The organism is Bacteroides nordii (assembly GCF_019930665.1).
Classification (GTDB): domain Bacteria; phylum Bacteroidota; class Bacteroidia; order Bacteroidales; family Bacteroidaceae; genus Bacteroides; species Bacteroides nordii.
In genome coordinates this window covers 3,921,659-4,152,344 of record NZ_CP082886.1, presented here as the reverse complement: position 1 = coordinate 4,152,344, position 230,686 = coordinate 3,921,659, and the positions used below count along the sequence as shown (strand labels likewise).

The following is a 230,686-nucleotide window of genomic DNA, read 5'->3' as shown; positions in this document are numbered from 1 at the left end:
GAGAGTTTACTTTTGCCTATTGCCATAATGAAAATTTTTATGGTTGTATTTTGTTATCTGTCATATCCCCGTTTCTTGCGTGGACTGCATAAGCGGTTAGCCATCATAGCACAACGATGCGCCCACGAAAGTTCATCCTCGTCTTTGTCTCGTCCCCAACCAGAGGTTGCACCACCTCCGCCACCTCCAGACTGGGCAGCTATAGTTGTTGCAGCATCAATGTATTCAGCAAAGAGAAGAATTGCTGTCTTTTGCACGTCCTCAATCTTGGCAAAAACATTGTCTGCATCAAGGGCGATATTCTTGTCTATGACATCAAGACATGGTTGCGGAATATCCACAGGGTAATGATGGAACTCGTCTGTGGAGAAGTTGAAATGTCGCATCTTGGAAGTGTTGTCCATAGTGTGCATTGGCTTTGCCATTGACACAACATTTTTCGGTTGTCCATTTTCTGCACCCCTTAGCGAACCAACAATTGGCCTTTTCCATTCCTGCGGATGCAATTTTGCCCAAGTCTTTTCTATCTTTGACGGCATGAGACAACGCCCTTTGCCGAGTTCAGAAGACTTGTAAATGGAGTTTCCTCGCCTAATGGAATACCCACGCACTTGTCCTTTACTGTCGGATTGTAGTTTGACATCATATCCTATTTGCGTGAGGCATTTTGTGTATAGTCCCCAATCAAAGCGTGGCATCCTGGCTAAAACTGACAGGCAGTCCTGCGCTATCATGTCCTTGTTTCGTTGGCTCACCTCTTGTGCATCTTTCCAACCTCGTTGTTGTCCAGTCTTGGATGCTGCCATCATTGCTCTCTCATAGATGTAATGGGCATCGTTCACGTTGCCCTTTATGTCTATGCGGTTTGCATCAATGTGAAGGTGCATAATGCCACTCTTGCTGTCACGATGAAGTGCAACTACATATTGGCTGTCTTTGAGATTGGTTGCCTTTGCACTTTTGCGCTTCGACTTGGCGGAAAGGTCAACAGCATCGAACTCACGGATAAAGTCATCCGCCAACCTCTGCCAGTCCTCTATCGTCCACCCTTGTGTTTCATCCGAGGTTGGGGAAACTTCAATACGTATCATGTTACGTTTGAGCGGATGATAACGGTTCAACCTGTCCTCAAACTTCTTCTGCAAGGCAAGCATTCTTGCCCACATTGCCGTTGGGGAAATATCATCGGGCAAGAGATTGGTCTTTACAATCTCCGCCTTGTCCTTATCTACTGAGTAACGTATGGCATTTGTGCCATGACTTATTACCTTTGCTTTTGCTATCATAGATGTCGTATGTTCTATTGTGTTAAGTATTTCTCTATCTCAATCATGCGGTTCAAGATTACCTCTACACTTGTTCTCCATCGTTTCATGAAGATTTCGCTGCGGAGAATATTCTCACGTTCCGTAAGCGGACGACCTTTGAGGAAGCCGAACAATTTCTGTATATCGCCCCTGGCATCCGATAGGCTGTTCAAAGCCTCCATTTCTTTGTCAGTCAAGCGTTGTTTGGGATATTTGCCCTCCAACCGCTTGCGTGCGTATGCGCTTGTTGTCAGTCCGCAAAGAGCAGCATATTCCGCTATCTCCTTATGAAGCTGTGGCGTAAGCCTTACTATTAGGCGGCTCGTATATTTCGGTGCCTCCTTTTCTATATTCTTCTTATTCATACCAAGTATTGCTTCTATAAAAGTGTGCAACCCAATGCGAGCTTGCGAGCGTTCAAGAAGTCCATTGGCATACGGACAAACGAAGTGCGTTTGTATGACATTGGTATTTCTTGCATAGCACTGCTATCAGAGTTTACGCACATGCACGCTACGCACTGTGGCTGCACATGTTCACAGACTTATTGTATAACGGTTCTCAAATTACCCAAGTAACAGCAATTGTGGGGCATCCTCTGCTTCCATCTGTTCCTTGAAGAATTGCCTTCTGGCTTCTGCCTCCAGTTCCATGTCTGAAACGCTTGGCGGTGGAACATCTTCCTCCTTGCCATTATCGCCATTTCCAGAAGTTAGGGAAGAAAAGGAACTGTTGGCAAGTTGTGTAGGAGAAGTACCGCCATTTTTGATGGGTGGATCTTCCTTGTTAGGGAATGCGGTTGTGGAAGCAGAAGAAATTGACTTGTCATAGTTGCTTCTTTGGTTGATGGGAACATAGTGAGGATTGACACACTTCTTGCCATCAACAATCCATGCTGAAATGCAGAGCAAAGTGTGAACACTTCCCCGTCTTGTCTGTATAGAAGAAAGGATGCCCAATTTGTTCATGTGGTCAAGCATCTTGGAGACGGTCTTTCGGTCACACTTCCATAGTTTGGATAGAGCCACCTCAGATATGTTCACTTCCCACAATTCTGTTGTGGATTCCCCAACCTCATTTGAGGTTTCAATCTGTCGTGTCACAATCTGAATGAGTTGATAAAGGCATGAAAGGCGATTGATGCCAGCCGTGCCACCCATCAGATAGTTTACTTGTTCGTTACTCAGGATAATGCTGTTGAAAATATTACTGTTCATCGTTGTATGATATTAGTTGTGTAAATGTTTTGTTACTGTCATGCGGAAAATCTCTGCGGTGAAAAGAGAAACTATCGCCTCATGCCGAAGCCTCTTTCTGGCATATAATACTCCTTGTCGTATGCGATATGGTCAAGCACACATTGCAGTCGGTCAAGTTGAGGGCTATCAAGCACTTGTATGGCATTGATGGTGATTTTCTGTGATGCTATTCTTCGATGCTCACAGTTTCTTTCCGACATGGTTCCGTCACCGTCTGCAAATACTGAATGCAGGTAAGCGTTGACGGATTCCGTCTGTTCCTTGCTTGGGTAAGCGGCAGGAAAGCGGTCGGAAATGTAGTCTACCATATTGCTGACCGCATTAGCCAACAGAGGGTCACGTTTTTGCAGACTGTTTACAAGTTCATCTTTCGTCATGATGCTATGGTCTATTGTTCATTTCATTCAGACGGTTTGCAGCCTCCAGTCTTATCTCCTCCTCCGACATTGCTCTTGCTCCTCGCACCCAGTCAAGCAAGGCTTTCTTCTCAAAGAAGATGAGCTTGCCAGCAGGCTTGAAGTACGGCAACTGGTTAAGATGCGTCATCTTGTAGAGCGTACTCTTGGCAATGCCGAGAAAGGCGGATGCCTCTTCAAGGTTCAACACTTCCTTTGTCATATAGCAAAGGTTTTCCAACTTGTTCACTCTCGACTAAAGCTCCACTATCTTGCGCTCATGGTCGAGGTTCATCTTTAATGCGTTCTTTTCTGTCATAATTCTGATATTTTGTTTATTTCGTTATCGATTTCGGCTGCAAAGGTATATAGTTGCCAATGATATTCAAGCAGCCGTTATGGTTTATTAAAAGTGCTGATTTTCAATTCTTTGGTTCTATTTTACCATGCTGTAACGTGGTAGATTGGTCGGACACTCATCTGAAATTCAGCATCTTTAAATATTTATCGTTCAAACACTCCCAAAGTCAGGAATTGGACAATAGGGGTGGCAAATCTTTGGTTCTATTGCCAGTTCTCGTTTTTGAAAATGTCCAACAGAGTGCAAAACAAAATTTAACACCCGATTTTCTCAAGTCATGCTGTTTGAGGTCAAAATCGCTTGCAATAACCACATTTAGGGTACAATGGTAGGAAAATGAGTTGTGAATGAGAGAAATAGGGATTTCCCCTCGTTTTTCAAGGGACAAATTTGTACCTTTGCAAATGAAACAGAGGTATTCAACAAGGGATATTTCGGGCAAAGTGTTCTTGACTTTATTTTTCCGTGTTTTTGTCCCGTTTTTGTCCCTCGCTGATTTTGTATCACGAGACAAGAATTTGCAAGTTGCTGATTTACAATGGTTAAAGCTGTATCTTGGAGGGTTGATAACGACAACCACCAGTAACCACCAAATAGGCAGGCTTTCCGTTCTTATATACGATGTCTTTGGAGAGGAACAGACCGCTTACCATTTCCATGATGTTGATAAGAGTTGTTTTGTCAGCAAGATAGAGAGGGGAAAGAGATTGCTTATTAGTACGTTGCTGTAGTTGTTCCGGGTATTTGATGCGCCATTCAATAAGGCGTATTTCAGTGTTTAAAAGTCCTATCGCTTCATCTATAAGATGTAAATAGGGCATTTTTTTCTTGCTCAAACCGTGCACGATACGATTTAAGACGATGCAAGCCAAAAGAAAAATAGCGGAGTAATACGCTATAATCCTGTTCATTGATACTAAAATTGATTACCCATGTAGCCAATTCCTCAATCGCTTCTACTAATTCGGATGCAGAAACTTTGTGCTGTGAGTATTCCGATAATAATTGGAAAAATCTCTGTTGTAATAATTGATTCATATATTAATAAATAAAAGAATAATCAACTGTAACTTATCCATTCAATATACTATCTTTTTTATTATTTTTTTGTACAGCAATAATGCCTTGTTTGATAAGTACATCCGCTTCGTTAAACTGGAATATGTTATAATTGTTTGTATATGACCGTATCACTATATCCGGAATTATTTTACCAATCTTTTTCATTATCTTACTCCCCCGGTGGAAAGCACTAATGCTATTTTCTGTTTTTCTGTTTTTTCTATATTGGATTGTCACTAATTAAAAAACTCAATATTTCCTCAGGAGTTTTGAAAGAATAGATAGTATCAATCTGTTCAACATGAGGGTTTCCCCACATCACTAAACCAAAATCCACTCCGGCATTTTTTGCACACTCCCAATCATACAGAGTATCTCCGATATAAATTATGTCTTGCGGACTGACTCCGGTTTTTATCAGATAAGATAACATAGGTGCAGCGGAAGGCTTCGGCAATATGCTATCTTCTACCGTTATCACTGTGTCAAAATATGAATCAAGTCCAAATGGAATAAAGTCACTAAGATATTCACTTCTACTTTTCGAGGTGATAATACCAAGTTCAACTCCCTTACCGCTAAGTTCTATGAGTAACTCTTTTATACCATCAAATAGCTTCATAGTATGCGACAACTCTTTTGTATAGCTATTCCATAGTTTACCTGCCATTGCTACGTCTTTGAAGCCTAATCGCTTTAATGCCACTTCGCTTGGAATCCCTAACGCAAAATATAAATCAGAAATTTCATATTTTTTATTTAGAAACTCCCAAATAACTTTTTGCAATGCCATGAGGTCTGCGTATGCAGAATCTAACATTGTTCCATCAATATCGAAAATTATATGTTTGTACTTCATAATCCGATTTCAAGTGCTAAAATATTTATCCTTATTTAAATCTTTCAAAACCTCTGCATCCCAAAATTGGTGAAAAAAAGCAGGATTAGCTTTGCGTTTTTGCTCTTTCGTTACGATGTAGCTTCTTTTTTCAAAAAATGGACAAGCGGTTAAACTTATCTATGTTTTTTGAGATTATTTACTCAATCCAGAAAGTTCCATTGAACGTACCTTCGCTAAATACTAAGGAAAAGGAACCTTCATACCGACCTTGCTCCTTGTCACAGGAGAGAATCCGGAACGTTCCTTTCTTTACGATTTCACCGTTTATCAAAGCGTATGACACTTTGTTGTCTTGACAATAATTGAGGTATTCCCAACGCATCATGGAGGGATCGATATATTCAATCTCTATTTTTTCGATTGTCTGTTCCTCGTGCAGATAGACTTCCGGCGTATCGACATAAAGGTTTATCCTTACCATATAGATAGCCATGCTTTTCCTGTCGATGCCTAAATCACTCATGAAGAAGGCGCCATCTTCGTCGTGAAGAAAGTAAGGCGTCGCTTGAGGGCTATCCGGACTAAATGGAGAGTGGAAAGGAGTTTGGTTGATGAGTTGCAGACCGTTTAATTCTGCCGTACATTTTGATTTGAAATAGTCTATACCGTCATGCGTTTCCTTCTCGCAAGCTGTCAAGAAGCAAATGGCAAATAGAAAAATCATGAAAACTGTAAACATGGTGAATAGTTTCTTCATTTTGCTGTTATTTTAAGTAATTGAACATTGATTTCTTAAAATGGCAAAATACGGCAGAATAAAGAAAAAAGGTCTTGACAATTGTCAAGACCCCTTTATAATGAATGTTAAAAAGTTGGCTATTTCTCCAATTTGCGGCGTATGCGGCTAACTGTTTCAGGAGTAACCCCTAAGAAAGAAGCTATGCTTTTCAAGGGTACAGTATCTTTAAGGTCAGGACAACGTTTCATTAGTCTTTGATATCGTATTTCAGGTGTACAATACGAATCGAGCAATCGTTCATACACCATTTCATATAGATTTTCAGCTACATATCTTCCTAATCGTTGAGTTTCCATATTCGTTTCCCAACATTCTATAATATCATGGCGTGATATTTCATAGACAGAACAGTCTGTTAACGCTTGAATGCTTACTGCTGACAGACAACTTCTCATAAAAGAAGAATAGTCACATACAAATTCATCGGTAAAAGCATATCCTACAATGTGTTCTTCTCCTTCTTCGTCAATATGCGTATATTGAAATGTGCCATGTTTCACCCAACCGGCAAAACGTTTCACCTCATTTTGTCGGATAAAGAAATCTTTCTTATGGTAAGTACGCAATATCCCTTTTCTCGCAAATAAATCTTTTACAAGGGAATAGTCCAAATTGTTGAGATAAGAATTAAATTCTTTCATTATTGTAAGCTATTTCTCCAGTTTGCGGCGTATGCGACTAACTGTTTCCGGTGTGACTTGTAAGAAAGAATCCACTTCTTTCAACGTAATGTACTCTTGAATGTCGGGGCATCTGTTCAATAAATCAAGATACAGTTCTTCCGTAGTTTTACAGTACATATCCAACAATCTATGATACATCAACAAGTATGATTGTTCGACAAGCGTACATTTTAGTTGCATGATTTTTACATTTGCAGCAAAGAACTCCTCTACTTTTGAATAGGGCATATAACAAATCTTTGTATCGCAAACGGCTTCAATTGTTACTAATGACGGTTGATCAGGTGCTATAAGTGTGCATAAACTTCCTGTAAATTCTCCAGAGAAAGTATATCCTACTATATGTATATTCCCTTTTTCGTCCACACGAGTATATCTCAATAAGCCGTGTTCGATATAAGCCCCCCGATGATTCACTTTGCCTTGAATAGTGAATTGTTCACCCTTTTTGAGTTCGATATAAGTGCCATGTTCCAAAATGAACTGCTTTAGCTGTTCTAATTTCGAATGGTTGGCATATTGTGAGTTAAAATCTTCCATACTATAAACTAATTGCAATTAAAATATAGAATAACTTCGTGAGTTGTTCTCTCAAAAAGCAAAAATAGATTTCTGACTTTATCAAAACATCTTCTCTTTTTTTAATCCACTTTATTGTGAGTTTAGTTTGTGCTTTTGTATATATATCCAAAACGAACTAAACTTATTTCTATTGACTGAAAGTATATGCTGGCGAAAGAAGAAATAACCTTTTCTTTTCGCCAATTTTAAAGTTTGTAACTCTCATAGTTTGAGGAAGAAATGAACTCTTTTATTTCTTCTTCTGTTGGAAGTTCTATCCTATACTTCTGTACAAAGATATTTGGGTCTAATCCGGCAGTGGCATACTTTACTAATGTATCTCCCTTTTCAGTGCAAAGCAGAATACCGATAGGTGGATTATCATCCGGCTGCATCACTTCCGCTTTGAAATAGTTCAGATACATATTTAGTTGCGAAGCATACTCATGGTGGAACTTGTCTATCTTCAATTCTACAATAACATGACATTTCAAAATACGATGATAGAACACAAGGTCGGCAAAGAAATAATCTTCATCAATCAAGATGCGTTTTTGCCGGGCTTCAAAGCAGAAGCCATGTCCCATTTCCAATAGGAAGCGTTGCAAGTTGTCAAGAATGGATTGTTCCAAATCGTTTTCCGTCACTAATGCACGTTCATTCAACCCTAAGAACTCCAAAGTAACAGGGGTATTGATAACATCTTTAGGTTGTAATAAGGTTGCTTGTTGCTGGACTAAAGCGGAGAGGGCTTCTTTGTTTTTGGATAGTCCGCTACGTTCGTAATATAAAGATGCGATTTGTCGCTCTAACTCCTTTACAGACCAGCAGCCACGCATGGTTTCCATTTCATAGAAAGCACGTTTTACCGGGTTCTCAATTCCCGATATGGTATTTAAATGGGTGGAAGATAATCTGTTGAATAATCTATCAGCCGGAATCATCCACGTTTCGGTTTGTGGGTATTCTGTTGATAGTTTCCAAACGCCATTTTCAGATTCGGCGGTCACCAACCGCCGAATTGGTTCAGTGAATTCGGCGGTCAATGACTGCCGAATTTGAATTTGTGATGCAATGTATTGTGTAACAGGTTCTTTTAGTTGTGGATAAACGAGGTACAGCCGCCTAAATTCACGGAATCTACGTTCATTCAGACCTTTTGTTTTCAGTCGTTGTTCCAGTTTTTTCAACAATTGTTCACCGTAGGCGGCACGGTCTTCTCCGTTCTGCTCAAACTCCACGATATAGCACCCCATAAGCCAGTTACGGGAAGTAAGGGCAAGGTTTACAGCGTGTGCGGCTTGTGCCTGCAACGTGTTCTGTATCGTGCTGATATGTTTTACTAATGCTTCAAAGTTCATAGTTACAAAGATAAGTCTTTTATGGTTAAAACTTTAGTTCGGGCAAGCTGTTTATTGCTTCCTCTTTCAATTTATCCACCGCACGGGTGTATTTCTCCGTATGCTTCAATCCGCTATGCCCTAAAAGGCTGGCTACGGTTTTGATATTTGCCCCATTGTTCAGAATGTTCACGGCAAACGAATGTCGGGCACAATGCCAGCTTATATGTTTGTCTATTCCGGCTCTCTTTACCCAACGTTTTACTGATTTACAGCAGCTTTCGTAAGTAGGTAAATCGAATATCAAGCAGTTTTTATCTGCCGGGGCTTCACCAATGATAGACAATAGACCATCATTCAGGGGAATAACTACACCACTACTGGCAGAATGTCCCTTTGTCTTACTTTGCTCAAATTTCAATAACCGATTAGCGTAATCCACATTCTTATAGGTAAGGTCTTTTACATCACAGAAACGCAGACCGCAGTATAAGCAGAAGATAAAAGCACGTCTGACATTCGGGTTCTCGTTGTCATAATGGCAAGCCGCCAACTTTTGTATTTCTTCGGGAGAAAGAACATCTTTCCGAAGCATTTGGCTATCCACTTTGCAGGTAACACTTTTGCATGGGTCTTTCAACATTACATCGTGGTCAATCGCATATCGAATAACTTTCTTGAAACGCTGGTAAATGCTTTTAGCCCCTTCACCCACACTTCGGGATTGCAGGTAGGCTACAAACTGCTCCATCATTTCTTTGGTGATAAGTTCCGGTTTGATACTAAACTCATTCATGGGGTATTGCTCTTTTAAGAAGTCCTTAAAACGGCTAAGTGCAATTTGTACCATGCGAATATCTTTCTTGGTATAACTGTTGATATAGGCTTGGAAATAGTCTAAGAAATTGACCGTTCTATCTTTTTTTAACCGATAGCCCAACATACTTTCTTTAAACTCCTGTTCACGCTCCGCACGTATCTTTGTAGCAAGCTCCAACGTTTCTTTGTTCTGCTGACGTTCTGCAGGGGTACGGGGCTTATCTATCAGATACAGACTAAGGTTTTCTTTTCGCCTGTTGTGCTTTACTGCAAACTTGGGCTTACCTTGCATCTTTCCACTATCATAGTACACTTGATTGCCGTTTTTATCTAATACGGGCTTTTCCTCTCTACCTAAATAATACTCTAAGTAAAGGCTAATTCTACCATCCGAGAGCTTATTTTGTTCTAACTTGGGGTTTTCTTTCGTTTTATTTTCTAACTTTGCCATTGTTTAGAGGTTTTATCCCGATTTAGGTACCATAACCGGATGATTACGCTAAATAGTTGATTTTCTTTTGTTTTCCGATATTGCAAAGGTACAAAAGAAAATGATATTTCAAAGTGTACTAAAAGTGTACTGAATAACGGAAAATGGGCAAAATATGGCAAAAATAGAGAAAATAGGAAATATACAAGTGATTGATAATAAAGAAGATATGTTCTTTTATTTTCCTATGATTTCTATGGCTTGTACCGGGTCTGGGTACTGAAGCGGAGAAAGTTGAAAAACTCTCTCCGCTTTTTCTTTTCTATCCCTCGTAATATTTAGTGCTTTTAGAAGTGGAAATAAAACATAAGATACAATTTGGTGGTAATACAGATGAATTAGCGGGAAAGGTATTGTCAGGAGAAAAAATTGCTATTTCTTCTTTATATGCTTATTGCCGTATGAATTTGAAGGAAATAAGCAAAGTGGGGGACTATGCTATATTAGACTCATCTGGGGATGAAGTATGTGTTGTGAGGATACTATTTACGGTTTAATCCTGTTTAGATGTCTTTCTCTAACGTGAAACAATCTATATCCGGTGCCCAGCAGTAGGGGCTGCACATACGTATTACATTATTCCCGACTTTTAATTCTACAGGTAATGTGATGATTGCCATACCTTTTGAGTCATCGGTTTGTAGATCTTTTAGTATCGTTTTTTTGCCATTTACTTCGACTTCCAGTTTGCGGTCTGCACCCGGGACATAAGAAATATGTAATTTATACCGTCCCCCTTTTTCACTGTATACTTCGTTCCATTCGGCATAATTTTCTGCCTGTCCGCCCAGATAACGTACAATCATGCCTCCTGATGCATCTTTGAGTGGGGCATAGAGAATATTCCTGGGATGCATAGCCAAATCGTTATAGCATGGCAGATATGCCCATTCTGCTTCATAATGGGTAGGCTCCAGGCGTTGTTCGGCTTCCAGGCGAAGTATTTTTACGCTATGAGGGGGGAGTTCGTATACCAACTTATTGGTAACGGTGCCGACTGATTGGCGTTTTATTAAATCACGTACTTTTATTTTTCCTCCCAATTCGAGTTGTGTTGTTGGTATCGAAAAAGAGCAAATTGTGTCAGAAGGATTATAGAATGCCACTGCACGTACCTTGCCTCGTTTTTGTTCCATATCTTTCGTCAGTACATACCCTCCATTCTTATGTTGTACTACATAGGCTTGCAAGCCTAACGGATCTTGATTGAGTGCAATGAGTTCTCTGTTTTTCAATAATTCCAGAGAAGATTTTGGGATTGTTGTTAGGTCACAACCGATAAGTAACGGTGAACTCATGATACACCACATACCGAAGTGTACTTCCTCTTCTTCCGGTTTCAGCCCACGACCAATTTCCAGCATATCCATATCGTTATAATGTCCGCCTCCGGCATATGCAGATAAATACAGGTTTTTGCCGATAATATATTTGATGGATTCCCATTTGGGAGTGATATCTGCACTGATACGCCATGAGCGGGCAAGGTCTTTGGCCCATGTCCCGGGAAATGCCCAGCGACAGATGTTTAATGAAATATTCCGGTTACAAACCGCATCAATAGCCTGACGAATTTCGGTATAACGCTTCTGTTCTTCCAATGCCAATGACTGTCCTGCACCACAGTAGTCTATCTTGATAAAGTCGAAGCCCCATTCGTTGAAGAACAGGTCGGCATCCTGCTTTTCGTGTCCATACAATCCTACCCCAACACCATTGGGGTCTTTGTCCCAAATAGAACCACAGGTATTACTTCCGGCATCGGAATAAATGCCCGCTTTTAAACCTTTGGAATGAATATAGTCGGCTACACACTTTAAGCCATTGGGGAAACGTTCGGGATGAGTTTGTAACTTTCCGTTTTCATCACGCCAGCCAAAGAAACCATCATCTACATTTACATACAGATAGCCGGCTTCTTTCAAACCTTGGCTGACCATTGCATCGGCCTGTTTCTTGATCAACGCTTCGTTGATATGAATACGATAGGTGTTCCATGAACTCCAACCCATAACAGGTGGATCCAATTGGTTGATCTGGGCCATAGCCTCCATCGTTATGGTACTTAACAAGAAGAGTGATAAACTGCTGATGTGTAGGAATTTCATAGATACATTCATTTATTATTGCCAATGCTTACATTATCTGCAAAGTTACTATTTTTTTGTTTGGTCATTGTTGAACAGCTATTTTCTTTTTAATGTCATTTTTTAAGTTTCCTTTTTTTGCACCTTTACTTCTTTCTTTTCCGGATCAGTGATAACTCTGTTCGTCCGCTTCATATGTTGCATCCGCGCTCGTAGATTCATTAAACATGAGGTGAGAATGAGTGGAATGTGGAGGTAATGTATTGTGACAAATTGCAGTGAAATAACTGGTTTTGTAACAGGCTGATATATAGCGTGTTATTAACCATTGTTTTTCTCCGTAGAGAAACAGGTCGTTTCTCTACGGAGATCGCCTCGTTCCTCGTAGAAGAACGGGTCGCTTCTCTACGAGGAACGAGACGATCTGTAATTTTATATTTTTAAATCATGACAAATTGTCTTTTTCCCGGATCTTTTTATTTCATCGTTAGTAGTGCCTCTTCCCAATTGAGTGTAGCATGTTCTACTACCAGGTTCCATTCGTTCTGTCGCTCATTCCATGCATAACTCTGATAGTTTTCGGCCATTCCCATTGCATTTTCACGATATACAGCTTTTTCTTTAATATTTGAATAGGCGTTTGTTTTGGCATTCCAGGAGGCATATTCAACGGCTGTCTCGTCAGTACCGTACGTTATGGTCAGGCAGCGGTCTTTATCGTACTTTTGCGCTTGCTTATTCCATTTCAGCACTTCTTTTTGTATGAGGCGATTCTGCTCGTCATACGTATAGTTATACTTTAGATGAGGCTGCAGATACTTCTGGTTTTGTACTTCGTATACGGTTTGCGATTCTACTTTACCATTATTAATTTCACTGTTGTAGGCGAAATTTGATACAGAAGCTACTGATGTAGCCATTGCCATTACTGCTGAAAGAATAACTGTTGCGTTCATACTATTTATTTTTTTAAGTTTTTGTTCCTTTTGATGTTGCAAAGGTAGGGTACTCAAACTCATTAGTATGTTATCGCATTGTTATCGTTACGTTATCTTTTTGTTAATGGCGGGCAAGTGTGGGACGAAAAGGGATATAAAGTACATAGTTACATGCCACCGGACTACCTTCAGACATAGCCGGAACCGCTTTAGGCATACTCTTAACAATTCTCAACGCTTCGTTTGCGAACTCAGAATGGGAGTATTTCAATATGTGTGCATTAATAACCTCTCCCTCTCTGTTGATTGTGAATTGGCATAAGGCGTATCCTTTTGCTGCTTTAGCTAACAGGGTTGGAGGGTATATCAGATGTTTCGCTGTATAACTCTCGGGTGTATAATCAGGAAATTCAGGAACAGACTCCAACTCTCTGCCCGATTCTATGCTTTGCCACAGACCGGCAGGAAAGATTCCGGCGTATTTAGGTTGCTTATATTCATCGGGAAAGGCTTTACTTCTCTCCTGCAAATCTTTTAATAAGATCCTGGCATCGTTTATAATAAGACTTTCCGGAATGGCTTTCCCTGTCGACAGTGCATAGACTGATTCATAGATCTGTACCAGGCGCCCCATTAATGTGGCTCTGTCCGGCGACCATTTTTTTCCGGTCAGAACTTCTCCCTTACCATTGGTAGTACTAAAATAATAAGTCGTTCCATCCAGTCCTGTTGTTGAGCCGTCCATGTCCTGAATTTGAAGAGTAGCCATCTGCAGGAGTTCGCCTAATGCCTGATAGAGTGTTTTGCTTATTTCTGTAGATTTTGTATTTACTTTTATTGTACTTTTTTCAGCCTGCCAACTATTTTGAGACAATGTATTTGAAATCAGATAATATTTACCGTTTTTTGTTTCTGCTGATACTGTATATTCCGGCGAAAAGGAGGGGATCACTGCATAACAGGCGTAGGGCTTTTTGCTCAGTCCTGTACTCAGCAGTGAGAGTACATTGCTATAATATCCGCTTAATTCACTCTTATACTTAGAGTAGTCTTTGATCGGTTCCAGATAGTCGATTTGTCCCGTCATACGGAGTGAGAGTGACAGGAGCAAGAGTGTCGTGATTGTTTTTTTCATATCTGCTATTCGTTGAGGCGTTTTCAGGTAAGTCGTTGTTCTGCTATGTACTTCCAAAGCGGTGCAGCATGTAATGATTGAATTATTTCGTTGTCCAGTAACAGTTGTTTCACCTCTTCCAGTGTGAACAGATGTACTGTCAGATCTTCGGTATCTTCGAGATGCTGCGATGAAATGAGTTCCACGTCTGTGGCTAAAAAGCAATATGTGGTATTGGTATGTGTACTGGGATTCGGAGAAATTACCATATATTCCTGCCAGTTTCCATTGCCGTATCCTGTCTCTTCCAGCAGTTCACGTTGTGCCGAAATGAGTGGAGAGTCATCTTCTTTCTCACATACTCCTGCGCAGAGTTCATAACATGTTCGCGCAATTCCGGGTCTGTATTGTCGTACAAAAACAAAGCGTCCGTCGCGGGTGATCGCAATCATATTTACCCAATCCGGATATTCCAGAATATAATACTCCGGAATACGGTTACCTGTGGGTAGCAAGAACTCATCCTGGCGTACGGTAAGCCAGGGACGACGGAAGATATATTCACTGCTGAGGGTTTTCCAGGCTTTGTTTTTTGTCTCCATAAAATCAAAAGTTTATATTCTCTGAGGCAAAGATACTGTTTTTAGCTTAATTTTAAGAAAATAACGCACTTATTTCTTAAATAATCATTTGACAATGAACACCCTATCGGTAAAAATGCTATATTCACAACAAATAAAAAAGCGCGTTAAGTAATCTGAGCAAGAGATAGTATATACTATATATATTTTCTATTATTAATTACTTAAATTCATTTTTTATGGAAGTAAAGAAATCCAAAAGAGCAGCGATTGAGAGCCAACGCGGCACTTGGTTGCTTGTGGGTTTTGTTGTAGTGCTTGCTTTCATGTTCGTTACGTTCGAATGGACACAACATGACATCAAAGTTGCTACCGGCTCGCTCGCCGATGAACCCGTTTTCGTTGAGACACTTCTCCCTATTACGTATCCTGAAGAGAAGCTGGAACCGCCTCCACCACCCGCTATGAAAGTGGCAGAATTGCTCGAAATAGTTGATGATACCGATTTGGAAGCAGATGCAGTGATTATAGGCTCTGAGGATCTAAGGGACCCGGTTGTGATAAAATACAAACCGGTTGTGGTAGAACCAGAAAACGAGCCAGTCGAGAATGAAATTTTTGTTCTTGTTGAAAAGATGCCGGCGTTTCCGGGTGGAGACGGAGCATTGTTCCAATACCTGAACAAAAACATTAAGTATCCTGTGGTCCCTCAGGAACAAGGGATTCAGGGAAAAGTAATTATCCAGTTTGTTGTTGACAGAGATGGAACAATTACCGACCCTGTAGTAGTACGTAGTGTAGACCCTTATCTGGATAAGGAAGCGCTTCGTGTTATTAAAGCTATGCCGAAATGGACTCCCGGAATGCAGAGAAACCAAGCGGTCAGAGTGAAATACACAGTGCCTGTGACGTTCAGATTACAGTAAGGTCTTTTAAATGATTTAATAAATGAGTCGGCCCGGTTGCAAACGAGTCGGCTCATTTTTTTTGCTTAGAGTCTATTGGGGTTCAGGCTGGATGATAAACGAAAAAACGGCTCAGTCTGAAACCTTGGGGGATTGCGTTAAAATTCTTATTTTTGCATCATGAAAACATCCTCTTCCCAAACGATTGATCCTGTTGCTTCTTTAAGCTTGTTCTTGCCTTCAGGAATCCTTGATTACTTTACCCTAGTCAATCATGTTTCTCAGGATACTTGCTTTATTCTTTATTTAGAGGAGAAAGCCACTATTCCTTCTGAGTACTCAGATCTACATCTTCACTCAAAAGGTTTCCTCCCTGAGATTGAAGTTCAGGACTTCCCTATCCGTGGTAAAGCCGTTTATTTACGTATCAAGCGTCGTCGCTGGGAAGATCCATCCACAGGGCAGACATATAGTCGTGACTGGAGTTTGGTAGCCACCGGTACTCGCATAACCGCTGAGTTCGGTGCTTTTTTAAAAGAATTACTTAGATAATCACGCCGTTAGCTGCCAAAGTGTAGCAGAGCATTACTGTATGGATGGCAAACAGCTTCAAAGCCAATATAAAGATCACCTGAGTGACTTCCAGAATTGGGATCAGAGAGCACATGCCCAAGAGTATATCCTTTATCCAAAGAATATGGGTTATCGCCTATGTATTGACGAAACGGCTTTGAGCAAGGGAGATCTTTATACCATCTTAATAAATAGAGATAAGCGAGGTAGGAAAGGTTCTATTATAGCTGTAATTCAGGGCACTAAAGCCGATGATATCATTGCGGTACTTACAAAGATGCCACAGGAGCTGCGTAATCAAGTCAAAGAAATTACACTGGATATGGCAGGGAGCATGCAAAAGATTGCGAAAACGTGCTTTCCACGTGCCATGCAGGTGATTGATAGGTTTCATGTACAAAAACTTGTATACGAAGCGGTACAAGAGTTGCGTATTACATATAGATGGCAAGTGATAAAAGAGGAGAATAAAGCCATGAAAGCGGCAAAAGAGAAGGGGGAAGTACATAAAGCAGAAGAACTCGAAAACGGAGATACACTCAGGCAATTATTAGCCAGAAGCAGATATTTATTATTTAAATCACCTGATAAATGGACCAAGAGCCAGAAAATCAGGGCAGAATTACTTTTCAAGCAGTTTGAAGATATTAAGACTACTCATTGGAGTTGGGAAAGATCTTTTCCACAAACTATGACAAGGATGTAGCAAGAGCAAAGCTGGCACTATGGTATAATAAGATTGAAGAATATGGATACGATACATTCACAACAGTGGCAAACTCTATTGAGAACCATTATGAAAGGATTTTGAACTTCTTTGTGAACAGGAGTACAAATGCAGCAGCGGAAGCATTTAATGCTAAAATCAAAGCATTTAGGGCATCATTTAGAGGAGTAGTGGATATGAGCTTCTTCCTTTTTAGGCTAGCAAAGGTATATGCATGAGGGGACTTGACAAAACTTAATCCCCCAAGAATTACAACTGAGCCGAAAAAACTATATCTTTGCATGAAAATTCCAATATAGCAAACGATGAATCTTATACTGACTTTGAAACGTCCTTTTATCTGGCTTTCCCGCATTCGCCATCGTTGCGGATACGGAGTACATTCCCCCTTTGCTTTTGAGCTGATTACTTGCCTCATTTACGAGAAAACACCTTACTATGCTTATAAAGAACTGGAAGCGGAAGAGGAGAAACAGAAACGGAATCACGGTAAGGGTTGGAAAAGTGAATCCCGGAAAGTGAAGCGGCTGCTGTTCCGCTTGGTCAACAGAGTACAGCCCGATACTATTGTAGACGCAGGCGTACCTTCCTCCTCCTCGCTCTATCTGCAATCCGGAAAAGCAACGGTCGATTATACATTTGCTTCGGAGCTTTCCGAGTTATTTCTGGAGGCAGGTGTGCCGGTTGATCTCCTCTATATTCATAAGGCGAAGGATCCATCTTTTGTAGAAGAGGTATTTCGCATCTGTGCGGCCCGTTCTACGCAGCAAAGTGTTTTTGTTATCGGTGGCATACATTATTCCGGAGCGATGAAACAGCTTTGGAAACGCTTGAAAACCGATGATAAAGTAGGCATTACATTTGATCTTTATGACGTGGGAATTCTTTTCTTTGATAAAACAAAGATAAAACAGCACTATATAGTCAACTTCTGATTATCTTTGTGTGTTAACCATAGAAAAGAATCACTCATAAAATAAAGATTATGAAAAAGAGCCTTGTATATACAAAGACCGGTGATCTGGGTACTACCGGATTGATTGGTGGCACACGTGTCCCGAAGACTCATATCCGTCTGGAAGCTTATGGCACAATAGACGAATTGAATTCAAATATTGGATTGTTGATAACGTACTTGAATGATGAACGTGACAGGACGTTTCTGCAGAAAGTTCAAAATAAATTGTTTGCTGTCGGTTCTCATTTGGCTACCGATCAGGAAAAAGTTCAACTAAATAGAGTTAGTATCATCATTCCTGACGATGTGGAGCAGATTGAACATGAGATAGATGCTGCAGACGAAATTCTTCCCCCTCTACACTCCTTTGTGTTGCCAGGAGGTGCTACTGGTGCTGCTGTTGCTCATATTTGCCGTACGGTTTGCCGTCGTGCAGAGCGTCGGATACTTGCTTTATCCGAAACCTGTACAATTTCTTCTGATTTGTTGGCTTATGTAAACAGATTATCAGATTATTTCTTCGTTTTATCACGAAAAATCAATTTTAACGAAGGAAAAGAAGAAATATTTTGGAATAATAGTTGCAAGTGAAATATTTTGTTATACTTTTGCCGAAAAATGAGAATCTAAGATTAATATTCACAATTTAAATACTTATAGCTTATGTATTGGACATTGGAATTAGCATCAAAACTGGAAGATGCTCCTTGGCCGGCAACTAAGGATGAACTAATTGATTATGCCATGCGTTCGGGAGCTCCTCTTGAAGTGATAGAAAATCTGCAAGAAATGGAAGATGAGGGCGAAATCTATGAGAGTATAGAAGATATTTGGCCGGATTATCCAAGTAAGGAAGATTTCTTTTTTAATGAAGAGGAATATTGATTGAAAGCAGACTGATACAAATAAGAAATGCCCGATAGTGATAAGCTATCGGGCATTTTTCTTATTAATTATAATATATCAAAATACCGGCATCTGCCAGATAAATCCTACGGATACACGGTTGGTACTGTAATCTTCTTGTCCCAATACTTTGGCACGGGAAGTGAAATTATAGGTTCGTCCCACATAGGTGAGGAAGAAGTGCAGATTGGTTTTCATCGGATAATACTCTATACCGGTGAGGTAGCCCCAGGAAGTGCGATAATTACCTCTGGCTATTCCTTCCGTACTTTTGGTGACAGAGGCTGTTTCGTACATACCTTTTACAAACGCATTCCATTTGGGGCAGAATCGATAGTTCAGCTTGGTTACAACAGAAAGGTATCCGGCATCAAAAGCATTATGACCGTCCGGACGTCCTACTATACCGGTGATTGTTCCATTCCGGTCTATATCTTCGTGAGAATACATAAAGTCGAGGAACATATTGAACTTATCCAGGTTCAGTTCATTACCCAATGCATAATAATACATATTCTTACTTTTAGCTTCACTCAGGACGGAGGCCGACCAGCGGGTCTTGAATACATCATTGAAATTACCATTCCAGTTCAATGTGTACACCAGTGGTAATTTACCGGAGCGTAGATCAGGCCGTTGCCCCTCTTCATTTTCTGTGATACCATAGGTACTGTCGAATGAACCGTTGCGGCTGTTCAATATCTGCAGATTGAGTTGTTGGGTCGAAGTAAGATTATAACCGATGTTCAATCCGGTCATGAAGTTACTCATGTTTTCAATCATGTCACTGTACTCGTAGATGTCTATCGGATTCAAGTCGAATTCAATACCCCCATAAGCAGCACATTGCTTACCGGCAAAGAGATTAAACTGATCATTCAGCTTGATACCTATTCCAGCGTAGTCTATTGAGGTAGGTATATTGTCAATCATACCACCTCCTTCGTTGGAGCGGTTCAGTCGCTGGCGATAGCGATACGAAAGCCAGTCATTGATATTTCCCTTCATCTCGATACGGAGCTGGCGCATTTTGAAAGCACCTTCTTCAAATCCGTCCCGGAAGTTCGCGTCGAAGCTTCCCTGCATATTGAGATAGAGGTTGAACTTATCCGATTTCTTTTTGACATCCGTCAGTTCTTCGAATAGTGTTTTATCAACCATAAATTTCTTACTCTTCTCTGTCTTTTGGGCATATATCCCCTGGATACTACCCATGATGAGCAGTATAAACATTATTTTTTTCATAATCGGATCGGTGAGTTAGCGGTTAGTGATTAGTGATAAGTGATTGGTGCCATGCGGCGTAAAAGCGTAGCCGCTTATCACTAATCATTAATCACTCATTTTTTAGTATTCATTAAAGTATTTCTGAATCTGTTTCCAGTCGTTCGTTTTTGTCAATGCAAGCATTAACAACACACGTGCTTTCTGCGGATTCAGCTCCTGAGAAGCAACAAATTGATATTGGGCATCATCTACCTCTGCGTCCAGAGTAGTCGGGCCGGTAGGTACTCTGGAAGAGCGGACTACCAGAATTCCCTTTTTGCGGGCTTCTGTCAGTATCGGGAAGATATTCTTGTGGATATTTCCGTTGCCTACGCCGGCATGAATAATACCTTTGTATCCGTTGCTCAGTAAAGGAGCCACCATATCAGCTTCGATATTTGAATAGCTATAAACGATGCCTACTTTGGGGAGTGATTCCAGGTAAGTCACATCAAAAACGGACTGCATTGTATGTTTTTTCAGAGGTGACTGATTGTAGAATACCTTTCCATTGAAGATGTATCCCAACGCACCAGAGTTAGGAGCCTGAAAAGTCTGTACATCAATGGTGTTCATCTTTTGTACACTTTCTGCTCCGAGGATAAGGCCGTTCATTGCAACCAATACTCCCTTGCCACTTGATTCTTTGGCACCGGCAGTAACTACGGCATTGTATATATTCAACGGACCATCGGCACTCAATGCAGTGGAAGGACGCATGGCGCCTACCAGTACAACGGGTTTAAAGCTTTTCACCGTCAGGTTAAGGAAATAGGCCGTTTCCTCCATAGTGTCCGTTCCGTGGGTGATGACGATACCGTCTATATCCGGACGTCTCAGCAATTCGTTTATCTTTTTTGCAAGTGTTAACCACACCGCATCGTTCATATCCTGCGAACCGATTTTTACAATCTGTTCACCGGTTACATTAGCTATGTCGTTCAATCCGGGTACTGCATCCAGCAGCGTGCTGATCGCTACTTGCCCGGCAGTGTAGTTAGTTGAAGTGGCCGATGTACCTGTTCCGGCAATGGTTCCGCCCGTAGCAAGAATATGGATATTAGGTTTTCCCGCAGCAAAAGCCAGGGTGACGGAGAATAGTAACGAGACTACTATCAAACTCAGTTTTTTTAATTCTTTCATGACTAAATGGTTGTTTAGGTTAATAATATTTTCGGTTTAATAAAATTGTATGAATAAGAGTCCCAGTACGATTGCTACCACCGTAGATACAATGCCGGGCATCATAAAGGAATGATTCAACACATATTTACCTATTTTTGTTGTGCCCGTACGGTCAAAATTGATAGCTGCTACTACGGTAGGGTAATTCGGAATGAAGAAATATCCATTCACTGCCGGGAACATGGCTATCAGCATATAGGGTGAGATACCCAGTGCAATACCCAGTGGCATCAGTGCACGTACAGTGGCAGCCTGGCTGTAAAGCAGGATAGACATGACGAATAGTGCGATACCAAATAACCAGGGCATTTCGCGTACAACTCCTTCGATGGATTGGGTTAGTTCGCCCATATTCCCCTGGAGGAATGTATCACCCATCCATGCTATTCCGAAGATAGCGATTACTGCTTGCATTCCTGCCGGGAAAACAGAACCTTGTGTAGCTTTGAGGCCGTCAGTCTTAGTAAACAATAGAATAAGGGCGGCGGCTGATAGCATGACAATCTCTATGATGGAAGACATGCCTAATGTGACGATTTCTCCGTCGATAAGGAATGAAGGGCGCATTCCCTCAAATGAGCCGAAGAATACAATAAACACGGTAGCTAATATGAAAATGAGTACCGAAACCAGCGCATGGCGTTTGTTCTGCACATCTTTGATCTTCACTTTGTGCTCTTTTATCATTCCTTCTGCAACGCGCTTTTGATATTCCGGATCGTCTATCAGTTCTTTACCTACCCGCATGGAGAAAAAAGCGCCTACCAGTACACCTATGATTGTAGCCGGGATTGTTATTTTCAGAATATCAAACAGAGTGATATCAAATCCGGCCAATAGTCCCAACAGAGCAACTGTAGCAGCAGAAATAGGACTTGCCGTAATAGCCTGTTGCGATGCAATAACAGCTATACCGAGCGGCCTTTCCGGGCGTATCTTGGTTTCAGTGGCAACCTCTGCAATAACCGGCAGGACCGAATAGGCTACGTGTCCTGTTCCTGCAACGAAAGTGAACAGATACGTCACAATCGGGCTGAGGATCGTGACATGTGAAGGGTTTTTGCGTAGCAGCTTTTCGGCTAATTTTACCATGTAGTCGAGCCCTCCGGCCGCTTGCATACAGGAGGCTGCCGAAATAACAGCGGCAATCATCAACATCACATCAATAGGAGGCGCAGTCGGTTGCAGACCGAATACGAAGGTAAGTATCGCTAATCCGACACCTCCCATTACTCCCAATCCGATGCCGCCTAAGCGAGCTCCGATAATAATAGCTGTTAGTACAAATGCCAATTGTAAAATCATATCTTTCTTTTTTTAAGGTCGGGTAAAGATAACAGAAATCTGCTAATATGATAAAACAACAAAAAATAAGTTGAATGGTTTTCGCATATTTATTAAAACAATAAGAGCCGGGTTTGGTTATTATAACAGAAACTCATAAAACGTCATTGTTAAAAAAGAGATATTATGGAACAGAATTTATCAAAAGAAACCCGTACTGAAAGTGATTTGATAGGAAGTCGTGAAGTACCGGAGAGTGCTTTGTATGGTGTACAGACATTAAGAGGCATTGAGAATTTTCAGATCAGCAAATTTCATCTCAATGAATATCCTTTGTTCATAAATGCGCTTGCTATAACTAAAATGGGAGCAGCGGTTGCCAACTATGAACTTCATCTACTGACCAAAGAACAAACAGATGTTATTCTGAAAGCCTGTAAAGAAATTCTTGAAGGTAAGCATCACGAGCAGTTTCCGGTAGATATGATTCAGGGAGGTGCCGGTACTACTACCAATATGAATGCCAATGAGGTGATTGCCAACCGTGCTCTTGAGTTGATGGGACATAAGCGGGGAGAGTATCAGTATTGCTCGCCCAATGATCATGTCAACCGTTCGCAATCTACCAATGATGCTTATCCTACAGCTATCCATATTGGTCTGTATTATACTCATCTCAAACTAATGAAACATTTTAATGAACTTATTGAAGCTTTCCAGAAGAAAGCCGGAGAGTTTGCACATATCATTAAAATGGGACGTACTCAGCTGGAAGATGCCGTACCGATGACTTTAGGGCAGACTTTCAATGGTTTTGCAAGTATTCTTCGGGATGAAATTAAAAATCTGGATTTTGCAGCTCAGGACTTTCTGACGGTAAATATGGGAGCTACTGCTATCGGAACCGGCATAACGGCTGAGCCCGGGTATGCGGAAAAATGCATTGAAGCCCTGCGGAAAATAACCGGATTGAATATAAAACTGGCCGATGATCTGGTAGGGGCTACTTCGGATACTTCCTCTATGGTAGGGTATTCGTCAGCAATGCGGCGTGTGGCCGTCAAAATGAATAAGATTTGTAATGACCTGCGTTTATTGGCTTCCGGTCCGCGTTGCGGATTGGGTGAGATTAACCTTCCCGCCATGCAACCCGGTTCGTCTATTATGCCGGGTAAGGTAAATCCGGTGATTCCTGAAGTAATGAATCAGGTAGCTTATAAAGTGATAGGTAATGATCTTTGTGTAGCCATGAGTGGTGAAGCTGCACAAATGGAGCTGAATGCTATGGAGCCTGTCATGGCACAGTGTTGCTTTGAATCAGCCGATCTGTTGATGAATGGATTTGATACTTTGCGTACTTTGTGCATTGATGGTATCACGGCCAACGAAGAAACCTGCCGTCGTCATGTGCACGACAGTATCGGTGTGGTTACTGCACTCAATCCGGTGATTGGTTACAAGAACTCTACGAAGATTGCCAAAGAGGCTCTTGAAACCGGAAAGGGTGTCTATGAACTGGTGTTGGAGCATGATATTCTCTCTAAGAAAGATCTCGATACTATTTTGAAACCGGAGAATATGATTAAACCGGTGAAGCTGGATATAAAGCCGAATAAATAAGGCTTTATGGATGAGGTTGAATAGCAGATAAAGACAATACGTTATTCCATGTGTATTCCATAGGCTTCTTTGCAAGCATATCATAGCTTTCCGGGATGCGGGATAACTGAGTTTAGCAAACACAACATGGGGATGTTCTTATAAAGAACATCCCCATGTTATTGTATAAAACATCCGGGTGTTCTTGATGTGAACATCCGGATGTTTTTATAATAGAGTAGTACTGTTTGCTGATGTAAGAAGTTGATATGTCACATGCTATATATATGTATGTTTAGGTGTAAAGAACGTATGGTTTATGTTGGGATCTTCTTTATCTTTTTTTAAGGTAAAGAGATTTTTTTGTTTTTGGTCTAATACTTTTTGGTGCGGCGTTGTCTTCTATATATAAAGCAACTTAAAACGAAGACATGAAGTATAAAAATGACGACATAGATAAGTGGAACGACGCGATAGATAAAACGATCGAACGTATTGATCAGTTGGTAGATAGTACTCAGCCTGGTCCCGACGAAGATTCTATTTTGTATCGTAGTTTAGAGAAAGTGTTGGTACGTATTGAACGTCAACGTGTTATAAGACGTCGATGGAAACTAAATATTGCTGCTGCCGTAGTTCTCCTGATAGGAGTATTTTCCGTATTTCACTTCACCGGTGATATCTCTGAAGAGTATCGCGAAATAACAGTTGCGTATGGTGAAAAGTACATAGTGGCTTTACCTGATGGTTCACGTGTCTGGCTGAATGCTGGTAGCAAGCTTTCGTATCCAAAGCAATTTAAAGGCAAAACACGGCAGGTGAATATAGAAGGTGAAGGTTTCTTTGATGTAACTAAAAAACCGGAACACCCCTTTATTGTAACAACCAATCATCTGCAAGTAGAGGTTTTGGGAACAACTTTCAATGTACACGACTATGCGGATGAGAACGTGGCATCGGTGTCACTCGAAACCGGAAAAGTAAAACTAAAACTTACCGGAAACTCTAAATATGAAGCCGACCTTGTAGTAGGAAAAACAGCCGTATATGATGTCACAAGCCAAAACTGTAATATAGTGAATAGCAAAGAAAAGGGCTATAGTGCAGATTGGAAAGAAGGTAATCTGAGCTTTTTTAATACTTCTATTAGTAATGTTGTAAAAACACTCGAACGCAAATATAATATATCGATCAGTCTGGTTGATGACTCATTATTGAAGTATAGTTATACATTTCGTAGTAAACAGGAAGAGTTTGGCAATATTTTTAAGCGGATGGAAATGATAACCCCTATCCGTATAAAGCAAATTTCAGACGGACACTATTGTATATACCCAAGATAAATCTAATAAGCAACATGTTAATTTTAATATTATGAGAAATCTATTTCAAAAGATTGTTATTGCGTCAGGCTTGCTTTTTTACAGTTTCTACGTTCAGGCACAGGTTCCCAAAGTATCGTTCGATTTTACCGGAATCACTTTGCAGCACGCTATGGAGCAGATATGCAAGTACGTTGATATGCAAGTGTCCTATAGTCAGGAAACAGTGAATATGCAAACTCTTGTAAGCTTGTCGGTTAAGAATGCCGATCTATCGGTAGCATTGGAGAAGATGTTAAGCTCTACTAATATAGATTTTAAAGTAGAGGGACAGGAAATACTACTTTTCCCGAAACAGAAAGAAAAGAAATCTTCGGATAGCCCGGACGAGAAGAAGATAAAAATAAAGGGAGTGGTTATAGATCCGGGTGGCGAACCGATTATTGGTGCCAATATACAGGTAAAAGGTGCCCGGATAGCTACTGTAACAAATCTTGACGGACTATTTTCAATGGAGGTTCCTTTGAATGCCTCTTTACAGATTTCATACATTGGTTATCAGCCCAAAGAGGTGAAGGCGGGTAGCAATATGAATATTGTATTGCAAGAGAAAAATGAGCAGTTGAATGAAGTTGTTGTGGTGGGTTACGGAACCCAGAAAAAGGTAAATCTGACGGGAGCTGTTAGCGTTGTTAATAGTAAAGATGTGAATAATCGTTCGGTTGCATCGGCCGCCATGGCTTTGCAAGGTACCGACCCCGGATTGAACCTAACCCTTAACAGCGGATCTCCCGATGCAGGCTATAATATTAACATACGTGGTATATCGTCGCTTACAAGCGGTGCTACTCCTCTTATTCTGATTGATGGTGTTGAAGGGAGTCTGAATCGGTTAAATGCCAATGATATTGAATCCGTATCAATTCTGAAAGATGCGTCGGCAGCAGCCATTTATGGTGCAAAAGCTTCGGCAGGTGTAGTTTTGGTAACCACCAAAAGTGGTAGCGAGGATGTGGCGAAGATTAACTACTCTTATCGTTTCGGGGTTTCACAAAATACGACCTCCACCGATTATATTACTACCGGTTATTGGTCGGCAAAGATTAATGACTTGTTTATGTATCCCTACAAGGGATATGGTTATACCAATTATACCGATGAAGATTATGACGAACTCTATGCACGCGTAAATGATAAAACAGAGAATCCTGAACGTCCATGGGTAGTACAACAACCCGACGGCAGCTATAAATATTATGCTAATTTCGATTGGTACGATTATATGTATCGTAAGAATCGTCCGCAACAAGAACATAATTTGTCTATCAGTGGAGGGAATAATAAAGTAAATTATTACATAAGCGGTCGCTATTTTCATCAGGACGGTATTATGAATGTGCATAATGATAAATATGACAGCTATTCCATCCGTTCAAAGATAAATGTACAAGCCACCTCATGGTTGAGGTATTCTAATAATACCAGTTATTATACGTCTAAACGTTTCTTCCCCGGCATGTCATCCATGGCGAACACACTACGTTTGTCTTATGTCCATGCATTGGCTTGTGTTCCGGCTACCAATCCCGACGGCACTGCTGTGTACATCAATCCCAATTCAAATGCTACGGCTACCGTTATGGATGGTGTGAGTGCTTTGTTGCTGCACAATAAGCACCGGAATACAAATTATGATCGGGAGGTGATTACCAGTAACAGGTTTGATTTTCAGATTTGTAAGGGATTGAATCTGATAGCCGAACATGCTTATTCGTTCAGATACCGTGAATATCGTAATCGTTCAACCAATGTGCCTTATTCTGAAAAGGCAGGTGAAGTACAGTGGCTCACCACAGAAAAGAATCAGGATTATTATCAGGAACAGCATTATCGTGTACAGAATCATAATGTAAATGTTTTTACTACTTATGATGCCAGCTTTAATCACAGCCATAATTTAAAATTCATGGTCGGAAGTCAATATGAAAGTTATGGCAATAACAATATGAAAGCGCGTCAGCTTGATCTGAAGAGTGATGAACTGGATGCTTTCAATCTGGCTACAGGTGAGATTACTGTTTTAGAGGGCAGCATCAAAGAGTCTGCTACATTAGGATTCTTCGGGCGCCTCAACTACGATTATCAAGGTCGATATCTGGTAGAACTTTCGGGGCGTACCGATGGTTCATCGCGTTTCGCACGGGGGCATCGCTGGGTATTTGTACCATCGGGTTCTCTGGGCTGGCGCATCAGCGAAGAAGAATTCTGGAAACCTTTGAAAAATGTATGGGATAATTGCAAAGTACGTTTGTCGGTAGGTAGCTTGGGTAATCAGAATGTCGACGATTATTACACTTATATAGAAAGTATTGATACCAGTGGAACAATCAATTATACTTTTGATGGAGAATCAAAAGCCAATATAGCAGTAGAAGATGCTCCGAAAGCTTCTGACCTTACCTGGGAGACTGCTACTACCTATGACTTGGGGATCGATCTGGGTTTCTTCGGCAACCGGCTTAACATAACTGCCGATGTATACATGCGTGATACGAAAAATATGTTGTGCGATGGGATGCAGTTACCATCGGTTTATGGTGCTCAGGTCCCTCGTCAGAATATTGCCGATATGCGTACCCGGGGTTGGGAACTAAGTGTAGCTTGGCAAGACCGGTTGGCTGTAGCGGGTAAACTTCTGAATTATTCCATATCGGCCGGAGTGAGTGACTACACCACTAAAGTGACACGTTATAATAATCCCTCCAAACTTCTTAGTAAATACTATGTGGGACAGACTTTAGGTGAGTTATGGGGCTTTTCTGTAGGCGGGTTTTTCGTTAGCGATGAAGAAGCTGCCAATTACCCGGTTGATCAGAGTTATCTGAATCAACAGATTATAACTTCAGTAGGTGAGCGCGGATTGCGTGCGGGTGATGTGAAATACCTTGATCTTGATGGTGATAATGAAATAAGTATTGGCTCTAACACGGTTGATAATCCCGGCGACCAGAGAATCATAGGTAATACACTGCCGCGTTATGCTTACAATTTTAAATTGGGAGCCTCCTGGAATGGGGTTGACTTTTCTGCATTCTTTCAGGGAATAGGACATCAGGACTGGTATCCGGCAGGAAATGCGATTTCATTTTGGGGACCGTATAGTCGTCCTTATTGTAGCTTTATTCCTACTCAGTTTATGGATGAAGTATGGACTGAAACCAATACTGGTGCCTATTTTCCGCGCGCCCGTGGCTATGAAGCATTGCAGACCAATTATTCATTGGGTTCGCCTAATGACCGTTATTTGCAGAATATAGCTTACTTCCGGCTCAAGAATCTGACAATCGGTTATACCATACCTGTTTTACCACGCTTCATAAAGGATTTACGTGTTTATTTCTCGGGTGAGAACTTGTTTTATTTTTCGCCTTTGAAGAAACATTCTAAGTATGTAGATCCCGAACAGGCCACTTCTTCTGATACACGGTATGAAAATACGGGTGTAGCTTACAATTTTAGTAAGACTTTCTCTTTTGGAGTATCTATTACATTATAAAAAAACAGCCATGAAAATAAAAAATACATATATTGCACTGTTAGTCGCTCTCTTATTTATTTCTACTGCTTGCGACGATTGTTTGGACCGTTATCCCAAAGACTCTACTAACTCCAAAGTATTCTTTGCCACTGGTAGTGATCTAAAATTGTATACCGATCAGTTTTATATGATATTGCCAGACGCTTCGGACCTGTATGGAGAATTATCGGATGAAGTGATCACTACAAATCTGCCTCCTGAAGTAATGGGTACCCGTAATATAACCAGTGGTAATGAATATTGGACATGGGATATGTTACGGCATATTAATTATTTTTTACAGCATAGTTCTCAATGCGATGATGTGGAAGAGCGTAATCATTATGAAGGCATTGCTTATTTTTTCAGAGCTTTCTTTTATTTTGATAAGGTGAAGCGATTTGGAGACGTTCCTTGGTATGATCAACCTATAGGAAGTAGCGAGGACGAACTTTTAAATAAATCTCGTGATAGCCGTGAGTTGGTTGTCGGCAATATTATTGGAGATTTGGACAATGCTATCAGATTGTTGCCCGGAGAATCCACTACCTATACGGTTAATAAATGGACGGCTTTAGCCTTAAAATCACGTGTATGCTTGTTTGAAGGAACCTACCGTAAATATCATGGCATTGGTAGTGGAGAAGAATTGTTACAGAAATGTGCCGAGGCTTCGCTTGAACTGATGAATAAAAGAGGCTATACGCTTTATAAAGCAGGTGAGGAACCCTATCGTACTCTTTTTGCAAGCAATCATTCTGATACGAAAGAGGTCATTCTTTCTCGCCGGTACAATGCGTCGTTAGGTTTATTCCACAATGCTACGAGTTATACGGTATCTTTTACACAGGGGAGCCCGGGATTTACCAAACGGTTTGTCAACCAGTATCTTACTATTGACGGTTCACGTTTCACTGATATATCCTGTTACGATACGCTTAGTTTGCACGATGAAATGACAGATCGTGATCCTCGTATGAGTCAGACGATATTTAAGCCGGGTGTTTATGTGAGAAAGGGAGAAACCAGTCTGTCGAAGTTTTCGATGAAGACATCCGTTACGGGGTATCAGATTATCAAATATGCAATGGAGAGCAAGTACGATGTATACAACAGTTCGGAATGCGACATGCCCTTATTCCGTTTAGGGGAGGTATATCTTAATTATGCGGAGGCTAAAGCCGAACTGGGAACCATTACGCAGAACGATATTGATATTTCTGTCAATAGGTTGCGTGACCGTGTAGGTATGCCTCATCTCAATTTGGGAGATGCCAATGCTCATCCCGATACCTATATGAAGGCGCTCTATCCCAACGTTATTCCGGGTGATCAACTGGGTGTTATATTAGAAATCCGGCGTGAACGGGATATTGAACTTGTGCTGGAGGGTTTCCGATATTCTGATTTGATGCGCTGGAAGGAAGGGGCAGCCCTGATGCAACCTTTTCATGGGCAGAGTTTCAATGGTGAAGGCCTTTATGACCTTGACGGAGATGGGAAGACCGATCTTGTGGTCTGGAAAACAACCCGTCCTTTGGTCTTCGGTGCTGAGTATCTGCAGATAGGAAAAGACATTACGCTGTCTCAGGAAACTCATGGGTGTTTGCTGATACACGGCTCTGTAGATAACCCTTCGGGTGGACGCACGTTCCGTGAAGATAGGGATTATCTATATCCTATACCGGTCAATGACCGTATTCTTACCAACGGTACACTCAAACAAAATCCCGGGTGGGATGATAAATTAGATTTATAACCATATATTAACTTTTTAATAATAGTGATATGAATACACAAAAAATGAAAATGCTACTTGTAGCATGTAGTACTTTATTTGTTTCGCAAGTCTTCGCTGAAGATTGGTTTGTACGCCCCGATATCGTGACAACGGCTGGAGATGGGCATAGTTGGGAAGGCGCCTTATGTGTCTCCGATTTTCAGATGTTATTGGCTAATGAACTTGCCACTTCGGGAGATATCTTTCATTTGGCTGGTGGTAGTTATATTCCAAACTCGAATGCGGAGAATTTTCGCATCACACAGGGAGTAAAACTGATAGGTGGATATGCTGGTAATCTTAAAGGCACTGATACTACACTGCCTGTCTATCCTTCGGCTACACCAACAATTTTCTCCGGTGATCGTAATAACGACGGAATGCCCAATGCCGGAGATATCCAAAACCTTCTGGTTATAAACAGTACCGATACTGTTACTGTGCAGGGAATTGAATTCAGGTGTGCTTATTATCAGGGTGGAGACTATGGAGCCGGTTCCGTTTATACCAATTTGTCGAATGTTGTACTGAAGAATTGTACTTTCAGAGATAATACGTCTACTTTTCACGGTGGTGCGGGATTTACTACAGTAGGTTCCTTTACACATTTGATTGATTGTGCTTTTACGAATAATAAGGCAAAATCAAGAGGAGGTGCTATTTTGGTGGATAATGCAAGTGCGGAGAATGGTGGTCGTAAAAGCCTTTGTGTACTCGAACGCTGTCAGCTTACAGATAATGTGCTGGAATATAACAGCACCGATGGAAAATACGGGGCAGCTATTCAGATAAGGCATGGCAATATGTGGATAATCAATTCTACGATAGCCAATAATAAAGCTTATTGCAATGGTGCAGGCATATCTGTAAGTGATGGTGATACGGTTCGTATTGTATCTTCCACTTTGGCTAATAATGTATGTACCCGTGTACAAATAGACCTGGGTAAACCAAACAGTTATGGTTCGTCCATTCGTATGGAGAAAGAGGCTGTGTTGTATATTGCTAATAGTATTTCACTGGAGGGACCTGAAGATGTAGGAGATAAACGAAATCCTACGTGCTACACAGAGAATTATACCAAAGGCATTGAAAACTATTTTATATCCGGAGGATATAATTATGTAGGTACATTCTATGATTTAACCAAAAAGTATCAGGACCCTGTCTGGAATACGGTATGGAAAACGACCGATCAGCCCGGTACCCCTGTTGATGTACATGTATATGCTGATATGTTCGGTACAAACGAACTGGCTGATAATGGTGGAGGTACCTATACTATTATGCCGGTTAGCAATACTGCTGGAGCTTCATTAACCGATTTGCAAAGCATTTTTGCCCAATGGAAATGTCCTGTTGATGTGGCTTTTAATCGTGACCAACGTGGTTATGTAAGAAAAGTAAATTCTTCTATCGGTGCCATTGACGTGAGTGGTACAGTCGGATTGAATATTACTGCGAAAGAAATAAAGAGACTTGTAGAATTGAGTCCGGGGCGTTATTTCATTGAAGGGGCGACCAATATCCGGGTATTCGGTATTAATGGTTCTTTACTTCTTGATACGAAGGGGGAAACGGTTGATTTGTCTGATTTGGCAAAAGGAGTATATTTGCTAAAAACAGATGGGGTTACTTATAAAGTGTTGAGATGAAACGAATCCATTTATTAGTGTTATTTGCGTTGGTCATGCCCTTTATGGGCATGGCTGCGCATACCTATCGGTTGGGTACTTACAATTTGCGTATACAGACTTCCAAAGATACGGGAGAAAAGGATTGGGACAATCGTAAGGGTTATATTGCAAGAACTGTTATTGACAATAAATACGATGTTATCGGTTTTCAGGAAATTGCAGGCAGTCGGCAGAAACAGGATTTAGAGGCACTTTTACCCAACTATGAGTTAGTTGCCTGGGGGCGTAACTCTGCTTCTGACAGTGAGGGGGAAGGAGTAGGAGTTGCTTTTTTGAAAGACCGTTATACGCTTCTTGAACAGGGACACTTCTTTTTGACGGAGACTCCCGGGGAGCCGGGGATTGCATGGGATGCTGCCTATAAACGTGTATCGGTTTATGTGAAACTCAAAGATAAAAGGACAGGTGATGTTTTTTGTTTCTGTTCTACGCATTTTGATAATGAGGGTAAGACGGCACGTATGAAAGGAGCCGGACTGAATGTCAGCAAGATATTGGAGGTTGCCGGAGATACTCCCGCTTTTATTGTGGGTGATTTGAATGCCGAACCGCATGAAACGGCTGTTCACGAGGTGTTTGCTGGGCAATTTGAAGATAGCCGTATTGTCTCAAAAAAGAAGCCGGAAGGTTATGAAGGCACCTACTGTAATTGGTTACATCAGCCTACCACCCAGCGGATAGATTATGTGTACTGCCGTAAAGCAGAGGTCCTGTCTTATAAAACGATCGTGAAGGACTACGGTCGGGCACTAATGCCTTCTGATCATATTCCGGTGCAGATTAAGGTACGTTTGTCTAAATAACTTTCAAAATACCATATATGAAAAAATGTATTTACATATTGAGTCTGTTGTTGTTGCTACTTGCTCCGTTGCATGCAGATATTCACCGGATGGGATCTTATAATATCCGGGTACTTTCCGACAAGGATACCGGTGATAAGGCATGGACGAATAGGAAAGAGTATGTTGCCCGTATCATTACCGGTAAGGAGTACGATGTTATAGGCATTCAGGAAATGAAAAAAGTCCAGTACAATGACCTGAAATCACTTCTGCCAGATTACGGTCTGGAATATTGGGGGCGTGATTCTCATCTTTTAAGTGATGTGGGCGAAGGTGTGGGAGTTGCCTGGCGTACCAGCCGGTATACATTGCTGGATAAAGGACGTTTCTTTCTTTCAGAGGATCCTGAGAAACCTGTAATATCATGGGATGCCGCTTACCGGCGTGTTTCGGTATGGGTAAAATTGCAGGATAAACAGACAGATGAAATATTCTACTATTGCTCTACGCATCTCGACAATGCAGGCACCATTGCCAGGCGTGAGGGGGCTCGTGTCAATGTAGAAACAATGCTCGGGATAGCCGGGAACTATCCTTGTTTTATTTGTGGTGATTTCAACTCATCTCCGGGAGAGACAATGGTGCATACTACCTTTGGTGCTTTCTTTAGAGACAGTCGTCTTTTATCGGCTACTGAACCGACAGGACAGGAAGGTACCTATAGTAATTGGGCTCTCTCTTTCGGTTCTCAGCGTATTGATTATATTTACTGCCGTAAAGCCGATGTGGGATCGTATGCAACGATAAACGAAGATTTTGGACGGGGAATGACTCCTTCGGATCACTTCCCGGTACAAATTACGGTTAGCCTTAAGGAGGTTAACAGAACTCCCCGTATTTATGTTTCTACTCAGGGGAATGATGATAACGATGGCTCTCTTAATAAGCCACTACGTACTTTGCAAAAGGCTACAACCATTGCGCAGCAATGTGATACCATATGTGTGACCGAAGGTCAGTTTTATATTGGTAATACCCGTGATGAATGTTTAGTATTGCCCCAGACGCTCAGTTTTATAGGTGGATATAACGATAACTTTACCCGGATTATAGGAAAGACTGTTGTATCCGGAGATTATAATCAAAATGGTTCTTGTGAAGACAACTCTCGGCATTTTATAGTGGCGGATGCGCCGGCTTTTCTGCATCTTGAAAATTTTACGATATGTGATTTCTATTCCGATGAGAGCTTGTCGGTTAATGGTGGTGCTATACAGGCATTGGGTTTAGGGGTGAAAGCTGTCAATACGGATTTTATAGAAAACTATGTTAGTGGCTGTGGTGCCTGTATTTATTCAACGGGGAAAGTGCTGTTGGATGGTTGCAGGTTTACTTCAAACCGGGCTGTAACCGGAGGTGCCATACGTATTGATTCTTCATTGTGGCCGTATGATATCAGGCATTCATTGTTTAGTGATAATACGGCAACATCGGGTGCTGCTATACATGTGGGTGGTACGTCAAATGGTTATATGTATGCGAACTCATTTGTTACGAATACAGCTTCCCAACAAGGAACTTTCTGTTTTGATGATGCTGGTACCGCTGCTACAATAACTTTGGTAAATAATACGTTTGCCAATAATTCCTGTCGTGTGGCAAGCGGTATTATGAATTCTATCATGGGAGGCGGCATTTACATATATGCAGCTTCCGGTGCAACCGTTTCGCTTGTAAACAATACGATTACCGGTAATTATAATGAGTGTTTAAAGCCGGATGGTGGTTTGGGAGCGAATTTCTATGGTGCGGCTGTTTATATCCGGAAAGGTAATGTGAATCTGTATAACAATGTTATTGCTGGTAATTTTTCTACGGCAACAACAGGTGGAGATATCTATTTCTCGGCCGACGCAACGCTACTTACGTCTCAATACAATGTATATACGTCACCCGAAAGTAATAATATAAAATCTGGAGCTACAGATATTCTGGCTTACACCCCATCCGATGGTCTGAATGCTATTAACCTCCTGTTTGAAGGAGATGTCAGCGAAGGGGTGTTTACTGCTCAGCTGGAGCAGATGCCGTATAGTGCATATGTCCGCATTAAAAATCCTGAGTTTGCCGGAAACTCTATTAATATTTTATCAACCGGACAGTTGAGTGAAGAATTGCTTCATATTGATCTGGATAATGATGGTGCTCTTCAAAGCTTTTTATTGTATGACCAGATAGGAACTGCACGTTCCGTTTTGGGAAGTAGTACCATTGGAGCGATCGAATGTGGTGTAAATGTGGGCATTTCTACTACAAAAGAGAATGGTTATTTGTTGAGTTATGTTGATGGTTGGCTGGTCGCGGATTCGGATAAGGTACCTGTGGGAGCATCTTGCCATGTTTATGACAGGACAGGAAGAGTGGTTCTGATAAAGAATTTTAATGAAAAGGGTGTACATATTGGTACCGCTTTGCCAACCGGATTCTATATAGTATTAGTACGTACTGCTACCCATCAGGAAGTATTGCGATTTATAAAAGAATGATGTGTGATTTAATAATAAATTTAGGTTTATAAGATGTCTTATTATTTAAAACTGAGTCTACGGAAGCGATTTCTTCTGTATTTTGTTCTGGCATTGAATGGAATGCTGGTAATGGGACAGGACGATGGTGCTGCACATTATCGTTCTGTCGTGAGACCGACAAAGAATCTCATTGTGATGCTTACTGATGGTACTTCGGTTGATATATTATCGGCTGCCCGCTGGTATCAGATTTACAATCAGCTTGGTGGCAGCAATCTATATATTGACCCCTGGCTATGTGGTTTAGTAAAGACGTATTCGTCGAATGCTCCTATTGTTGATTCAGCTCCGGCAATGAGTGCCTATATGACAGGGATGCCTCAACAATCGGGGAATATATCTGTTTATCCGCCGGCAGATGGTGCAAATGATTTGTTGGAGGTTGATTCTACAATGGCATACCAACCTTTGGCAACCGTTCTGGAGGCTGCAAAAATATTAAAAAGTAGGTCTGCCGGTTTGGTAGTCACTGTGGAATTTCCACATGCTACTCCGGCTGCTTGTTCTGCCCATGGACCTCGTCGTAGTAATTATACCGAGCTCGGCTCACAAATGATTTATCAGAATCTGGATGTTATGTTCGGAGGAGGAAATTCATTGATAACTGATGACATGAAAATACATCTTCAGAGTACCAATACGACTTATTTGTGTAATGATCTGCAAGGATTCCGCAGGCATAAAGAGGGCAAAGTATGGGCGCTTTGGGAAGACATGGACTTACCATATGTGCTTGATACAGATACGACACGAATACCGTCTTTACAGGAAATGACAGAAAAAGCGATTGAACTGTTGTCTCAGAATCCCAACGGATTCTTTTTAATGGTGGAGGGGAGTAAAGTAGATTGGGCTGCCCATGCCCATGATCCGGCAGCGTGTATCACCGAATATCTTGATTTCGACCGGGCCATTCATTCTGCAATTACCTTTGCTAAACAAGATGGGAATACTACAGTCGTTATATTATCCGATCATGGCAATAGTGGTTTCTCTATCGGAAGATATGATTTGAATGATTGTACGAGAGCAAGCATTGATACCTTGTTTCATTCTTTATCCGAGGTTCGTGCCAGTGTCCGCCATTTGGGTGATTTGCTTAAGAAAGCTCAATCTCAGGATTACAAAGGTATTGTTAAGAGATATACAAATATCGATATCACCGATGATGAAGTAGCCATGCTTGTGTCGGTTCAGAAACAAATACCTCAGGACTATATGAAAGCCAGTGACGAACAGACTCTTGTCGGAGCATTGAGCAATATACTCAACCGGCATAACTACATTGGTTTTACTTCCGGAATGCATACCGGGGAAGATGTTATATTGGCTTGCTACCATCCCAAGGGGGATGTACCTATGGGACTTAATACCAATATAGAGATTAACCGTTATCTGACCGATGTTTCCGGCTTTGATAAAAGTTTGCCTGCGCTGTCCCGCGAGTTATTCAGTAAACATACGGATGTCTTTGCAGATTGTAAATGGAGTATTGATAAAACAGATCCCCATTTTCCTGTTTTAACAGTGAAAAAAGGGAAGAATACTTTGTCTGTTCAGGCGAATAAGTCTGTGGGTACTTTCAATGGGAAACCCTTCCATGTGGGTTCCGTTGTGGTATATGTGGAGAGCACTAATATGTTTTATTTGCCTTGCAAACTATCTTCTAATCTTTAATAGATCAGGAAACAAAGACATTGGAATTTTATAAAAGATAGTGACATTGAAGGATTTACCGGGAGGATATTGTCTTTCCGGTGACTCTTTCTTATTATAATACAGACTCATAAATGTTGCCCGATGATTACTATTTAGTAAAACAAATGCAAGAACATGACAGTCAGCTTGCGTTTACACACCTGTACAAAAAGTATGGGCGGGCTGTTTATGTGCTGTGTTATCATTATCTGCATTCTGCAGAGTTGGCGGAGGATGCTTTACAGGATATCTTTTTTAGGATCTGGGACAAAAGGCGTACTAAAGATAAAAACACACCTTTCAGAAACTTTCTTTTTACTATTGCAAAAAATCACTTGCTGAATATATTGAAGTCGCAGCATTATCATGAAAATGTAGAGGATTATGTCAATCATGTAATTGATGATTCCAGCGATAAAGAAATAAAAATACTTAAAGAAAAACGATTGGATGATGTTCAACAAGCCATTCGGGAACTTTCACCCCAGAAACGCAGAGTGGTAGAGATGAAATTATACCATAATAGTACTAATCAGGAGGTGGCAGACAAACTGGCTATTTCCGTTAATACGGTAAAGTCTCTTTATACTTCAGCACTTCATGATTTACGCAGGATTTTAGCTCTCTTGTTGTTTCTTATTTAACAAAATCCGGTTGTTTTGTTGCCCATTCATTGGTTTGATATGCGAATTTCGTGTTTTCTGAAAATCTGATTAACAGAAAAATAGTTGATTTACTCCTTCCGCACAATTTTTTTTCGGTTTTATAGTTCTTTATACTGATGAACCGGTTTCTTTTTATATGTATCCTCACTACCCTGGCTTTGTTCTCTTCTTTGAAAGTCAAGGCGCAGTTTGATGTGCACTTCACTCAATACTGGGATTTGAAGGGCTTTTATAACCCTGCGTGGGCAGGACAGACTGATAAACTCAATATTTCCGGTACATATTCTATGCAAATGATGAACTTCACCCATGCTCCGCGTAGTATGTATTTTGGGGCTGACATGCCTTTTTCGCTGTTCAATAAAAAGCATGGAGTAGGAGCGGGTTTTTTCAATGAGGGTATCGGACTCTTTAGAAATCAACGTGTCTGGTTGCAGTATTCTTATAAGCACCAGATACGGAAAGGAAGGTTGGGCATTGGTTTACAGGTGGGCTTTATCAATGTCTCTTTTGATCCTGCAAATATTTATCTCGGAGAAGACCAACAGGATGATCCGGCTTTTCCTACCCAGCAACAAAGTGGTATGGGGCTTGATTTGGGGATAGGTGGATTTTATTCGCATCCGAAATTTTATGTCGGTTTTTCTGGGCAACATTTAACCTCACCAACCGTAGAATTCGGGACACAAGAGAGCGGTACGACCAATGAATTTAAGGTTGATCCAATGCTTTATTTCACGGGAGGATACAATATTCAGACTCGTAATCCGTTAGTTTCCATACAACCATCGCTCTTATTACAGAGTAATTTAACTTCGGTAAGACTCGATATGACAGGTCGTGTATTGTACACTTTTAACGAAAGAGTATTTGTTGGTGGACTCACCTATTCGCCGGGAGTTTCTGTTACAATCAGTCTGGGAGCTACGATTCGTGGAATAACAGTAGGATATGCTTACGAGGCTTATACATCGAAGATTGGGATCGGAAACGGGAGCCATGATCTGGTAGTAAGTTATGCGATGGATATCAATTTATTTAAGAAAAGTAAGAATAAACATAAGAGTATACGAATCTTATAATTGTGAAGAAAAGAATGAGAAGTAAAAACTGTATAGCAGTGACGTTGCTGGTCGCTTTGCTTTCTTCGTGTATGGGACGCATGGTAGGAGGAGGCTCCGGCGCACCTGGCGGAGAGGTGACAGGTGTCAGTACTACGGCATGGAACGAACCCGCCCCTTATGGCATGGTGCTGATAAAACGAGGTTCTCTGAAGATGGGCCCCGAAGAACAGGATTCGCTTTGGGGGGCTCCCGTACCGACAAAAGAAATATCGGTGGAGTCTTTCTGGATGGATGAGACGGAGGTTTCCGTGGCCAAATACAAACAGTTTGTATATTGGGTGCGCGATTCTATTATTCGTGAACGTCTTGCTGATCCGGCATACGGAGGCAATGAACTTTATAAAATAGAGGAAGACCGGGAAGGTAATCCTATCAAACCTTATCTTAACTGGTCGAAACCTATTCCATGGAGAAAAGCCACAGAAAATGAACAGATGGCTATCCAGAGCGTTTATAGGAAACATCCGGTGGATGGGACGATGATGCTGGATGCTTCACAAATGAACTATTACTATGAAGTTTATGACTATGTGGAGGCTGCTAAGCGCCGTAACCGTTTGAATCCTACGGAACGCAATAAGAATACAGATATTCCTGCCAATCCGGATGAGGTGATTATGATTTCTAAAGATACGGCTTACATTGATGATGACGGTCGTATTGTGAATCGTACGATTACGCGTCCGCTCTCCAGCGAATGGGATTTTCTGAACAGTTACATCATTAATATCTATCCCGATACAACGTGCTGGGTAAATGACTTCCCGAATGCGAACCATGAGTCATATATGCGTCTGTATTTCAATCATCCAAGTTATAATGACAATCCGATTGTGGGTATCAGCTGGGAACAGGCAAATGCTTTCTGCGTGTGGCGTACCAATTATTTGCTTGCCGGACTCAAAGGACAAGCCCGGTTCATACAACGTTATCGCCTCCCGACAGAAGCCGAATGGGAGTTTGCAGCGCGCGGACGTGATGGTAATAAATACCCGTGGTCTGACGAAGAGACGAAAGATGAGAAGGGATGCTACAAAGCTAACTACAAACCTGGTAAGGGAGACTATACGAAAGACGGTAACCTGATTACCACCCGGGTAGGGGCATATTCACCCAATGTGAACGGACTTTATGATATGGCAGGTAATGTCTCTGAATGGACATCGACAGTATATACAGAGTCGGGCGTGATGTCAATGAGCGACGTCAATCCGGATTTGCGGTACAATGCTGCTATAGAAGATCCCTACAGGATGAAGAAGAAAGTAGTTCGTGGTGGTTCATGGAAAGATGTCAATGCATTTATCCGTTCGGATGCCCGAACTTCAGAATATCAAAACGAACAGCGTTCCTATATCGGTTTCCGATGCGTGCGTACACAGGTTGGTTATAATAAGAAAGGAAGATAATTATGGCAAATAGAGATAATAAGAGAAGTCTGCGGCAGAAAATACAGGATTTTATGTCTACTCCCAAGGGACAGACAATCATGAACTACGCTTATAACTGGGGAGCATCGGTAGTAATCATGGGCACGCTCTTTAAATTAACTCACTTGCCGGGGGCCAACTTTATGTTGTTTGCCGGGATGGGTACTGAGGTATTGATATTCTTCCTTTCTGCTTTCGATCTTTCGGGCGTAAAGCGGAAAGAGGAGACAGGAGATTCAATGGTAGTGGGTGCTATACCCGCTGGGACTGTGGTTGCAGGTGATGCTATGTCTCAGCAGGGAGCAACGCCGGTGAATACAGGTGCTATGCTCGGAGGGAATGTAGCTACAGCCGGCGGAAGTCCTTCGATAGTAGTGGTACAAGGTGGTGGGCCTGTACAGGCAGGTGCTCCGGTGCCATCCGTGCAGTCTGTTGCTGATCCGGTGAATAATGCACCTGTTACTCCGGAGATGGAAGAAGCTACTGCTGCTTATCTGGAGCAGTTGAAGGCGATGACTGAAATGCTTTCCCGTTGTACGGAACAGGCACAGACTATTTCTCAGGATACGGAACAAATGAATCTGTTGAGCAAAAACCTTGCAGGTATCAATGCTATTTACGAAATGCAGTTGCGTAGTGTAAGTACACAAATAGGAACCATTGACCAGGTACATGAACAAACTCGCAGAATGGCCCGTCAGATTGAAGAACTCAACGAAGTGTATGCCCGTATGTTGCAGGCTATGACTTCAAAATAAAAAAGAACAATTATGAGCTTTGGATCACAGACACCGCGCCAGAAGATGATAAACCTTATGTATATCGTTCTTATGGCATTGCTGGCACTCAACGTCTCCTCGGATGTGTTGCGTGGCTTTACCCTTGTGGATGAAAGCCTGACGCGTACTACATCCAATTCCTCCGAACAGAACCGTTCGCTGTACAATGCATTGGCGGAGTCTATGGAGAAAAATCCTGAAAAGGTGGGACCGTGGTATGATAAAGCAATGCATGTAAAGCGGATGTCCGACTCACTCTATGTTTTCGTGGGAGACCTGAAAGCGAAGATTAATGAATCAAGCCAGGAAGACCTGGAAGCAGCTTCTTATGTGATGTTTTCCCCCCGTACGGGCAAAGGAAAAGAATTGGCTTCGTGGATCAGTAAATATAAAATCGAAATTCTGGCACAGATAGAAGATCCGGTACAGAAGAAAATCATCAGCGATAACCTTACGCTGAACATTCCCCGTCTTTTTGAAGGTACTCCAGTAGCTGCTGCAGTTACTCTGCTTACAAAACTGCAGAGCGATATACGTTATGCCGAAGGTGAAGTATTACATACATTGACAAAAGACATTGATGTACATGATGTGCGTGTGAATCAGATTAATGCTTACGTCATTCCCAGTTCGCAGAATGTGGTGCGTGGTGGTAAATTGAGTGCACAGATTATTCTGGCGGCAGTAGACTCTACCCAACGTCCTACTATCTACATTGGTGATAAGCAATTGCCCGAAGACGCTCATGGATTTTATGAGACGGTTTGTAATACTACCGGTGAGTTTACTCTTCAGGGGTATATGGAATTAAACCGGGGGAATGGCGATATATTGCGTCGTGATTTCTCTCAGAAATATCATGTGGTAGAGCCTTCTGCTACTGTTTCTGCTACTTTGATGAATGTGTTGTATGCCGGATATGACAACCCGATCAGTATTTCCGTACCGGGGGTTCCCAGCGGACAGGTACAGGCAAGTATTGCAAATGGCAATGGAACACTGCAACGGGTAGGCGGTGGCTATGTGGCACGTCCTACAGCTATCGGAAAAGAAGCTGTGATACGTGTTACGGCAACAGTAGATGGACGTACACAGGTTATGGGCGATTATTCGTACCGGGTGCGCCAATTGCCCGATCCTTCTCCGTTTATAGAGTATAAGGATGCCAATGGTAATATGAAACGTTATCGTGGCGGAAGTGGTTTGCCAAAAGCTGTACTGATGAATACGGACGGTATTATTGCTGCCATTGATGATGGACTGCTGAATATTAATTTCCAGGTATTAGGCTTCGAAACTACTTTCTTTGATAATATGGGTAATGCTGTACCGGAAGTTTCATCCGGTGCCAGTTTCTCGTCCCGGCAGAAAGAGATGTTCCGTCGCTTGTCACGTGGAAAACGCTTTTATATCTCACGGGTACGTGCTAAAGGGCCGGATGGTGTAGAACGTTCATTGCCAACGACACTGGAAGTGATAGTGAATTAATAACGAATTACAAATTACGAGTTACGAATGATGAAACGTAAAATTATTATAGCTGTTGGAGTTACCATGTTGTTAGGGATACTTCCCACATGGGCACAACCGAGGGCCCGCGCTGCTCAGGAAGAGAATAAGAGTGCCAACGAACTCTCTATCCGTGCTCAGACCAGATATCCTGGTTCCAAATCACTTCCGCAAGATGTGGTATGGACACGTGAGATTTATCGTACATTGGATATGACGAAAGAAGAGAACGGAGCACTTTATTATCCGGTAGAACCAATGGGAGACAGAATGAATCTTTTCTCGTTGATTTTTAAATTGTTGGGGCAAAAGAAGATTCCGGTGTATGAGTATACGTTGGATGGCACAGAGCGATTGACGGCTGATAATGAGATCAAGTTCAAGGATGTGCTTGACCGTTTCAGTATCTATTACGAACAGAGAAAGCTGAAAGATCGTCGTGATAGCGTATTGGTTATAGAAAACAGTGATATACCTTCTGGTGATATATTGAGTTATTTTGTGAAGGAAGTGTGGTATTTTGACCAACGTTCTTCTACTTACGGTTCGGTGATAACGGCTCTTTGTCCGGTATATCATCGCTCAGAAGATTTTAGTTCGGAACGGGTAAAATTACCTATGTTTTGGGTGAACTATAAAGATATTGCTCCTTATTTGAATGGAGCTATGGTGATGGCCAGCAACTTTAATAATGTGGCCAACCGTAGTATGGATGATTTCTTTGTTACCCGTCAATATAACGGGGAGATCTATAAAACTACCAATTTACAGAATCGTCCTTTGGCCGAATATTGTAAGACCGATAGTGCAATGATGAAGGAGCAGAAGAGGATAGAAACAGAACTGGTTAGCTTTGAGAAACATTTGTATGGATCGGATACACTTTCTACAGTTGTCAAACCAGCTATCAAAGAAAAAGTTTCTGCGAAGAAAACTGCAAAAGCGGCTGCCGAAGAGACAGCGGTGGAACAGGAAGCTGCTGTTCAACCTGAGGAAACTGTAAAAACGAATTCAAAAAAGAAAGGGCGTGAAAAAACAACGAGTACTTCCAGTGCTCGTCAAGGCTCTAAACGTGAGGCGGCTGCTCCTAAAGCTTCAGTTCGTAGACAAAGACGGTGAACAAAATAGTCCTAATTTGTGTTTTTTAATTTTAAATACATATCTTTGTCCCGAATTTTAAACACAATTTGATTATGAAAAGAATTATAAGTGCATTATTGGTAGCTGTATGTATAGGTATGGCTATGCCTGCTCAGGCACAACTTAAGTGGGGTGTTAAAGGTGGTGTGAATGTTGCGAAAGTGACTTTTGATGATAAACTTCTGAAATCAGATAATATGGCAGGTTTCTTTATCGGCCCGATGGCTGAATTTACAATTCCTGTTGTAGGACTGGGAATCGATGGTTCGCTGTTGTTCTCTCAGAAAGGTATTAAGGCTGATAACGACGCTGTAAAGCAATATGGATTGGATATTCCTGTGAATCTGAAGTATAATATAGGTTTGGGAAGTTTGCTGGGAATTTATCTCGCTGCAGGTCCTGATTTTTATTTTGATTTCAAAGGCAATGAAAATGGTTATGACAAGAGACGTGCAATGGTAGGTGTCAATGTAGGTGCCGGCTTGAAGTTAATTAAGCATTTGCAGATAGGTTTTAACTATAACATTCCTTTAGGAAAATCAGGTGATATAACATGGAAAGATGGTTTTGATAGTGTCTTTAAAGCAGATAGTTATAAAACCAAGACTTGGCAGATTTCTGCTGCTTATCTTTTCTAAAATAGCTATTATTATATAACGCGGATTAACGCAAATTTACGCAGATAGTATGTTTAATCTGTGTAAATTTGCGTTAATCCGCGTTTTTGTTTAAAGTAGTCAATTGAGCCCTTTAACTCACTTTTCATACGTTTCTCTGCTTTGTATCTCTGCTCCAAAGCGGAGATAAACTGCATCTTGGCATAAAAAAGGAACGGGTTCATTTTATTCTGCTCCCGGTTTGCATTATCTTTGTCCTCGTAATGAAAAAATATGTTGATGTCATATTGCCACTGCCGCTTCCCCGGAGCTTTACGTATTCTCTCCCCGATGAGGGTGCGGAAAATATTCAGCCGGGGTGTCGGGTTGTGGTTCCTTTCGGACGGAAGAAGTTTTATACAGCTATTGTTTGTAATGTACATTTTTATGCCCCTGTTGAGTATGAAGTAAAAGAAATATCTGCTATACTTGATACTGATCCTGTTTTACTGCCGGTGCAGTTTAAATTCTGGGAGTGGTTGGCGGATTACTATCTCTGTACGCAGGGAGATGTTTACAAAGCTGCTCTGCCCTCAGGGCTTAAACTCGAGAGCGAGACAATTGTAGAGTATAATCCGGATTTTGAGGCGGAAGGACGTTTGTCTGAGAAAGAGCAACTCATTCTTGATTTATTGTCTAAAGAACCGGAGCAATGCGTCACCAAGCTGGAGAAGGAGAGTGGTATTAAAAACATTCTTACTGTTATTAAATCTTTGCTTGATAAAGAGGCTCTTTTTGTGAAGGAGGAACTTCGACGAACTTATAAACCCAAAATCGAGGTTCGTGTTCGTCTGGCAGGTGTTCCCGATGAAAGACGTCTGCATATTCTGTTTGACATTCTCTCCCGGGCGCCCAAGCAGTTGGCCTTGTTGATGAAATATGTAGAGCTTTCGGGAGTCTTAGGTAATGCTCCTGTGAGAGAGGTGTCTAAGAAAGAATTGCTGGAACGTTCCGGTGTTTCTCCCGCTGTGCTGAATGGATTGGTGGAGAAGAAGATCTTTGAGGTCTACCCTTATGAAATCGGGCGTTTGAATGTTCAGGTCAACGATGTGGTATCTCTCAATCCGTTGAATGAACACCAACAGCGTGCATATGATGAGATAACAGAGCGGTTTCGGGATAAGAATGTCTGTTTGCTGCATGGTGTTACTTCCAGTGGAAAGACAGAAGTATATATTCATTTGATTAATGAAATGATCCGACAGGGGAAACAGGTACTGTATCTGTTGCCGGAAATAGCACTTACTACTCAGATTACCGAACGCTTGAAACGGGTATTTGGAGCTCGTTTGGGGATTTACCATTCAAAGTTTCCGGATGCGGAACGTGTGGAAATCTGGCAAAAGCAATTGGGTACTGAAGGATATGATATAATATTGGGAGTACGTTCTTCGGTTTTTCTTCCATTTCGCAACCTCGGGTTGGTGATAGTGGATGAAGAACATGAGAATACCTATAAACAGCAAGACCCTGCACCTCGTTACCATGCCCGTAATACGGCAATTGTCTTGTCCTCTTTGTATGGTGCGAAAGTTTTATTGGGTACTGCTACTCCTTCTGTGGAAACCTGGTATAATGCTACTACTGGCAAATACGGTTTGGTTGAGTTGAAAGAGCGATATAAAGAAATCAGGTTACCGGAGATTATTCCCGTTGATATAAAGGAATTGCATCGTAAGAAGCGGATGGTAGGGCAATTCTCTCCGTTGCTTCTTCAATACATACGTGAGGCACTGGAGCAAAAAGAGCAGGTTATTCTGTTTCAGAACCGTCGTGGGTTTGCTCCGATGATTGAATGCCGCACTTGTGGCTGGGTACCTAAGTGTAAGAATTGTGATGTCAGTCTGACTTATCATAAAGGTATCAATCAGCTGACTTGCCATTATTGTGGGTATACTTATCAGTTGCCCCGTTCCTGTCCTGCCTGTGATGGAACAGAGCTGGTCAATAGAGGATTTGGTACGGAGAAGATAGAAGATGATATAAAAATAGCTTTTCCCCAGGCAGCTGTGGCGCGTATGGATTTGGATACCACTCGTACCCGTTCTGCTTATGAAAAGATTATTGCCGACTTTGAACAGGGAAAAACGGATATTCTTATCGGTACACAGATGGTGTCTAAGGGATTGGATTTTGATCATGTCAGTGTGGTGGGAATTCTGAATGCCGATACTATGTTGAATTATCCGGATTTTCGTTCCTATGAACGGGCTTTTCAGTTGATGGCGCAAGTGTCCGGACGTGCCGGAAGAAGAAATAAGCAAGGCCGTGTTGTATTGCAGACCAAAAGTATAGATCATCCTATTATCTCACAGGTGATGGCAAATGATTATGAACAAATGGTAGACGGGCAGCTTGCCGAAAGACAGATGTTCCATTATCCTCCTTATTACCGGTTGGTCTATGTATACCTGAAAAACCGGAATGAAGCAATGCTGGAACAAACTGCTGATGTAATGGCAGGGAAATTACGTTCGGTATTCGGGGCACGGGTGTTAGGCCCGGATAAACCTCCGGTGGGGCGTATTCAGACTTTTTTTATAAAGAAGATCGTTGTGAAGATAGAGTATAATGCTCCTATGAGCCGTGCGCGGGAGTTACTCCTGCAAGTACAGCGGGAAATGATTGAAGATGAGCGTTTCAAATCACTAATCGTGTACTACGATGTCGATCCTATGTAGATTTATATATTTATTTATCCTTAGAATAGAAACTATGAAGCGAATTACGGTATTTTTATTTTCTTGTATGTTGGGCACGGGAATCTCCTTTGCTCAGCAAGGAACAACCCAGTGTGGAGTGCCGACCGGGCAAGCTCCTTACCCGGTGAATTCTTATATAGAGTTGCCGGACCCGGTGCAGCCCTCGGCGCAGGAATGGGTTGCGGTTAAATCTCCGCACACTTCCTGGGGAACCACAGATGTACATTATGCAAAACATGCTGTGCCGGGGTTAAAACAGCAAAACACCCTTCGGTTGCGTGCCTGGCGTGGTGAAAGAGTAAATGCGCAGGCTGTTGTATGGACAGGTAGAGAGGTAAAAGAGTTGAATTGCAGTCTCACTGATTTGAAGAATAACAAAGGTGACCTGATTCCTGCTGATGCCTGCAACCTTGGCTTTGTCCGTTATGTAATGACGGATGAACTGAATAAGGATAAGAAAGGTGGTTGCGGATATCGCCCCGATCATTCTTTATTTGATTCTTTATTGGTGGCAGATCCAATAGATCATACCATACAGGATATGCAACTTCTGCCAATGTCTACACAACCTGTTTGGGTAAAATGTCAGATACCGCAATCGGTAGCTCCCGGAGTTTATAAAGGAGATTTACTGATTAAAGATGGTGAACAATTGTTGGGTAAGCTTCGGTTAGAAATTCAGGTGTCCAACCGGGTATTGCCTGTTCCTTCCCAATGGGCTTACCATCTCGATCTTTGGCAAAATCCGTTTGCTGTGGCCCGTTATTATCAGGTACCGCTTTGGAGTCAGGAACATCTGGATGCCATGCGGCCGTTGATGAAGATGTTGGCAGATGCCGGCCAGAAGATTATTACTGCCAGTATAATGCACAAACCCTGGAACGGACAGACAGAAGATTTCTTTGAAACAATGGTGACTTGGATGAAAAAAGCGGATGGTACCTGGAGTTTTGATTATACAGTGTTCGACCGTTGGGTAGAGTTTATGATGAGTACGGGTATCAACCGGCAGATAAATTGTTATTCAATGGTACCCTGGGAACTCTCATTTCAATATTTTGACCAGGCTTCCAATACGCTGCAAGCGGTGAAGACAGCTCCCGGAGAAAAAGAGTACGAAGAGATGTGGGTGGCTATGTTATCTTCCTTTTCGAAACATTTACGGGAAAAAGGATGGTTTGATATTTGTACGATTGCTATGGATGAACGTCCGATGGAAGTGATGCAAAAGACATTGGCAGTGATTCGCAAAGCCGATCCGGAGTTCAAAGTATCTTTGGCAGGTAATTATCATGCAGAGATTGAACCGGCTCTTTATGATTACTGTATCAGTATCGGACAGGAGTTTCCGGTAGATGTGCGTATGCGCCGCGCTTCGGAGAATAAACCGACCACTTATTATACCTCTTGTGCTGAGGCTTATCCCAATACATTTACCTTTTCTGATCCGGCCGAGGCTGCTTGGATGAGTTTCTATTCAGCACAGAAACATTTGAATGGTTATCTGCGTTGGGCATACAATAGTTGGCCGCTCGAACCCTTGCTCGACTCTCGTTTCCGTACCTGGGCAGGAGGGGATACGTATCTGGTATATCCCGGTGCGCGTAGTTCTATCCGGTTCGAAAAGCTGGTTGAAGGGATTCAGGCACATGAAAAGATAACTTTACTGCGTAAAGAATTTTTAGAGAAAGGTAATAAAGCAGGCTGGAAAAAGATAGAGAAAATGTTGTCTGCTTTCCGTCTGACTGATTTCCCGGAGACACCTGCTGCTGTAACTGTAAATAGGGCGAATGAGATTTTGAACTCATTGTAGTGTGGGAGTATGGTGTACCATAAAAATAGACGCAGTTTCTTGTTCCCTTGTCTCTTAATCAATTAAACTTGCTGAATTTATGAAGAAAATATTGTTTGTTTGCCTCGGTAATATATGCCGCTCCTCTACAGCCGAAGGGGTGATGTTGCATCTTCTGAAAGAAGCTGGTCTGGAAAAGGAGTTTGTGATAGACTCTGCCGGCATTTTATCTTATCATCAGGGAGAGTTGCCGGATAGCCGGATGCGTGCTCATGCTGCCCGTCGTGGTTATAATCTGGTTCACCGTTCCCGTCCGGTACGTACTGAAGATTTTTATGATTTCGATCTTATTATCGGAATGGACGACCGGAACATTGATGATTTGAAAGAGCGTGCCCCGGGTCCGGAAGAGCAGAAGAAAATTCATCGCATGACGGAATATTGTACCCGTATTCCTGCCGATCACGTTCCCGATCCGTATTATGGAGGTGCTGAAGGTTTTGAGTATGTGATTGATGTGCTTGAAGATGCCTGTAGCGGGTTACTGAATACTCTACGGTAGAATATACTTAGTGTATCTTTTGTATTTGTAATGCTTATCGATTAAAAGAAGAGCCATCTCCAACCTGTCCGACAGATTGAAGATGGCTCTCTTTATGATTAGAAGCTACAAACTCCTTTTATTTCTCTTCAGCCCACTCTTTGGCTCCCTGTTCTTTCAGTTTTTCTGTGAAAGCTTTGGCCTTTTCCATAGTGGCGGCTTCGTCTTCAGGGCTGGCATAAGCGTGCTTGTAACCTTGTACTTTATTCCATTCGCCACGGGTAAAGTCAGGGAAAGCCACTGCAGCACAATTGTTGTCCATAGACAATTCTCCCAGTTCTGCCAGGCAACACCATTCTGCCATATCATATACGTCCATATCCAGTGGCAAGCCATTTTGCAGACAGTATACCAGACGGCTGTCCATGATGAAGTCCATACCGCCATGTCCACCTACTTCTTTAGCCATTTCGCCATATTTCTTCAGAATAGGATGCTGGTATTTCTCTACTAAAGCACCCATCTCATCTTTGGGCAGGAAGCTATGAGAACTAAGATCGTCCACTTTGGGTTCTACTCCCGAAGCACTCATTTGCTTGGCATCCAGTGCATAACCCTGTACCGGGTATTTATTAGCAAAGCCTTTGGTTCCCGTAAGCTGATATAAACGGTTGTAAGGTTGCGGAGTCATTACATTGTGCTGTATTTCGATCACTTTTCCATTCTCTGTACGGATGAGTGTTGTAGTGTGGTCACCATTGCGGAAGTTGTTGCAGGTCTCACCGGTTCTTTCTTCTACCAGTGCTTTGCCTACTGCCGATTTGGTATCCATGGCAACCAGTGTTTTCATACGGTCTCCACGGTGTATATCCAGTGCCTGGGCTACAGGGCCAAGGCCATGAGTAGCGTATACATCACCCCGGTGTTTCATATTATAATCCAGACGCCAACCTAACTTATCAGCTTCTCCGTTCTTCCAATAATGATCCCAGAATGGCTCCAGATTATGAATATAAGCACCCTGGGCGCGGAGAACTTCTCCGAATACTCCTTGTTGAGCCATATTCAATGTATTCATTTCAAACCAGTCATAACAGCAGTTTTCCAGAATCATGCAGTGCTTGCGTGTCTTTTCTGACATGTCAATCAATGCCCAGCACTCTTCCAGATTCATAGCCGAAGGAACTTCAATGGCTACATTTTTACCGTTTTCCATAGCACAGATAGCAACAGGGAAGTGGTGTAACCAGTCGGTAGCAATATAAACCAGGTCTATATCGTCACGTTTACACAACTCTTCGTATCCTTTTTCACCCGAGTAAACAGCCGCTTTAGGCATAGAAGCTTTTTTCAGATATTGCTGACATTTTTCAGCACGTTCCTGTTCGTAATCACAAAGGGCTACAATCTGTGTACCCGGAATGTGGGTGAAACGCTCTACTGCACCAGGGCCACGCATGCCCAATCCTACAAAACCAACGCGAACGACATCCATTTTCGGAGTAGTCAGCCCGATTACACTGGTCTGTCCTGCGGGGCGTTCCGGAGTCTCCACTACAATTGTTCCTTTATCCCAGCTCCAGTGGGTTCCTTTGTCCGATACTTGTACGGATGGTGACTGGGCAGAGCATGCGGCAAAAGCTACACAGACACCCAATAATAAAAACTTTAATCCTTTCATGATATATAATTTATAGTTTAAAAATGTGTCAAAACAAGTTTGATACTTTGTGTATTACCAGCCGGCATGTACACTTTTGTTGACATAGGAGTCTGCTTCCCGTTTTTTCTCACCGGTATAGTTCCATTTAATCTCGTCTTTGTATTCTTTGCCTTTATACCGGACGATAGCTGTTAATGTATTTTTACCATTATTCAAGGTCACTTCGTCAAAGACGTAATGTACGTCTGTATATCCTTTTCGTATGCCATTCAACTCTTGACCGTTAAGATATACTTTCGGAGTACCTATATTGGAATATATAGTAACGGAAGTTACTTTTTTCTCTCGTTCGGTGTTTCTGCGTTGTGTAAGATACAGCACCGGATCTTTACTCCAATTAGCTTTGTACCAAAAGTAAGAATCTTTTTTTATTTTCCGGTCAAAAGTAACCAGTCCTTTTAAATTACGTGCAGGTACTCCGCCGCGTCCCCACATCGGGACAGCGAAATCAAACGTATTCCAAAGGTAAGAAGCAATGATAGATGGATGTTCGGCTATCACGCTCCATTGATATTCGTGTGTTTTTGTCTGGAAGGTTTCCGGATAGAAGGGTTTGGTCCAGTTCAGGGCATCTCCTAAATATTCGGTTTGGTGCTCGATATTGGCATCTGCTCCGTATTCCGTAAGCATTAGCTTTTGCCAGGGATACTCTTTTTCCATATTTTCTATCCAGGGCTTAATGTCCTGAACCTTCTTTTCGTACCAACCGAAATAACGGTTCATCCCCTGTATGTCGGCGTTTTGGTTTACAGGATGTTCTGCATGCCCATATCCGTTTACTGAGACTGTATACCTGTCGGGATCTTCCGTTTTAGCCAAATCATGTAAGGCTTGTGTTAATGAAGCCGTATATTCATGTGGTTGGTATACTTCATTATGGAGTCCCCATACGTAAATGGAAGGATGATTGAAACTCTGCCTGATCAGTTCGCGCAATTGCGTCTGTGCGTTTTCTGCTTCATAGCCGGTTACACGATTAACGAAAGGTATTTCGGCCCAGATAATCAATCCAAGACTATCACAACGGGAATAGAGATAATCGGATTGTTGGTAGTGGGCAAAACGAACAGTTGTAGCTCCTACATCCATGATAGTAGCCAGGTCAAAATCGTGTTGCTCATTTTTAAGAGCACTTCCCAGGCCCCACCAGTCCTGATGTCTTGTCACTCCATACATCGGATATTTCTCTCCGTTCAGATAGAAACCTTTGCCGGCTATAATCTCGTATTTGCGTACTCCCAATGGCTGGGTCACTTCATCAATCACTTTACCATCGGCCAACAGACGGGAAACAACTTTGTATAAATAAGGGTCTTTGCGTCCTTGCCATAAATGAGGTTTCTTGAGTTTAAAAGTAGTGCAATAACTTTGAGTTCCTTGCGGAGTAAGCTCAATGGCTTGATCGTCAGAAGCTACTTTCTTTCCCTCCTGTGTGTAAATTGTATTTTGAAGTACCAAAGATTCCGGTTTCAGACAACCATTGTCCAGTTTCACTTTTACGGTAATATCTGCCGATTGATGCGATACATTTTTTTGTGTGATATAGACACCGGGCGAAGCACAATCCATAACTGTTATGTTACTTTGTTCCGTAACGATCAGCCACACGGGGCGATACATGCCTCCATATACTCCAAAAAGACTGTGATTGACCGGGATAACATCCGGGCGGGCCGTATTATCAGTTTTTACAAGAATCTCGTTATCTTCACCATATTTTAGAGCTGTTCCTATCTCTGTGGCGAAAGCGGAATACGCACCTTTGTGTGTACCTACCAGTTTTCCGTTTACATAAACTTCGGTACAGGTTCCTACTCCTTCAAATCGTAAGAATACTCGTTTGCCCTGCAAACTCTTGTCCGCATAATAGTTCTTTTTATAGTATCCTGTTCCTTCGTAAAAGGAGTTCACTTTTACCTGCATGTCTTTAGCATTCCAGGTGTGGGGAATTTCCACTTCCTCCCATTTGGAATTCCATTGGGAGACAACCTTTGCCGGTTCACTTGAAAAAGGGCCTTTTTTGAATAGCCAGCCTTGATTGAAACTTATTGTCTCACGGGCGTGCAAGAGAGACGTGTAGCTGCATAAGCAAGCGATGAGCAATAAATAGATATAAATATGTTTCTTCACTGTATAGTATGATTATTAGTTTGCCATCTTGTAAATTTGATTGCCGGCCAACAAAAATGCACCGACTCCGTACACTTCGGTCATATCGCGGGTTACTTTGCGCGGATCTGCTCCGATGGGTTGTACATAACCTAATTTGCCGTCCGGTGCTACGGCATCCAGCATAGCCTGCCAACCTTTTGTGATAACAGGCGCGAAGGTGTTTTTATCCAGCAATCCCTCGTTCACTCCATATGCCAGGGCATAGACAATAAAGCCGGTGGCACTGGTTTCGGGCGAAGGGTAAGAAGCCGGGTCGAGCAGGCTGGCATGCCAGTACCCATCCGGACTCTGTAACTCTGCTACACGTGTGCACAAAGTAACAAATAATTTTGCATAAAAGTCACGATTCTTGTCTTTTTTAGGGAGTGCCTGGAGTATTTCGGCAAGACCTCCGAGTACCCAACCGTTACCACGTCCCCAGAAAACCTTCTTTCCGTTAGCTTCTTTTTTTCCGAAGTAGCGGCGGTCACGGTAAAATAAGTTTTCCTCTTTATCGAAAAGGTAGTCGTAAGTAGCCTTGTATTCTTTATTCATGAACTTTATGTATTTTTTCTCTCCCGTGAGGGCATAGAGTTTGGCATATACGGGAGGTGCCATGAAAAGGGCATCGCACCATGCCCAGCGGTCCAGTGTCTCTAACTTTCCGTAATCCAGTTCCAGGGTTGTTTTGGCAGGATATTCTACCACCCAGTTGGCGCGGGCCATTACCGGCATGATCATTTTCTCCTGTTTGTACTTCTTGTATAAGTCGATAAAGGGTTGCCCCACCGCAATGAAATCGGCGTGGTACATCCATTTTCCTACCTGGAAATGATTCTTCCGCCCTATTTTCAATAACCACTTGTAGTAGGTATCGTTACCGTCTTCCTGTTCAGCTATTTCTGCCCAGTCTATCATGCCCATGTAGAGGGCTGCGTGCGTCCAGTCCAAGTCGTCGTGCTCAGCTCCGTTGTTGGGATTGGCTATCTGCCAATCGGCTACTCTTTTCATCACTTCTTTGGTGGCTGCCTTTGTGAAAGGTACCTGTGCCGATGCTACAGTTCCGATCAGATAGGCAACAAGGACCATAAAACCTTTTTTCATGAAATTGATTTAATTAATGATTCTACTTTAACTGTGGGACTATCATTTAGTATTACTACCCACTTTCTTTTTAGACACTAAAAATGGCGTTTACCCTATGTTGGTATCTTTAATTTTCATTGATTCATTACTGATCGGACATGAACTGAACTCACCACAGAGTAGCACAGAGTTTCACAAAGTATTATTTATCTGATGAAACGCGGATTAACACATAAACACAGATTAAAAGATTGTAGTTCTTTATCTTAGATTTGTTTCCCTTTGCGAAAATCTGCGTTTCAAAAAAGATTTAAACTCTGTGGAACTCCGTGTTACTCTGTGGTGAAATACACTCAAAACCGTACAGTGACGAAGATTATGATCCTATCTTTTCGATGGAGGAAGTATCCGTAGACGGCATTGTTACCGTTATCCGGTGTTGTACTTTGTCTTTCTCAGAAAGGAACGTTTCTTTCCCCGGTGTGCAGTCTTGTTTTAGATGTACATGTAAAGCAGCATGAGATGCACATGTCGTACTGTCCCACATGCACATGTCGTACTGCTTTACATGTACATCTAAAACAATGTTACACACCGAGGCTTCCTACGTTACTCTACGAGATAGAGCTTTATCAATACCGGAGAAAGAGATAGATAGCAATGACAAACGTTATTAAGTTCAAAACTGGATCTATTTACGATTAGACGATGTACGATTGGAATTACTCTGTCTCTAGCATCGCTGAAAAACAGGCTTTTAAAAGGGTAATTCCAATCGTACATCGTACATCGTCTAATCGTAAATAGATTCGATTCATTATTGATCAGTATAAGTATTTGATGACTTTCCTTTTATCACCATTCCGTAGAACTATCACATACAGTCCGTTGGGTAGATTATTCTTTTGTATGATTGCTTGGCAAGTACGATCTCCCAATAACTCGTTAGCTACTTTGACTCCCTGTTCATTGTAGATGGTAACTCTTGTTTCCGGGTAGGAAAGGAGATCTTCGTCCGTTTCTTCTTCCTCTATCCCCGTGCCGCCTCCTTTTGTCAGCTTATACATTTCGGTAGCTGCCAGTAAAAAAGCTCCTACGCCGAAAGTAGCTGTCATATCTTTGGTTACATTCTTCGGGTCCTGCCCGATAGGTTGTACCCAGCCTAATTTTCCATTTTCGTGTATCGCTTCACACAATACATTCCATGCTTTTATTGCAGGTTCATACGCTTCCTGTTGTGTCAGCAGCCCGTTGTTCAGTCCGTAAATCAGGGCATACGTAATGAGAGCCGTACAACTTGTTTCGGGTGCCGGATAGCTGTCCGGGTCCAGTAAGCTGGCATGCCATGCTCCTTTTCCATCCTGCAACTTGATGAGGCTTTGTGCCAATGAACGGAAGATACTTTCGTAATAATTTCTGTATTCGGAATTCGCAGGCAGTGATTTCAGAATATTGGCGATTCCGGCTATTGCCCAGCCGTTACCTCTGCCCCAAAATACCTTTTTGCCGTTGGCTTCCGTCTTGTTGAAATAGCTGTCGTCTCTATAAAACAGCTTTTCGGTTTTATCGAATAAGTAGTCGTAGGTTTTTCTGAACTCTTTGTCCATGAATTCAAAATAGCGGGTATCATTCTTTAAAACACTCATCCGGGCATACAAGGGCGGTGCCATAAACAGGGCATCACACCACGTCCATGCCTCCTTGTTCCGGTAGCTCATAGAAGTATTACGGGTATCGGACATCACCCGTTCCATACGCTCCAGGGTTCCGGCAATCATCTTATCTTGTTTGTGTTTGCCATACATGGTAGCGAAGAACTGACCGATGCAGAACTCATCTGCATGATAAGGATAAATGCCATTCATTTTCCAGTTGCTTTGGGTGCCGATACCGGACAACCACTCCCAATAGGCCCCGCTCTCTTCTTCTCTCAGTGTCGCCCACTCGGACAGGCCGATGTATAATACTGAATGTGCCCAGGAGGCTATGCCATTGTCGTGCAGGTTTCCTGAAGCCGAATAGCGGAAGTTATCTATCTGCCAGCTTGCCACCCGTTTCACCTGGCTTTCAACGTCTGTGTAGCTGGGAGGAGTATGGTTACCGTTGGCGACTGTTACATTACATCCTAAGGAGAATAGGAGGAGCAGTCCTGATACATATATGTTTTTCTTCATAAATAGAGGGTGTTAGCGTATAAAAAAATCCGCAACACCTCCTTTGGGGGAAGGAGGCTGTTGCGGATATCTGAAAAGAAAGAATTAATGTACTATAAACTTAGCTGTGGCTCTCTGACCGGCAGCTTTATCTATCACATGCAGGATATAAATGCCTTGTGACAGATTGTTTGTATCAATCGTTGTGGTATTACCCTGTGCCCGAACGTTACCTGTTGTATCATACAACTTGAATTCGATACCCTGAGTATTACCTGCGATGATCTGTACCTGTTCTCCTTGTTTCACCGGATTCGGATAAACTGATACGGCAAAGTCGCTGTTGCCGGCTTTTACTTCTGTAATGCCAGTCGGGTCACCGCTTTCCGGGATATCCATCAGTGTTTTCTTACCGATGTTAAAGTCAGAAACCTGGATGGTGCTGCTGTTAATTTTGTCGTAATCTGTAATCGTTACTTTGATATAACGGAAAGATACTTTATTAGGCAACAATATCTTATTTTCGGCTACAGAAGTATCCAGGGTTATATTCTCCAGGACGGGAGTGAATTCATCCGCTTCATTGTTCTTGCCATAGAAAGATATGCGATTGGCTCTCAGACCTGTTGTAGTATTGCTATAATCACGGTGGCGATAAACGAAATATTCCATTTCCTGCGGAGTCTGCATATCAATCGTGAACGAAGGAATATAATCTGCCGGTGCTACGATACCAGAGAAAGTCTTTCCCGGTTTCACAAACAAGAAGGATGTTACGGTACTGTCGTCAATCATATTCTTAGGATCGTCTCCTCCTACAGTTGCATCTGCCGGGCCTGCCAAAGAAGTAGTAATGGTCCATGCAGAACGGTCTGCCAAAACATCTCTACCGGTTGAGGCAGGTGTGTTTTCATTCACCACGAACTTCATAGAACGGCCTTGATAAGGAGCTTCACTCTGATAAGTAACAAGACGTCTGCCTTTCACTGCCGGAGTTTCGATGCCTAAGTTGATCGGGCTGCTACCATTTGTCGGATCGGAGATATATACTACTGTTTCTGCTTTATCGGCATCCTTCACCAATACTACGCAGCCCGCGTCAGCTTCCACTGTCAAGCCATGTTTGCTGAAACCTGCTGATTTGTAGAATACTAATCCGTACATTTTCAATTCTTTGTGATAAACAGCCTGTACAGAGTCAGTGTTGATGATGATCTCGACGTTATCGCTCTTATAAGCCTTTGCATCATCCTTGCTGATGCCCGGAACGATGATATAAGCATATGATCCGTCAGTTGGTTGAGTGCCATGGTTGAAAGATAAAGTAAAGACATTGTTCTTCACTGTTTCATCGGCATAGTTGGTGTTGATGTCATACCAGTTACCGGTTCTTTCACCTGCGTTCAGTTGCAATTTGCCCTTCTGCGGGAAATAGTAACCTACGTTTCCGTGGAATGCCCAGTCCAGATTATCCTCGTAATTGTAATCTCCTGCCTGCAAGGTAGATTCGCTACCATTGGAAGAAACCACTACATCGCCATCCAGCAAACACTGGTTGACAGTTGTGTTCACCTGGAATTCAGAAGCAGACTTGATGCTGTTGCCCAGACAAACAATCTCTTTGTCGAAGAAGAACCATGCCTTATTAGCCGACGAGTTTATATTAAATTCATTGTCTATGTACTTGTAAGCAGATACACTGCACAGGCTGTCTGTAACACCACCTGCAAATGCCGATTGTCCCATCTTGATATAAGTGCTGGCTTGCGGTATTTCTGTGAATTCCGGACAAGTTACACCAGGTACTTTCGCATAATTCCATACCGGGAAGATGTTATAGTATTCGTTTCCTTTTACCATGATTGCGGTAGAACCATCCGACATGAAGTACTGCTTGATACCTTCGCCGTTGTCCTTCAAATATTCATTGCGTGCCGTACGGGTAGAAACCAAGCGCAAGTCTACTGTATACTCCGGACGCTGGTGGAGTGTGTAGTCACCACGGAAGAAATGTGTGCTTCGGGGTTCCAAGCCATAAGACGGTTGCTGAGTTCCGTTGATACGTGCGATGGTTTTCTCATATTTATCGGTATTGGCAGGATCTAATGCGATCATGCGTTCGATGATGCCTGTTCCCTTCTTGGTTGCACCGGGGCGGGTAGAAGAACGGCCGATTACGTTATATGACATATATCCACCACGAATGGTACCTATATACGTATTTACCAGACTGCTCAGGATGTCCAGCTGTTGTCCGGTTACTGTAAAACGAGTGCCGGCTGCATAGCTGCAAGCCTTGGTGATACCATCCAGGAATACATCACCGTATGCGCCGATATGTAATTGGTGTCCGTGTTGAGTAAATGAGTTATCATACTGGATACCTTCTGCACCAGTAGTATATTCAATGGTAGAGTAGATCTGATCCATTGCTTCACGCATCAGGTCGTCATCTTCTGTCAGGCAAGCGCGATACATCCAGTGCAAAGCTACGTCCACACGGTTTGCTCCTGTCTGAGAACTGGGGCTTCCGCCTTTATTTTTCAAGCGGGCGATAGATTTATTGAACAGGTCTTCAGAGATTTTCTCTTTGCCTAAGTTCTGCATAACAATCAGGTACTGTCCCATACGTTGCGGTTCACCGATTTGATTCTGATACCAGTTGTTGGAACTTGGCTGTTTGCTATGCCAGTAGGTAAGCATTAAGTCCATCTTAGCTTTCAGCTCATCATTGCCATAATACTTGCTTTCGGTTTGGGTATAAGCCAATCCCATAGCGAGCAGTCTGTCAAGATGTTGCATTGGCGGCCAGTCTGTGCGAGCATCAGATGCATAGTCTATATCAGGGAATGAACCGTCGTCTTGCAATTGTGTCAGATAAGAAGCTACGTTTTTATCGAGTTGGTCAATAGTGGAGATTTTACTTGCAACAACATCCGTAATAATACGATTGATGAAAGTCTTATAGACGGATTCTCCCAATACTGTAACCTTGCAAGTGGTACTTACAGAAGCATTGTTCTTCAATTTGGCTGTGATTGTTGCTTCACCGGTAGCTTTACAAAGCACTTTACCATCTGCGGTAATTTCTACCACTCCCGTATTGCTTGATTCGAGCGTATACTCTTTGTCTGTAGCGAATAGAGGAGCAAATCTTACGTCAAGGTTCGTCGTTTCGTTGGCTACGAATTCATAAGAGTCCTGTCCAAAGAAGATGCCGGTAGTTGCTACTCCTTCTCCGGCACAGGAGATGGAAGTTTTATAGTTAGTAGGATTGTCATACATACCCTGCATCCAGAATACATCAGCAGGAGCATCTTTAATGGCTATCGGGCGGATATTCAGTTCGCCTGCAGGAGTTCCCGAAGTAATGACCTCCTTCTCTGCCCAGGTAGCACCATTATCTGTGGTTTCGTAACGGTAGATTTCGAAAGTACCTTCGGCTGCCTTCTTTGACAGGTAAACGGTATTCAAATCATTTGCTCCGAAACAGATACCTCCGGCTTGGTAGGATTTGGCTTTAAAAATATTTCCTTCAACCGCTTTGTATTCGCTCATAGGCACTCCGTCTCCGGTGGTAATTGCTGTACTTTCCCATGCAGTTCCATTCCAGCGGGCATAATAGTAGGTGTGTCCTGTTGTAGTACCATCTTCTGCGGCTGTGAAAGCATCGTACAATACTACCGGATTACCGCTGGCATCGAGTGCAATATCATACGCCCATACCTTGTTGGTATCCTCTCCTTTGGCAATAACATCCAGTTCACTACTTTTAGACTCGGTGACATTCATACCGGAAATCGCTGTACCATCCGCCTTTTTGAATTCTAATTTGTCTCCTGTGGCATTTTTATTAATCTTCAGATAATGTACCGTGCTGTTTTTATAAGTCAGGCCAGTACCTAAGTGTGTAACCACCATGTGTATAGTGCCATCTGCAGCTTGGCAAGTACGCATTTGTGGAACTTCGTCGCGTTTTGCGTATGCATTTCCGATATCAGAGCCGATAAATCCTGCTCTTGTTTTAACTGCAGGTAAATTTCCGGTTTTATCGGCTACATTTGTAAAGAGAGAGTAACCTATATTGTTTTTTGAACGCCAGAATACGACCAGATCATTTCCCATCATGTGAGGAGTAGTGGAGCTGATTCCATATCCAGTCTGTTTTTGAGAACTGGACCACTCTGTAATGTCTTCCGCATTGGTGGAATACCAACTATAGAAGCCATTTTCTTTCTTATTGTCTGAACTGAAAAGTAGTAACTGTCCATTTCCTCTCACTGTAATAGCAGGAGACGAGAAATCATCCGAATAACCGGTAGATACAACCTTTTCTTTGGTTTCTCCTGTTGTGTGATCGTAAGACGCAACAATTAATGCTTTACTGGAACTAATCCAGGTAAAATAAGTTTTTCCGTTGTAATAAACGGCACTGGGTTGAGAGTTAAAAGACCATGCACCATCTTCTGTTAATGGCACGGTGACTTTCTCTGCTTGTACGGTAGTAGGCCCACCCATAAGCAGCAAAGCCCCTAATGAAAGAGTAGTAAGTAAGTGTTTCATAATAAGTTAAATTTATAAGAGAATTTAAAGTGTCGTTAACAAACTTGTGTAAAAAGAATATCCTCTGCGACCTGATGCCGGTCGACAAAAGAGACGCGAGGATATTCTGGTTAAATATTCATAGAGAGATAGATTTTTATAGTTTATTCATCAAACGAGATATCCAGCGGTTCTATATTGTTTTCTGAACCGGTATATCCAGGAGTTTGATTGATATGTCCTTGCACATTTGTCGAAATGGCATTTAATGCAATTGGCCACAATACATGATGCGGAGCCATTGTGTAATAGTTTCCTGCAGAAGTCTTCACGCCCTTATTATAGAATTCGGTAACGTCCATGATGTGATCATAAAAGAAATTCTTTTCGGTAAAGTGCTCCATATCGTATGTACGTCCTTTGTCGTCAACTTTTCCTGTCTTGGCATAGATGAAAGCGATACGGGTTAACTCCGTTTTACGAGGTTCCTCGTAGTAGAGTTCACGAGCTCTCTCGTCCAATATAGTACGGATGGTCATGTCATTAGCTGTAAACTCAGATGCCTGTGCTCTGCGACGTACTTCGTTTACATCGTCAGCAGCTTTCTGGAGATTGTCCATTCCACCTTTCCAAACATAAGCTTCTGCTCTTAACAGATAGGTTTCTGCCAAACGGAAGACGTACCAGTCGGCCCATCCACCACGCCACCAGCTATCTTTCTGGTCAGCGATATTGGTTTTATAGTGTGGCCATCCCACCCAGTCACGGATGGTATCGTTCACCAATATATTGCCTTGGTCGTCTCTGAATTGCAGGGGTTTTCCATACCATGGAGATTTGCTTTTCTCTAACTCCGGATTGTTGTAAACCAAGTCGGTCATTTCGATCCAGTTACCTTTGGCATGACGTAAATCAGTATTATCGGGTGTCCAGATCATATGAGTATGATACCAAGTGGAACGAGCAGTACATACACCGCGTCCGTACTCTTCGAGGTAAGGATTCTTTGTTGCATTATTATCAGTGAATCCGTTTTTACCGTCCGGGGTTTTTATTTCTCCATCTTTAGAGTACCAAGGCAATACTTGGCGTTTAATTTCCAATCCGGCAGCAGAACGAACATCTTCTCCGGCATCATAACGGTCGAGTACCATATAAAGTACCTCTTTATTTTCCGGTAATGATTTGTTAGCTGACTGATGTAAATCCCAAACTACATTTTTGGTAGGATCTGCTTTGTCTACTCCGAAACGTTGGGTCATCAGGCTATGCACACCGTCATTAATCACCTTATTGGCTGATTCGATAGCATCATCGAATTCACCCAAAGCCAAGTTAATTTTAGTCAACAGGTGGTAAGCAGCAGCCTGAGTTACCATGCCGATATATACTTGATTGGACAGGGCAGGAGCAGTACGTTCCAGATCTTTCTTCAGATAGCGCAAAATAGCTTCACGCTTAGTAGTGTAGAAATCGTAACGGGGAGCAGTAACTTCCTCTGTAATGAACGGGATGTCGCCAAACTGGTTTACTAAGCGATAGTAACGGAAAGCGCGGTGGAAGCAGGCCAGACCTTCAATTTCCAAGCGTTGCTGTTCGTTATCGAATTTTGCAGTTTTTGAACGGGTCAGCAGAGTATTTGCATCTTTAATACCTTTGTAAAGGTATGTCCAGAAGTTATTAATCTGACTGGCATTTCCTGTCAATGAAGCGCTCGGAGTGATCTGGCGAATCAAATCTTGCGGAGAGTTGGCAGCATCTGTACGTCCGTTGACACTCATATCCGAGAAAAAGTATTCGGAAAGGATACAAGGGTCTGCCGAACCGGAAGTGGGGTAGAAGTCAAAATAGCGTACGTCGCGATTCAACATATCGGTTCCTGTCTTCAAACCGTTATAATTGATAAACGAGTTTTCCGGTGTATAGAATGACAGCGGTTTGGGATCCAACCAGTCTGAACAGCTACTGGCTAACATCGAAAATCCAATGATGCAGGCTATACCTGCTTTATTATTGATTAGTCTCATATTTCTTCGGGTATTATAAAGTCAAGTTAATTCCAAAATAAATGATTCTTGGGGTGTTTTTATCACTGTTTTCCGGGTCGTAACCAGGCCAGTTGGAGATATATCCCGCATTTTTCATGGTTGCATTGATGTTGAGTGCCTGAATCTTCAAGGGTTCGATCAACCTTTTTGGGAAAGAGTATCCCAATGAGATATTGTCGAAACGCAGGAAAGAAGCATTTTTATAAATGGCATAAGTAACGCCACTCGGCTTCTTGCTTGCCAGACGAGGATATTCGTTGTTACGGTTCTCCGGTGTCCAGTATTCGCGTTTGATTTGGTTCGTTACGTTTAGCAGCGCATTGTCATTCGTGAAACGTCCTAATGTCTGCTTATGTCCTAAATAAGAGTACATGCTGAAAGAGAAAGTCAGGTTCTTGAACAAGGTAAATTCATTACGCATGTTCCAACGGAAACGTGGAGTTTTTGTGCCTTGGAACACTTTGTCTTCATTGGTATATGATCCGTTACCGTCTACATCGAGCAAATGAACATCACCCGGTTGCTGACCGTATTTGGCTGCTTCTTCGCGATCTTCTTCCTGCCAGATACCAACTACTTTGTAATCCCAAATCTCGTCAATATCATGACCGATGAAACGCTTATTCTTGATATCATCGGCTTCTTTTTGTCCGATCACATTTCCAGCTTCATCTTTGATGTCTTCCATGATGCCATACAGATGCGTGATCTTGTTTTTGTTGTAAGCAAAGCTGAATGAAGTGCGCCATGTCAGATTCTTCATTTTGATATTGGTAGAGTTTAATGATAATTCAACACCGTGGTTCTGCACTTCACCAATATTTGACATTACTGTAGAGTATCCGATAAGATTGGGCAGTTCACGGCTTACCAACAGATCTTTTGTGATCTTCTTGTATACATCTAAACTACCGTTCAGGCGACCTTTCAGTAAAGTGAAGTCCAAACCGGCATTCCAAGAAACAGTAGATTCCCATTTCAGATTGGGATTTGCCATTGTCATAGCATAGAATGTGTTGATTGTAATAAGTTTACCTGTTGCCGGATCAACATACAAATATTTACGGGGAGACAGTTGCATGAAAGCGGCATAAGTATCGACGGCACGATTACCGTTTTTACCCCAGGAAAGGCGAAGCTTACCATATTCAAACCATTCCGGCATGTTTAACCATTTTTCTTCGGAGAATACCCAACCCAAAGCAACAGCCGGGAAAGTGGCACGCGGATTTGCCAAACCGAAAGCAGAGTAACCGTCACGACGTACAGTGGCTGTGATTAGATAGCGTTGATCGTATACATAGTGTAAACGTCCCATATAGGCATCGCCGGTGCGATAAATATCGTTACTTTCTATCTTTGGAGTGGTACCGAAACCAATACCGCCATAACCCAAGTCATCAGTTGGTTGGAAGTCTTCATTGGTCATCTCGTCTTGCCAGCGTTGGAATTTTTCCCAGTTGGCAAGGAAAGTGAAATCGAAGGAGTGCTTGCCAAAAACTTTGTTCCATTTCAGCATATTATCCCACTGCCAGTAAAAATCTTTAGTCTGTTTACGTTCTGCACGTCCGTTTTGTGAACCTGCACTCGGATGGTCTGCCGACTTCTGATAGAGGTAGTTAGTCCATTCAAAACGTGGAGAGTAAGTCGTTTGTATAGAGAATCCAAGCGGTAAGTTAATCTTCATATAGATAGAAGCATTCAGGTTCTCAATATCATTGCGTTTGGCTGTGTAAGCTGGTGTTACCAATGGGTTGATTTGGTTATTATTGCCCGTAGGATAATATTTGAGTGTTGTTCCATCTTCTTCGTAAATACTTCCATAAGGAGAAAGAGAAGAATAATAGCCAGTGTCGTTTCCAGTATAGCCTTCATCACGTGAAGTAAACTGTGCGTTTACACCATAGGTGAGGAAAGACTGTACTTTGTTCTCAAGGTTAATACGGGCACGAATGGCACTATAGCCTGCACCGTGAACGTTACTTTCATTTTTCAGGTAATTGACGGAAGAGTAATAAGACATTTCATCTTTTTTGCCAGCTACACTTACTGTATAGTCCTGACGAAGAGCTACATCTTGATAAATTACATCTCTCCAGTCTACAGTTCTGCCTGCCAGATAGTTGGCAACTTCCGTACTGGTCAGCTCAAGACGGGTCAGATATTCTTTAGTGGGATCTCCTTTGGAGTTTCCCATCCATGCTGCCAATTCAGTATTGGTCATATATGCCGGATTGTTGAAGTATCCTTGTGCAGCTTTTGTAGGATCTTTGCTCAATTCCACATCTCGACGGAAGTTGATGAAATCTTCTCCTTCATATACGTCAGGCAATGAATTTACCATTGAGAGTCCCCATGTACCACTGAAGTTGATAACCGGTTTCTTAGAGCCCGTTCCTTTTTTGGTAGTGATCAAAACAACGCCATTGGCTGCTTTTGCACCATATACGGCTGTTGAGCTGGCATCTTTCAAAATATCTATTTGTTCGATGTCATTCGGGTTGATATCCGTCATCTGTCCGGAATAGATAACGCCATCCAGTACGATTAATGGTTCCAAAGAACTCTTGTCATTATCTGTTGCACGTAAGTTATTCTTACCGCGGATCATCATGCTTGAATTTCCTTTTGTATCAGTCTCAATACCTACTGACAAACCGGCTACTCCTGTACGAAGCATATCCTGAATAGTTCTGGGCTGTTCTTTTTCCAAATCACTTCCTTTCAGTGAGGCTACTGCACCGGTCAAGTCTTTCTTCTTCATGGTACCGTAACCTACTACTACCACTTCTTCCAATGTTTTGGAGTCTTCTGCCATTTTTACGATTGTACTGCGACCGGCTTTCACTACTTGTGTAGCATATCCGATATAGGAAATCTTCAAGTTTGCACCGGCAGGAGCCATCAAAGTATAGTTACCGTCTAAGTCGGTAATTACTCCGTTAGTGGTTCCTTCTTCTACGACATTGGCTCCAATGATTGGTTCACCAGTCTCATCTACTACTTTTCCTTGAATATTGATTGGGTGTCCTACCTGTTTTACCTCTTTTTTAGGGAACAAAGCGATTTGAGTACTTGTTACCTCGAAATTCAAGTTTGTCTTGGAAAACATTTTCTTCAAGGCTTCAGAAATAAGTTCTTTTTTCGCATTTAAACTGACCGTCTGCTTGATGTCAGTCTGTTTTGCATCATAGAAGAAGGTATATCCGCTTGCTTTCTCTATGCGAGCCATAGCTTCAGACAGTGGTATGTTCGAGAAACTGATAGTAATCTGCTTCTCCTTAGTCTGTGCGGATAAATTAACACAGACGAACAGCAACAAAAGAAATACTAAATGTTTTAGATTCATATTTTTTTAAATTATAAGTTAACGATGAAGTGCAATAAGAACCTTGGCTTAAAAGATTTAAGCCTACTCATTCCCTTAATCATTGATTGAATATTCAAGGGTGGGCAATGGGTTGACACCACCCTTGAAGTTCATTGGAGGGGGATTTTCCTCCCGAGGTTATTCTTCAGGCGAATGGTCTTCGGGAGTATAGTCCATAAATTTCTTATTACCAATATTGAAATCTGAGATTTGGATTGTATTACCGCTATTACTCCATCCATCGTAGGTTAATTTGAAGTAACGGTAACTTACATTTTCAGGTAGATCGACAGTTACACTACTAATTGTAGCTGCGGTGGCTATTGGAGCTTCTTTTATAACTTCCGTATAGTTTTCTCCGTCATTACTTCCATAAACGGATACTTTTGTTACACGGAGGTTAGCGCTTGTATTTTGATAAGTACGGTGACGCAATACAAAGAAGTCGAAATTTTGCGGGGTCTGCATGTCGATTACAAAGAATACGGATTCATCTTTACCGATTGTAAGCTTTCCTGGTTTAACCAGAGCCAGACAACTCTTTTCGTCGTCATCGATCAAACATTCGGGAGCGCCATTTATTACTCCGTCAGAGAAATAGTCATGAGAGGTAGTTACGGTCCAGTTGGTGCGATCCAATAAGCTCGAGTGATCAATATCACGTACATAAACCTCACAAGTTGCGCTTACATTGCTTCCATCCACGGCTTTTACAGTGATTGTAACATCTCCTAAAGCTTTGGTATACACTTCGCCATACTCATTTACTTCTGCAATCATGGCGTCGGAAGATGAATAAACTACATCAGGAGTAGTTGCATTGTCCGGGTTTACAGTCACTACACCACCTAAATTGAAAGTAGATTCTACGCCCATATAGTACTTCTGATACTTTTCGGGAATGGTGATGGAGGTAACCGGATAAATGCGTTTTTCCACTTTCACGAGGCAAGTAGTCCACATATCTGTGTTGTTAACAGACCATACGGTTAGCACGGATTCACCTATTCCGGTAGCAGTAATCACCCCATTTTCATCGACGGTGAATACTTTGTCGTTTCCGGTAGTGTACCGGTATGTATATTCATCAGCATCTATCGCACCTTCGGGCAATGTAGTGACTTTCGTATTCCAAGTGTCGCCTTCTATCAAAGAAATTACTTCATCCGGTACATCCGTTACCATCATGCGGTTCACTTTTATACTTGTGTTGTCATCTTTGTCATCGCAGGCTGCCATGCCGGACAGGAGTAAAACTCCTGTCAGCACCAATGCCAATTTATTAGTTATATATCTCAATGTTTTCATTATTATAAAAAATTAGATTCAGATTTTATTTTTTATACGATTCAAAGTTCTCATCAGTAATCAGGTACAAATTCTCCGGTGCTTTATTGTAACCCTTTGCCCGGATTTCCGCTTTCAAGTCGTCGATTTGTTTTTGGGTTACTGTGAAATTCTTGTTACCGTAATCATTGAATGTCTTATCCACCGGACGGAGGAACCCCCATTTTTCAAAGAAATCCAGAAAGTCTATTTTGGCTCCGTTACATACCTGACGAACAAAGTCTAATTGCAAGATACCTTGTGTATCAACTGAAGTATCCAGATCCGGAGTTGTGCGATAATGTTCATACAAATCGCGATAGAAGTCTTCTTGTCCCAACACATCCATAATGTAAAGCTTCAATTGCCAGAAAGGTACCAGTTTTACATAATATTCATCAGAAGCATTGTCCAGGCAATGGGGTTGTTCAGCTTCAATAATACGTTGAATGGCTTCTTCGTAAACAGTCATACCCGGCTTATCCTGATCCATTAATCTGGAGCCTTTTCCGAATGCACCTCTGACGTAGTTAGCACAAATATTATTGGTAACTTCGGTAGTACCTGTCCATTTCAGTCCCGGGCGAGTCTGATTGCTATGGCCGATCTCATGACCTAATACCCAAACACGGCTTTTCAATTCCGTAGTGGTACAGAATACCCCTTTGTAGCTTGGTAAGTAGGCTGTATGGTTGGCAGCTGAATACGGATTCTTACTGTTGTATTCCACATGTAGGTACATGCGGTTACCAAATAATTTATTGTATTTGAACAGTCCCATGAAATCCCATTCCAGACGAACGACTTCATCCATCAGATCCATTACTTCCAGGATCGGTGTATTGGCTTCTTTATAATCGTTCACTGTCCAGGTGATGTGTACATATTTGCCCAATACATCGATGTCCTGATATTTGGCATTGCGCAGTACTTCTTCAAATTCGGCTTGTGTACCGGTCTGTGCATCGAAGTAGCCATTTACTTTAGCGAACGGGAAATGTATTTTCACCGTTTTAGCTGCAGCAGCTTGCTTGTCAGCCTCAGTCTCCAATGTCAATGGAATTTTTTCATTAGTTAGATTCTGAATGTAAACCAAACCGTCGGATAATATTTTTATAGTGTTTTCTCCTTCTTTCAGTGCATAAGATTTGCTACTGTTGTAACCTAATCTCAAATCCTGTACAATCATGGAAAGGTTTTGACCTTTCGTATCGCCTACAAGTACTGTCAGTTCTTCACCTTGCTCTACATAGATGCCAGTGGGATTATCGCGTAAGCTATAAGTAGAGGTTTTGTTCACCTCTGCCATTACATTCGGATTCTGGTACGGACGATATTCTGCCACTCTGTATTCCGGATTATAGGAACCATTCAGTAGGGCTGTTGCCAGTTTTTTATATGTTTCGCCCGGCATTTTCCGAATATCAGTTTCGGTGACTCCTTCACGCAGTTCTGAACAAGTATTATCGGTAAATACTTTGGTGTAGTCGTATTTGTTAGCACTTATACGGAAAAATTCCATTTCAGCACAACTAATACGGTTGTTGTGAGCGGCGTTGATAACGAAGCGTACTTGTTTTACATTCTTTACCGGTTCATTTAAGTTCAGAATGGTGGCCGTAACATAATTGGTTTCCAGAGTATATTCTTTTACTTTCACGAATTCTGGTTTCTCTTCGGTAGATACCCAGACCTCAAAATCATTGAAAGCACCGTATTTTGTTCCATTGTCAGTACGTGGATGGTAAATGATGTAATCCAGTGATGTGCAGTCTTTCAATGTATATGTAATCAGGAAAGGCCAGTCGGTGAATGCTCCGAACTTGGAATTGAAATAACTGATGTAATCACCATCGTATGAATTGATGATGCCACGCTGCTCAGATTCTACTTCTTCAGTGGTAGCTTCAGCGTTTGTTACTTCTATCTTCACGTCAGCTGACCCGCTGGAAGCGGCTTGAGTTACAGGTATTTCTCTTCTTAGATCTCCATAGGTGAGTGTTATCACTGTAGCGCGTGGCTCTTCATAATAATTAGGTTCAAAGGTTACTTTTAGTAAATTATCTTCCAGCATCGGATAGCACCAGTCTTTTCCTTCTCCGATAACAGAAAACTGTACATTGGCAAGATCAACATCTTCGGTTACTACCAGATAGACTTCCTGATTTCCGCCACTTGCGGGAATATTCAATTCGAGAGGTAATACTCTTATCCAGCCTTCACGTCCGGGATCGGTATCGTCATCCTTGCAAGATGTGAATAAAAGCACAAATAAGATCAAAGCAATGTTCCATATGTTCAATGAACAGAGCTTACATTTTTTTTCATAAATGCTAATCATTGTTTATTTAATAGATTAAAAAAGGTAACTAATAGATTGCCATTCAAATCCTTACTCGAGATTAAACTTTACCTGGCAATCGGTTAATTTATTAATGAATTGTTATTTTTTACCAATAGTCACTACGTTTTCCTCATCGAACGAATATGCTATCGGATGTATACGTGACATAATTCGCAAAATTTCTTCCAGAGGTTCATGGCGCAGTGTAAACGTATATCTGAACTGATCTTTCAGCTCCGGTGAAAGATTTATTTTCACATTATACCATTTGGATAAGAATCGGCAAATTTCTCCCAAGTTTTTGTTTCGGAATAACATCTGGTCATTCGCCCAGGAAACTGCCAGGTTCACATCTCCTTTTTCTACTTTAATATCATGGTTACGTTTATTGTAAGTTGCAACTTCACCGGGACGCAACATATGATGTTCGTTCGCAGTTTCTAAAGAAACGGAACCTTTTTGCAGGCTGACATAGATGTTGTCCGATTCCGGAAAAGCTTCTACATTAAATTTAGTCCCGTGTACTACTACTTTTACGCCATCCATTTGTACTACAAAAGGATTATTTTTATCGTAAGTTACATCAAAATAAGCTTCTCCGGTCAGGTTCACCACTCTTTCTTTTACCTGAAAATTGGTATTATATCCTACGGTTGTTTTTGAATGAACCCATACGGAGGTTCCGTCAGGCAGTACTATTTTAGATTTTCCACCCCAGTTTGTGTAAGTCTGCTGTGCGAGTTCGGGACGCCCTATTTTCATGCCAAAATAAAAAGAAGCCGATGCAAATAGGGTTGCCAGAATACAAGCTGCGGCTACATATTTACGTATAAAGACCATTGCTTTATTGCTCTGCTTATTACCAACAACTTTTTTCTCCTCTTTTTTAGCCAATTCTTTTTCGTTCATACGACGTATTAGCTCGTTCCAGCATGAATCCGTATTCACAGTATATTCAACAGCTTTAGCGCGTACTTGCTTCCAAACTTCCTGAAGTTCTTCAAAAAGTTCTTTGTTTTCTGCAACGGACAGCCATTTTTCAAACAGTTGTTCGTCGCCGGCAGTAAGTTCGCCTTTTAATTTAGAGATGATTAAATCCCAAGGGATATTTTTTTTCATATAACGTTTTTAGCTGTTTACAATACTATGACACGAGAATTCGAGTGTACCCTTATTTATACTATACACTTTTTTAAATTATTTTTTTGTATGTTTGTGAAATGAACTCAATATGAACTAAATAATGAATGATATCTTTTTATTAAGACTGCTCAAATCTGGGGATAAGCAAGCGTTTAAGCTATTATTTGATAGCTATTTTGAAGCGTTGTGTCGATTCATGTATATCTATCTGGGGAATAAACAGGATGCGGAAGAGATAGCAATTGATATTTTTATGTATCTTTGGGAAAATAGAGAAAAGATAGAGATTAAGCTGACTTTTAAAGGATATTTGTTTCAGACTGCTCGTAATCGATGTTTAAACGCATTGCGAGACCGTAAAAATACGCTGGCGATAGATGAAATAAGCGGAACTGAGATTCCTCAGGCGGATATGGGAAGTTCATTAGAGATGGAAGAGTTAAGTCGGTTGATAGAAGAGGCTGTTTTATCTTTACCTGGCAGATGTCATGAGATCTTTGTGAAGAGCCGTGAAGAGAAGTTGACTAATCAGGAAATAGCCGATGAAATGAATATATCCGTGAAGACAGTAGAAGCTCAGATAACCAAGGCTCTTAAGCGTATCCGCGAGTTTTTGGGAGAACAATATTATTACTTGTTTTAGTGCCGCTGGCATTCGAAGCAAAGTACTATTAGACCAAAAAAACGGTTGCACTTTATTCAAATGCAACCGTCTTTCAAAAGGGACAGTTTCTATTTTAAAAATCAACCTTTATAACATTCATATTCTTGTCTACTAATATTCCATCCTGAGCTTTCAGATTGAACTTTACAGCTCGTCTGGCTTTGAACTTTAAAATGATTAACTCTTCATTTCCTTCCAGGTAAGGCTTCTCTCCCAAGTTGACAAAAGTGGGATAAAGTGCTTTTGTCCCGTTGGTGTGTAACCGGTCGTAAGTAAGGTTTTTCATTTTTTTCATATTGGGAGTTTCTACTGCAACAAATTCCCAATCTTTTGTATCGTAAGGCAATGCAAAACTAAGAGCATTTACAGACTGTAAATCGATTCCTTTCACGATGACCTCCATAACTTCACCTGCATGATAGGTTTGTTTGGTAGTCCGGATACTCAGATTGCCTGCAACCGGAGGAGTAGCCTGTCTGCTTACTCCGTCTTCCAACTCAATGGCTACTGCGGAGATATCGTATGTATCGATTAATCCATTGTTGTTCAGGTCTCCTTTACTGACATAGTCGAAGTCGGCATCTCCTTTACGCAGGCCGGTATAGTTCATATAGGATGTCAGATCATTTTCATCCAGTTTTCCATCCAGGTTTATATCACCTGGGATGTAGCTTTCGGAACCGGGAACTTTGAATACATACAATTCGCGTCCGGAACCGAAATTACCTACGGCTTCGCTGACTGCAATTTTTATATATCGGACTACAGGCTGGTCTTTGAAAATGAATGTTTTTACGTCATTGCCTTGCCACTCAAATGTTCCGGCCTCCTGCCAGTCGACTTTATCCCTGCTGTAATATACAATACCTTTCTGTAGGGTTCCGTTACCTCCATTCTGACGGGGCAGGTATTCAAATTTATCTAATACGTTGATGCTTCTTAAGTCCATAATGAGTTCGAATGGGACGGCACTACTCTGCCATTTGGTGTGCCAGAGGTCAGATTCATCAAAATTGAACATTCTGTCAATTCCTTGTCTTCTTTGGTTCTCACAAGTCGTTTCGGCCTGGATACCTGTAATGGCAAATTCCAGTGGGTTGGATTTTGTGGTAGCTGTAATTGTACTCCAGTCTGATTTTCCATCTTTGTTTACAGCGCGTAGCTTGAATTCGTACGTTGTTTCGGGAGTCAGATCCTCAAACAACAGTTCCGTATCCCGGATGGTGGTGTAGTTCATGCCATTATATTCTATCTCATAATAATCGGCATTTTCTACTCTATCCCATGAAGGAGTAAGTGAATAAGGTCCTGTATGCGCTTCTGTTATTTGTATTTGGGGAGTTGTGAGTGTACCTGTGGATTGCAGATGGCGATTCGCTGGTTGGTATACAAATCCCTTAACTTCTACTTCTATGGGATTTACCGTAATATCGGTAGAGGCTAGTTTGATGTGTAAAACCGGATTTTTGGTAAGGATCATATTGGCAAAATCTGTTCCGGGAGTTGCAAACGAGTTCATATTTGGTGCAGCCTCGTAGTAATATACATTCTCTCCTTTATCGAAACTATCTGAGGAGTTTACCTCGACTAACTTCACCTTTTTATTCCCTTGTTTAGCTGTTATTTTTTGAGGTTTCGCAGTTACGTTTATTCTCAATATGGTTACTTTCTCTTTTTCCATTTCCGGAAAACTGCCACTAGTAGGGGCAATGGTAACTCTTACTCTGTCCTTGTCTACAGTCGAAGTTATCAGTGTTGCAGTTGCTGCTCCGTTGCGGTAAGCTTCGGTAGTACCGTCGTCGTCGTATTCGGTGAACGTGCTGTTTCCGTAGGGATACAAATCGTATATGCGTACGTGTTTATCTATTTGGTTCACATTGTTGTGAGGTTTTGTCATTGGCAGAATTGCTCCTTGTTTGATGAAAACCGGAAGCTTCCAGAGCGGAGTATCGAAATTGTTAATAATGCAATCTCCTGCATATTGTTCACCTGTGAAATAGTCGATCCAGTTTCCTTCCGGAAGATAAATACCATTTCGTACGTCGTTACCTTCTTTATCTGCCTTCGTATTTTGGTAGATGGGGGCTACCAGTACGGACGGGCCATACATAAACTGATAACGGGTAGCTGTTCCCAAAGTATATTTGTTGGGATATTCGAGAAACATAGCCCGAATCATTGGCTTTCCATTTATTGCTTCTTTGGCGATACTATAGGCATAGGGCATGAATTCGGATTTCATTTTCAGATACCAGCGGTTGATAGAAGCTGCCGGCTCGCCCAGGATATGCGGATATTTGGGATTGGCTCCCCATCCGTCCATATTCAATTGCATCGGAGTGAAAGTTTTCCATTGGAAATCGCGTACATTGACCGGTACATTTTTTCCTCCGAATATGCCATCCATATCCGAACAAATGTTCGGTTGTCCCGAAAGACCGGAACCTATATAAGTCGGGATGTGGAAACGGATATATTCCCATTCACCGCCGGTCTGGTCGCCTGACCATATACCGGCATAGCGCTGGGTACCTGCCCAGCCATCCAGTGAAATAATGAAAGGACGGGCATTGTTACCATAATAAGGCATGATGGCACCTACATCTGCTACGCCATTTAGTCCGAATGAATAACCTGCACCTACCCATGCGACATCGGTTTTCAGTACGCGTACACCGGCATCGCGCACCTCTTTTACAATATCACGTTGCAGGAGGGCTTCGATACCTGCTTTGGGGTGTAAATCAGATTGTGTCCACAGGCCAATTTCAACTCCATGTTTGCGTGCATAATCACCGAACTCTTTTAAATTCTGTATGTTTCCATCCAGTGTTCCGGTTTGCCCGTATCCTGCACCATAGCCATCATTAGGAAGAACCCATCCCAGTGGCATGTCATATGCATTATAGCGGTCGATGACGGCACGGGCTGAGAACTGATAATTGTTTTTTTCACCATTCAGTGATTCTTTAATCCCTCCATTGTCTTTTTGGCTTTCTTTATATTTTTTGCCATCCTCAAAAAGAATACCCTTTTCGTCTTCTTTCCAATAGTCGCGATTGTAGGCATTCAGATGACCTTCATAAAATCCGAATTTGGGTAACAGGACCGGGTTGCCGGTCAGCTGGTAAAAATCGTTCAATAAAGCTACCGGAGTACTATTTATCATGAAAAATAAATCCAGATAGTCCGTATCATGAGATAGTTGTACGATACCTTTTTGTGTAGCCCCAAAATCGTATTTACCTTTTTTGAATGTATGCCACATTATTCCGTATCCGTTTGTCGACCAGTAGTAGGGGGTTGGTGAAGCCACTCCGCCATCTGTCCAATTATTCGTGTTTTCGATGGCAATAATCTTTCCTTTATGTGAAAATCGTCCGTTTTGTACTCCACCACCATAAAAATATTCTTCAGGACTTTCTTTCAATGAAAGTTTGGTATGCTTACCGGAAAACTCTACCGGTGCCGTGGTTTCTGTTATTACTTTGTTCTCTATAAGGTTTATTATCTTAAATAATCCCGTCTGCTTGTCTATGGATATCCGGACGCGATTAGTGGCAATGTCAATGGTTCCGTTTTTATCGCTCAATGTTATTTGTCCTGCTTGTCTTCGGGGAGTGTTAACTAAGATCTGTGCTTCCGGGCTTGCCTGAGGATCGCGGATGATACCTCCGGAGTTATCCTGAAACATACGGAAAATGTTAGCTCCATAAAAATCGATATTCAGGAGCGTAGTGTCAGAGCGCAAAACCTCTACGGTAGTGAGGTTAATCATTCGTGCACTCGTAATGGCTGGCTGATGGTGGGATACTACTTGGGATAAGTTTGTTTTTTTACATAGAGCATGCATTGTAATGGGTGCATGGCTTAATGAAATTGTTAGAGCCAGAAAGACTACTCTACTCTGTCTCATACCTCGAAACGTTTTTTTCATGATCGTTTTGTGTATTGAATTAAATTTCTGTATTTTACATTTTTCTACTAAAATACAAGATAAAAAACATAGAAAATTAGATGCTACAAAAATAATGCTCTATTTTATTTTTGAAAATTATTCTGCACATGTTTTTTCTTTGTATACAATTATTGTCTTATTTTAGCAGTCTGGCTGGCTTGTCATTCATTGTTTATCTTAAATATAAATTTCTTATCACTTTATGATGGGTGTTTTGTAATTTGTTGATAACCAGTGCTTTTGGAGGTGTACATTTTAGTTATGCAAGAATGTACAACCTTGCACTGTAAGAATGTACATTCTTGTTATATAAAAGTGTACACTCTTATCATGCAGGGAGCTACATTATGACTATGCCTGTATTCACTTTACACATTTTGGTTAATATCTACTGTTTTCCTTCACAGTTTCTTGATTGTTTTACTGTTTCACTTTACACCTTCAGGAATACCTTATTGATTATCTTACCTGCTCGTCTTTCCGATCATAAATCAATACATCCCATAAACAGTGTATTTTTCCAGCTTCTAAATTAGCTATTTATTGACTATCCTGCAAATCATATTATGAAAAACACCGCGGCGGTTCGCCTTAGCGGCTGGAGGCGCGAAGCCTCCAAAGAGCGTTAAGCGGCTACACTTGCTCTCATAGCTTTGGGCGTTTTCATGTTATTGCTCATATGTGGTCGCACATTATTGTAGAAGTCAATGATTTCCGTTATCTTACTTCTAGCTTCAACAATGTCTTTTGGACGTTTCTGACGGTATAGCCACTCCTGTTTAATAATACCATTAACCCGCTCGGCTATCGCATTGTCAGTAGGGTTACTATCTTCCGTCATGCTGATAGAGATTTGCATTTCTTTCAATCTCTCAACATATCTGTTACAACAATACTGTGATCCTCTGTCAGAATGATGAATCAATTTACTGAAATCGGTATCAGGAAACATAGCAATAGCTTGATTAAGTGCTTCTAAAGTGTTATCTGCAACGAGACTACCGGATAGGATCCAACCCACTATTTCATGAGTAAAGGCATCTGTAAGCAAGTGGAGATAGCAAACACCGGCATCTGTTTCAATATAAGTAATATCTGCCACCCATAAACGATTTAAAGTCTTTGGCTTATAGTCTTTTATCAGGTTTTTATACTTCCGATAGTTATGGTTGGAGTTGGTAGTATGACGCCTTTTCAAAGGAGAAAGCATGAGACCTTTGCGACGGAGCAGGTTATAAAAACTGTCCCGCCCCATCAACTTCCCCTCATATACTTCCTTTAGGATCAGAAATAACTTATAGGCACCAATACCGGGTGCTGATGACCTGATTTCGCGTACAAGTTGGGCGACTTTGACCTCCGTGAGAATACGGTCTGAAAGTACTTGCGTACTTACTGAATAATACCCTTCTCTACTCTTACCAAACAGTGAGCACAGGCTTCCGATGGAAATCTTTGGATGCCTGTGCCGAAGGGTATTTACTGCTTGGCGCCAGCTTTTTTTAATAAATCGATGCCGTATTCTTCACGACCGATTTTTAAGACTTCAGACAGAGCCTCATTGCGAAGTTCGGAGTATTCCAAAGCTTTACGAAGACGAAGTAACTCCGCCTGCAACTCTTCTTCCTTAGATAAGGAAGAGGTTACTTGGGACTTTTTTTCTTTCGCTTTGCGCATCGTTTCTATTTGAGATAATAAATCCTGGGACAAAGATAAGTCTTTTGCAGACAATATCAAGGCTTTTTCCCATCTGTAAATACTCCCATGAACCAAACCATCTCGCTGCTCGATGAAATATTTGGTCAAACCAGAACGATAATAATCACTTAATACTTTAAGTTTAAAATCTAAACTATACCTACAACGAGGAGATACTTTACTTGCCATATGAATTTTTATAATGTTAAAACGGTGTAAAGTAAAACTGTATTAAGTCATTAAATCTCAAGTTCATAATGTTGGTAGATGTTAATTACAATATTCAGTGAAAATTTACGAGGCTTTTGTGATTCTATGTAAACTCTTATGGATATTCATACCGTTTGTCGTAGAGGAAAGAGACGTTTCTCTACGACAAATAGGGTGAAACCCGTAGAGAAACGAAGCGTTCCTCTATGAGGAAAAAAGTTTATTCAATGTGTTGATATACAGTGTTTTATGGAGAGGCTTAATTGTAGTGTTTTTTGGGGGGTAAGAGTTGCTTTTAGATTTCTCAGCTTATTCACTGTTTTTTATGTTTACAAACTGTAATGTGCTATTTATTTGGATATTCATTGTGAGAACTAATGTTTGCTATAGTTATCCTGATAGTAACGTTTATCTGTCTCTATGTAGCAGGTAGTATCAATACCAGCCTGAAGCAAGTGTTCTGTAATTTCTTTCAGTTTTCTACGCGGAACCCTTCCTATATAATACAGATAATAGTTATAGTCCTGGTCCAATACCTCCATATTGTAGGTAAAGGTCCGTTCACGGGCATAGTCAAAGTTTACTTTCCGCAGGCTACTATAAGGAAAAGTCACGGTTCGCCCGATGCTATGTACCGTAAGGCTATCATTATCAAGAGTCAGATATCCAAAGCGGGTGAGCAATGCATACAACAGAAAAGTACTGAGGATAAGGGAGAGTATTCCCGGAATAATTCCCCATAATATGCCTGACACAATCATCTTGCATCCTAATATTGCAAATACGATAAATAAAGGAGCAAAATAAAGGAGGTACAATGACGAACGGCGGTATTTCTTTTCCGGGATGGTTATCCCTGCTTCTCTTTTTCCTGGTTTATAGTTCTCGAAAGGTATTTCCCGGGATAACAAATAGTGGATAACGGCTGTTGGATGGCGATATAAAGGAAGGTAGATCGCTTTTGTTGTACCTTTATTCAAATGTAAAGTGAGTACTCCGGCGCCATATTTGTCTTTTGATATCAGGTTACTTTTACGTGGCATCTGATAATATCGTTTCATAAAACTAAAACTCCCGATATCGTGAAACCCTATACCGTTACGTTGCAACAGCTTTTCGGCCTGTTTTTGTTCCTTTGATGTCATTTTCATTTTTTTAATTCCGGATAACTGATACGTGTGTGGTAAATTGTTTTCAATTTTTCTTTGAATACAGCTTTTACAGTTGCGATATCCTTGAAAGTGATGGGGCATTCTTTGAAATATCCCTCCTCAATCTGAGAATCGATTATCTTTTCTACCAGGTTGCTGATACTTTCTTCCGTGTATTCGGGCAAACTGCGTGAAGCTGCCTCTACGGCGTCCGCCATCATCAGTATAGCAGTTTCTTTAGAGAAAGGGTTTGGACCCGGATAGGTGAACTTTTCATCATCAGGTTCTTCATCGGGATGTTCGTTTTTCCAGGATATGTAGAAGAACTTTGTTTTACCTCGTCCGTGATGAGTGCTGATGAAATCTTTTATAACTTTCGGAAGATTATGTTTTTCTGCCAGCTTTAGTCCGTCTGTTACATGATTGATGACGACTTGTGCACTTTGTTCGTAATTCAGATTTTTGTGTGGGTTAATTCCTCCGGATTGATTCTCTGTGAAGAATGCCGGATTTTCCATTTTGCCGATGTCGTGATACAAGGCTCCGGTTCGTACTAACTGGCTTTTTGCTCCAATGCGGATGGCGGCCTCTGCGGCAAGATTGGCTACTTGCATAGAGTGCTGGAATGTACCGGGGACTGTTTCAGACATTTGGCGAAGCAGATCATTATTGATATTTGATAATTCCACCAGAGTTACATTGGAAGTGAATCCGAATGTCTTTTCCAGAAGGAACAATAATGGATAAGCAAATAATAGTAAAATGCCATTAATAATAAAATAGGTATACATTCTTACGTTTAACTTCGCGAGGTCATTTTCTGTTATCAGTTCAAATGCAAAGTAAACGGCTGCGTAAGTGAGTATTACTAAGACAGCAGTTCGAAACAGTTGAGACCTTTGTGAAAGTTCCCGCAAACTGAAGATAGCCACCAGACCTGCCGCCAGTTGTGTTAATATAAATTCATGAGGAAACCGCAACGCTATCGAACAAATCAATATTGTAATGACATGCGTCAGAAAAGCGGTTCGGGAATCGAGAAATACCCGTATGATAATGGGAAGCATGGCATATGGCAGGATATACACATTAAATATACTGTGCGTCACCATTAGTGCAGTGATTACGCTGTAGAATACAATTAATATAAATAGTAGGGATAAACTGCCTTTTCGTTGATAGTAGTCTTTCCGGAAGAGCTCCAGATAAAGCATAAAGCAAAGAGTGAGAATACTGACAAAGAGTATTTGACCTGCCAGTATAAGTTGTTTCTGTCCCAATGATTCACTTCGTTTAATCGACTCTTTTCGGAGAGATTCTAAGATACTGTATGTTTTCGGACTGACTATTTCACCACGGTCAATGATTTTTTGTCCGCTCACTACCACTCCACTGGTCCATGAATAGTTGTCCAGGATGTCTTCTTTTACCGTTTGTGTGCGTTTTTGGTCATAAGTCAGGTTAGGGGATATGTATTCGTTGAGAGCACATTGACGCAAAATGTCCCTGTTGTAATGAGCTGTATCTGCAGAAAGCAGATGTTCGTATGCTTCTTTTAAAGTATAGATATTGGCGGTAAGTTGTGATTCGGCCATTTTATCATCTATCTTCATAATGGCTGTCGTACTGTCTTTATCCAGTTTTTGAGCATCTTCTGTCGAAACAATGCCGGCAGCATAAATATCTTTCAACGTTCGTTCGATGTAACGGATATAATCATAGGAAGGCAGAATTCCTTTAAGATGATTCTGATAATTCTCCTTTAACTTGATGAGTGCATCTTTTTCTACATCCTTATTTGATTGATAATAAGGCTGAAAGGAAGCAAGCAGACTATCCTGCTCCCGTTTTACTACTGCATCATCTTTATAAATAGGAAAGCCGAATGTAGCTATCAGTTGCCCGTATCTCCAAGGTTTGTTAGTGTCAAACTGATAGTTGAATTTGTTATCGCGGGGTAGGAAGTATACAATAACTGCTACCGTAGCTACAAATATCAGTGCTTTGTATAACAAATCTCTGTAAGAGAAGCTGTTTTTTTTCTTGAGATGATTCATATCCTCTGAATTTTTTGCGAAAAGTACAAAAAAAAACAATCGTGTGGAAAAAAAAGTTTAATTTTGCCACGATTTACCTATACTAACGCAAATTATGGCAGAAAGAAAAGTAAGAGTTCGCTTTGCTCCGAGTCCTACGGGAGCATTGCACATCGGTGGTGTGCGTACAGCTTTGTATAATTATCTCTTTGCTCGTCAGCATGGAGGGGATATGATTTTCCGCATTGAAGATACTGATTCAAACCGTTTTGTACCCGGTGCGGAAGAATATATCCTTGAGTCTTTCAAATGGCTTGGAATTCATTTTGATGAAGGAGTCAGTTTTGGAGGAGAGCATGGACCATACCGTCAATCTGAACGCCGCGAAATATACAAGAAGTATGTAAAAATATTGCTGGACAATGGCAAGGCCTATATTGCTTTTGATACTCCCGAAGAGTTGGATGCTAAGCGTGCTGAAATAGCAAATTTTCAGTATGATGCTTCTACACGGGGTATGATGCGTAATTCACTGACTCTTTCAAAAGATGAAGTCGATGCGTTGATTGCTGAAGGCAAACAATATGTGGTTCGTTTTAAAATAGAACCCAATGAGGATGTACATGTCAATGATCTCATTCGGGGGGAAGTGATTATTAATTCATCTATTCTGGATGATAAAGTACTTTATAAATCGGCCGATGAACTTCCCACTTATCATCTGGCAAACATTGTGGACGACCATTTGATGGAAGTTTCTCATGTGATCCGTGGTGAAGAATGGTTGCCTTCTGCACCTTTGCACGTATTGCTATACCTTGCTTTTGGATGGGAAGATACAATGCCTGCATTTGCTCACCTGCCTTTGTTGCTTAAACCTGAAGGTAATGGTAAATTGAGTAAACGCGATGGTGACCGTCTTGGTTTTCCGGTATTTCCACTCGAATGGCACGACCCAAAGACGGGTGAGGCGTCATCAGGTTATCGTGAAGCCGGTTATCTGCCTGAGGCAGTGATTAATTTCCTTGCTTTGTTGGGATGGAATCCGGGTAATGATCAGGAAGTGATGTCTATGGATGAACTAATCCGGCTTTTTGATTTGCATCGTTGCAGTAAGTCGGGTGCTAAATTTGACTATAAAAAAGGCATCTGGTTCAACCATCAGTATATTCAACAGAAATCCAATGAGGAAATAGCCGGACTCTTTATTCCTATCCTGAAAGAGCATGGTGTGGAAGCTCCTTTTGAAAAGGTGGTGACTGTGGTAGGTATGATGAAAGACCGTGTAAGTTTTGTTCGTGAGTTATGGGATGTTTGCAGCTTTTTCTTTGTTGCACCTGCGGAATATGACGAAAAGACGGTGAAAAAACGCTGGAAGGAAGATTCTGCTAAGTGCATGACCGAGTTGGCAGAAGTGCTGGCTGGCATTGATGATTTCAGCATTGAAGGACAAGAGAAAATTGTGATGGACTGGATTGCGGAAAAGGAGTATCATACCGGCAATATTATGAATGCATTCCGTCTGACATTGGTTGGAGAAGGCAAAGGCCCGCATATGTTCGATATTTCCTGGGTATTGGGTAAGGAAGAAACAGTGGCTCGTATGAAGCGTGCCGTAGAGGTTCTGAAGTAATACAATACATACACGATATGCTCTACGATCTGGCAATAGTCATTTACGACATTGTAGTCCATCTGGCCGCTCCATTTAGTCGGAAACCCCGAAAAATGATGAAAGGCCATTGGGTGGTGTATGAACTTCTCCGTCAGCAGGTGGAGAAGGATGCCCGTTATATATGGTTTCATGCTGCATCTTTAGGTGAGTTTGAACAGGGACGGCCTCTTATTGAAAAAATCAGGGAAAAATATCCGGATTATAAGATACTTCTTACCTTTTTTTCTCCTTCGGGATATGAAGTACGTAAGAACTATCGCGGAGCGGATATTGTTTGCTATTTACCATTCGATAAACCTCGTAATGTGAAGAAGTTCCTGGATATTGTGAATCCTTGTATGGCATTTTTCATAAAATATGAATTCTGGAAGAACTATCTGGATGAAATGCATAAACGCCGTATTCCGATATATAGTGTTTCTTCTATTTTTCGTAGGGATCAGATATTTTTTAAATGGTATGGTGGAACGTATCGTGATGTACTGAAAGATTTCGATCATCTGTTTGTGCAGAATGAAACCTCGAAACGGTATTTGTCAAAGATCGGTATTACACGTGTGACAGTAGTAGGTGATACTCGCTTTGACCGTGTGTTGCAAATACGTGAAGAGGCAAAAGATTTGCCATTGGTCAAGATGTTTAAGGGGCAGTCGTTGACTTTTGTCGCCGGAAGTTCCTGGGGACCTGATGAAGATCTGTTTCTGGAATATTTCAATACTCATCCGGAAATGAAACTTATTATTGCTCCGCATGTTATTGATGAAAATCATTTGGTAGAAATTATCAGTAAATTGAAACGGCCATATGTGCGCTATACCCGTGCTGACGAAAAAAATGTGTTGAAAGCGGACTGCCTGTTAATAGACTGCTATGGATTGTTATCGTCTATTTATCGTTATGGAGAGATTGCTTATATCGGAGGTGGTTTTGGAGTAGGTATCCATAATACACTGGAAGCTGCTGTTTATGGTATTCCCGTCATATTTGGTCCTAGGTATCAGAAGTTTATGGAGGCTATGCAATTATTGGAAGCAAAAGGCGCCTATTCTATCAAGGATTATGAAGAGTTGAAAACTTTGTTGGATAAGATGTTTTCTGATGAGGTTTTTCTGCGCGAGACCGGAGCCAATGCCGGATATTACGTTACAAGTAATGCCGGGGCAACCGACCGGATACTACATATGATTAACTTTTAGTAGGAGCTTGCTTAAATTTTGCTCAAAACGAACTGAGTAAAAACTTTTGTGAGGAAAGTTTAAAACAGGTTTTAAGTTGGTATATAAAAAAAAAGTGAGAGATAACTTTTTACGGGTTATCTCTCACTTTTTTATTCTTTTTCCTTATACCAGGAAGAGTACATCAGGTAGTTGTGAGCTATTTTTTGATTTAGCTCTTTTGCTTGCTCCGGATCTACCTTTTTTATAAACTTGGCAGGTACACCTCCCCATATACTCCCGGGTTCAATAATGGTATTGCTTAATACTAATGAACCTGCTGCTACGATGGCACCTTCACCAATTACAGTGTGATCGAGTAGGGTAGAGCCCATTCCTATTAAGGCATAGTCTTTTACGGTGGCTCCGTGAATTGTTACATTGTGGCCTACTGAAACATGATCACCAATTTCGATGGTTGATTTTTCATATAAGGTGTGTAGTACACTTCCATCCTGTATGTTCACTCCGTTACCTATACGGATAGAATTTACATCACCGCGCAACACGGTACTGAACCATATACTACAGTCACGTCCCATTTTTACGTCGCCGATGATCACAGCATTATCAGCGAGAAAGCAGTTCTCGCCTATTTCAGGGATAAATCCTCTAACTGATTTTATTAAAGCCATATTTCTCTATAATTATTAAATTGCTGCTGTTGCTTCCTGTAACCATTTCTTTTCTTCCTCGTTTAAATCCGGTGATAGTTTTTCGTACACTTTTTGATGATATGTATTCAGCCATGACACCTCTTCGGTGGTTAGCATCTCTTTGATGATTCCCTTTTTGCAAATAGGGCAGAGGGTGATTGTTTCAAATTCCAGATAATCGCCAAACATTCCTTCGCCTGCCTTGCGTACCAGTGTCAGATTCTCTGTGCGGATACCATGGCTTCCGGCTTTGTATACTCCCGGTTCGTTGGATGTCACCATGCCGGGCTGGAGAATAACAGGGTTTTCATTCATACGAATACTTTGTGGTCCTTCGTGTACACTGAGGAAGTGACCTACACCATGGCCGGTACCGTGCAGAAAGTTCATTTTATGTTGCCATATCGGCATTCGTGCCAAGACGTCCAGTTGGGCTCCGCGGGTTCCTGTAGGAAACTTAGCCATGGCGAGTGCTATGTGCCCTTTGAGTATCAATGTATAATCAATCTTCTCTTCCTCGGTCAACTCGCCTAAGGCAATGGTACGGGTAATATCTGTTGTGCCATCTAGATACTGTGCACCCGAATCCAAAAGTAAAAAGCCTTTCGGAAGTAAGGTTGCATCTGTCTCTAAGGTAGCTGAGTAATGTACGATTGCTCCGTGTTCTTTGTACCCGGCAATGGTGTCAAAACTTTCACCCATGTAAAGCGCTTGGGCAGCACGGTATTCATGTAGCTTTTTATCTATAGTGAGTTCTGTTTCCAATCCTGAAGGTACTACCTCCTCCAACCATTTAAGGAAACGTACCAATGCCACTCCATCTCGTTGCATTGCAGCATGAATTCCGGCAATCTCCTGTTCGTTGCGGACTGCTTTTAGTAATGTTATGGGCGATTCTCCATAAATGATATTGCAAGCTGGATTTATTGCCGAATAGATGGCATAATTCGTTTTGGACGGATTAAGTAACAAGCTTTTTATGTTCAATTTTCTCAGATAATTCTCAACTTCATCATAAGGTTGTATGTTTATCTGTTGCGCTTTCAGGTAATTTCCTACCTCTTCGGTTATTTTTTCTGATGAGATGAAATAAGTTATATTGTTTTGTGTAATCAGTAAATAGCTGATGACTACCGGATTGCAATGTACATCACTTCCTCTGAGGTTTAGAGTCCAGGCTATTTCGTCCAGGCTTGAAAGGAATAAACCATCTGTTCCCTGCATTTTTAATTTTGTACGGATTGCCTCAATTTTTTCCTGACAACTTTTTCCTGCATATTTGAGTTCGTATATGAAAGCAGGTGTATTGGGCATGCCTGGGCGTTCTTTCCATATTTCTACTGATAGATCACCACAGATTTCCAAATGAATGTTTTCGGCTTCGAGCTTTCTTCTCATTTGTTCTACCTGCTCCACTGAAAACATTTTTCCATCGATACCTATCGTCTCTCCAGGTTTGATATTTTGGCATAAAAAATCTGTAATTGTGGGCGTTTCCGGCAACATCTCTTTATATAAAGTAATGTCTGTACCTTCCAATTGTTGGGCAGCCTGCAAAAAATATCGGGAGTCTGTCCATAATCCGGCTTTATCATCCAGTATAACTACTGTTCCGGCTGAACCGGTGAAACCTGAAATCCATTCACGTATTTTCCAGTGCGGAGCTACATATTCACTGAGATGCGGATCGGTACTTGGGATAATGAAGGCACTAATTGATTTGCTTTTGAGGATCAATCGCAGTGCTTGTATGCGTTCGTTAATCGTTTGCTTCATATTAATATAGGTATTATAAGTTTCCCCCAAAGGTACTATTTTTCTTCGGAAATAGCTTGTAAGGTGATGCATATGCACCGATTTTGAGAAATAATTGCCGAAAGTTTTGTGAATAAAGAAAGTATGTGTAATTTTGCGGCGCAATTTGACTGCGGAAATTTTAAACCATAACATATTAATAGTAATAAAATGATTGTAGTACCTGTAAAAGAAGGCGAAAACATTGAAAAAGCGCTGAAGAAGTTTAAGAGAAAATTTGAAAAAACCGGTATCGTTAAAGAATTAAGAAGCAGACAGCAGTTTGATAAACCTTCTGTGACTAAAAGACTTAAGAAAGAACGTGCCGTTTATGTTCAGCAACTTCAGCAAGTAGAAGATTAATAATTCGTAATTTCCTTTGAATTATTGATTTCTTTTCATATATTCGTTGCAAAATTATAGATGTAACGATGTTATGTTGACAGACTCTTTTCTTGATTATCTCCGGTATGAGCGGAATTATTCTGAAAAAACCGTTTTAGCTTACGGTGAAGATATTTCTCAACTAAAGGAGTTCGCTCAGGATGAGATTGGAGAGTTTAATCCAATAGAAGTAAAACCTGAACTTATTCGTGAATGGATTGTTTCGTTGATGGATAAGGGGTATACTTCGACTTCTGTAAATCGTAAACTAAGTTCGCTCCGGTCGTTCTATAAATTCCTTTTAAAACGAGGTGAGGTAGTGGTGGATCCGTTACGAAAAATAACAGGTCCAAAAAACAAAAAGCCCCTTCCTTCTTTTTTGAAAGAGAACGAAATGGATAAATTATTGGATGAGACGGATTTTGGTGAGGGATTTAAAGGATGTCGGGATCATTTGATTATTGAAATGTTTTATGCTACTGGCATGAGGCTTTCGGAATTGATTGGTCTTGATGATGTGGATGTGGATTTTTCAGCTTCTCTGTTGAAAGTGACGGGAAAGAGGAATAAACAGCGCCTGATTCCTTTTGGTGAAGAGCTGAAGGAAGAAATGCGTAAATATGTCGATGTACGAAACGGGCAGATTCAAAAAGTGTCTGATGCTTTTTTTGTAAAAGAGAATGGCGAACGGCTTTATAAAAATCTGGTCTATAATTTAGTGAAACGGAACCTATCAAAGGTGGTGACGCTTAAAAAGAGAAGTCCTCATGTGTTAAGGCATACATTTGCTACAACAATGCTGAATAATGAAGCGGAGTTGGGAGCTGTTAAAGAACTTCTTGGGCATAGTAGTTTGGCTACTACTGAAATTTATACGCACACTACTTTTGAGGAACTTAAAAAAGTGTATAAACAAGCTCATCCACGAGCTTAAAAAAGGAGGTAAGTATGGAAATTAGAATTCAATCGATTCACTTTGATGCAACAGAACAATTGCAGGCTTTCATTCAGAAGAAAGTGTCTAAGTTGGAGAAATATTACGAAGATATAAAGAAAGTAGAGGTGTCATTAAAGGTAGTAAAACCAGAAACGGCAGAAAATAAGGAGGCCGGAGTGAAAGTGCTTGTTCCGAATGGGGAGTTTTATGCGAGTAAAATTTGCGATACATTTGAAGAGGCTATTGACGTGAGCGTGGAAGCTCTCGGAAAACAACTGGTTAAATACAAGGAAAAACAACGTAGTAAATAAAAAGTTCGCAAAAGTTTTGCGGGAAAGAAATAAATAACTAAATTTGCAGCCGTTTCGCTCGCGTTAGAACGTGACGGTTGCATTTTTTGAGTAGTTGCCTCTTTAGCTCAGTTGGCCAGAGCACGTGATTTGTAATCTCGGGGTCGTTGGTTCGAATCCGACAAGAGGCTCGAAGAAGTTGAGAGTTGAGAGTTCAAAGTTGAATGTTTTAAATAACTTTTATTGATGAACGACGAAATTGGAAACTTTGTTTAAATTGAAAAAAATGTTGATGTTGGATTTAATAAATTATATCGTAGTTTTTAACTCTCAACTTTCAACTAATTAAGGGCAAATACCAGAGTGGCCAAATGGGGCAGACTGTAAATCTGCTGTCTTTCGACTTCGGTGGTTCGAATCCATCTTTGCCCACAAACAAGAAGACAGAGTGTTAACTTTGGCAGACGCGGAAGTAGCTCAGTTGATAGAGCATTAGCCTTCCAAGCTGAGGGTCGCGGGTTTGAGCCCCGTCTTCCGCTCTCTTTTTTCTTGCTGTTATAGCTCAGTGGTAGAGCACTTCCTTGGTAAGGAAGAGGTCCCGGGTTCAAATCCCGGTAACAGCTCATAAAAGGATGTAAATGCTGATTATTAATCAAATAAATAACAAGTAAAGCTATGGCTAAAGAGAAATTTGAACGTACCAAACCGCACGTAAACATTGGTACAATCGGTCACGTAGACCACGGTAAGACAACGTTGACAGCTGCTATCACTACTGTGTTGGCTAAGAAAGGTCTTTCTGAATTGCGTTCTTTCGATTCTATCGATAACGCACCTGAAGAAAAAGAAAGAGGTATTACTATCAATACTTCTCACGTTGAATATCAAACAGCTAACCGTCACTATGCACACGTAGACTGTCCGGGTCACGCTGACTACGTAAAGAACATGGTAACTGGTGCTGCTCAGATGGATGGTGCTATTATCGTTTGTGCTGCAACTGATGGTCCGATGCCTCAGACTCGCGAACACATCCTGTTGGCTCGTCAGGTAAACGTACCTCGTTTGGTTGTGTTCTTGAACAAGTGCGATATGGTAGACGACGAAGAAATGTTGGAACTTGTTGAAATGGAAATGAGAGAGCTTCTTTCATTCTACGATTTCGATGGTGACAATACTCCTATCATCCGTGGTTCTGCTCTTGGCGCATTGAACGGTGTTGAAAAATGGGAAGATAAAGTTATGGAACTGATGGATGCAGTTGATAACTGGATTCCATTGCCTCCGCGTGATGTTGATAAACCTTTCTTGATGCCTGTAGAAGACGTGTTCTCTATTACAGGTCGTGGTACTGTAGCAACTGGTCGTATCGAAACTGGTGTTATCCATGTAGGTGACGAAGTTGAAATCCTTGGTTTGGGTGAAGATAAGAAATCTGTTGTAACTGGTGTTGAAATGTTCCGCAAATTGCTGGATCAGGGTGAAGCTGGTGATAACGTAGGTTTATTGCTCCGTGGCGTTGATAAGAATGAAATCAAACGTGGTATGGTTCTTTGTAAACCAGGTCAGATCAAACCTCACTCAAGATTTAAAGCAGAGGTTTATATCCTGAAGAAAGAAGAAGGTGGACGTCACACTCCATTCCACAACAAATATCGTCCTCAGTTCTATCTGCGTACTATGGACTGTACAGGTGAGATCACTCTTCCGGAAGGAACTGAAATGGTAATGCCGGGTGATAACGTAACTATCACTGTAGAATTGATCTATCCGGTAGCATTGAATCCGGGTCTTCGTTTCGCTATCCGCGAAGGTGGACGTACGGTAGGTGCTGGTCAGATTACTGAAATTCTTGACTAATATTAAATAAACATGATCAGTTCCCGGTGTAAATCGGGAACTGATCATGTACAAACGGGAGTAGCTCAGTTGGTAGAGCACCGGTCTCCAAAACCGGGTGTCGGGAGTTCGAGCCTCTCCTCCCGTGCTAATTTTTATAAGATGAAAAAAGTAGTAGCTTATATTAAAGAATCTTACGACGAACTTGTACATAAAGTATCGTGGCCTACGTATTCTGAATTGTCCAGTAATGCAGTTGCTGTTTTATATGCTTCCCTGATAATTGCACTGCTGGTGTTCTTGATGGATCTTTGTTTCCAGAATTTCATGGAGAAAATAATTTATCCACATTAAACAAAAGGAATGGTGATGTCTGAGATTGAAAAGAAATGGTATGTTTTGCGTGCCATTAGTGGAAAAGAAGCTAAGGTTAAAGAGTATCTTGAAGCTGATATCAAAAACAGCGACTTAGGCGAATATGTATCTCAGGTATTGATTCCTACCGAAAAAGTATATCAGGTTCGCAATGGTAAAAAAATTGTGAAAGAGAGAAGTTATCTCCCTGGTTACGTTTTGGTGGAGGCTGCTTTGGTAGGTGAGGTATCTCACCACTTGAGAAATACTCCTAATGTGATAGGTTTTTTGGGTGGCTCTGAAAAGCCGGTACCCCTTAGACAATCGGAAGTGAATCGTATACTTGGTACAGTGGATGAACTGCAGGAGACGGGAGAAGAGTTAAATATCCCATATGTTGTAGGTGAAACTGTAAAGGTTACTTTTGGTCCTTTCAGCGGATTCAGTGGCATCATTGAAGAGGTGAATAGTGAAAAAAAGAAACTGAAGGTCATGGTAAAGATATTCGGGCGCAAAACGCCGCTTGAATTAGGCTTTATGCAAGTGGAAAAAGAATAGTGCAGGTGTTACGCTGTAGTATTCTTCATTAATGTTTATATATAAATCAATTAAAAAATGGCTAAAGAAGTTGCTGGACTAATCAAATTACAGATTAAAGGAGGCGCTGCAAATCCATCACCTCCCGTTGGACCTGCACTGGGTTCTAAGGGAATTAATATCATGGAGTTTTGCAAGCAATTCAATGCCAGAACCCAGGACAAAGCAGGTAAAATTCTGCCTGTTATTATTACTTACTACGCAGATAAGTCTTTCGATTTTGTAATCAAGACTCCTCCCGTTGCTATTCAATTGCTTGAAGTAGCTAAGGTAAAGAGTGGTTCTGCTGAGCCTAACCGTAAGAAAGTTGCCGAATTAACTTGGGAACAGGTTCGTACGATTGCTCAGGACAAAATGGTTGACTTGAACTGTTTTACTGTGGAAGCTGCCATGAAGATGGTTGCAGGTACAGCTAGAAGTATGGGTATCGCTGTAAAAGGGGAGTTCCCGGTTAATAATTAATAAACTTCAATTGTAATGGGTAAACTGACAAAAAATCAAAAGTTAGCTGCAGGAAAAATTGAAGCAGGGAAAGCATACTCACTGAAAGAGGCTGCATCTTTGGTAAAGGAAATTACTTTTACTAAGTTTGATGCTTCATTAGATATTGATGTACGTTTAGGTGTTGATCCACGTAAAGCTAACCAGATGGTGAGAGGTGTTGTTTCACTTCCTCATGGTACTGGTAAAGAAGTTCGTGTGTTGGTACTATGTACACCGGATGCTGAAGCTGCTGCAAAAGAAGCGGGTGCTGACTATGTTGGTCTGGATGAATATATCGAAAAGATCAAAGGTGGATGGACTGATATTGATGTGATCATCACTATGCCATCTATCATGGGTAAAATTGGTGCACTCGGTCGTGTGCTTGGTCCTCGCGGATTGATGCCTAACCCGAAGAGTGGTACTGTAACTATGGATGTTGCTAAAGCTGTAAAAGAAGTAAAACAAGGTAAGATTGACTTTAAAGTTGATAAGAGTGGTATTGTTCATACTTCAATTGGTAAAGTTTCATTTGATGCAGAAAAGATTCGCGATAACGCAAAAGAATTTATTGCTACATTGAATAAATTGAAACCAACTGCAGCCAAGGGTACATATATTAAGAGTATTTATCTTTCTAGCACGATGAGTGCGGGTATCAAAATCGACCCGAAGACGGTAGAGGAAATCTAATAAAACGGAGGAATAATGAGAAAGGAAGATAAAAATACGATTATTGCGCATATCGCTGATACAGTAAAGGAATATGGTCACTTCTACTTGGTAGATGTAACAGCTATGAACGCTGCTGCTACAAGTAGCTTGAGAAGAGCTTGTTTCAAGGCTGACATCAAATTGATGGTGGTTAAGAATACATTGCTTCACAAAGCACTTGAATCTTTGGAAGAAGACTTTTCTCCTCTTTACAATTCTTTGACTGGCACTACTGCTGTAATGTTTAGTAACGTTGCTAATGTACCGGCTAAATTGATCAAAGACAAAGCTAAGGATGGAGTTCCTGGACTGAAAGCCGCTTATGCAGAAGAAAGCTTCTATGTTGGTGCTGACCAGTTGGATGCTCTCGTAGCTATCAAGAGTAAAAATGAAGTTATTGCTGACGTTATTGCCCTGTTGCAATCTCCGGCCAAGAATGTTATTTCTGCTCTTCAATCAGGTGGTAACACCCTTCACGGAGTTCTCAAAACTCTTGGTGAACGTACCGAAGCGTAAGTTTCAAAAAAGGGTCACTGACTGTGAAGGAAGTAAAGACCTGAATAATTTTTATAATCAACAAAGTAATTAAACAATTAAAATCATACAAAAAATGGCAGATTTGAAAGCTTTTGCAGAACAATTAGTTAACTTGACAGTAAAAGAAGTTAATGAACTTGCAACTATCCTTAAAGAAGAATACGGTATTGAACCTGCTGCTGCAGCTGTTGCTGTTGCTGCTGGTCCTGCAGCTGGTGCTGCTGCTGTAGAAGAAAAAACTTCTTTCGACGTAGTATTGAAAAGCGCTGGTGCAGCTAAACTTCAGGTTGTAAAGGCCGTTAAGGAAGCTTGTGGTCTTGGTTTGAAAGAAGCTAAGGACATGGTAGACGGTGCTCCTAGCGTAGTAAAAGAAGGTTTAGCTAAAGACGAAGCAGAATCATTGAAGAAAACATTGGAAGAAGCTGGAGCTGAAGTTGAACTTAAATAACATTAGCCTGGAAATCAGGTAATTCGGTTAAGAATCCTTCGCAAGAGGATTCTTAACCTTTTTGTGTATATATTTAAAATTAAGTTCTTCAAATTCATTGACAGATGTCTTCAAATACTGTAAATCAAAGAGTTAATTTTGCTTCGACTAAGAATCCGCTTGAATATCCGGATTTCCTGGAAGTACAATTGAAGTCATTCCAAGACTTTCTACAACTAGACACCCCGCCCGAAAAGCGTAAGAATGAGGGATTGTATAAAGTATTTGCTGAAAACTTCCCTATTGCCGATACAAGAAATAATTTTGTTCTTGAGTTTTTGGACTATTATATTGATCCGCCGCGCTATACCATTGATGATTGTATAGAGCGTGGGCTTACTTATAGTGTCCCTTTGAAAGCGAAACTCAAGCTTTACTGTACTGATCCTGACCATGAGGATTTTGATACAGTGATTCAGGATGTGTTTCTCGGTCCGATTCCCTACATGACTGACAAGGCGACTTTTGTCATCAATGGTGCCGAACGTGTAGTTGTGTCTCAGCTTCATCGTTCTCCGGGTGTATTCTTCGGTCAGAGTGTTCATGCTAACGGTACGAAATTATACTCGGCACGTATTATTCCATTCAAGGGTTCATGGATTGAGTTTGCTACCGACATCAATAATGTGATGTACGCATACATCGACCGAAAGAAAAAATTGCCTGTAACAACGCTGTTGAGAGCGATTGGCTTTGAAAATGATAAAGATATTCTTGAGATTTTTAACCTGGCAGAAGATGTAAAGGTAAATAAGACAAATCTTAAGAGAATCGTGGGTCGTAAGCTCGCTGCCCGTGTTTTGAAAACCTGGATTGAAGATTTTGTTGATGAAGATACTGGTGAAGTAGTTTCTATCGAGCGTAATGAGGTTATTATCGACCGTGAAACTGTCATTGAGGAAGAACATATCAATGAAATTATTGAATCGGGCGTTCAGAATATCCTGATCCATAAGGATGAACCGAATCAGTCTGATTACTCCATTATATATAATACGCTGCAGAAGGACCCGAGTAACTCGGAAAAAGAAGCGGTACTCTATATTTATCGTCAGTTGCGTAATGCAGACCCTGCCGATGATGCAAGTGCACGTGAGGTAATAAATAACCTGTTCTTCTCGGAAAAGAGATATGACCTTGGTGATGTAGGTCGTTATAGAATCAACAAAAAGTTGAATCTAACGACTGATATGGATGTACGTGTTCTTACCAAGGAAGATATCATTGAAATCATTAAATATCTGATTGAGTTGATTAACTCAAAAGCAGATGTGGATGATATTGACCACTTGAGCAATCGTCGTGTACGTACAGTAGGCGAGCAGCTGTCTAATCAGTTTGCTGTTGGTCTGGCTCGTATGTCACGTACTATTCGTGAACGTATGAACGTTCGTGATAACGAAGTGTTTACTCCGATTGATTTGATCAATGCGAAGACAATTTCTTCTGTTATTAATTCATTCTTCGGAACCAATGCTTTGTCACAGTTTATGGATCAGACAAACCCGCTGGCTGAGATTACTCACAAGCGTCGTATGTCTGCACTGGGTCCGGGTGGTCTTTCTCGTGAACGTGCCGGATTTGAGGTTCGTGACGTTCATTACACACACTATGGTCGTCTTTGTCCGATTGAAACCCCGGAAGGACCGAATATCGGTTTGATTTCGTCGTTGTGTGTATTTGCAAAAATTAATGATCTCGGATTCATCGAAACCCCATATCGTAAGGTAGAGAATGCTAAGGTAGATCTTTCTGATAATGGTTTGATTTATCTGACTGCAGAAGAAGAAGAAGGTAAGGTCATTGCGCAGGGTAATGCTCCGTTGAATGATGATGGAACATTTATTCGTAACAAAGTAAAATCTCGTCAGGATGCTGATTTCCCGGTTGTGGAACCTGCTGAAGTAGAGTTGATGGATGTTTCTCCTCAGCAGATTGCTTCTATCGCAGCTTCTTTGATTCCGTTTCTGGAACACGACGATGCTAACCGTGCATTGATGGGATCAAACATGATGCGTCAGGCAGTTCCTTTGTTGAGAAGTGAAGCTCCTATTGTAGGTACTGGTATCGAACGTCAGCTGGTTAGAGACTCACGTACGCAGATAACTGCGGAAGGTGATGGTGTAATTGATTATGTTGATGCTACTACCATTCGTATTTTGTATGATCGTACTGAAGACGAGGAATTTGTAAGCTTTGAATCAGCTCTGAAGGAATATAGAATTCCTAAATTCCGTAAGACCAACCAAAATATGACAATTGACCTTCGTCCGATCTGTAATAGAGGTGATCGGGTAACAAAAGGTCAAATCTTGACAGAAGGTTATTCTACTGAAAATGGTGAATTGGCATTGGGTAAGAATTTGCTCGTTGCATATATGCCATGGAAGGGATATAACTATGAAGATGCTATTGTATTGAACGAACGTGTTGTTCGTGAGGACTTGCTCACTTCTGTACATGTTGAAGAATACTCGTTAGAGGTTCGCGAAACAAAACGCGGAATGGAAGAATTGACTTCTGATATTCCTAATGTAAGTGAAGAAGCCACTAAAGACCTTGATGAAAACGGTATTGTGCGTATTGGCGCGCGTATTCAGCCGGGAGATATCATGATTGGTAAAATCACTCCGAAGGGTGAGTCTGATCCTTCGCCGGAGGAGAAATTGCTTCGTGCTATCTTTGGTGATAAAGCCGGTGATGTGAAAGATGCTTCTTTGAAAGCTTCTCCTTCATTGAAGGGGGTGGTTATTGACAAGAAACTCTTCTCACGTGTAATCAAGAACCGTAGTTCTAAGTTGGCGGATAAAGCTTTGCTTCCGAAGATAGATGATGAGTTTGAAGGAAAAGCTTCAGATTTGAAACGTATTCTTGTGAAGAAACTAATGACGTTGACTGAAGGTAAAGTTTCACAAGGGGTAAAGGATTATTTGGGAGCTGAAGTTATTGCAAAGGGTTCCAAATTTAATGTATCTGATTTTGATTCGCTCGACTTTACATCTATCCAGTTAAGTAATTGGACGAATGATGAACATATCAATGGTATGATTCGTGATTTGGTGATGAACTATATCAAGAAGTATAAAGAGCTTGATGCAGAATTGAAGCGTAAGAAGTTTGCTATCACTATTGGTGATGAACTTCCTGCAGGTATCATTCAGATGGCGAAAGTATATATTGCTAAAAAACGTAAGATCGGTGTTGGTGATAAGATGGCAGGTCGTCACGGTAACAAAGGTATTGTTTCCCGTGTTGTTCGTCAGGAAGATATGCCGTTCCTTGAAGATGGAACTCCGGTTGATATTGTTTTGAACCCATTGGGTGTGCCTTCACGTATGAACATCGGACAGATTTTTGAAGCTGTTCTTGGTCGTGCTGGAAAGACGCTCGGCGTTAAGTTTGCCACTCCTATTTTCGATGGTGCTACCATGGAAGATCTGGATCAGTGGACAGACAAGGCAGGGTTGCCACGTTATTGTAAGACTTATCTTTGCGATGGTGGTACGGGTGAGAAATTTGACCAGGCAGCAACTGTGGGGGTAACCTATATGTTGAAATTGGGACACATGGTTGAAGATAAAATGCATGCTCGTTCTATCGGTCCGTACTCACTTATTACTCAGCAGCCACTTGGTGGTAAAGCTCAGTTTGGTGGTCAGCGTTTCGGAGAAATGGAGGTTTGGGCACTCGAAGGTTTCGGTGCTGCACACATTCTTCAGGAAATATTAACAATTAAATCAGATGATGTTGTGGGACGTTCTAAAGCTTACGAAGCAATCGTTAAGGGTGAACCTATGCCACAACCTGGTATCCCGGAATCTCTAAATGTGTTGTTGCACGAATTGAGAGGTTTGGGACTAAGTATTAATCTGGAATAATTATTTTAGTTGAAAGTTGATAATTGAAAGTTGAAAGTTTTATTACTCTCTGCTTTCAATTATCAAACTTCAACTTTCGACTTTTAACTTTCAATTTTCAACTAATATAAGAGTATGGCTTTTAGAAAAGAAAATAAGACGAAGAGCAATTTCTCGAAAATCTCTATCGGTTTGGCTTCTCCGGAAGAAATCTTAGAGAATTCGAGTGGTGAAGTATTAAAGCCTGAAACCATTAATTATCGTACTTACAAGCCTGAACGTGACGGTTTGTTTTGTGAGCGTATCTTTGGTCCTATTAAGGATTATGAGTGCCATTGCGGTAAGTATAAACGTATCCGTTATAAAGGTATCGTCTGCGACCGTTGTGGTGTAGAAGTTACTGAAAAGAAAGTACGTCGTGAACGTATGGGACATATTCAGCTGGTAGTGCCGGTGGCACACATCTGGTATTTCCGTTCACTTCCTAATAAGATCGGTTACTTGTTGGGTTTGCCTACCAAGAAGCTGGATTCTATTATTTATTACGAGCGTTACGTTGTGATTCAGCCAGGTGTTAAAGCTGAAGACGGTGTAGCTGAATTTGATTTGCTTTCAGAAGAAGAATATCTGGATATTCTGGATACACTTCCGAAAGATAATCAGTATCTGGAAGATACAGATCCGAATAAGTTTATTGCTAAGATGGGTGCAGAGGCTATTTATGATCTTCTGGCACGTCTTGACCTGGATGCATTATCATACGAGTTGCGTCATCGCGCCGGAAATGATGCTTCACAGCAGCGTAAAAATGAGGCTCTGAAACGTTTGCAGGTAGTGGAGTCCTTCCGTGCATCTCGTGGACGTAATAAGCCGGAATGGATGATCGTGCGTATTGTACCGGTTATTCCTCCTGAACTTCGCCCATTAGTACCGTTGGATGGTGGTCGTTTTGCTACATCGGATTTGAACGACCTTTATCGTCGCGTAATTATCCGTAACAATCGTTTGAAACGTTTGATTGAAATCAAGGCTCCGGAAGTAATTTTACGTAATGAAAAACGTATGCTTCAGGAATCTGTTGATTCATTGTTTGATAACTCACGTAAATCAAGTGCTGTTAAGACGGATGCTAATCGTCCATTGAAATCATTATCTGATAGTTTGAAAGGTAAACAGGGACGTTTTCGTCAAAACTTACTTGGTAAACGTGTTGACTATTCAGCTCGTTCGGTTATCGTTGTAGGTCCTGAGTTGAAAATGGGTGAGTGTGGTATTCCTAAATTGATGGCTGCCGAACTTTATAAACCGTTTATCATTCGTAAGTTGATCGAACGCGGCATTGTGAAGACTGTGAAATCAGCGAAGAAGATTGTAGACCGTAAGGAACCTGTGATCTGGGATATTCTTGAGCATGTAATGAAAGGACACCCTGTGCTGTTGAACCGTGCACCGACTCTTCACCGTTTGGGTATTCAGGCTTTTCAGCCGAAGATGATCGAAGGTAAAGCTATTCAGTTGCATCCACTTGCTTGTACGGCGTTCAATGCAGATTTTGATGGTGACCAGATGGCTGTGCACTTGCCTTTGAGTAATGAAGCTATTCTTGAAGCACAAATGTTGATGCTTCAGTCGCATAATATTTTGAATCCGGCTAATGGTGCTCCTATTACGGTACCTGCACAGGATATGGTACTTGGTTTGTATTACATAACTAAGTTGCGTACGGGAGCTAAAGGGGAAGGTTTGACTTTCTATGGTCCGGAAGAAGCATTGATTGCTTACAATGAAGGTAAGGTTGATATTCATGCCCCGGTGAAAGTAATCGTAAAGGATGTTGACGAAAACGGTAATATTATAGATGTGATGCGTGAGACTTCGGTTGGGCGTGTTATTGTTAACGAGATTGTTCCACCTGAAGCTGGTTATATTAATACCATTATCTCTAAAAAATCACTCCGTGACATCATTAGTGATGTAATTAAGGTATGCGGTGTGGCGAAAGCTGCTGATTTCCTTGATGGAATTAAAAATCTTGGTTACCAGATGGCCTTTAAGGGTGGTTTGTCATTTAACTTAGGTGATATTATTATCCCGAAAGAGAAAGAGGTATTGGTTCAAAAAGGATATGACGAAGTAGAGCAGGTGATCAACAACTATAATATGGGTTTCATCACCAATAATGAACGTTATAATCAGGTGATCGATATCTGGACACATGTTAACTCAGAACTGTCAAACATTTTGATGAAGACTATTTCTTCAGATGACCAAGGTTTTAATTCTGTATATATGATGCTTGACTCTGGTGCGCGTGGTTCTAAAGAACAGATTCGTCAGCTGTCAGGTATGCGTGGTTTGATGGCTAAACCGCAGAAGGCTGGTGCAGAGGGCGGACAGATTATTGAAAACCCAATCTTATCGAACTTTAAAGAAGGACTTTCGGTGTTGGAGTATTTTATTTCTACCCATGGTGCTCGTAAAGGTTTGGCTGATACTGCGTTAAAGACTGCCGATGCAGGATATCTGACTCGTCGTCTGGTGGACGTTTCACATGATGTGATTATTAATGAAGAGGACTGTGGTACACTTCGTGGACTGGTTTGTACAGACTTGAAGAATAACGATGAAGTTATTGCAACTCTATATGAACGTATTCTTGGCCGTGTATCCGTACATGATATTATCCATCCTACAACAGGTGAATTGCTTGTTTCAGGTGGGGAAGAAATAACAGAAGACATTGCTAAGAAGATTCAGGAATCTCCGATTGAGAGTGTTGAAATCCGTTCGGTATTGACTTGTGAATCTAAAAAAGGTGTATGTGCTAAGTGTTACGGACGTAATCTTGCAACCAGCCGTATGGTTCAAAAAGGCGAGGCTGTTGGTGTAATCGCTGCCCAGTCAATTGGTGAACCGGGTACACAGCTGACTTTGCGTACCTTCCATGCCGGTGGTACTGCTGCTAATATTGCAGCCAATGCAAGTATTGTAGCTAAGAATGCAGCTCGTCTGGAGTTTGAAGAACTCCGTACTGTAGACGTTGTTGATGAAACCGGTGAAGCTGCGAAAGTAGTAGTAGGTCGTTTGGCTGAAGTGCGTTTCGTGGATGTTAATACGAATATAGTTTTGTCTACTCACAATGTACCTTATGGCTCTACATTGTATGTGGCTGATGGAGAAGTGGTTGAGAAAGGTAAGCTTATTGCTAAGTGGGATCCGTTCAACGCTGTTATTATCACTGAGGCTACTGGTAAGATTGAATTTGAGAGTGTTGTTGAGAATGTCACTTATAAGGTTGAATCGGATGAAGCAACCGGACTTCGTGAAATTATCATTATAGAGTCTAAAGACAAGACGAAGGTACCTTCTGTTCATATTCTTACTGAAGACGGTGATTTGATACGTACTTACAACTTGCCTGTGGGTGGACACGTTATCATTGAGAATGGCCAGAAGGTGAAAGCCGGTGAGGTTATTGTGAAGATACCGCGTGCGGTAGGTAAGGCTGGTGATATCACTGGTGGTCTTCCTCGTGTTACTGAACTGTTCGAAGCACGTAATCCGTCGAATCCGGCTGTTGTATCGGAAATTGATGGTGAGGTTACTATGGGTAAAATTAAACGTGGTAATCGTGAAATTGTGGTTACATCCAAAACCGGTGAGGTTAAAAAATATCTGGTTAACTTATCTAAGCAGATTCTGGTGCAGGAGAATGACTATGTTCGTGCTGGTACTCCGTTGTCAGATGGTGCTACTACTCCAGCTGATATTTTGGCTATTAAAGGTCCGACAGCAGTACAGGAATATATTGTGAATGAAGTTCAGGATGTATACCGTTTGCAAGGTGTGAAAATTAACGATAAACACTTTGAAATTATTGTTCGTCAGATGATGCGTAAAGTTGAAATTGACGAACCGGGAGATACTCGTTTCCTTGAACAGCAGGTTGTTGACAAACTTGAGTTTATGGAAGAGAATGATCGTATCTGGGGCAAAAAGGTTGTTGTAGATGCTGGTGATTCTCAGACAATGCAGCCAGGACAGATTGTAACTGCACGTAAGCTGCGTGATGAAAATAGTATGCTGAAACGCCGTGACTTGAAGCCAGTTGAAGTACGTGATGCTATTGCTGCTACTTCTACTCAGATTCTTCAGGGTATTACACGTGCCGCTTTGCAAACTTCCAGCTTTATGTCAGCCGCATCTTTCCAGGAAACAACGAAAGTATTGAATGAAGCTGCTATAAATGGCAAGATTGATAAGCTTGAAGGTATGAAGGAAAATGTGATTTGTGGTCATTTAATTCCTGCCGGTACAGGTCAGCGTGAGTTTGATAAGGTTATTGTTGGTTCAAAGGAAGAGTATGATCGTATCTTAGCTAATAAGAAAACGGTACTTGATTATAATGAAGTAGAATAATACAATTCAATTGACTATAGTAAAGAGGAGTGATTGCCATAAAGGTAATTGCTCCTTTTTTGTATTTTGGTTTTGAATGTTTCAGTAAGATTTGTTTTGAGTAGTTCTATCTTTCTGGGTAGTGGCTGTGATTTAATCTGGATTTTTTCAAAACTTTCTTTAATTTGTTGCAGGTAAATTTATAATCTGGAAATAACAGGATAAAATCTTTGCTTCCTATTCGGATTATTGTAAATTTGTAAAGAGAAATAGAATCTTTTAATAGGAAAACATCCGTCTTCCGGTTATGAAATGCCTCCTTCTTTCTTATGACAAAGAGACTGAATAATTTTTGCTGGTAGACTTAGAATATATATTTAATTTTATAACATTGTTGAAACATGGAAGAACAGAATCCTAACAATCAATTACAGATTGAGTTAAAAGAAGATGTTGCACAGGGAACCTATGCTAACTTGGCTATTATTACTCATTCCAGTTCGGAATTTATACTTGATTTTATACGAGTTATGCCGGGAGTACCTAAGGCTGGTGTTCAGTCGCGGATTATTTTAGCACCTGAACATGCCAAGCGCTTGCTTCGTGCTTTGGAAGAAAATATTGCAAAATATGAACGTGTGTTTGGACCTGTACGATTGGCTGATGAACAATCTTTACCTCCAATGGCTGTAAAAGGTGAAGCCTGAGAGTAATATAAAGGGTTAAAAATGAAAAAAAAGAGGTAGTGCATTGATTATTCAAATATTATTCGTATTTTTGCAGCCCAAAATGTATAGTTACGAAATTAATATAACAATAATATAAATTAAAAACAATTTGAAATGCCTACAATTCAGCAATTAGTAAGAAAAGGACGCGAAGTGCTGGTGGAGAAAAGTAAATCTCCGGCCCTCGATTCATGTCCTCAAAGACGTGGCGTTTGCGTGAGAGTGTATACAACCACTCCGAAGAAACCTAACTCTGCAATGCGTAAAGTTGCCCGTGTACGTTTGACTAACCAAAAAGAGGTTAACTCATACATTCCGGGAGAAGGACACAACTTGCAGGAACACTCAATCGTATTGGTACGCGGTGGACGTGTAAAAGACCTTCCGGGTGTGCGTTATCATATCGTTCGTGGAACCCTTGATACAGCAGGTGTAGCCGGACGTACTCAAAGACGTTCTAAGTATGGTGCTAAACGTCCGAAACCGGGACAAGCTGCAGCTCCTGCAAAGGGAAAGAAAAAATAAATCGATCTAAGATCAACTATTTAAAGTAATAACTTTCGTTTTAGTTTGTTGGAATAAGCTATAAAGGTTGAGTAAATTTTCCGGTGGGAGAATTGAAGATGTCAAGAATAGACAACCAAAAACAAAAACATTATTTTTCAAACAAATGAGAAAAGCTAAACCCAAAAAACGCGTTATCCTTCCGGATCCCGTGTACAATGACCAAAAGGTTTCAAAATTCGTAAATCACTTGATGTATGATGGAAAGAAAAATACATCTTACGAAATTTTTTACGCTGCTTTAGAAACAGTTAAAACAAAACTTCCTAACGAGGAAAAATCTGCTCTTGAAATTTGGAAAAAAGCGTTGGATAACGTGACTCCGCAAGTGGAAGTTAAGTCTCGCCGTGTAGGTGGTGCTACTTTCCAGGTTCCTACAGAAATTCGCCCGGATCGTAAAGAGTCTATCTCAATGAAGAATCTGATTCTTTTTGCTCGTAAAAGAGGTGGTAAATCAATGGCTGATAAATTGGCTGCCGAAATCATGGATGCATTCAATGAGCAAGGTGGTGCTTACAAACGTAAAGAAGATATGCACAGAATGGCGGAAGCTAACCGTGCGTTCGCTCATTTCAGATTCTAATGCACCCTTGTGTTGAGGATGTCAAAATGAGATTAAAAACTAAAAAGTAAAGGAAGAAGAAAATGGCTAAGAATGATTTACATTTAACTCGTAATATCGGTATCATGGCTCACATCGATGCCGGAAAAACTACTACTTCTGAACGTATCCTGTTCTATACCGGATTGACTCACAAAATTGGTGAGGTACATGATGGCGCTGCTACAATGGACTGGATGGCTCAGGAGCAGGAACGTGGTATCACTATTACATCTGCTGCTACAACTACAAGATGGAAATATGCTGATAATACGTATAAAATCAACTTGATTGATACTCCGGGACACGTAGACTTTACTGCTGAAGTAGAGCGTTCATTGCGTGTACTTGATGGCGCTGTAGCTGCTTACTGTGCAGTAGGTGGTGTGGAGCCTCAGTCGGAAACAGTATGGCGTCAGGCTGATAAATATAATGTACCACGTATTGCATATGTGAATAAAATGGACCGTTCTGGTGCTAACTTCTTTGATGTAGTGAGCCAGATGAAATCTGTTTTGGGGGCTAATCCGTGTCCGGTTGTTATTCCTATCGGAGCAGAAGAGTCTTTCAAAGGCTTGGTAGATCTTATTAAGATGAAAGCGATCTATTGGCATGATGAGACAATGGGCGCTGATTATACAGTAGAAGAAATACCGGCTAACCTTGTAGATGAAGCTCAGGAGTGGAGAGATAAAATGTTGGAAAAGGTAGCAGAGTTTGATGATGCTTTGATGGAGAAATATTTCGATGATCCTTCTACTATTACAGAAGAAGAAATATTGAGAGCTCTTCGCAACGCAACCGTTCAGATGGCTGTTGTGCCTATGCTTTGTGGCTCTTCATTTAAGAATAAAGGTGTACAAACATTGTTGGATTATGTTTGTGCTTTCTTGCCTTCTCCTTTGGATACAGAGAATGTAATTGGCACAAATCCTAATACTGGTGCTGAAGAAGATCGTAAACCAAGTGAAGATGAAAAAACTTCGGCTTTGGCATTTAAGATTGCAACAGACCCGTACGTAGGTCGTTTAACTTTCTTCCGTGTGTATTCAGGTAAAATTGAAGCAGGTTCTTACATTTATAACTCTCGTTCTGGAAAGAAAGAGCGTGTTTCTCGTTTGTTCCAGATGCATTCTAATAAGCAGAATCCTGTAGAGGTAATTGGCGCTGGTGATATTGGTGCTGGTGTAGGTTTTAAAGATATTCACACTGGTGATACATTGTGTGATGAAACAGCTCCTATTGTACTTGAATCTATGGATTTCCCAGAACCGGTAATTGGTATTGCGGTAGAGCCTAAGACTCAGAAAGATATGGATAAACTTTCTAATGGATTGGCAAAATTGGCTGAAGAAGATCCTACATTTACAGTGAAAACTGACGAACAAACAGGACAGACGGTTATTTCTGGTATGGGTGAGCTTCACTTGGATATTATTATTGACCGTTTGAAACGTGAGTTTAAAGTAGAATGTAATCAGGGCAAACCTCAGGTGAACTACAAAGAGGCAATCACTAAAACGGTTAACTTGCGTGAAGTTTATAAGAAACAGTCTGGTGGTCGTGGTAAGTTTGCAGATATCATTGTTAACATTGGCCCGGTAGACGAAAGTTTTGTAGAAGGTGGCTTGCAGTTTGTTGACGAAGTCAAGGGAGGTAATATTCCTAAGGAGTTTATTCCTTCAGTACAGAAAGGTTTTGCAACTGCAATGAAAAATGGTGTATTGGCAGGTTATCCGCTTGATTCACTGAAAGTAACTTTGATTGATGGTTCGTTCCACCCGGTTGACTCAGATCAGTTGTCATTTGAAATCTGTGCTATTCAGGCATATAAAAATGCATGTGCTAAAGCAGGTCCTGTTTTAATGGAACCTATAATGAAACTAGAGGTTGTAACTCCTGAAGAAAATATGGGTGATGTTATTGGTGACTTGAATAAGCGCCGTGGTCAGGTTGAAGGTATGGAATCAAGCCGTTCAGGTGCCCGTATCGTTAAGGCAATGGTTCCGTTGGCAGAGATGTTTGGTTACGTAACAGCGTTGCGTACTATTACTTCTGGTCGCGCAACCTCATCAATGGTGTACTCTCATCACTCTCAGGTTTCTAACTCTATTGCTAAGGCAGTATTGGAAGAAGTGAAAGGACGTGCTGATCTACTCTAATAAAATATCTGAAGCAGCAGGCTAGCGAATGACTCTTAGCCTGCCGCTTTATCTTATTTATATATTTATTAATTACAAAAAAAGCAATGAGTCAGAAAATTAGAATTAAACTAAAATCTTATGACCACAACTTGGTTGACAAATCAGCTGAGAAGATCGTGAGAACAGTGAAGGCTACAGGTGCTATTGTTAGCGGTCCTATACCCCTTCCTACGCACAAGCGTATTTTTACTGTGAACCGTTCGACTTTCGTTAATAAGAAGTCTCGTGAACAGTTCGAACTCTCTTCTTATAAGAGATTGATCGATATCTATAGTTCAACAGCTAAGACTGTAGATGCTCTGATGAAGTTAGAGTTACCGAGTGGTGTAGAAGTAGAAATTAAAGTTTGATAATTAAAATTTAGTGAAATGCCAGGATTATTAGGAAAAAAAATCGGAATGACATCCGTTTTCAGTGCTGATGGTAAAAATGTACCATGCACTGTTATCGAAGCAGGTCCTTGTGTTGTTACTCAGGTTAAGACCGTAGAAAAAGATGGCTATAAAGCTGTTCAGTTGGGTTTCCAGGATAAAAAGGAAAAACATACAACTAAGCCGTTGATGGGTCACTTTAAAAGAGCTGGAGTAACACCGAAGAGACACTTGGCCGAGTTCAAAGAGTTTGAAAATGAGTTAAATCTGGGTGATGCAGTTACTGTAGAGATGTTCGAAGGCGTAGAATTTGTTGATGTTGTTGGAACTTCTAAAGGTAAAGGTTTCCAAGGCGTTGTTAAAAGACATGGCTTTGGTGGTGTAGGTCAGGCTACTCATGGTCAGCACAATCGTGCCCGTAAACCGGGATCTATCGGTGCTTGTTCTTACCCGGCAAAAGTATTCAAAGGAATGCGTATGGGTGGACAAATGGGTGGTGACAGAGTTACCGTTCAAAACTTGCAGGTATTAAAAGTAATCGCGGAACACAACCTTCTTTTGATTAAAGGTTCTGTCCCTGGTTGCAAAGGTTCAATCGTAATAATTGAGAAATAATGGAAGTTAACGTATATAACATTAAAGGTGAAGACACTGGGAGAAAGGTTACGTTAAACGAATCTATCTTCGGAATTGAGCCCAATGACCACGCTATCTATTTGGACGTAAAGCAATTTATGGCTAACCAGCGTCAGGGTACTCATAAGTCAAAAGAAAGAAGTGAGATCAGTGGTTCTACTCGTAAGATCGGTCGCCAAAAAGGTGGCGGTGGTGCGCGTCGTGGTGACATGAACTCTCCGGTACTTGTTGGTGGTGGACGTGTATTTGGACCAAAACCAAGAGACTACTATTTCAAGTTGAATAAAAAAGTTAAGACATTGGCTCGTAAGTCAGCTTTGTCTTATAAAGCGCAGAACAATGCAATTGTTATTGTTGAAGACTTCGTTTTTGAAGCTCCTAAGACAAAGGATTTCATTGCTTTGACAAAAAATCTTAAAGTTTCTGATAAAAAGCTGCTTATGATTTTACCAGAAGCAAATAAAAACGTATATTTGTCAGCTCGTAACGTGGAGAAAGCTAATGTGCAGACTATCTCAGGATTAAATACTTACAGAGTATTGAATGCTGGGGTTGTTGTACTTACTGAAAACTCTTTGAAGGCTATTGACAATATCTTAATTTAAAAAGGAGGCTTAAATAATGGGAATTATTATTAAACCGTTGGTGACAGAAAAAATGACTGCAATAACTGATAAGCTGAATCGTTTCGGCTTTATTGTACGTCCTGAAGCTAATAAACTGGAAATTAAGAGCGAAGTTGAAGCCCTTTATAATGTTACAGTGGTTGATGTGAATACTGTGAAGTATGCAGGCAAAAATAAAAGCCGTTATACAAAAGCAGGTATCATCAATGGTCGTACGAATGTTTATAAGAAAGCTATCGTAACACTGAAAGATGGAGATACTATTGATTTTTATAGCAATATTTAATAAAAATGGCAGTACGTAAATTTAAGCCCACAACACCGGGGCAAAGACATAAGATTATTGGTACTTTCGAGGAAATTACTGCATCAGTACCAGAAAAGTCGCTTGTATATGGTAAGAAATCATCTGGCGGTCGCAACAGCGAAGGTAAGATGACAATGCGCTACATTGGTGGTGGCCACAGAAAAGTGATCAGAATTGTCGATTTCAAGAGAAATAAAGATGGTGTTCCAGCAGTTGTAAAGACTATTGAGTACGATCCGAATCGTTCGGCTCGTATTGCTTTGTTATATTATGCTGATGGTGAAAAAAGATATATTATTGCTCCCAATGGATTGCAAGTTGGTGCGACTTTGATGTCAGGTGAAAATGCGGCGCCAGAGATTGGTAATGCACTTCCTCTTCAGAATATTCCGGTCGGTACTGTAATTCATAATATTGAATTACGTCCGGGACAGGGTGCTGCTCTCGTTCGTTCGGCTGGTAATTTTGCTCAGTTGACTTCAAGAGAAGGTAAATATTGTGTTATTAAGTTGCCTTCAGGTGAAGTTAGACAAATACTTAGCACTTGTAAAGCTACTGTCGGTAGTGTAGGTAACTCAGATCATGGATTGGAAAGCTCAGGTAAGGCAGGACGCTCTCGTTGGCAGGGTCGTCGTCCTCGTAACCGTGGTGTTGTAATGAACCCGGTTGATCACCCAATGGGTGGTGGTGAAGGACGTGCTTCCGGAGGACACCCGAGATCTCGTAAGGGATTGTATGCTAAGGGACTTAAGACTAGAGCTCCTAAGAAACAATCGTCTAAGTATATTATTGAGAGAAGAAAGAAGTAATCTGATTAATTGAGTAAACTATGAGTCGTTCATTAAAAAAAGGTCCGTATATTAACGTAAAGCTTGAGAAGAAAGTTCTTGCTATGAATGAATCGGGCAAGAAAGTTGTTGTTAAGACTTGGGCCAGAGCTTCAATGATTTCGCCTGATTTCGTAGGCCATACAGTTGCAGTTCATAACGGAAATAAATTTATTCCTGTATACGTTACCGAAAATATGGTAGGTCACAAGTTGGGTGAATTCGCTCCAACTCGTACTTTCAGAGGACACGCTGGTAATAAGAAAAAATAACAGGATTTATCTGAAATAATAAAGTAATAAATATAATGGGAGCAAGAAAAAAAATATCGGCTGAAAAAAGAAAAGAAGCCCTTAAGACCATGTATTTTGCTAAATTGCAAAATGTTCCTACTTCTCCTCGCAAAATGCGTCTCGTGGCTGACATGATTCGCGGGATGGAAGTGAACAGAGCACTTGGCGTTTTGAAGTTTTCTTCAAAAGAAGCTGCCGCGAGAGTGGAGAAGTTGCTACGCTCTGCAATAGCTAACTGGGAGCAGAAAAACGAACGTAAAGCTGAAAGCGGTGAATTATTTGTAACTAAGATTTTTGTTGATGGTGGTGCTACACTTAAAAGAATGAGACCAGCTCCACAGGGAAGAGGTTACAGAATTCGTAAACGTTCAAATCATGTAACATTGTTCGTTGATTCTAAGAGTAATAACGAAGATCAAAATTAAGGTAGATGGGACAAAAAGTTAATCCAATAAGCAACCGTTTAGGAATTATCAGAGGATGGGATTCTAACTGGTATGGTGGAAATGATTACGGTGATTCTTTGCTGGAAGATAGCAAGATCCGTAAATATCTTAATGCAAGACTTGCAAAGGCAAGTGTTTCAAGAATCGTAATTGAACGTACGTTGAAGCTCGTTACTATTACTGTTTGCACTGCTCGTCCAGGTATTATCATCGGTAAAGGTGGCCAGGAAGTTGATAAGTTGAAAGAAGAGTTGAAGAAGGTTACCGACAAAGATATTCAAATTAATATCTTTGAAGTAAAAAGACCGGAACTGGATGCTGTGATTGTTGCAAATAACATCGCTCGTCAGGTAGAAGGTAAAATTGCCTATCGCCGTGCCATTAAAATGGCTATCGCAAATACTATGCGTATGGGTGCTGAGGGTATCAAAATTCAGATTTCAGGACGTTTGAATGGAGCTGAAATGGCTCGTTCTGAAATGTATAAGGAAGGAAGAACTCCGTTGCATACTTTTAGAGCAGACATAGACTATTGCCATGCTGAAGCATTGACAAAAGTAGGTCTTCTTGGTATTAAAGTTTGGATTTGTAGAGGTGAAGTATTTGGTAAGAGAGAATTGGCTCCGAACTTTACACAAAGCAAAGAAAGTGGTCGTGGAAACAATAGTGGAAACAACGGCGGCGGAAAGAACTTCAAAAGAAAGAAAAATAATCGCTAAACGAATTTGAATTTTAGGAAACTATGTTACAACCGAAAAAGACAAAATTCAGAAGACAACAGAAGGGCCGGGCAAAGGGTAATGCTCAGAGAGGTAACCAGCTCGCTTTTGGTTCTTTTGGAATTAAGGCTTTGGAAACAAAATGGATCACAGGCCGTCAGATTGAAGCTGCTCGTATTGCAGTAACAAGATATATGCAACGTCAGGGACAAATTTGGATTCGTATCTTCCCGGATAAACCTATTACCAGAAAACCTGCAGATGTGCGTATGGGTAAGGGTAAAGGTGCTCCCGAAGGATTCGTAGCTCCTGTTACTCCGGGTAGAATTATTATTGAAGCAGAAGGTGTTTCTTACGAAATCGCTAAAGAAGCTCTTCGCTTAGCTGCTCAAAAACTTCCTATCACTACTAAATTTGTAGTGAGACGTGATTATGATATTCAAAATCAAAATGCGTAATGTTTATGAAAATTGCAGAAATTAAAGAAATGTCTACTAGTGATTTAGTAGAAAGAGTAGAAGCAGAAGTAGTTAATTATAACCAAATGGTTATCAACCACTCTATTTCTCCTTTGGAAAATCCTGCGCTAATTAAACAGTTACGCAGGACAATTGCGCGTATGAAAACTGAGTTGCGCGAAAGAGAACTTAACAATAAATGATCAGCTCGATGGAAGCAAGAAATTTAAGAAAAGAAAGAACAGGGATTGTGTTGAGCAATAAAATGGATAAGACCATTACCGTTGCTGCCAAATTCAAGGAAAAACACCCTATATATGGTAAGTTCGTTAGCAAAACGAAGAAGTACCATGCTCATGATGAAAAGAATGAATGCAAAGTAGGTGATACAGTAAGCATCATGGAAACTCGTCCTTTGAGCAAGACTAAGAGATGGAGATTAGTAGAAATAATTGAAAGAGCTAAGTAATTATGATACAAGTAGAATCCAGACTTACAGTATGCGATAATAGTGGAGCTAAAGAAGCTCTTTGTATCCGCGTTTTGGGTGGTACAAGACGTCGCTATGCTTCAGTAGGGGACGTTATTGTCGTTTCTGTAAAGAGCGTCATTCCCTCGGGTGATATTAAAAAAGGTGCAGTGTCTAAAGCTTTGATCGTACGTACTAAGAAAGAAATCCGTCGTCCCGATGGTTCTTATATACGTTTTGATGATAATGCTTGCATTTTGTTAAATAATGCAGGTGAAATTAGAGGTAGTCGTATTTTCGGTCCGGTAGCTCGTGAACTTCGTGCTACGAACATGAAAGTTGTGTCACTTGCGCCTGAGGTACTTTAATTTTGTAAAAGATTTAAGTAATGAGTAAATTACATATTAAAAAAGGCGATACAGTTTACGTAAATGCTGGTGAAGACAAAGGTAAAACTGGTCGTGTGTTGAAGGTTCTTGTTAAAGAAGGACGTGCAATAGTTGAAGGTATTAACATGGTATCTAAAAGCACAAAACCTAATGCAAAGAACCCACAAGGTGGTATAGTTAAGCAGGAAGCTTCTATTCACATTTCAAACTTGAATCCGGTTGATCCAAAAACTGGTAAAGCAACGCGTGTTGGTAGAAAAGAGAGTTCTTTGGAAGGTAAAAGAACTTTAGTGCGTTATTCTAAAAAATCAGGAGAGGAGATTAAGTAATGAGTAATACTGCAAGCCTTAAAAAAGAATATGCAGAGCGTATTTCGCCTGCACTGAAGTCGCAATTCCAGTATTCTTCAACAATGCAGGTGCCCGTACTTAAGAAGATTGTTATCAATCAGGGTTTAGGTATGGCTGTTGCTGATAAGAAGATTATTGAAGTAGCAATTAATGAATTAACTGCTATTACTGGTCAGAAAGCCGTAGCAACTATCTCTCGTAAAGATATTGCTAACTTCAAATTGCGTAAGAAAATGCCAATTGGAGTAATGGTAACATTGCGTCGTGAAAGAATGTACGAATTTCTTGAAAAATTAGTTCGTGTAGCTTTGCCACGTATTCGTGACTTCAAAGGTATTGAGAGTAAATTCGATGGTAAGGGTAACTATACCCTTGGTATTCAGGAACAAATAATTTTCCCTGAAATTAATATCGATAGTATTACAAGAATTCTCGGAATGAATATTACCTTTGTAACTTCTGCACAGACAGATGAAGAAGGTTATGCCTTGTTGAAAGAATTCGGTTTACCGTTTAAAAACGCTAAAAAAGACTGATAAATTATGGCAAAGGAATCAATGAAAGCACGCGAAGTAAAGCGTGCTAAATTAGTAGCCAAATATGCCGAGAGAAGAGCTCAACTGAAGAAAGAAGGTGATTATGAAGCTTTGCAGGCACTGCCTAAGAATGCTTCACCTGTGCGTTTGCACAATCGCTGCAAATTGACAGGTCGTCCTAAAGGATATATCCGTCAGTTTGGTATTTCAAGAATCCAGTTCCGCGAAATGGCATCTAACGGGCTTATTCCAGGTGTTAAAAAAGCAAGCTGGTAATTTTATTGTTTAAATATTGTCAGGGAAGGCCTGATTAATTTAATTATTTTTTATATGACTGATCCAATAGCAGATTATTTGACGAGGTTGCGGAACGCTATTCAAGCAAAGCATAGAGTAGTAGAAGTTCCTGCTTCAAATTTGAAAAAAGAAATCACTAAGATTCTTTTTGAAAAAGGCTACATCCTTAATTATAAGTTTGTAGAAGATGGTCCTCAGGGAACTATAAAAGTTGCCTTAAAGTATGATTCAGTTAACAAGGTTAACGCAATCAAGAAACTTGAAAGAATATCTTCTCCAGGTATGCGTCAGTATACTGGTTATAAAGATATGCCGCGTGTTATTAATGGTCTGGGTATTGCTATAATATCTACTTCCAAAGGTGTAATGACAAACAAAGAAGCTGCTGAATTGAAAATCGGTGGTGAGGTATTGTGTTATGTATATTAATAGGAGGAAAAAGCAATGTCAAGAATAGGAAAATTACCCATTAGTATCCCTGCGGGAGTAACAGTTACTCTGAAGGATGATGTGGTTACCGTAAAGGGACCAAAAGGCGAACTTAGCCAATATGTGAATCCTGCTATCAATATTTCTATTGAAGATGGACACGTAACTTTAAGTGAAAACGAAAACGCAATGCTTGATAATCCAAAGCAAAAGCATGCTTTCCATGGTTTATATCGTTCATTAGTTCATAACATGGTTGTGGGCGTATCTGAGGGGTATAAAAAAGAATTGGAACTTGTTGGTGTTGGATATCGTGCTTCTAACCAAGGAAATATTATCGAATTAGCCTTAGGTTATACTCATAATATCTTTATACAGTTGCCTTCTGAAATTAAAGTTGAAACAAAATCTGAAAGAAATAAGAATCCTCTTATTATCTTAGAGTCTTGTGATAAACAATTGCTTGGTCAAGTTTGCTCTAAAATACGTTCTTTCCGTAAACCTGAACCGTATAAAGGTAAAGGTATTAAGTTTGTTGGCGAAGAGATTCGCAGAAAGTCTGGTAAATCAGCCGGCGCTAAGTAAATTAAATAAATTTATATCATCATGACAACAAAAATAGAAAGACGAATTAAGATCAAATATAGAGTACGCAATAAAGTGTCAGGTACTACTGAACGTCCGCGTATGAGTGTATTTAGAAGTAACAAGCAAATCTACGTCCAGATTATCGACGATTTGTCTGGTAAGACATTGGCTGCTGCTTCGTCTCTGGGTATGACTGAAAAGTTACCTAAAAAAGAGCAAGCAGCTAAGGTTGGAGAAATGATTGCTAAGAAAGCTCAGGAAGCAGGTATTACAACTGTTGTTTTCGACCGTAATGGTTACTTGTATCATGGGAGAGTAAAAGAAGTAGCTGATGCTGCTCGTAACGGTGGACTTAAATTTTAATCATTATGGCAGGAGTTAATAATAGAGTTAAGATATCTAACGATATAGAACTAAAAGATAGACTTGTTGCTATCAATCGTGTTACTAAAGTTACCAAAGGTGGTAGAACTTTTAGTTTCTCTGCAATTGTTGTTGTAGGTAATGAAGAAGGAATCATTGGTTGGGGACTTGGTAAAGCAGGTGAGGTAACAGCAGCTATTGCAAAAGGAGTTGAATCTGCAAAGAAAAATCTGACTAGAGTTCCGATTTTGAAAGGTACGGTTCCTCACGAACAGGCGGCAAAGTTTGGTGGTGCTGAAGTATTCATCAAACCGGCATCTCATGGTACAGGTGTGGTAGCTGGTGGTGCTATGCGTGCTGTATTGGAAAGTGTTGGTGTTACTGATGTTTTGGCAAAATCTAAAGGTTCTTCAAATCCGCATAACTTGGTTAAAGCTACAATTTTGGCTTTGGGCGAAATGCGTGATGCAAGAATGGTTGCTCAAAACAGAGGTATTAGTGTTGAAAAAGTATTTAGAGGATAAGGAGGAGATATGTCAACTATAAAGATTAAACAAGTTAAAAGTAGAATTGGTGCTCCGGCTGATCAAAAAAGAACTCTTGATGCACTGGGACTTCGTAAACTGAACCGTGTGGTTGAACACGAAAGTACTCCTTCAATTCTTGGGATGGTAGATAAAGTAAAACACTTGGTTACCATTGTTAAGTAATTATTTGTTGAATAATAAAACGAATTACAATATGAACTTAAGTAATTTAAAACCTGCAGAAGGTTCTACTAAAACAAGAAAAAGAATCGGACGTGGTCCGGGATCTGGTTTAGGAGGTACTTCTACAAGAGGTCATAAAGGAGCTAAATCAAGATCCGGATACTCTAAAAAGGTCGGTTTTGAAGGTGGTCAGATGCCTCTTCAACGTCGTGTACCTAAATTTGGTTTCAAGAATATTAACCGAGTTGAATATAAGGCTATTAACCTCGATACAATTCAAAACTTAGCTGAAGTTAAGAAGTTGGAAAAAGTGGGCGTTAATGACTTTATTGAAGCTGGATTTATTTCTTCAAATCAGTTAGTAAAAGTATTAGGTAACGGAACTTTGACTACTAAGCTGGACGTAGAGGCTCATGCATTCTCTAAGAGTGCTATTGCTGCTATTGAAGCTGTAGGTGGAACTGTAGTAAAACTCTGATTCAATGAGAAAAGCTATTGAAACATTAAAGAATATATGGAAAATTGAGGATCTGAGACAACGGATCCTCATCACCATATTGTTTGTGGCGATTTACCGTTTTGGTTCGTATGTTGTGCTACCTGGTATTAATCCTGGTATGCTGGCACAATTGCATCAACAAACAAGCGAAGGCCTATTAGCCTTGTTAAACATGTTCTCAGGAGGAGCTTTTTCTAATGCATCTATTTTTGCATTAGGAATTATGCCTTATATTTCTGCGTCTATCGTTATCCAGTTGTTAGGAATTGCGGTTCCGTATTTTCAGAAATTGCAACGCGAAGGTGAGAGTGGCAGAAGAAAGATGAACCAGTATACTCGTTATTTAACGATTCTTATCCTATTGGTTCAGGCTCCTTCTTATTTGCTCAATCTTAAAATGCAGGCTGGACCTTCTTTAAATGCTTCATTAGATTGGACTCTGTTCATGGTTACTTCTACCATTATTTTGGCAGCTGGAAGTATGTTTATCTTGTGGCTTGGTGAAAGAATTACAGATAAAGGTATTGGTAACGGTATTTCATTTATCATCTTGATTGGTATTATTGCCCGTCTTCCTCAATCTCTTTTCCAAGAGGTTATTTCACGTGTGAGTGAAAAAGGTGGTGGTATGATCATGTTTTTATTTGAAATGGTATTCCTGCTGTTGGTAATTGCAGCTGCAATCCTCTTGGTGCAAGGTACAAGAAAGATTCCTGTACAATACGCGAAAAGAATTGTTGGTAATAAACAATATGGTGGTGCTAGACAGTATATTCCTTTGAAGGTGAATGCTGCTGGTGTAATGCCGATTATTTTTGCTCAGGCAATTATGTTTATTCCTATCACTTTTATTGGTTTTTCTAATGCTAATAATGTAAGTGGTTTTGTGCGTGCATTTACTGATCATACGAGCTTCTGGTATAATTTTGTTTTTGCTGTAATGATTATACTGTTTACGTATTTTTATACTGCAATTACAATAAATCCGAATCAGATGGCTGAAGATATGAAGAGAAATAACGGTTTCATCCCGGGTATCAAGCCTGGAAAGAAAACAGCTGAATATATTGACGATATTATGTCACGTATTACATTGCCTGGTTCTTTCTTTTTGGCATTGGTTGCTATTATGCCTGCTTTTGCTGGTGTATTTGGTGTGAAAGCTGAGTTCGCTCAATTCTTCGGTGGTACATCTTTGTTAATTCTTGTAGGTGTGGTTCTTGATACACTGCAGCAGGTTGAAAGTCATTTGTTGATGAGACATTATGATGGTTTGCTGAAGTCGGGTCGTATTAAGGGACGTGCTGGTGTAGCTGCATATTAATTCTTTCAATAGAAATGATATTTCTTAAAACAGAGGATGAAATAGAGCTACTCCGTCAGAGTAACTTGCTTGTAGGAAAAACATTGGCTGAGGTTGCCAAATTAGTAAAACCGGGAGTTACTACCCGAGAACTGGATAAAGTTGCAGAAGAGTTTATTAGAGATAATGGGGCTATTCCAACTTTTAAAGGATTTCCGAATCAGTATGGTGATCCGTTTCCGGGTTCTTTATGTACATCTGTGAATGAGCAGGTAGTGCATGGTATTCCAGGAGATATTGTCTTGAAAGAAGGTGATATTATTTCTGTGGATTGCGGGACATATATGAATGGTTTTTGTGGTGACTCAGCTTATACGTTTTGTGTAGGTGAAGTGGACGAAGAAGTTCGTAAATTGTTGAAAGTTACTAAAGAGGCATTATATATAGGCATTCAGAATGCTGTGCAAGGTAAGAGAATAGGTGATATCGGATATGCTGTTCAGCAATATTGTGAATCACATTCTTATGGAGTAGTGCGTGAATTTGTTGGCCATGGGATTGGTAAAGAAATGCATGAAGATCCGCAGGTACCTAATTATGGTAAAAGAGGATATGGCACGCTTTTAAAGAAAGGACTTTGTATTGCAATTGAGCCTATGATTACCCAAGGTGACCGGCAAGTGATAATGGAGCGTGATGGATGGACTGTGAGAACAAGGGATCGGAAATGTGCCGCACATTTTGAGCATACTATTGCAGTAGGTGCGGGAGAAGCCGATATTCTTTCATCATTTAAATTCATTGAAGAAGTTTTAGGAGATAAAGCAATTTAGTATATGGCAAAGCAATCTGCAATAGAACAAGATGGAGTTATAGTTGAAGCATTGTCTAATGCAATGTTTCGTGTTGAATTAGAAAACGGACATGAGATTACTGCTCATATCTCAGGTAAGATGCGAATGCATTACATCAAAATTTTACCGGGAGATAAAGTAAGAGTTGAAATGTCTCCTTACGACTTATCGAAAGGAAGAATTGTATTTAGATATAAATAAAATAAGATATGAAAGTAAGAGCATCATTAAAGAAACGTACGCCAGAATGTAAGATCGTTAGACGTAATGGCCGTTTGTATGTTATTAACAAGAAAAATCCTAAGTATAAACAACGTCAAGGATAATTTATTATTTTTGCAAAAAAAATAATTTAGTATATGGCTATAAGAATAGTTGGTGTAGATTTACCTCAGAATAAGAGAGGTGAGATTGCGTTGACCTATGTATATGGAATAGGTCGTAGTAGTTCAGCAAAAATTTTAGATAAGGCTGGTGTAGACAAAGATCTGAAGGTAAAAGACTGGACAGATGATCAGGCTGCAAAGATTCGTGAGATTATCGGTGCAGAGTATAAAGTAGAAGGTGATCTTCGTTCTGAAGTTCAATTGAACATTAAGCGATTAATGGATATTGGTTGTTACCGTGGTGTACGTCATCGTATCGGTTTGCCTGTTAGAGGTCAAAGCACTAAAAACAATGCACGTACTCGTAAGGGTAGAAAGAAAACCGTTGCTAATAAGAAAAAAGCTACTAAATAATAATTGTTGATATGGCAAAAAAAACAGTCGCAGCTAAGAAGAGAAATGTAAAGGTGGATGCTAATGGACAATTGCATGTTCATTCATCTTTCAACAATATTATTGTTTCTCTTGCAAATAGTGAAGGGCAGATTATTTCTTGGTCTTCTGCCGGAAAAATGGGATTTAGAGGTTCTAAAAAGAATACTCCTTATGCAGCTCAGATGGCTGCCCAAGATTGTGCAAAAATCGCATATGATCTTGGCCTGAGAAAGGTAAAAGCATACGTAAAGGGACCGGGTAACGGACGTGAGTCTGCCATCAGAACTATCCACGGTGCAGGTATTGAAGTTACAGAAATTATTGATGTAACTCCGCTTCCACATAATGGTTGTCGTCCTCCAAAAAGACGTAGAGTTTAAGATTTACCTTTAATTAAAATGACACTTGATTTTGTTTTTGGATTGCATCAATTTCTTCTCTGTAATCGCGGCTGCAACAAATTAAGTTCATGAATAAACAATTAAATATTTAAAAAGAAAATGGCTAGATATACTGGACCAAAATCAAGAATAGCCCGTAAATTCGGTGAAGGTATCTTTGGAGCTGATAAAGTTTTATCTAAGAAAAACTATCCTCCCGGACAGCATGGAAATTCAAGAAAAAGAAAAACTTCAGAATATGGTGTTCAGCTGCGTGAGAAGCAGAAAGCTAAATACACTTATGGAGTATTAGAAAAACAATTCCGTAACTTGTTTGAGAAAGCAGAAGCCGCTAAGGGTATTACTGGTGAGATTCTTCTTCAGTTATTGGAAGGTCGTCTGGACAACATAGTATTCCGTTTGGGCATCGCTCCGACTCGTGCTGCTGCTCGTCAGTTGGTAAGTCACAGACATATTACTGTTGATGGACAGGTAGTGAACATTCCTTCATATGCAGTAAAGCCAGGGCAGCTGATTGGTGTTCGTGAAAGATCTAAATCTCTGGAAGTTATTGTTAATTCTCTTGCTGGTTTTAACCATAGTAAATATGCTTGGTTGGAGTGGGATGAATCTACAAAGGTTGGTAAATTGCTGCATATTCCTGAGAGAGCAGACATTCCTGAGAACATTAAAGAGCATTTGATCGTTGAATTGTATTCTAAATAATAATTAATTTCATGGCGATATTAGCATTTCAAAAACCTGATAAAGTATTAATGTTGGAAGCGGACTCAAGATTCGGTAAATTCGAATTTCGTCCGTTGGAACCCGGTTTTGGTATTACTGTAGGTAATGCATTACGCCGTATCCTCCTTTCTTCATTAGAAGGTTTTGCTATCACCACTATTCGTATAGACGGTGTTGAGCATGAATTTTCTAGTGTTCCTGGAGTAAAAGAGGATGTTACCAACATTATCTTGAATCTGAAGCAAGTGAGATTCAAGCAAGTAGTTGAAGAATTCGAGAGTGAGAAAGTAAGTATCACGGTCGAGAATTCAAGTGAATTTAGAGCAGGTGACATAGGTAAGTATTTGACTGGATTTGAAGTGTTAAATCCGGAATTAGTTATTTGTCATTTAGATTCTAAGTCAACTATGCAGGTTGATATTACAATCAATAAGGGCCGTGGTTATGTCCCTGCTGACGAAAACCGCGAATATTGTACCGATGTGAATGTAATTCCAATTGATTCTATTTACACCCCGATACGTAATGTTAAGTATACTGTAGAAAACTTCCGTGTGGAACAGAAGACTGACTACGAAAAACTTATACTTGAGATTGCTACGGATGGTTCCATTCATCCAAAAGAAGCACTGAAAGAAGCTGCAAAGATTCTGATTTATCACTTTATGTTATTTTCTGACGAAAAGATTACTCTTGAGAGCAATGACGTTGATGGTAACGAGGAGTTTGATGAAGAGGTATTGCATATGCGTCAGTTGTTGAAAACTAAACTTGTTGATATGGACTTGTCAGTTCGTGCCCTCAATTGTTTGAAGGCTGCTGATGTAGAGACCCTTGGCGATTTAGTACAGTTCAATAAAACTGATTTGCTGAAATTCAGAAACTTCGGAAAGAAATCGCTTACCGAGCTTGATGATTTGCTGGAAAGTCTGAATCTATCGTTTGGAACCGACATTTCTAAATATAAATTAGATAAAGAATAAAAAATGAGACATAATAAAAAATTCAATCATTTAGGTCGTACTGCTTCTCATAGAAGTGCTATGTTATCTAACATGGCTTGTTCTTTGATCAAGCACAAAAGAATCACTACGACTGTAGCAAAGGCTAAAGCATTGAAAAAATTTGTTGAGCCTTTGATTACGAAGTCTAAAGAAGACACTACGAATTCTCGTCGTGTCGTATTTAGCAATTTGCAGGATAAGATTGCTGTAACAGAATTGTTCAAAGAAATCTCTGTGAAAATTGCTGATCGTCCGGGTGGTTATACTCGTATCATTAAGACTGGTAATCGTTTGGGTGATAATGCAGAAATGTGCTTTATTGAACTCGTTGACTACAACGAAAATATGGCAAAAGAGAAAGTTGCTAAGAAAGCTACTCGTACTCGCCGTTCAAAGAAAGCTGCTGCAACTGAAGCTGCTCCTGCTGCAGAAGCTCCTGCTGTTGAAGAACCGAAAGCCGAATCAGCGGAATAATTTAATACTTATTCTTATAGATATAAGAAAGGTCACCTCGAAAGATGGTGGCCTTTTTTGTTGCCAAGTCTAAAGATACTTTAATTTTGTTTTTCTTTAAACATTTAAATAAAATAATCTGTTATATTTGCAGATAGATATGGCTAAGTTTATAAAGGTGATATTGCTTTTGTTGTTTGCTGTAGCACTTCATGGTGTGGCTAACAATTTTTTCGCTGAAAAACCAGTGGAAACTCAGGAGCATGCACAAGTATATAAAGTCGACTCCCAGCAAGTCAGCACCGCTCAGTTGCCATATTTGCCAGAAGGAGAGCTTTCAAGTGCATCACAATCTCACCAGATTGCTACCTCCCGTATCCAACGTATTAATTTGTTAGAATATTCGACATCCTTAAGAGCGTTGGCTCAGCAGCTACAACAGCGAGATGCGGCTTTGGCGCAACATTGGGGGCGAATATATGATACTACAACTTCTTTTAGTTGCCATCCGGCAAGTGAATACTATGTATTCGCTCTTCGACGTATTATTATTTAGGAATTTATTTTATTAGTTCTGTTTCATTTCATCGGTAGTACAATAGAATGTATTACCAGTTATTTAATTACTGTTTTACTAATAATTTAAATTTATAATAATATGACAACTCCAGCTATTGATGCAACTATTTTTGCGTCATCTCATCCTGATATTGCAAAGCGTACAAGTGTTTCCGGACTTATTTTTTCCGGTATTATGTTACTAATCGGTGTACTGGCATTTATTTCTACTTTTGAGATGGAAGATCGTTCTTCTACTTTGAGCATGGGATTGATGGTTTTAGGTACCGGATTATTTTTAATTGGGATTTTTCGTCTTTTCTGGAAATCAAAGGAAGTGGTTTATTTGCCTACGGGAAGTATAGCAAAAGAACAGAGTGTCTTCTTTGATCTGAAGTATATGGATCAGTTGAAAGAGATTGTAAAGTTGGGAACTTTCTCTGCCGATACAAACTTAAAAGGTGGGACAAGTGGTAATCTTCGTATGGACATAATTCTTTCTGAAGATAAGAAGTTTGCAGCAGTACAGCTGTTTCAGTTTGTACCTTATACTTATAATCCAATAACTTCGGTGCAGTATTTTACTAATGGAGAAGCATCGGCCGTTGCTGATTTTCTTTCAAAATGTAGATTACATTAAATTCTTATATTGAGTGATTTATTTTTTTGAGAAGGTATAGGCTAAGAGCTTTATTATATTTCTTTTATAATAGAGATTGCGTCTTGCCTGCCATCTCCTTTTCACGAACGGATAATGATTTTCCCTTCGAACTTTAAAATCCAAATGTTTTTTCGTGTTGGATATAATTAATATTAGTTCGTTAGGATGTTCTTTCCTATTACAAGTATAGGATCTAAATTATATTTAACTTAGCTTTAGCAATCTTATGTAACTATAGTGGTGGTTGCATGAGATTGCTTTTTACTAATGCATTTCGGATATTTATTATTATTTTGTCATTTGTTGATGAAGGTTTTATTATGATTTATCTTTTTGGATGAATGTAGATATCTATAAAAGCATCTGAGTTTTTTTATTTTGTATAGTAATTCATGTGTTATTGAATGGTGGTACTTTCGTATTTGATGATATCTTTAATTTGTCCCGCACTTTTTATTATCAGTTTTTTGGATTAATTCCTATTGCTAATTGTTAATGTTTATATTTAGTCCCATCCTTAACAATAACTCTTAGTAACAATCTCTCAGTCTACAAGAGAAAAAGAGAAGGTTATAATTGTTGTAAAATATAGAATGTTCGTTTCACTTCCTGTCTTTTAAGTAGATTCCTTCTTGCTATAATACATCTGTGTTATAAATTGAATTGTTTGTAATTAGATGTTGGTGATATTCGCGGTATATTTGTCAGAGTATCTATTTTATAATTGTTATCTTAAAGCTATATGTACTTATGTATATACAAATGAAGCGAATGTTAGTTGGAATTTTATGTGCTTTTTCTTTTTTACAATCTTCTGCCCAGTTGCGGCAACAGTATATATTGAAAGATAATTGGGAATTCCGATCTGATAAATCGGGTGCTGATGCTATTTGGGAAAAAGTAACAGTTCCTCATTGCTGGAATGCGGAAGATGGTATAACTGCCGATTATTATCGTGGAACAACTCAATATCGTTATCACTTAAGCATATTACCGGAAATGTTGAAGAAACGTGTTTTTTTGCGTTTCGAGGCAGTTAGTCAGGTTGCAGATATTTTTATTAATGGAATAAAAGTTGGTACACACAAAGGAGCATTCAATGCTTTCTGTTTTGAAATAACCTCTTTGTTGAAGAAAGGAGACAATCTTTTAGAGGTCAAAGTATCGAATAGTCCAGATAATGATATTGCTCCTCTAGCTGGAGATTTTACTGTTTTTGGGGGGATTTATCGTCCTGTATCATTACTCTTATTGCCTAAGACGTGTATAACTCCATTAGATTATGCTTCTTCTGGGATTTATATTCATCAGGATCAGGTCGATTCAAAACGGGCTGAGTTATCCATTGTGACAAAAGTTAATAGTAGTCAGCCCGGGAAAGCATTATCTGTTAGAACCAGTGTGTTTAATGCCCAGGGGAAAGCAATAGGTAGTACCACAACTACTAATAAGTCATATGTAAAAGGAGAAACGGCTAAGTTTATTAATAAGCTGAATATAGATCGTCCTATCTTATGGGATGGGTGTAAATCCCCCTATTTGTACCGTGTCTTTGTAGAGGTGTTGAAAGGTGATGCGGTTGTGGATACACTATCCCAATATACTGGATTGAGATACTATACTGTTGATGCGGAAAAAGGCTTTTTCCTGAATGGTAAACCTTATAAAATTAAAGGTGTAAACAGACATCAGGACCGGGAAGGTAAAGGATGGGCTATATCGAATGAAGATCATAACGAAGATATGGATCTGATTAAAGAAATAGGAGCTACCGGAATCAGGTTGGCACACTATCCGCATGCCGATTATTTCTATTCTTTATGTGATCGGGAAGGTATGTTGGTCTGGGCGGAAATTCCCCTTATCGGTAAGGCAAATACCAGTTCTGCTTTTACGGAGAATATAAAGTTACAACTCACGGAATTGATTCGACAGAATTTTAACCATCCATCTATTTTTTGCTGGAGTCTGTTTAACGAATTGTCTGAAGGCGAGGTCAAGAATTTGATTGGAGAGTTAAATGATCTGGCTCATCAGGAAGATCCGGGACGTTTGACAGTAGCTGCTGCTAACATAGAGAACAGGCCGGAGAATAAAGTCACAGATATTATGGCTTACAATACTTATCCGGGATGGTACTGGGCTCAGCCTTCCATGATGAAATCTTCGGTAGCACATTGGAACCGTTTGGTTGGAAACAAAGGTATTGGTGTCAGTGAATATGGAGCTGGGGCTAACGTCTGGCATCACCAGCAGGATGTTAAATCGGCCCCAAGGACTGATGGGATTTTTCATCCGGAAGAGTGGCAGTCTATTGTACATGAACAAAATTATCAGGCAATAAGCGATTGTAACTTTGTCTGGGGATCTTTCGTCTGGAATATGTTTGATTTTGCAAGTGCTTCCAGGAATGAAGGAAATTTACCAGGACGAAACGATAAAGGTTTAGTAACCTACGACAGAAAGATCAAGAAAGATGCTTTTTATTTCTACAAGTCAGCTTGGGTGGAATCACCTGTTCTACATATTACAAGTAAAAGAGATGTGGCAAGGAGAGATTCGGTTACAGACGTAAAGGTATATTCCAATTGCGAAAATATTCGTTTGAAAGTGAATGGACAAGAGTGTGGAAATCCTATAAAGAGGCAAAATATTTATATTTGGCAAGGCATTGGTCTAAGGAAAGGCGAAAACCAGATTGAAGTTTGTGGTGATAGAGATCGTCATGTTTTATCTGAAAAATGTAATTGGATTCTTTTATAATGTAATAATCAGCATCATGGGAAAATATCTGTTTTTAATTCTAATATTTTGTATAAATCCGATTTATTCATATAGCCAGAATGTAGTAGATCTGGTAAACCCGCTTATTGGAACGGCCATTAAGGGTGAGGGAGGTACGGTACCTTTTGTGGGTCCTCCTTTTGCAATGACCAATTTTTTACCTCAAACCAGGGAGAATAAAATGGGAAGTATGGCGTATGTTTACGATGATGAGTCTATAATGGGCTTTTTAGGATCTCATCAACCAACTATATGGATGGGAGATTATGGATATGTATCAGTTATGCCACAAATCGGAGAGGAGATAAGAGTACTTCCGGAAGATCGAAAAATGAATTTTAGTCATAAGGATGAGAAGGTCTCTCCCTATTATTACTCTGTTACTTTAACCGATAAACAGAATAACCGGATTTTTACGGAGATGACTGCTTCCGGGCGTTGTGCGATTCTGAATTTTCGTTTTCCTAAAAATAAAACTCCCCGGTTGATTATTCAGGGTATAAATTTGAATCCACAGTTGAACGATTGGTGTAATCATTATAATCAGCGTCTCCAGAAAATCAAAGGCTGGATGAAGATTGATACACTGAATAATGAAATTGTGGGGTATAATCCAGACAGGCAGTCGGCTCAGTTAGGGCCAGACTTACCCAACTTTAAAGGTTATTTTGTCATTCGTTTCAATTGTGATATAAAGGATTTTGGTTGTTGGAATGATTCTATTCTTTATCCGGGAGCCGAGGAGCTATATGGTACACGTATGGGAGCATATATTAATTTCTCTCAAAAGGATAAGGAAATAAAGGCTCAGATAGCTACCTCTTTTATAAGTCTGGAGCAAGCCCGCTTGAATTTACAGCGTGAAATACCTGGATGGAGTTTAAAACAGGTATATGAGAATACTAAAAAAGAATGGAATGATAAATTATCCCGGTTAACTATCAAAGGAGGAAGCGAAAGAGATGCCCGTATTTTTTATACGGCACTGTATCATTCTTATCTTTTCCCTCGCGAGTTTTCTGAATATGGAAGATATTACAGTGCATTTGACGACCGGATTCATGAGGGTATTTCGTATAATGATTATTCTTTATGGGATACATTCAGAGCTTTTCATCCCCTGATGACGTTGCTGGAACCACAGTTAACCGGTGACTGGATCACTTCATTATTGCAAATGTATAAAGAAGGCGGCTGGCTTCCTATGTGGCCTAATCCAACCTATACCAATATTATGATAGCCACTCATGCGGATGCAGTTATTGCAGATGCCTATATGAAAGGGATTCGTAACTTTGATGTCAATCTGGCCTATGAAGCTATACGAAAAGATGCAATGGTTCCTCCTGATTGCGATACAAACAGAAAATACGGTGACCGTGATTATTGGACTTCTTATGAAGGACGTGCAGGAACAAGTTATTACCATTCGATAGGATATGTGCCGGATGATAAAACAGCCGAATCGGTTTCAAGGACACTGGAATATGCATATGATGACTGGTGTGTAGCACAAATGGCGAAATCGTTAGGGAAGATGGAAGATTATGCCCATTTGATGCGATTTAGTGGAAATTATAAAAACTTATACAATCCTGAGAAAGGTTTTTTCTTGCCTCGTAACTATGATGGAACCTGGATTGATCTGGATGATAATTCACGGCATGGATTGACGGAAGGTTCGAAGTGGACTTATTTGTTTTGTGTCCTTCAGGATATTCCCGGAATGATTGATTTGATGGGAGGACCACAGGCTTTTTCTGATAAGTTGGATCGGAATTTTGAAGAAGATCATTATAAGCATGATAATGAGCCAGGCCATCATTATATCTATTTATATAATTACTGTAATGAGCCCTGGAAGACCCAGGAGTTAGTACGGAAGCATGTAAAGCTGAACTATAAAGATACTCCTGATGGTGTAAACGGAAATGATGATTGTGGGCAAATGTCTGCCTGGTATCTTTTTTCTGTTATGGGATTTTATCCTGTAACTCCCGGGAGTAATGAGTTTGCCATAGGTGCTCCTCAATTTTCAGAAATTAAAATTCGGTTGAAAGATCATGATCTGTTAATAAAAGCAGATAATCTTTCGGAGGAGAATAAATATGTCCAATCCGTGTTTTTGGACGGAAAGAAAATTCTGAAACCATTTGTTGATTATTTTGATCTGATAGGTGCTAAGGAGATTCGCTTTGTTATGAACGATCGTCCTGGTGTGTATTGATAAGTAGCTGATAAATAAGGTATCGGGGCATACTTTGTTTCATGCTGAAGAAAATTTTGTTTCATACCGGGAAATACTTTGTTTCGAGGCATGAAACAGAGGATATCTTACCGGGATATAATCCGATTCCCGGTAGGATTGAATTCTGTAGTTTTATTCACACAATATTGTGTATAGTATCAGGATATTTACTGGAGTATTCCTAAAAAACGTTTTCCACTGATTCTATAAATTGTATCGTTTGCATATCCCTGTTTAACAAAAATGTATCTAAAGCATATGCTAACTCTTTTAAGTATTTGTTTTTGTAAATACTAATATCTGTAAGGCAATATGATTGATACCCAGTATTTATGTTATATCTCAAAATGGTAGTTTTTATAGGTTGTGATTGTTTATTGGGATAATATTTTTGATGAGTTTTATTTCTTAGCTCATAAAAAACTTCTTCATCATCAAAATCCATTGGCATAGAGACACCAAGCGAGTCAAATAAACAATAAAAGTTTTTTTGCTCACGATAATCGTCTTTCATTTTACAATAATCATAGTCTAATAAAAAAGCCTTTTTACCTTTCCATAGAATTTGTAATATTCCATTCTTTCTTTCGAAAAACAGATGCTGATTATTTTTTAAAAGAAACCCAAGAAGAGATTCTACACCTGTTCCATTTGTATTTCTTTTCCCAGCCTTTTCATAGTCGGTAAAGGACTGAAAGCGAAAATCATTGGCACTATTAGTTATTCTCCAACAATAGGTATAAAGGTTCTCTATATTAGGATAGTCTAAATAGTTACAGTAATACATTTTAATATACCGCGACATGTCATATATTGCATCATGAGAAGTATAATTAGCCTGCGCGGAATCAGGTAAAGAGCTTTTGCAACTAAATAAGCTCGATAAGGGAAATAATATTATCAATAAATACTTTTTCATTTCTTTCACCTCCAAATAAATTTTATAATATCAATTTACTAACAAAGCTCTTAGTATAGGTTGTTAAGCTAAATATATCCCATGCCGATTCTACATATTTCCCCGTCGGATCTTTATACCTCACCGGATAGTACTCCTCGCACAGCGGGTCTACCTGATTAAAACGGTTCATGATGGCATACATTGCACGTGCGCCAAAGTAATATTTATCCAAGTAATTCGTACTCATGAATTCTTTGCCACCCAGACCAAACGGATAAGTGGTATAAGGCTTTCTATCCATTATGCCGGATGGATAATAACTGGGATATCCGAAAGCTTTTTTACTTCCGATCTCATATTCCCAAGTACAACCGATGTGGTCTTTGACGGCATAATAATTTCTATAACCGGTGCGATTATACAAATTCAAATAGCCATCCAAAGTGGTGACTTGTCTCAATTTCTCGGCAGCGTAATAGTAATCTTCGCTCCAATCATTGATTCCGGTGATATAGGGATCGGTGTTGCTTACCATTGTATCTAAAGGGGAGTTGGTTTAGTAGGGTAAGAACCATAAGAATCACGCACCTTGTGGCCAGTTAATGTCCTCTAAGTTTAAATTCTCCGCGCTCAAAATGTTCAATCACAGTAGGCGTTGTATAATTGATACCAAAATTATCTGGTCCAAAGTCATATTTTACTAAGAAATGTTTTTTGAAATCCCGATAGATTTTCATAGCCCACTTTACATACTCTTCATCTTTCTTGATAAAATTCCAAGCAGGTCTATCAAAATATTGTTTGGTAAAATAAAAGCGAGATGGAGGGAGTAATTGGTCTTTTGTGATTTTCCTAAAGTCAAATTGAATTATAAGTTCTTTATCACAGTTTGCATAGTATGTAAGTTCTCCTGCAGAATCTAAATGGCCATTATATTCAAATAGTCCAACCCATTTAGGTAAGGTTAAAAAGACTTGGCCATGGTTTGATATATATTCAGCATTAAGCTTCACTATGATATGATCTAAATCTGAACTATATGATTTTACACATACAATATCACGTTCTTCTAACCATTGCTGTATACCAGATAATTCTTCCGGTAATACATAAAAATTAATTTGTGATGATAACATATTATATTTTTTTTATTATAAGAGCTTGTTTAAATTTTGCTCGCCACTGTTTTGAGATTTGTTTTCGAGGATATTTTTCAGCTTTTATAAGGAGCATAGCGGACTATGTGACGAATAAAAACTGAAAAATAGACCGAAAAGAAAATCAAAACAGGTCGATAAAGCCTATATAAAAATTATTTCAGGAAAATTTAAACAGGCTCTAAGCATTGTTAAGGATTATGTTTGTTTTTCTTTTTTATAACGTTCTGTTATATTTGTAATTTTATATCCACTGAAAACTCCAAATATTAATAGCATAACAAAACTGAATACTATTGAAATTTTATCTAGCCTTAGAATTATATATAAACAAAAATACCAAACAAAAACTTGCTTTATTATGATGCCCGAATTGAGATAAAGAATATATTTAATGCCCGTTCCTTTATGCCAAATTGCAGATTTACTATCAATGGGGTCAATTATGCCTGCAATAACCATCCCAATGGCACCCACTAACATAACAATTCTTACAATAAATATATATGGAATTGAATCCACATAATCTCTGAAAACAGAAATACAAATCATAATAAAACACATTGGTAATGTGATTCTATTTATAAAATAGAGAAAAGATTTTTTCATAATCTTAATTAATTTAATATTCAGTTGAAAAACTGATACAAAATATTACCATCTTGCTTATTTTGATTTCCTTTAGTTTGTTCTTGTCTTACTTCATTAGCATCTTTGCTCGGGTCTGGATTGGTTAATTGAACTCCAATTTCTGTACCTTTTGAATTTTAACGAATCATTGATATAATGTATGGCTATTCAATAATCTCAAAATAAAAATCAAGACAATTAAATTTTATATAACCAACCGGAGAAAAATCAAATTTAAACTCTATAGTATAAAGGTGTCTCTTATCATCATAGTTATAAGAAAAAGATGTTATTTCCAACCCTCCTATGGTATAAGGAGCTTTAAATTCAAAGCAAAATCTAAAGAAAAACAAATGTGCGTTTTAATCGCCATGAAATCAAAGTCGTTACACATATTTTCTTGTCCATTCCAGTTTATGTCAATCTTCAGGTTAGTAGGGTGACCATCATTATCGTCAATCCACTTAAATCCGTTAATAAAACTTTCATCTAAAATGAGATGATCTATTTCTCTGTTTTTGTAAACAAGTTTTTTCATTTTATTTTCATTGATTCAACCCAAAAATTCGGCACTCCATTGTAATGATCTATAATTCTCTCTTCTACAGCATGGGCCTCCCATACAGCACATATTTCCAATCCCTCACATTCCTCTCTGGTAGCTTTTGTCACTTCTCCTGTATTGGGATTATATAATTCGAACTGTGTTTCATTCAGTGCATCTTGTATACATTGCATTGGAAGAATTTTAAGATCTTCTCGGATAGGTAGTTTTCCTACTTTCAACCAAAGTCCGGTTGATATTACATCCCTATACACCGATACTATAAATAATACCGGTTTTTCTAACAAAATACTCAGATCTTCTAATTCAGGATCTTTGGTGTAAATATCAAAAAAAGCGATACCGTTTTCCAATAGTTGTGCATAGTTATAATACCCGTTTTTCAGGTCAATCTTCACTATTGATCCGGGGGTTCTTCTTTGTCTTTTCATCTTAATTTCAAATTTAAATTATGGTAATCCAAACTGTTTTGTTGCTTCTTCCAAATATTGATCTATTTTGGGATTGGTGGGGCTTACTCCATTGATTGTATTCCCGGATGTGCCTCCTTGCGATTTTGCTCCTCCGTTCTTTTCAATCATCTGCTGTTCCCTCCCTCTGATAGCATCCGGATTCGAGGATGTTTTATCTATCTTTGCAGTACCAAATCCCTCTTTATTCTTATGGTGATTTCTATCTCGATTTTCAATATTCTTTTGGGGGGTATTTGTTCCACTTGTTCGTCCTGTATATACCTCTCCTGTCTGGCGATTTATTTTTGTGTATGTTTGATATGTTTTTTTTGCTGTGGTGGTTTTATCTACTGCCTTAACTGCATCCGTCGCCTTATCCAACGCCCTGATTCCCTTAGCCGCCGCACCTACCCCTCCCGGTATTCCTGGCAAGATGACAGCCACCATATCTACCCCTAAACCATCTATAACCGTCGCACCAACATTACCCGCGCTAACATTGCTAACAAAACTTTCAACACCCGTGACAAGGCTAAATATATTCCATGCTGATTCTTATATTATTGGGTGTATGAATACACTATATATTTCATCCATAACAGAGGGGGAATAGCAAGGTGGCGACCGAGACGTTTACATTATACAGAGATCCATTTTAACTTGCGAAACTTGAATAAATCCCTATTGAGATAGTCAACTATACACAGTGTAAAACGCTATTACATAGATAACTTTAAATAATAACAAAAGAAAAATTGTTGCAATTAAAGTTGATAATTCCTTTTTTACCAAATTTAAACTGAAAATTTACATTATATGTTCCATCTTCATTTTTTAGATAAGAGAAATCATAAATACCTAACCTACCTATTTGATTACTGCAATCTAAATGAATTTTCAGATCAGTAACAAATTCAAATATCATTTGTGTATTTATATTAAGAAAATCATAGTCATTTTTCAAATCCTCCTGTCCATTCCAATCTATTATTATTTTTAGATCTAGTCCATGTAATCCTAACCAACTTATAGATTCAATAGTACTTTCATTTATAATAATAGAATCAACTTCTTCGTTTTTGTATATATTCTTTTTTGTCATAATGGTGATATTTAGTGATGTAAATTTAATACTAAAATAAGTTTTACTATAATTAATGTGAGCTAAGTTTTAAAATAAAAGTGTTTTTTGGGGTATATAAGGGAAAGGAATGTAGAAAAACTTACTTTTCTTTTTAACTTTTTCTGTTTATAAGTTGGAATCATAATCATTGTATTAATTGCATTTGAACTTTTAAAAACGTAATCTCATTTAGTTCTTGTAGCTATTCCATCCCATATGCGCATCATCTCGTCATAGGTCGGTATATGGCTTGTATTCTCATCAGCTCCAGAAAACACCTTGCCTGTGTCTGGATTTCTATTTTTATAAGGTTCATGCGTGTGTGTCGTCCCATGATCTGTTTGAGTTTTTTTATCAAAATGTGTCTTATTTTGTAGTATATCTGTTCGGCTGCCATCAGGATGTGTATATGATCCCTTGGATGTCGTTTTTGTATCAATTAAACTGCCATTAGTATCGCCAATGAATCTTGCTTTACCTGAGCGTGAGGCCTTACCCACTGCTTTACCGCTATCAACGGTTTTATCAACCGCCTTTACCGCATCCGTCGCCTTATCCAGCGCCCTGATTCCCTTAGCCGCCGCACCTACTCCTCCCGGTATTACCGGCAATACAACGGCTGCAGCATCTACCACTACGCCTAAACCATCTACAATTGCAGCACCAACATTCCCCGCACTAACATTGCTAACAAAACTTTCAACACCGGTGAGAAGGCTAAATATATCCCATGCCGATTCTACATATTTCCCCGTGGGGTCTTTATACCTCACCGGATTATTCAATGCATACGCATACGGACTCACCGAATAGTACTCCTCGCACAGCGGGTCTACCTGATTAAAACGGTTCATGATGGCATACATTGTACGCGCGTCAAAGTAATATTCATCCAGACAATTCGTGCTCATGAATTCTTTGCCACCCAACCCAAACGGATAAGTGATATCAGGCTTTCTATCCATTATACCGGATGGATAATAGCTGGGATATCCGAAAGGTTTTTTACTCCCTTTCTCGTATTCCCAAGTACAACCGATATGGTCTTTGACGGCATAATAATTTCTATAACCGGTGCGTTCATATAAATTCAAATAGCCATCCAAAGTGGTGACACGTCTCAATTTTCCGGCAGCGTAATAGTAATCTTCACTCCAGTCATTGATTCTGGTGATATAAGGATCGGTATTGTTTACTACCGTATCCAAAGGGGTAGTCGGTTTTGTAGGGTAGGAGCCATACGAATCACGCACCTTACGGCCATCCGCCATATAGGAAAAAGTGAGAAGGTTTCCATCGGTGAAAGCAACCACTTCCGGCAGATTCAGGATATTATTCTTGATCTTTCCAATCCGATTATCAAGGTTCTTCACCAAATTGCCATTGCTGTCGTAAAAATACTCAACTTCAGCATTTCTGTCATTGGGATAACGAAGATTATAATAATTAAACCCCATAGATCGGCAATTGTCCGTTGCAGACTTGATCTGATTACCCTGATATATGACTGACAAAAGATTCAAATGTCCCGGATAATACGGATCATGAAAAGCACGCTCATAGTTCAGAAGGTTACCCATCTTGTCATAAGAAAAGTTCTCGAAATCTTCCGTCGGTGTACCATCCATCTTATATCTGCGTGTGCTCAGCAAACGATTGAGTCCGTCGTACGTGAAACGAGCTACCGGAATCTTATTTACCGAATTTGACAGGCAGGGAATATTCCCGTTATACAAAGGGGTTACCCCCTGCGGAAGATCTTCATTGTAGTAAATCTTCTCTCTCATGCCCGGTTCGTTGATCTCCGTAGGCCACCCCCTGACATTGTATTTATAACTTGCCGTATCAGCGTGATTGTGGATCAACTTCGTTTCTAAACGTCCTACCTCGTCATACCGATAATCTGCCATCAATACACGGGGATCACTGTCGAATGTATGATACAATTTCGATACACGCCCGGCAGGGGCATACTCATACTCATACGTGGTTACATGGCTGGCAACTCCCGTAGAGCCGGAAGCAGCGTCCGGATAAATACTTGTATGTTCCTTACGAACAGAAACAGGCTGATCGGTAAAATTGTAATTAGTGAAGGTATAGTTCTTGAAACCAAAAGCGGAATTTGCCGTACGCTGTACTTCACGACCCCGCCGGTCGTAATAGTAGGCGATGTAGTCCTTTTTAGAGGGATCATTCAATAGTGCGACAACCTGCCCGGTAAGTTTCCCGTACGAGGACTTTGGCGAGGACGCAAAAGAGGAATAATAACCCGGGCGGTTTTGAGAACCGATAAACTCACTAAAGATATTGGTATAGTCATAGTCGTCATAATAGTTAATAATCAGTGGGGTGCATCGGAGGCTGATTTGTGCTACCGAAGAATACCCATAATTTTCCATAGGTGTTTGAGCCCCTGTATATCCAACAGATAGTACCTTGTTCTGGCAGAATGTTATCCAGTATTGGTGACTACTGGGTGATTTAAAAAATCCCCAGATAACCTGTCGTCCCAAGTGATCATATTGATAAGACTGCCACCGTTTTACCTCTCTGTCGTTGCCGTCTTGCTTAAGCACCATGCGGTCGGATTTGTCATAGACGTAGTAGATCGGTGCGCAGCCCGGAAGTTTCTTTTCGATGCAACGGTCCCTCCCGTCATATCGGTATATATATCCATACAATTGGATAGGTTCGCTCTGACTGCAAAGCCAACTTTCCACAGCGGTAAGCGCATCGGCGGCGGAAGGGGGGAGGACGATTCGTTTGCGCCCTCTGTCGTCATAAACGATATAGGTGTCATGGGCAACGGTTCCATTCATTTGGCGGGTTAAAACTAAACGTCCGGAAGAATCAGAAAAAGTGTAAGTGATATGTCCATCCTCATCCGTGACTTGGGTGATGGTTAGCTCGCCGGGTATATAATTGCCGGAACGGGTAAGCTTTATATCACGATCCAGCTCTTCCACCTGGTAATAGGAGCAGGACAGAACCCCCGACGCTTTGTTGACCAGATAGGCATATTTCACCGCCTTTCCGTTCTCTTGCCAGGTCTGTCCGGGTCCATATGCTTCACGGACCCGGTTCAACTCGGAGTTTTCGTATACCGTGTAATGATAGGGATTGGTATCCGCATAAAAATCAGTATTCCCGGCGGGACGGGGAAGGAACTCCATCGTTTTCCGGAAAAAGCCATCATAGCCAATGGGAGTCTGTAGGTCTTTTCCTTGTGGGGTGGCACCTACTTCCAGTGTTTCGTATTCCAGGCCGAAAGAGTCGTAGTATGTTACTGTTTCGCGTGAACGGCTACCGTCCTCCTCTGTCATCAGATGAGTTTGCACATAATGTTTGTTTTTGTTCTGAGCCTTTAGCAGAGAAGGCAGAGACAGGGATATGCACAAAAGTAGAAGTGTAAAATGAATGGTTCGATTCATGTTGATTTACTTTTATTGATTATACTTTTATACTATAGATGATAACCGGGAGTATTGTATGTGAATGTGGAAATAGTCTTTTCAACTCCATCTTCAAGGATATACGAACGAATAAGACGTCCCCAGTAATCATACTCAAAATAGGTATTAACTCCATCGGCACCTCTGATGGAGGAAACTCCTATCAAGGGCCGATAGGTATATAAAGTGCTATGCGGGAGGTTGGTGCCGGATAGGGCGAAGATATCGGGCTGCCCTTGTGCCTCCAACTGTGTAAGCCATGCCCGATCTTTATTGAGTGCGGAAAGTACTTTGTCAATGGAGGCGTTTTCTACCTTAAAGACAGGATACTGATTGTAATACGACCAAATATAACTGGTGTAAATTTTGCCATCGGAAGTGACCGAACTGATATTCCCAAAATCATTGTAGGTGTATTTGAGGCGATCTTCGTATTGGGATAATGTTGGATTCCAAGCTTGAACGGTGTAAATATTGAGCCCCGAATACTTGTTTCGTAAAGAGGTCATATCTTTTCCACAAACGCGTTTATAAATCAACAATTTATTGATCGCATTGCATGACAATAGGAAGTCTTGTCCCAAATTGTCTGTTATATTCTTCTTGGCCTCTTCAGGGTATATAAACTGTTCTATAATCTCACTGTTGCCTGTTCGGGTTCGGGTCCATAGTGGGTTTAAGTGGTTGGTTGCATAAAGAGTACCTCCATTTAAGCCTGAATCAAATCCATCGTATACATCACTACTGTCGGGATGATAAACATGCTCGCGAGTCAGGATACTTGTCTCGCCTGTATCCGAAAAACGGGTAGTGCGTTCACGCTTCAAACGGGAAGCGCCTCGTTCTTTCATCCACGTATAATCTTTATATAATTCTTGAGGACGACTATCATACTCCTGAACGTTACAAACACGAGTCTTATAAGGCCGTCCAAAAACAACTGCGAAAGTATAATCATTATCCTCTTTGAATGGCTTTTGGTAAATGGAATATTCGTATTCGTGCTTTTCTACCAACGTATCTCCGCTGTATATCTCTTTCTTGATAAGGTGCCCATAGCGTAAAGCATCTTCGCCTTTGTCGGGATCAAAGGGTTTTGAAATATCCTGGCGAACTTGTCTCGGAGAGAAAGGATCCTGCGGAATGCCACCATATAAATCCCACTCAGGAGCACTGAAATGATAGTCTGTACGAATTTCTGCTCCATCGGCGATCACTTGTTCCCTCACATAAGGATAAATCACTGAATTACCATTGCCGAACGAGATATTGGAAACAGGAGTCGCGCCCCATGTATGTGTGCGACAAAGATTTCTTTCGCCGAGATGGTCAATAGTCAGTCGCTCTTGTTCCGTACAATAATCTCGTTGAGTTACTGCTACCTTAGCTACACCAAGTCCGGTACCGTCATTGCCATATTTTCCTTCCGGAGCAGAAAGACCATACTGAAAATAACGATATCTGGAAAAGCCACCATGCATATCGCTCTCTCTAATCATGCTTACCCGCAGTCCTCCTGCCAAATAGACTTTCTTTTGATAATTCGCAGCACCACTGAATACCTTTCCGTACCGATTGGCTTCATAACTGAAGTTTGTACGTACTCCCTCCGGTGAGAAGATGTCGGTTAGGACGCCTGTTTTCATATAGTATTCATTGCATTCGCGGGCACTATCTCCATAATGGAAGTAATAATTGTCGTTTACATAATAACGACCGTAGGGAATAAAGAGTCGAGTGCCGTTGTTTAATTCATGTTGTCCATTATAATATCCCCAATGATCCATTGCCGAGCTGGATACAGGCTGAACATAATCAGGCTTATCATATAAAAAAGAATACAAACGACGCTCGGGATCTCTACCGGCAGTAACAGCGATTGAATCTAATTTTGTGAGTTCCGTGTATGCATTGTACCTGGAGATATAGAATTGAAATTTCCGGATAATACTTCCGTCTTTTGACTTGACTGTAATGCTACTTAGGTTGTCTTCCGGGTCCTGCTCAAATAAAACGATACCTCCGCCAAAGTCAATACGCGTTAGCTTGCGTTCGTCCACAAAGTCGGAATCGTAAGGATTGAAAATCGCATATTCCTGTTCGCTGGGATAAGATGAACTGAGTATCTCGACTTTTCCATCTGTGATATTTCCATAATAAACCCGACCTCTTTGCTTGATTAGTAGTCTATAGCCTCCATAATAATTAGAACGAGACATGGGGACATTCACACTGTCTGAACGACGTAAGAAAGTGTTCTCTTTTATTGGAAACCAAGTAGAATCAGATACAGAGCTTCTGCCGCTGCCAACATTATATTCCATTTTATCTTCCAATACAACATAATCAGAAGAATAGCTGGGATTAATTCGCTTTCGCTGTAAACTACTGTAACTAAATGATATACACGCTCTTGTCTGACGGGAATTAATGCTCTTACACAGCCAGCGGGTATTATAATTTCCGGTCTTCTCCGTATATCCGTCCATTTCTCCACCAAACTCATACCAGACACCATTTTCGTCCTCTATATCGACACCATTTTCGCCAATAAGTTCCCAACCGGAAATTTTTAGAGGCGTATACGGATAGATACCAAAGCCTGCATTGTACGGAGCATTGTTGTATCCCGTATATTTTACTCCTAAATAAAAAGTACCACTTCGGTTAGGTAATTTATAATAGAAATGATCGGGTTCGCTGTCACAATCCTTATCTTCAATTCGTCTGAAGAAGCGGGTTAGTTCATCGGAGTTACTGTTATTTTTGTTTTTAAGATATTCCAAGGTTCTGTATCCTCCGCGTTTTGCGTCATCCGGAATACCTTTGATTTCCCGCATGACGGAAGGCTCGGCATTTAATGTCCAGTTTGTACCCACCCAGCCGCTTAACTGATGGAGTTTAATTCCGGCAGAATGATAGGTCAAAGTGATAGGAAGCTCTAAATCGCCGGCTTTAATGGTATACAGCGGAATGGTGATATCGGCCAATCCTGTACTATGATTAACCGGATAGCAAATATATTTTTGTACAGCCGCCGCTTCTGGAGAGACAGGCGAAATCTGAGGTTGGGAGATTTTGATGGGATTATCGGCAGAGACTGTTTCGCAGAATCCTATACAGACGAACAATAAAAGAGTGGCGGTTTGATAAAGGCTTGATAAATTTTTCATAATAGTATTTGAATATAGTGGTCGGTACTCAGATTTTCTCGCCATAGACTTTGCCATTGACAATCAGACGTAATACATAGCGCTCTGATAGCAAAGAATCAATAGCGATGGACTCACGATATTGTCCCGGACGTAATGCTTTCTTCGGGTAAATAGCCAACAGTTCACCCTGAACAGTATATAAGGCCATCTCAACCTCGCAGGAAGTATTCAGCATATATTCTACAACCAGATTATTGCTTTCCTGATAGAATTTACATTTTCCCATCGCATCCTCTAATGAGAATGAACCATTACGGGATCTATTCTTTCCCGACTGCCGTTGTGTAAGTGTCTCTTCACGCTTCTGCCGATTCTCCGTATCTTCATTCAATGTATAATATTGGTCAACCGTAGGATAGTAGAAAGCAGTCTGAAAATGAGGAATGGGAACACTGTGGCGGATTAGGGTGTTTTCCACTGTCTCTACTATCGGATAACGATAGCCTGAAGCGTACCAACTATAAGTATCGGTCTGTGTAACAAGTGTGTCTGTGTTGATGCGATATGAGATACTGTCCGGAGTGAACTGGCGTAACCACAAAGCGGAGTCTTCTGCCATTACGGATTCGTTGCTCAGGTTCAGATCTTGTACAAACCGTCGTTCTGTATGTATCCGTAATACATCAGGAATAGTATCTCCGGCTATGATCAGGGTTCCTGTTGCATCCACCGAAACGGTGGTTTTGCCTAATAGTTCCATACCATAGGCATGTTGGTATTCACCGGTATAGCCAAAGTAACTTTCGAAGTGGCTGCCCAATTGTATGGGATATACGGCCAGAAGTTCCGGATGAATTGCTTTTTGGTAGGTTGATATATTTTCGACTTCGGTTTTCCATAGAGAATCTCCTGCCACACGATAAGTGTATCGGGTTCGATGTTCAGTGCCTGTCAATAGAGAATCATTGCCGGTATAGATCAGTTCATACTGTTCGTCTATAGGAGTCAGGTGGTCGAATTGCCATACTTTTCCCGTACCGCTTTCTCCCGGAGGAAGAAAGCGAATTTCCTGTTTATAGATTTTGTCACCTACCCGGGGGAGGGTGGTCGATTTGTGAAAGAGGGTTTGTGCATGTGAACCGAATAAGTAAAGGCAGAACAAACATATAAATAAAATCTTTTTCATGTGGGAATTATTAATTTTATATTCATAATCATATAAAAAAGGAAGAAAATCTATTAGCCGGAGATAGAGATCAGAAGGTCAATAGAAATAAGGTTATGAAAAATGTTATATTTCTGAAAATTAGATTGTTACAAAGGTGTACACTCTTGTATGACATAAGTGTACACTTTTGTTGTATAAGAATGTACACTTTTGCATGGTAATAATGTACATTCTTGCATATCTCTTGTCAAAACGCGTGTCGCAAGTCTTATTTGTGTTGTTTCACCATGCGGATAGTGCCGTCTTCGTTATGATATAACTTATCTGCGCAAATAGAACGTAACGCAGGATTGTTGGATAAGGATATCGTGTGATAGAAAGCAAACCACTCCCCTTTGTACTCTACGATAGAACCTTGATTGGTAAAGCAATCGGAAGGTTCCATATAGACACCCATGTATTTCCACGGTCCTAAAGGGTTGTCACTTATGGCATAACGCATACAGTTATAGCCTTTCATGCCGTCATTGTTATTGGGCTCGTGATTATCAGCATAAGAAAGATAATATTTTCCTTTATATTTATGTATCCACGTAGCTTCGTGGAAATCATCTAAACCTTCCATAATTTTCATCTTACCATCCAACTCCATCATATTGTCTTTCAGTTTGCCCCCTTTGCAAATGCCACCTCCACCGTTATATATATAAACTTGACCGTCGTCATCTGTGAACACGCAGGGATCTATCATGGGGTCCATTCCTTCGATGTATCCTTGAACTGTAAAGTTGGCAGCAGGTTCTTTACTGGTGGCTACTCCTATTTTCCAACTATTGTTTGTATACGTATCGCTGGGATGTGGGAAATAAAAATAATAGGTATCATTCTTATAAGCACAGTCCGGTGCCCACATGAACCCGCCTTCTTTACGTCCCCATGGCACTTGAGAAGCATTCAGTATTTCTCCATGATCTTTCCAGTGCACCATATCATCGGTAGAAAAAACATGATATCTGTCCATCAGGTCACAACCCTGAGGTGGATCTATGTCATGCGAGGCATAAACGTACAAGCGGCCGTCTGCCCAGACATGGGCAGATGGATCGGCTGTGTACATATGTCGAATAAAGGGATTGGGAGCCAGACTGTCGATCGTTACTTTCTCTTTCCCGATCGTTTTGTTTTCTGGTGACTTGCGAGAAGCCATGCATCCTACTAATAATAAAGTGCATATAGCATAAATATATTTTTTCATCATCATGTTGTCCGAAAATTAATGTTTGATTTTTTTTGATTTAATAATGCTTTCTCCTGAGATTAACCCATCCGAACTCACTTTCACTTTTATCTTTCCCGGTTTAAAAGTGGTACGTACAGCTACTCTCATAAGTCCTCCTTCTGCCTGTAATTCTGTATCTCCGGGGGCGTGATAGGATAAGTCTTTACCTTCGGTAACATAGAAATTATAGGAACCTTTGTATATACCTTCGCCTTCAACTTCAAATTTCAATAGATTATCGGCCCATGGACACCAATGCCCATCCTTATCTACCACTTTGGCTGTCACTATGAAAGCGTCGGAAGCATTTGCTTTCAAGATAAATTCTTCTCCGGTGGGCTTAGCCGCAGGCTTCTCGATTGTAACTTCTATGGCATAGGGCTTATCGGAAGATTCTATTTTCTCTGAACAAACAGGGTGTTTGTTCGTATCAAGACCTACGGCTTCTACGGTACCCGGTTCCCATTGGATATCTCTCCATGTACATTGGCGGGTTCTTTGATCTGGCTCAACAATACCGTACGACTTTTTATTGATAAATAGTTCGACGTAGGGACAGTTGCTCCAGGCATCAATATTTTGAATACCTGAATAGTTCCAGTGGCTTTGGAGTGCAACTCCCGGTTGCTGAGAATAGGGTACCCAGAGTGCTTTTTGGTAAATTCGGTACTTCAGTTTAGGAAAGCGGTTTCCATCCATTGCGCATGAACCCAGGCTCTTCTGATTTTTCATTCCATTCAGATAGATTGTATAACCTTCACCGTAAGTTTCTACCAGCATCCAGTCAATCCAACCGCAAGCCTGATTGTCCAGGTTATCTAAATAGTTTCGTATGTAATCCATTGAAAATTCCTTCTCGTTATTATAATCAAACCGTGCGATGCACCAACTCGGAAGTCCACTCCAGTTGGCACCATAAACCTCTGTGTTTAGTGACGGGCGGCCTTTTACTTTTTCATAACGATTGGTATAACCAATCACAATGGGTTCTTTCTCGTCCCATTCAGGAGGATAACCGTCACGATTGAGAACCAGCCGGGGTTGTATATAATCCCATGCTTTCACTTCGCTGAGTGTATGTGATGGCAGGTATTTATCTCCATCGTATGCCAATCCGTTATTCGATTCCCAAATAACGACGGACGGATGATTACGAAAGGCTACAAGCATTTCCCGGTCATACTCCCGTTTGTATGTTTTGGCCGGTTCATTCTTTAGTGACCATTCTCCGTCTCCACTGTTTACAATTAATAAAACCCCGTAAGCATCACAAGCTTTGAGTGCTTCTGTGAAAGGTGGCTGATGTCCAACACGCAATGTATTACCTCCGCACTGGGCAATAAGGGCAATGTCTTGCCATTGCAAAGCAGCGGGGATAGCAGCTCCTAATCCCGGATATATGTTTCTGCTTCCGAAGCCTCGTAAAATACATTTTTCTCCGTTCACGTAACAGTAATTTTCATCCCAGGTGATTTCTCTTATTCCAAATGGCTCGCTTTGGCTATCTGCTAATTTGCCGTTTACGTATACTTTATTCAATACCGTATATAGGTATGGAGTACCGGAGCAACCAATGGGATACCATAAATGAGGGTTCTGAATAGATTCTGTATGGTCAAACAACTGGGTTGTTCGGGCTGATACCTTTTGTTTGTCGGAGAAAGACAATACAGTGTGTCCTTGTTGATCCTGCAGATAAGTGCGCAACTCAATATCCTGCTCTTGATCTGTAGTGTTGTCAACGTTTACCTGGAAACGTATCGTTGCTTTTTGAGGTGTAGCCGATACTGTTCCCAAATAAGTACCCCATTTCTTTAATGGAGAATAGCGGTTGAATGGAATATGTATTTTATGCTTTTTGTGCATGTATATCGGGCAAACGATGCCACCCATAGCCTGTCCGAATCCTTCATTTGTACCAAACTCCGGCCAGGTAAAAAATGTGTTTTTAGCATTAGAGACTTTAATGGCTATCTGATTTTCCGTATTCCATTTTATGTATTTTGTGATGTTCACAACAAAGGGGAGGGCACTACCTACATGAGTGACTATACCCGGATGCTGTACTTGTGTGTTACCGGGGATGGCTTGTCCATTGATAAAGACAATAGCCGCGAAGTTTATTCCCTGAAATTCAAGGAAGATTTCTTTATCCCGGTCTTTTTTGCTGAAGCCTATTTTTTTTCTGTACCAGGCTTCTCCTCTCCAGCAACGTTCGCCTGTGCTGGCATTTAAGTAGGTATCGCGTTCATTGAAACAGTGAGGAATGCCGACCGATTCCCATTGATCGTCTTTAAATGCCAAACCTGCTATTTCCTGGTCTGAATAATTGTTTTCGACCGGATAAATGGCAAGTTCGCTGATACGCTTCGGTAACTCTTCATTCTTTTCGGACTGGCAACTTAGAATTGTCAGCCTGATGTATCGATAGGATGCCGAAACAGGGATGGAGAGGTAGGTATATGTTACCTTTTCAAAATAACCTACTGTATTGTTCACATTGGATATGTCACCTTCTTTGTGAAGGTCACATGCTCTTTTTACTGTACCTTCTGCCATCGGATACCAATCTTCGTTATTAAGGCTGGCTTCCATTTTCACAGTGGCAAATCGTGTCTGATCTCCTTTGAATATTAGTTTGAAGTTTTTAAGCTGTTTCTTTTCATGCAGATCGATGAATAGATGTTTTTCTGATGAATAATCTGCTCTCCATTCCGTATGAATATCATCGTCATTTATCTCTGATACTTTTTGCAATCCATAAAGAATACTTGCGTCCTTGGCTAAGTTTGTTTCTTGCCGGATTACTTTAGAAAATTTCCATGGAGTGTCTCCTAAATTAATGGACTGTTGCTCTTTTGAATATATATGTAATTGGCTGAACAGGGCAACGCATGCAAGTAATAAATATTTTTTTTCCATATAGTGAGAATCTGAATTGGGTTATAGAATAACGCACTTCTGTCTTTTTATAGTTGAATTTGTTTTAATCATGACGATATAGCTACCTTTTTCCTGTAAAGTGATGCTCCCAGCCTCCTGGATTTGATTCTGATACACAATGCTACCGTCAGTTTTGAATAGGGTTATATCTCCCGTTCCTTTGATTGAATAGTATACTGATTTTCCCTTGCTATGGATGAAGATAGCTTCTTCTTCCTGATTTGTGATTCCACTAACCTGATCAATCGTTAGCGTGGATTTAGCAAAGAGGCTGCCTCGCTTTCCATTATCTATGGCCTGTACTCCCCATTCATATACACCATTGGACTCTATTTTTATTTTATATGAACATTGAGTGAGTTGGCCCGAAATGCGACCAACTTTGATAAAGCCGGAAGATATATCTGCCGGTACCGTCATATAGCATGTCCCGGAGTCTTTCTTTTTTAGATAAATGTTGTACTGTAATGCACTTTGAGGGGTGATGTCGTCAGTGGCGGGATCCCACGATAAGGAAAGCAGGTTAGTACCTTCTATCAAACTGGCTCTTAAATTCTGAGGGGTTCCCGGAGCTTCATTCTTGCTTACATTAGAGGTGTTTTTCCAGAGTTCAGTATTACAACCCGAATTGCAAGCGTCTTTTGACCATCCTGAAATCCATGCATCCAGCCGGCCGTCATTGTCAATGTCGATCAGTTGTTCACTTCCATGGGTAACTCTCGGAAATGCCCAGCCATAATTCTCTTTATTGTACCATGCCATAGGCTCGAAATCAAAATTCCCCTTGTTTACATAGAGCCAGGTAGTATGTTCATACGTATTGTTATGACCACCTACTAACATGTCTGCCAGGCCATCGTGGTTGATGTCGCCGAATGAAAGCTGCCCTCCGTCTATCGGAAGCAGTTGTTCTTTTTCTATTTTTTCAAAATCCCGGTTTCCTTTGTTCTTATAAATATAGAATTTTTTTTGACCGTTATTGAAATATACACCTGTTATGATAATATCTGCCCAACCGTCATTGTTTAAATCGCATACATCACATGAGGAGTTGGTGGTTGTATCAAAGTTATAATCTGATTCTGTAAATGTACCATCTTGCATGTTCCAATAAACATGCATTTCAGATTCTCTTGAATAACCATATCCGGTAGAAACGATATCCAACCAGCCGTCATTATCCAGATCGACGAAACACACACTGCCGTCGGTCATTCCATGGAAAGGTTTGTTACCGTTTAAGGGCGTTTTCTGAAGCTCGAAGGATTCTCCTTTTATGTTCCTGAATAAATACACCACTCTTACCGCGTCTTCATAATCATCTCGGTTCGATCTTTCTTTTTCATCGAAACCTGTGATGAGCAAATCGGTATATCCATCATTGTCATAGTCACCTGCCACTGCCCAATTGTGCCCTTTCCCTCCGGTTTTTCCATTGAATATGGGTATTAATCCTGATTCTGATACTGGTATCTCTTGAAATTTGTATGTGCCGTTAGTCTGTACTCCTTGGTTGATATATAAACGTGCTTGTATTGTTGAGAGGCGAGTACTCAAATCATTCCATTGATAATTCCAATCACTTAGCCCGGGAATAAATAGATCCAGAAGTCCATCATTGTTCATGTCGAACCATACCGGACACGAAAAAGCGGTGGAGGCAAATGGAGAGGTTAGTTTGTTGAAGGTACCATCCCCGTTATTCTGATAGAAGCTTTCCTGAGTTTTCGTTGCACTGCCATGATTATTTTTATCACTGTAAAATAGATCGAGGCTACCGTCGTTGTTATAGTCACCCCATGCCATGTTGGTATATGTGGCATGGACAAAGTCCAATGGATCTCCACCGATACTCAATAGTACAGGTTTTTCCATGTATTCAAATCTGACATTTTCAATGTCCCCTGGAGTCTGAGCATGTGATACTATGCTCAGACAACTACTACATGCGATTAATAATAGTTTCAGTTTCATAATATAAAATTTAAGAGATGATTTTGTGTATTGCTATTTCTTGAAGGACCATTCAGGTTTCCATTCTATGCTTATTCCCTCCGGATGGAAATTAATTGGTAACCAAATATATCTGGAATCTATTAAGTCCAGTTTGTTCCACCTGTCAAACATTATGATATATTTATCTTTCTTTGGATCTACTGATATGGCAAATGTACTTTGTCCTCCAAATGACTTATTTGCATTCTCTCCGATACAGGGATTACCCATTGTTTTCCATTCGCCCAGTATGGAGTCGGCGATTGCATATTCTGCTTCATTAGGGTCCCATCCACTACATCCGGAAGTGATCAGATAATATTTGTTTTGTCTTTTAAAGATGGCTGGGGCTTCTCTGTACTTTCCGGAAAAGGCAGCTCTATATATCCCTGTGTGTGTCAGATAATCGTCTGAAAGTAAATGGAAGAATAAAGTGGAGTTACCTTTGGTTGAATAGATATGATATGCTTTTCCATCTTCATCTTTAAACAAGGTCATATCTCTACTTTCTTCTCCACCGGGACGAAGAGAGTGTAAATATTGGAAGTTTCCTGTCGGGCTGTCTGATATAGCCACTCCGGCTGCGGCCTTCGAATAATTATAGTTGTCAATATGCATCCACATCACAAACTTCTTTGTTTTATCGTTGTAGATTACCTTGGGACGTTCTATGACCATAGATGGATGGATGTCGGATGTCGGATCTGTCATGTCAGGTTTTAATACGATACCTTCAAACTTCCACGATTGCAGATTTTTAGAAGAGTAGCAGGCTACTCCTCCTGCCTCTGTCCTGTAACAATCCCACTCTACACCAGGTGCATGGTAAGTTGAGTCATTTTTATATTCACCATACCAATAGTAGGTTCCATTGTGATATAAGATTCCTCCTCCGTGTGCATTAATCGTGTTTTGGTCTGTATCTGTCCATATCTCTCCTGAACGAATCGTTTTTGATGAACCACATGAGTAAAATACAATTAAAATCAGGCTTAATAAAAAAAAACTTATTCCTTTCATTTTGTTAAATTTATGTTATAATCATTTGTGTTTGTCATCCTTTGTTGCTTCTCAAATTCTTTGGGGGTCATATTAAATTGTTTCTGAAATAATTTGATGAAATAGGAGGGGGAGTTTATCCCGACAATATAGCATACTTCTCCTGTACGATAGTGTCCTTCGGCTATCAGTTCAGAAGCTTTTTTAAGCCGGATGAGTCGGATAAAGTCGGTAGGCGATGTTCCGGAAAGGGCTTTGATCTTTCGGTGTAGGCTTGACCGGCTCATATTAGTAATTTCAGACAGGCGTTCAACACCAAAGTTTGAGTCTGTTATATTCTCTTCAATAATACCAATGATCTTATTTATTAATTCTTCATCAGCTTTGCATAATCCTATTGAATGAGATGTAACGTAAGGCTTTTTGATGAATGCCTCTTTTTCTCTTTTTCTGTTTTCCAGCAGTGAACTCAGTTGGGTTATCAGATATTTGAATGAGAAAGGTTTTTCAATGTAAGCGTCTGCTCCGGTTTCAAGTCCTCTGATTTTACTGCTCAAATCATTCTTGGCTGTTAATAGAACAACTGGTATATGACAATATTCAATATCTGTTTTTATTTTCTTACAGAGTTCGAAACCATCCATTATAGGCATCATAATATCTGTAATTACAATATCGATATTTTTTCTTTCAATAATATCAAATGCTTCGGCACCATTTGTCGCTTTCTCTATGGAGAAGCTGGAGTTCAGCTTTTCTGTCATAAATGACAATAATTCAATATTATCTTCTACAATTAAAATGGTCTCCTGTTTAGATGGCGGCTCAATAAAATCATCGTTAAACAAATCGATTTCTTTATCTTGTTTCAATACTTCACCTTTTGGTATAACTAACGTAAATATATTTAGATTATTTGTACTTTTGTATTTTAAAGTACCATGATGCAATTCTGCAAGTGATCGGGCTAAAGATAAGCCTATGCCGGAACTGGCATTTATATTTGCATTTTTTTTCAATTGATAGAACGGATCGAATATTTTATCTTCCATCTCAGAGGGTACTATTTCACCATCATTTTTTATTGTCAGATGGAAATGTTTACTTGTATCCTCAAGTTTTATGCTGATATTTCTATCTGAATATCGGATTGCATTTGAAAATAGATTATTCAAGATTTTTATGAAAGAGCCTCGGTCGATCTGCGCATAGATGTCTTGTTCGGGCATATCAATCTGCATTATTCTATTTATAGATAATCCCATAGGCAGGAATTCCTGATAGACTTCGTTGACAATGACTGATATATTACTATCAACAAGATTCATGGTGACTTTATTGGCATCGATTTTTCTAAAGTCCAGAATCTGATTGATTAAAGTAAGCAGTTCAGATATATTTTTCTGCATAAGCTGAACATTCTTTTTAATGTTGGGTTCTTTAATATCCATTTCTACTAATGATTCTAAAGGACCGTTGATTAACGTCAATGGGGTTCGTATTTCATGAGCGATATTGGTAAAGAAATCAATTTTAGAACTATATAGTTCCTTCTCTTTTTCACTTTCAAATAAACGTTGTTTTTCTAATGACTTTTTCCTATGTACATAAGTGTAGTATTTGCTTGCCAGATAAATACAGATAATAATTATAATAGCATAGCAAAAATAGGCAGTCCAGGTTCTCCACCACGGAGAGAGAATGATGATTTCAATGGATGCCCCCTCTTCGTTCCACTCGTTATCATTGTTGCAGGCTTTTACAATAAATTTATATTTCCCTGGCGAAAGATTAGTATAGTTTGCACTTTGGCTATCTTTGGTATATATCCATTCTTTGTCAAGGTTTATCATTTTGTATGCATATTGATTAGCGGTTGGACATGCATAGCTTAAGGCAACAAAGCCTAACTCGATACTATTTTGATCATGTTGTAATGTGATTGGGCCTGATTTCAGGAATTCACTGTTCGTTTCCTTGTCTTGTGATTTGTTATTTTTATAATTAATATATGTAATGTATACAGGTGGAATGAAGTGATTCTGTTCCATTTTTTCTGGGAAAAAAGAGATGAGGCCTTCTGCTGTTCCGAAGAATAATTCCCCTGTACTGCTGACTAAGGCTGATTTATAACTAAACTGGTTACTGGGTAAGCCATTATTTGTTGAAAATATTTTGATACTATAATCCTGTGGGTTTAACTGTATCAATCCATTGTTAGTTCCGAACCATAAATAGCCATTTTTATCTTCTACTATTTTATATGCACTATCATCCGGTAACCCTTCAGCTAAAGAAATTTTATGAAAATTGTTTTCTTTGCTATTATATTTGCAAATACCTCCTCTGTCTGTAGCGAACCATATATCTCCGTTACTCGTTTCCATAATATTGCTCACCGAATTGGAACTCAAAGAAGATTTGACATTAATTTGATTTGTATAATGCTCTATTTTCTGTGATTCTTGGTTGTATTTATATACACCATTACCCATGGTTGCTACCCAAATATTTCCATTAGAATCTTCAATAATATCGTAAATATAGCACAGACCGAATTCTTTTACATTGACAAACTCCATTGTCTCTTTATTGCCTTTATAAACACCCCAACCGTTCCCTAACCAAATATTACCATATTTGTCCTCGCATAAGGCATAAATACTGGATTCATTCAATTTTAACTGATTTCCTGAATAATGTTGTATATTGTAGGTCTTCGAGGAAATGACATCCAACCCGTTTTTGAATAAACCAACCCAAATATTTCCATTCGTGTTCAATAAGCTCAGAGTCTGTTCAGATGTTAAATCTTTACTGATTTCTCTTCCCATCTTTTTGAATGTTTTCTTTTCCGGAGAAAAAATATTAACTCCGGCATCTTCTGTCCCTATCCATATATTCTGGTCATTATCTTCAATGATTTCTCGCACACGTTTACTGCTGATTGTTTCTTTCCTATTTAGTGGAATGTAACGGGTAAATTTGAGAACTGAACTTGATAAATAGTTGATTCCTCCTGCATTTGTTCCAACCCATACACCCCCTTCCCGATCTTGATAGATTTTTCCCACTTGATTGTCCGAAAGTGAATAATTAGACATCGGATCATTGTATATCCTGAATACTTCGCCTTCTTCATTTAATATATATATACCAGACTGGGTACCTACCCATAATTGATTTCCTAATTTGGTGATGCAACGAATAATTTTATAGTGTATCTCTGGCGCATTTACATCAGTAACTGTATTTTTCCTTTTGTGAATCTTGCGTAGTTTGCCTTCGTGTATGCCAAGAATCAGAAACTCACCATCATCCGCCATTGTATAAATATTTTCTCCGGCAAGTGTGTTGCCTTGTGTATCTCCAAGATATTGATTGAATTGATTGGTGTTTTTATTGTATAGATATACTCCTTTTCCATTTGTTCCTATCCAGACTCTGTTACTTTGATCTATACATATACTTTGAGGATTACCATGATCCGGAACTGATTTTTTTCCAAAAGCATAGAACTTTAATTCTTTATTGTTTTGAAGATAGCGGAATAATCCCTGATTAGGAACTACAATCCAGATATTCCCATCTTTGTCCTCTTTTATATCAGATATCCAGTCGGTCATGGTAATCCCTTCTGACGTTTGTGTATTCATATAAGTGAATTTCCCGGTTTGAGGATTTAGTCTGAAAACACCATTATCAGTTCCCACCCACAGTTGTTTTTCTTTATCTTCAAATAAGGAAGAGATGTTATTATTTTGTTTTTGTGCTACATGATCATAACAATCAAACACTTTAAATGTATTTCCATCGTATCGGTTGAGCTTATTGCGAGTTCCAAACCACATAAATCCATTACTATCTTGAATGATTGCTTTAACGTTGGTCTGTGATAATCCTTTATCTCTACTGATAATATTAAAATAGTAGTTATTCAAAGCATATCCAGACATGTTGGACAATAACATCGAGAGAAGGATGAAAGTGTTGAATACCGGCTGTTTCATACCTTTTTATTAATTAAATTATTGGTGCAAACGTAGCCATAAATAAAATAATGCCTGGTTCAAAAAATAGCAAGTTAGTCGTATCTGCGATTGAGTAATGGTTCGTACGGGTTTCTTATACACGGATGCGTTATAAAATGAAACCAACGTATTATTTTTTTTGTGCCTGTTTGGGATGTACTTCTATTTTTTTACCAGAATATGTTTTGGGGGTTCGGATGTGTTGTATAGAAAAAAAAGCCTTGTGACCAAATTGTTATTTTTTGAAATAATCGTGCGATGTAAAAAGAAAAGGAAGCCATACTTTTGTCAACAGTGAATTAGTTAAAGATGATTGGCTCTGAACGGGGGATTCCGGGCAATATCTCTGTTTTTGGTAAACAATTAAAATGGAGTCTGTTTTTAGCAAACCCCCAAGTATGTAACTATGAAGGCTTCTGGAAAATTAAGAGTCGGAGTAGTTGTTATCTTGGGTCATAAATAAATGTTTAATTTAAATTATTTTACAATGAAAAAAAACGCATTACTTATTGGGGCTTTAGCTCTTTTTGCAACAGGTCCTGTACTGGCTCAGGATTTAGTGATCGAAACAATGAAAGGGAATGAGAACATTGAGCTGGTTCAAGATGCTATCTTTGATATTGTTTATGGCAATGTTGGGCAGACAAGCAATATGACCATTGTTGGTTTGGGAGAGGTTGATTTTGGGGCAGATGGAAATGCCTATAAAGCTACTGGAGTAGAATTTGCACAGGGATGGGGTGATTTTGGAGTTGAGAGATATGTAGTTCTCAGTGCTGGAGAAACATCGGAAACGGCTGTCCCATTTACAGAAATGTTGGTAGATAGAACATATGGTTACCATTGTTTTGAAATGTTTGCATACAACATGAAAGAAAGCGAAGATTTTGAACGCCCAATTGGTAAGCAGAAGGTTTGGTTGACTTTCCGTTTGGGGAATGGAAATCTACGTTCTGTGAAGTTTTATCAGGAGGCCTTTGCGGAAGCAGACGAAGGTGTTCAGCCATGGCCAAGTGAATTGCCTGAGTATAAAGAAAATGCTACCATTATTGGCGCTTCTGAATTTGTAAGAGCTGTAGCTATACCGGAAGATCCGGATGTAGTAGATCCTTATAAAGATACTAAATATGATGGGAATAGTGATTGTTGGGGTGGTGTAAGAGAAGGCTTTATCGCTAAGTCTACTGAAAAAGTAGATTTTGGGAATGGAGAATTTCAACAATTAGTTGCTTTTATCGGGCATGATGGTGAAAGATACAGAGAATATATGGAGTTCTATATTGATGAGGTAAAACCTGAAAATATGATTGCAAGAACCTGGTCGGGTATTAATTTGCAAAAATGGAACGACTTTACTCCAATCGCTACTCAGTTGAAAAAAGTAACAGGTTCTCATTATTTGTTTGTAAAATGGGGTGATGCTACTAATCTTCATAGAATAGATTTACTGAAAGAGCCGGTTTGGTTTGAGAATCCACAATGTGGTATTGTTTTTGAAAACGTACTACCTTCTGAGGATGCCGTGGTATATGTAACTAAAGGAACCGGTGAATCAGGTGGTGATCCAGCAGTAGGTGAGATGGAATGGAAAGTAGTAGTTGCGGGTAGTGCTAATGCCCGTGGTGAAGGTAACAATATTGGTTATACTTCCAATGGGGTTGTGGTATGTTATTATGATGTTGATTTCAAAGATGGTGAATACAAAAGGGTAATCATTAATCACTCCTGTGATAAGAATTGGTTAGGCACGATTGATGAGGCTAACTTCTCTCTCTATACAGACTTGGATGATATAAAATGGGGTTACATAACAAATACGGAAGAGTTGAATGCGGCACTTGCCGATCATGAACCAATTGCCAAAGTCAGAGCCCAAGGAACGGGGGCATGGAGTATAAAAGAGGGTACTGCCGGACTTCTGAAAGAGGTTAAAGGAGTACAAAACCTATATATTGTTTATAACTTACCTCAAAGTGCCGGAGCTAATATTTATGGACTGTACCTGGATCCGAATGTAGGTGAAACGACAGGTATTAAATCAGTAACATCCATTAAAGGGCTGGATATATACTCTGTAAACGAGGAGGTTATTGTGAATTCTGCAGAAGAGGTAAATATAGCTATCTATACAGTAAATGGTGTACAAATAGCTAATAAGAGACTACCGGCCGGTATTACTACGATCAGAAACTTTGCTTCTGGCTTGTACATATTGAAAGCTGTCAACAAACAGGGTGCTGTGAAAAGTACTAAATTGTTAGTGAAGTAAGATAAATCATAATTTAACTATCATGAGGGTGCCACGTATACGGATATGATATGGACACCCTCATTTTTTTTCTGATAATATGAAAATAAGAAAAATACAAAAATACTTCATTCTTGGACTGTTCTGTGCCATGAATGCTTTGACTGTAAATGCTCAGGGATGGCAAATGAAAAAAGCTCCCATGATGACTCCATGGAGTGAAACAATTGATGTCAATAACGTACTGCCCGAATATCCAAGACCTCAAATGGTAAGAAAAGAGTGGATGAACTTAAATGGTATCTGGGATTTACGAAAAGGTGTAAAAGGAGAAAGTTACGATCCGAATTTTACTTTCGATCAAAAAATATTAGTTCCTTTCCCGATAGAATCCGCTCTTTCCGGAATTATGGAAGAAAGTGATAGCCAATGTTATTGGTATAAACGTACTTTGAAGATTCCCGAAACGATGAAAGGGAGAGATATACTGCTTCATTTTGATGCGGTGGACTGGGAAACAATTGTATATATAAATGGTGTCAAAGTAGGAAGACATACCGGTGGGTACGATCCGTTCTATTTTGATATCACTTCGGCACTTAAGGGAAAGGAAGAACACGAACTGGTTGTTTATACATACGATAATACCGGAGGTGAAGGACAACCTAAAGGTAAGCAGGCTCTAAACAAATGGGGATGTTGGTATACTCCGGTGAGTGGTATCTGGCAGACGGTATGGCTGGAACCGGTGGATCCGGTCCATATAGAAGCTCTTATGATACGACCGGATGTGGATAACTCCTGTTTGAAGGTTAGAGTGAATGCCTCTCTGACTACCGGCGTATCTGTAAATATCAACCTATTGGATAAAGCAGGCGATAAAGTCGCTGCTATAGCAGGTGGTAAAGTGGGCCGGATATTGACATTACCTATTGAGAATCCTCATTTATGGTCAGTGGATGACCCTTATCTTTATGATCTTGACATAACTATTATAAAAGATGGTGTTCAGACCGATGCGGTAAGCAGTTATTGTGGTATGCGTAAAATAGAAGTCAAAAAGGTAGGCGAAACTCCTCGTGTCTTCCTTAATGGGGAACAGATTTTTCAGATGGGACCACTTGATCAAGGCTGGTGGCCCGATGGTTTATATACCGCTCCGAGTGACGAAGCACTCTTGTTTGATATAAAAGCCATGAAGTCTTTAGGCTTTAACATGATTAGAAAGCATATAAAGGTGGAACCTGCCCGTTGGTATATGCATTGTGATCGGGAAGGGATTCTGGTGTGGCAGGATCTGCCCAGCCCTAATCTGCCTTCCGGACACGAAGATTTTGCTAAGAAGACATTTCAAGAGGAGTCGGTAAGGATTATTGAGGCCTTTAGAAATCACCCCAGTATTATCCAATGGATTGTATTTAATGAAGGATGGGGGCAGTTTGATACAGAAAGAATGACTCAAATTGTACAAGGTGTGGTTGGTCAAACTCTTGTTTGTTGTGCCAGTGGTTGGAATGATGCTGACATAGGAGATATTAAAGATTCTCATAGTTATCCGGACCCTTCTTGTCCGCTTGACCGAAATCGTGCAGCAGTTTGTGGTGAGTATGGTGGGATTACCTTGAAAGTACAAGGACATGTTTGGCCGGGAGGTGATTTCCAGTACACTACTGTAGAAACCGGAGGTGATTTTACTGTTTTATTCAATCGTTTAGCTGATAAAATAAAGGACTATTATTATTATGGCTTGAATGCGGCTGTATATACGCAATTATCCGATGTTGAAATTGAGAGAAACGGAATATTGACTTATGATCGTCGTGTTCTGAAGCCTTATTCTGCTACCGGGGAGTTGAAAGCAAAAATCGAAGAGTGTATTAACATGCCTCGGAGCGGAGTGAAAGTACAAACTATCATTTCCACGTCTCAAGAACATAAATATAAATGGAGATACACAACATCTGATGATGTACCTCGCAGATGGTTTGCCAAAGAGTTGGACGACCGTGCATGGGCACAGGGAGAAGCTGCTTTTGGAAGAAGTGCTTTATGGAACACGAAAGATTTGATCTCAACTCCCTGGAATACTTCTCAGATTTATATGCGCCGTTGGTTCTATCTGGGTACAATTACTCCGGAAATGGTAGAAAATATGCGTTTCAAGCTTTATCATGATGACGATATCCATATTTATATCAACGGTGTGTGGGCAGCATCGAAGAAAGGTTCTGTCTCCAATTATATTCCTTTCGATATTTCTTATGAAGCCCGGCAGACGTTGAAACCGAACAGCTGGAACTTAATTGCTGTGGAAGGCAAACAGGGAAGTGGAGAGCAGATTATGGATTTGGGTATTTCTGTTTTCTCTACGGAAGATTTTAACTATAAGGAAATATATGATGATTTGTCCGATCCGGAATATTCAGAAGTCACTATACCCGGTAATCCGGTTGATCCCATTTTTACCAAAGTGAGTAGACCTGTTCCTGCAGAACCTATAGGCAATTCCATAATCAAAGGGCAGTTTTATCATACAGCGGACCGTTCGAATGTAGCGTGGGGAGATTATGACAATGATGGTTATTTGGAGATTGCTTATTCCGGACAAAATGTACACATTAAAAAAACTTCAGCTCAACAGGTTTCTGTATTATACGATTATGACGGTAAAGAAGGTTTTGTTCGTCTGGAGAGTCCTTTTGATGTTTGTTATTATGCTTGTCCGGTTTGGTTCGACTATAATAACGATGGTCTGATGGATTTATTTGTTCCCGGTTTGAAGTCAATGAATTATACGAATAATCTCGAAGATATAGCTGCATTCTTATATGAGAATAAAGGAAAGGGGCAAGACGGAAAATATCTGTTTGAAGAGGTAAATGCAGCTAATCTGACAGAAAATAAGATGGGGATTACTCCGATCTATAACACAATGGACGGAGGACGGTCGCGCCAATGGGTCTCAGTGGGAGATTACGATAAGGACGGTTATCTGGATTTGGTAATAACAGGTCTGGATGACTATCTGGACCCCGATGGCAAGGTAGATGAGAACGGAATTCCTACTGTACACCATGACCGGCGTGTTGTTTATCTTTATAAAAACAACAAAGGGAAGGGATTTATCAGACAAGAAACTCCGCTGGACGGAACGAAACCTTTCCTGGGATTGTCAAGAGGCTCTGTACATTTTGGAGATATGGATAATGATGGTTGGTTGGATATTGTATCTTCCGGTTATGGTCCAGATGAGGGTAATTTGCATGTTTATTGGAATAATGGGGATGGTACTTTCTCTGAGAATGAACAATACCTGTATGGTGCCAATGATTCTTCTTGCTCGTTGTGCGATTTAGATGCCGATGGATATATGGATATTGTAGTGACAGGCTATTCCCGCAATAAAGGTTCGGGGGCAAAGTCTTTTTATGTATACCGAAATTGTGGAAATCGTAATTTTGAAATGCTGAACGATCTTTTCTGTGGATTTGAAGGTGTAGACGGAGCGACTCCTTCCTTTGGAGATGTAAATCACGATGGCTTGCCCGATATCTTGATAGGCGGTCATGGAGAAAAACACGACATCACCACTTGGCTTTATTTAAATAGGGGTGATTTTGACTTTAAGGCTTGCGGGGCTTATTATAATACAGACCAGACATGGACTTTCGACCGTATTAGTCACGGCAATAATCATTTGGTGGATTATGATAATGACGGATATCTTGATGCCTGGAATATGGGATGGGCACAGGAAAATGTTTGTAGCCGTAGTTGTGCTACTCAACTTTGGAAGAATTCTTCTTCAACAGCGGGCGTGGCTGCTAATGAGCCACCTTCTGCTCCGTCCAACCTGAAGAGTGCTTATAATAAAGAGACAGGTATGCTTACTTTCTCTTGGGATGCTCCTGCTGATGATGTAACTCCTTCAGTGGCCTTGCAGTATAATATTTATGTAAAGAGAGCCGGATCGAAAGAGTATTTTATGACAGTTCCTGCCGATTTACAAACGGGATTTATCAAAGTAGGTGAAATCTCGGGGCAGATTACGGCTACCTCTTATTCAATGTATATCGCAGATGAAGATGCAGAGTATGAATGGGGAGTACAAGCTATTGATAATGGAAAAAGAGGAGGAAGGTTTGCTTTTTCTTCTTTTAATCCGTTGACTAGTAGCGTGTGTGAGAATGCACTTCTTGATTTATGTGTGTATACAGCTAATGGTAATATTTATTATAGCGTAGGAGATAAAACTCTTCTTGAAATTATAAATACATCCGGTGTACAAATTTTGCGAACGATAGTAAATGGCAACGGGGCATATAGTGGCTTAGAGAAAGGGGTATATCTGGTATCTGGTATTATAGGGAAATTATCAAGGACTTTTAAACTCGCCTTATAAAGCTTTTAGTTAATGATGCTAATTGATCTATATGTAGCATTATAAATAATACTATTTAAGTCATTGTTAATATGCTTTTTTACAGTGGCTTAAATAGTATTTTAATTCACTGTTAAAATGGATTGTTAGAAATGTGGATTTAAATTGTTAACGGGAACTATTATTGATGTATTCGTTTCATAAAGTAATATAGATGTTGTAGAGGGTTTCTTTGAGCGTGTGTTTGGGACGAAGTTTATATTTTTTGCGTGTATTTTGCAATTTTGAGAAACATGAACCGCCTATCTTTGACTTAACAAAACGGAACGATTGTTAATTTTAAATTCAACTTATATCTATGAATAATTTAAAATGTCTATTTAAGTATTCGCTTTCTATTTTATTTATCCAGATGGCTTTTTGGGGGAACGCTTATGCAGGTATTAAAGAAAAAACTACTATTGGAAAATGGAGTATTAATTTAGACAAAGAAACCAGGCAGGTGAACTTGTTGAAGAATGGCGTACCTATTCTGAATGGTGTGTCTGTCAGATTTAATAATTCTTCTGTTTATTATAATAGTTCTGAATATACAAATGTGACTGTTGCAGAAGAAAATGTAGTAGATGTAATAGGCTCAGCTCGTAAATTCGTTATACAATATAAGAAAGAGGGTGCTCCTACAGTAGATCAGATTTTTTATGTATATCCCGAAGAAGACTTCTTCATGACCGAAGTTTATCTTACTTCTGTTACTGGAAAAAAGCTTTCCACCAATTATATTGCACCACTTTATACTACTTCCGACAATCAATTCTTACCCCAGAGTGCTAATAATCGTTTGCTGTTTGTCCCTTTTGATAATGATGGCTTTATAACATATGGCTCTTTGCCGTTGTCTCAGTCTAAATCAACAGATGCAGTACATTCTCCCGGGCCATTAGCTCGCGATACAATCTCTTTTGAAGTTACTTCTATATTTAATGGAGATACGCAGGCTGGGCTGGTTCTTGGTTCAGTAGAACATGATACGTGGAAGTCGGCTATCCGAATGACCGGATCACGTAATAATCGGAGTATTACTAAATTAGAATGTTATAGTGGAGCAAGTCACTCTGCTACACGGGATGAAAAACCGCATGGCTATCTGAAGGACACAACGGTGAAATCAGCTAAAATGTTCGTTGGTTTTTTTAATGACTGGCGTTTTGGAATGGAGAAGTTCGGAGAAACGAATGCGGCTATTATTCCGAAACGTGAGTGGACCAAAGGTACTCCTTTTGGATGGAACAGTTGGGGAGGAATGAGTACGCATGTTAATTATGAGGGCGTTCTTTCCGCATCCGATTTTGTGAAAAAGCATTTACAGGGTAAAGGTGGTTTTGGTGCGGATGGAGTTGTGTTTGTAGGCTTGGACTCTTACTGGGACAATCTGAATTGGGAACAACTCGAAGATTTTGCCCGGCATTGTGTTGCTAATGGGCAGATACCGGGAATTTATTGGACGCCATTCAATGACTGGTTTCCCGACAATGAACGGGATATTGAAGGCAATAATGGTTACAAGTATAGTCAGTCTCATCTGAAAGTGAATGGGCAGAAACGGAAACTGTATGGTGCCGGTTGCATGGATCCTACAGCTCCGGCTACGTTGTCGAGGATTAACTTTTTCATTGATAAGTTCAAGGCTGCCGGTTTTAAGTATCTCAAACTCGATTTTTTGACTGCTGGTATGGTGGAAGCCGATAAGTATTACAATAAAGACATTACCACCGGCACACAAGCTTTCAATTACGGAATGAAGCATCTGCGCGAGCGCTGCGGTGATGATATGTTTATCGTAGAATCTATTGCTCCTCTTTTCCCGTATCAATATGCCAATGCCCGGCGTGTGAGTTGTGATGCCTGGGGTGAAATGTGGCATACCAATTATATGATGAACAGTTTGTCTTTTGGTTGGTGGCTGGATCGGGTATATGCTTATAATGATCCGGATCATCTGGTAATGGGCGATCGTAGTGAGGCAGAAAATATGTCTCGTATTACTACGGGAGCTGTAACCGGCTATTTTATGATTGGAGATAATCTGACTACAAAGGGGAGTTATGTAGGAACGGAAATATCACAAGAAAAGGTGAAAACTTATGCTGTGAATGAACGCGTGAACGCAGTGGTTCGTTTGGGGAGATCTTTTAGACCGGCATATGGACATAAAGTGTCTGGCTCTAACCGTTCGGTCGATCTGTTTACTTTAGAAACTGAAGATGCCTATTATATTGCTTATTTCAATTATGATGAAGGAGTAAAAGAGGGGGAGTTAATTTTAAATGATCTTGGGATTGATCCGGAAACAATATCCGGAGGTATTGAATGCTGGTCAGGAAACAGCGTAAAAGTGAAAGAGGGAAGACTGTCTTATAACCTACCCAAACACCAAGCTGAAATATATCATTTGTATAAAAAGTGAATGGTTTTAAGTACTAAAAAATAATAATATGAAAAAGAGTAGTAAAATTAATTTTTTCACTTCCCTGTTAATGTGTTTCTTCCTGACAGGGTTCTCTTCATGTAAAGATGATGAGAACAAAAAGAAGGAATATGATCCCAATCAACCGATCATATTAACGGATTATTACCCGAAAGAGGGAGGGATTGCGACTCAAATGATCATTAGTGGTGAGAATTTTGGCACTGATGTAAGTAAAATCAAAGTGTATTTTAATGAAGCAAAAGCGGCTGTAATTCAAAGTACAGGTGATAAGTTGTATGTAATCACTCCGCGTAAACCGGGGGAAGATTGCGTGATTACAGTTTCTGTTGGCGGTGATAAAGCGGTATTTGAAGAACATTTTACTTATCACATCCAAACAACTGTAACTACCCTTTGTGGGGTAAAAGGGGCTCCGGGTGTACAAACAGGTAACATGGCTGAGACTCAATTCCCGTATGTAACTTATCTGGCGATTGATGTGGATCATAACTTATTTGTTTGTTGTCGCGAAATAAACAACTATTATGATCAAAATAAAGTGGTGTTAGTGAATGAACGGGAAGATAAAAGTCAAATTTTAATTCCGAATACAGGGGCTCCTCTCAATCAGCCTTGTATATCCGAAGATGGTAAAACTGCATTTATTCCAACAGATAATGGAAATGATTATTGGGAACTTTCATCGGATAATATGTGGATTCCGCGTAAATTGACTTTGCGTAAGTCTGCGGAAGACTTCTCTATTGATTATAAACACTCTTTTTCCATGTGTAAGTATGATGGATTTATGTATACACGTGCTAAAAACGGAACACTATTGAAGTTTGATCCGAAAACTGGTTATGCCCAAGTGGTAGCTACTGGATTGATGAATGGTAGTGATTCTTATATTTTGTTTAGTCCTCAACAAGGGGAAGAACATATTCTATATTTGGCTTATACGAATGCACATTGTATTTATACCTATAATCTTAAAACAGGTGCACATAAATTATTTGCCGGAATGGTCAATACGCCAGGATATGCCGATGGTCCTTGTGAGTATGCTCTGTTTGATACACCTCGTCAAATTATATTAACAGCAGAGAACGATTTATTTCTGGCCGATTCGAATAATCATGTGATAAGAAAAATAACACAAGATGGAGTGGTAAGTACAGTAATCGGACAGGCAGGCATGACTGGGAATCAAGATGGTACTCCGGAGGTTGCCTTGTTTAATGAGCCCTTTGGTGTAGCGGTAGATACTGATGGAACAATCTATATTGGTGATTCTAAAAATCAGAGTATACGTCGTCTTGCTATAGAATAGAAATTGAGATTTTATAAGATAATAGTATGAAGAAATATATATTTTTATTATTCTTGTTGTGTAGCTATATAACTGCATTTGCACAACAAAAAAGTACGTTTTCGGTGTCCGGAGTAGTATACGATGATTTGGATATGCCGGTTCCGGGAGCTAATGTTTACGTTAAAAATTCTCCGGGAGTGGGCACTATCACAGACATTGATGGTAAGTTCTCTTTGAAAGCTCAAAAGAATGATGTTATAGCCATTTCCTTCTTAGGTTATAAACAGGAAGAGTATTTGGTCACCAAGCAGGAAAGTAATGTTGTAATTAAATTAAAACAAGATTCACAAGTACTGGAAGAGACGGTCATTGTGGGGATGGGGACACAACGTAAAGCCAGTGTAGTAGGTGCTATTACGAATGTAGATATAGCAGATATACAGACTCCGGCAACTAATATCAACAATATGTTGGGAGGACGTATTCCGGGAATTATTTCATTACAACGCAGTGGTGAACCTGGGAAAAATATCTCAGAGTTTTGGATTCGAGGTATTGGTACGTTTGGTGCTAACAGCAGTGCTCTCGTATTAATAGACGGTTTGGAAGGTAACTTGAGTGAAATTGACCCGTCGGATGTTGAAAGTTTTTCTATATTGAAAGATGCCTCCGCGACAGCTGTATATGGAGTTCGTGGAGCAAATGGAGTTGTATTGGTGACTACCAAAAGAGGTACGGCTGATAAATTACAAATCACAGGACGTGCCAATCTGACTATTTCTCACATGGTAAACATGCCGGAGTATTTGGGAGCTTATGAGTATGCAAAATTGGCGAATGAGGCGCTTGCTGTTCGAGGAAATCCGATTGCATATTCGGATATGGCATTGGATCTGATCAAATATCAGCTTGATCCGGATTTATATCCGGATGTGAATTGGCAAGATGAAGTTCTGAATCGTAATGCCTTGCAACAGACTTATTATGTAAATGCGAAAGGTGGAGGTAGTTTGGCACGCTACTATTTAAGCTTGGGTATGTCCAATGAGTCTTCTGCTTATAAGCAGGAGAAGTCATCGAAATATTCAACGGCAGTAGGGTATCGTACGTACAACTATCGTGTCAATTTGGATATCAATCTTACCAAGACAACCACTGTTTATTTTGGCTCAGACGGATTTCTTTCCGAAAAGTCCGAACCGGGTAATGCAAATACAGATAATTTGTGGGCTACACAGCGGAACTTAACTCCGCTGACTATTCCAAAAGTCTATTCAACCGGGCAATTGCCTGCTTATGGAGCAGATAATGCGTACTCTCCCTATGTGATGTTGAATTATACAGGAATGAGCAATATACGGCATTTTCGCGGAAAATCTACCGTGGAATTGAAGCAAGACTTTTCGATGATAACGAAAGGGTTGAGTGGCAGGGTACAGGTTGCTTATGATACAGAGGTGAATCTGAAAGAACAGCGTGAAGTACTTCCTGAGATGTTTTATGCAGCGGGACGCCATTATACAGGTAAGCTCGGTCTATTTTCAAGTGTAGAGAGTAAACCTGTCACCTATAAACATCCTGAAGATATGCAATTCTATAAAGTACATTTCGAATCGATGCTGAATTACGAAAGGACTTTTGCAGAATATCATCGTCTGACCGGACTGCTGTACTATTACATGAGTAGTGAACAGAAGATAGATAAGGATCTTAATGATAAAGATCCGAGTTTGCAAAGTATGTATGCTATTCCAATCCGTTATCAGGGCCTTTCAGGGCGTATTACTTACGGACTTCGTGACACTTATTTCTTAGATTTGAATTTCGGCTATACGGGTTCAGCTAATTTTGCCAAGGAAAATCGATTTGGGTTCTTTCCCGCTATGGCTGCTGGATGGGTTCCTACCGGATATGAATGGGTACGTGAGAAGATGCCGTGGTTAGATTTCTTAAAGATTCGCGGATCTTACGGTATGGTAGGTAATGATCGTTTAACGAATACTCGTTTTCCTTATTTGACACTTATGAAGTCAGGTGGTGGCGGAGGTTGGGGGAGTTCCAACGGATTTATTACAGAGGAAGTAATCGGAGCTGATAATTTGAAATGGGAAGTTGCTAAGAAAGTGGATATTGGCGTTGAAGCTAAATTGTTTGGCGAACGTTTGAACTTTGTGGTAGATATTTTCCGAGATAAACGCGATGGTATTTATCAGGAACGTCAACTGATCCCGGAATATGCCGGTTTGCAGAAAATGCCGTATGGTAATGTCGGAAAAATGGTAAGCTATGGATCAGATGGTAATATCTCATTTACACAGAGAATCAATAAAGACATGTCGTTTACGTTGCGTGGAAACTTTACTTATTCTGCCAATGAAGTACAAAACTGGGAACAGGCTGTACAGAAATATGGCTATAAGGATAAAGCAGGCTATGTGAATAATGCATATCGCGGATATATTGCTTTAGGACTTTTTCGAGATGAAGCAGATATTGCCGCCAGTCCCAAGCAAACTTTTGGCGATTATTTACCGGGTGATATCAAATATAAAGACGTGAATGGTGATGGTCAAATTACGGATGACGACCAGGTGCCTTTATCCTATCCGAACTATCCGCGTTTGATGTACGGATTTGGTGGGGAATTTGTCTATAAAAACTTAACCTTAGGTGTCTTATTCAAAGGTACCGGTAATACTGATTATTATTTTGTAGACGATAATGGATATTGGGATAAAGGGAAAAATGGTGAAGGTTACATTCCTTTCTATGGTGGAAAGACCGGTAATGTACTGAAAATTGTAGCCGATCAAAGAAACCGTTGGACCCCGGCTTCTTATTCCGGTGATCCTTCAACGGAGAATCCGAATGCAAAATTCCCTCGCCTTAGCTATGGTAGTAATAAGAACAACACCCAGTTCTCCACATTCTGGCATGCTAATTCACGTTATTTGAGATTGCAGGAAGTGAGTGTAAACTATAACTTGGCTGCCGGTAAATTGTTGAAATATTTGGGAGTACGTTCTCTTGATTTACAATTTGTTGCGTCTGATTTATGTATTTGGAGTCCGATGAAACTGTGGGATGCTGAACAGGCCGATCATAATGGTGGTGCATATCCTATTCCGCAGCGCTTTGCTTTCCAGATGTATGTGAATTTTTAAGTAATGTTTTTCTGATTTAATTTGAATGAGTATGAAATTCATAAATAAGAGTGTGTTATTAATTTCGTGTTTAACATTGGGATTAATGAGCTCATGTGATTTTTTGAGTGTTGATAAGTATTTTGACGATACATTAAAATATGATTCGGTATTCTCTAATAAGAGGAATCTGGAAAAATATTTGTGGGGAGCAGCTGGAGAATTGCCGGACGAGAGTAAGATTTTCGGGAACGATGCTACTCCTGGTATTACGGCGGCCGATGATATTTTTACATTGATGGATCCTGGACTGTTTCATGGGAAAGCTCTGACATTGGGGCAGGTTTCTGCTGCCGATACTAAAGGTCTTGGTGTTTGGGGGACGTGCTATAAAGTGATTCGTAAAGCCAATCTGATAATGAGTAGGATGAACGAATGCAGGGATATCACTCCGTTAGAAAAACAGGAATTATTGGGATATGCTCATTTTTTGCGTGGATATGCTTATTACCATATTCTGATGAACTATGGACCGGTTATAATAATAGGAGATGAGCCTTTGGATACGAATGCAGATGCTGAATATTATGATCGTGCGCGTGCTACTTATGATGAATCAGTGGAGTATATTTGCTCTGAATTGGAAATGGCAGCCAAATATATATCATCTGATGTACCCATTTTGAATTTTGGCCGTCCGTCTAAAGGGGCTGCTTATGCGATTATTGCCCGTATACGTTTACAGGCTGCTAGCCCGGCATTTAATGGAGGTGCAGCGGCCTATCGTTATTTTGGAGATTGGAAGCGTGGTACAGATGGGGTACAGTATATTTCTCAGACTTATGATGAAAGAAAGTGGGCTATAGCGGCAGCGGCTGCCAAACGAGTGATGGAAATGGATGGTGGACAACGTTATACATTGCATACGGTAGTTGCTTTGTCTAATGGGGCATATATAACTCCGCCATTGCCGGTGGGTGTACCTTCTGATCCTTTTCCGAATGGAGCTGGTGGGATTGACCCTTTGAAATCTTATGCGGATATGTTCAATGGAGAAACTTATCCAACTCAGAACAAAGAATTTATCTGGGCCCGGAATTCCGGAGATGTGGCAGAATTCACACGTCAGTCTTTTCCGATAAATATGGGTGGCTACAACGGTATGTGCTTAACGCAGAAACTTATTGATGCATATAAAACGCGTAATGGAAAAACAATTCAGGAAGCGAGTCCCGATGAATATTCAGAAGAAGGCCAAACCAAAAAGGTAGAGACATTCTCTGCCTATCGTCTGAATAGAGATACGTATAATATGTATGCTAATCGTGAAATGCGATTCTATGCCTGCGTTGGATTTAGTGGGTGTTTCTGGCCGGCTACTTCATCTAACTCCACAGATAAGAAGAATGTAACGGTTACATATTATAAAGGAGGTTCTGCTGGAATGGACGCTGCTTCCGGAGAAGATGCAAAAGTAAACTATGCTGTGACCGGATATGTGTTGAAAAAATATATTAATCCATTTGACAGTTGGGCTGACGGGGGAACCCGGGTGAGTAAAGCGTTTCCTATTATTCGTTATGCTGAAATTCTTTTGTCTTATGCAGAAGCTGTTAATCATTTGAATAGTACGCACTCAATAACGATGGAAAGTGGCGAGACCTATCAACTGTCAAGAGCCGGTAACCTTCAAGATATGATTAGTGCTTTTAATCAGATTCGTTATAGAGCCGGTTTACCGGGCTTACGTCCACAAGATTATGTCACAGAAGAAAGTATGGATAAACAGATCGTGACAGAACGATTGGTGGAGTTCTTGGCTGAAGGACGACGTTTTTATGATATTCGTCGTTGGGGAATTTATGAGGAGGAAGAAAATAAACCGATTGAAGGAATGAATATAACAGGAGATCAATATGATTTCTATCAGCGTTCTGTTGTCACTCATGCCGATTACCGTAACCGTGTGGTTGATAGGAAGACCGTATTTTTACCTATTCCCCGGGATGAAATGAGAAAGGCCTCTAAACTGGACCAGAATCCGGGATGGGATGATTAATGTAAACAATATGAATAGAAGAATATTAATATGAAAGTAAGTCGTATATTATTGATAGCTGCTGTGACTGTTGGAGTGACAGCATGTGACGAAGATGCACAATTTGACAAAGAATTGTACAAGAAAGTGATAAATGTCCTGAGCGTTGAAAATCTGACTTTTTCGGTGAATCACGATTTGAATCAGGAAGTGTCTACCGGATATATCAGTATTGGTTGCGGGGGAACGAAGCATATCGATCAGGATGTAACTGTAGAGCTGGAACCCGATAACGAGGCATTGGCTAAGTATAATAAGCTGAATTTTGATATTGATGAATCGAAATTTGCACACCTGCTTGATCCTGCCCGTTATGATATACCACTTATGAGTACAGTATTAAAAGCGGATAGTGAAGATAATTATAGTACCATACCGGTACATGTACGTCCGGAAGGATTATCGCCCGATTCTATCTATCTGATACCATTACGTATAAAGAGTGTATCGGCATATGAGATAAATCCGGATAAGCGTACCGTCTTATATCGTGTATTACTGAAAAATGATTATGCTTTCCAGTCGCCTGTAACGACTTACCAAACAAGAGGTCTGGAAGAACATTTCGATGCCGAGAAGGGTAAGGATATTCGTAAATCCTTCTCGTTAACCCGTTATGTGTTACCTTTGACAAAAAACTCTATTCGCTGTTTTGTTGGGCTGAATAGTTATGATGCTTCTAAATTAACGAAAGCGGACATCAGGAAGTATGCAATGTGTATCACGATAAATGAAGATGCTACTTTAACCATTACTCCGATGGGGACTGCTCAGATTGAAATGTTGGATAAGGCAGGAGAAAGTAATTATTATACGACTTATGAAAAGAATAATATTAAATATCAGGCATTTTATTTGAATTATCGCTATCGTTTGTTGAAAGATGGGAAAGACGGAAGCAATGGTGATGCCGATTATGATATTTGGTATACCATGGAAGAAACGATGATAAGGTAAAAGGGCTTGTTTTTTAGATAAATAAGGATTGTTTTCAGTGATTTTTTATTCAGGTCTCATGGGTGTAGAGATGCATAACAACAAATTGTTCCATGAGATCTGTTTTTCTATAGTAACACTTTTTAAAACACATGTAACTATTGATTTATGGTAAATATTGTACGTAAAATACTTATTGTATCCTTTTTTATGGGCCTGAACTCCGCTATAGGATTGAAAGCCTCTTCTATCCAAGAACCGGTTGATTATGTAAATCCATACATGGGGAATATCAGTCATTTGTTGGTACCGACATATCCGATTGTACATTTGCCCAATAGTATGCTACGGGTTTATCCGCAAAGAGGTGATTATACTTCCGATAAAATTCATGGGCTTCCTCTGATACAGATCAGTCATCGGGGATCTTTTGCTTTTAACCTATCGCCTTTTCAGGGAAATGAGTCCGAACTATCCCGGGTGATTAATTTTGACTATGACAATGAAGTCACAAAGCCTTATCATTACCAGGTAGATTTGTGCAACCAACAATTGCATGTTGAATTTGCTCCGTCCCGTCAATCTGCGATTTATCATTTTAATTATAAGAAAAATGAAACTCCTTATCTTATCCTGAATGCAGGAAATGGTGAATTGGAGGTTATTGGGAATGTTATTTCCGGTTATCAGAACATGTGGAATAACCTGCGGGTATATGTCTATATGGAAATGGATGTGAAACCGACAAAGATAGGCACACTCCAGTCCGATAAATGGGAAGTAGGTAAACAGAAAGCCAAAGGAGACAATACCTGTGTAGTGGTTGCGTGGGAAGCTGCTCCGATGTCTTTGAACGTTCGTTACGGTGTTTCCTATATTAGTGTAGAGCAAGCGAAGAAGAATTTGAGAAGAGAAATAAAGAACTACAAATTGAAAGATGTTGCAACCGCCGGACGCAAGATATGGAACGATGAGTTAGGTAAAATACAAGTCGCAGGTGGTACGCAGAATGATAAGTTTGTTTTTTACACCTCTTTATATCGTTGTCTGGAACGTCCGGTGAATATTAGTGAAGATGGATATTATTTTAGTGTATACGATAATAAAGTTCATGAAGATGCCGGGTACGATTATTATACAGACGATTGGATATGGGATAGCTATCGGGCTGCCCATCCTTTACGGATATTGATGGATCAAAAGAAACAGACGAATATAATACGTTCTTATTTGAGAATGTCGGAATTGAGTTCAGACCATTGGTTTCCCAACTTCCCTGAAGTGACAGGTGATTCCCGGCGAATGAATTGTAACCATGGAGTTGCCATTATTGCGGATGCCTGGTATAAAGGATTGCGTGATTTTAATCTACAAGAGGCATACGTTTATACTAAAGCAGGAATAGAAGAGAAGACATTGGCTCCATGGTCGAGTGCCCAATCAGGTTGGATAGATCAATTTTATAAAGAGAAAGGCTATATACCCTCTTTGATACCCGGAGAAAAAGAGACAGTACCTGAGGTTAACTCTTTTGAAAAACGTCAGTCGGTGGCTGTGACATTAGGAACGTCGTATGATCAATGGTGTTTGTCACGTATTGCTGCTGCTCTTGGACTAAAGACGGAAGCGGATTCTTATTTGTCGTCTTCTTATAACTATCGGAATCTGTTTAATTCGAAAACTTTATTTTTTCATCCTAAAGATAAAGATGGCTATTTTATAGAACCATTTGATTATCGTTTTTCCGGAGGAATGGGCGCACGTGAGTATTATGGTGAGAACAACGGCTGGACTTATCGTTGGGATGTTCAACACAACTTTGCCGATTTAGTGCAGATGATGGGAGGAGCTGATGCTTTTGTTAATAACTTAGACGCGACCTTTAATGAATGGCTGGGCAAACCTAAGTACGAATTTTATTCTCAACTACCCGATCACACCGGAAATGTGGGACAATTTTCGATGGCTAATGAGCCTTCTTTACATATTCCTTATCTATATAATTATGCACAAGCTCCCTGGAAGACACAAAAGCGGATACGTTCGCTGATTCATCAGTGGTTTAGAAATGACCTGATGGGAGTTCCCGGAGATGAGGACGGTGGCGGACTGTCTTCTTTTGTTGTTTTCTCAATGATGGGTTTTTATCCGGTCACTCCGGGACTACCGGTATATAATATTGGAAGTCCGTTCTTCTCTTCCGTTAAATTAAAGCTATGTAGTGGAAGTGTTTTGGAAATCGTTGCCCGTAATTGCTCGGTTGACAATAAATATATTCAGTCCGCTAAACTTAATGGCAAAGTATGGTCTAAGCCTTGGTTTAGCCACGAAGATATAATGAATGGAGGCAAACTGGAATTTATAATGGGAAACCAGTGTAATCCGGAATGGGGATCAGGTGTAAATGACGCTCCTCCTTCACTTGAGGATACATGTATTAATGATTAATTTAACTATATGAAGATTAGAACCTTATTTTTATCATTCTTTTTAGTGTACAGTTGTTTGGCATTGAATGCGCAAAGGGCTGAGATTTATACCACTTCAGAACAATTACCATGGCAAAAGACTCGTATTAAAGTTCAGAAGTATGCTGAATCGAATGCGGATATTATCGTTTCTGAGTTTCAGGAACAGGTTATAGATGGCTTTGGAGGATGTTTCAATGAGTTGGGATGGGACGCTTTGACTCTGTTGTCAGAAAAACAACGTAAAACTATTCTGGAAGAATTATTTGGGCCGGATGGAGTACGATATACTTTCTGCCGTTTACCAATCGGTGCGAATGACTATGCCCGTGATTGGTATAGTTTTAATGAATGTCCAGGTGACTTTGAGATGAAGAATTTTAGTATAGAACGTGATAAAACAGGATTGATTCCATATATAAAGGCGGCATTGGCTATTCAACCGGATTTAAAGCTATGGGCTTCACCGTGGAGCCCTCCGGTTTGGATGAAAACCACCCGGCACTATGCGACGGCTCCTGGCGATCATAATGATTTTACAAAGGAAAACGAAGTAGCAGGAGATCATTTTATTCAAAAACCGGAATATCTCAAAGCCTACACTCTCTATTTATCTAAGTTTATAAATGCTTATAAGGAGAATGGTATTGATATTTCTCTGCTACAGTTTCAGAATGAACCGTATACAAAGCATCAGTGGCCGAATTGTAGTTGGACACCCCAGGCTATGGCAAACTTTATAGGTAAATATCTGGGCCCTGTATTTAGCGAAAAACATCCGGATGTCGATTTATGGTTCGGTACGTTCAATTGTAACAAGATGGAAGACCTGAAGTGTGTAATGGAGAATGCCGATGCCTCTGAGTATATCCGTGGGATCGGTCTGCAATGGGAAGGAAAAGATGTTGTAGCCGATATTCATCGGGAATATCCTACTATGAAATTGATGCAAACAGAAAACGAATGTGGCAGTGGTACTTTCGATTGGGCGGCTGCGGAACATACTTTTGATTTGCTGAAAATCTATTTAAATGGCGGCGTCAATTCTTATATGTACTGGAATATGGTGTTGGCGGATGATGGAGCCAGTTCCTGGGGCTGGAAACAAAATACGATGATTCGTATTGATTCGCAGACGAAAGAGGTGATTTATACGCCGGAATTTTATCTGATGAAGCATTTAAGTCATTTTGTAAGAAGAGGAGCCTGTAAACTGAAAGTCTTGAATGGTGATGATGTACTGGCATTCAAAAACCTTGATAATCAGATTGTCATCCTTTGCGCTAATAAGGATAAGAAAGAACGGGAAGTACGGATAGCTTGTAAAGGCTATGTGATAAATATTAAACTGGCTCCCAAAACATTTAATACGATAACCCTTTAATTATTAAACAATAAATTTGCATAATGAAGATTCTGAAATTAATAGGATGCTCGATTCCATTGTTAGTGTTCTCTCTGTCCGGACAGGCACAGAACAAGACTGAGTTGTTTCGTGACATGACCGCTCCTCAGCATGAGCGTATTTTAGATTTGCTTAATAGATTGACGGTGGAAGAAAAGGTCTCTCTGTTGGTGAACGACGCAAGGGAAATTCCCCGTCTTAACATAGATAAATATAATCATGGCAATGAAGCCTTGCACGGAGTAGTTCGTCCGGGTGAGTTTACAGTGTTTCCTCAGGCTATAGGCTTGGCTGCTACCTGGAATCCTAATCTTATTTTTCGGGTATCCACTGCTATTTCGGATGAAGCACGAGGACGTTGGAAAGAGTTGGATTATGGAAAGAAACAGATTGCTGGTGGCAGTGATCTGCTTACGTTCTGGTCACCTACAGTAAATATGGCCCGTGACCCTCGTTGGGGGAGAACTCCTGAAACTTATGGGGAAGATCCCTTCCTCTCCGGAAGGATTGGTTGTGAGTTTGTCAAAGGTTTGCAAGGAGATAATCCCCGTTATTTGAAAACAGTCTCTACTCCGAAACACTTTGCTGTTAATAATGAAGAGCATAATCGTTCAAGTTGTAATGCCAGAATGTCTGAACGTGATTTACGTGAATACTACTTGCCTGCTTTTGAGCGTTGTATCGTTGATGGTAAGGCACAATCCATCATGATGGCTTATAATGCTGTAAACGATGTGCCTTGTACAGTCAACACTTATCTGATCAAGAAAGTATTGCGTGGTGACTGGAACTTTAACGGTTATATTGTTTCGGACTGTAGTGCCCCCGAATGGATGGTGACAAAACATAAATATGTGAAAAATCTGGAAGCAGCTGCTACATTGGCTCTCAAAGCCGGACTTGATCTGGAGTGTGGAGATCGTGTGTATACGGCTCCATTGCTGAAGGCATACAACGAATACATGGTCAGCGAAGCGGAAATAGACTCTGCTGCTTATCATATTTTACGTGGAAGGATGCTTTTAGGGCTTTTTGATGATCCGTCGCAGAATCCTTATAATAAAATAGAACCCTCTGTCATAGGTTGTAAAGAACATCAGGAATTGGCTTTAGAAACAGCTCGCCAAAGTATGGTTCTTCTAAAGAATCAGAAGAATTTCCTGCCTTTAAACCGGAAAAAGATAAGATCCATTGCCGTAGTAGGTATCAGTGCTGCCCATTGTGAATTCGGGGATTATAGTGGTAATCCTAAAAATACTCCGGTTTCTGTACTTGATGGCATTAAGAAATATGCCGAGAATGCAAATATAAAGGTAGTACATGCCCCTTGGGTATCCAGTGGTACTGATTTTGATCCCATCTCCAAGGGCTTTTTCCCAAATGGCCTGAAAGCAGAATATTTCGATAACAGCGATCTGCAAGGTACACCTTCTGTACGTATGGAAGAAGAGTTACTTTATGATCCTGTTCACCGTCCTGATCGATTTCAACCTGAAGCTCCTATGTCTATTCGTTGGACAGGGACTTTAAAGCCGGTTGTATCGGGTGATTATACCTTAGGGTTGAAAACAGACGATGGTTGCCGCTTGTTTTTAGATGGTAAGAAACTAATAGATTCCTGGACAGAGAGAAGTGCCCAGATGGATCAAGTCGTAGTGAAGCTGGAAGCCGGTAAAACGTATGATTTAAGAGTGGAATATTTTGATGGTGGTGGTGACTGTTTCGCACGCCTTTACTGGAAAGCACCGGTTACAGATCAGACCAACCGTTTAGCATTGTTTGGAGATGCTGGAAAAGTAGCAAAGGAATGTGACGTGACAGTAGCGGTACTGGGTATTAATAAATCTATTGAAAGAGAAGGGCAGGATCGTTATTCGCTTGAGTTACCTATTGATCAGCAAGAGTTTATTAAAGAGCTTTATAAAGTAAATCCAAATACGGTTGTAGTGTTGGTTGCCGGGAGTTCTATGGCCATTAATTGGATGGACGAAAATGTTCCGGCTATACTGAACGCATGGTATCCCGGTGAACAGGGAGGTAATGCAGTGGCCGAAGTTCTGTTTGGTGATTATAATCCGGGTGGACGTCTTCCATTGACCTATTACAACTCGTTGGATGAACTTCCTGCGTTTGATGATTATTCTGTGAAGAACAGGACCTATCAATATTTTGAGGGAAAACCTTTGTATGAGTTTGGCTACGGATTGAGTTATACGAATTTTAAATATAAGAAAAAGAGTATTATGCAGTCAAATGATACGGTTGACATTACATTCAATCTCTCCAATGTAGGAAAGTACGATGGTGATGAGGTAGCTCAGGTATATGTCCGTTATCCGGAAACGGGGACATACATGCCGTTAAAGCAACTGAAAGGTTTCTCCAGAGTACATTTAAAGAAAGGAAAATCTGCAGATATTACTATTTCTATACCTAAAAAGGAGTTACGTTATTGGGATGAGAAGACCCGTCAGTTTGTGACTCCCACAGGTGAGTATGTTTTTCAGGTGGGTGGTTCTTCTGAGAATATTAGCATTGAGGAAACTATTAAGATAAGTACTGTATCCTAATTAAATGATCGTATCATTGAAACGCAGATTATTGCAAATTTACGTAAAGAATATCGTTCCTTAAGTGCAGCAAGCCATCTAATCTGCGAAAATCTGCGATCATTTGCGTTTCAATAAAACACTGGCATAGTATGAATTAAATTTGAAGTACCACTTAATAAAATAGATAATTCAATAGGTAGTTATTACTGATAGACTTGTGCAGGAATAAAAATAAATAAAAAGGAATATGATGAAACAGCTTATTATCACTTTATGCTTGAGTACAGCTACTCTGGTTGGTATGGCACAAAATGAGCCTTACAGGAATCCCAATCTCTCTCCGGAAGAGCGTGCCGAAGATTTGTTAGGGCGGCTAACCTTAAAAGAAAAGGTAACTCTGATGCAAAATGAATCTTTCCCGATAGAGCGTTTGGGTATAGCTCACTACGATTGGTGGAATGAAGCGTTACACGGTGTGGCTCGTGCCGGAATTGCTACTGTTTTCCCAATTACTATGGGGATGGCATCATCGTTTGATGACAAAGCTATAGAGGATATATTCACAGCAGTCAGCGATGAGGCTCGTGCCAAGTATCACGATGCACATCGGCAAGGTCGGAGAGGCGTGCGTTGCGAAGGCCTGACTTTTTGGACTCCAAATATAAATATCTTTCGTGATCCGCGCTGGGGACGTGGTCAGGAGACCTATGGAGAAGATCCCTATTTGACAAGTCGTATGGGAGTGGCAGTAGTAAAAGGTTTGCAAGGGCCGGCCGATGCCAAGTACAATAAACTTCACGCTTGTGCCAAGCACTATGCAGTGCATAGCGGGCCGGAAGCTAAACGCCACTCCTTCAATGCTGAGAATATTTCTCCCCGTGATTTGTGGGAAACCTATTTACCGGCTTTTAAAACATTGGTACAAGAAGCTGATGTGAAAGAGGTAATGTGTGCTTACAACCGGTTTGAGGGCGATCCTTGCTGTGGAAGTAATCGACTGCTGACTCAGATTTTACGTGACGATTGGGGATATAAGCATGTGGTGGTGAGTGATTGCGGAGCTATCAGTGACTTTTTCTATAGTGATCGCCATGCTACCCACAAGAACGCGGCCGATGCCAGTGCGGCAGCTGTGCTCAGTGGAACGGATTTGGAGTGTGGCATTGAATACGCTCACTTGGACAAGGCGGTAAAAGAGGGGCTTATCTCTGAAGAGAGAATCAACACCAGCTTGTTTCGTCTGTTGAAAGCCCGTTTTGAATTAGGAGAGATGGACGATGATGCTTTGGTTCCTTGGAGTAAGATTAGTATCGATACGGTAGATTGTCAGATGCACAAGCAAATGGCTTTGGATATTACCCGCAAATCGATGGTATTGCTACACAACAATGGGGTATTGCCATTGGGTAAAACCGGCGCTCGTATAGCCGTAATGGGACCTAATGCAAACGATTCAGTCATGCAATGGGGAAATTATGAAGGGACTCCATCTCACACGGTGACTGTTCTTGAAGGAATCCGTAATAAAATAGGTAATGTTATTTACGAGAAAGGATGTGAGTTACTCACGAACCAAGTATTCGATTCTTATTTCAGCGAAATATCTAACAACGGTAAACCTGGCTTTACCGGTACTTATTGGAATAATCTGGATTTGAAAGGTGAAGTGGCAGCTATACAGCAAGTCAGCACTCCTTTCAACTTCAATAATGGAGGTAATACGGTTTATGCTCCGGGAGTGAACCTTTACAACTTTACTGCTTCGTATGAGGGAACTTTCCGTCCGAAGAGTAATGGTGATTATACATTGGTTATTGAAGGTGATGATGGCTATCGTGTATACGTGAATGGACAAGAGGTCATTAACTATTGGGGTACACATGCCAGCGCTAAAAGGGAATATACCCTGAAAGCTGCTGCCGGGAAAGAGTATAAGATCAAGATAGAATATATGCAGGCTGGTGCTGAGGCTGTATTGCGTTTCGACTTGGGTATCTATCGTCAGATTGCTCCCGAAGCAGTAGCCGAAAGAGTGAAGGAGGCGGATGTTGTGATTTTTGTTGGTGGTATTTCTCCTAATCTCGAAGGTGAAGAGAAGAACTTTGTGAATTGTCCCGGCTTCGTTGGTGGTGATCGGACTTCAATCGAACTGCCGGAAGTACAGCGTAACATTCTGAAGGCATTGAAGAAAGCTGGTAAGAAAGTGATCTTTGTCAATTGTTCCGGTTCGGCAATGGCATTGGTGCCCGAAACTCAATCATGTGATGCCATATTGCAAGCATGGTATCCCGGTCAGGCTGGCGGAACAGCAGTCGCTGATATTATATTTGGTGATTATAATCCGAGTGGTAAATTACCTGTTACTTTCTATAAAAACACAGAGCAGTTACCCGATTTTGAAGATTACAGTATGAAAGGACGCACTTATCGGTATATGACAGAGAGTCCCTTATTTCCCTTTGGTTATGGATTGAGTTATACAACATTCCAATTTTCAAAAGCCGGATTAAATAAACGGGTGGCTACTATCAATCAGCCGGTGCAATTTAAAGTTAATGTAAAGAATACAGGTAAACGTGATGGAACTGAGGTAGTACAGATTTATATTCGTAAAGCGGACGATGAGGAGGGGCCGGTGAAAAGCCTTCGGGCTTTCCGTCCGGTAACCTTGAAAGCGGGTAAGTCTGCTACAGTCAACATCACACTTTCACCGGATACTTTTGAATTTTTTGATCCCGAAACTAATACCATGCGTATTGTACCGGGAGATTATGAAATTATGTATGGTAACAGTTCGAATACTTTGCCGGAAAATAAGCTGAGTCTTCAGTTGAAATGAAAAGAGTTAGTTGAAGAATCGCAGGAAATGGGGATTAGTCGTCTATGACGGCAATCCCCATTTTTTTCATTAAGAAGCAAGCATTCATATTCTGTGCTACTCCGTTCTTCATTTGATAAGAGAAAGTAAGCTCATTGTTGGTGATCTCTGCTTCAAAACAATAGTTGCGGATATCTTCGGGGAAGAGATTAATAAGTGTCCCCAACATAAGGTCGTGTGTGGCTATGATACCATTAGCCTGCAGTGCCATAAATTGCTTGATAAGGGCAAAAGAACCTTTTTGCTTATCGGTGGAATTTGTTCCTTTCAATATTTCGTCAAGGATGATGAATAGTTCTTCACCTGCATCGAGCTTATCGATGATAAGTTTCAGGCGTTTTAGTTCGGCAAAGAAATAAGATTCATTATCCGTAAGTGAATCGCTGGTGCGCAGACTGGTGATTAGGCGGGACGGATACAGTTTCATTTGTTTGGCCCATACAGGTGCACCTATGCAGGCTAATAGGTAGTTGATTCCTACTGTACGCAGGTACGTACTTTTCCCTGCCATGTTAGCCCCTGTGATGATGATGAAGAAAGGACGTTTGGCGATGTCTATATCATTGCATACACACTTATCACGGTTCATGAGTGGATGTCCCAATGCTTCCGCTTCCATAGAGAAGGGAGTAGAAGTAATTTGTGGGTAGATATACTCCGGATGGTTGTAAGCGAAAGTAGCTAATGAACAATAAGCATCCATTTCTCCGATAGCTTTGAGCCAGGATGGGAGTTCGGAAGCATGCTTTTCTTTCCAGGCTTCTATCCGCATAATCTGTCGTAATTCCCAGAAAAGAGCACCGTTCAGAACGAAAGACATCAGCATATTATTACGTTGGTCAAGTGCATTCATTAAAGCAGTAAGTTTTTTAACAGCCTGTGAGGCGGTTTGTTTGTCACCACCTACAAGTTCCTTTATCTCCTGTAGTACAGCACTGTGATATTCTTTTTCTTCAATGATATGAATGAGGCTGGCATAAGTAGCAAGTATCTGAAGCTTCTTTCCATAGAGTGCCTGCATCTTTGTTATTCCTCTTGAAAAGGCAAAGCTGAGAAGGAAGAAGCCAACAAAGATAATACCTGGTACTGTACCTGATACTATACCTGCTATGGCCAGTGTTATAAATATAATATTAATAGCAGGAACGATGAAAGGAAGTGCCCGAAGGATAGCATGATTCCTATAATAACTGGGACTGTCGGCCCATGCTTTTATTTCCTCTTCATCGGCAGATTTTCCTTTGTATAGCAGGCCGAGTATACGGAAACGCTGGCGCATCTTTAGTTCCGGGGCAAGTTCCCTTACAGCTTTCTGACGTTTTTCTATTTCAGCTTTATTTTCCAGATGGGTATTGAGCCAGGCAGCCAGCCGTTTTTTGCCTAAATCAGTTGAAGTACGGTTGATATACTGGAAAAGTGAACGTTCGCCAAACACATCGAGGTCATATGAATAGAGATGTGCCGGATTGATAAATTCTTCTCCGCTGTCAAAAGAAGAGCTGTCGTATTCTATAGCCTGAAGTTCTTGCCGGTTTATTTCTATTTTCTTTTCGAGATACTCTTTTTGATAGAACAAACGATTATGTAACTTTACCAGAAAAAGGAAAGGGACGAAAGTAAGGGCAACCACACCTGTGATAACAATCCATCCATTGTCCCAGAAATGAATAACTCCTGCAATGCCGGCTACGAATAATATTAGTCTTAAAGTGCCAATACGGTAGATCTGTTGCTTTGCTTTTCCGAGTTTCTGCTCTGCACTCTTAATGATATCCTGATAAGTATTGATAATATTCTTTAGCTGTTCCATATTATTTTATTTGTTTCTTACAAAAGTAGTATAATTAACAGGTAGCGTGTGTGGAGCTTGTTTTTGTCAATAGCAGATTTACTTTTTATTAACAAAAGCGGGCTGTTTCAGGAGAAAGTACCAATATTGACCAGTAATGAGTGCTTCCCGCACGGGGAGATACTCACCACAGACAGAGTTATCGATCAGTAACGGAGATTATGGGCATATCTTTTTGGTGCCGGAAGTGTCCCTAAACGCCGCTGTTACCCTTGTCCGGTATTGTTTTCTGTCTTTCTCAGAAAGGAACGTTCTTTTTCCCGGTGCACAGCGTTGTTTTACATGTACATGTAAAACAACGCTACACACCGAGACATCATACATTACTCTACGAGATGGGGCTTTATTGATATCGGAGAAAGAGATAAATGGTAATAACAGGCGCCATTTAGCACAAAACTGAACGGTTTTGAGTGTATTTCACCACAGTAGCACAGAGTACTATTTATCTGATAAAACGCGAATTAACACAGAACGCAGATTAGAAGACTGTAGTTCTTTGTCATACATTTGTTTCCCTTTGCGAAAATCTGCGATCATCTGCGTTTCAATAAAGATTTAAACTCTGTGGTGAGTTTTGCTAATGTCTATTCAAAATGGCCAACTACTGGTTTACATTAACAATTAACACCCCAGTCAAGCTTTTCTTTCTTTTTTTAGAAATTTTCGACTGAAAAACTTGCTTCAATTCGTCAAATGATGTAACTTTCCAAACGATTAATGCTGTAGATAGGAGGTACTTATGAAAAAACTGTGGATTATTTGTTTACTGAGTATTGTGGGACTGCCTCTGGTTGCACAGAACATTGTTTATTCCAACCTGAAAGATTTACTGGCTCATGATGGCGATACAGTGACGGCTTTGAAAATAGAAAAGCGAACTAAAAATAATATTTCATTGTCCGGAGGAGCTGATTATAAGATCAGTGCTGATACTGACAAATCATTGTGCAAATATCTGAAGAAGCGTTGTTTTGCTGTACAAGAAGATACATCTCTTTACATCAATTGCAAGAAACTGCGTTATAAGCGCCTTCGTTTTGGTGGATGGTATGCTCCTGCCATGTGGGTAAATGGAAACATCTTTTTTAGTGCCATTCCAATTGGAGTCGTTGCAGCAAGTTCTTCGGTTACAATGGATGTCACATTGGGAGGAGTGGTCGGTGATGCCATAGCTGCTTCCAGTCTGGTTTCCAAGCGTGTATATTATGAGATTGATGCTACCACCGGGAAAATAGACTTTGTAGGACGAGATCGGATGTGTGCTTTGTTGGATTTCTATCCGGAATGGAAGGAAGCTTATCTGAACGAAAACAGTGAATCTGCCGAGACTACCGGAAAGTATCTTAGGTTACTTAAAACTGCAAAGAAATAATCTTTTTGATAATAAATGTCTTGAAATCTTTGTGATTTCCTTCCTTTTTCCTATCTTGCGAAGAGTTATCAAGCTGTAAATTATGACAGTTTGTAATCCTTAATCCTTGTTATTATGAAAATGACTCTCTGCAACACTTTACCTGCCTATCCAAATTTTGTAGAAGGTATACGGCGGGCACCGGATCGTGGTTATACGCTTACTCCGGCGCAGACAGCTACTGCTTTGAAGAATGCCTTGCGCTACATTCCTACAGAATTTCATGAACAACTGGCTCCTGAATTTATGGAGGAGCTCCGTACGCGTGGAAGAATTTATGGTTATCGTTTCCGTCCCGAAGGCGACTTGAAAGCTAAATCTATTGATGAATACCGGGGCAAATGCATCGAAGGTAAAGCTTTCCAGGTGATGATTGATAATAATCTTTGCTTTGACATTGCCCTCTATCCTTATGAACTTGTTACTTATGGCGAGACCGGACAAGTGTGTCAGAACTGGATGCAATATCGCCTTATTAAACAGTATCTTGAAGAACTGACTCAGGACCAAACTCTTGTAGTAGAATCAGGGCATCCGCTGGGGCTTTTCCGTTCACGTCCTGATGCTCCCCGGGTAATTATTACCAATGCGATGATGGTAGGGCAGTTTGATAATCAGCATGATTGGCATGTGGCTATGCAAATGGGAGTGGCCAATTATGGCCAGATGACTGCCGGTGGCTGGATGTATATCGGACCACAAGGGATTGTACATGGTACCTTTAACACTTTGTTGAATGCCGGTCGTATGAAACTTGGTATTCCTCAGGATAAGGATTTGCGGGGGCATCTGTTTGTGTCTTCCGGTTTGGGAGGTATGAGTGGTGCTCAGCCCAAGGCAGCAGAGATTGCTGGTGCAGCTTGTATTGTGGCCGAGGTAGATGCTTCCCGTATTGAAACCCGGTATGAGCAAGGGTGGGTAGGGCATGTGACAGATAATATGGGTGAAGCTTACCGTATGGCATGGGAAGCCATGCAACAGGATGAACCTTGTTCTGTGGCCTATCATGGTAATGTAGTCGACCTTTTGGAATATGCCGAAAGAGAAAATATACCTATTGAGTTGCTTTCCGATCAGACCTCTTGTCATGCTGTTTATGAAGGTGGTTATTGCCCGGCCGGACTAACATTTGAGGAACGGACGCGTCTCTTACATGAATCTCCCGAAAAGTTTCGCTCTTTGGTAGATATTTCGCTCCGCCGTCATTTCGAAGTGATCAAAAAACTGGTAGCCCGTGGCACCTACTTTTTTGATTATGGAAACTCTTTCATGAAAGCTATTTATGATGCCGGGGTTCGGGAGATTTCGCGTAATGGGGTGGATGAGAAAGATGGTTTTATCTGGCCCAGTTATGTAGAAGATATCATGGGGCCGGAGTTGTTTGATTACGGTTATGGTCCTTTCCGTTGGGTGTGCCTGAGTGGCAAACATGAAGACTTGATAAAGACTGACCGTGCTGCAATGGAGTGCATGGATGTGAATCGTCGTGGTCAGGACCTGGATAATTATAACTGGATACGTGATGCCGAAAAGAACCGTTTGGTAGTCGGTACACAGGCACGTATCCTTTATCAGGATGCGTTAGGGAGAATGAAGATAGCACTCCGTTTCAATGAAATGGTACGTCGGGGTGAAGTGGGGCCTATTATGCTGGGGCGTGATCATCATGATGTCAGTGGGACCGATTCACCTTTTCGTGAAACCTCTAATATAAAAGATGGTAGTAATGTAATGGCAGACATGGCCGTACAGTGTTTTGCGGGTAATTGTGCCCGGGGTATGAGTCTTGTCGCGTTGCACAATGGAGGTGGTGTGGGTATTGGAAAAGCGATAAACGGAGGTTTTGGTATGGTGTGCGATGGCAGTGAACGGGTGGATGAGATATTACGTTCGGCAATGCTTTGGGATGTGATGGGCGGTGTGGCTCGTCGCTCATGGGCACGCAATGAACACGCTATGGAAACAAGTGAAACGTTTAACAAGACACATGGAGAGAACTATCATATAACGATGCCTTATGTTGCAGATGAAAAACTGATTAATAAATTAATAACCGAACTATGAGCTGGAATAAAATCATTGAGTGCGTCCCTAACTTTAGTGAAGGACGCGATTTAGAGAAAATAGATAAAATTATATCCCCTTTCCGTGCACGTGCCGGAGTAAAGCTGCTCGATTATAGTAATGATGAAGATCATAACCGTCTGGTGGTGACTCTTGTTGGAGAGCCGGAGGCATTGCGTGATGCCATCATAGAGGCAGTTGGAGTGGCTGTCGCATTGATTGATCTGAACCATCATACAGGGCAACATCCTCGCATGGGAGCAGTAGATGTCATTCCTTTTATTCCGATAAAGAATACAACGATGGATGAAGCTGTTGCACTTTCCAAAGAAGTGGGGGCAAAGGTGGCAGAACTTTATGGGCTCCCTGTCTTCTTATATGAGAAATCAGCTTCTGCCCCTCATCGTGAGAATCTGGCTGCTGTTCGCAAAGGTGAATTTGAGGGTATGGCAGCGAAGATAAAACTTCCCGAATGGACGCCTGATTTTGGTCCGGCCGAGCGACATCCAACAGCAGGAACTGTAGCTATTGGTGCACGTATGCCATTGGTAGCGTATAATATTAATCTGAGTACCCCTAACCTGGAGATAGCTCATGATATTGCTAAAAAGATTCGTTTCATTGGTGGTGGACTTCGTTATTGTAAGGCAATGGGAGTCGAATTGAAGGACCGGGGGATCACACAAGTATCTATCAATATGACCGATTATACGAAGACTGCTCTTTATCGTGCTTTTGAGCTGGTACGTATCGAGGCCCGGCGTTATGGGGTGAGTATTGTTGGTAGTGAAATTATTGGTCTTGTTCCGATGGAGGCATTGATTGATACTGCTTCTTATTATCTCGGTTTGGAGAACTTCTCTATGCAACAAGTACTTGAAGCACGAATTATGGAATGATATATGGAACGTAGATTAAGGGTCATTTACGTTCTAAAATACTAAATAAGTATGAGTGAAAACCTGATTATATTTAATGCAAAGATTGTGACTCCCCTCGGCTTTTCCGCCCGGAAGGGTAAGGAGATGTCACAACTGCAGATTATTGAAAACGGTACGGTAGAAGTTACTGATGGTATTATTACTTACGTTGGGCAGAACCGCGGTGAAGAGCGTGATGGTTATTATCATCACTATTGGCACTATAATGCCCGTGGCAAGTGTTTATTGCCTGGTTTTGTTGATTCGCATACCCATTTTGTTTTTGCAGGTGAACGTGCAGAAGAATTCTCCTGGCGTTTGAAAGGAGAAAGTTATATGTCCATAATGCAACGCGGAGGGGGTATTGCCAGTACGGTGAAGGCTACCCGTGAGCAAAACTTTGTCAAGATGCGTTCCAAAGCTGAAGGCTTTTTGAGAAAAATGAGTGTAATGGGGGTTACTACCGTAGAAGGAAAGAGCGGTTACGGGCTTAATCGTGACACTGAGTTACTGCAACTGAAAGTAATGCGTAGCTTGAACAACGATGAGCATAAGCGAGTGGATATTGTATCCACTTTTCTGGGGGCGCATGCTTTGCCGCCGGAGTATACAGGACGGGAGGATGAATATATTAATTTCCTGATTCATGAAATGCTTCCCATTATCCGGCAAAACGAACTCGCCGAATGTTGTGACGTTTTTTGTGAACAAGGGGTTTTCTCGATAGAACAGTCCCGTCGTTTGCTTACAGCCGCACGTGATCAAGGTTTCCTGCTGAAACTTCATGCGGATGAAATCGTTTCGCTCGGAGGGGCCGAGTTAGCCGCTGAACTGAATGCTTTGTCTGCCGATCATCTGTTACATGCTTCTGATACTGGTATCCGTGCAATGGCTGAAGCCGGAGTGGTAGCTACCTTGTTGCCTCTGACTGCTTTTGCGCTGAAAGAACCTTATGCCCGTGCCCGTGATATGTTGGATGCCGGTTGTGCCGTGGCTTTAGCTACAGATTTGAATCCGGGCAGCTGTTTTTCCGGTTCTATCCCACTAACCTTTGCGCTTGCCTGTATTTACATGGGCTTTACCATTGAGGAAGCTATTACTGCATTAACTTTGAACGGAGCTGCTGCATTGAACCGTGCCGACCGCATTGGTAGTATTGAAGTTGGCAAACAAGGTGACTTCGTGGTTCTGGACTCAACGGACTATAATATTCTACCTTATTATATAGGTATGAATTGTGTGAATACAACGATAAAGAGAGGTGTTCTTTATCCTGTAGTTTAATGATAAAACTAAAAAATAAGATCATCATGTTAGTAGATTTGAAAGTAACGGATTTTCTGAATAAAGTAGCCGGAAGTGATCCTGTACCCGGTGGTGGTAGTGTAGCAGCTCTCAATGGGGCTATTGCATCTGCTTTGGCAGCTATGGTAGCAGGCTTGACTATTGGTAAAAAGGGCTATGAAGATACCGGGGAAATCATGAAGCATATTCAGACTCTCGCTCTTACACAGAAAACGGGATTTGTGGTTGATATTGATCGAGATTCTGAAGCATATAATAAAGTATTTGATTGTTTTAAATTACCCAAAAGTACAGATGAAGAAAAAAAAATCCGCAGTGCTGCCATTCAGGAAGCTACAAAGTTTGCTGCCCTTGTCCCTATGCAGGTAGCCCGTAATGCTTACGAACTAATGGGTATTATTGCTGATGTAGCTAAAATGGGGAATCGTAATGCGGTGACCGACGCTTGTGTAGCCATGATATCCGCTCGTTCGGCTGTGTTGGCGGCCTTGATGAACGTCCGTATTAATCTTGGTTCGCTCAAAGATAGAACCTTTGTAGAACAGTTACAGTCTGAGGCGGATGAACTGGAGCGTAAAGCCTGTATCAAAGAGAAAGAGTTACTGGATGCTATCAACCAAGATTTAAGAATATGAACAATGTTTATTATGTAGGTTCAGGTGAACTTACTTTCGATATTATCGAGCGCATCATCAATGAGAATCTGAAACTGGAACTTGCTCCCGAAGCAAAGCTTCGCATTCAGAGATGTCGTGATTATCTGGACCAAAAAATAGCTGCTTCTGATACTCCTCTTTATGGTATTACTACCGGCTTTGGTTCCTTGTGTAGCAAGAATATTTCTCCTGATGAACTCGGTACGTTGCAAGAGAATCTCATCAAAAGTCATGCTTGTAGCGTGGGGGAGGAAATTCGTCCGGTTATCATCAAGTTGATGATGCTTTTCAAAGCCCATGCTTTGTCACTGGGGCATAGTGGTGTGCAGGTGATCACTGTGCAACGTATCCTTGATTTCTTTAACAATGATGTGATGCCCATCGTATATGACCGTGGCTCTTTGGGAGCTTCGGGTGATCTGGCTCCTTTGGCCAATCTTTTCTTACCACTGATTGGAGTCGGTGATGTTAACTACAAAGGGAAGAAGCGCGAAGCTATCAGTGTGCTTGACGAATTTGGGTGGGAACCCGTGAAATTGATGAGTAAAGAAGGGCTTGCCTTGCTCAATGGTACTCAGTTTATGAGTGCCAACGGGGTCTTTGCTATTCTTAAAGCTTTCCGGCTTTCCAAAAGAGCTGACCTTATTGCTGCTATTTCGCTTGAGGCTTTTGATGGACGTATCGAACCCTTTATGGACTGTATTCAGCAAATCCGTCCGCATAAAGGGCAAATTGAAACAGGAGAGGCTTTCAGGAATCTACTTCAAGGTAGCGAAATCATTGCGCGTCCCAAAGCCCATGTACAGGATCCATACTCGTTCCGTTGTATTCCGCAAGTACATGGGGCCACAAAAGACGCTATCCGTTATGTCGCTTCCGTATTGTTGACCGAAATCAACTCCGTTACCGATAATCCTACTATCTTTCCTGATGAGGACCGTATTATCTCCGGAGGGAACTTCCATGGGCAACCTCTTGCTATCTCTTATGATTTTCTTGCCATTGCCCTTGCCGAGCTCGGAAATATTTCCGAGCGTCGCGTTGCACAACTTATAATGGGGCTTCGTGGTTTACCCGAATTTCTGGTTGCTAATCCTGGATTGAATTCCGGCTTTATGATACCGCAGTATGCCGCCGCTTCTATGGTAAGCCAGAATAAAATGTACTGCTATGCTGCTTCCAGTGATTCCATCGTTTCGTCCAATGGACAAGAAGATCATGTCAGTATGGGGGCTAATGCGGCTACAAAGTTATATAAGGTGATGGATAACCTGGAACACATTCTTGCTATCGAATTGATGAATGCCGCTCAGGGGATTGAATTCCGTCGGCCAGAGAAAACCTCTGCGAAACTGGAACGTTTTTTGACCGAATATCGGAAAGAAGTTCCTTTTGTCAAAGATGACATTGTGATGTATAAGGAGATTCATAAAACAGTAGCTTTCCTTAACCGGACAAAGTTTGATTATTAACAGTTTCTTTTCTTCTTTATAGGTAAAAACTACCTGAAAATGAAAAACTATAGCGGATATATCCCGGGAACTTACCGGAATATATCCGCTATTTGTCGATTATTACCCCTATATTGCCGAGAAAACTTTTTCTATATCTTACTGATTATCTACTTTTGTGGTGTACTTATTGTTAACACTTGTTTTCACATTGCTTCGTTAACCTATAATAATTATCAAATGTAAGCGATTAATATGGAAACTAAATTTGTAATCTGAGTTTTCTATCTATCTTTGTTCCGTTTTCACAAGCTATTAGTGTGAAAGTACAGATAGTAAAAACGGCTAATTATAAAGAAATGGATGATGAGTACTAACGCAAAAGAAATTTCGAACAGAGTAGAGTTGAGAGACAGAATTATAGTGAAAGCCACTGAAGCCTTTACTTTACATGGTATTAAAAGCATAACGATGGATGATATAGCTACCTCGTTAGGTATATCAAAGCGTACGCTTTATGAAGTTTTTGAAGACAAGGAGACGTTGTTGAGAGAGGTTATTCTGAAAAACCAGGAGGATAAAAATGAGTTTCTGGAAAATCTTTTGGCTGAGTCAACAAATGTATTGGAGGTTATTTTGGTGTGTTTTCAAAAGAGCATTGAGGTGTTCCATCAGACTAACAAACGCTTTTTTGAGGATCTGAAGAAATATCCTCATGTTTTTAATATGGTGAAAAAGAATCGCGATAAAGATTCGGAAAGTACAATTGCTTTTTTCAAATCGGGTGTGGAACAAGGTATTTTCCGGGATGATGTGAATTTTGCAATTGTCAATTTACTCGTTCGTGAACAATTTGACTTGCTGATGAATACGGATATCTGCAAAGAGTATCCTTTTTTGGAAGTTTATGAGTCAATCATGTTTACTTTCCTTCGTGGGATAGCCACCGAAAGAGGAGCGAGAGTGTTGGAAGAATTTATACAGGAATATCGGAAAAATAGAATAGAGCGGACGGGAGAATAACTTTTCCTGATTTTACAAACAACTAAAGTTTACAAAAAGAAGAAGACTTATTTATGAACAAAATGAGAAAATTAGCAGGTAAGAAGCTGCTTTTAGGTATAGCAGTTTTTCTTGCCGGGGGCTTTGTACGGGCACAGGAGGCAAAGGATACTTTGACCCTGACTTTGGATAAAGCGCTGGAAATTGCTCTGAGTGAGAATCCCACTATTAAAGTGGCAGATGAAGAAATCTCCTTAAAGGAGGTAGCCAACAAGGAAACCTGGCAGAACTTATTACCTCAGGTTAGCATCTCAGGATCGCTGGATCATACGATTAAAGCGGCTCAGATGAATCTTGGTGGGCAATCCTTTAAGATGGGACAGGACAATTCAAATACGGCGAATGCAGGTTTAGCTGTCAGTTTGCCTTTATTTGCTCCTTCCGTTTACAAAGCTATGTCAATGACTAAGACTGATATTGAATTGGCTGTTGAGAAATCAAGAGCTTCTAAACAAGATCTGGTTAATCAGGTGACAAAGGCGTATTACCAACTGATGTTGACGCAAGATACCTATGAGGTAATGCAGAAAAGTTATAAACTGGCAGAAGATAATTTTAATGTTGCCAATGCTAAATATCAACAAGGAACTGTAAGCGAATTTGATAAAATTAGTGCTGAAGTACAGATGCGTAGTGTAAAACCCAGTGTTGTGTCAGCTTCAAATGCGGTGACATTGGCGAAGTTGCAATTGAAGGTATTGATGGGCATTACAGCTGATGTAGATCTGAAGGCCGATGATAATCTGGCTAATTACGAAACGGCTTTGTTTGCCGGAGAATTGAGCGCCGGAGATGAAAGTCTGATCAATAATACGACTATGAAGCAATTTGATTTGAATCATAAATTGCTTCTTAAGAACATCAAGTCTCAACGAACAAATTTCCTTCCGACACTCTCTATGTCTCTTTCGTATCAGTATCAATCTCTTTATAATCCGAATCTGAATTTCTTTGATTACAACTGGAGTAATAGTTCTTCATTGATGTTCAATCTGAGTATTCCTTTGTATAAGGCCAGTAATTTTACAAAGATGAAAACGGCTCGTATACAGGTAAAACAACTGGAATGGAACCGTTTGGATACGGAACGTAAGTTGAATATGCAAATAGAAAGTTATCGTAGTAATATGGCTGCCAGTTCAGAACAAGTTGTAAGTAACAAAGAAAATGTGTTGCAAGCTGAGAAAGCAGTATTGATTGCCGGTAAGCGTTATGAAGTGGGAAAGGGTACTGTACTCGAATTGAATAGCTCGCAGGTGTCATTGACACAGGCGGAACTTACTTACAATCAATCAATTTACGATTATTTGGTATCTAAGGCTGACCTTGATCAGGTATTGGGTAGAGATGAGGTAATAAAATAAACCAGGAAAAATAAAAATATAGAAAATCACATGAAAAAGAGTTTCCAATTAGTAGCCTTGTTTGCTATTATGCTGCTAGGCTCGTGTACTGGCGGAAAAGAACAGAAAGCTGTTGAAAAAGTTGAAGATAAGCCTAAGGTAAAATTGGCGGATGTAACAGCACGGCCTGTTGATCAGATACAGGAATATACGGCAACAGTAGAAGCGGAAGTTAAGAATAATATAGCTCCGGCGTCTCCTGTGAGAATAGATAAGATATTTGTAGAAGTGGGTGACCGTGTTTCAAAAGGACAGAAGTTGGTACTTATGGATGAGGCCAGTTTGAAACAGATGAAATTGCAACTGGAAAACAAACGTCTTGAATTTAATCGTGCTGATGAACTTTATAAAGTAGGTGGTACTTCCAAATCAGAATGGGATGCCTTGAAGATGGCACTTGAAGTACAAGAGACGGCTTATAAGAATTTAATGGAGAATACAACATTGGTTAGCCCGATTAGCGGAATCATAACTGCACGTAATTATGATAACGGAGATATGTATAGCGGTGGAAACCCGGTGTTGGTTGTAGAGCAGATTACTCCGGTAAAACTGATGATCAATGTTTCTGAAACTTATTTCTCTCAGGTAAAAAAAGGGTCTCCTGTTGCAGTGAAGCTGGATGTGTATGGTGATGAAGAGTTTGCTGGAAAGGTTAGCCTCGTTTATCCTACCATTGATGCAACTACACGTACTTTTCCTGTTGAAATCAAGCTGGAAAACAAAGATCAGCGGGTACGTCCGGGAATGTTTGCCCGTGCTACTTTGAATTTTGGTACTCAGGACAACGTAGTTGTTCCCGATTTGGCTATTGTAAAACAGGCGGGTGCCGGCGACCGTTACGTATTTGTATACAAAGATGGAAAAGTTTCTTACAATAAAGTGGAACTTGGACGTCGTATGGGTACAGAATATGAGCTGAAGTCGGGTGTACCCAACAACTCACAGGTAGTTGTTGCAGGACAGGCACGCCTGATTAACGGTACAGAAGTAGACGTAGAGAAATAAAATTAACGATTAATGATTAGTGATAAGTGATTAGCACTCATTGTGCTTTCACTCATCATTCATCACTCAATAACTAATCACTAAACAACATGAGTTTATACGAAGGAGCGGTAAAAAAACCGATTATGACCTCCCTCTGCTTTCTTGCAGTGGTGATCTTTGGTCTTTTCTCTTTATCAAAACTACCTATCGACTTGTATCCGGATATCGATACAAATACGATTATGGTAATGACCGCCTATCCCGGAGCCAGTGCTTCGGATATAGAAAATAACGTGACCCGACCGTTGGAAAACACGTTGAATGCTGTTAGTAACCTGAAGCATATTACTTCACGGTCGTCAGAAAACATGTCCTTGATTACGCTGGAGTTTGAATTTGGTAATGACATCGATGTACTGACGAACGATGTCCGGGACAAACTTGACATGGTGAGTTCACAGCTCCCGGATGATGTGGAGAATCCTATCATCTTTAAGTTTAGTACGGACATGATTCCTATCGTACTATTGTCTGTACAGGCCAATGAAAGCCAGTCGGCACTTTATAAAATTCTGGATGACCGCGTAGTGAATCCTTTAGCCCGTATTCCCGGTGTGGGTACAGTGTCTATCAGTGGTGCTCCGCAGCGTGAAATTCAGGTATATTGTGACCCGAATAAGTTAGAGGCTTATCATCTGTCTATTGAGACCATCAGCTCTATTATTGGTGCAGAGAATAAAAATATTCCCGGTGGTACCTTTGATATTGGTAACGAAACTTATTCGTTGCGTGTAGAGGGAGAGTTTAACGATTCCCGACAGTTAGAAGATATAGTAGTAGGTACTTACAATGGTGCCAGTGTTTATCTTCGCGATGTGGCCCGTGTGGTTGACACAGTGGAAGAACGTGCGCAGGAGACATATAATAACGGTGTAAAGGGTGCTATGATTATTGTACAGAAACAATCGGGGGCCAACTCTGTGGAAATCTCAAGAAAGGTAGAAGAAGCGTTGCCCCGTTTGCAGAAGAACCTGCCGAGTGATGTGAAACTGGGAGTCATTGTTGATACATCCGATAACATTCTGAATACAATTGACAGTTTGGCCGAAACGGTACTTTATGCTTTACTCTTTGTTGTTATCGTAGTATTCCTCTTCCTGGGACGTTGGAGGGCAACATTGATTATTTGTATCACGATTCCGCTTTCGTTGATAGCCTCATTTATTTATCTGGCCATCACCGGGAATACGATTAATATCATTTCTCTGTCTTCCCTTTCCATTGCTATCGGTATGGTGGTAGATGATGCTATTGTAGTATTGGAGAATGTTACAACACATATTGAGCGTGGTTCTGATCCGAAACAGGCCGCTGTACATGGAACAAACGAGGTGGCTATCTCAGTTATTGCGTCTACGTTGACTATGATTGCGGTGTTCTTCCCGCTGACTATGGTAAGCGGTATGTCTGGTGTGATGTTTAAGCAGCTGGGATGGATGATGTGTGCTATTATGTTTATCTCCACGGTTGCAGCTTTATCATTGACTCCGATGCTTTGTGCTCAGCTGTTAAAGCTTCAGAAGAAACAATCAAAGGCATTCACGATGTTCTATAGACCTATTGAAAAATCATTGGATGGATTGGACAACTGGTATGCCCGTATGCTGAATTGGGCTGTTCGTCATCGTTCGGTTATTGTTGTCGGTTGTATCTTATTCTTTGTTGTCAGTTTATTCTGTGCCAAAGGTATTGGTACAGAATTTTTCCCGGCACAAGATAATGCCCGTATTGCTGTACAGCTTGAACTGCCGATTGGTACCCGTAAAGAGTTGGCTCAAGAGATATCTGAGAAGTTGACCAATCAGTGGATGACAAAGTATAAGGAAATAATGAAGGTATGTAACTATACTGTAGGCCAAGCTGATTCTGATAATACATGGGCTTCTATGCAGGATAACGGTTCTCACATTATTTCTTTCAATATCAGTTTGGTGGATCCGGGAGATCGTAAAATCTCGTTGGAGCAGGTCTGCGATGAGATGCGTGATGATTTGAAGAAGTATCCTGAGTTTAGTAAGGCACAGGTGATTCTTGGAGGTAGTAATACAGGTATGTCTGCTCAGGCCAGTGCCGACTTTGAAATTTATGGTTATGATATGGCAACTACCGATAGCGTAGCTGCTCAGTTGAAACGACGGTTGCTGGATGTAAAAGGAGTATCTGAGGTAAATATCAGTCGTAGCGACTACCAACCGGAGTATCAGGTAGATTTTGACCGTGAAAAATTGGCTTTGCATGGACTCAACTTGGCTACTGTCGGCACTTATCTGCGTAATCGTATCAATGGTGCTATTGCCTCTAAATATCGTGAAGATGGTGATGAGTATGATATTAAAGTACGTTATGCCCCTGAGCATCGTACCAGTCTTGAAAGTTTGGAAAATGTTTTGGTATATAACGCTAAAGGAGAGGCTGTTCGTATAAAAGATCTTGGTACGGTGGTTGAACGTTTTGCGCCTCCTACCATTGAACGTAAAGACCGCGAACGTATTGTGACGGTATCTGCTGTTATCTCTGGTGCTCCGCTGGGTGATGTGGTAAGTGCAGGTAATGCTATTATTGATAAGATGGATATACCATCGGAAGTGACGATTCAGGTTGCCGGTTCGTTTGAAGATCAGCAAGATTCGTTCCGGGATCTGGGAACACTGGCTATCTTGATTGTGGTCCTCGTATTTATTGTAATGGCTGCACAGTTTGAATCACTTACTTATCCATTCATCATTATGTTCTCACTCCCGTTTGCATTTAGTGGGGTGTTGATGGCACTATACTTCACGAATAGTACATTGAGTGTAATGAGTTTATTGGGAGCTATCATGTTGATTGGTATTGTGGTGAAGAATGGTATTGTGCTTATTGACTACATTACCCTGTGCCGTGAACGCGGACAATCGGTATTGCATTCGGTTGTGACCGCCGGTAAGAGTCGTCTTCGTCCGGTATTAATGACTACTGCTACTACTGTTCTTGGTATGATCCCGATGGCTATTGGTGGCGGACAAGGTTCGGAAATGTGGAGCCCGATGGCAATTGCCGTAATTGGTGGTTTGACGATATCTACCATCCTTACGTTAATTTTGATCCCAACATTGTATTGTGTATTTGCCGGTACAGGTATTAAACGCCAACGTAAAGCTATGAAACGTCAGCGCGCACTGGATATCTATTTTCAGGAGCATAAAGACGAAATCATAAAGAAATAACTAATAATTGAAAATATGAAATCAGTATTAATAACATTCGACCAAGCCTATTATGAACGTATCATTGCTTTGTTGGATCGCCTCAATTGCCGTGGTTTCACTTATCTGGAGCGTGTACAAGGACGTGGCTCAAAGACTGGTGAGCCGCATTTCGGAAGCCATGCATGGCCCAGTATGTGTTCCGCCATTCTATCTGTGGTTGAGGATGAGAAGGTAGACCCGCTATTGGATACGCTGCATAAAATGGATTTGCAGACAGAACAACTTGGACTACGTGCATTTGTCTGGAATATTGAACGGAGTATCTGATACTACCGTAAATTAACATAAAGAAAGGAGAATCTCATTGATCATGTAGATTCTCCTTTCTTTTTATCTGTCTTATCTATCTTTGCTTCAAGCGAAGATAAGCTGTATCTTGGCATAAAAAATGAACGAGTTCGTTTTATTCTGCTCTCGGTTTACATTATCTTTGCAGCTCCTTATTAAAAGAAAGTAAGAGAGTGCATGAAGAATTATCTGAAATATTCGTTGGGACTGACCTTATTTATTCTGGTTGCTTTGATTGGCATGCATTGGTTACCAGTCATAACGATTGATGGACATACAATGAGACGGGTGGACTTGTTGAGTGATATCCGTACACCTGAACCGGAAGAAGAAAAGATGGAAGCAGACAGCCTTCTTCCCGTACCTGAAGTGAAGCCTGCCTTTATAGACACCTGTCGTACAGGGATGACCTGTATAGAAGATTATAGTGATTCTACCCTGCGTGGGATGACTCCTTTCTACCGTGCACTGGACGAGATTCCGATGAAGAAGCGCCTGGTGCGTATCGCTGTCTTCGGTGATTCCTTTATAGAGGCCGATATATTCACTGCCGATCTGCGTGAAATGTTACAGAAACGTTTTGGGGGGTGCGGAGTGGGCTTTGTCACCATAACTTCTATGACCAGTGGATACCGTCCCACAGTACGCCATTCGTTCGGAGGATGGTCCAGTCATGCCGTAACGGATAGTGTTTATTTCGATCGAAAAAAACAAGGCCTTTCCGGACATTATTTTGTTCCCAACAATAATGCTTATGTTGAACTCCGTGGACAGAATAAGTATGCTTCTTTATTAGATACCTGTCAGCAGGCGTCTATCTTTTTTTATAATAAAGGTGCGGTTGATCTCTCTGTTCGTATAAATCGGGGAGAGACAGAAAACCGGCAATTTGAACCTGATGGGCATTTGCAGGCAATGCAGGTGGAGGGACGTATCGGATCTGTACGTTGGACAGTAAATCAGGCGGATTCTACGTTGTTTTATGGTATGGCGATGGATGGTACGCAAGGGATTATTGTTGATAACTTCTCTTTGCGTGGTAGTTCCGGACTTTCTCTGCGAACGATTCCTGCCAGCATAATAAAAGAGTTCAATGAGCAGCGTCCCTACGATCTTGTCATTTTGCAGTACGGACTGAATGTTGCTACTCAACGCGGCTACAATTATGATAATTATCAGAAAGGGTTACTTACTGCTATTGAGCATTTGAAGGAGTGTTTCCCACAGGCAGGTTTTCTGTTGCTTAGTGTAGGCGATCGTGACTATAAAACCGATACAGGAGAACTTCGTACGATGCCGGGAGTTAAGAATCTGATTCGCTATCAACAGAATATAGCCGCTGAGAGTGGCATCGCTTTCTGGAATATGTTTGAAGCAATGGGAGGAGAAGGTAGTATGGCAAAACTGGTACATGCAAAACCTTCCATGGCAAATTATGATTATACACATATTAACTTCCGGGGTGGAAAACATCTGGCAGGGTTGCTTTATGAAACATTACTCTACGGAAAAGAACAATATGACAGGAGACGTGCTTATGAGAATAAATAAGTTTTTGTTATTTATCGTAATTCTCTTCCTGTCAGTTTCGTTAAAGCTTTTTGCACAGGATGCTTTGCCTGTATGTCCCGTACGGGGGGCACCGATGAAAAGTGCTAAGCCGATGCGTGAGATGAAACTGCTTTACGATACTCTATCTGTGCAGATTGATTTGCCGGTTGCCTTTAAAGGAATAGGAATAAATGAGATTGTTGACAGTTTGGGGATACTTTCTCCTGTGCTGGAGCATTTGCGCCTTGTAAAAGGAGGAATACTGGAAGATACTGTACGTATTTTGCATATTGGAGATAGCCATATTCGGGGACATATTTACCCCCAGACCACCGGACAACGATTGGCTGAGACTTTTGGCAGTGTTTCCTATACTGATATGGGAGTAAATGGGGCAACCTGTCTCACTTTTACACATCCCGACCGTATCGCTGCCATTGCTGCACTTAAACCGGAACTTCTTATACTCTCTTTCGGAACAAATGAGAGCCATAATAAACGGTATAATGCTAATTTGCATTATCAGCAGATGGATGAACTTATTTCGCTGATTCGTGACAGTTTACCGGATGTTCCGATCCTGTTAACGACTCCTCCCGGTTCTTATGAAAGTTTCCGACGGCGAGGCAGGCGCCGGACATATACTATCAATCCGCGCACAGTGACGGCTGCCAATACCATTCAGAAGTACGCTCGTGATCATCATCTGGTTGTTTGGGATATGTATAATGTAGTGGGGGGAAGCCTTCGTGCCTGTAAGAACTGGCAGGAAGCCAGGTTGATGCGCCCCGATCATGTACATTATTTGCCTGAAGGATATATTCTCCAGGGTAATTTATTATACGAAGCCATTATTAAAGCTTACAACGATTATGTTTCCCATTGATATAGATTTTAGCCGCCTCCGTGAGGTTTTCACATATAATCCGGAGGCTCCGATGATATTTAGTAGCGGAATATTTCTCTGGCTGTTTGCCGCCTTTATGGTGGTGTATGTACTTCTGCGTCATAAGTATACTGCGCGTATCTTGTTTGTTACCTTGTTTTCTTATTATTTTTATTATAAGAGTAGCGGTACCTATTTCTTTTTATTGGCTATTGTAACAGTTGGCGATTTTGTGTTTGCTCGTCTGATGGATCGCACTGACAATAAGTATGGACGGAAAGCGTGGGTGATGCTAAGTCTTTCTCTCAATCTGGGATTACTTTGTTATTTTAAGTATACAAATTTTCTGGGTGGAGTTATTGCTTCATTGATGGGCGGACAATTTACAGCGCTTGATATATTCCTTCCTGTAGGCATCTCTTTCTTTACTTTTCAGTCGCTGAGTTATACAATCGATGTTTACCGAAGGGATATAAAACCACTTACCAATTTACTGGATTATGCTTTTTACGTGTCCTTTTTTCCTCAACTGGTGGCAGGACCTATTGTACGGGCACGTGATTTTATACCTCAGATTCGTAAGCCGCTTTATGTTTCGCAGGAAATGTTTGGACGGGGTATCTTTTTGATTGTAGCCGGTTTGTTTAAGAAAGCTGTTATCTCAGACTATATCAGTATCAATTTTGTAGAACGTATTTTTGATAACCCTACGCTTTATTCAGGTATAGAAAACCTGATGGGACTTTATGGGTATGCACTGCAAATTTATTGCGATTTTTCCGGATATAGTGATATGGCTATTGGTATTGCTCTCTTATTAGGCTTCCATTTTAATCTGAATTTTAATTCTCCGTATAAATCGGCTTCTATTACAGAGTTTTGGCGACGTTGGCATATTTCTCTGTCAAGCTGGTTGCGTGATTATCTGTATATCTCATTGGGAGGAAACCGGCATGGTAAATTCCGTCAGTATCTTAATCTTATTATTACAATGTTTCTGGGGGGATTATGGCATGGAGCATCCTGGAATTTTGTTTTATGGGGTATGTTTCATGGCGTAGCGTTGGCGCTCCATAAAGCCTGGATGACTATCATAGGGCGTAAGAAAGGGGAAGAAAGTCATGGTGTCCGTCGTTTTTTGGGTGTTATTATTACATTTAACTTTGTTTGTTTCTGTTGGATTTTCTTTCGTAATGCTGATATTCATAACTCAATGGATATGCTGGGACAGATATTTACAACTTTCCGCCCACAACTGTTCCCGCAATTATTAGAGGGATACTGGCGTGTTTTTGCTTTGATGGCATTGGGCTTTCTACTTCATTTTGCTCCTGATAGTTGGGAAAATGCAGTTTGTCGTGGGGTAATTCGCCTCCCGTTTTTAGGCAAAGCATTATTAATGGTGGCTATGATTTATCTGGTTATTCAGATGAAGAGTAGCGAGATCCAACCATTCATTTACTTCCAGTTTTGAGTGTTTTCCGCACGGGGAGGTACGCCAGGCGATGATTAATTGAAACGCAGATGAACACAGATTTTCGCAAAGGGAAATAAATAGATGATTAATATCTACAGTCTTTTAATCTGCATTAATCTGCGTTTCATTAAATAAATAGTACTTTGTGGAACTCTGTGCTACTTTATGGTGGAATATATTCAAGACCGTATTACGATCATCCGTATTTCATCAGATAGCAATATTAATCCACACTTATTTCATCCATAAATAAGTAAGGTGTTTTTCCTTCTCCGGCGTGTCCTTTCGGCAAGGCGGGGCTACACTTGATTGTTACTTTTACAAAAGTAGCCTTTACTGGTGAGAATTCCACATTGTAATCTTCTATTCCTTTTTTGCCTAAGTTTGTTTCAGAAGGGTAGGTTTCTGAAGCTACTTCTTGGAAGTCTTTCCCATTTTCTGATACGGAAACAGCCAATCCGGTGGCTCCCATGATCCAGGCTCCCATGTCAACAATAGCTTCTGTTGAAACTTTGCTTATTTCTGTTGGTACTCCTAAATGAATGGTTGCTTCAACATCTGTTCCCCAAAAACCTAACCAGCGTCCACCGGCATAGCTGTTTCCCCCCTTTAATCCGTCTACTAAAGTCGTAGCACCTTTATAGGAGTATTTGGCCGAAGGCTGAGCTTTCAGTTCAATCGGGCAACAGGTGGCTTTGTTGAAATTAACCTGTTCGGATATAATCTTACTGTTACCGGTAGGACGAACAGCAACGGCCTTGAAATCTGCAACCTGTGTAATGGTTATGGGAGCTTCATATTTCGTTCCGTTCGTAGGAGTCGGTTCTGTTCCATCCAATGTATAGTAAACAGGTGCATTATCCACTGTGCTAAGCTCTATCATTACTGCTTTTTTGTCTGGGTCGGATGTGATATTTGATTTAATATCAAACACATGTTTGCCGTAGTTGAGGCTATCACGATCATAAAAAGCTAAAAGTCGGGGCAAGCGTTTGGTGAAGTCACTATAATCCTTCTTTTCGGGAAGTGTCCATTGAACTTCTGCCAAAGCAGCCATACGTGGGAGCACCATGTATTCCACCTGTTTTGTCGTAGGGATATATTCACACCAAAGATTGGCTTGAGCACCAATAATGTGCTTTTTCTCTTCTGCGTTTAAATCCTCCGGAACAGGTTCCATACTATATACGCGTTCCAATGTTATACAACCACCGATAGCATCTGGTTCATCTTTTGTGTCTGCTGTTTGGTAATAGTCAAAATATACATAAGTGTTTGGAGTCATAATCACATCGTGTCCCAACTTGGCAGCTTCTATTCCACCAGCCATTCCGCGCCACGACATTACGGTCGCATTGGGTGCTACGTCCCCTTCCAGGATCTCGTCCCAGCCAATTATCTGGCGCCCTTTACTATTGAGGAATTTCTCTGCACGTTGCATGCAGTAACTTTGCAAACGGTCTTCCGCCGTATGTTTAGCGTCAGCTTTCAAGCCCTCTGCTTTGATACGTGCCTGGCACTTCGGACATTTGGCCCAACGATTGCGTGGAGCTTCGTCACCTCCGATGTGGACATACTTATAAGGGAACAGGTCGGCTACCTCGCCCAGTACATCTTCTATAAATTGCATTGTTTTATCGTTACCAATGCAAAGTACATCTTCAAATATTCCCCAGTTTTTTTCTACTTCATACGGACCTCCCGTACAACCCAGTTCCGGGTAAGCAGCCAAAGCAGCAACCATATGTCCGGGCAGGTCTATTTCAGGGATGATGTTGATATAGCGTTCCTTTGCATAGTCTATAACTTCTTTAATTTGTTCTTGTGTGTAGAAACCTCCATAAGGTGTGCCGTCATATTCACCGGAGTTGTGTCCTATTACTGTTGCTGAACGTTGTGAGCCTATTTCCGTTAACTTCGGATATTTTTTTATTTCAATTCTCCATCCCTGGTCGTCTGTCAGATGCCAATGGAAAGTATTCATGTTATGTAATGCCAGCAAGTCGATGTATTTCTTTACGAATTCTATCGGGAAGAAGTGGCGGCTTACGTCGAGATGCATGCCCCGGTAGCTGAAGCGTGGATAATCTTTGATGGCTGTTGCCGGAAGTGCAATCTTGGTGCCGGTAGTAGTTGCCGGAATTGATTTCCGCAAAGTTTGTATGCCGTAGAACACTCCATTAGGCGTTTGTCCGTTAATGGTGACTTGTTCGGAAGATACTGTAAGCTCGTATCCTTCTTTTTCCGTTATACTCTTGTCCAACCCTAAGATAATAGCATTTTGCGGTGTACTTTCCGATGTGATTGTTGCAATGTCGAGTTCTTTTCCTGTCGCATCTTGGATATATCCGGATAAAAACTCTGCGTTTCGTTTCAGCAGCTCGTTTCCTTCCGGATAAAGAATTTTTGTGGTTTCCTGTAGTGTGAAAAGAGGTTCCTGACTGACAACGACCTCTTGGGGGAGAGGGATTACCTGATAATTGATTTCTTCCTTTTGCGTGTTGCATGAAGCGAAAGCCAATGTAGCGACCGCAAGAAGTGCTTGGTTAAGTTTTCTCATAATAAAATTGATTAGTATTAGTTTGGGCAAATATAGTAAAAATTATAGTTATGATTTGTTTAAATAGGATATTAAGTATAGGGATATTTTTTCAGTAAAAATCAAATAGATGTGCGAATCAGTAGTTGGCTATTGAGTTCAAAGCTGATCGTAAATAGATTCATATCCGTATAGTAACGAAGATTATAACCCTATCTTTTCGATAGCGGAAGTGTCCATAGACGGCATTGTTACCCTTGCCCGGTATTGTACTTTGTCTTTCTCAGAAAGGAACATGCCTTTCCCCGGTGAACAGTATTGTTTTAGATGTACATGTAAAGCGGTACGACATGTACATGTGGGACAGCACGACATGTGCATCTCATGCTGCTTTACATGTACATCTAAAACAAGACTGCTCACCGAGGCTTTATACGTTACTCTACGAGAGGGGGCTTTATCAATACCGGATAAAGAGACTGATCCTTTGCGAAAATCTGCGATCATCTGCGTTTCAATAAAGATTCAAACTCTGTGGAACTCCGTGTTACTCTGTGGTGAAATACATTCAAAACCGTACAGAGATGAGCAAAACTAAATTTTAATTTGATTTCAACTACTGATTCGCATTAGATATGTTAAAGTAAATCTGCAATTAGTGAGAAAAACAAAGAAGATATTGCACCTTGAATTACGTATTATATCTTTCTTAACACTTCTGTAATATATAGGAGAGTTGCAAATATACCATAGAACGAAAAAGTTCAGCACAATTGTTCTTTCTTATATTAAAATGTTATGTTTGTATAGTCTTAAATATAATAGTAATGAATGAACCTGATTTGATAACTGGCATAAAGAATGGGGATGTACAGTGTTTTGAAGAACTTTTTATGAAATACTATTCACATTTCAACCAATTTATATTCGGATTGGTGAAGGACGAATGGATCTCTGAAGATATTACGCAAAACACATTTATCAAAGTGTGGGTTAACAGAGAGAAATTACAAAGCGACTTATCGATTCACTCTTATTTGTATGTAATTGCTAAATATGAGATATACAACCACTTTCGTTCCAAGCAGAATCAAATTGTAGATCGTTTCCTGGATGGCGTACACGACACCGTAGTTACTCCAAGTGCAGAAAACGAGTTGTTTTGGAACGAAATGCAGAAAGCGATTGCCGCTATCATTGAAACAATGCCGGAGAAGCGGCGTGCCATTTTCAATATGAGCCGGTTCGAGCATAAGTCTGCAAAAGAAATAGCCGAAATAATGCATATTTCGGCACGTACGGTAGAAAAACATATTGAGCTTGCCCTTCGTGAATTACGTACGAAATTAACTCCTTTCTTATTTTGGATATTGGTCTATGGACATATTACATTGTAATTTGGATTACGATGTCTACTATCTTATTTCTTTATGAATTTAATACAATCATGTTTGCTCTTAAAAAGATATATACCATGTTGTAATGAATTTATATCTAATTCTGCGATAGTCTCTTTTATTGTTTTATTAATAACCTCCATTCCGTTTACATCCACAATAGCAATATCACCAATCGGATTCTCTGAAGTTATATCAATTTTATTATTACTGATTGTTATTTCATCTTTAGTTTTCAGATTATCGGTTCCTGTTGCTATGGTTTTGGCATAGAGTATGAGGTCAGTTTGGGTGGTTGAATTCTCATCATAGCGATTTCCTTTCTCATCATACCATCCTCCAAAAGTCGTTCCGTCGTCGGGAACAGGATTTTGTGGAAATTTCATTTCTGTATTGTTGTAAAGTACTGCATATTCGTTGCCATTATACATAAAGACTGTTTTGTAGACTCTGTTGGTACCACTATAGACGACTGGCATGTTATTATCAGAATCAAGCTCCTGTCCGAAAAGAAATTCCATTTGATCACCGTTTAATAAATAAGTAGCTTCTCCGGAATGAAACTTTTTTATATCCATAGGAATTCCACCTTTGCCTGTTAAGGTATAGCCCGCATAATAATAGTTGTTTTCACAGTCGAAATTTACAGTGTTGTTTTTTCCGTAAATAGTTCCTTGATTCGTGGCCGTGCAGTCAATGGTGCCGATAACATAATTGTTCGTAATGGTTTCGGCAGCTTTTGACAAATTAGAATACGAATTGATTCCGGCTACATATTTAGGGGTTCCAGAACCGTTATTTTTAATGCTACCGTCAAAGTAACATCCGTTAATAATAGCTTCGATGCCGGTTGTACTTGAATTTGTACATCCCAAAATGCCGCCGACACCATTGGTCACTTTTCCGGATGTTGTGATTATTATATTACCTGAATAAGAGCAGTTTTTTACATTCGCATTTTTCATAAATGCCAATACACCACCCACATATCCCGGTGCTCCCATGATGTTGATTTCAACATCGCTATGGCAATTAACCATATTTCCTAAGGCATTGGCTTTACCAATGAATGATCCGACTTGAGTTTTCTGAGTTATGGATGCGGGAATATCGATTTTTCCTGAGAGATTGATGTTGAGAATATCACAGCTTTCGCTGTTTGTACCACCTATTAAACCTGCAAAATTTGATTTTTCTGTAAGGTCACTTTTATTTATATACATATTATAAATGTGATAACCTTGTCCGTCAATTTTTCCGGTAAAATAAGTTCCGTATCCTATTGGAGTCCATGGTTGATTGCCTAAATCTATATCTTTTGCAATTTTTATACCTGTTATGGCATGGCCTTGATTGATTTGATTGGCTACCCATGCTAATTCTGCTCCTGTGTAAATAACACAATTACCGGAAACGTCACGAGCCGGTTCAATCATCGAAATACCATCCCACGGACCTTCTGCTACGGGTTCGAAGGGTACGACTTTCACAATACCCGGAACCATAATAGCCATAGCATTGATGTAACCAGTTTTGTAGGTATCTGCACTTGTAGCTCCCGGGGTTACCGTAAATCGGATATGTCCGTCTGCATCCGGATATATTGAAGAGAGTTCAGCGATTGAATGATCGTTGTTGTTTCCATTTAATCCAATGTAATTTTCTACAGTTCCAAAGGTTGAATACTCAGCTTCATGAACTTCTGTAGCATTCATATAGGAACCAAACATATAAAAATCATAGGATTCCTTAGGATCCAGATTGCTGAATACGATTTCGGCATTGTCAATAAGAACGCCGTCTTTTTCGATACCGTTTACCCAATAACCTGTTGTAGACGCATTTGCGGGCATGTTAAGCAACGTATTTGTTTTGGATGCACCGTTTTCTGTGACACCGGCAAAACCTTTTGTGATGTTTAGAGATATGCCTGAAGCCTTATTCTCCGAATCTGTCAAGTTTTCAATTTTAGTTCCGGCAAGATGGGATGTCACATTATTCCAGTAATCTTCTTGAGTTGTTTTTCCATTGGTGGTAAAGTTGATATAGATAGGAATTTTCCCCGGAACCTCAAGATGTGGAGTTACCATCAATGCTCCCAGATAATAAGTTTTCTTTTCTTCGTTATTGTTTGCGCCGGCTTTTACAGTTAAATAGATGCGTCCTTTTTCATCGGCAATTATTCCTTGGACCGTTGCAATATTTGCCGTGTTTTTTGTAGGATTCAGAGAGGCGTTTCCATTATTTTCTCCTTTGAATGAGTAGACGGTTTCAGAATTGGTCGATGTATTATTCATAACTGAGGCAAATACGTTCATATCATACGCCTGCCCCGGATATAATCCGGAAATAATAACCGAACTCTCTGTAGTACCATAAAAGGCTGATTTAGACACATTCGAAGGCATATCTAAAGCTGTAGTCGATGAAGTAGTTCCGATAGAGGAAACACCGTCGAATGGTTTTTCTATTGAAACTTTCACTTCGGTTCCATAACCTTTGCTATTATATAGATTTCCCACATTTGCTCCGGTTAATGTGGTTGTTAAACTATTCCATGAATATTGAGAGACAGCAGATGAACCAACACCGATGCCGAAATTAATCATTAGCGGTCTGTCGATGACCTTGGGTTTTGCATCAGGATTTACCCCATAAGTATCTGCAAGGCTACTGATACTTTTGGGGTGGATAATGGCTTCATGTACGGCATGTTGGCACATCTCTGCACAGAAATCACTGATGGAAGCAGGGTGATAACTTAACCCGATGACACTCTTTCCGAAGATTTTTTCGTACCATGTTAGTGCTACCGTATAACGGCCGTGACTGAGATTCATGTGATAGCCATCACGATTATAATCATCACCAATATAACTGGTACGTCCATTTTGGACAGCTGTTCCGCCCGGAATTATGTTTTCTTCGCCAATTCCCGATTGTATGGCAGCGCGGCCTGCACAATCAACGATTTTTGTATATTGATCCATTTGGTCGGTGTAAAGACCTTTATTGATTAACTCCTCTAATTTTGCCGAACCATTTTGATAGGCCCAGGTCATGTAAAGATAAAACTGGGCGTTTTTATTCGTGAGATGAGTTTTAAAGTAGGTGATCAGATTGCTCAGGTATGGAAAATAGTGACTATATGCACCCGAATAATTATGGTCAGTTTGTATAATGACAATATCCCAGTCTTCATCCGTAATGATATTTGTATCGAATTTGCGACTGTTGCCTCCTGTCGATGTCATTTTTCCATCTTTAATTTTGTAGTAATTGTATATCTGCTGATTTGTGGTAATATAATTCGTGTGAAGTTCCAGTGTGGTTCCTCCTTTATATGGAAACCCCAGTACAATATCATCTCCAGCAGCTTGTACTATCGGAAGAAACTCCTGTAAAGCCGCATCAAACGAGAAACTGTTTCCAACAACGAGAATCTTTTTCGTTTCTGCATTCGTTGTAAAAACTGTTCCTGTAATACTTAAGAACAGCATTAAATAAAGTTTGAAAACCTTTTTCATTGATTTATTATTTTGTTGATGACTAATATGAATTACAGAACCTTACAGATGACAGAACTTACTCCTTGGATTCTCAGTGATAGTTTATCTTTCGATTTCTTTACTGACAAGTTTTGGGGATTTCCCCAAATAACTTCTAATCGATCATATCCTTCAATGGATGCCGTAGCACTTTTTTCTCTCGGATTAATAATTATCAGATACTTTGAGTGATCGTCGGAACGTTCGTATACGGCAGGATATGCTTGTTGCGGATCGCTGACAAACTTCCATCCTCCTGTATTTCCCAATGCGGAGATTGAAGAACGGAGGGCAAGAAGCCCCTTCGTCCAGTTAAGTATTGAATGCGGGTCATCGATTTGACCGGCTACTGTCGGACGCTTCGGATCCGGGTCTATAGGTAAATACAATTTTGAAGGGTCGCAGGTCGAGAAACCGGCTGTTGCACCTGCTTCCCATTGCATGGGTGTTCTTTGTGCCGACCGGTCACGACTGCCTTCAATAAACGGCCATCCGTCCATCGAACGCATCCCGATCTCTTCTCCATAGTAGACAATTGGTACCCATGGCATTGTCAGGAAGAACGTCATGGCTACTTTTAGTTCCTCCGGGGTAGAACGTTGGTTACGATTTAGCCTCCATGTATCATGGCTGGATGTGGGCATACATGGGAAACCATGCCCCTTGGTTACTTCATAGATTTTTATAAAAGGTTCTACAAAAGAACTGAATTGCCCTTTTCCCGCCCTGTCAAACCAACAATCTTTCGGTTGGTATATACCGGTTTCCGGATCTGTATTCCGATGTGTATTGTGTACCAGATCGCGATACATGGTTTTTCCACATCCGTTGTGGCGGATAATATCGATATCGAAGCCGCAGGAAATAGCTTCTATCGGACTTGACCATTCAGACAGGAAGATCGTTTCGGGATAGTTTTCCGCTTGCCAGGAAAATATTTCATTCCAAAGTTTTCTTACCCCATGAAACTCTGCGTCATCTCCCTTTACCAATGACCAGGCCAGGTCACAACGAAAACCGTCAACTCCCTTATCAAACCAGAAAGAGATGATATTCTTTATCTCTTGGCGGACTGCTTTTGGACCGGGGGCATTATAGGCTTGTTCCCACGAATTCTCCGGGTTCGGCTGATAATATCCGTAATTAAGTGCCGGCTGAATATCGTAATAATTCATCAGATAGTATCCGTCGCGCGGATATTCATTTTTTACCCAGCCTCCTCTTTCCGGTTTCGGTGGAGTTGTTTTTTTACCTTTCGTCCAAATGTAATAATCGGCATAATGACCATTCGGGTCTCCATTTGCAGATTCCAGAAACCAGGGATGCTTGTCTGAAGTGTGACCGGCTACGAGGTCGAGGCATACTTTAATACCCTTTTCATGTGCATCGTTTACCAGATTTACCAAATCGGTATTTGTGCCGAAGCGTGGGTCGATTTTATAGAAATCGGTGATATCATAACCGCCATCTTCAAATTTACTGCAAAAGACCGGACTGATCCAGATGGTATTAAATCCCAGATCCTTTACGTAGTCCAAGCGAGAACGTATACCCTCCAGATCGCCGTATCCGTCTCCGTTGCTATCCATGTAAGAAGAAGGATAGATGTGATATATGGCTGCACTTTCAAGCCATTTGGGGTAGTTTCGGATGGCAAAGAGGTTACTTGCAAGGGCCATAAAGCTAAAAAAGAAAATGATTCGTTTCATCTGATTATTTTTTGTGGGTTCTATGATTTACCTATTGAAAACTGAAATTGTGTTACCGTATCTCTATAATGGTGTTATCATGATATATAATTTTCATCTGTTGTGATGCATTCAGGCAATTTAAAATCTGTTCAATTGTCTCGTCATTGGCAAATATTGCATCGTATTTTATCGATTTTAATTTTGGATTGGTAATTACAATCTTCTTTTGGAAGTGACGTTCGAGTTGATTGGTTATATCTTCCAGCTTTTTATCGATAAAGTAAAATTTACGGGATTGCCCAGGGTTGGCTATAGTCGAAATATTCATTTGTGACATTTCGCCGGTATTCTTATCAATCTTTATAATATCACCGGGAGCCATGAGTACTTCTACCTGTTTATTGTTGAAATCTGATTCTACGTCCACGCATCCTTCGTATAGCATTACTTCAAATTCTGAATCGGATTCATGCGATTGTACGTTGAATTTAGTTCCCAATACTTTGATTGTGGCATTGTTACACACAACGAAGAATGGATGTTTCATATCTTTGGTTACCTCTACGTATGCTTCGCCAAACAAATGTACTTTCCTGTTACGGGCAAAATCATTTGCTGCGTAAAAGAGAGTACTTGTGGGTTTGAGATAGATTTTTGTAGAGTCGGGAAGTATCACCATTTTTGAATCACCTGCCGATGCATATACTTTTTCCAAATCGATATCGCCGAACCGGGGACTCCATAAATGTATACCCAATAGGAAACCGCATATCAGGACGGTGGCGGCTATTCCCGATATCCAGCGGTATATCGTCTTCCTCTTTTTTATGCCTTGGGGTGTCCCGATACCTATACGATAGCATGTGCGGTTGAACGCGTTTCTGGCTTTTTGTTCATCCTGATGAGTACATTCTTTCAACAGTTCCAGAAGAATAGTGTCCAATTCGGCATTATTGATATTGTTTATATACCATTGCTCTATTTTCTCGGAATCAGCGGGGGTGGACTGACTCTCAAAAAACATCTTTATGCTTTCTTTTTTCATATATTTATTATTAATCTTTCCTTATATTAAAGGAACACATTACATGATATGACTACGTAATCCGATTTTGAAAATAGACATTTTATTATTGTGCGGATGCATATCTCTTTCCGAAAAAGCGGTCGATAATAAGGGTGATAGCGCCGTCTCCACTTACGTTACATGCTGGGCCATATCCGTCGAGAGCCAGATAAATGGCCATCATCAGGGCACTCTGTTCAGGCGAAAAACCGAGAATCGATTCCAATAATCCGATTGATGCCATTAAAACTCCTCCCATTACTCCGGGGGCAGCTACGGCAGAAATCCCTTGCAAAAGGATGAAATTGGCAAAGAGGGCGAAACTAATGTTCATTCCGCTCAGATACATCACTGCGATTGATGTAGTGATAAGCTTGATAGTCGATCCGCACATGTGGACTGTTGAACAAAGAGGGACAGTAAAGTTGGCGATCTCTTTAGTCGCACCATTCTTCATGGCACACTCGAGAGTGACTGGAATAACGGCCGAACTGGAACAGATTGAAAAGCCTGTCAGGTACGCTGGCATAATATTCCATATACATTTAAAAGGATTTTTTTTAGCCACCAGTCCGGCTATAATATATTGGATAATGAGGTAACAGATAGACAGGATAACACCGGTTGCAATGACTTTAACACCTGTTCCCATGACGGTTGACAGATGCCCGGCAGCACTCATCTCACATATCATTGTAAAGATGTAGAATGGTAAGAGAGGGATGATGGCATGTTCAATCGTGAGTTTTACAATTTCTCCGAATTCATCGAAGGCTTTCTTCAGTCCCGGGGCTTTGGTGAAAATAATGCCGATGCCGAGCATGAATGACAAGAGGAGAGCTGTCAGTATGTCACAAATCGGAGGGAATTTGATATTGAAATAGGGCTCGAATACTTTTCCTTCCAGCGCAGAGGTAGAAATTTCACCAATACTTAGATAATGAGGAAGCAGACTTGAAGCAAAACCATATGCAAAAAATCCTGCACCTATCGTTGACAGATATGAGATAACGATAACACTCAATAGCATCTTTCCAGCTCCACGTCCCAGATTAGCTACAGATGGAGTCACAAGGCCCAATACGAGTAAGGGTACGATAAATTTGAGAATTTGTGCAAAGAATACATTGAAGGTTTTAAATATTCTGATCATAACATCCGGCGCTATAAGTCCCAATAACGAACCGATAGTTATCGCAATCAATACCTTAGGGAACAATCCTAACTTTCTTTTTTTCATTTTGTCAATATTTTAATTTAAAGGAACACTCATTCAAGGAACACATCACATCATACATCTACGTAGTCGGTATTTTTATTTGTTTTGAATATTGTGGTTTTTGACGGCTTTGCTGTTGTAATAAAGCATGTTAATGTTTTTTAAATCAGTGTCGGTTTTGTGTTGTTGGTTACGTATTCAGTACTTTTTGATAAGTCTTCATAGTATAATTTTAAAGATACATATATGAAAAAAAACATTCTTTTGTCTGGTATTTTACTGCTGAGTTTTTCTTGTGCTATCGCTCAAGATTATCATGACGATGTTGTCGTGTTGGATTCTGTAAAGGTGATGTCGTTCAACATCCGTTTCAATAATCCGAATGATTCTCTTGATACGGCATGGGATCGGCGTCGGGAACCGTGTGCCCGTATGATCGCCCAGTACCGTCCCGACGTGATAGGCATGCAGGAACCACGTAACGAGATGTGGCAGCAAATCTTTGCCATGCTACCTGATTATGGCTATTATCGTATAGAGATGAACGACACGTTACCTGATTCCCGCACCGGAGGAGTATTATTGTTGTATCTTCGTGAGAAATATTCAGTGATACGTTCGGGACATTTTTGGCTGAGTGCTACTCCCGAAGCTCCATCCCAACCGTGGGACTCGACTGACAGACATTATCGGGCCGCTTTGTGGTTACAACTCAAGGATAAAAAAAGCCGGAGAGAATTTTATATTGTCACCACTCATTTGCCCTATAAGAAAGAACCGGTGGACACTGAGGTGCGTGCCCGGTGTGCTGCATTGATAAACAATAGAATGAAGACCATCGCCGGTGAGGAGGCAACTGTTTTCGTAACCGGTGATATGAATGCTTCTTACAATCCCTATGATCCGCGGCGTGAGAGCTTGGCTCCATTTTACCGTTGGTTTGCTTCTGCCAGAGAAGATGCTTCCAAAACGGATGATCATTCCAGCTTTAATGGTTTCGGACGCGTTTCTCCTTTGGTAAGAAACAAGAATCTGGATCATATTTTCTATCGTAATGCTTGCCCGTTGGTGTTTGAGACCATTGATAAGCCAGTTTATGGTGTGAGGTGGATATCTGACCATTATCCTATCATTTGTACATTTACTTATTGATTTGTAAAGATGAAATATAAGAAAGTTTTTTTGATGTTTATGGTGGCTTTCACTGTTACAATAGCTGGTGCTGCCGAATATAAACTGGGCTCTCCTGATGGGAGGCTTACGAGTGAAATTAATGTCGGTGATAGTCTTACGTTCACTCTTTCCAATGAACACCAATCAATATTGTCTCCATCGACCATTGCTATGGAATGGATGAATGGCACAGTTTGGGGGGCCGATATGAAAGTGAAAAAAGTACAACGCTCGTCTGTTGATGAAGTGATTCTTTCTCCACTGTATAAGAAATCACAGGTGCGAGATAAATATAACCGGTTGATATTGACCACGACTGCCGGTTTCAGTATCGAATTCCGGATGTATGATGACGGAATGGCTTATCGTTTTGTATCTTCACTTTCGGAGGAGTACACAGTGAAGAATGAAAAGGCAGTGTATCGGTTATCTCAGAATTTTGAGACATGGGCTCCGTATGTACGTGACCGTAAGAAACGAAAGGACGCCACCCGTGAACAGCAGTTTTGGAATGATATGCAAAATCTGTATACGTATCTTCCGTTGAAGGATTTCGATGAAAACAATCTGTTGTTTACACCGATACTTGTCAATCTGGAGTATGGCGAAAAATTGTGTATTGCCGAAGCCGATGTTGAAGATTATCCCGGAATGTATTTAGCGACAGATAGTTGCAGACCGCAGTTGAGAGGAGTCTTTGCCCCTTATCCGAAAAGTGTGGTACAGGGCGGACATAATGATCTTGAACATCTGGTTACTTCGCGGTATCCCTATATTGCGAAGATCAATGCACCGCGGACTTTTCCGTGGCGGACTTTCATTGTTACACGTCGCGACGGAGAGTTGGTGGAAAACGATATGGTATATCGGTTGGCGGCTCCGTCACGCGTAACCGATCGGTCATGGATCAAACCGGGAAAGGTTGCCTGGGAGTGGTGGAATGACTGGGGGCTTTATGGAGTAGATTTTAAGGCTGGCATTAATACGGAAACTTATAAATACTACATTGATTTTGCTTCCGAAAACGGCATCGAGTATGTTATTCTCGATGAAGGATGGGCTACTAAGGGAAAGTGTGATCTTCTTGATGTCGTCCCGGAAATAGATCTTCAGGCAATAGTAGATCATGGGAGGAGAAAAGGAGTTGATATTATTTTGTGGGCCGGTTATCTGGCGATGGAACTTAATTTGGAAAAGGTCGTATCGCATTATGCCGATATGGGTATCAAAGGTTTTAAAATAGATTTCCTTAATCGTGATGACCAGGAGATGATTGATTTTATGTACCGTACGGCTGAGGTATGCGCAGCCCATAAGATGCTTGTCGATTTTCACGGCTGTCCCAAACCAACGGGTATGCAACGCACGTATCCCAATGTGATCAATTATGAAGCGGTATTCGGGCTTGAACAGTTGAAATGGTCCAAGCCCGATGTCGATATGGTTTCTTACGATGTTTTATTGCCATACATTCGCATGGTGGCTGGTCCGATGGATTATACGCAGGGAGCGATGCGCAATAGTGTCAAAGGTGGATATTTTCCGAACAGGAGTAATCCGATGAGTCAGGGCACCCGTTGCCATCAGCTTGCAGAATATGTCGTATTCGATTCTCCGCTTAACATGCTTTGTGATTCTCCATCCAATTATATGCGTGAACAGGAGTGTATCCGGTTTATATCCCAGATTCCCACAGTTTGGGATGACACTTTCGTGCTCGATGGTAAAGTTGGCGAGTATATTGTCGTGGCTCGGCGTAGAGGTGATAATTGGTATATCGGAGCATTGGGGAATTGGGATACCCGTGAACTGAAGGTGAGATTACCGGATGATTGCATCGGGAAGCGGATCGAGATATTCAGTGATGGAGTAAATGCCCATCGGGCAGCTCAGGATTACCAGAGAACGTTCGGAGTATTGGAACAGAATGAGATTGTTGTCCGACTCGCACCGGGTGGGGGATGGGCAGCTTGTATTTCATCGACGGAGTAAAAAGAAAGATGGAGAGTGTGCTATAACTTTCCTTTCAATGAAATCACCCACGCTCCAATAGTTGCAGCGTGGGTGATTTTTTAATTTACTGGCAGATAATCTTATTTATCTTTTTATAAACCGGGAAGTTCCTCCTTTCCAGGATAGTATATATACTCCGGGATAAAGCCGGGAAACATTGACCGGAGTCTCTCCTGGGGTAACTTCGCCCAGAAGAATAACCGTTGATCCGGTCATGGAGAATATTTTCACATCCTGTAATGTCATAGAAGTAGACAGATATAAAATTGAACCGTTCTGGTATGTTTTGACCGGATTGGCGACACTTGCTGTTTCGGTAATACCCGTACCTTCTCTTCTATATTCATACGCACCGATCGATGAGGTTCCATCGGTCAAACGTTCTACTCCTCGTTGGTCGAATATCAGTTTGTTTCGTAGTTCAATCGTGTTGTCTACATCTCCTTTTAATAATTTTTCTTCCAATTGAGATGCCGGCAGCACATTGATTGCATTCGATCCGAAAAAGCGTCTTTTCACTTTGACTGTCTCAACCGGACCACCGTTTAATGCCAGAACAGGGATAATATCTCCTTCTACTATGTTACTCTCGAGCATATTACCGAGCAATAGGATGGATGAATCGACTGAGGTTCCTAAAATATCGGTTTCTGCCGGTGTTATATTTATATTATCGGCACTCGAAAAGATGTTATAACCGGTAGTTGCCAGCTGTCCTGCATTATAAACATCACCAGTATGCGCTGAAGTGGAGCGGTTTCCGGCAATCACGTTGTTGAAAATGAATGGTGTTCCGTTGTAAATATGCACGGCTGCACCATAAAAGTCGATGGTAGGTGTACCGTTTTTGTAGCATGATGCATGGTTTCCGACAATCGTATTATTGACGATCGAAATTGTAGATGCTACGTTCAAATTGGCATAGATGGCCGATCCTCCTTTCATTTCGTTAATGACACCGCCGATAGCTTCTACCCGGTTATTGACAAAGGTGTTGTTGACTAAAGTCGTTTTAGAAGCATAGGCTGTTCCGTTGAGGGAGACGGTACCTCCGTAAGTAGCCTTGTTATCGACATAAGTGTTGTGTCCCAGGTAAGCCCACGAGTATCCTGAATGGTATCCGGCAGAACCTTGTACTGCTTCATTTTCCGAGAAGTAACAATCAGTCATTGCATGGCGCCACCATAATTCCACACCGGCATAGGCAGTGAAATAAGCGCCGCCGTTGGCTGAGGAGATGTTACGGATAAACCGGCAATCGGTACATAATAATTGGCCGGCTGCATAGATTCCGGCACCTTGACCCGTGGCCTGATTATTGCGGATAATCACATTATCGAGTATCAGTCGGGAACCCAGACTGGCGATACCTGCCCCTGTGGTAGTATTTCCGTTGGCGTTTCCTCCGACAATTTCGAAATTGCAAAGCATCAGTGCGCAGTATTTCTGAACTGTCACTACATGATAAGCATTTTCTTCATTACCGGTCCATACTCCGTCTGCGATTTCATCATCGCCGTTTATATCTCCTGATAGAACTGTACGCCCCGTCACTTCTTTAAATGCAGAGTCGTAGCCGCCGAATATATCCAGAGAATGAGGAATATTGAGTGTAGCGTCCCGACCTTTAAATTGCTCCGATTCGGTTACGGTATAATATCCCTGGGCAACGTAAATGGTATCGCCGTTGCAAGTGGCATCGACAGCTTCCTGGATATTACGGAACGGCGCTGACTTGCTTCCATCGCCACCATCAGCAGCATTTATATCGACATAACGGGTATGGGAGGCCACGAAAGGTTCTAATGAGACGTTCACTATCACGGGAAAATGGTCGGAAGGAGTGACACTGCGTCCGAAAGTCTCATTGATATGATTGTATGTATGTACTTTCATCCCTTTTACCCATACATAATCCAGTCTGGTCCCATCTTTTTTCTCGGGATCCCATTTGCACAAGGTTCCGTCCTTAGGCCATGGGAATGGGGTTTCCGATACTTTGCGACTGTCTGACATATAGGCACTGCAAAGGTCATAGAACGGATAACGTATGGCCGACGAATTATGATCACCGCATATGATGGCGGGGTAATGACCGGAAATGGAACGTACTTTTTCCATGTTAACGCGCGTTCCTTCATTGCGGGCATCACTTCCCTGATGATCGAGATGGGTGATGAAATAATAAAAGATATCGCCTGTTTCCTTGATTTTCAGCTTGGCCCATACGGTGAAACGTTTGTTCCCGCTGCTGTTATCCCACGAAAGTAGTGATTTCGAGGGGTCTGTACACAAAAAGTAATGTCCTTCTTCAAGCAGATCGAACTTATCGGTACGAAACAATACCGCATTGATTGTTCCCTGATTGGGCACTGTTGATGAGTTTCCTCCCCATTCTACGAATGAATACTCCGGAAGTAAACTTTTCATGTCCTCTTGTTGTGAACCGGCATTCATTTCGTTGACTCCGACAATATCGTATTTGAAATCGATAATTGTCCGTGTAACATAACTCTTACGGTTGTTCCAGCTTAGCTCTCCCTGATCGGCGCTCGTTTTGAAACGGATATTGAAACATCCGACGTTTAAAGTCGTGGTATTGGCTAGACCGACCGTCGACAGGGTCGATAAAAATAACCATAGAATGGCGAATAGTCTGTATTTGATATGATAGAAAGCCATATAATAATGATTTATAAAACAAACAAGTCGACTGCTTTCCAGATACGGAAAGCAGACGGACCTGTTCAATAGATTAGTTACAATATTATCTGGCAACTTTGAACGTTTGTCCGTTCACGTTAGCCATGTAAATGCCTTTTGTGAGATCACGCAGGTCAATCGTGTTACCTTGGGTAATAGACCGGATACGTATACCTTGTAAATTATAAATATGTATCGTAGCATTGTCGGTGAGTCCTACAATCTGGTAGATACCATCACCCGATACTTGTAATTTGAGAGAGGACATCGGAGAATTCGTAACGGCAATACCGGTCCCATGATTGGTCAAGAAATCATAGGCTCCCGGAGCCGTTTCACCGTTAATCTCTTCCTGGCTACGTTTCGAACCGGTCTGGTCTACGGTAACGTCGATCTCGAATGGGAGATATTTGCCTTCATCTTTTAGAGTCTTGATGTACTCTCCAAGTTCGAAACCATAAAGGGCGTAAACTCCGAGCTGGTCGAGAATGCCATTATCTACAGGTTTCAGCGTCTTGGTGAATCCGCCGTTTTCGCCAGCTGTGGTTGTGCCGAATATCTTGGAATAAGTATTCGGGTTACTGCCATCCATGTGATCATTGTTCCAGTTGATAGCAATGGTTGGAGAATTCATGACCGAGCCGAACGTGCCTAATATGCTGCCACCATACGAATTTAAATAGGCGCTGGAGGGTGTCTTTTCCGTACCGGTAAGAACGATAGCGGCTTTGGCAACTGTACCGTCGTCTTCGCGTCCGACAATAATGGAATTACAGATATTCACTGCCGGATCACAGGCAATACGTATTTGCGATCCCAACCATGAACCAGGATTAGTGACAGTACCGGTTTCCGTATCTTCAGCATATAGTTCCGAAGGATCGGCAGCGCATGTATTGCCGGCAATTGTACAGTTTATGATATGTACTGCACGTACATCATCATCAAAGGAGCTGCCATTGGCGCAGATTCCGGCACCTTCGTAAAAGGCCTTGTTGTCAACAATAGTGGAATTTATGATCCACATATTTTCTCCTGAAGATTGGGCGATGGCACCACCGTAACGGGATTCTACTTCATTATTACCGAAATAACAACGTTCGATTACGCCATTCGCTTTCTTAGAACTGCGGGAAGTACACCGGAATCCGGCTCCGGTCTTATGCGCTTTGTTGTTGTATACATTGCAGTCTTTTATATGATAAAGTCCGCCATAGATGTGGATACCGGCACCGATTCCGTCTCCCGTACCTTCGCCTTTGCTTATATTATTATATATATTGCAATATTGAAGTTCGATGGCTCCCTGCGTGCAATAAACTGCTCCACTTGCGTTAGTTGAACCTTCGGGAGAATATGAACAGGTAAAATCGATACCTATCAGTTTGCAGATGTGGGCCAGGTTCTCGGCAGCATCATTCCGAGCCTGACGCACATGAATTAAATTACGGAGGTCGCCTGCACTCGGTCCTCCGTTTTCGTCGAGGTCACCGGAGAAAATTGTAGGTGTTGCCGATGGATAGGCAGGCCACTCAGTAACCACACCTTTACTTTGATCACATCCTCCAACGAAAATATAGCCACGATAAATACGCCCGGCATCGGAACCGGGACTGGTAGCATTGTAATAGGTTCCTCCTGCAAGAAAGAATACGTCTCCGGTTTTATACTTGGATACCTCATCGTTTTTTGCAGCAGCGGCATCATTTTCGAAAATGTCATACATGGTAATCGCTTTTTCCCAGGATGAACCGTCGTTGCCTGTAGCACGTAACCCCGGTACGACATAGTATTCAGCCGAAAAAACGGTTGTAGGAATCAAAATTCCCATCACACAGAGTAAGAAATGTTTTAGTTTCATAATTCTCATAGATTTGTTAATAATGTATTGGTAAAATCACTTGGAGTTTTTATACGTTTGAGGAGGTATTGACAACAGCCTCCTTACGGTTGTAAAGACTTTGTATAATTTTCATAAAGCAGATTATAGGCAGTGACAAGATCTGTAAATCCATCTACTTCTTTTGCTCTTATTTCATAGAGGAACGGACCAGTGTAACCGGCATGATCAAGTGCCTGAAGAATAAGAACCCAATTGTTTTTCCCGCGTCCCGGGAGCTGATGACACTCCTTCTCTCCGTCACCGTCGGCAATGTGGACACTCTTTATGCGAGAGCCGAGTGCAGCGATCAGCAGTTCGGGATTTTTGATGTGATTCATGTCGACTGCTGCATAAACATCAGCCGGCATTAAATCCATAATTTCAACCATCTCTTCGACAGTACGGCCCAACGGGCGTTCTACCCCGGGACTGCGAAGTAATTTGTATCCGAGAAGATTTTCCAATACAATGATGGCCCCTATCTCCTTTACATCTTTATTCAGGGAAGTGATGGTTTTTACCAGTTGGCTCATGCGTTCCTTGCGTTCGTTGAGGCCTAACCGCCAGCTTGGATGGAACAGGATTACTTCCGGCTCCAATACGCTGACGACATCGATGTAGCTACGGTAGGCATTTTCGGAGTGTGAACGAATGGTTTCGTCAATGTGTGACGGGTCACAGTCGGCCCCATAAGGCATATGTATCGACCAAATGTTGATCCCTGCACTGTCAGCATTGTGTTTTACCTGGCGGAATTTCTCTTTTAATTCGGCATTTGGAATAGGATGATCTCCATTTACTAAGCCGGTGAGAGAAATTTCTATGTCAGAGATACCCGCAGACCGTGCTTCTTTCAGGTTTTCATAGGTTAACCCTTGCAAACCGCCGAAAACGCTTATAGTTGTACCTATTCGCAATTTTTGCGGAGTATGTACTTTGTCTTCGTTCATGGTATCCATGCAAAAGCCACTTACGGAAACCATTAAGACAGATATCCATACATAGATTATTTTTCTTTTTAACATACTGTTTACTTGTAATTTAAAACTTAATAATAACTGACTTGCGAATAAGATGTGGTTAAAAATTTAGTCCGTCATCCCATCCGGGGTTCTGTGTAATCATACCTTTGGTAAGTGTACGTTCATTACTTGGGATTGGATAGAGATAATCTCGGTCCTCGTTGAAGGCCCTCATTAATTGTCCGTGAGCCAGAATATAACCGGTCTCTCCTTCTGACAGGAATATGTCTTGGTTTATTTTTAATGGAGTTACTCCCGGAGCGGGAATACGGCGGTCCAGATAAACCACAAAATCGATTTTTCCATTGCCATCCATGTCATAACGGCCTTCACCGGGTACATAGGGTCCATAAAATGGCTGGGCCAGAAGTTGGCCTTCACGCCAGCGGCATAAATCGGCAAAACGGATGCCTTCGTTTACCATTTCTATCGAACGCTCCCGACGGATCTCAAGAATGACTCCTTTGTTAGGACCGTTATCCACATTCTTATATCCATAAAGTTCAGATGTGAGGAACGGGTCAGGATCGGCATTTACTGCTGATTTGTCCAGGTGGGGCATTCCTACGCGATCACGGATTAAATTGATGGAGTGATCGAGGTCATCTTGTGTCAATGTTCCCAGTTCGGCTTTGGCTTCGGCGTAATTGAGGTATACTTCGGCCATACGGTAAATAGGTATATCTATTGTCGAAGCATTGACAAAATTGGGTCCTGAAATGTACTTTAGCATCGGATATCCTGTCACGGTATTGGCAAAATTGAAGGTTCCTTCTGTACCATCGATGTATTGGGTATTTTGTGTCAATACTGTTTGTGCAAGACGCGGATCGCGTTCTTTAGTCTCTTCGGTAAATGGCATCGTTGCCCATCCTGCTTTATCGGTAAAGCGACTGCCGTCTTGCATTAAGTAAGAGAAAACGAGTGCCTTGGTGTAACCGGCCATGCCTTTGGAGGGCATTAATGCATAGGCGTCGACTGCATGTGCGAAATTTCCTCCATAGCAACGTGCAAGAATTACTTCCTGTGCAATGGCGCTTTCTGAAGTAAAGAGTGAATAATAAGGGTTTTTCCCTGTCGAGTAGATGGAATACTTTTTATCATTCATAATATCAAGCGATGCATTAACACATTCCTGCAAGATAGCTTCATAAGGTAAATTGCTTTTATTAAATGTGTGGCCGGCATGGTATTTACGGAAAGTTCCTTCAAAAAGGCATGCACGTGATTTTAATGCAAGGGCTGCATAACGTGAAACTTTATAAATAGAGGATGATGTAGGAAGGCTTTCTGCAGCTTTGTTGCAGTCTTCTATGATATGATTTATGATGACGTCGCGGCTGTCACGTGGTTTGGCCAAAAGTTCGTCTTGGTCGGAAGCCAATACCTGATCATACCATGGTACCTCGCCAAAACGTTTCAGCTTTTCAAAGTAAAAGTAGGCACGCCAGAAATAGGCAACACCGTCATAGCGTTTGCGAGCGGATGCATCTTTACAGCGATGGGAATTTTGCAGATAATAGTTGATATATCTCAGATAAGACCATGACCATCCCCCGCCGGAGGAAGGAACGGTACGTGTCAGTCCTACTACGACATCGCTCTGAGACAGACCATCAACAATCAGGTTGGATGGTTCGTCATACAGATTGACTGCGGTAGGTTCCATGAGATAAAACTGGTTGGTATAAAGTTCCAACTCTGATTCTGTATGAAAGAAGGTGTCGGGACTGATGGAATCCTTAGGAAACTCATTAAGGTCACACGATACAATGCCTGTTAATAAGGTGGCGGATATGAATATATATTTTATAGTACGCATAGCTGGTTTGTTTTTTAGAATGTAATATCGATGCCAAATGAGAATACCTTACTGAAATTGTATACTTCACCGGAATTCTCAACGTAAGACGAAGACGAAACAGCTGCTTCGGGATCAATGTATTTACAGTATTTCTTCATTGGCGACCAGTAAGCAAGATTTTCTCCGGTGAAATAAATACGTACCTGCTGGAGATATTTTTTTAACACCGGAAGGGTATAGCCTACTGTCAGATTCTTAAGCCGTAGATAGGCTACGTTCTGAATATACCGGTCATTGGGTGATGTCAGAGTATAGTGAGAATTGGTATTGTCAGAGTATGCTTCATAACCGCGAGGGAATGGGAAGTATGCATCTGTATTATCTTCGCTCCATACCTGATCAACCAATTGCTGGCTTAAGAATGTATTGTGCGGACGGCAATACGGTCCCCAGAAAAGATTGGCTTGGCCGGAGCTGGGATACCAGTTGCGTTTGCCCACACCTTGAAACAGAATAGAAAAATCGATGCCGTTCCATGAAAAATCACCACCGAATGTATAAGAATACCTTGGAAGTGAATTACCGATGACTACCCGATCTCCCGGATCTTCGACCGTGTTTTTACCGATGGAAATCTTATTATCTCCATTGAGATCCAGGAATTTCGGATCGCCGGCATGAAGTCCCTTGCGGGTGGCTGTGGCGTCGATACGTTTGGTAAAGTAGGAGCAGTCAACTTTTTGGGCATATTCTGCCGCCTCTTCATCGGTACGGAAAAGGCCGTCGATTTTATACCCCCAGATATCTCCGAGTTTTTCACCTACATAGTGTTCCGAGATCAGTCGGGTATCATTGTCGAACCGGGTTACTTTGGTCTGGTAATCGCCGAGACTGGCGCGCAACGAATAAGAGAACGGCCGGCTAAACAGAGTCGCTCTGTCGCGCCAGACGAAACTGAGTTCCCAACCTTTAGTACGCATATCCGCAGCATTGGTACGCGGTTCGCTTGCACCGTAAACTCCGGGGAGTGATGCTCCCGGCATCATCATATCGGTGGTGTTGCGTATGTAATAGTCACCACTGAATGTTAGTCTGTTGTTTAAAAAAGCAAGGTCGACTCCCCAGTCATACGTCGTTATCTTTTCCCATGTCAAATCATTGGCTACAGGGGCGTCTTCACGGGCATATGTCAGCTTATCCGTACCATTGAACGTAAAATCTCCACTGGTGAGGTTGGTGTTGATCTTTTGAACAAACAGGTAGTCCGATACTTGTTGGTTGCCAAGACTACCGATAGAAAAACGTATTTTGGCATTATTCCACCACTGGCGTAAAGGTTCCCAGAAATTCTCCTGACTGATACGCCATCCGACAGAACCTGAAGGAAAGTATCCCCAGCGGTTACGACTCCAGAAACGTGACGATCCGTCGGCACGTCCGGATGCTTCAAACAGATACTTGCCGTCATAGTCATAATTAACACGTCCAAAGACACCGAGTGTCTTGTACTTTGATTGTCCTCCGCTGACAGAATAAGTCGATCCGGCAGAGAGGTTGAAATCATTCAGGTCTTCCGAAAGATTTCCATCGACCGATACCGCATTCTTGCGGTAATAACGGGTGTCATATTGCATACCGGTTACAATTTTGAAATTGTGTACCCGATTCCAAGTGTGCGAATAATCGGCAAATGCTTCAAATGTCTGTTTATAGAGCGATTGGTTGGTTTCTTGAAGTTCGTTACGAAATTTGCTGGTGGTTTCCCATGAAATCACGCCTTCATGTGAAGAATACGGTGCATTGTTATAGCGATATTGTCCGAATTCATGAGAAAAACGATATGCGTGACTCAGATGCAATGTTAAACCTTTCACGATATCTAATTCAAGGTTGTTTTTAATTGTCGCTTCATTCACTACCTCTTCGTTGGAAGTTTTGCCGTAAGTAAGCATCAGGTTCATGTCACCAAGTACGCCGGCTCCTTGGTTTACTATTTCGGTACTATGTACGATTGTTCCATCGGGATTTTTAGGGACAAATAATGGAGAACCACCCATGGTTACATTACGAAATGTCGTTTGCTGGTTTTTCATTCCTGGCCACCACATTTTACCATAAAAATAGTTCAGATTGGTGCTAAAGCGGGCCCACTTTGTAATATTAATGTCTAACTTTCCGCGAATACTGTAATTGTCATAAGGGTCATTTTGCAGGTTCATAATCCCTTCGGTATTGTAATAACGGCCGCTGACGTAGTATTTTACCCTGTCATTTCCCCCTCTTATCGATACATTGTGCTCATGTTGCATGCGAGTACGTTTGTAAATGTAATCATACCAATCGAAATTTCCGTAATATTTGTATGTTCCGTCTTCTTCGGCTACTACCCACGGGCGTTCGGGGTTTTCGGTCTTATCGCCGCGACGTATCTCGAGTTCATTCCAATCGTCCTCATCATATTTAAGATAGTTTATCCCCTTATTCGAATAATAGAAAAAGCGGTCAACTACTTTGGCCCAGTCGTAACCACTGGTTATGTAGTCGGTACTTGTGGTGTTCTTTAATAGACCGAAACGGCCGTTATATGTAACTTTTACGCTGGAATCACTACCGGTTTTGGTGGTGACTAATACTACACCGGCTGAGGCTTTTGCACCGTATACCGAAGCCGCTGCTGCATCTTTTAATATGGATACTGACTCTATGTCGTTAGGATTAAGGCGGTTAAGCTCCATCTCCACACCGTCGACGAGAATAAGTGGGGTACCTCCATTTAGAGATGCGGCACCACGAATATCTATTTCATAGCCTGAATCGGCTCTACCGGTATTAATGCCAATATTTAGCGATGGGTCCAGCCCTTGCAGGGCTTGTGCAGCGGAAGCGACAGGGCGGCCGTTGATCTCTTCATTTCCAATCACCCCGACAGCTCCCGTTAGGTTTACTTTTTTCTGGCTACCGAATCCGACTACTACTACTTCGTTAAGTATAGTCGAATTCTCGGTCATGGTAATATTCAAGACGTTTGAATTGCCTACTTTTATCGAAACATCGGAGAAGCCTACATAAGAAAACTTCAGTGTTTGTCCTGAAATCGCTTCAATGGAATAATCACCGTTCACGTTGGTGATTACGCCTTTACCCGATTCGGGATTAAGGACGGTAACACCGATAAGTGGTTCTTTATCAGTACCATTTATCACTTTTCCGGAAATCGGGCGTGGCTTTGGGGTCGCAGGGGTATTCTCGGTTGGTTGTTTCCGGTTTTGGATGATAATACTTTTGTTGGTCACTGTATAAGTGACATTTTGTCCCGTAAATATACGGCTAAGTATTGTACTAATAGATTCATTTTTAGCTGAGACTGAAACTTTACGATTCATGTCCACGTCATTCGATTCTACTGTTACGGAAAATCCATATTGCTGTTGCAGTTTCAATACAGCTTCGCGTACAGTCACATTCTTTACTTGAAAATCAATACCTGTTGCAAGTGCCTTACCGGGAAGCAATGCGCTGACAACCAACGCAAACACTATAAAGGTGTTTCTTAGTATTGATTGATTAAAATGATAGCTGTTGTACATGTTATAAGATTTATTATAATTGATTGATCAGAATTGATTCATTGATATTGTTTTCATTTATTGTAGCAGGGATATTTATAGTATTTCATGAAGTACTTTATTCTATCTATGTTATTAGATTTAGTTTTCTACGAGTCATCATTCCATCGTTTTAGATTGGATAAGGGAATTGGGTTTCTCATTGTATTTGGTGCTAACTTTTTTATCATAAACGAATCTGATATGGGTAGTTCTACTTAAAGAACCCACAATAGAAAGAGATTACGTAATGGAGAGTTGCTTTTTTTGTTTCAACTCAATATATTGTGTGAATTAATTGTGATATACATTCTTTTTTATTGATAGATATATTGTGATATTTTAATTTATGGAGATATTTGAATGACATTGATAGATACCTTGTCGTAATTTTTTTTGGGTGTAAAAATAAAACAATAGGTAGCCTGTTATTTTCTTTCATTAAAACGTAAATGATCGCAGATTATCGCAAATTAGATGGCTTGCTGTACTTGAGCGTCGATATTCTTTGCGTGAATTTGTGATAGTCTGCATTTCAATAAAACTATCTTTTAATTAGGATACAGTACTTATTGAAATAAGCTTTTAGAATATTGCAATTTTATAGGTGACATTGAATAACCGGAAGTGTACATTCTTGTATAGTAAAAGTATATGTTTTATATATATGTATATATGATTATCAGTTGTTTACTGGAAATCTATTTGAGTGGTTATCTATATGTTTTTTCTGTACAGCTATGAATTATCGTTTCATTTATCTTCAGAATATTCTCTTTGCAATATGTTATTTTCTTTTTTGTAGAAGAATATTTTGTACTGGTTTTCCGGTACGTGGGAATAAATCTATAATAAATTTGTTCTTTTTTTTTCTTTTTGCTGTGGCTGTGATAGAAAATTGTTATACATTTGCAATATAGTTTTGCTATTCGTGGTGGCGAGTTATAATAAGCAAAACTTTTAAATATTAGAAAAAAACGCAAGAAGCGTAAAGTTATTATCCCCTAATTCGGAATCTGGAAAATTCAAAATGTCATGGGATAATAGCAACAGTCTTCTCACGCCAACGTTATAGTTAGGCGTGAGGATTGTTGTCTATTCATGACATGGGCATTTTCCAGAGCCTCGGATTTAGAATAGAATTAACAGTCCTCGCGCCTTCTTTATGCAGTTAACCTCCGTCAAAGAGGACAGGCGGAATAAAAACTATACACAATGACAAACCAAGCAAGGCGTGGCTTCTTTTTAGTAGTCCTCTTTTTGACCAGCTTCTTATCTCAGTGGGTCTATGCACAAGGAAAAATAGAAGTTGCTTCTTTTAACCGAATGGAAACTGACATTACAGCTCGCGTCACGGCTCCTAAGAGAGATCAGAACGGAGAAGTATGTGCACTGATCCGGATTGTAACTACTGTAAAAGATCTGATGTTCGAACCGGACGCTTTAGGAATCACTGCCCGTGAAAACAAACCGGGCGAAATCTGGCTTTATGTACCTCGCGGCGCTCGCCGTATTTCTATTATGCATGACAAATATGGGGTGCTACGCAATTACTTTTACCCCGATATTATTGATAAATCTACCGTCTATGAAATGGAAGTACGAGTCAATGACGGTACTTCCCACGAACCTGTAGATACAAATACACAACTTTTAGTGATGCGCCCCGACCCGGCTGATGCTACTATCTATATAGATGATGAAAAGGTGCCTACGGAAAAAGGGCTCTTCACGGCTACCATGAAGAAAGGTAGTCATACCTATCGTGTGGAAGCTCCGATGTATGCTTCGGAAGCCGGAGTCGTCGATCTGGGGAGTGAACAGAAGATTATGAGTGTTACTTTAAAACCAAAATTCGGATACCTCGAAGTCTTTTCTTTACCGGAGCAGGATGCCAATGTTTACATTGATGGTACTTTGGCAGGACAAACACCTTATAAAAGTGACCGTATGCCAATACGTTCCTATAGACTTCGTATAGAGAAAGATCTTTTCTTTCCTATAGATACGGTGGTGAATATCTCCGCCGGAGAAACAAACGGGCAAACCTTCACAATGATTTCCACGATTAAACCTAAAGAGCCACGTCGTATGCTGGTGATGGCTGAAGTAGGTTATCATCCTTCACAATTGTCTTATGGCGGTATGATTGGTTTTGTTCGCAAGAACGGAGCTTATGTAAAGTTTCGTAGTGATTTCGGTTCTGCTTCCGCTGATTTGGAGTGTGATGATAGCGGCGCGTTGACTTCCGGAGGTGAGGGTACTCCCTATTACAAAGAAGGAGTCACTCAGAAAGCCCGTTTGTCGGTCACTGCCGGTTATCTGCGGCAATTATGGAAGCCCGTTTATCTCTATGCAGGTGCAGGGTATGGTAGCCGTACATTGGCTTGGGAAACTGTAGAAGGTGAATTGGTGAAGAATACTGATCATTCGGCGGTAGGTGTTGCTGCCGAACTGGGTGTTATCGGGCGTTTGGGTAAGTTTGCTCTTTCTGTAGGATTTCACACTGTGAATTTCAAGCATCATGAAGTTACTGTTGGAGTGGGTATTATATTTTAATTAGTGGAAGTAAAAAATGAAAAAGATAACACATCTTATTATATGCAGTCTGCTGTTAGTGATGGCAGCCTGTGAAAAGGATACGGAGCCTGCAAATTTTGCTCCGAAGTTGGCGACTGGTGAAGCGACCAATATTTATCGAACCGGAGCTACTCTGTCAGGAAGCATGGAAAAGGCAGAAGGAGTGGTGGTAAAAGAATACGGTGTTCTTTATTCCACGTTGCAGAGTATGGCAGAATATACTGAAGTGAAAGTTGGCACAGACAATGAAGGTAAATTCAGTGTGCAACTTCAGGCATTGGAACCCGGTAAGACATATTATTATTGTAGTTATGCCAATAGCGGATACAGTATTGCTAAGGGGGAGACAAAGAGCTTTACTACGGTAGAGAGCAAGACGCCCGTCTTTAGTGATTTGCAGGTCTCGGGCACCGATGAGAAAAGTTTTATCGTATCTACTTCTGTGCTGGATGACGGAGGAGGTGAAATGTTCCTTTCCGGCTTTTGCTGGAAAGAGACGACAGATGCGAATTATGTGCCTACGGAGAAGGACAACACAAAGAATATAGACGACGTGTCCAACTATCAGGTACGTATCAATGACTTGAAACCGGGAAGGCTCTACGCAGTGCGTGCGTATGCTATCAATTCCAACGGGCGTGGGTATGGTACAACAACTTATGTAACAACAAAGACGACTGATCTTCCCGTTGTTTCTTCCTGTGCTCCGCAAGACTCTACCAATGTCTCCATCACAATGCAGGCACGTATATTGGCCAATAGTACTTTGGTGACAGAGAAAGGATTCTGTTATAGTTCGGAGGTACAAGAACCTACCATTGCCAATCTGAAAGAGATTTCATTAGTGCCCGATACAACGATTTATGGAACAATCGGTGGCTTGAAGCCGGGAAATACATACTATATCCGTGCATATGCTGTCAGCAGTCTTGGTGTTGGTTATGGTGATGTATTCTCGTATACTATCCCCGGAGGAGAAGTAGACAATGAGTTTTCCGTCAATACCTTGAGTGTAGAGGATATCAGCCGGACATCAGCGTTAGTAAGAGGAAAGGTGAATGTGAGCGATCTGAGTTCTCTTATCGAATTCGGACTGGAGTGGTTTGAGGGATTGTCGGATATGAGTTATGTCATCATAGACAACTATCCGAGTGCTAATATCAGTCAGTTGACCGGAGAATTTTCATTGCAAATGTCCTCTTTGCCTTCCGGCAAGAAAATCAGGGTGCGTGCATGGGCGAGGATCATGCAGGGCGGAAATGAAGTAAGGGCGCAAGGTGAACTTCTGGAGTTTACCACCGTGCAGAGCAATCCGGCTGTTGTGGGCTATCCCACAGTGAGTAATGTAACAGCAAATTCGGCATCTATTTCTGCCTCAATTGATAAGAATAAAGGCGGTGAGATTACAGCATGCGGATTTTATTACAGTACGGTTCATGATACCCCCGACAGTCAGGATGTCCAGGTGTCATCCTCCACTGCAGGGAATGCGGTTACAGCTAATCTGACAGGACTGGAGGAAGGACAAACTTACTATATTCGTGCTTACGCAGTGAATGAGGCGGGGATGTCCTATGGTGATGTTGCTGTTTTCCGGACGGTGGCTGTCACCCTGCCTGTTGTAAAAATGAATGAAATCACTAATGTGACCCCTTCTTCTGCAAAGTTGTACGGCACTGTCACTTCGGCCGGATCCGGCATTATTCATCGGAAAGGTTTTTGTTGGAGTAATACGCAGACTTCTCCTTTGCTTGGACAAGATGCCAGTTGTGAAGTCTCAACCGGAGAGGATGCGTACTCTTATGCCTTGACAGGGCTTTCCGGGAAAACGAAATACTATGTTCGTGCCTATGCTGAAAATGAGAAAGGAATAAGCTATAGTGAAACCGCTGAATTTCAGACAGGGTCTGCTGCTGTAATTCCTACACTTGGCGGAACTACTGTAAGTGAAATAGGTGAAACTTCTGCCAAAGCGGTCGCTACAGTCGTGAGTGATGGGGGGATTTCTGTCTCCGCTAAGGGCTTTTGTTATAGCTCGACAAACAACCAGCCAACGTTAGAAGCAGGAATAGTGTTTTCGGACGCTTCAACAGGAGGTTCGATAACCGGGGTTTTGAAGGATCTCGAACCCAATGCAAAATACTACATTCGTGCTTATGCCACTAACGGAGAAGGAACGGCGTATGGAGTGGTGAATGAGTTTTCTACACAAAAAGAATCTTCTTCTACGCCCACAGTTGGAGTTACCGTTATTAATACTGTAACTAAAACGACCGCCGGAGTTGCATCGAGTATAACGAATGATGGCGGAGCGGCGATAACCGAAAGGGGATTCTGCTACAGTACTGTTAACACAACACCCACTATCAGTGATAATAAAATAAATTCAGATATTTCACAGAAGGATTTTACCGGAAGTCTGGAGTCATTGACTATAAGCACTCAATATTATATTCGTGCCTATGCCGTAAATATGAATGGGATAAGCTATGGAGAAACTAATTCGTTTACTACCAGAAGTGATATCCCGGACAACTCTGATAATCAATCACCTGATAAAAAATAATAGATATGAAATCGATAAAGATAAATTTAATTCTTTTATTTCTACTGGCAACTTTACATATCCAGGGAGAGAGTATTCATGTTGAAAATGCAGGTAGTTTATCTGCATTAATCGGTGAACAAAAAGATACGATGACAGAGCTACAACTCTCTGGTTCCCTAAATGGGACTGATGTGAAGTTTATTCGTGAGATGGCTGCTCTTGTTTCTATAAATATGAAGGAAGCTAAAATTGTATCAGGTGGAGAATCGTATGATGGTACGTATTATACGAAAAATGATACTATTGGAGTTGGAATGTTTTCTAACATGAAAACCTGGACATCTGTAATATTACCCAATGGAATAAAATGTATTGATTCTTTTGCATTTGCCCAATGTGAAAACCTGGAGTCTATTGTTTTGGCAGAGACGGTGACAATGATCGGCGGCAGTTGTTTTGAAGGTGATAAGAAACTTCAGAATGTAATCATACCCTCGGCGTGTACGACTATTGGTTCAAGTGCCTTCGCTTATTGCAGTTCGCTTACATCCATAAATATTCCGGATGGCATAACGGTAATTCCGTATAGCTGTTTTTCGAGTTGTACTGAGATGTCCACTATAACTGGGTGTAAAAACGTTTCGAGCATAGGAGAGTATGCTTTTGCTAATAGTCACCTGACTTCTTATCCTTTTGGAAATAGTTTAAAATCAATAGACCGTTCTGCTTTTCAATATTCTTATTTAGTTTCTGTTACTATTCCCGGAAGCGTTCGTACGATAGGAGAATATGCTTTTTATGCTTGTTCTTACTTAGAGGAAGTGATTTTTGAAGAAGGGAATACTTTTGTAGGCAGCCATATGTTTTTGAGGTGTAAACAGCTAAGTAAAGTTTCTTTGGCGTCGACTATTACCCGGATTGACTATGGGGCCTTTTGCGAAGTAGGTATCGAAACAATTGCTCTTCCTACTGGATTAACCGATTTGGTAGAGGCTTGCTTTTACGAGTGTCCGAATCTCGTCAGCATCGATATACCAACTGGGGTCACCCGGATAGGCGAAAACATGTTTGGAAAATGTAAGAAACTACAGTCAGTCAAAATTCCGGCTACTGTGAATACTATAATGGGAGGAAGCTTTAAGGAATGCGGCTCTTTAAGTGAGGTGATTTGCTTGAATCCTACTCCTCCGAGTTTAGGAGTGGATGTTTTTTTAGGACTCCCTCTTGCAACGCGTAATTTGACTGTTCCGGATGGCTCGGAAGCACTTTATGCCGCTGCAGATCAATGGAAAGATTTTTATAGTGAAAAACCAACTTTAGTGATAGATGGAAACAAGGGCACAGTGGGAGTGATTGATGCCGGAACTTTAGAAGAAATAATAGCCGGGAATGTGGATAATATAAAAGAACTCGTCATCTCTGGACCATTAAACGGAACTGATTTTCGTTTCATCCGATCTATGTTTACTGATAACAAATTGTTTGGATTAAACATAGAACGGGCTACCATTGTAAGTGGGGGAGATAGTTATCTTGTGTATAATGATATCTCTTATAATACAGAGGATAATGTTGTTGGGGTATTTATGTTTATGGGGTTGGAACAGATCAGAAGTATCGTATTGCCCAATAACCTGACTTCCATTGAAGCAAGTGCGTTTACTGGTTGTAGTAATCTGACAACTGTGAAGATATCTGAAACGGTGACAAGGATTGGTGCTGCTGCTTTTTCTACATGTTATTCGCTATCTGATGTAGAGCTTCCTCCTCACCTGACAAGTATTGATGATGAAGTTTTTTGGAGTTGTGCAAGTCTGAAAGCGGTTACACTTCCGGCAGGAATAAAGGCAATAGGAACAAGGGCATTTTATTACAGCGGAATTCAGGAGGCCAATATTCCTGAAGGAGTGACTACTATAGGTAAACTGTCTTTTGGAAGCTGTGGATCTCTGGCTTCAATAACAATTCCGGCATCTGTTACTTACATTAACCCTAATGCTTTAGAGAAGTCGCTATCACTTACATCCATTATTTGGAATACATCTGAAACTGTACAACAATTTATTGATCTATCTGATTCTAATTGTCTGTTATATTTGAATTCGGATGCAAGTGTATCGACAGGTATAACCAAGATTAAAAATGTAATTCGGAATGGAGTGGCTGATAATATAACATTGGTATCTGGCAAACCATTTCATTGCCCGATCGCTTTTAAAACGAAGAAAATTTCTTATGAAAAGGACTTCTCGTTAACTTCCGGAATAGCAGAAGCGGCTGGTTGGGAAACTATAGTTTTACCTTTCAATGTGGAGTCTTATTACAATGAGGAGAAAGGAGCGCTTGCACCATTTAGTAGTGGGGGAGTAGGTACTAAACCTTTCTGGTTGCGAACTTTGACTGATCAAGGATTTGAAGATGCAAGTGCATTAGAGGCGAATAAACCTTATATAATCTCTATGCCTAACAATAATGACTATGATAGTAATTATAACATTGTAGGTACGGTCTCTTTTAGTGCAGAAAATGAGGATGGGATTACCATTCCTGCTACTCCGCAAACCATGTACAAAGGCGAGTTTGTTGATTATTCGTTAGTGCCTACTTATGAGCTGATAAAAGCGAGTGACATGGTTTATGCACTTAACACATCTATGTATAGTAAAAAACCTGCAGGTAGTGTTTTTGTCAGATCTTTGCGCGATATTATTCCTTTTG

General features: G+C 40.7%; 172 protein-coding genes, 5 tRNA genes and 2 pseudogenes (2 of these 179 cut by a window edge). 114 read left to right on the top strand and 65 right to left on the bottom strand.

Annotated features, from left to right (window positions below):
* The 14 genes and pseudogenes from K8P02_RS16420 to K8P02_RS16355 all read right to left on the bottom strand — a co-directional run.
* Positions 1-26 carry the start of a hypothetical protein gene (locus tag K8P02_RS16420; RefSeq protein WP_008776940.1) on the bottom strand. It extends 526 nt beyond the left edge of the window, so the window shows 26 of its 552 coding nt (coding positions 1-26); the start codon lies at positions 24-26; its stop codon lies off the left edge, out of view.
* Between the two features lie 27 nt (positions 27-53).
* Positions 54-1,286: a relaxase/mobilization nuclease domain-containing protein gene (locus tag K8P02_RS16415; protein ID WP_008776939.1), complete on the bottom strand. Its 1,233-nt coding sequence runs from the start codon at positions 1,284-1,286 to the stop codon at positions 54-56.
* Between the two features lie 14 nt (positions 1,287-1,300).
* The gene (locus K8P02_RS16410) at positions 1,301-1,672 is read right to left on the bottom strand and encodes a plasmid mobilization protein (RefSeq protein WP_025867458.1); all 372 of its coding nucleotides are present in this window, start codon (positions 1,670-1,672) and stop codon (positions 1,301-1,303) included.
* Between the two features lie 201 nt (positions 1,673-1,873).
* Positions 1,874-2,350 (bottom strand): hypothetical protein, encoded by a 477-nt coding sequence (locus K8P02_RS16405; protein ID WP_223381541.1) that lies wholly within the window; start codon positions 2,348-2,350, stop codon positions 1,874-1,876.
* Positions 2,351-2,595: 245 nt separating this feature from the next.
* On the bottom strand, positions 2,596-2,943 hold the full coding sequence (locus K8P02_RS16400) for a hypothetical protein (protein WP_008776936.1): 348 nt from the start codon (positions 2,941-2,943) through the stop codon (positions 2,596-2,598).
* Positions 2,944-2,947: 4 nt separating this feature from the next.
* Positions 2,948-3,211 carry a helix-turn-helix domain-containing protein gene (locus tag K8P02_RS16395; RefSeq protein WP_008776935.1) on the bottom strand — a complete coding sequence of 88 codons (264 nt, stop codon included), beginning with the start codon at positions 3,209-3,211 and terminating at the stop codon, positions 2,948-2,950.
* Between the two features lie 698 nt (positions 3,212-3,909).
* A pseudogene (locus K8P02_RS16390) lies at positions 3,910-4,167 on the bottom strand (hypothetical protein); the annotation flags it as partial.
* Positions 4,118-4,360: a hypothetical protein gene (locus tag K8P02_RS16385; protein ID WP_008776933.1), complete on the bottom strand. Its 243-nt coding sequence runs from the start codon at positions 4,358-4,360 to the stop codon at positions 4,118-4,120. The pseudogene K8P02_RS16390 and the gene K8P02_RS16385, both read right to left, overlap by 50 nt.
* Positions 4,361-4,604: 244 nt before the next feature.
* Entirely contained in the window at positions 4,605-5,243 is a 639-nt protein-coding gene (locus K8P02_RS16380; protein WP_025867456.1) for an HAD family hydrolase, read from the bottom strand.
* Positions 5,244-5,421: 178 nt separating this feature from the next.
* Positions 5,422-5,982 carry a hypothetical protein gene (locus K8P02_RS16375; RefSeq protein ID WP_008776930.1) on the bottom strand — a complete coding sequence of 187 codons (561 nt, stop codon included), beginning with the start codon at positions 5,980-5,982 and terminating at the stop codon, positions 5,422-5,424.
* Between the two features lie 119 nt (positions 5,983-6,101).
* Complete coding sequence (locus K8P02_RS16370) at positions 6,102-6,665, bottom strand: Crp/Fnr family transcriptional regulator (RefSeq protein ID WP_008776929.1); 564 nt, start codon at positions 6,663-6,665, stop codon at positions 6,102-6,104.
* 9 nt (positions 6,666-6,674) lie between these two features.
* Positions 6,675-7,247 carry a Crp/Fnr family transcriptional regulator gene (locus tag K8P02_RS16365; RefSeq protein WP_008776928.1) on the bottom strand — a complete coding sequence of 191 codons (573 nt, stop codon included), beginning with the start codon at positions 7,245-7,247 and terminating at the stop codon, positions 6,675-6,677.
* Positions 7,248-7,474: 227 nt separating this feature from the next.
* Entirely contained in the window at positions 7,475-8,629 is a 1,155-nt protein-coding gene (locus K8P02_RS16360; protein WP_025867454.1) for a PDDEXK nuclease domain-containing protein, read from the bottom strand.
* A gap of 25 nt (positions 8,630-8,654) precedes the next feature.
* Positions 8,655-9,878, bottom strand: coding sequence for a site-specific integrase (locus K8P02_RS16355; protein WP_008776926.1), 1,224 nt, complete (start codon positions 9,876-9,878; stop codon positions 8,655-8,657).
* 332 nt (positions 9,879-10,210) lie between these two features.
* On the opposite strand from K8P02_RS16355, the gene K8P02_RS16350 reads away from it, so the two are divergent.
* On the top strand, positions 10,211-10,414 hold the full coding sequence (locus tag K8P02_RS16350; RefSeq protein ID WP_025867453.1) for an ASCH domain-containing protein: 204 nt from the start codon (positions 10,211-10,213) through the stop codon (positions 10,412-10,414).
* A gap of 6 nt (positions 10,415-10,420) precedes the next feature.
* On the opposite strand, the gene K8P02_RS16345 is transcribed toward K8P02_RS16350, so the two are convergent.
* The 4 genes from K8P02_RS16345 to K8P02_RS16330 all read right to left on the bottom strand — a co-directional run bounded on the left by K8P02_RS16345 (position 10,421) and on the right by K8P02_RS16330 (position 14,658).
* A complete protein-coding gene (locus K8P02_RS16345) occupies positions 10,421-11,971 on the bottom strand; it encodes an alpha-galactosidase D (RefSeq protein WP_223382437.1) in 1,551 nt (516 codons plus the stop codon).
* Between the two features lie 509 nt (positions 11,972-12,480).
* Positions 12,481-12,960: a DUF3836 domain-containing protein gene (locus tag K8P02_RS16340; protein ID WP_025867452.1), complete on the bottom strand. Its 480-nt coding sequence runs from the start codon at positions 12,958-12,960 to the stop codon at positions 12,481-12,483.
* A 103-nt stretch (positions 12,961-13,063) separates the two neighbouring features.
* Positions 13,064-14,077 (bottom strand): energy transducer TonB, encoded by a 1,014-nt coding sequence (locus tag K8P02_RS16335; RefSeq protein ID WP_195350156.1) that lies wholly within the window; start codon positions 14,075-14,077, stop codon positions 13,064-13,066.
* Between the two features lie 23 nt (positions 14,078-14,100).
* Positions 14,101-14,658 carry an NUDIX hydrolase gene (locus tag K8P02_RS16330; RefSeq protein ID WP_195350157.1) on the bottom strand — a complete coding sequence of 186 codons (558 nt, stop codon included), beginning with the start codon at positions 14,656-14,658 and terminating at the stop codon, positions 14,101-14,103.
* Between the two features lie 218 nt (positions 14,659-14,876).
* Between K8P02_RS16330 and K8P02_RS16325 the strand changes: the two genes are divergently transcribed.
* The 6 genes and pseudogenes from K8P02_RS16325 to K8P02_RS16300 all read left to right on the top strand — a co-directional run bounded on the left by K8P02_RS16325 (position 14,877) and on the right by K8P02_RS16300 (position 18,685).
* Complete coding sequence (locus K8P02_RS16325) at positions 14,877-15,563, top strand: energy transducer TonB (protein ID WP_025867451.1); 687 nt, start codon at positions 14,877-14,879, stop codon at positions 15,561-15,563.
* A 159-nt stretch (positions 15,564-15,722) separates the two neighbouring features.
* The gene (locus K8P02_RS16320; RefSeq protein WP_007483771.1) at positions 15,723-16,094 is read left to right on the top strand and encodes an ISAon1 family transposase N-terminal region protein; all 372 of its coding nucleotides are present in this window, start codon (positions 15,723-15,725) and stop codon (positions 16,092-16,094) included.
* A gap of 40 nt (positions 16,095-16,134) precedes the next feature.
* Positions 16,135-16,979, top strand: a pseudogene (locus K8P02_RS16315) (ISAon1 family transposase); the annotation flags it as partial.
* Between the two features lie 168 nt (positions 16,980-17,147).
* Positions 17,148-17,777, top strand: a complete 630-nt coding sequence (locus K8P02_RS16310; protein WP_025867450.1) for a hypothetical protein — start codon at positions 17,148-17,150, stop codon at positions 17,775-17,777.
* Positions 17,778-17,827: 50 nt separating this feature from the next.
* Positions 17,828-18,391: a cob(I)yrinic acid a,c-diamide adenosyltransferase gene (locus K8P02_RS16305; protein ID WP_025867449.1), complete on the top strand. Its 564-nt coding sequence runs from the start codon at positions 17,828-17,830 to the stop codon at positions 18,389-18,391.
* Positions 18,392-18,463: 72 nt separating this feature from the next.
* Entirely contained in the window at positions 18,464-18,685 is a 222-nt protein-coding gene (locus K8P02_RS16300; RefSeq protein WP_002558131.1) for a DUF2795 domain-containing protein, read from the top strand.
* A gap of 78 nt (positions 18,686-18,763) precedes the next feature.
* On the opposite strand, the gene K8P02_RS16295 is transcribed toward K8P02_RS16300, so the two are convergent.
* From K8P02_RS16295 to K8P02_RS16285, 3 genes are all read right to left on the bottom strand, one after another.
* Complete coding sequence (locus K8P02_RS16295) at positions 18,764-19,951, bottom strand: porin (RefSeq protein WP_002558130.1); 1,188 nt, start codon at positions 19,949-19,951, stop codon at positions 18,764-18,766.
* A gap of 102 nt (positions 19,952-20,053) precedes the next feature.
* Complete coding sequence (gene ansB / locus K8P02_RS16290; RefSeq protein WP_025867448.1) at positions 20,054-21,115, bottom strand: L-asparaginase 2; 1,062 nt, start codon at positions 21,113-21,115, stop codon at positions 20,054-20,056.
* Positions 21,116-21,151: 36 nt separating this feature from the next.
* Entirely contained in the window at positions 21,152-22,462 is a 1,311-nt protein-coding gene (locus K8P02_RS16285; protein ID WP_002558128.1) for an anaerobic C4-dicarboxylate transporter family protein, read from the bottom strand.
* Between the two features lie 165 nt (positions 22,463-22,627).
* Between K8P02_RS16285 and K8P02_RS16280 the strand changes: the two genes are divergently transcribed.
* The 18 genes from K8P02_RS16280 (at position 22,628) to K8P02_RS16195 (ending at position 49,846) form a co-directional block, all read left to right on the top strand.
* Positions 22,628-24,061: an aspartate ammonia-lyase gene (locus K8P02_RS16280; RefSeq protein ID WP_025867447.1), complete on the top strand. Its 1,434-nt coding sequence runs from the start codon at positions 22,628-22,630 to the stop codon at positions 24,059-24,061.
* A gap of 410 nt (positions 24,062-24,471) precedes the next feature.
* On the top strand, positions 24,472-25,383 hold the full coding sequence (locus K8P02_RS16275) for a FecR family protein (protein WP_002558125.1): 912 nt from the start codon (positions 24,472-24,474) through the stop codon (positions 25,381-25,383).
* A 31-nt stretch (positions 25,384-25,414) separates the two neighbouring features.
* Positions 25,415-28,918: a TonB-dependent receptor gene (locus tag K8P02_RS16270; protein WP_025867446.1), complete on the top strand. Its 3,504-nt coding sequence runs from the start codon at positions 25,415-25,417 to the stop codon at positions 28,916-28,918.
* 10 nt (positions 28,919-28,928) lie between these two features.
* Positions 28,929-30,698 carry a RagB/SusD family nutrient uptake outer membrane protein gene (locus K8P02_RS16265; protein ID WP_223381530.1) on the top strand — a complete coding sequence of 590 codons (1,770 nt, stop codon included), beginning with the start codon at positions 28,929-28,931 and terminating at the stop codon, positions 30,696-30,698.
* 29 nt (positions 30,699-30,727) lie between these two features.
* The gene (locus K8P02_RS16260; RefSeq protein WP_025867445.1) at positions 30,728-32,374 is read left to right on the top strand and encodes a membrane protein; all 1,647 of its coding nucleotides are present in this window, start codon (positions 30,728-30,730) and stop codon (positions 32,372-32,374) included.
* Positions 32,371-33,219: an endonuclease/exonuclease/phosphatase family protein gene (locus tag K8P02_RS16255; RefSeq protein ID WP_025867444.1), complete on the top strand. Its 849-nt coding sequence runs from the start codon at positions 32,371-32,373 to the stop codon at positions 33,217-33,219. Before K8P02_RS16260 ends, K8P02_RS16255 begins: the two co-directional genes overlap by 4 nt.
* Before the next feature lie 17 nt (positions 33,220-33,236).
* Positions 33,237-35,747, top strand: coding sequence for an endonuclease/exonuclease/phosphatase family protein (locus K8P02_RS16250; protein WP_025867443.1), 2,511 nt, complete (start codon positions 33,237-33,239; stop codon positions 35,745-35,747).
* Positions 35,748-35,780: 33 nt separating this feature from the next.
* Positions 35,781-37,466 (top strand): alkaline phosphatase, encoded by a 1,686-nt coding sequence (locus K8P02_RS16245; RefSeq protein ID WP_007487428.1) that lies wholly within the window; start codon positions 35,781-35,783, stop codon positions 37,464-37,466.
* A gap of 146 nt (positions 37,467-37,612) precedes the next feature.
* On the top strand, positions 37,613-38,131 hold the full coding sequence (locus K8P02_RS16240) for an RNA polymerase sigma factor (RefSeq protein ID WP_223381528.1): 519 nt from the start codon (positions 37,613-37,615) through the stop codon (positions 38,129-38,131).
* A gap of 137 nt (positions 38,132-38,268) precedes the next feature.
* Positions 38,269-39,234, top strand: a complete 966-nt coding sequence (locus K8P02_RS16235) for a PorP/SprF family type IX secretion system membrane protein (protein ID WP_025867442.1) — start codon at positions 38,269-38,271, stop codon at positions 39,232-39,234.
* 14 nt (positions 39,235-39,248) lie between these two features.
* Positions 39,249-40,685 carry a T9SS ring complex lipoprotein PorK/GldK gene (gene porK, locus K8P02_RS16230; RefSeq protein ID WP_025867441.1) on the top strand — a complete coding sequence of 479 codons (1,437 nt, stop codon included), beginning with the start codon at positions 39,249-39,251 and terminating at the stop codon, positions 40,683-40,685.
* Between the two features lie 2 nt (positions 40,686-40,687).
* Complete coding sequence (porL, locus tag K8P02_RS16225) at positions 40,688-41,464, top strand: type IX secretion system motor protein PorL/GldL (RefSeq protein WP_002558115.1); 777 nt, start codon at positions 40,688-40,690, stop codon at positions 41,462-41,464.
* 12 nt (positions 41,465-41,476) lie between these two features.
* Positions 41,477-42,973, top strand: coding sequence for a type IX secretion system motor protein PorM/GldM (gene porM, locus K8P02_RS16220; RefSeq protein ID WP_002558114.1), 1,497 nt, complete (start codon positions 41,477-41,479; stop codon positions 42,971-42,973).
* 27 nt (positions 42,974-43,000) lie between these two features.
* Positions 43,001-44,113, top strand: a complete 1,113-nt coding sequence (gene porN, locus K8P02_RS16215; protein WP_025867440.1) for a type IX secretion system ring subunit PorN/GldN — start codon at positions 43,001-43,003, stop codon at positions 44,111-44,113.
* Positions 44,114-44,187: 74 nt separating this feature from the next.
* Positions 44,188-44,772, top strand: coding sequence for a porin family protein (locus K8P02_RS16210; RefSeq protein WP_025867439.1), 585 nt, complete (start codon positions 44,188-44,190; stop codon positions 44,770-44,772).
* A gap of 242 nt (positions 44,773-45,014) precedes the next feature.
* Positions 45,015-47,471: a replication restart helicase PriA gene (gene priA, locus K8P02_RS16205; protein WP_025867438.1), complete on the top strand. Its 2,457-nt coding sequence runs from the start codon at positions 45,015-45,017 to the stop codon at positions 47,469-47,471.
* Positions 47,472-47,505: 34 nt separating this feature from the next.
* The gene (locus tag K8P02_RS16200) at positions 47,506-49,305 is read left to right on the top strand and encodes a DUF4091 domain-containing protein (protein ID WP_025867437.1); all 1,800 of its coding nucleotides are present in this window, start codon (positions 47,506-47,508) and stop codon (positions 49,303-49,305) included.
* A 79-nt stretch (positions 49,306-49,384) separates the two neighbouring features.
* On the top strand, positions 49,385-49,846 hold the full coding sequence (locus K8P02_RS16195) for a low molecular weight protein-tyrosine-phosphatase (RefSeq protein ID WP_002558109.1): 462 nt from the start codon (positions 49,385-49,387) through the stop codon (positions 49,844-49,846).
* Positions 49,847-49,964: 118 nt separating this feature from the next.
* Here the strand turns inward: K8P02_RS16195 and K8P02_RS16190 are convergent, their stop codons facing one another.
* The 10 genes from K8P02_RS16190 to K8P02_RS16145 form a co-directional block, all read right to left on the bottom strand.
* Positions 49,965-51,506 (bottom strand): Gfo/Idh/MocA family protein, encoded by a 1,542-nt coding sequence (locus tag K8P02_RS16190; protein WP_025867436.1) that lies wholly within the window; start codon positions 51,504-51,506, stop codon positions 49,965-49,967.
* A 54-nt stretch (positions 51,507-51,560) separates the two neighbouring features.
* The gene (locus tag K8P02_RS16185; RefSeq protein WP_226812804.1) at positions 51,561-53,651 is read right to left on the bottom strand and encodes a glycoside hydrolase family 2 protein; all 2,091 of its coding nucleotides are present in this window, start codon (positions 53,649-53,651) and stop codon (positions 51,561-51,563) included.
* Positions 53,652-53,693: 42 nt separating this feature from the next.
* Positions 53,694-54,788, bottom strand: a complete 1,095-nt coding sequence (locus tag K8P02_RS16180; RefSeq protein WP_002558106.1) for a glycoside hydrolase family 88/105 protein — start codon at positions 54,786-54,788, stop codon at positions 53,694-53,696.
* A gap of 821 nt (positions 54,789-55,609) precedes the next feature.
* A complete protein-coding gene (locus K8P02_RS16175; RefSeq protein ID WP_025867435.1) occupies positions 55,610-56,959 on the bottom strand; it encodes a glycoside hydrolase family 88 protein in 1,350 nt (449 codons plus the stop codon).
* Positions 56,960-57,043: 84 nt separating this feature from the next.
* Positions 57,044-61,501 carry a polysaccharide lyase family 8 super-sandwich domain-containing protein gene (locus K8P02_RS16170; protein WP_025867434.1) on the bottom strand — a complete coding sequence of 1,486 codons (4,458 nt, stop codon included), beginning with the start codon at positions 61,499-61,501 and terminating at the stop codon, positions 57,044-57,046.
* Between the two features lie 143 nt (positions 61,502-61,644).
* Positions 61,645-63,507 (bottom strand): RagB/SusD family nutrient uptake outer membrane protein, encoded by a 1,863-nt coding sequence (locus K8P02_RS16165; protein WP_025867433.1) that lies wholly within the window; start codon positions 63,505-63,507, stop codon positions 61,645-61,647.
* A gap of 13 nt (positions 63,508-63,520) precedes the next feature.
* Entirely contained in the window at positions 63,521-66,877 is a 3,357-nt protein-coding gene (locus tag K8P02_RS16160; RefSeq protein ID WP_223381526.1) for a TonB-dependent receptor, read from the bottom strand.
* A gap of 159 nt (positions 66,878-67,036) precedes the next feature.
* Complete coding sequence (locus K8P02_RS16155; protein WP_025867432.1) at positions 67,037-68,206, bottom strand: discoidin domain-containing protein; 1,170 nt, start codon at positions 68,204-68,206, stop codon at positions 67,037-67,039.
* Positions 68,207-68,231: 25 nt separating this feature from the next.
* Complete coding sequence (locus tag K8P02_RS16150) at positions 68,232-70,565, bottom strand: M60 family metallopeptidase (protein WP_025867431.1); 2,334 nt, start codon at positions 70,563-70,565, stop codon at positions 68,232-68,234.
* Between the two features lie 102 nt (positions 70,566-70,667).
* Complete coding sequence (locus K8P02_RS16145) at positions 70,668-71,687, bottom strand: FecR family protein (RefSeq protein WP_223381524.1); 1,020 nt, start codon at positions 71,685-71,687, stop codon at positions 70,668-70,670.
* 124 nt (positions 71,688-71,811) lie between these two features.
* Between K8P02_RS16145 and K8P02_RS16140 the strand changes: the two genes are divergently transcribed.
* Positions 71,812-72,354 (top strand): RNA polymerase sigma-70 factor, encoded by a 543-nt coding sequence (locus K8P02_RS16140; protein WP_025867430.1) that lies wholly within the window; start codon positions 71,812-71,814, stop codon positions 72,352-72,354.
* Between the two features lie 94 nt (positions 72,355-72,448).
* On the opposite strand, the gene K8P02_RS16135 is transcribed toward K8P02_RS16140, so the two are convergent.
* The 5 genes from K8P02_RS16135 to K8P02_RS16115 form a co-directional block, all read right to left on the bottom strand.
* Positions 72,449-76,312 carry a TIM-barrel domain-containing protein gene (locus K8P02_RS16135; protein WP_025867429.1) on the bottom strand — a complete coding sequence of 1,288 codons (3,864 nt, stop codon included), beginning with the start codon at positions 76,310-76,312 and terminating at the stop codon, positions 72,449-72,451.
* A gap of 646 nt (positions 76,313-76,958) precedes the next feature.
* Positions 76,959-77,771 carry an IS3 family transposase gene (locus K8P02_RS16130; protein WP_226812517.1) on the bottom strand — a complete coding sequence of 271 codons (813 nt, stop codon included), beginning with the start codon at positions 77,769-77,771 and terminating at the stop codon, positions 76,959-76,961.
* A gap of 41 nt (positions 77,772-77,812) precedes the next feature.
* On the bottom strand, positions 77,813-78,220 hold the full coding sequence (locus tag K8P02_RS16125; protein ID WP_002558726.1) for a hypothetical protein: 408 nt from the start codon (positions 78,218-78,220) through the stop codon (positions 77,813-77,815).
* 395 nt (positions 78,221-78,615) lie between these two features.
* A complete protein-coding gene (locus K8P02_RS16120) occupies positions 78,616-79,392 on the bottom strand; it encodes a hypothetical protein (RefSeq protein WP_223381522.1) in 777 nt (258 codons plus the stop codon).
* The gene (locus tag K8P02_RS16115; protein WP_025866941.1) at positions 79,389-81,449 is read right to left on the bottom strand and encodes an HD family phosphohydrolase; all 2,061 of its coding nucleotides are present in this window, start codon (positions 81,447-81,449) and stop codon (positions 79,389-79,391) included. Before K8P02_RS16115 ends, K8P02_RS16120 begins: the two co-directional genes overlap by 4 nt.
* Positions 81,450-81,543: 94 nt before the next feature.
* On the opposite strand from K8P02_RS16115, the gene gltX reads away from it, so the two are divergent.
* Together gltX and K8P02_RS16105 are read left to right on the top strand one after the other, a co-directional pair.
* Complete coding sequence (gltX, locus tag K8P02_RS16110; RefSeq protein WP_025866942.1) at positions 81,544-83,061, top strand: glutamate--tRNA ligase; 1,518 nt, start codon at positions 81,544-81,546, stop codon at positions 83,059-83,061.
* 17 nt (positions 83,062-83,078) lie between these two features.
* Positions 83,079-84,299: a 3-deoxy-D-manno-octulosonic acid transferase gene (locus K8P02_RS16105; protein WP_007487396.1), complete on the top strand. Its 1,221-nt coding sequence runs from the start codon at positions 83,079-83,081 to the stop codon at positions 84,297-84,299.
* 131 nt (positions 84,300-84,430) lie between these two features.
* Here K8P02_RS16105 and K8P02_RS16100 read toward each other — a convergent pair whose 3' ends face one another.
* Positions 84,431-84,952 carry a gamma carbonic anhydrase family protein gene (locus K8P02_RS16100; RefSeq protein WP_007487394.1) on the bottom strand — a complete coding sequence of 174 codons (522 nt, stop codon included), beginning with the start codon at positions 84,950-84,952 and terminating at the stop codon, positions 84,431-84,433.
* 15 nt (positions 84,953-84,967) lie between these two features.
* Positions 84,968-86,749, bottom strand: coding sequence for an aminopeptidase P family protein (locus K8P02_RS16095; protein WP_025866943.1), 1,782 nt, complete (start codon positions 86,747-86,749; stop codon positions 84,968-84,970).
* A gap of 189 nt (positions 86,750-86,938) precedes the next feature.
* Here K8P02_RS16095 and rpsU point away from each other — a divergent pair, with 189 nt between their 5' ends.
* The 55 genes from rpsU to K8P02_RS15820 all read left to right on the top strand — a co-directional run bounded on the left by rpsU (position 86,939) and on the right by K8P02_RS15820 (position 126,786).
* Positions 86,939-87,130 (top strand): 30S ribosomal protein S21, encoded by a 192-nt coding sequence (gene rpsU, locus K8P02_RS16090; protein WP_002558090.1) that lies wholly within the window; start codon positions 86,939-86,941, stop codon positions 87,128-87,130.
* 73 nt (positions 87,131-87,203) lie between these two features.
* A complete protein-coding gene (xerC, locus tag K8P02_RS16085) occupies positions 87,204-88,085 on the top strand; it encodes a tyrosine recombinase XerC (protein ID WP_007487392.1) in 882 nt (293 codons plus the stop codon).
* A 14-nt stretch (positions 88,086-88,099) separates the two neighbouring features.
* Positions 88,100-88,399: a ribosome hibernation-promoting factor, HPF/YfiA family gene (hpf, locus tag K8P02_RS16080; RefSeq protein WP_002558088.1), complete on the top strand. Its 300-nt coding sequence runs from the start codon at positions 88,100-88,102 to the stop codon at positions 88,397-88,399.
* Between the two features lie 96 nt (positions 88,400-88,495).
* Positions 88,496-88,569 (top strand) — tRNA-Thr (locus tag K8P02_RS16075).
* Positions 88,570-88,727: 158 nt separating this feature from the next.
* A tRNA-Tyr gene (locus K8P02_RS16070) sits at positions 88,728-88,810 on the top strand.
* 34 nt (positions 88,811-88,844) lie between these two features.
* Positions 88,845-88,917: transfer RNA gene (locus tag K8P02_RS16065), tRNA-Gly, on the top strand.
* 12 nt (positions 88,918-88,929) lie between these two features.
* A tRNA-Thr gene (locus K8P02_RS16060) sits at positions 88,930-89,001 on the top strand.
* Positions 89,002-89,053: 52 nt separating this feature from the next.
* Positions 89,054-90,238, top strand: a complete 1,185-nt coding sequence (gene tuf, locus K8P02_RS16055) for an elongation factor Tu (protein ID WP_007487391.1) — start codon at positions 89,054-89,056, stop codon at positions 90,236-90,238.
* A 54-nt stretch (positions 90,239-90,292) separates the two neighbouring features.
* Positions 90,293-90,365: transfer RNA gene (locus tag K8P02_RS16050), tRNA-Trp, on the top strand.
* A 14-nt stretch (positions 90,366-90,379) separates the two neighbouring features.
* Complete coding sequence (gene secE / locus K8P02_RS16045) at positions 90,380-90,571, top strand: preprotein translocase subunit SecE (protein ID WP_025866944.1); 192 nt, start codon at positions 90,380-90,382, stop codon at positions 90,569-90,571.
* A gap of 15 nt (positions 90,572-90,586) precedes the next feature.
* Entirely contained in the window at positions 90,587-91,129 is a 543-nt protein-coding gene (nusG, locus tag K8P02_RS16040; RefSeq protein ID WP_002558086.1) for a transcription termination/antitermination protein NusG, read from the top strand.
* 57 nt (positions 91,130-91,186) lie between these two features.
* Positions 91,187-91,630: a 50S ribosomal protein L11 gene (rplK, locus tag K8P02_RS16035; protein ID WP_002558085.1), complete on the top strand. Its 444-nt coding sequence runs from the start codon at positions 91,187-91,189 to the stop codon at positions 91,628-91,630.
* 15 nt (positions 91,631-91,645) lie between these two features.
* Positions 91,646-92,344, top strand: coding sequence for a 50S ribosomal protein L1 (rplA, locus tag K8P02_RS16030; protein ID WP_002558084.1), 699 nt, complete (start codon positions 91,646-91,648; stop codon positions 92,342-92,344).
* A gap of 15 nt (positions 92,345-92,359) precedes the next feature.
* Complete coding sequence (rplJ, locus tag K8P02_RS16025; RefSeq protein ID WP_002558083.1) at positions 92,360-92,881, top strand: 50S ribosomal protein L10; 522 nt, start codon at positions 92,360-92,362, stop codon at positions 92,879-92,881.
* 94 nt (positions 92,882-92,975) lie between these two features.
* Positions 92,976-93,350: a 50S ribosomal protein L7/L12 gene (gene rplL, locus K8P02_RS16020; RefSeq protein ID WP_002558082.1), complete on the top strand. Its 375-nt coding sequence runs from the start codon at positions 92,976-92,978 to the stop codon at positions 93,348-93,350.
* Between the two features lie 104 nt (positions 93,351-93,454).
* Entirely contained in the window at positions 93,455-97,267 is a 3,813-nt protein-coding gene (gene rpoB / locus K8P02_RS16015) for a DNA-directed RNA polymerase subunit beta (RefSeq protein ID WP_002558081.1), read from the top strand.
* Positions 97,268-97,381: 114 nt separating this feature from the next.
* Positions 97,382-101,665 carry a DNA-directed RNA polymerase subunit beta' gene (gene rpoC, locus K8P02_RS16010; protein ID WP_002558080.1) on the top strand — a complete coding sequence of 1,428 codons (4,284 nt, stop codon included), beginning with the start codon at positions 97,382-97,384 and terminating at the stop codon, positions 101,663-101,665.
* Between the two features lie 380 nt (positions 101,666-102,045).
* Positions 102,046-102,351, top strand: coding sequence for a DUF3467 domain-containing protein (locus K8P02_RS16005; RefSeq protein WP_002558079.1), 306 nt, complete (start codon positions 102,046-102,048; stop codon positions 102,349-102,351).
* A 135-nt stretch (positions 102,352-102,486) separates the two neighbouring features.
* The gene (gene rpsL, locus K8P02_RS16000; RefSeq protein ID WP_002558078.1) at positions 102,487-102,897 is read left to right on the top strand and encodes a 30S ribosomal protein S12; all 411 of its coding nucleotides are present in this window, start codon (positions 102,487-102,489) and stop codon (positions 102,895-102,897) included.
* A gap of 145 nt (positions 102,898-103,042) precedes the next feature.
* Positions 103,043-103,519, top strand: coding sequence for a 30S ribosomal protein S7 (rpsG, locus tag K8P02_RS15995; protein WP_002558077.1), 477 nt, complete (start codon positions 103,043-103,045; stop codon positions 103,517-103,519).
* Positions 103,520-103,581: 62 nt separating this feature from the next.
* A complete protein-coding gene (gene fusA / locus K8P02_RS15990; RefSeq protein WP_002558076.1) occupies positions 103,582-105,699 on the top strand; it encodes an elongation factor G in 2,118 nt (705 codons plus the stop codon).
* An 86-nt stretch (positions 105,700-105,785) separates the two neighbouring features.
* Positions 105,786-106,091, top strand: coding sequence for a 30S ribosomal protein S10 (gene rpsJ / locus K8P02_RS15985; RefSeq protein WP_002558075.1), 306 nt, complete (start codon positions 105,786-105,788; stop codon positions 106,089-106,091).
* Between the two features lie 18 nt (positions 106,092-106,109).
* Positions 106,110-106,727: a 50S ribosomal protein L3 gene (gene rplC, locus K8P02_RS15980; RefSeq protein WP_002558074.1), complete on the top strand. Its 618-nt coding sequence runs from the start codon at positions 106,110-106,112 to the stop codon at positions 106,725-106,727.
* Positions 106,727-107,353: a 50S ribosomal protein L4 gene (gene rplD / locus K8P02_RS15975; RefSeq protein ID WP_002558073.1), complete on the top strand. Its 627-nt coding sequence runs from the start codon at positions 106,727-106,729 to the stop codon at positions 107,351-107,353. Before rplC ends, rplD begins: the two co-directional genes overlap by 1 nt.
* A gap of 16 nt (positions 107,354-107,369) precedes the next feature.
* On the top strand, positions 107,370-107,660 hold the full coding sequence (gene rplW / locus K8P02_RS15970; protein WP_223381520.1) for a 50S ribosomal protein L23: 291 nt from the start codon (positions 107,370-107,372) through the stop codon (positions 107,658-107,660).
* A 5-nt stretch (positions 107,661-107,665) separates the two neighbouring features.
* Positions 107,666-108,490 (top strand): 50S ribosomal protein L2, encoded by an 825-nt coding sequence (gene rplB / locus K8P02_RS15965; protein ID WP_002558071.1) that lies wholly within the window; start codon positions 107,666-107,668, stop codon positions 108,488-108,490.
* Between the two features lie 20 nt (positions 108,491-108,510).
* Positions 108,511-108,780 carry a 30S ribosomal protein S19 gene (rpsS, locus tag K8P02_RS15960; protein WP_002558070.1) on the top strand — a complete coding sequence of 90 codons (270 nt, stop codon included), beginning with the start codon at positions 108,511-108,513 and terminating at the stop codon, positions 108,778-108,780.
* A 35-nt stretch (positions 108,781-108,815) separates the two neighbouring features.
* Positions 108,816-109,226, top strand: coding sequence for a 50S ribosomal protein L22 (gene rplV, locus K8P02_RS15955; RefSeq protein WP_002558069.1), 411 nt, complete (start codon positions 108,816-108,818; stop codon positions 109,224-109,226).
* Between the two features lie 5 nt (positions 109,227-109,231).
* The gene (rpsC, locus tag K8P02_RS15950) at positions 109,232-109,966 is read left to right on the top strand and encodes a 30S ribosomal protein S3 (RefSeq protein ID WP_007487388.1); all 735 of its coding nucleotides are present in this window, start codon (positions 109,232-109,234) and stop codon (positions 109,964-109,966) included.
* Positions 109,967-109,989: 23 nt separating this feature from the next.
* A complete protein-coding gene (gene rplP / locus K8P02_RS15945; protein ID WP_002558067.1) occupies positions 109,990-110,424 on the top strand; it encodes a 50S ribosomal protein L16 in 435 nt (144 codons plus the stop codon).
* Between the two features lie 5 nt (positions 110,425-110,429).
* Positions 110,430-110,627: a 50S ribosomal protein L29 gene (gene rpmC, locus K8P02_RS15940; protein ID WP_025866946.1), complete on the top strand. Its 198-nt coding sequence runs from the start codon at positions 110,430-110,432 to the stop codon at positions 110,625-110,627.
* Positions 110,624-110,893 (top strand): 30S ribosomal protein S17, encoded by a 270-nt coding sequence (gene rpsQ, locus K8P02_RS15935; RefSeq protein ID WP_155921423.1) that lies wholly within the window; start codon positions 110,624-110,626, stop codon positions 110,891-110,893. Before rpmC ends, rpsQ begins: the two co-directional genes overlap by 4 nt.
* A gap of 2 nt (positions 110,894-110,895) precedes the next feature.
* Positions 110,896-111,261 carry a 50S ribosomal protein L14 gene (rplN, locus tag K8P02_RS15930; RefSeq protein ID WP_002558064.1) on the top strand — a complete coding sequence of 122 codons (366 nt, stop codon included), beginning with the start codon at positions 110,896-110,898 and terminating at the stop codon, positions 111,259-111,261.
* A 20-nt stretch (positions 111,262-111,281) separates the two neighbouring features.
* Positions 111,282-111,611 carry a 50S ribosomal protein L24 gene (rplX, locus tag K8P02_RS15925; RefSeq protein ID WP_002558063.1) on the top strand — a complete coding sequence of 110 codons (330 nt, stop codon included), beginning with the start codon at positions 111,282-111,284 and terminating at the stop codon, positions 111,609-111,611.
* On the top strand, positions 111,611-112,168 hold the full coding sequence (rplE, locus tag K8P02_RS15920) for a 50S ribosomal protein L5 (protein ID WP_002558062.1): 558 nt from the start codon (positions 111,611-111,613) through the stop codon (positions 112,166-112,168). Before rplX ends, rplE begins: the two co-directional genes overlap by 1 nt.
* A gap of 6 nt (positions 112,169-112,174) precedes the next feature.
* On the top strand, positions 112,175-112,444 hold the full coding sequence (rpsN, locus tag K8P02_RS15915; RefSeq protein WP_002558061.1) for a 30S ribosomal protein S14: 270 nt from the start codon (positions 112,175-112,177) through the stop codon (positions 112,442-112,444).
* 54 nt (positions 112,445-112,498) lie between these two features.
* Positions 112,499-112,894 carry a 30S ribosomal protein S8 gene (gene rpsH / locus K8P02_RS15910; RefSeq protein ID WP_002558060.1) on the top strand — a complete coding sequence of 132 codons (396 nt, stop codon included), beginning with the start codon at positions 112,499-112,501 and terminating at the stop codon, positions 112,892-112,894.
* Positions 112,895-112,909: 15 nt separating this feature from the next.
* On the top strand, positions 112,910-113,479 hold the full coding sequence (rplF, locus tag K8P02_RS15905) for a 50S ribosomal protein L6 (protein WP_002558059.1): 570 nt from the start codon (positions 112,910-112,912) through the stop codon (positions 113,477-113,479).
* Between the two features lie 21 nt (positions 113,480-113,500).
* Positions 113,501-113,845: a 50S ribosomal protein L18 gene (gene rplR / locus K8P02_RS15900; RefSeq protein ID WP_002558058.1), complete on the top strand. Its 345-nt coding sequence runs from the start codon at positions 113,501-113,503 to the stop codon at positions 113,843-113,845.
* A gap of 5 nt (positions 113,846-113,850) precedes the next feature.
* Positions 113,851-114,369, top strand: coding sequence for a 30S ribosomal protein S5 (gene rpsE, locus K8P02_RS15895; RefSeq protein ID WP_002558057.1), 519 nt, complete (start codon positions 113,851-113,853; stop codon positions 114,367-114,369).
* A gap of 9 nt (positions 114,370-114,378) precedes the next feature.
* Positions 114,379-114,555: a 50S ribosomal protein L30 gene (rpmD, locus tag K8P02_RS15890; RefSeq protein ID WP_002558056.1), complete on the top strand. Its 177-nt coding sequence runs from the start codon at positions 114,379-114,381 to the stop codon at positions 114,553-114,555.
* Between the two features lie 31 nt (positions 114,556-114,586).
* Positions 114,587-115,033 (top strand): 50S ribosomal protein L15, encoded by a 447-nt coding sequence (rplO, locus tag K8P02_RS15885; protein ID WP_002558055.1) that lies wholly within the window; start codon positions 114,587-114,589, stop codon positions 115,031-115,033.
* A gap of 4 nt (positions 115,034-115,037) precedes the next feature.
* Positions 115,038-116,378, top strand: a complete 1,341-nt coding sequence (gene secY, locus K8P02_RS15880) for a preprotein translocase subunit SecY (protein ID WP_002558054.1) — start codon at positions 115,038-115,040, stop codon at positions 116,376-116,378.
* Positions 116,379-116,392: 14 nt separating this feature from the next.
* Positions 116,393-117,190: a type I methionyl aminopeptidase gene (map, locus tag K8P02_RS15875; RefSeq protein ID WP_002558053.1), complete on the top strand. Its 798-nt coding sequence runs from the start codon at positions 116,393-116,395 to the stop codon at positions 117,188-117,190.
* A 3-nt stretch (positions 117,191-117,193) separates the two neighbouring features.
* On the top strand, positions 117,194-117,412 hold the full coding sequence (infA, locus tag K8P02_RS15870) for a translation initiation factor IF-1 (protein WP_002558052.1): 219 nt from the start codon (positions 117,194-117,196) through the stop codon (positions 117,410-117,412).
* Between the two features lie 8 nt (positions 117,413-117,420).
* Complete coding sequence (gene ykgO / locus K8P02_RS15865; RefSeq protein WP_002558051.1) at positions 117,421-117,537, top strand: type B 50S ribosomal protein L36; 117 nt, start codon at positions 117,421-117,423, stop codon at positions 117,535-117,537.
* Positions 117,538-117,570: 33 nt separating this feature from the next.
* A complete protein-coding gene (gene rpsM / locus K8P02_RS15860) occupies positions 117,571-117,951 on the top strand; it encodes a 30S ribosomal protein S13 (protein WP_002558050.1) in 381 nt (126 codons plus the stop codon).
* 11 nt (positions 117,952-117,962) lie between these two features.
* Positions 117,963-118,352, top strand: a complete 390-nt coding sequence (gene rpsK / locus K8P02_RS15855; RefSeq protein ID WP_002558049.1) for a 30S ribosomal protein S11 — start codon at positions 117,963-117,965, stop codon at positions 118,350-118,352.
* Positions 118,353-118,472: 120 nt separating this feature from the next.
* Positions 118,473-119,078, top strand: coding sequence for a 30S ribosomal protein S4 (gene rpsD / locus K8P02_RS15850; protein WP_002558048.1), 606 nt, complete (start codon positions 118,473-118,475; stop codon positions 119,076-119,078).
* A gap of 11 nt (positions 119,079-119,089) precedes the next feature.
* Positions 119,090-120,082 carry a DNA-directed RNA polymerase subunit alpha gene (locus K8P02_RS15845; protein WP_002558047.1) on the top strand — a complete coding sequence of 331 codons (993 nt, stop codon included), beginning with the start codon at positions 119,090-119,092 and terminating at the stop codon, positions 120,080-120,082.
* 3 nt (positions 120,083-120,085) lie between these two features.
* A complete protein-coding gene (rplQ, locus tag K8P02_RS15840) occupies positions 120,086-120,577 on the top strand; it encodes a 50S ribosomal protein L17 (protein ID WP_002558046.1) in 492 nt (163 codons plus the stop codon).
* A 139-nt stretch (positions 120,578-120,716) separates the two neighbouring features.
* Entirely contained in the window at positions 120,717-121,112 is a 396-nt protein-coding gene (locus tag K8P02_RS15835; protein WP_007487383.1) for a hypothetical protein, read from the top strand.
* 102 nt (positions 121,113-121,214) lie between these two features.
* The gene (locus K8P02_RS15830) at positions 121,215-121,754 is read left to right on the top strand and encodes a hypothetical protein (protein ID WP_007487381.1); all 540 of its coding nucleotides are present in this window, start codon (positions 121,215-121,217) and stop codon (positions 121,752-121,754) included.
* A 771-nt stretch (positions 121,755-122,525) separates the two neighbouring features.
* Complete coding sequence (locus K8P02_RS15825) at positions 122,526-124,538, top strand: glycoside hydrolase family 2 protein (RefSeq protein ID WP_025866948.1); 2,013 nt, start codon at positions 122,526-122,528, stop codon at positions 124,536-124,538.
* A 16-nt stretch (positions 124,539-124,554) separates the two neighbouring features.
* Entirely contained in the window at positions 124,555-126,786 is a 2,232-nt protein-coding gene (locus tag K8P02_RS15820) for a GH92 family glycosyl hydrolase (RefSeq protein WP_025866949.1), read from the top strand.
* A 202-nt stretch (positions 126,787-126,988) separates the two neighbouring features.
* On the opposite strand, the gene K8P02_RS15815 is transcribed toward K8P02_RS15820, so the two are convergent.
* From K8P02_RS15815 to K8P02_RS15740, 16 genes are all read right to left on the bottom strand, one after another.
* Positions 126,989-127,726 (bottom strand): hypothetical protein, encoded by a 738-nt coding sequence (locus K8P02_RS15815; RefSeq protein ID WP_155921424.1) that lies wholly within the window; start codon positions 127,724-127,726, stop codon positions 126,989-126,991.
* Between the two features lie 22 nt (positions 127,727-127,748).
* Positions 127,749-128,243, bottom strand: a complete 495-nt coding sequence (locus K8P02_RS15810; RefSeq protein ID WP_025866951.1) for a hypothetical protein — start codon at positions 128,241-128,243, stop codon at positions 127,749-127,751.
* 64 nt (positions 128,244-128,307) lie between these two features.
* Positions 128,308-128,844 carry a hypothetical protein gene (locus K8P02_RS15805; protein ID WP_025866952.1) on the bottom strand — a complete coding sequence of 179 codons (537 nt, stop codon included), beginning with the start codon at positions 128,842-128,844 and terminating at the stop codon, positions 128,308-128,310.
* 219 nt (positions 128,845-129,063) lie between these two features.
* Entirely contained in the window at positions 129,064-129,474 is a 411-nt protein-coding gene (locus K8P02_RS15800; RefSeq protein ID WP_025866953.1) for a hypothetical protein, read from the bottom strand.
* A gap of 325 nt (positions 129,475-129,799) precedes the next feature.
* Entirely contained in the window at positions 129,800-130,033 is a 234-nt protein-coding gene (locus K8P02_RS15795) for a hypothetical protein (protein ID WP_025866954.1), read from the bottom strand.
* Positions 130,030-130,491 (bottom strand): Imm26 family immunity protein, encoded by a 462-nt coding sequence (locus tag K8P02_RS15790; RefSeq protein ID WP_007487376.1) that lies wholly within the window; start codon positions 130,489-130,491, stop codon positions 130,030-130,032. Before K8P02_RS15790 ends, K8P02_RS15795 begins: the two co-directional genes overlap by 4 nt.
* An 18-nt stretch (positions 130,492-130,509) precedes the next feature.
* On the bottom strand, positions 130,510-130,959 hold the full coding sequence (locus tag K8P02_RS15785; RefSeq protein ID WP_025866956.1) for a GIY-YIG nuclease family protein: 450 nt from the start codon (positions 130,957-130,959) through the stop codon (positions 130,510-130,512).
* A 286-nt stretch (positions 130,960-131,245) separates the two neighbouring features.
* Positions 131,246-131,614, bottom strand: coding sequence for a hypothetical protein (locus tag K8P02_RS15780; protein WP_025866957.1), 369 nt, complete (start codon positions 131,612-131,614; stop codon positions 131,246-131,248).
* Positions 131,615-131,820: 206 nt separating this feature from the next.
* Positions 131,821-135,069 (bottom strand): DUF6443 domain-containing protein, encoded by a 3,249-nt coding sequence (locus K8P02_RS15775; protein WP_223381516.1) that lies wholly within the window; start codon positions 135,067-135,069, stop codon positions 131,821-131,823.
* Between the two features lie 32 nt (positions 135,070-135,101).
* Complete coding sequence (locus K8P02_RS15770; RefSeq protein WP_025866958.1) at positions 135,102-138,263, bottom strand: hypothetical protein; 3,162 nt, start codon at positions 138,261-138,263, stop codon at positions 135,102-135,104.
* Positions 138,264-138,291: 28 nt separating this feature from the next.
* Positions 138,292-139,431 carry a hypothetical protein gene (locus K8P02_RS15765; RefSeq protein WP_025866959.1) on the bottom strand — a complete coding sequence of 380 codons (1,140 nt, stop codon included), beginning with the start codon at positions 139,429-139,431 and terminating at the stop codon, positions 138,292-138,294.
* A gap of 250 nt (positions 139,432-139,681) precedes the next feature.
* Positions 139,682-140,668: a family 43 glycosylhydrolase gene (locus K8P02_RS15760; RefSeq protein ID WP_025866960.1), complete on the bottom strand. Its 987-nt coding sequence runs from the start codon at positions 140,666-140,668 to the stop codon at positions 139,682-139,684.
* An 18-nt stretch (positions 140,669-140,686) separates the two neighbouring features.
* Complete coding sequence (locus K8P02_RS15755) at positions 140,687-143,614, bottom strand: DUF4982 domain-containing protein (RefSeq protein WP_025866961.1); 2,928 nt, start codon at positions 143,612-143,614, stop codon at positions 140,687-140,689.
* Between the two features lie 21 nt (positions 143,615-143,635).
* Positions 143,636-145,609, bottom strand: coding sequence for an FG-GAP repeat domain-containing protein (locus K8P02_RS15750; RefSeq protein ID WP_195450130.1), 1,974 nt, complete (start codon positions 145,607-145,609; stop codon positions 143,636-143,638).
* A gap of 33 nt (positions 145,610-145,642) precedes the next feature.
* Complete coding sequence (locus tag K8P02_RS15745) at positions 145,643-146,650, bottom strand: glycoside hydrolase family 43 protein (RefSeq protein ID WP_025866962.1); 1,008 nt, start codon at positions 146,648-146,650, stop codon at positions 145,643-145,645.
* Positions 146,647-150,639 (bottom strand): hybrid sensor histidine kinase/response regulator transcription factor, encoded by a 3,993-nt coding sequence (locus K8P02_RS15740; RefSeq protein ID WP_007487357.1) that lies wholly within the window; start codon positions 150,637-150,639, stop codon positions 146,647-146,649. Before K8P02_RS15740 ends, K8P02_RS15745 begins: the two co-directional genes overlap by 4 nt.
* Positions 150,640-151,147: 508 nt before the next feature.
* Between K8P02_RS15740 and K8P02_RS15735 the strand changes: the two genes are divergently transcribed.
* The 11 genes from K8P02_RS15735 to xyl3A all read left to right on the top strand — a co-directional run bounded on the left by K8P02_RS15735 (position 151,148) and on the right by xyl3A (position 176,515).
* Complete coding sequence (locus K8P02_RS15735; protein WP_223381514.1) at positions 151,148-152,929, top strand: T9SS type A sorting domain-containing protein; 1,782 nt, start codon at positions 151,148-151,150, stop codon at positions 152,927-152,929.
* A gap of 130 nt (positions 152,930-153,059) precedes the next feature.
* Positions 153,060-157,310, top strand: a complete 4,251-nt coding sequence (locus K8P02_RS15730; protein ID WP_370827561.1) for an FG-GAP-like repeat-containing protein — start codon at positions 153,060-153,062, stop codon at positions 157,308-157,310.
* A gap of 337 nt (positions 157,311-157,647) precedes the next feature.
* Positions 157,648-159,756, top strand: coding sequence for an alpha-amylase family protein (locus K8P02_RS15725; RefSeq protein ID WP_007487351.1), 2,109 nt, complete (start codon positions 157,648-157,650; stop codon positions 159,754-159,756).
* Positions 159,757-159,784: 28 nt separating this feature from the next.
* On the top strand, positions 159,785-161,092 hold the full coding sequence (locus K8P02_RS15720; protein ID WP_122201814.1) for an IPT/TIG domain-containing protein: 1,308 nt from the start codon (positions 159,785-159,787) through the stop codon (positions 161,090-161,092).
* Positions 161,093-161,118: 26 nt separating this feature from the next.
* Positions 161,119-164,238: a SusC/RagA family TonB-linked outer membrane protein gene (locus K8P02_RS15715; protein ID WP_122201813.1), complete on the top strand. Its 3,120-nt coding sequence runs from the start codon at positions 161,119-161,121 to the stop codon at positions 164,236-164,238.
* A gap of 31 nt (positions 164,239-164,269) precedes the next feature.
* Entirely contained in the window at positions 164,270-166,276 is a 2,007-nt protein-coding gene (locus K8P02_RS15710; protein ID WP_025866963.1) for a RagB/SusD family nutrient uptake outer membrane protein, read from the top strand.
* 30 nt (positions 166,277-166,306) lie between these two features.
* Positions 166,307-167,272, top strand: coding sequence for a BT_3044 domain-containing protein (locus K8P02_RS15705; protein WP_007487342.1), 966 nt, complete (start codon positions 166,307-166,309; stop codon positions 167,270-167,272).
* Positions 167,273-167,419: 147 nt separating this feature from the next.
* Positions 167,420-169,699 carry a GH92 family glycosyl hydrolase gene (locus tag K8P02_RS15700; protein WP_195349671.1) on the top strand — a complete coding sequence of 760 codons (2,280 nt, stop codon included), beginning with the start codon at positions 167,420-167,422 and terminating at the stop codon, positions 169,697-169,699.
* A 9-nt stretch (positions 169,700-169,708) separates the two neighbouring features.
* On the top strand, positions 169,709-171,103 hold the full coding sequence (locus K8P02_RS15695) for a glycoside hydrolase family 30 protein (protein ID WP_025866964.1): 1,395 nt from the start codon (positions 169,709-169,711) through the stop codon (positions 171,101-171,103).
* Positions 171,104-171,126: 23 nt separating this feature from the next.
* On the top strand, positions 171,127-173,694 hold the full coding sequence (locus K8P02_RS15690; protein ID WP_025866965.1) for a glycoside hydrolase family 3 protein: 2,568 nt from the start codon (positions 171,127-171,129) through the stop codon (positions 173,692-173,694).
* A 232-nt stretch (positions 173,695-173,926) separates the two neighbouring features.
* The gene (gene xyl3A, locus K8P02_RS15685; protein WP_025866966.1) at positions 173,927-176,515 is read left to right on the top strand and encodes a xylan 1,4-beta-xylosidase; all 2,589 of its coding nucleotides are present in this window, start codon (positions 173,927-173,929) and stop codon (positions 176,513-176,515) included.
* A gap of 34 nt (positions 176,516-176,549) precedes the next feature.
* Here the strand turns inward: xyl3A and K8P02_RS15680 are convergent, their stop codons facing one another.
* Positions 176,550-178,364 (bottom strand): MutS-related protein, encoded by a 1,815-nt coding sequence (locus tag K8P02_RS15680; RefSeq protein WP_025866967.1) that lies wholly within the window; start codon positions 178,362-178,364, stop codon positions 176,550-176,552.
* A gap of 781 nt (positions 178,365-179,145) precedes the next feature.
* On the opposite strand from K8P02_RS15680, the gene K8P02_RS15675 reads away from it, so the two are divergent.
* The 14 genes from K8P02_RS15675 to K8P02_RS15610 all read left to right on the top strand — a co-directional run bounded on the left by K8P02_RS15675 (position 179,146) and on the right by K8P02_RS15610 (position 197,175).
* Positions 179,146-179,778 carry a DUF6563 family protein gene (locus tag K8P02_RS15675; protein ID WP_025866968.1) on the top strand — a complete coding sequence of 211 codons (633 nt, stop codon included), beginning with the start codon at positions 179,146-179,148 and terminating at the stop codon, positions 179,776-179,778.
* Positions 179,779-179,892: 114 nt separating this feature from the next.
* The gene (locus K8P02_RS15670; protein ID WP_025866969.1) at positions 179,893-181,881 is read left to right on the top strand and encodes a urocanate hydratase; all 1,989 of its coding nucleotides are present in this window, start codon (positions 179,893-179,895) and stop codon (positions 181,879-181,881) included.
* The gene (gene ftcD / locus K8P02_RS15665; RefSeq protein ID WP_025866970.1) at positions 181,878-182,780 is read left to right on the top strand and encodes a glutamate formimidoyltransferase; all 903 of its coding nucleotides are present in this window, start codon (positions 181,878-181,880) and stop codon (positions 182,778-182,780) included. The genes K8P02_RS15670 and ftcD overlap by 4 nt, the downstream gene beginning before the upstream one ends.
* A 51-nt stretch (positions 182,781-182,831) precedes the next feature.
* Positions 182,832-184,085: an imidazolonepropionase gene (gene hutI, locus K8P02_RS15660; protein WP_025866971.1), complete on the top strand. Its 1,254-nt coding sequence runs from the start codon at positions 182,832-182,834 to the stop codon at positions 184,083-184,085.
* Between the two features lie 26 nt (positions 184,086-184,111).
* The gene (locus tag K8P02_RS15655; protein WP_002558034.1) at positions 184,112-184,741 is read left to right on the top strand and encodes a cyclodeaminase/cyclohydrolase family protein; all 630 of its coding nucleotides are present in this window, start codon (positions 184,112-184,114) and stop codon (positions 184,739-184,741) included.
* A complete protein-coding gene (gene hutH, locus K8P02_RS15650) occupies positions 184,738-186,234 on the top strand; it encodes a histidine ammonia-lyase (protein WP_002558033.1) in 1,497 nt (498 codons plus the stop codon). The genes K8P02_RS15655 and hutH overlap by 4 nt, the downstream gene beginning before the upstream one ends.
* Positions 186,235-186,579: 345 nt before the next feature.
* Positions 186,580-187,236, top strand: coding sequence for a TetR/AcrR family transcriptional regulator (locus K8P02_RS15645; RefSeq protein WP_002558031.1), 657 nt, complete (start codon positions 186,580-186,582; stop codon positions 187,234-187,236).
* Positions 187,237-187,289: 53 nt separating this feature from the next.
* Entirely contained in the window at positions 187,290-188,639 is a 1,350-nt protein-coding gene (locus K8P02_RS15640) for a TolC family protein (protein ID WP_122201803.1), read from the top strand.
* Between the two features lie 30 nt (positions 188,640-188,669).
* Positions 188,670-189,686, top strand: coding sequence for an efflux RND transporter periplasmic adaptor subunit (locus tag K8P02_RS15635; protein ID WP_002558029.1), 1,017 nt, complete (start codon positions 188,670-188,672; stop codon positions 189,684-189,686).
* 89 nt (positions 189,687-189,775) lie between these two features.
* Positions 189,776-192,934 carry an efflux RND transporter permease subunit gene (locus K8P02_RS15630; protein WP_025866973.1) on the top strand — a complete coding sequence of 1,053 codons (3,159 nt, stop codon included), beginning with the start codon at positions 189,776-189,778 and terminating at the stop codon, positions 192,932-192,934.
* 15 nt (positions 192,935-192,949) lie between these two features.
* Entirely contained in the window at positions 192,950-193,243 is a 294-nt protein-coding gene (locus K8P02_RS15625; RefSeq protein WP_002558027.1) for a PG0541 family transporter-associated protein, read from the top strand.
* A gap of 198 nt (positions 193,244-193,441) precedes the next feature.
* On the top strand, positions 193,442-194,815 hold the full coding sequence (locus K8P02_RS15620) for an SGNH/GDSL hydrolase family protein (protein ID WP_025866974.1): 1,374 nt from the start codon (positions 193,442-193,444) through the stop codon (positions 194,813-194,815).
* Positions 194,784-195,701 (top strand): SGNH/GDSL hydrolase family protein, encoded by a 918-nt coding sequence (locus K8P02_RS15615; protein ID WP_044158080.1) that lies wholly within the window; start codon positions 194,784-194,786, stop codon positions 195,699-195,701. Before K8P02_RS15620 ends, K8P02_RS15615 begins: the two co-directional genes overlap by 32 nt.
* Positions 195,688-197,175, top strand: coding sequence for an MBOAT family O-acyltransferase (locus K8P02_RS15610; protein ID WP_025866976.1), 1,488 nt, complete (start codon positions 195,688-195,690; stop codon positions 197,173-197,175). The genes K8P02_RS15615 and K8P02_RS15610 overlap by 14 nt, the downstream gene beginning before the upstream one ends.
* Before the next feature lie 226 nt (positions 197,176-197,401).
* On the opposite strand, the gene K8P02_RS15605 is transcribed toward K8P02_RS15610, so the two are convergent.
* The gene (locus tag K8P02_RS15605) at positions 197,402-199,738 is read right to left on the bottom strand and encodes a glycoside hydrolase family 20 protein (RefSeq protein WP_223381510.1); all 2,337 of its coding nucleotides are present in this window, start codon (positions 199,736-199,738) and stop codon (positions 197,402-197,404) included.
* 806 nt (positions 199,739-200,544) lie between these two features.
* Here K8P02_RS15605 and K8P02_RS15600 point away from each other — a divergent pair.
* Positions 200,545-201,114 (top strand): RNA polymerase sigma factor, encoded by a 570-nt coding sequence (locus K8P02_RS15600; protein WP_007487310.1) that lies wholly within the window; start codon positions 200,545-200,547, stop codon positions 201,112-201,114.
* Between the two features lie 23 nt (positions 201,115-201,137).
* Here the strand turns inward: K8P02_RS15600 and K8P02_RS15595 are convergent, their stop codons facing one another.
* From K8P02_RS15595 to K8P02_RS15580, 4 genes are all read right to left on the bottom strand, one after another.
* A complete protein-coding gene (locus K8P02_RS15595; protein ID WP_025866977.1) occupies positions 201,138-204,641 on the bottom strand; it encodes a DUF4886 domain-containing protein in 3,504 nt (1,167 codons plus the stop codon).
* 32 nt (positions 204,642-204,673) lie between these two features.
* The gene (locus K8P02_RS15590; RefSeq protein WP_007487724.1) at positions 204,674-206,371 is read right to left on the bottom strand and encodes an alpha-amylase family glycosyl hydrolase; all 1,698 of its coding nucleotides are present in this window, start codon (positions 206,369-206,371) and stop codon (positions 204,674-204,676) included.
* Between the two features lie 52 nt (positions 206,372-206,423).
* Complete coding sequence (locus K8P02_RS15585; RefSeq protein ID WP_025866978.1) at positions 206,424-207,398, bottom strand: FecR family protein; 975 nt, start codon at positions 207,396-207,398, stop codon at positions 206,424-206,426.
* Positions 207,399-207,483: 85 nt separating this feature from the next.
* Positions 207,484-208,659, bottom strand: coding sequence for a dicarboxylate/amino acid:cation symporter (locus K8P02_RS15580; protein ID WP_007487722.1), 1,176 nt, complete (start codon positions 208,657-208,659; stop codon positions 207,484-207,486).
* A gap of 225 nt (positions 208,660-208,884) precedes the next feature.
* Here K8P02_RS15580 and K8P02_RS15575 point away from each other — a divergent pair, with 225 nt between their 5' ends.
* Together K8P02_RS15575 and K8P02_RS15570 are read left to right on the top strand one after the other, a co-directional pair.
* The gene (locus K8P02_RS15575) at positions 208,885-209,790 is read left to right on the top strand and encodes an endonuclease/exonuclease/phosphatase family protein (protein ID WP_195349168.1); all 906 of its coding nucleotides are present in this window, start codon (positions 208,885-208,887) and stop codon (positions 209,788-209,790) included.
* A 9-nt stretch (positions 209,791-209,799) separates the two neighbouring features.
* On the top strand, positions 209,800-211,803 hold the full coding sequence (locus K8P02_RS15570) for a glycoside hydrolase family 97 protein (protein WP_025866979.1): 2,004 nt from the start codon (positions 209,800-209,802) through the stop codon (positions 211,801-211,803).
* A gap of 105 nt (positions 211,804-211,908) precedes the next feature.
* On the opposite strand, the gene K8P02_RS15565 is transcribed toward K8P02_RS15570, so the two are convergent.
* The 5 genes from K8P02_RS15565 to K8P02_RS15545 all read right to left on the bottom strand — a co-directional run bounded on the left by K8P02_RS15565 (position 211,909) and on the right by K8P02_RS15545 (position 222,771).
* On the bottom strand, positions 211,909-214,506 hold the full coding sequence (locus K8P02_RS15565; RefSeq protein WP_025866980.1) for an endonuclease/exonuclease/phosphatase family protein: 2,598 nt from the start codon (positions 214,504-214,506) through the stop codon (positions 211,909-211,911).
* A gap of 85 nt (positions 214,507-214,591) precedes the next feature.
* The gene (locus tag K8P02_RS15560) at positions 214,592-216,388 is read right to left on the bottom strand and encodes a T9SS type A sorting domain-containing protein (protein WP_025866981.1); all 1,797 of its coding nucleotides are present in this window, start codon (positions 216,386-216,388) and stop codon (positions 214,592-214,594) included.
* An 83-nt stretch (positions 216,389-216,471) separates the two neighbouring features.
* Positions 216,472-217,434, bottom strand: a complete 963-nt coding sequence (locus K8P02_RS15555; RefSeq protein ID WP_025866982.1) for a sugar phosphate isomerase/epimerase family protein — start codon at positions 217,432-217,434, stop codon at positions 216,472-216,474.
* Positions 217,435-217,489: 55 nt separating this feature from the next.
* A complete protein-coding gene (locus K8P02_RS15550; protein WP_221650878.1) occupies positions 217,490-219,253 on the bottom strand; it encodes a RagB/SusD family nutrient uptake outer membrane protein in 1,764 nt (587 codons plus the stop codon).
* A 14-nt stretch (positions 219,254-219,267) separates the two neighbouring features.
* Positions 219,268-222,771, bottom strand: coding sequence for a TonB-dependent receptor (locus tag K8P02_RS15545; protein ID WP_223381508.1), 3,504 nt, complete (start codon positions 222,769-222,771; stop codon positions 219,268-219,270).
* A 1,284-nt stretch (positions 222,772-224,055) separates the two neighbouring features.
* On the opposite strand from K8P02_RS15545, the gene K8P02_RS15540 reads away from it, so the two are divergent.
* The 3 genes in view from K8P02_RS15540 to K8P02_RS15530 are tightly spaced (at most 16 nt apart) and all read left to right on the top strand, a layout consistent with a single transcriptional unit that may run on beyond the window.
* Positions 224,056-225,399, top strand: a complete 1,344-nt coding sequence (locus K8P02_RS15540) for a PEGA domain-containing protein (RefSeq protein WP_025866983.1) — start codon at positions 224,056-224,058, stop codon at positions 225,397-225,399.
* A gap of 16 nt (positions 225,400-225,415) precedes the next feature.
* On the top strand, positions 225,416-227,986 hold the full coding sequence (locus tag K8P02_RS15535) for a fibronectin type III domain-containing protein (protein WP_025866984.1): 2,571 nt from the start codon (positions 225,416-225,418) through the stop codon (positions 227,984-227,986).
* Between the two features lie 5 nt (positions 227,987-227,991).
* Positions 227,992-230,686, top strand: partial view of a leucine-rich repeat domain-containing protein gene (locus K8P02_RS15530; protein ID WP_025866985.1) — the 5' portion only. The gene runs 302 nt beyond the window's last position; the window shows 2,695 of its 2,997 coding nt (coding positions 1-2,695); the start codon lies at positions 227,992-227,994; its stop codon lies beyond the right edge, outside the window.

Coding starts and splice junctions, on each gene's coding strand:
- K8P02_RS16415 (WP_008776939.1), bottom strand. CDS start 1,286: ATGATAGCAAAAGCAAAGGTAATAAGTCATGGCACAAATGCCATACGT.
- K8P02_RS16410 (WP_025867458.1), bottom strand. CDS start 1,672: ATGAATAAGAAGAATATAGAAAAGGAGGCACCGAAATATACGAGCCGC.
- K8P02_RS16400 (WP_008776936.1), bottom strand. CDS start 2,943: ATGACGAAAGATGAACTTGTAAACAGTCTGCAAAAACGTGACCCTCTG.
- K8P02_RS16385 (WP_008776933.1), bottom strand. CDS start 4,360: ATGAATCAATTATTACAACAGAGATTTTTCCAATTATTATCGGAATAC.
- K8P02_RS16380 (WP_025867456.1), bottom strand. CDS start 5,243: ATGAAGTACAAACATATAATTTTCGATATTGATGGAACAATGTTAGAT.
- K8P02_RS16375 (WP_008776930.1), bottom strand. CDS start 5,982: ATGAAGAAACTATTCACCATGTTTACAGTTTTCATGATTTTTCTATTT.
- K8P02_RS16370 (WP_008776929.1), bottom strand. CDS start 6,665: ATGAAAGAATTTAATTCTTATCTCAACAATTTGGACTATTCCCTTGTA.
- K8P02_RS16365 (WP_008776928.1), bottom strand. CDS start 7,247: ATGGAAGATTTTAACTCACAATATGCCAACCATTCGAAATTAGAACAG.
- K8P02_RS16360 (WP_025867454.1), bottom strand. CDS start 8,629: ATGAACTTTGAAGCATTAGTAAAACATATCAGCACGATACAGAACACG.
- K8P02_RS16355 (WP_008776926.1), bottom strand. CDS start 9,878: ATGGCAAAGTTAGAAAATAAAACGAAAGAAAACCCCAAGTTAGAACAA.
- K8P02_RS16345 (WP_223382437.1), bottom strand. CDS start 11,971: ATGGAGGCTATGGCCCAGATCAACCAATTGGATCCACCTGTTATGGGT.
- K8P02_RS16340 (WP_025867452.1), bottom strand. CDS start 12,960: ATGAACGCAACAGTTATTCTTTCAGCAGTAATGGCAATGGCTACATCA.
- K8P02_RS16335 (WP_195350156.1), bottom strand. CDS start 14,077: ATGAAAAAAACAATCACGACACTCTTGCTCCTGTCACTCTCACTCCGT.
- K8P02_RS16330 (WP_195350157.1), bottom strand. CDS start 14,658: ATGGAGACAAAAAACAAAGCCTGGAAAACCCTCAGCAGTGAATATATC.
- K8P02_RS16325 (WP_025867451.1), top strand. CDS start 14,877: ATGGAAGTAAAGAAATCCAAAAGAGCAGCGATTGAGAGCCAACGCGGC.
- K8P02_RS16320 (WP_007483771.1), top strand. CDS start 15,723: ATGAAAACATCCTCTTCCCAAACGATTGATCCTGTTGCTTCTTTAAGC.
- K8P02_RS16310 (WP_025867450.1), top strand. CDS start 17,148: ATGAATCTTATACTGACTTTGAAACGTCCTTTTATCTGGCTTTCCCGC.
- K8P02_RS16305 (WP_025867449.1), top strand. CDS start 17,828: ATGAAAAAGAGCCTTGTATATACAAAGACCGGTGATCTGGGTACTACC.
- K8P02_RS16300 (WP_002558131.1), top strand. CDS start 18,464: ATGTATTGGACATTGGAATTAGCATCAAAACTGGAAGATGCTCCTTGG.
- K8P02_RS16295 (WP_002558130.1), bottom strand. CDS start 19,951: ATGAAAAAAATAATGTTTATACTGCTCATCATGGGTAGTATCCAGGGG.
- ansB (WP_025867448.1), bottom strand. CDS start 21,115: ATGAAAGAATTAAAAAAACTGAGTTTGATAGTAGTCTCGTTACTATTC.
- K8P02_RS16285 (WP_002558128.1), bottom strand. CDS start 22,462: ATGATTTTACAATTGGCATTTGTACTAACAGCTATTATTATCGGAGCT.
- K8P02_RS16280 (WP_025867447.1), top strand. CDS start 22,628: ATGGAACAGAATTTATCAAAAGAAACCCGTACTGAAAGTGATTTGATA.
- K8P02_RS16275 (WP_002558125.1), top strand. CDS start 24,472: ATGAAGTATAAAAATGACGACATAGATAAGTGGAACGACGCGATAGAT.
- K8P02_RS16270 (WP_025867446.1), top strand. CDS start 25,415: ATGAGAAATCTATTTCAAAAGATTGTTATTGCGTCAGGCTTGCTTTTT.
- K8P02_RS16265 (WP_223381530.1), top strand. CDS start 28,929: ATGAAAATAAAAAATACATATATTGCACTGTTAGTCGCTCTCTTATTT.
- K8P02_RS16260 (WP_025867445.1), top strand. CDS start 30,728: ATGAATACACAAAAAATGAAAATGCTACTTGTAGCATGTAGTACTTTA.
- K8P02_RS16255 (WP_025867444.1), top strand. CDS start 32,371: ATGAAACGAATCCATTTATTAGTGTTATTTGCGTTGGTCATGCCCTTT.
- K8P02_RS16250 (WP_025867443.1), top strand. CDS start 33,237: ATGAAAAAATGTATTTACATATTGAGTCTGTTGTTGTTGCTACTTGCT.
- K8P02_RS16245 (WP_007487428.1), top strand. CDS start 35,781: ATGTCTTATTATTTAAAACTGAGTCTACGGAAGCGATTTCTTCTGTAT.
- K8P02_RS16240 (WP_223381528.1), top strand. CDS start 37,613: ATGCAAGAACATGACAGTCAGCTTGCGTTTACACACCTGTACAAAAAG.
- K8P02_RS16235 (WP_025867442.1), top strand. CDS start 38,269: ATGAACCGGTTTCTTTTTATATGTATCCTCACTACCCTGGCTTTGTTC.
- porK (WP_025867441.1), top strand. CDS start 39,249: ATGAGAAGTAAAAACTGTATAGCAGTGACGTTGCTGGTCGCTTTGCTT.
- porL (WP_002558115.1), top strand. CDS start 40,688: ATGGCAAATAGAGATAATAAGAGAAGTCTGCGGCAGAAAATACAGGAT.
- porM (WP_002558114.1), top strand. CDS start 41,477: ATGAGCTTTGGATCACAGACACCGCGCCAGAAGATGATAAACCTTATG.
- porN (WP_025867440.1), top strand. CDS start 43,001: ATGATGAAACGTAAAATTATTATAGCTGTTGGAGTTACCATGTTGTTA.
- K8P02_RS16210 (WP_025867439.1), top strand. CDS start 44,188: ATGAAAAGAATTATAAGTGCATTATTGGTAGCTGTATGTATAGGTATG.
- priA (WP_025867438.1), top strand. CDS start 45,015: ATGAAAAAATATGTTGATGTCATATTGCCACTGCCGCTTCCCCGGAGC.
- K8P02_RS16200 (WP_025867437.1), top strand. CDS start 47,506: ATGAAGCGAATTACGGTATTTTTATTTTCTTGTATGTTGGGCACGGGA.
- K8P02_RS16195 (WP_002558109.1), top strand. CDS start 49,385: ATGAAGAAAATATTGTTTGTTTGCCTCGGTAATATATGCCGCTCCTCT.
- K8P02_RS16190 (WP_025867436.1), bottom strand. CDS start 51,506: ATGAAAGGATTAAAGTTTTTATTATTGGGTGTCTGTGTAGCTTTTGCC.
- K8P02_RS16180 (WP_002558106.1), bottom strand. CDS start 54,788: ATGGTCCTTGTTGCCTATCTGATCGGAACTGTAGCATCGGCACAGGTA.
- K8P02_RS16175 (WP_025867435.1), bottom strand. CDS start 56,959: ATGAAGAAAAACATATATGTATCAGGACTGCTCCTCCTATTCTCCTTA.
- K8P02_RS16170 (WP_025867434.1), bottom strand. CDS start 61,501: ATGAAACACTTACTTACTACTCTTTCATTAGGGGCTTTGCTGCTTATG.
- K8P02_RS16165 (WP_025867433.1), bottom strand. CDS start 63,507: ATGAGACTAATCAATAATAAAGCAGGTATAGCCTGCATCATTGGATTT.
- K8P02_RS16160 (WP_223381526.1), bottom strand. CDS start 66,877: ATGAATCTAAAACATTTAGTATTTCTTTTGTTGCTGTTCGTCTGTGTT.
- K8P02_RS16155 (WP_025867432.1), bottom strand. CDS start 68,206: ATGAAAACATTGAGATATATAACTAATAAATTGGCATTGGTGCTGACA.
- K8P02_RS16150 (WP_025867431.1), bottom strand. CDS start 70,565: ATGATTAGCATTTATGAAAAAAAATGTAAGCTCTGTTCATTGAACATA.
- K8P02_RS16145 (WP_223381524.1), bottom strand. CDS start 71,687: ATGAAAAAAAATATCCCTTGGGATTTAATCATCTCTAAATTAAAAGGC.
- K8P02_RS16140 (WP_025867430.1), top strand. CDS start 71,812: ATGAATGATATCTTTTTATTAAGACTGCTCAAATCTGGGGATAAGCAA.
- K8P02_RS16135 (WP_025867429.1), bottom strand. CDS start 76,312: ATGAAAAAAACGTTTCGAGGTATGAGACAGAGTAGAGTAGTCTTTCTG.
- K8P02_RS16125 (WP_002558726.1), bottom strand. CDS start 78,220: ATGGCAAGTAAAGTATCTCCTCGTTGTAGGTATAGTTTAGATTTTAAA.
- K8P02_RS16120 (WP_223381522.1), bottom strand. CDS start 79,392: ATGAAAATGACATCAAAGGAACAAAAACAGGCCGAAAAGCTGTTGCAA.
- K8P02_RS16115 (WP_025866941.1), bottom strand. CDS start 81,449: ATGAATCATCTCAAGAAAAAAAACAGCTTCTCTTACAGAGATTTGTTA.
- gltX (WP_025866942.1), top strand. CDS start 81,544: ATGGCAGAAAGAAAAGTAAGAGTTCGCTTTGCTCCGAGTCCTACGGGA.
- K8P02_RS16105 (WP_007487396.1), top strand. CDS start 83,079: ATGCTCTACGATCTGGCAATAGTCATTTACGACATTGTAGTCCATCTG.
- K8P02_RS16100 (WP_007487394.1), bottom strand. CDS start 84,952: ATGGCTTTAATAAAATCAGTTAGAGGATTTATCCCTGAAATAGGCGAG.
- K8P02_RS16095 (WP_025866943.1), bottom strand. CDS start 86,749: ATGAAGCAAACGATTAACGAACGCATACAAGCACTGCGATTGATCCTC.
- rpsU (WP_002558090.1), top strand. CDS start 86,939: ATGATTGTAGTACCTGTAAAAGAAGGCGAAAACATTGAAAAAGCGCTG.
- xerC (WP_007487392.1), top strand. CDS start 87,204: ATGTTGACAGACTCTTTTCTTGATTATCTCCGGTATGAGCGGAATTAT.
- hpf (WP_002558088.1), top strand. CDS start 88,100: ATGGAAATTAGAATTCAATCGATTCACTTTGATGCAACAGAACAATTG.
- tuf (WP_007487391.1), top strand. CDS start 89,054: ATGGCTAAAGAGAAATTTGAACGTACCAAACCGCACGTAAACATTGGT.
- secE (WP_025866944.1), top strand. CDS start 90,380: ATGAAAAAAGTAGTAGCTTATATTAAAGAATCTTACGACGAACTTGTA.
- nusG (WP_002558086.1), top strand. CDS start 90,587: ATGTCTGAGATTGAAAAGAAATGGTATGTTTTGCGTGCCATTAGTGGA.
- rplK (WP_002558085.1), top strand. CDS start 91,187: ATGGCTAAAGAAGTTGCTGGACTAATCAAATTACAGATTAAAGGAGGC.
- rplA (WP_002558084.1), top strand. CDS start 91,646: ATGGGTAAACTGACAAAAAATCAAAAGTTAGCTGCAGGAAAAATTGAA.
- rplJ (WP_002558083.1), top strand. CDS start 92,360: ATGAGAAAGGAAGATAAAAATACGATTATTGCGCATATCGCTGATACA.
- rplL (WP_002558082.1), top strand. CDS start 92,976: ATGGCAGATTTGAAAGCTTTTGCAGAACAATTAGTTAACTTGACAGTA.
- rpoB (WP_002558081.1), top strand. CDS start 93,455: ATGTCTTCAAATACTGTAAATCAAAGAGTTAATTTTGCTTCGACTAAG.
- rpoC (WP_002558080.1), top strand. CDS start 97,382: ATGGCTTTTAGAAAAGAAAATAAGACGAAGAGCAATTTCTCGAAAATC.
- K8P02_RS16005 (WP_002558079.1), top strand. CDS start 102,046: ATGGAAGAACAGAATCCTAACAATCAATTACAGATTGAGTTAAAAGAA.
- rpsL (WP_002558078.1), top strand. CDS start 102,487: ATGCCTACAATTCAGCAATTAGTAAGAAAAGGACGCGAAGTGCTGGTG.
- rpsG (WP_002558077.1), top strand. CDS start 103,043: ATGAGAAAAGCTAAACCCAAAAAACGCGTTATCCTTCCGGATCCCGTG.
- fusA (WP_002558076.1), top strand. CDS start 103,582: ATGGCTAAGAATGATTTACATTTAACTCGTAATATCGGTATCATGGCT.
- rpsJ (WP_002558075.1), top strand. CDS start 105,786: ATGAGTCAGAAAATTAGAATTAAACTAAAATCTTATGACCACAACTTG.
- rplC (WP_002558074.1), top strand. CDS start 106,110: ATGCCAGGATTATTAGGAAAAAAAATCGGAATGACATCCGTTTTCAGT.
- rplD (WP_002558073.1), top strand. CDS start 106,727: ATGGAAGTTAACGTATATAACATTAAAGGTGAAGACACTGGGAGAAAG.
- rplW (WP_223381520.1), top strand. CDS start 107,370: ATGGGAATTATTATTAAACCGTTGGTGACAGAAAAAATGACTGCAATA.
- rplB (WP_002558071.1), top strand. CDS start 107,666: ATGGCAGTACGTAAATTTAAGCCCACAACACCGGGGCAAAGACATAAG.
- rpsS (WP_002558070.1), top strand. CDS start 108,511: ATGAGTCGTTCATTAAAAAAAGGTCCGTATATTAACGTAAAGCTTGAG.
- rplV (WP_002558069.1), top strand. CDS start 108,816: ATGGGAGCAAGAAAAAAAATATCGGCTGAAAAAAGAAAAGAAGCCCTT.
- rpsC (WP_007487388.1), top strand. CDS start 109,232: ATGGGACAAAAAGTTAATCCAATAAGCAACCGTTTAGGAATTATCAGA.
- rplP (WP_002558067.1), top strand. CDS start 109,990: ATGTTACAACCGAAAAAGACAAAATTCAGAAGACAACAGAAGGGCCGG.
- rpmC (WP_025866946.1), top strand. CDS start 110,430: ATGAAAATTGCAGAAATTAAAGAAATGTCTACTAGTGATTTAGTAGAA.
- rpsQ (WP_155921423.1), top strand. CDS start 110,624: ATGATCAGCTCGATGGAAGCAAGAAATTTAAGAAAAGAAAGAACAGGG.
- rplN (WP_002558064.1), top strand. CDS start 110,896: ATGATACAAGTAGAATCCAGACTTACAGTATGCGATAATAGTGGAGCT.
- rplX (WP_002558063.1), top strand. CDS start 111,282: ATGAGTAAATTACATATTAAAAAAGGCGATACAGTTTACGTAAATGCT.
- rplE (WP_002558062.1), top strand. CDS start 111,611: ATGAGTAATACTGCAAGCCTTAAAAAAGAATATGCAGAGCGTATTTCG.
- rpsN (WP_002558061.1), top strand. CDS start 112,175: ATGGCAAAGGAATCAATGAAAGCACGCGAAGTAAAGCGTGCTAAATTA.
- rpsH (WP_002558060.1), top strand. CDS start 112,499: ATGACTGATCCAATAGCAGATTATTTGACGAGGTTGCGGAACGCTATT.
- rplF (WP_002558059.1), top strand. CDS start 112,910: ATGTCAAGAATAGGAAAATTACCCATTAGTATCCCTGCGGGAGTAACA.
- rplR (WP_002558058.1), top strand. CDS start 113,501: ATGACAACAAAAATAGAAAGACGAATTAAGATCAAATATAGAGTACGC.
- rpsE (WP_002558057.1), top strand. CDS start 113,851: ATGGCAGGAGTTAATAATAGAGTTAAGATATCTAACGATATAGAACTA.
- rpmD (WP_002558056.1), top strand. CDS start 114,379: ATGTCAACTATAAAGATTAAACAAGTTAAAAGTAGAATTGGTGCTCCG.
- rplO (WP_002558055.1), top strand. CDS start 114,587: ATGAACTTAAGTAATTTAAAACCTGCAGAAGGTTCTACTAAAACAAGA.
- secY (WP_002558054.1), top strand. CDS start 115,038: ATGAGAAAAGCTATTGAAACATTAAAGAATATATGGAAAATTGAGGAT.
- map (WP_002558053.1), top strand. CDS start 116,393: ATGATATTTCTTAAAACAGAGGATGAAATAGAGCTACTCCGTCAGAGT.
- infA (WP_002558052.1), top strand. CDS start 117,194: ATGGCAAAGCAATCTGCAATAGAACAAGATGGAGTTATAGTTGAAGCA.
- ykgO (WP_002558051.1), top strand. CDS start 117,421: ATGAAAGTAAGAGCATCATTAAAGAAACGTACGCCAGAATGTAAGATC.
- rpsM (WP_002558050.1), top strand. CDS start 117,571: ATGGCTATAAGAATAGTTGGTGTAGATTTACCTCAGAATAAGAGAGGT.
- rpsK (WP_002558049.1), top strand. CDS start 117,963: ATGGCAAAAAAAACAGTCGCAGCTAAGAAGAGAAATGTAAAGGTGGAT.
- rpsD (WP_002558048.1), top strand. CDS start 118,473: ATGGCTAGATATACTGGACCAAAATCAAGAATAGCCCGTAAATTCGGT.
- K8P02_RS15845 (WP_002558047.1), top strand. CDS start 119,090: ATGGCGATATTAGCATTTCAAAAACCTGATAAAGTATTAATGTTGGAA.
- rplQ (WP_002558046.1), top strand. CDS start 120,086: ATGAGACATAATAAAAAATTCAATCATTTAGGTCGTACTGCTTCTCAT.
- K8P02_RS15835 (WP_007487383.1), top strand. CDS start 120,717: ATGGCTAAGTTTATAAAGGTGATATTGCTTTTGTTGTTTGCTGTAGCA.
- K8P02_RS15830 (WP_007487381.1), top strand. CDS start 121,215: ATGACAACTCCAGCTATTGATGCAACTATTTTTGCGTCATCTCATCCT.
- K8P02_RS15825 (WP_025866948.1), top strand. CDS start 122,526: ATGTATATACAAATGAAGCGAATGTTAGTTGGAATTTTATGTGCTTTT.
- K8P02_RS15820 (WP_025866949.1), top strand. CDS start 124,555: ATGGGAAAATATCTGTTTTTAATTCTAATATTTTGTATAAATCCGATT.
- K8P02_RS15815 (WP_155921424.1), bottom strand. CDS start 127,726: ATGAAAAAGTATTTATTGATAATATTATTTCCCTTATCGAGCTTATTT.
- K8P02_RS15810 (WP_025866951.1), bottom strand. CDS start 128,243: ATGGTAAGCAACACCGATCCCTATATCACCGGAATCAATGATTGGAGC.
- K8P02_RS15805 (WP_025866952.1), bottom strand. CDS start 128,844: ATGTTATCATCACAAATTAATTTTTATGTATTACCGGAAGAATTATCT.
- K8P02_RS15800 (WP_025866953.1), bottom strand. CDS start 129,474: ATGAAAAAATCTTTTCTCTATTTTATAAATAGAATCACATTACCAATG.
- K8P02_RS15795 (WP_025866954.1), bottom strand. CDS start 130,033: ATGAAAAAACTTGTTTACAAAAACAGAGAAATAGATCATCTCATTTTA.
- K8P02_RS15790 (WP_007487376.1), bottom strand. CDS start 130,491: ATGAAAAGACAAAGAAGAACCCCCGGATCAATAGTGAAGATTGACCTG.
- K8P02_RS15785 (WP_025866956.1), bottom strand. CDS start 130,959: ATGGTGGCTGTCATCTTGCCAGGAATACCGGGAGGGGTAGGTGCGGCG.
- K8P02_RS15780 (WP_025866957.1), bottom strand. CDS start 131,614: ATGACAAAAAAGAATATATACAAAAACGAAGAAGTTGATTCTATTATT.
- K8P02_RS15775 (WP_223381516.1), bottom strand. CDS start 135,069: ATGAATCGAACCATTCATTTTACACTTCTACTTTTGTGCATATCCCTG.
- K8P02_RS15770 (WP_025866958.1), bottom strand. CDS start 138,263: ATGAAAAATTTATCAAGCCTTTATCAAACCGCCACTCTTTTATTGTTC.
- K8P02_RS15765 (WP_025866959.1), bottom strand. CDS start 139,431: ATGAAAAAGATTTTATTTATATGTTTGTTCTGCCTTTACTTATTCGGT.
- K8P02_RS15760 (WP_025866960.1), bottom strand. CDS start 140,668: ATGAAAAAATATATTTATGCTATATGCACTTTATTATTAGTAGGATGC.
- K8P02_RS15755 (WP_025866961.1), bottom strand. CDS start 143,614: ATGGAAAAAAAATATTTATTACTTGCATGCGTTGCCCTGTTCAGCCAA.
- K8P02_RS15750 (WP_195450130.1), bottom strand. CDS start 145,609: ATGAAACTGAAACTATTATTAATCGCATGTAGTAGTTGTCTGAGCATA.
- K8P02_RS15745 (WP_025866962.1), bottom strand. CDS start 146,650: ATGAAAGGAATAAGTTTTTTTTTATTAAGCCTGATTTTAATTGTATTT.
- K8P02_RS15740 (WP_007487357.1), bottom strand. CDS start 150,639: ATGAAACAGCCGGTATTCAACACTTTCATCCTTCTCTCGATGTTATTG.
- K8P02_RS15735 (WP_223381514.1), top strand. CDS start 151,148: ATGAAAAAAAACGCATTACTTATTGGGGCTTTAGCTCTTTTTGCAACA.
- K8P02_RS15730 (WP_370827561.1), top strand. CDS start 153,060: ATGAATGCTTTGACTGTAAATGCTCAGGGATGGCAAATGAAAAAAGCT.
- K8P02_RS15725 (WP_007487351.1), top strand. CDS start 157,648: ATGAATAATTTAAAATGTCTATTTAAGTATTCGCTTTCTATTTTATTT.
- K8P02_RS15720 (WP_122201814.1), top strand. CDS start 159,785: ATGAAAAAGAGTAGTAAAATTAATTTTTTCACTTCCCTGTTAATGTGT.
- K8P02_RS15715 (WP_122201813.1), top strand. CDS start 161,119: ATGAAGAAATATATATTTTTATTATTCTTGTTGTGTAGCTATATAACT.
- K8P02_RS15710 (WP_025866963.1), top strand. CDS start 164,270: ATGAAATTCATAAATAAGAGTGTGTTATTAATTTCGTGTTTAACATTG.
- K8P02_RS15705 (WP_007487342.1), top strand. CDS start 166,307: ATGAAAGTAAGTCGTATATTATTGATAGCTGCTGTGACTGTTGGAGTG.
- K8P02_RS15700 (WP_195349671.1), top strand. CDS start 167,420: ATGGTAAATATTGTACGTAAAATACTTATTGTATCCTTTTTTATGGGC.
- K8P02_RS15695 (WP_025866964.1), top strand. CDS start 169,709: ATGAAGATTAGAACCTTATTTTTATCATTCTTTTTAGTGTACAGTTGT.
- K8P02_RS15690 (WP_025866965.1), top strand. CDS start 171,127: ATGAAGATTCTGAAATTAATAGGATGCTCGATTCCATTGTTAGTGTTC.
- xyl3A (WP_025866966.1), top strand. CDS start 173,927: ATGAAACAGCTTATTATCACTTTATGCTTGAGTACAGCTACTCTGGTT.
- K8P02_RS15680 (WP_025866967.1), bottom strand. CDS start 178,364: ATGGAACAGCTAAAGAATATTATCAATACTTATCAGGATATCATTAAG.
- K8P02_RS15675 (WP_025866968.1), top strand. CDS start 179,146: ATGAAAAAACTGTGGATTATTTGTTTACTGAGTATTGTGGGACTGCCT.
- K8P02_RS15670 (WP_025866969.1), top strand. CDS start 179,893: ATGAAAATGACTCTCTGCAACACTTTACCTGCCTATCCAAATTTTGTA.
- ftcD (WP_025866970.1), top strand. CDS start 181,878: ATGAGCTGGAATAAAATCATTGAGTGCGTCCCTAACTTTAGTGAAGGA.
- hutI (WP_025866971.1), top strand. CDS start 182,832: ATGAGTGAAAACCTGATTATATTTAATGCAAAGATTGTGACTCCCCTC.
- K8P02_RS15655 (WP_002558034.1), top strand. CDS start 184,112: ATGTTAGTAGATTTGAAAGTAACGGATTTTCTGAATAAAGTAGCCGGA.
- hutH (WP_002558033.1), top strand. CDS start 184,738: ATGAACAATGTTTATTATGTAGGTTCAGGTGAACTTACTTTCGATATT.
- K8P02_RS15645 (WP_002558031.1), top strand. CDS start 186,580: ATGAGTACTAACGCAAAAGAAATTTCGAACAGAGTAGAGTTGAGAGAC.
- K8P02_RS15640 (WP_122201803.1), top strand. CDS start 187,290: ATGAACAAAATGAGAAAATTAGCAGGTAAGAAGCTGCTTTTAGGTATA.
- K8P02_RS15635 (WP_002558029.1), top strand. CDS start 188,670: ATGAAAAAGAGTTTCCAATTAGTAGCCTTGTTTGCTATTATGCTGCTA.
- K8P02_RS15630 (WP_025866973.1), top strand. CDS start 189,776: ATGAGTTTATACGAAGGAGCGGTAAAAAAACCGATTATGACCTCCCTC.
- K8P02_RS15625 (WP_002558027.1), top strand. CDS start 192,950: ATGAAATCAGTATTAATAACATTCGACCAAGCCTATTATGAACGTATC.
- K8P02_RS15620 (WP_025866974.1), top strand. CDS start 193,442: ATGAAGAATTATCTGAAATATTCGTTGGGACTGACCTTATTTATTCTG.
- K8P02_RS15615 (WP_044158080.1), top strand. CDS start 194,784: ATGACAGGAGACGTGCTTATGAGAATAAATAAGTTTTTGTTATTTATC.
- K8P02_RS15610 (WP_025866976.1), top strand. CDS start 195,688: ATGTTTCCCATTGATATAGATTTTAGCCGCCTCCGTGAGGTTTTCACA.
- K8P02_RS15605 (WP_223381510.1), bottom strand. CDS start 199,738: ATGAGAAAACTTAACCAAGCACTTCTTGCGGTCGCTACATTGGCTTTC.
- K8P02_RS15600 (WP_007487310.1), top strand. CDS start 200,545: ATGAATGAACCTGATTTGATAACTGGCATAAAGAATGGGGATGTACAG.
- K8P02_RS15595 (WP_025866977.1), bottom strand. CDS start 204,641: ATGAAAAAGGTTTTCAAACTTTATTTAATGCTGTTCTTAAGTATTACA.
- K8P02_RS15590 (WP_007487724.1), bottom strand. CDS start 206,371: ATGAAACGAATCATTTTCTTTTTTAGCTTTATGGCCCTTGCAAGTAAC.
- K8P02_RS15585 (WP_025866978.1), bottom strand. CDS start 207,398: ATGAAAAAAGAAAGCATAAAGATGTTTTTTGAGAGTCAGTCCACCCCC.
- K8P02_RS15580 (WP_007487722.1), bottom strand. CDS start 208,659: ATGAAAAAAAGAAAGTTAGGATTGTTCCCTAAGGTATTGATTGCGATA.
- K8P02_RS15575 (WP_195349168.1), top strand. CDS start 208,885: ATGAAAAAAAACATTCTTTTGTCTGGTATTTTACTGCTGAGTTTTTCT.
- K8P02_RS15570 (WP_025866979.1), top strand. CDS start 209,800: ATGAAATATAAGAAAGTTTTTTTGATGTTTATGGTGGCTTTCACTGTT.
- K8P02_RS15565 (WP_025866980.1), bottom strand. CDS start 214,506: ATGGCTTTCTATCATATCAAATACAGACTATTCGCCATTCTATGGTTA.
- K8P02_RS15560 (WP_025866981.1), bottom strand. CDS start 216,388: ATGAAACTAAAACATTTCTTACTCTGTGTGATGGGAATTTTGATTCCT.
- K8P02_RS15555 (WP_025866982.1), bottom strand. CDS start 217,434: ATGTTAAAAAGAAAAATAATCTATGTATGGATATCTGTCTTAATGGTT.
- K8P02_RS15550 (WP_221650878.1), bottom strand. CDS start 219,253: ATGCGTACTATAAAATATATATTCATATCCGCCACCTTATTAACAGGC.
- K8P02_RS15540 (WP_025866983.1), top strand. CDS start 224,056: ATGACAAACCAAGCAAGGCGTGGCTTCTTTTTAGTAGTCCTCTTTTTG.
- K8P02_RS15535 (WP_025866984.1), top strand. CDS start 225,416: ATGAAAAAGATAACACATCTTATTATATGCAGTCTGCTGTTAGTGATG.